Origin of the sequence: Methanothermococcus okinawensis IH1 (assembly GCF_000179575.2) — an archaeon.
In the GTDB taxonomy this organism is placed as follows: Archaea; AGJL01; Methanococci; order Methanococcales; family Methanococcaceae; genus Methanofervidicoccus; species Methanofervidicoccus okinawensis.
This window is the reverse complement of sequence record NC_015636.1, coordinates 288,358-519,043: the sequence shown is the minus strand read 5'-3', so window position 1 is coordinate 519,043 and position 230,686 is coordinate 288,358. Positions and strand designations below refer to the sequence as shown.

General features: G+C 29.3%; 247 protein-coding genes, 7 tRNA genes and 4 pseudogenes (2 of these 258 running past the window's edge). 127 read left to right on the top strand and 131 right to left on the bottom strand.

What is annotated here, in order from left to right:
* From argJ to METOK_RS02540, 3 genes and pseudogenes are all read right to left on the bottom strand, one after another.
* Window positions 1–767 carry the 5' portion of a bifunctional ornithine acetyltransferase/N-acetylglutamate synthase gene (gene argJ, locus METOK_RS02550; protein WP_013866679.1) on the bottom strand. 451 nt of this gene lie to the left of the window's left edge, so the window shows 767 of its 1,218 coding nt (coding positions 1–767); it begins with the start codon at window positions 765–767; the stop codon falls past the left edge of the window.
* Between the two features lie 158 nt (window positions 768–925).
* Window positions 926–2,136 (bottom strand): annotated as a pseudogene (locus METOK_RS02545) (tripartite tricarboxylate transporter permease).
* Window positions 2,120–2,734: an OB-fold nucleic acid binding domain-containing protein gene (locus METOK_RS02540; protein ID WP_013866678.1), complete on the bottom strand. Its 615-nt coding sequence runs from the start codon at window positions 2,732–2,734 to the stop codon at window positions 2,120–2,122. The pseudogene METOK_RS02545 and the gene METOK_RS02540 overlap by 17 nt, the downstream one beginning before the upstream one ends.
* 215 nt (window positions 2,735–2,949) lie before the next feature.
* Here METOK_RS02540 and METOK_RS02535 point away from each other — a divergent pair.
* Window positions 2,950–3,024 (top strand) — tRNA-Ile (locus tag METOK_RS02535).
* Window positions 3,025–3,112: 88 nt separating this feature from the next.
* Here the strand turns inward: METOK_RS02535 and METOK_RS02530 are convergent.
* Window positions 3,113–3,625, bottom strand: a complete 513-nt coding sequence (locus METOK_RS02530; protein WP_332247746.1) for a haloacid dehalogenase — start codon at window positions 3,623–3,625, stop codon at window positions 3,113–3,115.
* Between the two features lie 355 nt (window positions 3,626–3,980).
* On the opposite strand from METOK_RS02530, the gene METOK_RS02525 reads away from it, so the two are divergent.
* The 6 genes from METOK_RS02525 (at window position 3,981) to METOK_RS02500 (ending at window position 10,225) form a co-directional block, all read left to right on the top strand.
* On the top strand, window positions 3,981–4,982 hold the full coding sequence (locus tag METOK_RS02525) for a 50S ribosomal protein L3 (protein ID WP_013866677.1): 1,002 nt from the start codon (window positions 3,981–3,983) through the stop codon (window positions 4,980–4,982).
* A 49-nt stretch (window positions 4,983–5,031) separates the two neighbouring features.
* Window positions 5,032–5,790, top strand: coding sequence for a 50S ribosomal protein L4 (gene rpl4p / locus METOK_RS02520; RefSeq protein WP_048057847.1), 759 nt, complete (start codon window positions 5,032–5,034; stop codon window positions 5,788–5,790).
* 109 nt (window positions 5,791–5,899) lie between these two features.
* Entirely contained in the window at window positions 5,900–6,160 is a 261-nt protein-coding gene (locus tag METOK_RS02515; protein ID WP_013866675.1) for a 50S ribosomal protein L23, read from the top strand.
* A 118-nt stretch (window positions 6,161–6,278) separates the two neighbouring features.
* The gene (locus tag METOK_RS02510) at window positions 6,279–7,001 is read left to right on the top strand and encodes a 50S ribosomal protein L2 (protein ID WP_013866674.1); all 723 of its coding nucleotides are present in this window, start codon (window positions 6,279–6,281) and stop codon (window positions 6,999–7,001) included.
* Between the two features lie 89 nt (window positions 7,002–7,090).
* Window positions 7,091–7,576 carry a 30S ribosomal protein S19 gene (locus tag METOK_RS02505; RefSeq protein WP_013866673.1) on the top strand — a complete coding sequence of 162 codons (486 nt, stop codon included), beginning with the start codon at window positions 7,091–7,093 and terminating at the stop codon, window positions 7,574–7,576.
* A gap of 183 nt (window positions 7,577–7,759) precedes the next feature.
* On the top strand, window positions 7,760–10,225 hold the full coding sequence (locus METOK_RS02500) for a plasma-membrane proton-efflux P-type ATPase (RefSeq protein ID WP_013866672.1): 2,466 nt from the start codon (window positions 7,760–7,762) through the stop codon (window positions 10,223–10,225).
* Window positions 10,226–10,312: 87 nt separating this feature from the next.
* On the opposite strand, the gene METOK_RS02495 is transcribed toward METOK_RS02500, so the two are convergent.
* From METOK_RS02495 to METOK_RS02475, 5 genes are all read right to left on the bottom strand, one after another.
* Entirely contained in the window at window positions 10,313–11,332 is a 1,020-nt protein-coding gene (locus METOK_RS02495) for an NOG1 family protein (protein ID WP_013866671.1), read from the bottom strand.
* Between the two features lie 156 nt (window positions 11,333–11,488).
* Window positions 11,489–12,832, bottom strand: coding sequence for a methyl-coenzyme M reductase glutamine C-methyltransferase (locus tag METOK_RS02490; RefSeq protein WP_013866670.1), 1,344 nt, complete (start codon window positions 12,830–12,832; stop codon window positions 11,489–11,491).
* A gap of 2 nt (window positions 12,833–12,834) precedes the next feature.
* Window positions 12,835–13,323: a ribosomal protein S18-alanine N-acetyltransferase gene (rimI, locus tag METOK_RS02485; RefSeq protein WP_013866669.1), complete on the bottom strand. Its 489-nt coding sequence runs from the start codon at window positions 13,321–13,323 to the stop codon at window positions 12,835–12,837.
* Between the two features lie 144 nt (window positions 13,324–13,467).
* Window positions 13,468–14,250 carry a sulfide-dependent adenosine diphosphate thiazole synthase gene (locus METOK_RS02480; protein WP_013866668.1) on the bottom strand — a complete coding sequence of 261 codons (783 nt, stop codon included), beginning with the start codon at window positions 14,248–14,250 and terminating at the stop codon, window positions 13,468–13,470.
* 334 nt (window positions 14,251–14,584) lie between these two features.
* Window positions 14,585–15,577: a tRNA lysidine(34) synthetase gene (locus METOK_RS02475; RefSeq protein WP_013866667.1), complete on the bottom strand. Its 993-nt coding sequence runs from the start codon at window positions 15,575–15,577 to the stop codon at window positions 14,585–14,587.
* 161 nt (window positions 15,578–15,738) lie between these two features.
* On the opposite strand from METOK_RS02475, the gene thiI reads away from it, so the two are divergent.
* The gene (gene thiI / locus METOK_RS02470) at window positions 15,739–16,989 is read left to right on the top strand and encodes a tRNA uracil 4-sulfurtransferase ThiI (RefSeq protein WP_048058009.1); all 1,251 of its coding nucleotides are present in this window, start codon (window positions 15,739–15,741) and stop codon (window positions 16,987–16,989) included.
* Between the two features lie 46 nt (window positions 16,990–17,035).
* On the opposite strand, the gene METOK_RS02465 is transcribed toward thiI, so the two are convergent.
* The 3 genes from METOK_RS02465 to METOK_RS02455 all read right to left on the bottom strand — a co-directional run bounded on the left by METOK_RS02465 (window position 17,036) and on the right by METOK_RS02455 (window position 20,070).
* Window positions 17,036–17,956 (bottom strand): TIGR00269 family protein, encoded by a 921-nt coding sequence (locus METOK_RS02465; RefSeq protein WP_013866665.1) that lies wholly within the window; start codon window positions 17,954–17,956, stop codon window positions 17,036–17,038.
* A 93-nt stretch (window positions 17,957–18,049) separates the two neighbouring features.
* Window positions 18,050–18,448, bottom strand: a complete 399-nt coding sequence (locus METOK_RS02460) for a 4Fe-4S binding protein (protein ID WP_013866664.1) — start codon at window positions 18,446–18,448, stop codon at window positions 18,050–18,052.
* Window positions 18,449–18,531: 83 nt separating this feature from the next.
* Entirely contained in the window at window positions 18,532–20,070 is a 1,539-nt protein-coding gene (locus METOK_RS02455) for a homocysteine biosynthesis protein (protein WP_013866663.1), read from the bottom strand.
* 323 nt (window positions 20,071–20,393) lie between these two features.
* Between METOK_RS02455 and METOK_RS02450 the strand changes: the two genes are divergently transcribed.
* The 17 genes from METOK_RS02450 to rpsJ all read left to right on the top strand — a co-directional run bounded on the left by METOK_RS02450 (window position 20,394) and on the right by rpsJ (window position 47,298).
* On the top strand, window positions 20,394–22,589 hold the full coding sequence (locus METOK_RS02450; protein ID WP_013866662.1) for a CARDB domain-containing protein: 2,196 nt from the start codon (window positions 20,394–20,396) through the stop codon (window positions 22,587–22,589).
* Window positions 22,590–22,653: 64 nt separating this feature from the next.
* Window positions 22,654–27,900, top strand: coding sequence for a CARDB domain-containing protein (locus tag METOK_RS02445; RefSeq protein WP_198005240.1), 5,247 nt, complete (start codon window positions 22,654–22,656; stop codon window positions 27,898–27,900).
* A gap of 45 nt (window positions 27,901–27,945) precedes the next feature.
* A complete protein-coding gene (locus tag METOK_RS02440) occupies window positions 27,946–29,442 on the top strand; it encodes a CARDB domain-containing protein (protein WP_013866660.1) in 1,497 nt (498 codons plus the stop codon).
* A gap of 122 nt (window positions 29,443–29,564) precedes the next feature.
* The gene (locus METOK_RS08340) at window positions 29,565–30,806 is read left to right on the top strand and encodes an S-layer protein (RefSeq protein ID WP_013866659.1); all 1,242 of its coding nucleotides are present in this window, start codon (window positions 29,565–29,567) and stop codon (window positions 30,804–30,806) included.
* A gap of 210 nt (window positions 30,807–31,016) precedes the next feature.
* A complete protein-coding gene (locus METOK_RS02430) occupies window positions 31,017–31,253 on the top strand; it encodes a DNA-directed RNA polymerase subunit H (RefSeq protein WP_013866658.1) in 237 nt (78 codons plus the stop codon).
* 162 nt (window positions 31,254–31,415) lie between these two features.
* On the top strand, window positions 31,416–32,933 hold the full coding sequence (locus METOK_RS02425) for a DNA-directed RNA polymerase subunit B'' (protein WP_013866657.1): 1,518 nt from the start codon (window positions 31,416–31,418) through the stop codon (window positions 32,931–32,933).
* A 145-nt stretch (window positions 32,934–33,078) separates the two neighbouring features.
* A complete protein-coding gene (gene rpoB / locus METOK_RS02420) occupies window positions 33,079–34,914 on the top strand; it encodes a DNA-directed RNA polymerase subunit B (protein ID WP_013866656.1) in 1,836 nt (611 codons plus the stop codon).
* Window positions 34,915–35,153: 239 nt separating this feature from the next.
* Entirely contained in the window at window positions 35,154–37,820 is a 2,667-nt protein-coding gene (gene rpoA1, locus METOK_RS02415; RefSeq protein WP_013866655.1) for a DNA-directed RNA polymerase subunit A', read from the top strand.
* Window positions 37,821–37,986: 166 nt separating this feature from the next.
* A complete protein-coding gene (locus METOK_RS02410) occupies window positions 37,987–39,453 on the top strand; it encodes an LAGLIDADG family homing endonuclease (RefSeq protein WP_048057846.1) in 1,467 nt (488 codons plus the stop codon).
* Entirely contained in the window at window positions 39,450–40,637 is a 1,188-nt protein-coding gene (gene rpoA2, locus METOK_RS02405; protein WP_013866653.1) for a DNA-directed RNA polymerase subunit A'', read from the top strand. The genes METOK_RS02410 and rpoA2 overlap by 4 nt, the downstream gene beginning before the upstream one ends.
* A 295-nt stretch (window positions 40,638–40,932) precedes the next feature.
* On the top strand, window positions 40,933–41,229 hold the full coding sequence (locus METOK_RS02400; RefSeq protein WP_013866652.1) for a 50S ribosomal protein L30e: 297 nt from the start codon (window positions 40,933–40,935) through the stop codon (window positions 41,227–41,229).
* Window positions 41,230–41,271: 42 nt separating this feature from the next.
* The gene (locus tag METOK_RS02395; protein ID WP_013866651.1) at window positions 41,272–41,838 is read left to right on the top strand and encodes a NusA-like transcription termination signal-binding factor; all 567 of its coding nucleotides are present in this window, start codon (window positions 41,272–41,274) and stop codon (window positions 41,836–41,838) included.
* A gap of 62 nt (window positions 41,839–41,900) precedes the next feature.
* Window positions 41,901–42,344 carry a 30S ribosomal protein S12 gene (locus METOK_RS02390; protein WP_013866650.1) on the top strand — a complete coding sequence of 148 codons (444 nt, stop codon included), beginning with the start codon at window positions 41,901–41,903 and terminating at the stop codon, window positions 42,342–42,344.
* Between the two features lie 48 nt (window positions 42,345–42,392).
* Window positions 42,393–42,959: a 30S ribosomal protein S7 gene (locus tag METOK_RS02385; RefSeq protein WP_013866649.1), complete on the top strand. Its 567-nt coding sequence runs from the start codon at window positions 42,393–42,395 to the stop codon at window positions 42,957–42,959.
* Between the two features lie 196 nt (window positions 42,960–43,155).
* Entirely contained in the window at window positions 43,156–45,339 is a 2,184-nt protein-coding gene (locus tag METOK_RS02380) for an elongation factor EF-2 (RefSeq protein ID WP_013866648.1), read from the top strand.
* A 263-nt stretch (window positions 45,340–45,602) separates the two neighbouring features.
* Entirely contained in the window at window positions 45,603–46,889 is a 1,287-nt protein-coding gene (gene tuf, locus METOK_RS02375) for a translation elongation factor EF-1 subunit alpha (protein WP_013866647.1), read from the top strand.
* Between the two features lie 100 nt (window positions 46,890–46,989).
* Window positions 46,990–47,298: a 30S ribosomal protein S10 gene (gene rpsJ / locus METOK_RS02370; protein WP_013866646.1), complete on the top strand. Its 309-nt coding sequence runs from the start codon at window positions 46,990–46,992 to the stop codon at window positions 47,296–47,298.
* Window positions 47,299–47,589: 291 nt separating this feature from the next.
* Here rpsJ and METOK_RS02365 read toward each other — a convergent pair whose 3' ends face one another.
* Together METOK_RS02365 and METOK_RS02360 are read right to left on the bottom strand one after the other, a co-directional pair.
* Window positions 47,590–47,913, bottom strand: coding sequence for a rhodanese-like domain-containing protein (locus METOK_RS02365; protein WP_013866645.1), 324 nt, complete (start codon window positions 47,911–47,913; stop codon window positions 47,590–47,592).
* Between the two features lie 76 nt (window positions 47,914–47,989).
* Entirely contained in the window at window positions 47,990–49,858 is a 1,869-nt protein-coding gene (locus tag METOK_RS02360) for a Coenzyme F420 hydrogenase/dehydrogenase, beta subunit C-terminal domain (RefSeq protein WP_048057845.1), read from the bottom strand.
* Window positions 49,859–51,063: 1,205 nt separating this feature from the next.
* On the opposite strand from METOK_RS02360, the gene METOK_RS02345 reads away from it, so the two are divergent.
* The 22 genes from METOK_RS02345 (at window position 51,064) to METOK_RS02240 (ending at window position 64,821) form a co-directional block, all read left to right on the top strand.
* The gene (locus tag METOK_RS02345) at window positions 51,064–51,300 is read left to right on the top strand and encodes a hypothetical protein (protein ID WP_013866641.1); all 237 of its coding nucleotides are present in this window, start codon (window positions 51,064–51,066) and stop codon (window positions 51,298–51,300) included.
* A gap of 327 nt (window positions 51,301–51,627) precedes the next feature.
* A complete protein-coding gene (locus tag METOK_RS02340; protein ID WP_013866639.1) occupies window positions 51,628–52,047 on the top strand; it encodes a hypothetical protein in 420 nt (139 codons plus the stop codon).
* Between the two features lie 4 nt (window positions 52,048–52,051).
* On the top strand, window positions 52,052–52,591 hold the full coding sequence (locus METOK_RS02335; protein WP_013866638.1) for a stage II sporulation protein M: 540 nt from the start codon (window positions 52,052–52,054) through the stop codon (window positions 52,589–52,591).
* A gap of 279 nt (window positions 52,592–52,870) precedes the next feature.
* On the top strand, window positions 52,871–53,143 hold the full coding sequence (locus METOK_RS02330) for a hypothetical protein (protein ID WP_013866637.1): 273 nt from the start codon (window positions 52,871–52,873) through the stop codon (window positions 53,141–53,143).
* Between the two features lie 86 nt (window positions 53,144–53,229).
* Window positions 53,230–53,517, top strand: a complete 288-nt coding sequence (locus METOK_RS02325) for a hypothetical protein (protein WP_013866636.1) — start codon at window positions 53,230–53,232, stop codon at window positions 53,515–53,517.
* Window positions 53,518–53,559: 42 nt separating this feature from the next.
* Window positions 53,560–54,114 carry a stage II sporulation protein M gene (locus tag METOK_RS02320; protein ID WP_013866635.1) on the top strand — a complete coding sequence of 185 codons (555 nt, stop codon included), beginning with the start codon at window positions 53,560–53,562 and terminating at the stop codon, window positions 54,112–54,114.
* A gap of 283 nt (window positions 54,115–54,397) precedes the next feature.
* Window positions 54,398–54,628 (top strand): hypothetical protein, encoded by a 231-nt coding sequence (locus METOK_RS02315; RefSeq protein ID WP_013866634.1) that lies wholly within the window; start codon window positions 54,398–54,400, stop codon window positions 54,626–54,628.
* A 165-nt stretch (window positions 54,629–54,793) separates the two neighbouring features.
* A complete protein-coding gene (locus METOK_RS02310; protein ID WP_013866633.1) occupies window positions 54,794–55,381 on the top strand; it encodes a hypothetical protein in 588 nt (195 codons plus the stop codon).
* 49 nt (window positions 55,382–55,430) lie between these two features.
* Window positions 55,431–55,946, top strand: coding sequence for a stage II sporulation protein M (locus METOK_RS02305; RefSeq protein ID WP_013866632.1), 516 nt, complete (start codon window positions 55,431–55,433; stop codon window positions 55,944–55,946).
* Window positions 55,947–56,185: 239 nt separating this feature from the next.
* Window positions 56,186–56,494 carry a hypothetical protein gene (locus tag METOK_RS02300; RefSeq protein WP_013866631.1) on the top strand — a complete coding sequence of 103 codons (309 nt, stop codon included), beginning with the start codon at window positions 56,186–56,188 and terminating at the stop codon, window positions 56,492–56,494.
* Window positions 56,495–56,533: 39 nt separating this feature from the next.
* Window positions 56,534–56,989, top strand: coding sequence for a hypothetical protein (locus tag METOK_RS02295; protein ID WP_013866630.1), 456 nt, complete (start codon window positions 56,534–56,536; stop codon window positions 56,987–56,989).
* A 12-nt stretch (window positions 56,990–57,001) separates the two neighbouring features.
* Window positions 57,002–57,526 carry a stage II sporulation protein M gene (locus tag METOK_RS02290; RefSeq protein WP_013866629.1) on the top strand — a complete coding sequence of 175 codons (525 nt, stop codon included), beginning with the start codon at window positions 57,002–57,004 and terminating at the stop codon, window positions 57,524–57,526.
* 434 nt (window positions 57,527–57,960) lie between these two features.
* Window positions 57,961–58,101, top strand: a complete 141-nt coding sequence (locus METOK_RS08630; protein WP_157198868.1) for a hypothetical protein — start codon at window positions 57,961–57,963, stop codon at window positions 58,099–58,101.
* A gap of 457 nt (window positions 58,102–58,558) precedes the next feature.
* On the top strand, window positions 58,559–59,098 hold the full coding sequence (locus METOK_RS02275; RefSeq protein ID WP_013866626.1) for a stage II sporulation protein M: 540 nt from the start codon (window positions 58,559–58,561) through the stop codon (window positions 59,096–59,098).
* 323 nt (window positions 59,099–59,421) lie between these two features.
* On the top strand, window positions 59,422–59,703 hold the full coding sequence (locus tag METOK_RS02270) for a hypothetical protein (protein ID WP_232210837.1): 282 nt from the start codon (window positions 59,422–59,424) through the stop codon (window positions 59,701–59,703).
* Between the two features lie 51 nt (window positions 59,704–59,754).
* Window positions 59,755–60,177 carry a hypothetical protein gene (locus tag METOK_RS02265; protein ID WP_048057844.1) on the top strand — a complete coding sequence of 141 codons (423 nt, stop codon included), beginning with the start codon at window positions 59,755–59,757 and terminating at the stop codon, window positions 60,175–60,177.
* Window positions 60,178–60,214: 37 nt separating this feature from the next.
* Window positions 60,215–60,769 carry a stage II sporulation protein M gene (locus METOK_RS02260; protein WP_013866623.1) on the top strand — a complete coding sequence of 185 codons (555 nt, stop codon included), beginning with the start codon at window positions 60,215–60,217 and terminating at the stop codon, window positions 60,767–60,769.
* Window positions 60,770–60,840: 71 nt separating this feature from the next.
* Window positions 60,841–61,494, top strand: a complete 654-nt coding sequence (locus METOK_RS02255) for a YIP1 family protein (protein WP_013866622.1) — start codon at window positions 60,841–60,843, stop codon at window positions 61,492–61,494.
* A 9-nt stretch (window positions 61,495–61,503) separates the two neighbouring features.
* Window positions 61,504–62,418 carry a hypothetical protein gene (locus METOK_RS09010; RefSeq protein ID WP_332247742.1) on the top strand — a complete coding sequence of 305 codons (915 nt, stop codon included), beginning with the start codon at window positions 61,504–61,506 and terminating at the stop codon, window positions 62,416–62,418.
* 122 nt (window positions 62,419–62,540) lie between these two features.
* Entirely contained in the window at window positions 62,541–63,017 is a 477-nt protein-coding gene (locus METOK_RS09005; protein ID WP_332247741.1) for a hypothetical protein, read from the top strand.
* Between the two features lie 21 nt (window positions 63,018–63,038).
* The gene (locus tag METOK_RS02245; RefSeq protein WP_013866621.1) at window positions 63,039–63,716 is read left to right on the top strand and encodes an ABC transporter ATP-binding protein; all 678 of its coding nucleotides are present in this window, start codon (window positions 63,039–63,041) and stop codon (window positions 63,714–63,716) included.
* 1 nt (window position 63,717) lies between these two features.
* On the top strand, window positions 63,718–64,821 hold the full coding sequence (locus tag METOK_RS02240; protein WP_013866620.1) for an ABC transporter permease: 1,104 nt from the start codon (window positions 63,718–63,720) through the stop codon (window positions 64,819–64,821).
* A 64-nt stretch (window positions 64,822–64,885) separates the two neighbouring features.
* Here the strand turns inward: METOK_RS02240 and METOK_RS02235 are convergent, their stop codons facing one another.
* On the bottom strand, window positions 64,886–65,509 hold the full coding sequence (locus METOK_RS02235; protein WP_013866619.1) for a class I SAM-dependent methyltransferase: 624 nt from the start codon (window positions 65,507–65,509) through the stop codon (window positions 64,886–64,888).
* Window positions 65,510–65,713: 204 nt separating this feature from the next.
* Here METOK_RS02235 and METOK_RS02230 point away from each other — a divergent pair, with 204 nt between their 5' ends.
* Entirely contained in the window at window positions 65,714–66,019 is a 306-nt protein-coding gene (locus METOK_RS02230) for a DUF167 family protein (RefSeq protein WP_013866618.1), read from the top strand.
* A 193-nt stretch (window positions 66,020–66,212) separates the two neighbouring features.
* Window positions 66,213–67,424 (top strand): YcaO-related McrA-glycine thioamidation protein, encoded by a 1,212-nt coding sequence (locus METOK_RS02225; protein WP_013866617.1) that lies wholly within the window; start codon window positions 66,213–66,215, stop codon window positions 67,422–67,424.
* Between the two features lie 77 nt (window positions 67,425–67,501).
* On the opposite strand, the gene mvk is transcribed toward METOK_RS02225, so the two are convergent.
* Window positions 67,502–68,653: a mevalonate kinase gene (mvk, locus tag METOK_RS02220; protein WP_013866616.1), complete on the bottom strand. Its 1,152-nt coding sequence runs from the start codon at window positions 68,651–68,653 to the stop codon at window positions 67,502–67,504.
* On the bottom strand, window positions 68,653–70,059 hold the full coding sequence (selB, locus tag METOK_RS02215; protein ID WP_013866615.1) for a selenocysteine-specific translation elongation factor: 1,407 nt from the start codon (window positions 70,057–70,059) through the stop codon (window positions 68,653–68,655). Before selB ends, mvk begins: the two co-directional genes overlap by 1 nt.
* A gap of 238 nt (window positions 70,060–70,297) precedes the next feature.
* Here selB and frhD point away from each other — a divergent pair, with 238 nt between their 5' ends.
* Window positions 70,298–70,789: a coenzyme F420-reducing hydrogenase, FrhD protein gene (gene frhD, locus METOK_RS02210; RefSeq protein WP_013866614.1), complete on the top strand. Its 492-nt coding sequence runs from the start codon at window positions 70,298–70,300 to the stop codon at window positions 70,787–70,789.
* A gap of 47 nt (window positions 70,790–70,836) precedes the next feature.
* Here frhD and METOK_RS02205 read toward each other — a convergent pair whose 3' ends face one another.
* The 5 genes from METOK_RS02205 to METOK_RS02185 form a co-directional block, all read right to left on the bottom strand.
* Window positions 70,837–72,342 carry a hypothetical protein gene (locus tag METOK_RS02205; protein ID WP_013866613.1) on the bottom strand — a complete coding sequence of 502 codons (1,506 nt, stop codon included), beginning with the start codon at window positions 72,340–72,342 and terminating at the stop codon, window positions 70,837–70,839.
* Between the two features lie 56 nt (window positions 72,343–72,398).
* Window positions 72,399–72,881 carry a DUF4855 domain-containing protein gene (locus METOK_RS08335; RefSeq protein ID WP_052293966.1) on the bottom strand — a complete coding sequence of 161 codons (483 nt, stop codon included), beginning with the start codon at window positions 72,879–72,881 and terminating at the stop codon, window positions 72,399–72,401.
* The gene (locus tag METOK_RS08330; RefSeq protein ID WP_157198865.1) at window positions 72,872–73,219 is read right to left on the bottom strand and encodes a hypothetical protein; all 348 of its coding nucleotides are present in this window, start codon (window positions 73,217–73,219) and stop codon (window positions 72,872–72,874) included. Before METOK_RS08330 ends, METOK_RS08335 begins: the two co-directional genes overlap by 10 nt.
* 1,175 nt (window positions 73,220–74,394) lie before the next feature.
* Window positions 74,395–74,799 carry a hypothetical protein gene (locus tag METOK_RS02195; protein ID WP_013866611.1) on the bottom strand — a complete coding sequence of 135 codons (405 nt, stop codon included), beginning with the start codon at window positions 74,797–74,799 and terminating at the stop codon, window positions 74,395–74,397.
* Between the two features lie 605 nt (window positions 74,800–75,404).
* The gene (locus METOK_RS02185; RefSeq protein WP_013866609.1) at window positions 75,405–75,716 is read right to left on the bottom strand and encodes a hypothetical protein; all 312 of its coding nucleotides are present in this window, start codon (window positions 75,714–75,716) and stop codon (window positions 75,405–75,407) included.
* A 275-nt stretch (window positions 75,717–75,991) separates the two neighbouring features.
* On the opposite strand from METOK_RS02185, the gene METOK_RS02180 reads away from it, so the two are divergent.
* Complete coding sequence (locus METOK_RS02180; RefSeq protein ID WP_013866608.1) at window positions 75,992–76,354, top strand: hypothetical protein; 363 nt, start codon at window positions 75,992–75,994, stop codon at window positions 76,352–76,354.
* A gap of 107 nt (window positions 76,355–76,461) precedes the next feature.
* On the opposite strand, the gene METOK_RS02175 is transcribed toward METOK_RS02180, so the two are convergent.
* The 8 genes from METOK_RS02175 to METOK_RS02140 form a co-directional block, all read right to left on the bottom strand.
* On the bottom strand, window positions 76,462–76,866 hold the full coding sequence (locus METOK_RS02175; RefSeq protein WP_052293964.1) for a hypothetical protein: 405 nt from the start codon (window positions 76,864–76,866) through the stop codon (window positions 76,462–76,464).
* A gap of 93 nt (window positions 76,867–76,959) precedes the next feature.
* Window positions 76,960–77,838 carry a hypothetical protein gene (locus METOK_RS02170; RefSeq protein ID WP_013866606.1) on the bottom strand — a complete coding sequence of 293 codons (879 nt, stop codon included), beginning with the start codon at window positions 77,836–77,838 and terminating at the stop codon, window positions 76,960–76,962.
* 608 nt (window positions 77,839–78,446) lie between these two features.
* A complete protein-coding gene (gene tsaA / locus METOK_RS02165; RefSeq protein WP_013866605.1) occupies window positions 78,447–78,812 on the bottom strand; it encodes a tRNA (N6-threonylcarbamoyladenosine(37)-N6)-methyltransferase TrmO in 366 nt (121 codons plus the stop codon).
* Complete coding sequence (locus METOK_RS02160) at window positions 78,778–79,398, bottom strand: XTP/dITP diphosphatase (RefSeq protein WP_013866604.1); 621 nt, start codon at window positions 79,396–79,398, stop codon at window positions 78,778–78,780. Before METOK_RS02160 ends, tsaA begins: the two co-directional genes overlap by 35 nt.
* 76 nt (window positions 79,399–79,474) lie before the next feature.
* Complete coding sequence (locus METOK_RS02155; protein WP_013866603.1) at window positions 79,475–80,740, bottom strand: M20 family metallo-hydrolase; 1,266 nt, start codon at window positions 80,738–80,740, stop codon at window positions 79,475–79,477.
* Window positions 80,741–81,061: 321 nt separating this feature from the next.
* Complete coding sequence (locus tag METOK_RS02150; RefSeq protein ID WP_013866602.1) at window positions 81,062–81,487, bottom strand: hypothetical protein; 426 nt, start codon at window positions 81,485–81,487, stop codon at window positions 81,062–81,064.
* A 637-nt stretch (window positions 81,488–82,124) separates the two neighbouring features.
* Entirely contained in the window at window positions 82,125–82,598 is a 474-nt protein-coding gene (locus tag METOK_RS02145) for a YqaA family protein (protein WP_013866601.1), read from the bottom strand.
* A gap of 274 nt (window positions 82,599–82,872) precedes the next feature.
* Complete coding sequence (locus tag METOK_RS02140; RefSeq protein WP_013866600.1) at window positions 82,873–83,274, bottom strand: CBS domain-containing protein; 402 nt, start codon at window positions 83,272–83,274, stop codon at window positions 82,873–82,875.
* A 236-nt stretch (window positions 83,275–83,510) separates the two neighbouring features.
* Here METOK_RS02140 and METOK_RS02135 point away from each other — a divergent pair, with 236 nt between their 5' ends.
* From METOK_RS02135 to METOK_RS02125, 3 genes are all read left to right on the top strand, one after another.
* The gene (locus METOK_RS02135) at window positions 83,511–83,903 is read left to right on the top strand and encodes a helix-turn-helix domain-containing protein (protein ID WP_048057842.1); all 393 of its coding nucleotides are present in this window, start codon (window positions 83,511–83,513) and stop codon (window positions 83,901–83,903) included.
* 85 nt (window positions 83,904–83,988) lie between these two features.
* Window positions 83,989–84,933 (top strand): ribonuclease Z, encoded by a 945-nt coding sequence (gene rnz, locus METOK_RS02130; RefSeq protein WP_013866598.1) that lies wholly within the window; start codon window positions 83,989–83,991, stop codon window positions 84,931–84,933.
* 111 nt (window positions 84,934–85,044) lie between these two features.
* Window positions 85,045–85,644 carry a pyruvate kinase alpha/beta domain-containing protein gene (locus tag METOK_RS02125; RefSeq protein WP_013866597.1) on the top strand — a complete coding sequence of 200 codons (600 nt, stop codon included), beginning with the start codon at window positions 85,045–85,047 and terminating at the stop codon, window positions 85,642–85,644.
* An 85-nt stretch (window positions 85,645–85,729) separates the two neighbouring features.
* On the opposite strand, the gene METOK_RS02120 is transcribed toward METOK_RS02125, so the two are convergent.
* Window positions 85,730–86,182, bottom strand: coding sequence for an HAD family hydrolase (locus METOK_RS02120; RefSeq protein WP_198005239.1), 453 nt, complete (start codon window positions 86,180–86,182; stop codon window positions 85,730–85,732).
* A gap of 189 nt (window positions 86,183–86,371) precedes the next feature.
* Between METOK_RS02120 and selD the strand changes: the two genes are divergently transcribed.
* Window positions 86,372–87,439 carry a selenide, water dikinase SelD gene (gene selD, locus METOK_RS02115; protein ID WP_013866595.1) on the top strand — a complete coding sequence of 356 codons (1,068 nt, stop codon included), beginning with the start codon at window positions 86,372–86,374 and terminating at the stop codon, window positions 87,437–87,439.
* 106 nt (window positions 87,440–87,545) lie between these two features.
* Here selD and METOK_RS08720 read toward each other — a convergent pair whose 3' ends face one another.
* The gene (locus METOK_RS08720) at window positions 87,546–87,722 is read right to left on the bottom strand and encodes a hypothetical protein (RefSeq protein ID WP_013866594.1); all 177 of its coding nucleotides are present in this window, start codon (window positions 87,720–87,722) and stop codon (window positions 87,546–87,548) included.
* Window positions 87,723–87,839: 117 nt separating this feature from the next.
* Between METOK_RS08720 and METOK_RS02110 the strand changes: the two genes are divergently transcribed.
* The 4 genes from METOK_RS02110 (at window position 87,840) to METOK_RS02100 (ending at window position 90,000) form a co-directional block, all read left to right on the top strand.
* Window positions 87,840–88,229: a DUF126 domain-containing protein gene (locus tag METOK_RS02110; protein WP_048058006.1), complete on the top strand. Its 390-nt coding sequence runs from the start codon at window positions 87,840–87,842 to the stop codon at window positions 88,227–88,229.
* A gap of 187 nt (window positions 88,230–88,416) precedes the next feature.
* Window positions 88,417–88,584 (top strand): hypothetical protein, encoded by a 168-nt coding sequence (locus tag METOK_RS08715; RefSeq protein ID WP_013866592.1) that lies wholly within the window; start codon window positions 88,417–88,419, stop codon window positions 88,582–88,584.
* Complete coding sequence (locus METOK_RS02105; protein ID WP_013866591.1) at window positions 88,584–89,672, top strand: permease; 1,089 nt, start codon at window positions 88,584–88,586, stop codon at window positions 89,670–89,672. Before METOK_RS08715 ends, METOK_RS02105 begins: the two co-directional genes overlap by 1 nt.
* Before the next feature lie 88 nt (window positions 89,673–89,760).
* Window positions 89,761–90,000: an MTH895/ArsE family thioredoxin-like protein gene (locus tag METOK_RS02100; protein WP_013866590.1), complete on the top strand. Its 240-nt coding sequence runs from the start codon at window positions 89,761–89,763 to the stop codon at window positions 89,998–90,000.
* Between the two features lie 114 nt (window positions 90,001–90,114).
* Here the strand turns inward: METOK_RS02100 and METOK_RS02095 are convergent, their stop codons facing one another.
* From METOK_RS02095 to METOK_RS02075, 5 genes are all read right to left on the bottom strand, one after another.
* On the bottom strand, window positions 90,115–90,300 hold the full coding sequence (locus METOK_RS02095; RefSeq protein WP_013866589.1) for a 30S ribosomal protein S27e: 186 nt from the start codon (window positions 90,298–90,300) through the stop codon (window positions 90,115–90,117).
* Between the two features lie 107 nt (window positions 90,301–90,407).
* On the bottom strand, window positions 90,408–90,689 hold the full coding sequence (locus METOK_RS02090) for a 50S ribosomal protein L44e (protein ID WP_013866588.1): 282 nt from the start codon (window positions 90,687–90,689) through the stop codon (window positions 90,408–90,410).
* The gene (locus tag METOK_RS02085; protein ID WP_048057839.1) at window positions 90,646–91,326 is read right to left on the bottom strand and encodes a hypothetical protein; all 681 of its coding nucleotides are present in this window, start codon (window positions 91,324–91,326) and stop codon (window positions 90,646–90,648) included. The genes METOK_RS02090 and METOK_RS02085 overlap by 44 nt, the downstream gene beginning before the upstream one ends.
* 126 nt (window positions 91,327–91,452) lie before the next feature.
* Window positions 91,453–92,196, bottom strand: a complete 744-nt coding sequence (locus METOK_RS02080) for a DNA polymerase sliding clamp (protein WP_013866586.1) — start codon at window positions 92,194–92,196, stop codon at window positions 91,453–91,455.
* 258 nt (window positions 92,197–92,454) lie between these two features.
* Window positions 92,455–93,342 (bottom strand): selenium metabolism-associated LysR family transcriptional regulator, encoded by an 888-nt coding sequence (locus METOK_RS02075; protein WP_013866585.1) that lies wholly within the window; start codon window positions 93,340–93,342, stop codon window positions 92,455–92,457.
* Window positions 93,343–93,616: 274 nt separating this feature from the next.
* Between METOK_RS02075 and METOK_RS09000 the strand changes: the two genes are divergently transcribed.
* Complete coding sequence (locus METOK_RS09000) at window positions 93,617–93,790, top strand: hypothetical protein (protein ID WP_332247739.1); 174 nt, start codon at window positions 93,617–93,619, stop codon at window positions 93,788–93,790.
* A 199-nt stretch (window positions 93,791–93,989) separates the two neighbouring features.
* Window positions 93,990–94,586, top strand: coding sequence for a hypothetical protein (locus METOK_RS08995; protein WP_332247738.1), 597 nt, complete (start codon window positions 93,990–93,992; stop codon window positions 94,584–94,586).
* Between the two features lie 62 nt (window positions 94,587–94,648).
* Here METOK_RS08995 and METOK_RS02065 read toward each other — a convergent pair whose 3' ends face one another.
* From METOK_RS02065 to METOK_RS02030, 9 genes are all read right to left on the bottom strand, one after another.
* Complete coding sequence (locus METOK_RS02065) at window positions 94,649–95,134, bottom strand: V4R domain-containing protein (protein ID WP_013866584.1); 486 nt, start codon at window positions 95,132–95,134, stop codon at window positions 94,649–94,651.
* Window positions 95,135–95,403: 269 nt separating this feature from the next.
* Window positions 95,404–96,945, bottom strand: coding sequence for an FIST N-terminal domain-containing protein (locus tag METOK_RS02060; RefSeq protein WP_013866583.1), 1,542 nt, complete (start codon window positions 96,943–96,945; stop codon window positions 95,404–95,406).
* A 158-nt stretch (window positions 96,946–97,103) separates the two neighbouring features.
* A complete protein-coding gene (locus tag METOK_RS02055; protein ID WP_013866582.1) occupies window positions 97,104–97,448 on the bottom strand; it encodes a roadblock/LC7 domain-containing protein in 345 nt (114 codons plus the stop codon).
* 174 nt (window positions 97,449–97,622) lie between these two features.
* A complete protein-coding gene (locus METOK_RS02050; protein WP_013866581.1) occupies window positions 97,623–98,114 on the bottom strand; it encodes a GTP-binding protein in 492 nt (163 codons plus the stop codon).
* A gap of 7 nt (window positions 98,115–98,121) precedes the next feature.
* On the bottom strand, window positions 98,122–99,150 hold the full coding sequence (locus METOK_RS02045) for a H(2)-dependent methylenetetrahydromethanopterin dehydrogenase-related protein (protein WP_013866580.1): 1,029 nt from the start codon (window positions 99,148–99,150) through the stop codon (window positions 98,122–98,124).
* Between the two features lie 210 nt (window positions 99,151–99,360).
* Window positions 99,361–100,041, bottom strand: coding sequence for a class I SAM-dependent methyltransferase (locus METOK_RS08420; RefSeq protein ID WP_052293963.1), 681 nt, complete (start codon window positions 100,039–100,041; stop codon window positions 99,361–99,363).
* A 29-nt stretch (window positions 100,042–100,070) separates the two neighbouring features.
* Window positions 100,071–100,409 (bottom strand): hypothetical protein, encoded by a 339-nt coding sequence (locus tag METOK_RS08855; RefSeq protein ID WP_052293962.1) that lies wholly within the window; start codon window positions 100,407–100,409, stop codon window positions 100,071–100,073.
* Between the two features lie 4 nt (window positions 100,410–100,413).
* A complete protein-coding gene (locus tag METOK_RS02035; protein ID WP_013866579.1) occupies window positions 100,414–100,746 on the bottom strand; it encodes a helix-turn-helix domain-containing protein in 333 nt (110 codons plus the stop codon).
* A 158-nt stretch (window positions 100,747–100,904) separates the two neighbouring features.
* Window positions 100,905–103,433: a hypothetical protein gene (locus METOK_RS02030; RefSeq protein ID WP_013866578.1), complete on the bottom strand. Its 2,529-nt coding sequence runs from the start codon at window positions 103,431–103,433 to the stop codon at window positions 100,905–100,907.
* Window positions 103,434–103,640: 207 nt separating this feature from the next.
* On the opposite strand from METOK_RS02030, the gene METOK_RS02025 reads away from it, so the two are divergent.
* The 13 genes and pseudogenes from METOK_RS02025 to METOK_RS01970 all read left to right on the top strand — a co-directional run bounded on the left by METOK_RS02025 (window position 103,641) and on the right by METOK_RS01970 (window position 116,281).
* Window positions 103,641–105,860, top strand: coding sequence for a hypothetical protein (locus METOK_RS02025; protein ID WP_048057838.1), 2,220 nt, complete (start codon window positions 103,641–103,643; stop codon window positions 105,858–105,860).
* A gap of 48 nt (window positions 105,861–105,908) precedes the next feature.
* Window positions 105,909–106,694, top strand: a complete 786-nt coding sequence (locus tag METOK_RS02020; RefSeq protein WP_013866576.1) for a MinD/ParA family ATP-binding protein — start codon at window positions 105,909–105,911, stop codon at window positions 106,692–106,694.
* A gap of 102 nt (window positions 106,695–106,796) precedes the next feature.
* Complete coding sequence (hisF, locus tag METOK_RS02015) at window positions 106,797–107,621, top strand: imidazole glycerol phosphate synthase subunit HisF (protein WP_013866575.1); 825 nt, start codon at window positions 106,797–106,799, stop codon at window positions 107,619–107,621.
* A 401-nt stretch (window positions 107,622–108,022) separates the two neighbouring features.
* Entirely contained in the window at window positions 108,023–108,733 is a 711-nt protein-coding gene (gene rpiA / locus METOK_RS02010; RefSeq protein ID WP_013866574.1) for a ribose-5-phosphate isomerase RpiA, read from the top strand.
* A 130-nt stretch (window positions 108,734–108,863) separates the two neighbouring features.
* Entirely contained in the window at window positions 108,864–109,070 is a 207-nt protein-coding gene (locus METOK_RS02005) for a FeoA family protein (RefSeq protein ID WP_013866573.1), read from the top strand.
* Between the two features lie 90 nt (window positions 109,071–109,160).
* A complete protein-coding gene (locus METOK_RS02000) occupies window positions 109,161–109,355 on the top strand; it encodes a hypothetical protein (protein WP_013866572.1) in 195 nt (64 codons plus the stop codon).
* A gap of 56 nt (window positions 109,356–109,411) precedes the next feature.
* Complete coding sequence (feoB, locus tag METOK_RS01995; RefSeq protein WP_013866571.1) at window positions 109,412–111,376, top strand: ferrous iron transport protein B; 1,965 nt, start codon at window positions 109,412–109,414, stop codon at window positions 111,374–111,376.
* Between the two features lie 220 nt (window positions 111,377–111,596).
* A pseudogene (locus METOK_RS08850) lies at window positions 111,597–111,798 on the top strand (acylphosphatase); the annotation flags it as partial.
* A gap of 152 nt (window positions 111,799–111,950) precedes the next feature.
* Window positions 111,951–112,643, top strand: a complete 693-nt coding sequence (locus METOK_RS01990) for a glycosyltransferase family 2 protein (RefSeq protein WP_013866569.1) — start codon at window positions 111,951–111,953, stop codon at window positions 112,641–112,643.
* Window positions 112,644–112,708: 65 nt separating this feature from the next.
* A complete protein-coding gene (locus tag METOK_RS01985) occupies window positions 112,709–113,512 on the top strand; it encodes a D-aminoacyl-tRNA deacylase (RefSeq protein WP_013866568.1) in 804 nt (267 codons plus the stop codon).
* 97 nt (window positions 113,513–113,609) lie between these two features.
* Complete coding sequence (larB, locus tag METOK_RS01980; RefSeq protein WP_013866567.1) at window positions 113,610–114,389, top strand: nickel pincer cofactor biosynthesis protein LarB; 780 nt, start codon at window positions 113,610–113,612, stop codon at window positions 114,387–114,389.
* Window positions 114,390–114,500: 111 nt separating this feature from the next.
* Window positions 114,501–115,736, top strand: coding sequence for a DUF2226 domain-containing protein (locus METOK_RS01975; protein WP_013866566.1), 1,236 nt, complete (start codon window positions 114,501–114,503; stop codon window positions 115,734–115,736).
* 14 nt (window positions 115,737–115,750) lie between these two features.
* The gene (locus METOK_RS01970) at window positions 115,751–116,281 is read left to right on the top strand and encodes a hypothetical protein (RefSeq protein WP_013866565.1); all 531 of its coding nucleotides are present in this window, start codon (window positions 115,751–115,753) and stop codon (window positions 116,279–116,281) included.
* Between the two features lie 238 nt (window positions 116,282–116,519).
* On the opposite strand, the gene METOK_RS01965 is transcribed toward METOK_RS01970, so the two are convergent.
* On the bottom strand, window positions 116,520–116,735 hold the full coding sequence (locus METOK_RS01965; RefSeq protein WP_013866564.1) for a TRAM domain-containing protein: 216 nt from the start codon (window positions 116,733–116,735) through the stop codon (window positions 116,520–116,522).
* A 254-nt stretch (window positions 116,736–116,989) separates the two neighbouring features.
* Between METOK_RS01965 and METOK_RS01960 the strand changes: the two genes are divergently transcribed.
* Entirely contained in the window at window positions 116,990–117,730 is a 741-nt protein-coding gene (locus METOK_RS01960) for a 7-carboxy-7-deazaguanine synthase QueE (RefSeq protein WP_013866563.1), read from the top strand.
* Between the two features lie 47 nt (window positions 117,731–117,777).
* On the opposite strand, the gene METOK_RS01955 is transcribed toward METOK_RS01960, so the two are convergent.
* Window positions 117,778–118,701, bottom strand: a complete 924-nt coding sequence (locus tag METOK_RS01955) for a homoserine kinase (RefSeq protein WP_013866562.1) — start codon at window positions 118,699–118,701, stop codon at window positions 117,778–117,780.
* Window positions 118,702–118,948: 247 nt separating this feature from the next.
* Here METOK_RS01955 and METOK_RS08845 point away from each other — a divergent pair, with 247 nt between their 5' ends.
* From METOK_RS08845 to METOK_RS09035, 5 genes and pseudogenes are all read left to right on the top strand, one after another.
* The gene (locus METOK_RS08845; protein ID WP_269595606.1) at window positions 118,949–119,347 is read left to right on the top strand and encodes a beta-propeller domain-containing protein; all 399 of its coding nucleotides are present in this window, start codon (window positions 118,949–118,951) and stop codon (window positions 119,345–119,347) included.
* A gap of 248 nt (window positions 119,348–119,595) precedes the next feature.
* Complete coding sequence (locus tag METOK_RS08410) at window positions 119,596–119,934, top strand: hypothetical protein (protein ID WP_232210832.1); 339 nt, start codon at window positions 119,596–119,598, stop codon at window positions 119,932–119,934.
* A gap of 101 nt (window positions 119,935–120,035) precedes the next feature.
* Window positions 120,036–120,611 (top strand): hypothetical protein, encoded by a 576-nt coding sequence (locus METOK_RS08705; protein WP_013866559.1) that lies wholly within the window; start codon window positions 120,036–120,038, stop codon window positions 120,609–120,611.
* A gap of 36 nt (window positions 120,612–120,647) precedes the next feature.
* Window positions 120,648–121,283 (top strand): beta-propeller domain-containing protein, encoded by a 636-nt coding sequence (locus tag METOK_RS08840; RefSeq protein ID WP_332247764.1) that lies wholly within the window; start codon window positions 120,648–120,650, stop codon window positions 121,281–121,283.
* A pseudogene (locus tag METOK_RS09035) lies at window positions 121,283–121,983 on the top strand (beta-propeller domain-containing protein). Before METOK_RS08840 ends, METOK_RS09035 begins: the two are co-directional and overlap by 1 nt.
* Window positions 121,984–122,310: 327 nt before the next feature.
* On the opposite strand, the gene cobJ reads toward METOK_RS09035, so the two are convergent.
* Window positions 122,311–123,069 carry a precorrin-3B C(17)-methyltransferase gene (gene cobJ / locus METOK_RS01935; RefSeq protein ID WP_013866558.1) on the bottom strand — a complete coding sequence of 253 codons (759 nt, stop codon included), beginning with the start codon at window positions 123,067–123,069 and terminating at the stop codon, window positions 122,311–122,313.
* A gap of 220 nt (window positions 123,070–123,289) precedes the next feature.
* On the opposite strand from cobJ, the gene METOK_RS01930 reads away from it, so the two are divergent.
* Together METOK_RS01930 and METOK_RS01925 are read left to right on the top strand one after the other, a co-directional pair.
* Window positions 123,290–123,835: a hypothetical protein gene (locus tag METOK_RS01930; RefSeq protein ID WP_013866557.1), complete on the top strand. Its 546-nt coding sequence runs from the start codon at window positions 123,290–123,292 to the stop codon at window positions 123,833–123,835.
* Window positions 123,836–123,847: 12 nt separating this feature from the next.
* On the top strand, window positions 123,848–124,723 hold the full coding sequence (locus tag METOK_RS01925) for a tyrosine-type recombinase/integrase (RefSeq protein ID WP_013866556.1): 876 nt from the start codon (window positions 123,848–123,850) through the stop codon (window positions 124,721–124,723).
* Here the strand turns inward: METOK_RS01925 and METOK_RS08700 are convergent.
* The 3 genes from METOK_RS08700 to METOK_RS01910 form a co-directional block, all read right to left on the bottom strand.
* The gene (locus METOK_RS08700; RefSeq protein WP_198005238.1) at window positions 124,710–124,856 is read right to left on the bottom strand and encodes a hypothetical protein; all 147 of its coding nucleotides are present in this window, start codon (window positions 124,854–124,856) and stop codon (window positions 124,710–124,712) included. The two genes, METOK_RS01925 and METOK_RS08700, sit on opposite strands and share 14 nt — an antisense overlap.
* 222 nt (window positions 124,857–125,078) lie before the next feature.
* Window positions 125,079–125,309, bottom strand: a complete 231-nt coding sequence (locus tag METOK_RS01915; protein WP_048057837.1) for a hypothetical protein — start codon at window positions 125,307–125,309, stop codon at window positions 125,079–125,081.
* A gap of 14 nt (window positions 125,310–125,323) precedes the next feature.
* Complete coding sequence (locus METOK_RS01910) at window positions 125,324–125,689, bottom strand: winged helix-turn-helix transcriptional regulator (protein ID WP_013866555.1); 366 nt, start codon at window positions 125,687–125,689, stop codon at window positions 125,324–125,326.
* 167 nt (window positions 125,690–125,856) lie between these two features.
* Between METOK_RS01910 and METOK_RS08620 the strand changes: the two genes are divergently transcribed.
* The 18 genes from METOK_RS08620 to METOK_RS01820 all read left to right on the top strand — a co-directional run bounded on the left by METOK_RS08620 (window position 125,857) and on the right by METOK_RS01820 (window position 135,002).
* A complete protein-coding gene (locus METOK_RS08620) occupies window positions 125,857–126,018 on the top strand; it encodes a DUF2080 family transposase-associated protein (protein ID WP_013866554.1) in 162 nt (53 codons plus the stop codon).
* Window positions 125,972–126,352, top strand: coding sequence for a hypothetical protein (locus tag METOK_RS01905; RefSeq protein WP_198005237.1), 381 nt, complete (start codon window positions 125,972–125,974; stop codon window positions 126,350–126,352). The genes METOK_RS08620 and METOK_RS01905 overlap by 47 nt, the downstream gene beginning before the upstream one ends.
* Before the next feature lie 10 nt (window positions 126,353–126,362).
* Window positions 126,363–126,599: a hypothetical protein gene (locus tag METOK_RS01900; protein WP_013866552.1), complete on the top strand. Its 237-nt coding sequence runs from the start codon at window positions 126,363–126,365 to the stop codon at window positions 126,597–126,599.
* 2 nt (window positions 126,600–126,601) lie between these two features.
* Window positions 126,602–126,832, top strand: coding sequence for a hypothetical protein (locus METOK_RS01895; RefSeq protein WP_157198864.1), 231 nt, complete (start codon window positions 126,602–126,604; stop codon window positions 126,830–126,832).
* Complete coding sequence (locus METOK_RS01890; protein WP_013866550.1) at window positions 126,829–127,089, top strand: hypothetical protein; 261 nt, start codon at window positions 126,829–126,831, stop codon at window positions 127,087–127,089. Before METOK_RS01895 ends, METOK_RS01890 begins: the two co-directional genes overlap by 4 nt.
* Window positions 127,090–127,130: 41 nt before the next feature.
* Window positions 127,131–127,505, top strand: a complete 375-nt coding sequence (locus METOK_RS01885) for a hypothetical protein (RefSeq protein WP_157198863.1) — start codon at window positions 127,131–127,133, stop codon at window positions 127,503–127,505.
* A 1-nt stretch (window position 127,506) separates the two neighbouring features.
* Window positions 127,507–127,920, top strand: a complete 414-nt coding sequence (locus METOK_RS01880) for a hypothetical protein (protein ID WP_013866548.1) — start codon at window positions 127,507–127,509, stop codon at window positions 127,918–127,920.
* 301 nt (window positions 127,921–128,221) lie between these two features.
* The gene (locus tag METOK_RS01875; protein WP_232210831.1) at window positions 128,222–129,196 is read left to right on the top strand and encodes a hypothetical protein; all 975 of its coding nucleotides are present in this window, start codon (window positions 128,222–128,224) and stop codon (window positions 129,194–129,196) included.
* A 4-nt stretch (window positions 129,197–129,200) separates the two neighbouring features.
* Window positions 129,201–129,497, top strand: coding sequence for a hypothetical protein (locus METOK_RS01870; RefSeq protein WP_013866546.1), 297 nt, complete (start codon window positions 129,201–129,203; stop codon window positions 129,495–129,497).
* Between the two features lie 115 nt (window positions 129,498–129,612).
* Window positions 129,613–130,419 (top strand): hypothetical protein, encoded by an 807-nt coding sequence (locus METOK_RS01865; protein ID WP_048057836.1) that lies wholly within the window; start codon window positions 129,613–129,615, stop codon window positions 130,417–130,419.
* Entirely contained in the window at window positions 130,382–130,795 is a 414-nt protein-coding gene (locus tag METOK_RS01860; protein WP_048057835.1) for a hypothetical protein, read from the top strand. Before METOK_RS01865 ends, METOK_RS01860 begins: the two co-directional genes overlap by 38 nt.
* An 89-nt stretch (window positions 130,796–130,884) precedes the next feature.
* Window positions 130,885–131,673, top strand: coding sequence for a hypothetical protein (locus METOK_RS08300; protein WP_013866543.1), 789 nt, complete (start codon window positions 130,885–130,887; stop codon window positions 131,671–131,673).
* Between the two features lie 53 nt (window positions 131,674–131,726).
* Window positions 131,727–131,951, top strand: a complete 225-nt coding sequence (locus METOK_RS01850; RefSeq protein ID WP_157198862.1) for a hypothetical protein — start codon at window positions 131,727–131,729, stop codon at window positions 131,949–131,951.
* A 246-nt stretch (window positions 131,952–132,197) separates the two neighbouring features.
* The gene (locus METOK_RS01840; RefSeq protein WP_013866541.1) at window positions 132,198–132,911 is read left to right on the top strand and encodes a hypothetical protein; all 714 of its coding nucleotides are present in this window, start codon (window positions 132,198–132,200) and stop codon (window positions 132,909–132,911) included.
* Complete coding sequence (locus METOK_RS01835) at window positions 132,911–134,014, top strand: ATP synthase subunit I (protein ID WP_013866540.1); 1,104 nt, start codon at window positions 132,911–132,913, stop codon at window positions 134,012–134,014. Before METOK_RS01840 ends, METOK_RS01835 begins: the two co-directional genes overlap by 1 nt.
* 16 nt (window positions 134,015–134,030) lie before the next feature.
* Window positions 134,031–134,216: a hypothetical protein gene (locus tag METOK_RS01830; protein WP_048057833.1), complete on the top strand. Its 186-nt coding sequence runs from the start codon at window positions 134,031–134,033 to the stop codon at window positions 134,214–134,216.
* On the top strand, window positions 134,213–134,740 hold the full coding sequence (locus tag METOK_RS01825) for an nSTAND3 domain-containing NTPase (RefSeq protein ID WP_013866539.1): 528 nt from the start codon (window positions 134,213–134,215) through the stop codon (window positions 134,738–134,740). The genes METOK_RS01830 and METOK_RS01825 overlap by 4 nt, the downstream gene beginning before the upstream one ends.
* 4 nt (window positions 134,741–134,744) lie before the next feature.
* Window positions 134,745–135,002, top strand: coding sequence for a hypothetical protein (locus tag METOK_RS01820; RefSeq protein WP_013866538.1), 258 nt, complete (start codon window positions 134,745–134,747; stop codon window positions 135,000–135,002).
* Between the two features lie 650 nt (window positions 135,003–135,652).
* On the opposite strand, the gene METOK_RS01815 is transcribed toward METOK_RS01820, so the two are convergent.
* The gene (locus METOK_RS01815) at window positions 135,653–136,177 is read right to left on the bottom strand and encodes a hypothetical protein (protein ID WP_013866537.1); all 525 of its coding nucleotides are present in this window, start codon (window positions 136,175–136,177) and stop codon (window positions 135,653–135,655) included.
* A 558-nt stretch (window positions 136,178–136,735) separates the two neighbouring features.
* Between METOK_RS01815 and sucD the strand changes: the two genes are divergently transcribed.
* The gene (gene sucD, locus METOK_RS01810; RefSeq protein ID WP_013866536.1) at window positions 136,736–137,596 is read left to right on the top strand and encodes a succinate--CoA ligase subunit alpha; all 861 of its coding nucleotides are present in this window, start codon (window positions 136,736–136,738) and stop codon (window positions 137,594–137,596) included.
* A gap of 58 nt (window positions 137,597–137,654) precedes the next feature.
* Here the strand turns inward: sucD and METOK_RS01805 are convergent.
* The 4 genes from METOK_RS01805 to crcB all read right to left on the bottom strand — a co-directional run bounded on the left by METOK_RS01805 (window position 137,655) and on the right by crcB (window position 140,512).
* A tRNA-Ala gene (locus METOK_RS01805) sits at window positions 137,655–137,728 on the bottom strand.
* Window positions 137,729–137,862: 134 nt separating this feature from the next.
* Window positions 137,863–138,915: a phosphoribosylformylglycinamidine cyclo-ligase gene (gene purM / locus METOK_RS01800; RefSeq protein ID WP_013866535.1), complete on the bottom strand. Its 1,053-nt coding sequence runs from the start codon at window positions 138,913–138,915 to the stop codon at window positions 137,863–137,865.
* A gap of 152 nt (window positions 138,916–139,067) precedes the next feature.
* On the bottom strand, window positions 139,068–139,952 hold the full coding sequence (locus METOK_RS01795) for a damage-control phosphatase ARMT1 family protein (RefSeq protein ID WP_013866534.1): 885 nt from the start codon (window positions 139,950–139,952) through the stop codon (window positions 139,068–139,070).
* Between the two features lie 188 nt (window positions 139,953–140,140).
* Window positions 140,141–140,512: a fluoride efflux transporter CrcB gene (crcB, locus tag METOK_RS01790; RefSeq protein WP_013866533.1), complete on the bottom strand. Its 372-nt coding sequence runs from the start codon at window positions 140,510–140,512 to the stop codon at window positions 140,141–140,143.
* A gap of 113 nt (window positions 140,513–140,625) precedes the next feature.
* Here crcB and METOK_RS01785 point away from each other — a divergent pair.
* Window positions 140,626–140,700 (top strand) — tRNA-Arg (locus METOK_RS01785).
* A 259-nt stretch (window positions 140,701–140,959) separates the two neighbouring features.
* Here METOK_RS01785 and METOK_RS01780 read toward each other — a convergent pair.
* Window positions 140,960–141,511 carry an AAA family ATPase gene (locus tag METOK_RS01780; protein ID WP_013866532.1) on the bottom strand — a complete coding sequence of 184 codons (552 nt, stop codon included), beginning with the start codon at window positions 141,509–141,511 and terminating at the stop codon, window positions 140,960–140,962.
* A 9-nt stretch (window positions 141,512–141,520) separates the two neighbouring features.
* Window positions 141,521–141,715: a class III signal peptide-containing protein gene (locus tag METOK_RS01775; protein ID WP_013866531.1), complete on the bottom strand. Its 195-nt coding sequence runs from the start codon at window positions 141,713–141,715 to the stop codon at window positions 141,521–141,523.
* 111 nt (window positions 141,716–141,826) lie between these two features.
* On the opposite strand from METOK_RS01775, the gene METOK_RS01770 reads away from it, so the two are divergent.
* Entirely contained in the window at window positions 141,827–144,439 is a 2,613-nt protein-coding gene (locus METOK_RS01770) for a DUF5814 domain-containing protein (protein WP_013866530.1), read from the top strand.
* 67 nt (window positions 144,440–144,506) lie between these two features.
* Here METOK_RS01770 and METOK_RS01765 read toward each other — a convergent pair whose 3' ends face one another.
* The 12 genes from METOK_RS01765 to METOK_RS01710 form a co-directional block, all read right to left on the bottom strand.
* The gene (locus METOK_RS01765; protein ID WP_013866529.1) at window positions 144,507–145,328 is read right to left on the bottom strand and encodes a DUF2334 domain-containing protein; all 822 of its coding nucleotides are present in this window, start codon (window positions 145,326–145,328) and stop codon (window positions 144,507–144,509) included.
* 330 nt (window positions 145,329–145,658) lie between these two features.
* Window positions 145,659–145,731 (bottom strand) — tRNA-Gly (locus METOK_RS01760).
* Between the two features lie 20 nt (window positions 145,732–145,751).
* Window positions 145,752–145,824 (bottom strand) — tRNA-Gly (locus METOK_RS01755).
* A gap of 84 nt (window positions 145,825–145,908) precedes the next feature.
* The gene (locus METOK_RS01750; protein WP_013866528.1) at window positions 145,909–146,718 is read right to left on the bottom strand and encodes an MJ0144 family RNA dihydrouridine synthase-like protein; all 810 of its coding nucleotides are present in this window, start codon (window positions 146,716–146,718) and stop codon (window positions 145,909–145,911) included.
* A 59-nt stretch (window positions 146,719–146,777) separates the two neighbouring features.
* A complete protein-coding gene (locus tag METOK_RS01745) occupies window positions 146,778–147,581 on the bottom strand; it encodes a GTP cyclohydrolase III (RefSeq protein WP_013866527.1) in 804 nt (267 codons plus the stop codon).
* Between the two features lie 292 nt (window positions 147,582–147,873).
* Complete coding sequence (gene cofD, locus METOK_RS01740) at window positions 147,874–148,833, bottom strand: 2-phospho-L-lactate transferase (protein ID WP_013866526.1); 960 nt, start codon at window positions 148,831–148,833, stop codon at window positions 147,874–147,876.
* Window positions 148,834–149,127: 294 nt separating this feature from the next.
* Window positions 149,128–150,297: an MJ1255/VC2487 family glycosyltransferase gene (locus METOK_RS01735; protein ID WP_013866525.1), complete on the bottom strand. Its 1,170-nt coding sequence runs from the start codon at window positions 150,295–150,297 to the stop codon at window positions 149,128–149,130.
* Between the two features lie 153 nt (window positions 150,298–150,450).
* Window positions 150,451–151,482, bottom strand: a complete 1,032-nt coding sequence (locus tag METOK_RS01730; protein ID WP_013866524.1) for a cell wall-binding repeat-containing protein — start codon at window positions 151,480–151,482, stop codon at window positions 150,451–150,453.
* A gap of 2 nt (window positions 151,483–151,484) precedes the next feature.
* The gene (locus METOK_RS01725) at window positions 151,485–152,942 is read right to left on the bottom strand and encodes a MarR family transcriptional regulator (protein ID WP_013866523.1); all 1,458 of its coding nucleotides are present in this window, start codon (window positions 152,940–152,942) and stop codon (window positions 151,485–151,487) included.
* Between the two features lie 152 nt (window positions 152,943–153,094).
* Window positions 153,095–154,108, bottom strand: a complete 1,014-nt coding sequence (locus METOK_RS01720) for a methionine synthase (RefSeq protein ID WP_013866522.1) — start codon at window positions 154,106–154,108, stop codon at window positions 153,095–153,097.
* A 34-nt stretch (window positions 154,109–154,142) separates the two neighbouring features.
* Complete coding sequence (gene ade / locus METOK_RS01715; RefSeq protein ID WP_013866521.1) at window positions 154,143–155,858, bottom strand: adenine deaminase; 1,716 nt, start codon at window positions 155,856–155,858, stop codon at window positions 154,143–154,145.
* Between the two features lie 234 nt (window positions 155,859–156,092).
* Window positions 156,093–156,860, bottom strand: coding sequence for an HDIG domain-containing metalloprotein (locus METOK_RS01710; RefSeq protein WP_013866520.1), 768 nt, complete (start codon window positions 156,858–156,860; stop codon window positions 156,093–156,095).
* A 203-nt stretch (window positions 156,861–157,063) separates the two neighbouring features.
* Between METOK_RS01710 and METOK_RS01705 the strand changes: the two genes are divergently transcribed.
* The 4 genes from METOK_RS01705 to METOK_RS01690 all read left to right on the top strand — a co-directional run bounded on the left by METOK_RS01705 (window position 157,064) and on the right by METOK_RS01690 (window position 159,652).
* On the top strand, window positions 157,064–157,432 hold the full coding sequence (locus METOK_RS01705; RefSeq protein ID WP_013866519.1) for a cysteine-rich small domain-containing protein: 369 nt from the start codon (window positions 157,064–157,066) through the stop codon (window positions 157,430–157,432).
* A gap of 109 nt (window positions 157,433–157,541) precedes the next feature.
* A complete protein-coding gene (locus METOK_RS01700) occupies window positions 157,542–158,576 on the top strand; it encodes an A24 family peptidase C-terminal domain-containing protein (protein ID WP_013866518.1) in 1,035 nt (344 codons plus the stop codon).
* 96 nt (window positions 158,577–158,672) lie between these two features.
* Window positions 158,673–159,104: a hypothetical protein gene (locus METOK_RS01695; protein ID WP_048057831.1), complete on the top strand. Its 432-nt coding sequence runs from the start codon at window positions 158,673–158,675 to the stop codon at window positions 159,102–159,104.
* A gap of 137 nt (window positions 159,105–159,241) precedes the next feature.
* Window positions 159,242–159,652, top strand: a complete 411-nt coding sequence (locus METOK_RS01690) for a DUF5655 domain-containing protein (protein WP_048057830.1) — start codon at window positions 159,242–159,244, stop codon at window positions 159,650–159,652.
* Window positions 159,653–159,711: 59 nt separating this feature from the next.
* Here the strand turns inward: METOK_RS01690 and nuoB are convergent, their stop codons facing one another.
* The 7 genes from nuoB to METOK_RS01655 all read right to left on the bottom strand — a co-directional run bounded on the left by nuoB (window position 159,712) and on the right by METOK_RS01655 (window position 170,337).
* Window positions 159,712–160,467: an NADH-quinone oxidoreductase subunit NuoB gene (nuoB, locus tag METOK_RS01685; RefSeq protein ID WP_013866517.1), complete on the bottom strand. Its 756-nt coding sequence runs from the start codon at window positions 160,465–160,467 to the stop codon at window positions 159,712–159,714.
* 12 nt (window positions 160,468–160,479) lie between these two features.
* Window positions 160,480–162,036, bottom strand: coding sequence for a hydrogenase large subunit (locus METOK_RS01680; RefSeq protein WP_013866516.1), 1,557 nt, complete (start codon window positions 162,034–162,036; stop codon window positions 160,480–160,482).
* A 10-nt stretch (window positions 162,037–162,046) separates the two neighbouring features.
* Window positions 162,047–163,465, bottom strand: coding sequence for a proton-conducting transporter transmembrane domain-containing protein (locus METOK_RS01675; protein ID WP_013866515.1), 1,419 nt, complete (start codon window positions 163,463–163,465; stop codon window positions 162,047–162,049).
* 199 nt (window positions 163,466–163,664) lie between these two features.
* Entirely contained in the window at window positions 163,665–164,303 is a 639-nt protein-coding gene (locus METOK_RS01670; RefSeq protein ID WP_013866514.1) for a hypothetical protein, read from the bottom strand.
* On the bottom strand, window positions 164,304–165,230 hold the full coding sequence (locus METOK_RS01665) for a respiratory chain complex I subunit 1 family protein (RefSeq protein ID WP_013866513.1): 927 nt from the start codon (window positions 165,228–165,230) through the stop codon (window positions 164,304–164,306).
* A gap of 1 nt (window position 165,231) precedes the next feature.
* A complete protein-coding gene (locus tag METOK_RS01660) occupies window positions 165,232–167,355 on the bottom strand; it encodes a proton-conducting transporter transmembrane domain-containing protein (protein WP_013866512.1) in 2,124 nt (707 codons plus the stop codon).
* A 324-nt stretch (window positions 167,356–167,679) separates the two neighbouring features.
* The gene (locus tag METOK_RS01655; protein WP_013866511.1) at window positions 167,680–170,337 is read right to left on the bottom strand and encodes a valine--tRNA ligase; all 2,658 of its coding nucleotides are present in this window, start codon (window positions 170,335–170,337) and stop codon (window positions 167,680–167,682) included.
* 275 nt (window positions 170,338–170,612) lie between these two features.
* On the opposite strand from METOK_RS01655, the gene METOK_RS01650 reads away from it, so the two are divergent.
* Window positions 170,613–170,697, top strand: a tRNA-Leu gene (locus tag METOK_RS01650).
* Between the two features lie 343 nt (window positions 170,698–171,040).
* On the opposite strand, the gene METOK_RS01645 is transcribed toward METOK_RS01650, so the two are convergent.
* The 4 genes from METOK_RS01645 to METOK_RS01630 form a co-directional block, all read right to left on the bottom strand.
* Window positions 171,041–172,255: a methionine adenosyltransferase gene (locus tag METOK_RS01645; RefSeq protein ID WP_013866510.1), complete on the bottom strand. Its 1,215-nt coding sequence runs from the start codon at window positions 172,253–172,255 to the stop codon at window positions 171,041–171,043.
* A gap of 160 nt (window positions 172,256–172,415) precedes the next feature.
* Window positions 172,416–173,717 carry a bifunctional hydroxymethylpyrimidine kinase/phosphomethylpyrimidine kinase gene (locus METOK_RS01640; RefSeq protein ID WP_048057999.1) on the bottom strand — a complete coding sequence of 434 codons (1,302 nt, stop codon included), beginning with the start codon at window positions 173,715–173,717 and terminating at the stop codon, window positions 172,416–172,418.
* 113 nt (window positions 173,718–173,830) lie between these two features.
* Complete coding sequence (locus METOK_RS01635) at window positions 173,831–174,586, bottom strand: 6-hydroxymethylpterin diphosphokinase MptE-like protein (protein WP_013866508.1); 756 nt, start codon at window positions 174,584–174,586, stop codon at window positions 173,831–173,833.
* A gap of 96 nt (window positions 174,587–174,682) precedes the next feature.
* Entirely contained in the window at window positions 174,683–175,405 is a 723-nt protein-coding gene (locus METOK_RS01630) for an anaerobic ribonucleoside-triphosphate reductase activating protein (protein WP_013866507.1), read from the bottom strand.
* A gap of 234 nt (window positions 175,406–175,639) precedes the next feature.
* Here METOK_RS01630 and METOK_RS01625 point away from each other — a divergent pair, with 234 nt between their 5' ends.
* Both METOK_RS01625 and METOK_RS01620 read left to right on the top strand, forming a co-directional pair.
* On the top strand, window positions 175,640–176,446 hold the full coding sequence (locus tag METOK_RS01625; protein WP_013866506.1) for an MBL fold metallo-hydrolase: 807 nt from the start codon (window positions 175,640–175,642) through the stop codon (window positions 176,444–176,446).
* Window positions 176,447–176,556: 110 nt separating this feature from the next.
* Window positions 176,557–177,798 carry an Nre family DNA repair protein gene (locus METOK_RS01620; RefSeq protein ID WP_013866505.1) on the top strand — a complete coding sequence of 414 codons (1,242 nt, stop codon included), beginning with the start codon at window positions 176,557–176,559 and terminating at the stop codon, window positions 177,796–177,798.
* A 456-nt stretch (window positions 177,799–178,254) separates the two neighbouring features.
* On the opposite strand, the gene METOK_RS01615 is transcribed toward METOK_RS01620, so the two are convergent.
* Both METOK_RS01615 and METOK_RS08615 read right to left on the bottom strand, forming a co-directional pair.
* Window positions 178,255–178,578 (bottom strand): hypothetical protein, encoded by a 324-nt coding sequence (locus METOK_RS01615; RefSeq protein WP_013866504.1) that lies wholly within the window; start codon window positions 178,576–178,578, stop codon window positions 178,255–178,257.
* A 103-nt stretch (window positions 178,579–178,681) separates the two neighbouring features.
* Window positions 178,682–178,969 carry a hypothetical protein gene (locus tag METOK_RS08615; RefSeq protein WP_048057829.1) on the bottom strand — a complete coding sequence of 96 codons (288 nt, stop codon included), beginning with the start codon at window positions 178,967–178,969 and terminating at the stop codon, window positions 178,682–178,684.
* 238 nt (window positions 178,970–179,207) lie between these two features.
* Here METOK_RS08615 and METOK_RS01605 point away from each other — a divergent pair, with 238 nt between their 5' ends.
* The 4 genes from METOK_RS01605 to METOK_RS01590 are packed head-to-tail and all read left to right on the top strand — an operon-like array spanning window position 179,208 to window position 183,359.
* The gene (locus tag METOK_RS01605; protein WP_157198859.1) at window positions 179,208–179,507 is read left to right on the top strand and encodes a hypothetical protein; all 300 of its coding nucleotides are present in this window, start codon (window positions 179,208–179,210) and stop codon (window positions 179,505–179,507) included.
* Between the two features lie 10 nt (window positions 179,508–179,517).
* Window positions 179,518–180,855 carry a terminase large subunit domain-containing protein gene (locus METOK_RS01600; RefSeq protein WP_013866501.1) on the top strand — a complete coding sequence of 446 codons (1,338 nt, stop codon included), beginning with the start codon at window positions 179,518–179,520 and terminating at the stop codon, window positions 180,853–180,855.
* 4 nt (window positions 180,856–180,859) lie between these two features.
* A complete protein-coding gene (locus METOK_RS01595) occupies window positions 180,860–182,899 on the top strand; it encodes a phage head morphogenesis protein, SPP1 gp7 family (protein WP_013866500.1) in 2,040 nt (679 codons plus the stop codon).
* A 4-nt stretch (window positions 182,900–182,903) separates the two neighbouring features.
* Entirely contained in the window at window positions 182,904–183,359 is a 456-nt protein-coding gene (locus METOK_RS01590) for an HK97-gp10 family putative phage morphogenesis protein (protein ID WP_013866499.1), read from the top strand.
* A gap of 1 nt (window position 183,360) precedes the next feature.
* On the opposite strand, the gene METOK_RS01585 is transcribed toward METOK_RS01590, so the two are convergent.
* From METOK_RS01585 to METOK_RS01480, 23 genes are all read right to left on the bottom strand, one after another.
* Window positions 183,361–185,508: a hypothetical protein gene (locus METOK_RS01585; protein ID WP_013866498.1), complete on the bottom strand. Its 2,148-nt coding sequence runs from the start codon at window positions 185,506–185,508 to the stop codon at window positions 183,361–183,363.
* A 64-nt stretch (window positions 185,509–185,572) separates the two neighbouring features.
* The gene (locus tag METOK_RS01580; protein WP_013866497.1) at window positions 185,573–186,073 is read right to left on the bottom strand and encodes a hypothetical protein; all 501 of its coding nucleotides are present in this window, start codon (window positions 186,071–186,073) and stop codon (window positions 185,573–185,575) included.
* Between the two features lie 36 nt (window positions 186,074–186,109).
* Window positions 186,110–187,549 carry a DUF2341 domain-containing protein gene (locus tag METOK_RS01575; RefSeq protein WP_013866496.1) on the bottom strand — a complete coding sequence of 480 codons (1,440 nt, stop codon included), beginning with the start codon at window positions 187,547–187,549 and terminating at the stop codon, window positions 186,110–186,112.
* Window positions 187,546–188,352: a hypothetical protein gene (locus tag METOK_RS01570; RefSeq protein WP_013866495.1), complete on the bottom strand. Its 807-nt coding sequence runs from the start codon at window positions 188,350–188,352 to the stop codon at window positions 187,546–187,548. Before METOK_RS01570 ends, METOK_RS01575 begins: the two co-directional genes overlap by 4 nt.
* Window positions 188,353–188,387: 35 nt before the next feature.
* The gene (locus tag METOK_RS01565; RefSeq protein WP_013866494.1) at window positions 188,388–188,951 is read right to left on the bottom strand and encodes a hypothetical protein; all 564 of its coding nucleotides are present in this window, start codon (window positions 188,949–188,951) and stop codon (window positions 188,388–188,390) included.
* Window positions 188,952–188,956: 5 nt separating this feature from the next.
* The gene (locus METOK_RS01560; RefSeq protein WP_013866493.1) at window positions 188,957–191,140 is read right to left on the bottom strand and encodes a phage tail tape measure protein; all 2,184 of its coding nucleotides are present in this window, start codon (window positions 191,138–191,140) and stop codon (window positions 188,957–188,959) included.
* A gap of 119 nt (window positions 191,141–191,259) precedes the next feature.
* Entirely contained in the window at window positions 191,260–191,484 is a 225-nt protein-coding gene (locus METOK_RS01555; RefSeq protein ID WP_013866491.1) for a hypothetical protein, read from the bottom strand.
* A complete protein-coding gene (locus METOK_RS01550) occupies window positions 191,468–191,842 on the bottom strand; it encodes a hypothetical protein (RefSeq protein ID WP_013866490.1) in 375 nt (124 codons plus the stop codon). Before METOK_RS01550 ends, METOK_RS01555 begins: the two co-directional genes overlap by 17 nt.
* Before the next feature lie 8 nt (window positions 191,843–191,850).
* The gene (locus METOK_RS01545; RefSeq protein WP_013866489.1) at window positions 191,851–192,636 is read right to left on the bottom strand and encodes a hypothetical protein; all 786 of its coding nucleotides are present in this window, start codon (window positions 192,634–192,636) and stop codon (window positions 191,851–191,853) included.
* A 5-nt stretch (window positions 192,637–192,641) separates the two neighbouring features.
* Window positions 192,642–193,043, bottom strand: coding sequence for a hypothetical protein (locus METOK_RS01540; RefSeq protein WP_013866488.1), 402 nt, complete (start codon window positions 193,041–193,043; stop codon window positions 192,642–192,644).
* A gap of 10 nt (window positions 193,044–193,053) precedes the next feature.
* A complete protein-coding gene (locus tag METOK_RS01535; protein WP_013866487.1) occupies window positions 193,054–194,004 on the bottom strand; it encodes a major capsid protein in 951 nt (316 codons plus the stop codon).
* 9 nt (window positions 194,005–194,013) lie between these two features.
* Complete coding sequence (locus tag METOK_RS01530) at window positions 194,014–194,340, bottom strand: head decoration protein (protein WP_013866486.1); 327 nt, start codon at window positions 194,338–194,340, stop codon at window positions 194,014–194,016.
* A gap of 9 nt (window positions 194,341–194,349) precedes the next feature.
* Window positions 194,350–195,219 carry a hypothetical protein gene (locus tag METOK_RS01525; protein WP_013866485.1) on the bottom strand — a complete coding sequence of 290 codons (870 nt, stop codon included), beginning with the start codon at window positions 195,217–195,219 and terminating at the stop codon, window positions 194,350–194,352.
* Window positions 195,220–195,284: 65 nt separating this feature from the next.
* Window positions 195,285–195,602: a hypothetical protein gene (locus METOK_RS01520; RefSeq protein WP_013866484.1), complete on the bottom strand. Its 318-nt coding sequence runs from the start codon at window positions 195,600–195,602 to the stop codon at window positions 195,285–195,287.
* 156 nt (window positions 195,603–195,758) lie between these two features.
* Entirely contained in the window at window positions 195,759–196,166 is a 408-nt protein-coding gene (locus METOK_RS01515; protein WP_013866483.1) for a hypothetical protein, read from the bottom strand.
* Window positions 196,150–196,290: a hypothetical protein gene (locus tag METOK_RS08695; protein ID WP_013866482.1), complete on the bottom strand. Its 141-nt coding sequence runs from the start codon at window positions 196,288–196,290 to the stop codon at window positions 196,150–196,152. The genes METOK_RS01515 and METOK_RS08695 overlap by 17 nt, the downstream gene beginning before the upstream one ends.
* Before the next feature lie 50 nt (window positions 196,291–196,340).
* Window positions 196,341–196,493 carry a hypothetical protein gene (locus tag METOK_RS08610; protein ID WP_157198858.1) on the bottom strand — a complete coding sequence of 51 codons (153 nt, stop codon included), beginning with the start codon at window positions 196,491–196,493 and terminating at the stop codon, window positions 196,341–196,343.
* Between the two features lie 116 nt (window positions 196,494–196,609).
* Complete coding sequence (locus tag METOK_RS01505) at window positions 196,610–197,485, bottom strand: hypothetical protein (RefSeq protein ID WP_013866480.1); 876 nt, start codon at window positions 197,483–197,485, stop codon at window positions 196,610–196,612.
* Window positions 197,467–197,703, bottom strand: a complete 237-nt coding sequence (locus METOK_RS01500) for a hypothetical protein (RefSeq protein WP_013866479.1) — start codon at window positions 197,701–197,703, stop codon at window positions 197,467–197,469. Before METOK_RS01500 ends, METOK_RS01505 begins: the two co-directional genes overlap by 19 nt.
* A gap of 9 nt (window positions 197,704–197,712) precedes the next feature.
* Complete coding sequence (locus METOK_RS01495; protein WP_013866478.1) at window positions 197,713–197,892, bottom strand: hypothetical protein; 180 nt, start codon at window positions 197,890–197,892, stop codon at window positions 197,713–197,715.
* The gene (locus METOK_RS01490; RefSeq protein ID WP_013866477.1) at window positions 197,889–198,068 is read right to left on the bottom strand and encodes a hypothetical protein; all 180 of its coding nucleotides are present in this window, start codon (window positions 198,066–198,068) and stop codon (window positions 197,889–197,891) included. Before METOK_RS01490 ends, METOK_RS01495 begins: the two co-directional genes overlap by 4 nt.
* Window positions 198,069–198,116: 48 nt before the next feature.
* Window positions 198,117–198,338: a hypothetical protein gene (locus tag METOK_RS01485; RefSeq protein ID WP_013866476.1), complete on the bottom strand. Its 222-nt coding sequence runs from the start codon at window positions 198,336–198,338 to the stop codon at window positions 198,117–198,119.
* Entirely contained in the window at window positions 198,335–198,709 is a 375-nt protein-coding gene (locus METOK_RS01480; RefSeq protein ID WP_013866475.1) for a hypothetical protein, read from the bottom strand. Before METOK_RS01480 ends, METOK_RS01485 begins: the two co-directional genes overlap by 4 nt.
* 358 nt (window positions 198,710–199,067) lie before the next feature.
* On the opposite strand from METOK_RS01480, the gene METOK_RS01475 reads away from it, so the two are divergent.
* The 3 genes from METOK_RS01475 to METOK_RS01465 are packed head-to-tail and all read left to right on the top strand — an operon-like array spanning window position 199,068 to window position 201,167.
* Window positions 199,068–199,583 carry a hypothetical protein gene (locus tag METOK_RS01475; protein ID WP_013866474.1) on the top strand — a complete coding sequence of 172 codons (516 nt, stop codon included), beginning with the start codon at window positions 199,068–199,070 and terminating at the stop codon, window positions 199,581–199,583.
* Complete coding sequence (locus METOK_RS01470; protein WP_013866473.1) at window positions 199,576–200,127, top strand: hypothetical protein; 552 nt, start codon at window positions 199,576–199,578, stop codon at window positions 200,125–200,127. Before METOK_RS01475 ends, METOK_RS01470 begins: the two co-directional genes overlap by 8 nt.
* Entirely contained in the window at window positions 200,124–201,167 is a 1,044-nt protein-coding gene (locus METOK_RS01465) for a hypothetical protein (RefSeq protein ID WP_013866472.1), read from the top strand. Before METOK_RS01470 ends, METOK_RS01465 begins: the two co-directional genes overlap by 4 nt.
* A 275-nt stretch (window positions 201,168–201,442) precedes the next feature.
* Here the strand turns inward: METOK_RS01465 and METOK_RS01460 are convergent, their stop codons facing one another.
* The 3 genes from METOK_RS01460 to METOK_RS01450 form a co-directional block, all read right to left on the bottom strand.
* Window positions 201,443–201,688 (bottom strand): hypothetical protein, encoded by a 246-nt coding sequence (locus METOK_RS01460; protein WP_048057827.1) that lies wholly within the window; start codon window positions 201,686–201,688, stop codon window positions 201,443–201,445.
* A gap of 134 nt (window positions 201,689–201,822) precedes the next feature.
* A complete protein-coding gene (locus METOK_RS01455; RefSeq protein WP_013866470.1) occupies window positions 201,823–202,050 on the bottom strand; it encodes a hypothetical protein in 228 nt (75 codons plus the stop codon).
* 567 nt (window positions 202,051–202,617) lie between these two features.
* Window positions 202,618–202,944, bottom strand: a complete 327-nt coding sequence (locus tag METOK_RS01450; protein ID WP_232210830.1) for a winged helix-turn-helix domain-containing protein — start codon at window positions 202,942–202,944, stop codon at window positions 202,618–202,620.
* Between the two features lie 196 nt (window positions 202,945–203,140).
* On the opposite strand from METOK_RS01450, the gene METOK_RS01445 reads away from it, so the two are divergent.
* The 4 genes from METOK_RS01445 to METOK_RS01430 are packed head-to-tail and all read left to right on the top strand — an operon-like array spanning window position 203,141 to window position 206,806.
* On the top strand, window positions 203,141–203,326 hold the full coding sequence (locus METOK_RS01445) for a DUF2080 family transposase-associated protein (protein WP_048057826.1): 186 nt from the start codon (window positions 203,141–203,143) through the stop codon (window positions 203,324–203,326).
* A gap of 22 nt (window positions 203,327–203,348) precedes the next feature.
* Window positions 203,349–205,562: an ATP-binding protein gene (locus METOK_RS01440; protein WP_013866467.1), complete on the top strand. Its 2,214-nt coding sequence runs from the start codon at window positions 203,349–203,351 to the stop codon at window positions 205,560–205,562.
* Window positions 205,563–205,584: 22 nt separating this feature from the next.
* Window positions 205,585–205,848, top strand: a complete 264-nt coding sequence (locus METOK_RS01435) for a DUF2540 domain-containing protein (RefSeq protein ID WP_013866466.1) — start codon at window positions 205,585–205,587, stop codon at window positions 205,846–205,848.
* Window positions 205,829–206,806: a tyrosine-type recombinase/integrase gene (locus METOK_RS01430; RefSeq protein ID WP_013866465.1), complete on the top strand. Its 978-nt coding sequence runs from the start codon at window positions 205,829–205,831 to the stop codon at window positions 206,804–206,806. The genes METOK_RS01435 and METOK_RS01430 overlap by 20 nt, the downstream gene beginning before the upstream one ends.
* Before the next feature lie 123 nt (window positions 206,807–206,929).
* Here the strand turns inward: METOK_RS01430 and METOK_RS01425 are convergent.
* A tRNA-Ser gene (locus tag METOK_RS01425) sits at window positions 206,930–207,014 on the bottom strand.
* Window positions 207,015–207,119: 105 nt separating this feature from the next.
* Between METOK_RS01425 and METOK_RS01420 the strand changes: the two genes are divergently transcribed.
* On the top strand, window positions 207,120–207,632 hold the full coding sequence (locus tag METOK_RS01420) for a nicotinamide-nucleotide adenylyltransferase (protein ID WP_013866464.1): 513 nt from the start codon (window positions 207,120–207,122) through the stop codon (window positions 207,630–207,632).
* 69 nt (window positions 207,633–207,701) lie between these two features.
* Here METOK_RS01420 and METOK_RS01415 read toward each other — a convergent pair whose 3' ends face one another.
* A complete protein-coding gene (locus tag METOK_RS01415; RefSeq protein ID WP_013866463.1) occupies window positions 207,702–208,229 on the bottom strand; it encodes a helix-turn-helix domain-containing protein in 528 nt (175 codons plus the stop codon).
* Between the two features lie 362 nt (window positions 208,230–208,591).
* Between METOK_RS01415 and METOK_RS01410 the strand changes: the two genes are divergently transcribed.
* Window positions 208,592–209,203: an integrase gene (locus METOK_RS01410; RefSeq protein WP_013866462.1), complete on the top strand. Its 612-nt coding sequence runs from the start codon at window positions 208,592–208,594 to the stop codon at window positions 209,201–209,203.
* 31 nt (window positions 209,204–209,234) lie between these two features.
* Here METOK_RS01410 and METOK_RS01405 read toward each other — a convergent pair whose 3' ends face one another.
* From METOK_RS01405 to psmA, 19 genes and pseudogenes are all read right to left on the bottom strand, one after another.
* Complete coding sequence (locus tag METOK_RS01405; RefSeq protein ID WP_013866461.1) at window positions 209,235–210,386, bottom strand: TIGR04013 family B12-binding domain/radical SAM domain-containing protein; 1,152 nt, start codon at window positions 210,384–210,386, stop codon at window positions 209,235–209,237.
* 200 nt (window positions 210,387–210,586) lie between these two features.
* Window positions 210,587–212,238, bottom strand: a pseudogene (gene ilvD / locus METOK_RS01400) (dihydroxy-acid dehydratase).
* A 209-nt stretch (window positions 212,239–212,447) separates the two neighbouring features.
* The gene (locus METOK_RS01395) at window positions 212,448–213,755 is read right to left on the bottom strand and encodes a flippase (RefSeq protein ID WP_013866459.1); all 1,308 of its coding nucleotides are present in this window, start codon (window positions 213,753–213,755) and stop codon (window positions 212,448–212,450) included.
* A gap of 95 nt (window positions 213,756–213,850) precedes the next feature.
* A complete protein-coding gene (locus METOK_RS08690; protein ID WP_198005236.1) occupies window positions 213,851–214,627 on the bottom strand; it encodes a type I restriction-modification enzyme R subunit C-terminal domain-containing protein in 777 nt (258 codons plus the stop codon).
* Window positions 214,578–216,368: an EcoAI/FtnUII family type I restriction enzme subunit R gene (gene hsdR, locus METOK_RS01390; RefSeq protein ID WP_198005235.1), complete on the bottom strand. Its 1,791-nt coding sequence runs from the start codon at window positions 216,366–216,368 to the stop codon at window positions 214,578–214,580. The genes METOK_RS08690 and hsdR overlap by 50 nt, the downstream gene beginning before the upstream one ends.
* 51 nt (window positions 216,369–216,419) lie before the next feature.
* Complete coding sequence (locus tag METOK_RS01385) at window positions 216,420–216,773, bottom strand: HepT-like ribonuclease domain-containing protein (protein WP_013866458.1); 354 nt, start codon at window positions 216,771–216,773, stop codon at window positions 216,420–216,422.
* A complete protein-coding gene (locus tag METOK_RS01380; protein WP_013866457.1) occupies window positions 216,757–217,062 on the bottom strand; it encodes a nucleotidyltransferase family protein in 306 nt (101 codons plus the stop codon). The genes METOK_RS01385 and METOK_RS01380 overlap by 17 nt, the downstream gene beginning before the upstream one ends.
* Window positions 217,063–217,162: 100 nt before the next feature.
* Complete coding sequence (locus METOK_RS01375) at window positions 217,163–217,438, bottom strand: hypothetical protein (RefSeq protein WP_048057825.1); 276 nt, start codon at window positions 217,436–217,438, stop codon at window positions 217,163–217,165.
* On the bottom strand, window positions 217,435–218,340 hold the full coding sequence (locus METOK_RS01370) for a restriction endonuclease subunit S (protein ID WP_048057824.1): 906 nt from the start codon (window positions 218,338–218,340) through the stop codon (window positions 217,435–217,437). Before METOK_RS01370 ends, METOK_RS01375 begins: the two co-directional genes overlap by 4 nt.
* Window positions 218,341–218,353: 13 nt before the next feature.
* On the bottom strand, window positions 218,354–219,856 hold the full coding sequence (locus METOK_RS01365; protein ID WP_013866456.1) for a class I SAM-dependent DNA methyltransferase: 1,503 nt from the start codon (window positions 219,854–219,856) through the stop codon (window positions 218,354–218,356).
* Between the two features lie 130 nt (window positions 219,857–219,986).
* Window positions 219,987–220,919 (bottom strand): glutamine-hydrolyzing GMP synthase, encoded by a 933-nt coding sequence (guaA, locus tag METOK_RS01360; protein ID WP_013866455.1) that lies wholly within the window; start codon window positions 220,917–220,919, stop codon window positions 219,987–219,989.
* Window positions 220,920–221,037: 118 nt separating this feature from the next.
* Window positions 221,038–222,678, bottom strand: coding sequence for a glutamine hydrolyzing CTP synthase (gene pyrG / locus METOK_RS01355; RefSeq protein WP_013866454.1), 1,641 nt, complete (start codon window positions 222,676–222,678; stop codon window positions 221,038–221,040).
* 220 nt (window positions 222,679–222,898) lie between these two features.
* On the bottom strand, window positions 222,899–223,246 hold the full coding sequence (locus METOK_RS01350; RefSeq protein WP_013866453.1) for a prefoldin subunit beta: 348 nt from the start codon (window positions 223,244–223,246) through the stop codon (window positions 222,899–222,901).
* A 185-nt stretch (window positions 223,247–223,431) separates the two neighbouring features.
* Window positions 223,432–223,776 carry a KEOPS complex subunit Pcc1 gene (locus METOK_RS01345; RefSeq protein ID WP_013866452.1) on the bottom strand — a complete coding sequence of 115 codons (345 nt, stop codon included), beginning with the start codon at window positions 223,774–223,776 and terminating at the stop codon, window positions 223,432–223,434.
* An 86-nt stretch (window positions 223,777–223,862) separates the two neighbouring features.
* Window positions 223,863–224,363 carry a Brix domain-containing protein gene (locus METOK_RS01340; protein ID WP_013866451.1) on the bottom strand — a complete coding sequence of 167 codons (501 nt, stop codon included), beginning with the start codon at window positions 224,361–224,363 and terminating at the stop codon, window positions 223,863–223,865.
* Window positions 224,364–224,436: 73 nt separating this feature from the next.
* Entirely contained in the window at window positions 224,437–224,577 is a 141-nt protein-coding gene (locus tag METOK_RS01335; protein WP_013866450.1) for a DNA-directed RNA polymerase subunit P, read from the bottom strand.
* Window positions 224,578–224,747: 170 nt separating this feature from the next.
* Window positions 224,748–225,038, bottom strand: coding sequence for a 50S ribosomal protein L37Ae (gene rpl37A / locus METOK_RS01330; RefSeq protein WP_013866449.1), 291 nt, complete (start codon window positions 225,036–225,038; stop codon window positions 224,748–224,750).
* 42 nt (window positions 225,039–225,080) lie between these two features.
* Window positions 225,081–225,788: a ribosome assembly factor SBDS gene (locus METOK_RS01325; RefSeq protein ID WP_013866448.1), complete on the bottom strand. Its 708-nt coding sequence runs from the start codon at window positions 225,786–225,788 to the stop codon at window positions 225,081–225,083.
* A 307-nt stretch (window positions 225,789–226,095) separates the two neighbouring features.
* Window positions 226,096–226,920 (bottom strand): archaeal proteasome endopeptidase complex subunit alpha, encoded by an 825-nt coding sequence (gene psmA, locus METOK_RS01320; RefSeq protein ID WP_013866447.1) that lies wholly within the window; start codon window positions 226,918–226,920, stop codon window positions 226,096–226,098.
* Window positions 226,921–227,314: 394 nt separating this feature from the next.
* Here psmA and METOK_RS08825 point away from each other — a divergent pair, with 394 nt between their 5' ends.
* The 4 genes from METOK_RS08825 to larE form a co-directional block, all read left to right on the top strand.
* Complete coding sequence (locus METOK_RS08825) at window positions 227,315–227,608, top strand: HesB-like protein (RefSeq protein WP_232210829.1); 294 nt, start codon at window positions 227,315–227,317, stop codon at window positions 227,606–227,608.
* Window positions 227,609–227,914: 306 nt separating this feature from the next.
* Window positions 227,915–229,135 carry a 2,3-bisphosphoglycerate-independent phosphoglycerate mutase gene (locus tag METOK_RS01315; RefSeq protein WP_013866445.1) on the top strand — a complete coding sequence of 407 codons (1,221 nt, stop codon included), beginning with the start codon at window positions 227,915–227,917 and terminating at the stop codon, window positions 229,133–229,135.
* A gap of 131 nt (window positions 229,136–229,266) precedes the next feature.
* On the top strand, window positions 229,267–230,247 hold the full coding sequence (gene bioB / locus METOK_RS01310) for a biotin synthase BioB (protein WP_013866444.1): 981 nt from the start codon (window positions 229,267–229,269) through the stop codon (window positions 230,245–230,247).
* On the top strand, window positions 230,241–230,686 hold the 5' portion of the coding sequence (larE, locus tag METOK_RS01305; protein WP_013866443.1) for an ATP-dependent sacrificial sulfur transferase LarE. 370 nt of this gene lie beyond the right edge of the window; 446 of the gene's 816 nt are visible here — the first part of the coding sequence; its start codon is at window positions 230,241–230,243; its stop codon lies beyond the right edge, outside the window. Before bioB ends, larE begins: the two co-directional genes overlap by 7 nt.

Here is a 230,686-nt window from a genome sequence, read left to right as displayed (position 1 = left end):
TAGGTTAAAGCCTTATCAAAGAGCTCGGCACATTCACTGTATTTAACTCCACTTTCACCATTTGCAAGAGCAAACACTGTATCGTTGGTGCTTGTATCCCCATCTACAACGGCATTATTAAATGATTTATCCACTGCATTTTGAAGGGATTTTGTTAAATCACTACTGTTTATAGCTATATCCGTAGTAATAAAACACAGCATTGTTGCATGTAGCATATCTGGTGCTATCATACCTGCTCCTTTTGTTATGCCCCCAATCCTTACAGTTTTTCCATTCACTTCAAATTCCACTGCAATGGTTTTTGGAAATCTGTCAGTAGTCATTATGGCTTTCACTGTATTTGAATTACTACTTTCTTTTAATAATTTGCTGTATGCTTCGTTTATTTTACTTATTATTGTATCCATTGGCATTTTCCTTCCAATTACACCAGTAGATGCTACTAAGACACTATTTTCAGGAACATTCAGTAGTTTTGCAGTTTCTTTTATCATTTCTTTTGCATCGTAGTATCCATTTTTTGTAAAACAATTTGCATTACCGCTATTTGCTACAATTGCTTTTATTTTATTCCTATTATTTTTTAAAATCTCTTTTGATAGATTCACAGGATGTGCCACAACTTTATTTGTTGTAAATGTTGCAGCAGCCACACAATCTTTTTCTGAGTATATTATACCTACTCCATATTTTCCTTTTTTAACCCCGTTTGTTTTGAATCCCTTTGGGGCAATTACACCATTATCTATTATTTTAAAATCCATATTTCCACCTAGCATCATTAATTATTATAGTAATTATTATAGGTATTTTTTATTTTAATTCATTTTACCATTTTATTTTATTATTATTTATTGTTATAATTAATACACTATCAACATTATTAAATTGATAAAAAGTAAATACATTATCACTTTCGATATTAACAAATATAATATAAAATTGTTGGGAATATAAGAACACTCATCATATATGACATATTTACTTTAAATTTTACGCATGACACTCCCAAACATGCCGCTATTGCATATACTAAGATATAATATAATAAATAATTTGAAAAATATCCCAACATAAAAACAACAGCACTACAAAAGATGATTAAATAAAATGAAATTTTTCCATAGTTGATATATGATATATATCTCAAAAAATGTTTTGATATAAAACACAGCATAGCATATCCCAATCCAGCCACTATTAACATGTAAATAACGATATTAAAATTTAAATCAATTGATAGATTTTTTATTGCCACAGCTGTTCCACTTCTTCCATGGCCTATTAATAAAAGTGCCAATATAGAAAAAACCTCGTTTGAAAGTGTTATGGCTCCCTGAGACACTAAGAAGTTTTTTATATCATCCTCTCTTATCAATTTACTTAAAAAGAAATTTATCTGAGCTCCGCCAATAGCGGGTAAAAATATTCTCAAAAATCCACCAATGGTTCCAGCAAAAGAAGATTTTAGAAGAGATATGTCTAAATCAGGAAATGTAATGATTTGATGGTTTAGTTTATCGGTTTTTAAGTTTTCCAACAGTAAGGGAACGCCAAACATTCCTGTAAATATTGCAGTCAATATATAACTAACAGGGGAATGATTATACAAGACCTCTATACCAAAAAGACCTGATAAAATCACAATAACAATAGTCCAAAATCGGTTTTTTGAAAGAATAATTGATATAAATAATAATGAAATTAACGCATAAGGAATGGATGGTCTAAACGATTGAAATGCCCCATGTAAATCTAAGTTTAGAGATAGTAATAAAACAATATAATCAATGAAATAATTATGCCCATAAATCCTCCAAAACCGCATAACATTACCCCCTCATGTCCGTATCCTTTTAATGTTAAATTATGCAGTGGAATGACAGAAACAGCGGTTTCATCATCTGGAACACCAATAAATGCCGAAGGTATATAGTTTATAAAATAATGGGTGATTACCATACCAATTAAAAAACATACAAAATTTGAAGAGCCAACATAGGGATATATCACCATAATTGAAATTGGTATAACAGTATTTGGATGGATACCTGGTAGCAATCCTGTAAAGGTTCCGCAAATACACCCTAAAAACAAAAAAAGTAAATTAAATAAGTTAATTATTTGAGGCATCATTACACCATTTACATTTTTTATAACCCAGTGCCTTTGCATCCTCCTCAGAATAGAAGTAAATCTTATTTTTATCCTTTATTTTCTTACCATACGGACAATTTTTAGATGTATGATATGTTTTTCCATATTTTGAAGCGTAAATATTAGTTGGGTTAGGGGATAGATATATATCCCTTTCGAAATTTTTCTTTTCAATCAATTTAAAATTGGATGCATCATCCAAAATTATTTCATAAATGCCGTTATATACTTTAATCGTACCTATTACCTCAACAATGTCTCCTTCTTTTATTGTAGGGTTTGTGCTTTTGATATAATTGGTTAAATCATTATTAACATCCTTAAACGCATATATTCTTAAATCTCCACCAGAATCATCTCTTATTTTTATATATTTAATTTTTTGGATATATCTGCAATCATCTCTCACTACTTTCATATCTTGAATAACCCCCACGATTTTAACATAATCCCCCTCTTTGATATCCGCTATCTTTTCAGTTTTTGGTGTGAGCTCATAAAAATGTAAAAATATAATCCCTATCAGAACTGCTCCAATACATATTATTCCAATTCTTTTTTCTGTTAGTTTCATAATTATACCTGTTTCATTGAGATATTTAACTTTTTCTATTTTTTGGAGAGCTCGCATTTTTGGGGGTTAATAGGAGCTCACATTCTACGGATTATAAATGAATTATCTTAAAAATATGATAACTAATTAAATTTAGATTTTTGGATTATAGAAAACTTTATATACTAAAATAACTTATTTCATTTTGCGTTCTTAATCGGTAAAATTAGTTTTGTAGGGCAGTGGCTCAGCCTGGTTAGAGTGCTCGGCTGATAACCGAGTGGTCCGGGGTTCGAATCCCCGCTGCCCTACTTTTTATTTTGGAAATAAATATTTATGTATTTATATACATTATTTTAGGTTTATGTAGTTATATACATTTTTATTTATTGATTATTACTATTTCATTTTTAATCTCTTAATTTCGTTTCTTAATTTCAAATTTTCAATAAAATTAACTAAATCACTATTGGTTTTTTCCAATAAATTTCGAGATACATCCTGTTTTCTTCTTAAATCATCTATTACATGGTAATAGTCAAATTGCATTATAAACCCATATATATTTTCCATGAATTCATAATATTTTTTAGCATCTTCAACACAGTCATTTTTAATAGATTCCAAAATAATCCTTCTTAATTCCCCTATAACATCACAAAGTCCAAGAATATAGTTTTCTGGTTTTATATGTTCTTTAAATTCAGAATATCCTAAAAATCTATTATTAAAAACGATATTATAAAACACAGTAGTTTCTACATATTCCTGCTGAGGTGTTTTTAGGTATTTTTTAAAATCATCATAATTTTCTACCATAGTGTTTAGTTTTATGATTTTATCAGTTAGTTCATTAGTTAGTTCATTAAGTGGGATATTTTTATTCTTTTTTTGAATATGGCGTATGTTCATTGCACAGTCCTTACTATATCTCTTGAATATTTTAAAATTGATTCCCTTAGATTATCTTTTTCTTCAAAATATTTAATTAAATCCATATCACACATATAATCACCAAAAGTTTTATATAATATTCAATTTTAATAAAGTATATCTTTTTAATTATTCTGCTATAAGAGTTAAGTATATATATAACAATACTTAACACTAATAAGGCATCATGTCGAAAAACCTGAAAAGGCATATATGCTACTGACAGGTTGTTTTTTTATATATGTTCAATAGTAGAAAATATTTATATATTTTTTAATTATATATCTCAAAAATTCTATGTATATCTAAATTAAATTTATTAGGAGGTTAGATTATGGGTATGAAAAGAAATAGACCTCGTAGGGGTTCTTTGGCATTTAGCCCAAGAAAAAGAGCAAAAAGACCAGTACCAAAAATCAGGTCATGGCCAAACGATGAAAAAGTTAGGCTTCAAGCATTCCCTGTATATAAGGCAGGAACAACTCATGCTTTGGTTAAAGAAAACAATCCTAAAAGCCCAAATGCAGAACAAGATGTATTCACGCCAGTTACAGTGTTGGAAGCTCCCGATATTACAGTAGCTGGGATAAGAGTTTATGAAAAAACTACAAAAGGTTTAAAAACATTAACAGAGGTTTGGGCTGAAAACTTAGATAAAGAGTTAAATAGAAAAATAACCACACCAAAAGAGCCAAAAGCTAACATAGAAAAATTGGACGAAGTGGCAGATAAAATTGCAGAAGTAAGGGCAATCGTTCATACGAATCCAAAAAATACTAACTTGCCAAAGAAAAAACCAGAAATAATCGAAATAAGAATAGGCGGAAATAATATCAGCGAAAAATTGGCATATGCTAAGGAGATACTTGGTAAAACATTATCTATAAATGATGTATTTACAGACGGTGAATTCATAGATACCATAGCAATTACAAAAGGTAAAGGATTCCAAGGACCTGTTAAAAGATGGGGTATTAAGATACAGTTTGGAAAACACAGAAACAAAGGTGTTGGAAGACATACTGGTTCTATTGGTCCATGGACACCAAAAAGAGTTATGTGGACAGTTCCTATGGCTGGTCAGATGGGATACCATCAGAGAACAGAATATAACAAGAGAATTTTAAAGATAGGAAACAATGGAGAGGAAATAGTTCCAAAAGGTGGATTTTTGCACTACGGAGATGTTAAAAACAACTATGTTTTAGTTAAAGGTTCAGTTCAAGGACCTGCAAAAAGAATGGTTGTATTAAGAGGAGCTATAAGATGTCCAGAAGATAGGTTTGGATTGCCAGAAATAACCTATATAAGTAAAGAATCCAAGCAAGGAAATTAAATGATTAAATAAATAAAATAATAGCATAAAAACACGGATGGGTGTTATAATGAAGGTTAAAGTTTATAACATGGACGGTTCTGAAAAGGGAGAAACTGAATTACCTGCGGTATTTGAAACAGAATACAGACCAGATTTGATTAGAAGAGCGTTCTTATCCTCCTTAACTGCAAGATTGCAGCCAAAAGGCGTAGATTTTATGGCAGGGAAGAGAACCTCTGCAAAATCAATAGGTAAAGGACATGGTAGAGCAAGAGTTAAAAGAACAGGACAAGGACAGGGAGCATTTGTTCCTCAGGCTGTGGGTGGAAGAAGATGCCATCCCCCAAAGGTAGAAAAAATATTGTATGAAAGGATAAATAGAAAAGAAAGATTAAAGGCATTGATGAGTGCAATCGCTGCATCGGCAAACTCTGAAATTGTAAAAAGTAGAGGGCATGTTATTGATGAAGTTCCATCAATTCCATTAATCGTAGATAATGAATTTGAAAACCTTAAAAAAACAAAAGAAGTTTTGGAAACATTCAAAAACTTAGGCTTGGATAAAGATGTTGAAAGAGCTAAGGAAGGAATTAAAATTAGGGCAGGAATTGGTAAATTAAGAGGACGAAAATATAGAAAACCAAAAAGTGTTTTAGTTGTAGTAAGCAGTTTATGCGATGCTGTTAAAGCTTCAAAAAACCTCCCCGGTGTAGATGTAATTACAGCTGATGACTTAGGAGTAATGCATATAGCACCTGGTGCAGATGCTGGAAGATTAACATTATGGACTGAAAAAGCTGTGGAAAAACTAAATGAAAGGTTTTAAGATTATTTAATAATATTTAATAATACTCAATAACATTTTAATTTAAATATAATCCATTTTAGGCATTAGTCATATAGTGGATGATATGTTTATTTTATGAGGTGATGGCATGGATGCCTTTGACGTTATCAAAATGCCAATAATCAGTGAAAAAACAATGAAACTCATTGAGGAAGAAAATAAATTGGTATTTTACATTGATAAAAAAGCTACAAAAACAGATGTTAAAAATGCTATTAAGGAACTTTTCAATGCAGAAGTAAAAGAGTTAAACACATTAATTACCCCAAAAGGTCAGAAAAAAGTATATATAAAATTAAAAGATGAATATGATGCAGGAGAAATCGCCGCTAATTTAGGTATTTACTAAAATCCTTACTAATTTAATATTAATAATTCATAATTCATCTAATTATTTGATAAATTAGGGGTAATAACTTAGAATTATTAGGAATGATTTACTTAAAACTGAGCTCATAGGTGATATAATGGGTAAAAGACTAATGTCCCAAAATAGAGGTAGGGGAACTCCAAGATATACCTCACCAACCCATAAGAGAAAAGGAGAAGTAAAATATAGAAAATTTGATGAGATGGAGAAAAAGGATAAAATCCTTGGAACAATTGTAGATATACTTCATGACCCTGGAAGAAGTGCCCCAGTAGCTAAGGTAAGATTTGAAAATGGGGAAGAAAGGCTGATATTGGTTCCAGAAGGAATGAGAATTAATGAAGCAATTGAATGTGGAATAAGTGCGGAAATAAAACCTGGAAATGTTTTGCCATTAGGTGAAATACCAGAAGGTATTCCAGTTTATAATATTGAAACAATCCCCGGTGACGGTGGAAAACTTGTAAGGTCTGGTGGATGCTACGCACACATTATTGCACATGATGTTGGTAAAACAATAGTAAAATTACCATCAGGATTCATGAAAACATTAAATCCTATGTGTAGGGCAACAATCGGTGTAGTTGCAGGCGGTGGTAGGAAAGAAAAGCCTATTACAAAAGCTGGTAAAAAATACCATGCTATGAAGAATAAGGCAAGCATCTGGCCAAAAGTTAGAGGTGTGGCAATGAATGCTGTGGACCACCCATTTGGTGGTGGAAGACACCAACACACAGGAAAACCTACAACAATTTCAAGGAAAACATCTCCTGGTAGAAAAGTAGGACATATAGCTGCTAGAAGGACAGGAAAAAGATAAATAAAAGATAAATAAAGGTTTGACAATATATAATAAAATATAGGAGATATATGGTTGTCATAACCCAAAAAATATAAATGGGTGAAAAAATGGCTAGACAAAAAAAATTTAGCGGTAAAGGAAAGCCTAGAAGAAAATCTAAAACGAAAAAACAAGTAGCACCAAGAAGAAGAGTGGAGTTTAAATACAAAGGATATACATTAGAGGAGCTCCAAGAAATGCCAATGAAAAAGTTTATGGAAATAATTCCTTCAAGACAGAGAAGAAGTATGATGAGAGGAATTAGCCCAAAACAGAAAAAATTGGTAATAAAAATTAAAAAGGCAAGAAGATTGTTGAATAGGGGAAAAGAACCAAGAGTTATAAGAACACATTGTAGGGATTTTGTGATTACACCAGATATGGTTGGATTAACATTTGGAATCTACAATGGTAAAGAATTCCAAGAAGTAAAAATAGTTGAAGAGGCTATTGGAAGATATCTTGGAGAATTTGCACCAACAAGAAAAATTGTTCAGCACGGTTCCCCAGGTATGGGAGCTACAAGAGGTTCTATGTTTGTTCCAATTAAATAAACCTTTTTTATTATTTTTTTTATTTTTAAATAAATCTGTATATCTAAATATAGCATAATATTTATTTAGTTATCCATTTTTATATTATTTTATATATATTATATTTCATCATATTATATTGATATTATTATGTTTATTATATGGTTTTTGATTATTATTTTTAATTATTATATTGGTGGGATTATGGACAATAATAAAAAAGAAAATATGAGCTCAGCTGGTGAGGTTGTAAATAGCAACATAAAAGAAGAACCTTTTAATAAGGATTTAGTGATTAAATCATTTAATACCTCCCTAAAAAATGGTTTATCATCAGAAGAGGTTAAAAAACTTTTAGAAAAATATGGATATAACGAGATAGGAGAAAAAAAAGTAAATCCAATTATAAAGTTTTTATCTTATTTTTGGGGTCCAATACCTTGGATGATTGAAATAGCAGCTATTTTATCGGCATCAGTTAAGGATTGGGCAGATTTTGGAATAATTACAGCACTTCTTATTGTTAATGGTATTGTTGGATTTTGGGAAGAGCATAAAGCAGAAAATGTAGTAGAGGCTTTAAAACAAAAAATGGCATTAAGGGCAAAGGTTTTAAGGGATGGAAAATGGGAAACCATAGCTGCAAAATACCTTGTGCCAGGGGATATTATAAGGGTAAAGATAGGGGACATTGTGCCTGCTGATATGATTATAGTTGATGGAGATTATGTTTCTGTTGATGAATCCGCACTTACTGGGGAGTCTCTTCCAGTTAGCAAACATATTGGTGATGAAATTTATTCAGGTTCTATAATAAAAAGAGGAGAGGTTATCGGCGTTGTAAAAGCCACAGGTGCAAACACCTATTTTGGAAAGACCGTTAAATTGGTAGAAAGTGCAAAAACTGTGAGCTCATTTCAAAAGATGATAATCACTGTGGGAAATTATTTAATAATACTTGCAATAGTATTGATTGCCATTATATTCGCAGTCTCACTTTATAGGCATGAAAGTTTAATTGAAACATTGAGGTTTGCATTGGTGCTTGCAGTGGCATCCATACCAGCAGCCATGCCCGCAGTGCTTTCTATTACCATGGCAATCGGAGCTCTAAATCTTGCAAAAAAACAGGCTGTTGTAACAAAACTTGTTTCCATAGAGGAGCTCGCAAGTGTGGATATACTATGTTCGGATAAAACAGGAACCCTTACAAAAAATCAGCTTGTCTGTGGAGACCTTGTTCCATTTAATGGTTTTAAAAAAGAGGATGTTATATTCTATGCAGTATTGGCTTCAAGATATGAGGATTCCGATGCTGATGCCATAGATATGGCAATATTAAACGAAGCCAAAAAATTAAATATATTTGACGAGTTAAAGAAATATAAGTTATTGGAATTTAAACCATTTGACCCTGTTATAAAAAGAACTGAGGCTTTGGTATCCTCAGATGGAACATCATTTAAAACAGCCAAGGGAGCTCCGCAGGTAATAGCTGAATTATGCAATCTTGATGAATCTACAAAAGAAGAAGTATCAAAAACCATAGATAAATTGGCAGAACAAGGATATCGAGCATTAGGAGTGGCTGTTGATAGGGGCAATGGATGGGAGTTTGTAGGTATTGTTCCATTGTATGACCCTCCAAGGGAGGATGCGCCAGAAGCTATTTCAAAAATAAAACAGCTGGGTGTATTTGTTAAAATGGTTACAGGAGACCACATAGCCATAGCAAAAAATATAGCAAGAATGCTCGGCATAGGGGATAAGATAGTTTCCATGACTGAGCTCCTAAAAATGAAAAAAGAATCAGAAATGGAAAATTTAGTGGAGGAGGCTGATGGATTTTCAGAGGTATATCCAGAGCATAAATACAGAATAGTGGATATTCTTCAAAAGAAAAAACATTTTGTTGGTATGACAGGGGATGGTGTAAATGATGCACCTGCACTTAAAAAGGCAAATTGTGGTATAGCTGTGGCTGGAGCAACAGATGCTGCAAGAGCTGCTGCTGATATTGTGCTTTTATCTCCGGGTATATCGGTAATTGCAGATGCCATTACCGAAGCAAGAAGGATATTTCAAAGGATGGAATCCTATGTAATTTATAGAATATGTGAAACCATAAGAATTTTATTCTTTATGACTTTATCAATACTTGTATTTAATTTCTATCCTATTACTGCATTGATGGTAGTCCTTTTAGCACTTTTAAATGATGTGCCAATACTTGCAATAGCCTACGATAATGTAGTAGAACAGGATAAACCTGTAAGTTGGAATATGAAAAAGGTATTGCCAATATCCACAGTTCTTGGGTTAGCTGGTTTGGTGAGCTCATTCTTAATATACTACATTGCAGAGATGTTATATCCTGGTCAATACGGATTTATTCAAACATTTATATTCTTAAAACTTATAATTGCAGGCCATTCTACCATATTTGTTACAAGAACAAAGGATTGGTTATGGAAAAAACCCTACCCAGGTTCAATACTGTTTTGGGGTGTTATGATTACAAATATTATCGGAACACTCATTGCAGTGTATGGTATATTGATAACACCAATAGGTTGGAAATGGGCAATATTTATTTGGATATATGCGACAGTTTGGATGTTTATAAATGATATTGTTAAAAAAATAATGGTAAAAAAGCTAAATATGTAATTTATACCTAATTTTTATTTATTTAATTTTTTAATATCATTATTTTTATCATTATAACTTATTATTATTTATTAATATTTTTTAGTTTTATCCCCTCATTATTTCCATAATTTTTCTTTTTAACTTATCCAAATTAATATTCTTTTCAGTGGATATTTTCAAAGCATCCATATTTTTATCCGTTAAAAACATCTCTATCTTTTTTAGATTTTTCTCATAACCTTCAACATCGATTTTATTTATTGCTACGATTATCGGCACTTTAAAGGTTTTTTCAATTTCATTTAACAAATTTAACTGTTCTTCAACGGTATAACCGCAGTATTCTGTTGGGTCTATAACATATATTATGGAGTCAGCGAGATAGTTCAAAGCCACAACTGCGTGGAGCTCTATATCATTTCTCTCATAAATAGGTCTATCCAAAACACCGGGTGTATCTACAAACTGAATACCGTAGTCAGAATATCCAACATTTAACCCCTTTGTTGTAAATGGATAGGCATTTACTTCTGGTTCTGCATTTGTTAATTTTTTTAATAAGGTAGATTTACCGACATTTGGGTATCCCGCTATTACAACAGTTGGAATATCTTTTACAGTTGGAATATTCTTTAATTTTTCTCTTGCAACGGCAATACATGCTAAATTAGGGTATATTTGTTTTAAAACAGATGAAACTCTACCTAAAAACTCCTTTCTTATAATCGATGTCTGTTGAGCAGTTCTTGCCTCTCTAATCTTTCTACCATATATATTCCCAAGTTTCTTTATAAATTCAGAAGCCCATTGTAGAGCTCCGAGAGATTTTTTAAATTCATCGGTATCTATTAAAATTTCAAGTATCTCTCTATAAAATGGATTTAAATTATCCACTGATGGAGTTTTTGCTATTACATTTGCTAAATAATCCCCTATAACTGATGCCGTTGTTCTTACCTTGTGTTCCTCGATTATTCTTGATTTATATAAACTCTCTCCACGGGTAGTTTTTCGGAGCTCACCTGCAACTTTTTCAGCTCTGTTATATGCCTTATCCATGAGCTCATCTGGATATAATATTGTAGGTATCTTTCTAAATGGGTTTGCTTCTATTCTCTCTTTCATATAATATCACCTAATGAAATGAAGTTAGTTATAAAACTCAAATTTATTTAATTCCTTATATCATAACTATTGATGTAAATAATAAATAATAAAATTTTATAAAAATCTTAAAATAAGATATAAAATGAAGTAAATTACTCCTTATCCTTTATTATCTTATAAAAACTTTTTATATTTAAATATTAAATTCGTTATATTTCTTATATCTTTGCCCTGTGTTTTTGCCTCATTTAAATAAATCGAATATAACTGTTTTGTTAGAATATGTGGATTTGATTTCCAATTTTCAGCGTGAAGAAGTAAATCAAAACATCGGGCTTCACTTTCCGTTAAATTTAATCTTTTGTATGGACCTAAATGGGTTTTAAATGTTGGATTTTTCTCAATAGGCGTATCTAAAATTAAATCACATAATTCGGTTTTTGGTATTGGTTCTGCAATGGATACAAAAACATCGTCGAGCTCGGCATCTACTATAAAATCTTTTGTAAGTAAATAATCTACTTCCTTTTCCTCAGGATGTCCAACGATAAAACTTCCACCAACCTTTACACCGCACTCTTTTGCCAAATTTACGGCATTAAGATTTTTTTCTCGATTTGTTCCCTTTTTCATGGATTTTAATATTTTATCACTTCCGCTTTCTATACCATAAAATACCCATCCAATGGTATATTTTTTAACAGCCGTTAATGTATCTCTATCAACATAATCCACCCTCATATCTGGGACAGATAGGTTTTTATTTCCAATGATTCTTGAAACCTTTTCCAAAAGTTCAATAAACATGGATTTATTTACCTCTTTTTTAAAATTGTATAAACTTCCTGTTCCGCCACTTATGGCTATTCTTTTAACGCCTTTCTTTTTAAATTCTTTTACTTCCTCCAAAATTAATTCCAAAGGTTTGCTTCTTATATCCTTTCCAAAAAACTTTGGAACTTGACAAAAAGTGCAGTTTCCTATGCATCCCCTATGGGTTTCAATATATACATTTGCACCTCTTATACTCTGAGCTCCGATATCCTTTGGTATTAGCGGTTTTGAAAAGTCAAGTTTTGGTTTTGGTTTTGGTTTATTTATTATTATTTCTCCATTTTCCAAATATGCAAGACCTTCTTTATCTCCTTCTATAATTTTTGGAGTTATTATCTCCCCTTCTCCCAATATCACGCCATCTACATTTAATTCATTTAATACAATCTCTGGATAGGCAGATACTGGACCACCAACAAATATCTTTGTTTTTTTACTGTTGTGTTTATTGTTGTTTTGTAGGAGCTCTATGACTTTTTTTAAATTTTTATCCATAAGATGGAGTGTTGAATACAAGCTCAAAAGAACATAATCAGATTTTAAAAATAAATTTATGCTATTGTTATCAAGTGTTTTAACTAATTTAACATCGTATTTGTTTTTAAATTTTTCCTTTAACACTCCTCCAATAAGCATTGCACCGTATGTGTAGTAATTAGGTGAGTAAATAGTTATTTTTTTCATTTTTACCACATATTAACAATAATAGGATAATAATTGTTAGATTCAAGATACGGATTTTTTTTCACCATCAATATGGCATCTGAACCATCATCATAATATTCTGATAGCAGTCGTTTATCCTCATATCCTTTTTTATAATAAAATTTTCTTGCATTTATGTTATCAAACCTTACTTCAAGAACTATATATTTTGCATTGCATTTTTTGAATAGATAGTCCTCTATAGCATTTAACAATAGAGCCCCTACACCTTTATTTCTATAATTTTTACCTACTGCAATGGATACTATATGTCCATTTCCCCATTCCATTGTAGCTATAACATATCCCATTATATTTCCATTGCTATCCTCTGCTACCAAAAATCCATCTGGAAATGATATATATAGTTGCCTTATCAATGTAGGTGGATAACTATATTCAAAAGATTCCTTTTCTATTTCTATTATTCTATTTATGTCCTTTTCCATTAACCTTCTAATTTTGACCATTACTCTCACATTAGCTGTAAATTAATATAATCTATAATTAATATGATAATATATAAAAAAATAATAAAATAATAGCGAATATAAAAAAGCAAAATTTTCTATTTTCTATTTTCTTTTATTGTTATATTTTATTTTTATTATTTTTTAATCATTATTTTTTAATTTTTCCAGTATTAACTCGGCAACCTTTTTACCTGAGAGATACATCCCTCCAAATATTGCACCCATTCTGTATCCACCATGTGTAGCATTTGCAGCCATTCCACATACAAATAATCCAGGGAATATTTCTCTTGTATGTCTCAATATTGAGTTTTCAGCCTTTTCTGCCCAAAGTGATTTTTCGCCTGGAACTTCAAGTCCTAAATCTTTATTTTTTCTTGCAAGGGTATTTGTAACTGAGGCATCATGTCCAGTGGCATCTATTACATATTTTGCATTTATTGTTAATGGGTCTATGTGAAGACCTGCTTTATCGATAGCGTATGAGTTAATTACCACTCCTGAAACTTTATTTTCTTTTAAAATTAAATCTTCGACAATTACGCCTGTTAAAATTTTTACGCCTGCATCTATTGCACCAACTCCTAACTTTGCTGGAACTTCAACAGAGTCGGCAACATATAATCCACCATCTATCTCTTCCAATTTTACACCTACCTCTCTTAAAATCTCATCAGCAGGTTTCTGAACGGTAATATATGGGTGTCCCATACCTCCGCCCCATGTTCCTCCTCCAAAGGATAAATGTCTTTCCACTACTACAACTTTTACACCTTCCTTTGCCAAATATCTTGCAGCAGTTAATCCACTTGGACCTGCTCCAACAATTACAACATCAACATCAACAATATCCATCCACATATTAAATGTAGCTTTTAATATTGAGGTGGTAACATCTTTTTCTTCTATTTTAAATTTATCCATTATTTCACCTTATCATTTTAAATCTTTCTTTTTTCTTTTTAATATACTGTTATTTATATATCTCTTTTTTCTTTTTATTACTTACAGAAGTATATAATTATTTAGCGTGGGCGTAATAATTCGTTTTCATTAACTTTTTAATTTTCATTCATCATATGAGAACGATTAAATTTGTTATAACATTAGGTGTTGATATTTAAAGAATTTACAAAATGACCCGCACTAAGTATATAATTATTAAATAAATAATTCATCATGAAAAGTATAAATACCAATTTTAATTTTAACTTAATTAATTTTAGTATATATAATTAAGGTATGTCTATTTTTATTTTTATTTTTTTCCATAAAATTCCATGGATTTTAAAATGGAAGATACTACCATCTCTCTTACATTTTTAACATCTTTTTCAAGATAGTCAAGGATTTCATGGGATTTTTTTCTTATACTATCTCCTTTATCCCTACTGTATGGACATTCGTCCTTATCTCTGTAATAGGATATGCTGCATTCGTTAAGTGCTTTTATAATCTCCTTTTCAGATACACTTAATAACGGTCTAATAATTGTGCTTTTTTGAAGTTTAAGTTTAAATTCTTTGAAATCAAATACAGCCTCCTCAAAATTCTTTAAAGGTTCTAATGTTTTTATTACATCTCCTTTAAGTATATTTGCAAGTATTGTATCTGAATTGTCCTCTAAGGTATGTCCAAGACATATTTTTATTTTATTTATATCAATATTGTTTGTATTTACTTCCAGCAACTTCATAGCAAAATTTGTTAATATGTATCTTCTTACAACAGAACATGAGAAGCAGGGGGAATATTCAATACCTTTTGTATTTTCAGAAAGAATTTTAGACATTTCAACTACATCTTTATCGAAACCTATGATTTTATGAGGTATATTTAAATTTTCGCAGTGTTTTTTTATAGATGCCATATTTTTATTATCGGAGCTCCAAGGTCTAATACCATTTATATTTAAATCAATTGTAATGGCATAAATTTCTATTCCGTATCTCCTCCGATATGGTTCTAAAAGATGCAGTAATGCCAAACTATCCTTTCCACCACTTAATCCTACAATTATCTTATCTTTGGGATTTATTATTTTATATTTTGATATATGTCTTCCCATCTTTTGGGATATATTTTCATAACTTCTTGAATAAATTACAGGTATTCCAAACTCTTCTTCTATTTTTTTTATTTTAGTTTTAGACAATCTCGCCAATCTTTTGTTGTTTATTATTATTTTATCGTTTCTTATGGTTAAATAAGATGGATTGCAGTATTTTTTTAGTTCTTTTATATTTATCATAATTTCACAATTTAATAATTTTATTATAATTTAATAGTTATACATATTTAAATAACAGCGATATATTATTTTCATTAGGTCTAATATAAAAATATATTATTGGTGAAACATTGGATATTGATGAAAATAATAGAACTAAAAATAAATTAATGAATAGATTAATGAATAAAGTAATAATTAGGTATGGAGAGATAGGGACAAAATCAAGACATACAAGAAAGAGATTTGAGTTAATACTTAAAAATAATATTGAAATGACTCTTAAAAAATATAATATTGAATCGGATGTGGAAATTCTTCATACAAGATTGCTTTTGACGATTGATAAAAATAATATGGATAAAGCACTTGAACTTTTAAGAAAAATCCCCGGAATAGTTTCATTTAGCCCATGTTTAGAATGTGATTTAAATATAAAAGATATTGAAAAATTTTCAATTAGCGTATTTAAAGATGAGCTCCGTCAAATAATCCAACATATCAATACAGATATTTATGATGATGACAACAACAATAAAACCATAACTTTTGCAGTAAAAACTCAAAGGATTAAAAAACAGTTTAATATGAATTCAATGGAATTAAGTAGGCAAATTGGAGCAGTAATTATAGATGAATTTGATAAACTTAAAATTGAAGATAAAAATAACAGTAATAACAATAACAATAATAATAGTAATAATAGTATCAATAATAAACAATTAAAAAACATTAATTTAAAGGTAAATCTTAAAAATCCCGATATATATATTGGTATTGAATTAATTGATAAGGCATATATATTTACAAGAAGGATTGAGGGAGTTGGGGGAATACCTGTTGGAACACAGGGAAAGGTTTTAATTCTGCTTTCTGATGGAATAGACAGCCCAGTAGCCTCATATCTAATGATTAAAAGAGGATGTAATGCAGTGTTTTTGCATCTAAAAATATCAGAAGAAGGACTTAAAAAGACTGAAAAAATCTTTAATGTGTTGAATGATTACGATTATACATCAAAACTTATAGTTAAGGATTACAAAGAGGAATTACAAAATATAAAAAGCTGTTTAAAGGAAATTGGAAAAGAAAAATATACATGCATATTCTGTAAAAAAAACATGCTCAAAATTGCTGAAAAATACGCGAAAGAACTAAACTGTGATGCTATTGTAAATGGAGATAATTTGGGTCAGGTTGCATCTCAAACACTGAAAAATATAGCTGTAATAAGTCGTGGAATATCTTATCCTATATTGAGGCCACTTATTGGACTGGATAAAAACGAAATCATCGATATATCTAAGAAAATTGGCACTTATGGCATATCAACAAGTAAGGAAATAAAGTGCTTTGCAGTTCCAAAATATCCTATCACCAATGCGGACCTTAAAGAGATTGAAAGGATTGAAAAGATATTAAACAGTAAATAGATAAAAAAGTTAGACTAATTTTATTTTAATTTTTATTATTTTTACATTAAACATTAAGTATACCTAACTTTTCCAAAAACATACAAACTTTGCATATTTCAGAAGCTGATGGCTCATTGCAGTATTTGCATACATTCATTTCTTTCTCAACGGGTAAATATTCTAAAAGTTTTTCAAAACCTGAAACAATGGAGTATTTTGTTCCCGGATGGTTTTCTTCAAGTTTATCAATTATATCAGATATTTCTGCCCTATATGACATTGAGGAATATGGACAGGGTGCTTTATGATATTTTATTTCAAGTAAATCGGCAAATAATAAAACTTCATTTTCTGGAATATATTTTAATGGTTTTATTCTTTTAACAAACATTGGATTATTTGCATCATGTCCTAAAATTGCCAATTTTTTAACATCTCCCTCAATATAATTCATCATTATAGCCTGTGCCATGTCATCTAAATTATGGCCTATTGCCAAATAATTGCATTTTTCATTTAATGCCATTTTATTCAATATCTTTCTTCTAATGACTCCGCAGAATGAACATGGGTTCATTGTAAGGTTTTTATCTTTTGCTATTTTGACGAGCTCATCTAAATCATATCCAATATATTCTTTAAAAGTGGCTATTTTATATGCTATGTCATATTCTTCGCAAAATTTAATTGCCATATTTACTCCATCTTTTCTAAATCCTTCAATACCCTCATCAACGATAAGAGCTATTATATTTGAGTTAGGTATTGGTTTGTAAAATTCATTTAGTATATATGCCATTACTAAACTATCCTTTCCACCACTTAACCCCATACCTATTGTCATATTTTGTTTTATTATATTTTTACCAAGGGTTTTTCTAACTTTCTTTTTTATGTATTTTACAAAACACTCCTTACAGAAGTTTAATCCAGAATGGCGTTGATGATAGAAACTTATATTTTTTTTACAGATGCTACATTTCATAAATATCACCAAAAAAGTAATTTAATAGATTATATAAATAAAATAATAATTATCCCTAAAATAGAATAAAGTTAAGTAATTATTAGTAGTTAATTACAAGTCAAGAATATTTATGGCTTTAACAGGACAGACATTGGCACAATTCTTGCATCCAATACATTCATTTTCGTCGAATATTACTTTAAAATCTTCATTCATGGTTATGGCTTTAACAGGACAATGGACTAAACAGGCACCACAATCTATACATTTATCATCGTTTTTTTGTATCATTTTAGGAACATCCTCAACTTCGCCATACATCGTTAGGATTTTTAAGGCATCATTTAATTGGTTTTCATTTCCATTTAATTCAAGCATTAAAAAGCTTTCCTGTGGTTTTATTTTTGCCATCAATATGTTTATCATAATTTTTGTTTTTAATATTACTTCTGAAATTATCGGCTTATTTACAAATTCCTCTGCTACCCAGTAATATATCCTTTTTTTCATATATTATCACCTAATGAAATGAAGGTGAGCTCCGTCACCTAAGAAATAATATTAATAATAATTAAAATAATAAAATAAATAAATTAGATTTTCATTCTCATACCTATAAGTTTTGATAGGTCTTCTGCTGTTACCACTCCTAAAACTCTTCCGTTTTTATCCACAACTGGAACCCCAGATATATTGTTTCTGCTCATTTTCCTTGCTACAACATCGATTGGTTCATCAACCGTTGAACTTATAATATTTCTTGTCATTATTTCAGATATGGATTTTTTATTCTGTGCTACTGCTCTTGCTATGTCCCATGATGTTAAAATTCCTATCAACATATTATTTTCATCTACAATTGGAAGGTGGTTGATATTATTTTCAATTAATATCTTTGAAGCCTCATCAATTGTTATATTGCAATTTACTACAATTGGAGGTTTTCTTATAATATCTCCCACAAGCTTTGCTTTGGCCTTCATGGGTTTACTGGAACCCTTTCCAAGAGTATCTACTCTTTCGGTTAATAAAAATTCCCCATTTAATATCCACTTTTTGAGCTCCTCTGCAACTTCCCTAGATTTTTTATAACTTGATACAGATGCCGTTTTTATGGTTTTTTCAATTTTTTTAGTTCCATTAATATTTAATTCTATACTAATTTTACCTTTTCTTAATTCTTTATAGTTGGTTTTTGCCACAGTTGGCCGTTCTCTCCTTGGAACTCCATAATCAACTATTGGAACTTCAATATCTTCATCCCTTATGGCACATGCCTTTGCAATATCTTCATTTAATACGGGAATTGGAACACCGATACCTACAAATAAAGAACTTCCATATTTTGGAATTGTAGCTCCTCTTAAATATTTATTATTCATCGTTTTCAAATCTCCCTTTACCATAAGTGTTCCAAATGCAGTATTGGGATTGTGCTGTGTTCCTTCACCAATTATATAGCCAATGCCGCCACCGAGGAATATTCTTGTTCCAATGCCTATGGTGTTGTAGGACTTGGTTGTTTTGTTATAATCGTTTTGAAGTGGGTTTAACTGTCCAGCACCTGAGTAATTTATATTTCCAAATTCTGGAAGGAGGGTTCCCATATAGGTATATATTTTTTCTTCCCTGCTGTTTGTTGCTGCGGCATATGATTGATAGCAATTTCTTGGGTTGAGAAGTATGGCTTGATTCAGATCATCTATTGTTATTGTGGTGGATACCCTCTTCCTAGGATAGCAGTCTGTTGTATATCCTTCCGCAGTGAGCTCAATATCTTTACCTGCTACCAAATCCTCTATTACATGAGCTCCTCCATAATCGATATCTATGTCATCATCTGAATTTGGCTGAGTAGCTCCTAAGTAGGCATCTACTGCGGCAAGCCCAGAATATGCCTCCACGCCGTTTAAATATGTTTTCATCATTTTTATTGGCGGGTCTGAATGTCCAAAATTTAAAAATACACCACTTGAACACATTGCTCCGAAGGTTCCTGTGGTAACCACATCTACTTCCTTTGCTGCATTTTTTGCACCGAGCTCATCTACAATTTTAATCATTTCTTCGGAAGTCACTACTATGGCGTCTTTGTTTTTTATCCTTTCATTAATCTCTTTAATAGTTTTCATAATATATCCTCATCCTTATAATTTATTTTTATAGTTATCTAATGACTTCATATATAAATAAATATGGATGTATATTATTATCATATAATTTTATCCTGTTTTAACAATATATCTAATATTTTTAATATTTTTATTATACTTTGTAATGTATAATGTATAATACTCCCATATCCTTTTAAATAAACTCAAATCGAAAATAATATATAGTTAGAAATACATAATTTAAAGCGTGTATATATGTATATCTTATTAGATAAAGGAGGTGGTAGGGGAGTTTTTTTATTTTAAACTATTGCATAATAATAAAATCAGGGGTGATATAAATGAAAAAATTATTTATTTTAGCTATTTTAGGTTTGATTTCAATGGCTTGTGCCTATGGCGAGAATATGGATACGATATCAATAGGTTCAGGCATTGGAAATATTGGAGATAATGTTACTATACCATTAAATGTAAATTGGATGGGTAACGACAATACAACACTAAATGCTGTAATATATTATGATGTAAATGGTGTAGAACTTATTAATATAAATACAATAAGTAATACTACAACATCCAATGGAACCAGTGGAAGTATAGGCTATATAAAATTAACAACCACAAATGGAAAAAATGCTGGATTAATAAATTTGGCAAACTTAACATTCAAAATAATAGGTAATGGTTCCGGTTTAACCGCAGAAGGATGTAAAAACTACACTTGGACATATACAGAATCATATTATGATAATTCAACAAATACTACACAAAATATATCTAAAAATATGTCAGAATGCTACCAAGTAAAAGGCTCCTTAGGTGCTATTAAGGTATATCCTGATATAACAATAGGTGGAAAGACCTGTAAAATTGACAAGTTAGTATTGGACAATAAAAAAATGGAATCCAATGTAGTAAATTTAAAACTTGGCAATGATTCAGGAAATGTTATGAGTATTTTTGGAGATTACATGCTTTTAATTAATTCCACATACAATACAAAAGATATAAATTATTTCTGGAAAAGTGAAAAAGAATTCAACGATACCTCATATATCAACTGTCCAATGAGAAATAACAGTGGAGAATTTGGGATATATGTAAATAACTCCAATGGCAGTATGCTGGTAAATAGGGCAGAATATACAGTATATGGTAATTTTTACAGTGGAAATAATGTATGGTTATTTGGTAAAAACTACACTGTAATAAACAGTTCTTCCAACAGTATATTGTTGGGCAATGTACTAAATACAGGAGTATTGGGAAGCAGTAATTACAATGCCTATATTGGAGAGTACAGGTTATACTATACTGGAGGCTCATATAACGATTACGTATCTTATAACTTATACAAAAATGGAGCATATGTGAGCTCCGGCACATTACATTCAGGGGATGTAATTTCATTAGGCGATAAATTATTTGTTGTAAATTACATATCTGGATATAATGCATACTATACAGTAGCTAAACCTAAAATGAACCTTGTTATTGGTGCAGATTTCAACGGCTACACCATAACAGGAATGTATGGTAATTATTTCGATGGATATGGTGTTAAATTCGTAAAAGTCATAAATCAGCCAGCAACAGCAGGTATGGTAATACCTTCACCAACAACTCTAATAAAAGCTATATTTGATACAAATAATAGTTATCACTATGAATGTGCATGGAAGGCTTCACCATTTAAACCATTGAAATTGTCATTAAAAGTATCTTCAAATTTAGAGGATACTTACAGCATGATTAACAATAAATTATCAAAAATAACAAATAATATTGTAGTATTTACAATATATCCAAAATATAGTCATATTACATCGATAGTATTGGAACCTAAAAAATTTGGAAACTATTCAGTTATTGCAAATGCCGATTATAACAACACCATTGTTGAAGAGAATGAAAGCAACAATGTCTTGACAATGAACTACGAAGTAACTACAAAAGAGAAAATACCTATAAAAACAGGCTGGAATTTAATATCAGTTCCATATTATGCAACCGTGGAAATTCCAAATTCAGTAGATATAATATATACCTATGAGTCAAGTAATTGGACTCAAATTACCAATAACAACAAAATAGTTCCATTATATGGATACTTTATACATTCAACGGAAAATACAGAGGTAAATATAACCTTTAAAATTCCACAACCAGGAGTCATAGCACCTCCTCAAAGAACTTTTGATAAAAAAGGATGGTATTTGGTTGGAGTTAATCCAAATGAATACACCGATGGATGGAAATGTATCCAAAATAATCAATACGATGATTACAGTACAAATACTGTAGGTTATTATGGATATTTATTCCAGAGAGTAAGAGGAGCAGTAGCTGTTAATGATTTTGTAGCACCATTGGGAGGCTCTTGGAGCATAATAATTACAGATAACGGTGCATATACCAATGGTAACTGTTATAACTGTGATGAGTGCTCACCAAACCTCTATGCATACAAAGGGTACTGGCTCTTTATGAGATATACCGGCAGTAATATCCTCGCAGGAAGAAGCACTCATTAATTATCTAAATTTTTTTAATTTTTTAGAGGGATATTATGAAAGAAAAATATTTTTTATGATATTATTGCTAATAGTAGGGACAGGTGTAGCTTTTGGAAGCACTGACACAGTTCCTTCTCTTCCTGCCTCCTATTATGGTAAAATACTAGCTGAAAATAACCAAACTCTAAATGGTATTCTTGTGGCAAAAATAAATGGAACAGAGAGGGGGCAGATTGAAGTAATAAATAACATGTTTGGAGGTCTTTCTTACACAGATTCTAAGCTTGTAGTTAATGGAAGATACAATGATGATGAAGGAAAAGAAGTTGAGTTCTACTTTAATGGAGTTAAATTAAATTCTACAAGAACTGTATATTGGCATAGTGGTGATGTTGTAGAGCTCACCTTGTTATATGGAAATGTCTCTATTCCGAATAACCCGCCAGTTGCAGATTTTAGTTATTCCATAATTGGAGATGTAAATGATGGAAAAGATGTTCAATTTAACGATAATTCATCTGATAGTGATGGAACTATAACTAAATGGCTTTGGAATTTTGGCGATGGCACTGCATCAAATAATGAAAATCCAAGTCATGTCTATCATTCAGCAGGCGTTTATAATGTATCATTAACCGTATGGGATGATGATGGTGCAAATAATACCATTCAAAAAACCTTAACTATAACAAATACGCCTCCAAAAGCTGATTTTACATACAGCGTTAATTACTTAAATGTAACTTTCATGGCAAATGCTTCTGATGATGGTATAATAAAATCTTATATTTGGAATTTTGGAGATGGAACCACAGGAACTGGGGAGAGTATTAGTCATAGTTATATAAATGCTGGAACTTATACGGTAACTTTAACTGTTATAGACAATTTAGGTGCAAAAAATATAACTAAAAAACAAATAACTGTTGTAAAACCTGTGGATTTTGAAATGAATAATATTATAGTGCCAAGTAGCATCTATGCAGGTAATGAATATACGATATATGGCAAAATATATTCAAATGATGCAAAAACCGTAGAAATTGCCTTTTATGTAAATGGGTCATTACATAAGTTAAAAAATAAAAGTTTAGTTTCTGGAACAAACTATGTGGCATTTAAATGGAAACCAAGCCATGACGGAACATACAATCTAAAAATAAAAATAGACCCAAATAATAAAATAAATGAAACCAATGAGGCAAACAATGAATTAACAAAACTTGTAAAGGTATCATCTGTTGATTACGGTGTATATGCAATACATAAACCATACAGCACCACAGTAAATAAAAGCACAGGCATAGCTGTTGTGCTGACATCGACAAAGTATTCTCAAAATGTTCCATTATTGATTAAAGCTGTTGATATTAACGGGAGCTCTGAAATTATATTTGATGGAAATATATCCATTTGGAATTATAAGTATTTTTATACAAACTGGAAGCCATCCCATAGTGGAACATATATAATAATAGCCAATATCGACCCAAATAATATAATACAAGAATCAAATGAAAATAACAACAAAAAATCTGTGAATATTACAGTAAGCAAGCCTGATTTAAGAATGGGTTGGACTAACTTACCATACAGAATAATAGTAAATAAAACAGTAACTCCGTATCTCTCGGTATATTCAAATACGCCATTAAATGCTACGGTAGTTATAAAGGTAAATGAAACAGGCGAAGTATTATACAATAAAACAGTCTATGTGAATTACTGGAAGTATTTACACTACAACTGGACACCTACAACCAACAACAGCTATCACATTGTGGCAGTAATAGACCCATATAATCATATAGACGAACAAAATGAAAATAACAACAAACTTGTAAGAAAGGTAATTGTAACTAAACCTGATTTAAGAATGGGTTGGACTAACTTACCATACAGAATAATAGTAAATAAAACAGTAACACCGTATCTCTCAGTATATTCAAATACGCCATTAAATGCTACGGTAGTTATAAAGGTAAATGAAACAGGCGAAGTATTATACAATAAAACAGTCTATGTGAATTACTGGAAGTATTTACACTACAACTGGACACCTACAACCAACAACACCTATCACATTGTGGCAGTAATAGACCCATATAATCATATAGACGAACAAAATGAAAATAACAACAAACTTGTAAGAAAGGTAATTGTTGAAAATCCATACTTTAAAATTACTGGAAAATACTGTCCTACGGTAGTTAAAGAAGGCAATTACTTCTATGTAGGAATATATTACAAAACCAACTATAAAACAAATTATACGCTTTATTTAAATTATAATCATACGATATTCAACAGTAGCCAGTGGGGTATTAAAAACGATACATTGAAAGGATATACATATCCTACTGGCTGGTGGAGTAGGAGTATTTGGATTAAAATGAAAGCCCTCCATAATACCGACAACAAAGAGTGCATAAATGGAACTCTTATATTAAATACATTAAATGGAACTCTAATTAAAAACCTCAGTTGTTGTATTGAAGTTCAACCACAAGGCGTGATAATGAAATCCAGTAATATCACCAAATTAAATGGCAATGACAATAAATCGTTTAATTTAACAGTATATAATGCAACACCTATAAGAAAAGTTAAAGGAACCATAGAATTGGATGGGGGTTCTGATGGAGCCATATTTAAGGGATTGTATTTCTTAAATAAGATACCTAATGCATGGGGCTGTATAGAACAGATAGCAAGTCCAACGCTTGCAAACATATATCAGAAAAAATATTACTATGATATGAACAATATAGATGATGGAGGAGCTCTCCTAAATAAAACTAAAAAGAATGTAAAAATAGGGATAGATACCATAATATCACGACAAAGAAATGATGGTTCATGGCAGTGGTGGGGTCATGGTAAGAGCTCAGTATATTTCTCAGCATATTCCATATATACAATGAGTTTGGCATATAACGACCATGATTTCAGAGGAATAAGTGGAAATGCATCAAAAGAAAAGGCAGTAATAGAAAATGGAGTAAAATGGTTAATTAGTAATCAGAGCTCAGATGGTTCATGGAGAGCAATTCCAGGAGCTCATGAATATATAAGACAGACAATTCCATTAACTGCATGGACAATGACGAGTTTGGCAGAAGCAAGAGATGCAACAGACAATAACACATTGAAATCAGAAATAAACAATTCTCTTGAAAAAGGAGCTAATTTCTTGCTAAAACAGAATCTAACTAAAACAGAAGAAATATCTATGTCTATGATAGCACTAAATAGGACAGGATTTAATTGGGCAAACATATCAGGCAATATGAGCTCGCTGGCAACTAAACTGAAAAACAAGCAATCCTCGGATGGACATTGGAATCCAGATTTATGGAGTGGATGGGCATACTGGGAACCTGAAACTACGGGATATTCTATATTGGCATTACACTACGCAGGATATCCAAATAATGATTCAAATGTCTCCGCAGGTATGGACTACTTGCTAACTCATTTCAATCCCGGATGGGGATGGGGCTCTACAAAACAAACTGCAACAGCAGTTCAAACAATAGTAATTATTAATCCAAATGTGGAGCTTAATTCAAATGTTTCTGTGTATGTGGATGGTAATTTAATAACCAATGTATCATTAACTAAGAAGACACCTCATGCAGTAGTAAATATACCATCATCCAATTTAGCTATTGGAAATCATAAAATCACCCTGAAATCAACTGGAAGTGGTAAAGTAGTAGCCTCAGGATTAATAAAACAGTGGGTATTGTATGGGGATGTTCCAGAGGACCTTAAACAGTATATAGACCCAATAGCAGAAAATTATAGCCTTAAAGTATCGACTTCATCATCAAAGGCATATGTTGATGAACCTATCAAAATAACCGCAATAGTAAATAACAGCAACAACAGCAATGAATTAAGATATGTGTTCTTTGAGATAAAATTACCATCAAACACAACATTTACAAATGCCACCGATGAAAGTGGAAATCCACTGGTATTTGAAAAGAATGAAACCACAGGAAACTATTATGTGGCAATTGGAGACATAGCAAATAAATCGATATATAAATTCTACTTCAATGCAACAGTTCATAAACCCTCGATAGTAAATTTCACGGCAAAAATCTATCAGATGTATAAACCAGATGAGATAGCAATAAGCAATATTACAAACTTGGAAGTAGTATCAAGAGATATATCCATCAATGCATCCATTCCAACAAAAACATACAATAGCACAATTTCAATACCTACGAATATTACATATGATGGTGTAGGAAGTGAAAATATAACAATAACTGTGAAATTAGATAACTCAACAGTAAAAGAAGAAAATACAACTATAAATCCAGGAAGTAATTTGTTAAATATTAGCTTAGAAAATATTACCGAAGGAAATCACACAGTTGAACTATATGCAGGAGTTCTACCAGATGAGATAAACACCGAAAATAATAAAGTTGTAGGAGCTATTACTGTGGAAAGTCCAGAGAATAAATTTGTGGATGTATGTGTGGAAAATATTTCAATAAATGGTAGTAATATAATTGAAGGGAACAATTATACAGTAAATATTGGGATAAAAAATATTGGAAATGCAAATGCTTCAAATGCATATGTTGCCCTTTATGCAAATGGTACATTATTAAATAATAAATCTATAAATATTAGTTCAAATAGTAGTAAATATGTATCCTTCACTTGGACACCTTCATCAAGTGGAAACTATACACTGAGCTCAGAAGTTACATTAATAAATGATTCAGATGTATCAAATAACAATAAAAATATTACTGTATATGTAAAACCACAAACTGTCGTTTTACCAGATTTAATTGTAGAATCAATTTCAACGCCATCAGAAATTACAGTAAATAAAACAGTAACCGTAAATATTACCATTAAAAACATTGGAAATGCAAATGCAACGAAGTTCTCTTTAAGACTTTCAGACAGTAATAACAATACAATAGATTTAAAACAAAACATAACATTAAATGTAAATGAAAGTAAGACATTCTCCTTTAATTGGACACCAACAACAGAAGGGAATATAACATTGATTGCAGGTGTAGATGGTAATAATGCAGTATTTGAGAACAACGAAACTAACAATGTAATGAATAAAACAGTGACTGTCAAAAGCTCATATATAAAAGGGGATGTTACCGGAGACGGCATTGTTGATGCAGGAGATGCTATAAAAATATTAAGATATGATGCAGGACTTATCACTAATATAAACAAACAGGCTGGGGATGTTACCGGAGACGGCATTGTTGATGCAGGAGATGCTATAAAAATATTAAGATATGATGCAGGACTCATAAGTCATCTCTAATTAATTATTTTTTAAATTTTTTAAATAATAGCATGGGTGAAATCTATGAATATAATTAAACCAATTCTATTAGCAATTATAGTTTTGCTTACAGGGATGGCATCTACCTCAGGAATGGCAACGGTGGAGTTACCAAATGTGGCATTGCACCCTGGTGAATGTACAAATATAACCGTTACGGTGAAAAATGTAAATGATTTAGCAGGCGGGAGAGTTGTTCTTTCATATAATGCAAGTGTTATAAAAATTGAAAAATTAAATTTTCTTATCAATGGATTGAATCCAACTCCTAATTTAAACTACGAACGAAACGGGACAGTAATATGTTCGTTTGCAGGTTCAACTGGAGTGTCTGGAAATATTTCATTAATGAATGTATCTATAAGAGCCATTGGTGTAGGTAATACATCCACACCAATTTATCTTAATAAAACGGTACATATTAATAACCGTGATTTTTATACTTACTTAAAAAATTCAGCATCTAACAATATTAATTTTAGTATGAAAAATGGCATTATAACAATAATCCAGCCAGATTTAACAGTAACAAACCTTCAAGTTCCAACAAATCCAATAGTAAATAATACCTACGCAATAAATGCAACTATTAAGAACATAGGGACAGATAATGCATCATCATTTAATGTAGTATTAAAAGATAATGGAAACAATGTAGCTACAAAAACAGTAAATTCATTAAATGCAAAAAGCACTACAACGATTTCATTTAATTGGAAACCTTCAACAGAAGGAGCTCATAATTTAACAGTAGTTGTAGATAGCAGCAAGCAAGTAAATGAAACAAATGAATTAAACAACCAGCTTTCAAAGATGGTTTATGTAAAACCAATTCCTATTCATGATGTAGCTGTTGAATCAGTAAATGCTAACAATACAGTTGTAAATACCACAATAAATGTAACAGCAACGATTTCAAACAAAGGAAATCAAAATGAAACCAACATAAATGTTTCATTATATGCTAACAATCAATACCAGAGCTCATCCTTTCTTAACCTGGATGCTGGAAAAAATAAAACAATTACTTTCACATATATTCCAACAACTGTTGGAACTGTTGCACTTAAAGTAAAGGCAGTAATTAAAAATGACAATAACCCATCAAATAATGAAAAGGAAACTACAATAACTGTATCAGCTAAGCCAAAACCTGATTTAATTCCTCAAAATATATCATTAAAATCCACCGAAGGATTAAATGAGTATGTTGAAAATCACACATACAATATAACTGCATTAGTAATAAATACTGGAACAAACGATTCAGGAGCATTTAATGTATCCTTAAAAATAGATGGCAATACAATAAACAAAACAACTATCAATTCATTAACCAAAGGTAGCAGTAAGTTGGTATCCTTCTTATGGACACCAAACACAACCGGAGCTCACACCATAGAGATTGTAGCAGATTCAGGTAACAATATTGATGAATTATCGGAAAATAACAATAAAATATCTAAGCAAATCACTGTAAATCCAGAAAATACAAATTTCTCAGCAACACCAAAAAAATAGTAAGAGTCGTAAAAGAAAATGAGGTCATAAATACAAATATTTCAATAGAATATTTAGGAAATATTAACACAGTATTAAAGGCATGTGCAACAAATGCCTCAGCAACAAACGCTTCATGGGTATTGAATTCATCAAAAGGAAAAGATGTATTTACTATTAAGTTAAACAGTACCTCATTAACCACAGCATTAACCACCATATCAAATATAGCAATAGGTAAAAAAACATTAATATTACCATTGTCCATAGAAACTCCAACAAATATCAGTAAAAAAGGAAAAACCTACAAATTTGATATAATTTTAAAAATAAAAGATAATAAAATAACAATACCTGTTGAATTCCTTGTAAAAGGAACAGAACCTGTTGTAGATAAAGAGAAGATAAACACTACGGAAGAAAACAATACCTTGAATAAAGTGTTGGATACCATAAAATCTATGAATCTAACCAATACAACCGTAGTTGATGGAAATAATATAGATTTATTGGTAAATAATATATCCAAGGTATCGCCTGAAAATGCAACACCAGTAATAGTTGCAGTAAGTGAAAATATCACACCAAGTATAGAAAATGCCTCAGTAAAAGTGACATCTAAATCAGAAACATCAGGATACACAACATATAATAAGAAGGTAGTAAATATAACAGTAAATATTTCATTTGAAAATAAAACAAACAGTTTGGTAGTAGTTGCTATACCATTGGGTGATTATGGAATTACCGATGTAATTAAAAATGGAAATTCAATTCCAAAGGACACTCCAAAAAATGGAACACACTATGAAATAACTACCATTAATGGTAAAAAAGTAATATTGCTTTACTTAAAAGATGACCCAGTTATTACCTTAGTAGCTGAAAAAACAGTGAGCTCATTATACAATCCACCAAGTGGTGGAGGCCACCATGTAACAGTAACTACTAAATATCCCGATGTAGCACAAGATATTAAATCAGAAAAGATTAAAGAAATCGTTCATAACTACAAATTAATATTAGGTTCAGAAATTGACAATAACATGTCAGCAAAACATCTTAAAAACACATCAGAATTAATAAATAAACCATTGGAAATAAAAGAAGACTGTATATTAATAGGAGGCCCAGTAGCTAACCCATTGGTTAAAAAATTCCTCTGGACATTCCCAGTTAAAGTAACAAATAACTACCCAGGAGCTCATAAAGGAGTCATACAAAAACAGATAATAAACGGACATAATGTAATATTATTGGCAGGTTCAGACAGATACGGAACAAAGGCAGCAGTAGAATACTTTAAAACATTGGATGATATTCCATCAGAACCTATATTCGTAGAATGGAAAGATAACAAAGCAATTAAAATAAATAAACCTTAATTACTTTTTTATTTTTTAATATATATTTATAAAAAACTTATAATTTATTATTTTATTTTTTATTATTTTTTATTTCTAATTTTGCAAGAATGATTATTTTTTATTTATATTTTTGTATAAACTAAGCGAAAAAAATAAATAGTAGTAGGAATTATTTTGTATGATGCACATAATAAATTTGTTCTATTTTAAATTTACGGAGGCCATAATGTGAAAGTGTCATCACACCAGATGGTTCCTAAACATGAAGTTGTACCAAAAGAAGATATTCCAAAATTACTTGAAAAATACGGTATAAAATTACAACAACTGCCGAAAATATTTGATACCGACCCAGTTATTGAAGAAATTGGGGCAAAAGCTGGTGATGTTGTTAAGATAATCAGAAAAAGCCCCACCGCAGAAGAGAGCATATATTATAGATTAGTCATTAAAAAAAGAATTTAAAGAATATTAAAGAATATATTTTATTTTTAAAAATTTTAATTTTAATTCATATATATTGAGATATATTAATCTAAAATAACTCTATATCTATTTATGTTATAATTATAATTTAGTTATTTAATTATAATTTAATTATTTTATATTAACACAAAGGGGGAAAATATGGAATCCCGAATAATTGTTGATTCATTTTTTAAAGAAAATAGTTTGGTAAAGCACCATATAGACTCATACAATAAATTTATAGAAAGTGGTATTCAGAGAATAATTGATGAAGCAGGTCTTGTAAATACCGAAGTTAAAGGCGGATATAAAGTAAAATTTGGAAAAGTTAGAGTAGGAAAACCAATAAATAAGGAAGCAGATGGTTCAGTTAAAGAAATAACTCCTATGGAAGCTAGAATAAGAAATCTGTCTTATTCAGCCCCTGTTTATTTAGAGATGACTCCAATTATTGGTGGAGAAGATGATACTGAAGAAATACTTGGTGATACCGTTGAGGTATATGTAGGTGAGCTCCCTGTGATGCTCGGTTCAAAGGCTTGCCATCTTTATGGAAAAACCAGAGAGGAATTAATAAGCATGGGCGAAGACCCAGAAGACCCATTGGGTTATTTTATAGTTAATGGTTCTGAAAAGGCTGTGGTAGCTCAGGAAGATTTAATTCCAAATAGGATTTTATGTGAAAAGGTAACTAAAAGCGGTAAAACAGTTTATATTGCAAAGGTATTTTCAACAAGACATGGATTTAGGGCATTATGCACTGTGGAACGACATGAAGATGGAAGGTTAAATGCTACATTCCCAGGAATGTCAGGAAATATCCCGCTGATAATTTTGATGAAGGCTCTTGGAGCGGAAAATGATAGCGATATATTTAAAATGATATCCGAGGACCCAACGATAACCATGCAGTTAATTGCCAATATATTGGAAATCAGGGAAGAACACAACATTATTACAAGAGAGGATGCACTGGAATACATTGGAAAAAGAGTGGCTCCTGGACAACCAAAAGAATATAGGCTTAAAAGGGCTGAAACAATATTATGTAATTATTTGCTTCCACACATGGGTGTAGAAAAAGAAGATTTAATTGAAAAATGTATATTTTTAGGAAGGATGGCTAAAAATGCTATTGAATTATATTTGGGACTTAGAGTAGAGGATGATAAAGACCACTATGCAAATAAAAGATTAAAATTGGCAGGAGACCTAATGGAAGATTTATTTAGATATTCATTCAATCAATTGATGAAGGATATAAAATATCAATTGGAAAGGCAGGCTATAAGAAATAAATCCCCTTCAATCCAGGCAGCAGTTAGAAGCGATGTTTTAACTGAAAGAATAAGACATGCAATGGCTACTGGAAACTGGGTTGGTGGTAGAACTGGTGTAAGCCAGTTGTTGGATAGAACCAGTTATCTTGCTACGGTTTCTCAACTTAGAAGGCTTGTATCTCCACTATCAAGGTCACAACCACATTTTGAGGCAAGGGATTTACACGCAACTCAATGGGGAAAAATCTGTCCATCAGAAACACCAGAAGGTCCAAACTGTGGTCTTGTTAAAAACATTGCTGTAATGTGTAAGGTTACAACCGATGAGGATGATGAAAAAGTATTGAATTTACTGAAGAAATCAAATTTAGTAAAATCAGTCAAAGAGAAGTATTAATTTAAAAAAATAAAAATTAAAATAAAATAATAATAAAAAATAAGATAATGAGATAAATATAGAATGAGATAAAGATAAATTAGGATAGGATATAGCAATCATAAAATATATGCTAAATTAAAAATTTTATTTAAAGGTGAAAACCTTGGAAAAACAGACAAATTTATATGTTAATGGAAAATTAATAGGTTCAGTGGATAATCCTGAGGAATTTGTAAAATATTTAAGGGAAAAAAGGAGAGAAGGTGAGCTCTCCCCATATACCTCAATATCTTATAATGAAGAAAGCAACGATATCCATATATCAACCGATGCAGGTAGGGCAATAAGGCCATTAATCGTGGTTGAAAATGGAAAACCAAAATTAACCAAAGAACATATCGAGAAGTTGAGAAATGGAGAAATTACATTCTCTGATTTGGTTAATGAGGGAATTATTGAATATTTAGATGCAGAAGAAGAGGAAAATGCCTATATTGCAGTTTATGAAAAGGAATTAGACGAAAAGCACACACATTTAGAAATTGACCCTATGTCTATATTGGGTATCGGTGCAGGGGTTGCCCCATATCCGGAACATAACTCTGCTCCAAGGATTACAATGGCTGCGGCGATGGGAAAACAGTCTCTTGGTATCCCAATGTCAAATTTGAAGTTAAGGATGGATACAAAGGGTCATCTTCTCCATTATCCTCAGGTTCCAATTGTGAGAACAAAACACCAAGAAATACTCGGATTTGACAAAAGACCAGCAGGACAAAATTTTGTTGTAGCTGTAATGAGTTATGAAGGATACAATATGGAGGATGCTTTTATATTTAATAAGGCTTCTATTGAAAGAGGTCTTGGTAGAAGTAGCTTTTTTAGAAGTTATGAAGGCTTTGAAAAAAGATACCCTGGTGGGCAGCTCGATAGATTTGAAGTTCCAGAACAGGGCGTTAGAGGATATAGAGCAGAAGAGGCTTACAGAAATTTAGGTGATGATGGAATTGTAGAGGTAGAATCCGAAGTGAAGTCAGGGGATGTAATCATAGGTAAAACCTCACCACCAAGATTTTTGGAGGAGCAGGATATTTCATTAAGAACAAAATCTCAAAGAAGGGATACTTCCGTCACTGTAAGACATGGGGAAGGCGGTATTGTAGATTCAGTTATCCTATCAGAAACAAAAGAAGGCAATAGGCTGGCAAAAATTAGAGTAAGAGATGTAAGAATACCCGAATTAGGGGATAAATTTGCTTCAAGACATGGTCAGAAAGGAGTTATAGGTCTTATAGTTCCTCAGGAAGATATGCCATTTACAGAAAATGGGGTATTTCCAGATTTAATTATTAACCCCCACGCGATTCCATCAAGGATGACTATTGGTCAGGTTTTGGAAATGATTGGTGGTAAGGTAGGAGCTCTGGAGTGTAGGCGAGTAGATGGAACGATATTCAGCGGGGAAAAAGAATGGGATTTGAGAGAAACACTTGAGAAATATGGTTTTAAACATCATGGTAAAGAAGTCATGTATGATGGAAAAACTGGGAAAAAATTAGAATGCGAAATATTTGTTGGAATTGCATACTATCAGAAATTACATCACTTAGTTGCAGGAAAGATTCATGCAAGAAGTAGAGGACCTATACAGGTGCTCACAAGACAGCCAACAGAAGGTAGGGCAAGAGAAGGAGGTTTAAGATTTGGGGAGATGGAAAGAGATGTTCTTATAGGACATGGTGCAGCATTACTTTTAAAAGAGAGGTTATTTGATGAATCCGACCCTTATGAATGTTATATATGTTCAAAATGTGGGGAAATTGCAATATATGACCATAAAAGAGGTATTAAATACTGTCCAGTTTGTGGGGAAACAGAGGATATTCAGAGTAATAGAAAGATACCCCCAGTAAATCTTCCTTATGCATTTAAACTACTGCTTGACGAGCTCAGAAGTATGGGTATTAATCCAAAAATGGAGCTAAAAGACAGGGCATGATATTATTATTGTATTTATATATTTAATATTCATTTTATTATTTATTATTTATTTTAATTTAAATTTATAAAATTCTAAAAAATAAAAAAACCTAATAATTCAAAATAATTAATTAATAATTTCTAATATAATTTCTAATAATTAATTAATATATAATATATTGTAATAATTAATAATATTTTTTATTTTACTTTTTAATCGCATATAAAGGCAATAATTTAAGTAATAGGTGAAATTGCATGGATAAATTTGATGTTCCAAAGGAAATTGGAGAGATTGTATTTGGGTTATTATCTCCTGAGCATATTAGAAAGATATCTGTTGCAAAAATCGTAACAGCAGATACCTATGACGACGATGGCTATCCAATTGACGGTGGATTGATGGACACAAGATTGGGTGTGATAGACCCAGGATTGGTCTGTAAAACATGCGGTGGTAGGGTTGGTAGTTGTCCAGGTCATTTTGGACATATAGAGCTCTCAAAACCTGTGGTTCATATAGGTTTTGCAAAGGATATTTACAAAATTTTAAAGGCAGTATGTCCCCACTGTGGAAGAGTTGCCATAAGTGAATCAAAAAGGGCAGAATACTTAGAAAAGATGAAAAGATTGGAAGAAGAAGGCGGAGATAAATGGGCATTAGCTGATGAAATCTTGAAAGAAGCCGCAGGAAAAGATGTATGCCCTTACTGTGGCGAAGTTAAATATGATATTAAATACTCCAAACCAACAACCTATTATCAAATAGATGGAAAATCTCAAAGGCAGATTACCTCCTCAGAGGTTAGGGAAATTCTTGAAAAGATACCTGATGAAGATTGCACATTGCTTGGAATAAATCCAGAAGTTGCAAGACCAGAATGGATGGTATTAACAGTTCTTCCCGTGCCACCTGTTACTGTGAGACCATCCATTACCCTTGAAAGTGGGGAAAGAAGTGAAGATGATTTAACTCACAAATTAGTGGATATAATAAGAATCAATCAAAGATTGGAAGAAAATATTGAAGGAGGAGCTCCGAACCTAATCATAGAAGACCTTTGGGATTTGTTGCAATACCACATAAATACCTATTTTGACAATGAAGCACCTGGAACGCCACCTGCAAGACACAGAAGCGGAAGACCACTTAGGACAATTGCACAGAGGTTAAAGGGTAAAGAAGGAAGATTTAGACATAACTTAGCTGGTAAAAGGGTTAATTTCTCTGCAAGGACTGTTATTTCACCAGACCCATGTTTGAGTATAAATGAGGTTGGAGTTCCAGAAAAAATTGCAAAGGAATTAACAGTTCCAGAGAAAGTTACAAGATACAACATCAACAAAATAAGGGAGCTCCTTAAAAACGGTTCAGAAAAACATCCCGGTGTGAATTATATCATAAAAAAGGTAAAAACAAGGGATGGAAAAGAAGATGAATTAAAAATAAAAATAACCGATAAAAATAAAGAAGTTTGGATTGAAAAAATTGAAGAAGGAATGATTGTTGAAAGACACTTAATGAATGGAGATATTGTTCTTTACAACAGACAACCTTCACTTCACAGGATGTCAATTATGGCACACAAAGTTAAGGTTTTGCCATATAGAACATTCAGGCATAACCTGTGTGTATGTCCTCCCTATAACGCTGACTTCGATGGGGATGAGATGAACCTTCATGTTCCTCAGTTGGAAGAGGCTAGGGCAGAAGCTGAAAACTTAATGCTCGTAGAAAAACACATAGTATCCCCAAGATATGGGGGACCTATTATTGGTGCAATTCACGATTTCATCTCAGGTGCCTATATATTGACGAGCTCCTATTTTACAAAGGATGAGGCTTCTATCATATTAAGAGGTTCGGGTCTTAAAGATGATTTAGGAGAGCCTGATATTGTTAAGGATGGAGTAGAGCTATATAGTGGAAAAAATTTATTTAGTAGGACATTACCCCATGATTTAAATTTAAGATATAGGGCAAAAATCTGTAAAAAATGTGATAAGTGTGAGGAAGAAAATTGTCCTTATGATGCCTATGTATTAATTAAAAACGGTAAATTAATCAAGGGAGTTATTGATAAAAACGGATATGGTTCAGAAGCAGGGATTATATTAAACACAATTGTTAGAGAATTTGGTTCAGAAGAGGCAAGGAAATTTTTGGATACCTCAACCAAGATGTCCATCAGAGCTCTGATGATAAAAGGATTTACCACAGGTATAGATGATGAAGATATTCCAGAAGAGGCAATTAAAGAGATTCAAAAATCGTTAGATAGGGCAGAGGAACAGGTAGAAGAAATTATTAAACAGTATGAAGAGGGAACTCTTGAACCATTACCTGGAAGAGGATTGGAAGAATCAAGGGAAGCGTATATTATGCAGATACTTGGTAAAGCAAGGGACGAAGCAGGTAAAATTGCAGAGAGATATTTAAGTGAAGATAACCATGCCGCAGTAATGGCAAGGACTGGTGCAAGAGGTTCATTATTAAACATTACAATGATGGCAGGATGTGTCGGTCAGCAGGCTGTTAGAGGAGGAAGGGTTTTTAGAGGTTATAGGGGAAGAACACTCCCACACTTTGAAAAAGGTAGCTTATCTGCAAAATCACACGGTTTCGTTAGAAGCTGTTATAAGAAAGGTCTTTCACCAACAGAATACTTCTTCCATGCTATGGGGGGAAGAGAAGGGCTTGTAGACCAAGCAGTTAGAACTGCACAGTCAGGATATATGCAGAGAAGGCTTGTTAATGCTCTCCAAGACTTAAAAGCAGAATACGATGGCACTGTAAGAGATTCAAAAGGACTTATAGTTCAGTTTGCTTATGGGGATGATTATGTGGATCCATCCAAGGCAGACCATGGAAAATCTGTGGATTTGGATAAAATCCTTACAAAGGTTAAATCAAAATATGAATAATGGTAGTAGATTAATTATAATGAAATAAATTAAAATTATAATATTACGAGTAAGGTAATGAATAAGGATAGTAATAACAATATGGGGAAGAATAATAGGTTAATAAGTTAGTTAATAATATGGTTAAAAAAATAATAAAAGATTTTTAAAAGTAATGGTGAAAGAAATGGAATTGGAAAAAAAACTTGAAAATACATCATTGCCTCTTTCATTAAAAAAAGGACTTATTGATAAAATAACTAAAGAAAATATCACCGATGAAAATGTAATCAACGATATAATTGCTGAAACAGTTAAAGCCTATGAAAGAACTTTGGTTGAACCAAATGAAGCAGTTGGAGTTGTAGCAGCTCAGTCCATCGGTGAGCCGGGGACACAGATGTCATTACCATATGAAGAGGAAATAATAATAAAAGATGGAGAGCTCATAAAACCTATAAAAATCGGAGCTCTTGTTGATGAATGTATAGAAAAATATGGATATATTAATATAAATGACTCAGAAGTTTGTGATTTACCTATTAATTTGTATGTCCCAAGTTTAGACCAGGATGAAAAAATACATTGGAAAAGAATTATAAGCTGTATAAGACATGAAAATCCTAAAAAGTTAATAAAAATAAAAACAAAATCAGGGCGAAGCATTACAGCAACACCATATCATTCCTTTGTAATAAGGGAAAACAATAAAGTAGTTCCTGTAAAAGGTTCTGACTTAAAAACTGGAGATAGAATTCCTACTGTGAAGCATATACCTGCAAACTGTATAGATGCCATAAGTATTGGTGAATATGTTGCAAATTGTGGAAGATATGCAATAGATGAAAACAACAACACAATTGCACCAAAAATAAACGGGAAGCCGATAATAAATAATATAGACCTTGATTATGATTTTGGCTATTTCATTGGTATTTATTTAGCAGAAGGGCATTCTACAAAGTATTTTGTATCAATTTCTAATGTAGATGAAAAAGTATTGGAGAAGATTAGAAAATTTGCCGAAAAACTTAATTTAAGTTATAATGAATATGATAACAATAGTGGATTTGCAAAAAGCCATGATATAAGAATAAACTCCTCAGTTTTAGCCGAGTTTATGAATAAGTTCGGAGCTCATTCAAAGGAAAAGAAAGTTGCGGATTTTGTATATTGTGCTAAAAAGGAATTTGTTAAGGGAGTAGTTAGAGGATACTTTGATGGAGATGGTAATTTAAATCCTGAAAGAAAAGTTATAAGGACATATTCATCTTCAAAACGGCTAATAGATGATATGGCATTGTTGCTGTCAAGATTTAATATATTCTCAGTGAAAACTATAATGAAAGGGCAGTATGGTTTAATTATACCTCACAGATATGCAAAAGCATATTATAATGAAATTGGATTCACAGTTCCTAAAAAGGCAGAAAAATTAAAGGAATTGGTTGAATCATTGAACGATGAAAACACATACGATTCAATTGATATGATTCCATCAATAGGGGATGCATTCCAGGTATTATCTGATAAAGTTGGATATCCATCGGTTTATGCAAAGAAATTTACAAATAAACAAAAAATTGGAAGGGGAGCTCTTCAAAAACATATAACAAAAATGGAAGAAATTGCAAAAGAAAAAACATCGACATAACCAAGATAGAAGAGTACCATCTATTAAAAAAGGCAGTAAATTCCGATGTAGTTTGGGATGAAATTGTATCAATTGAGGAAATAATATATGAAAATAAATATGTTTATGATATTTCGGTAGAAGGTCTTGAAACATTTACAACATATGATGGAATACTAACGCACAATACAATGAGAACCTTCCACTATGCAGGGGTTGCTGAGCTCAACGTTACACTAGGTCTTCCAAGGATGATTGAAATTGTAGATGCAAGAAAGGAGCCATCCACTCCTACTATGACCATATATTTAACAGAAGAATATAAATATAATAGAGAAAAGGCAGAAGAAATAGCCAGAAATATTGAGAGCACAACCGTTGAAAGTGTTTCAGATGATATAAGTATAGATTTGGTTAAAAGCTGTATAAATGTGATATTAAATCCTGAACAAATGGCTAAAAGAGGAATTACAGTAGATGATGTAGTGGAATCAATTAAAAAGAAGATGAAATTAAAAATCGATATTGAAGGAAATGTGCTTCATTTGATAATAAAAACTCCTTCATTAAAAGCACTTAGAAAAAGAATTCCAAAGGTCAAAACAATACACTTAAAAGGAGTTCCAAATATACCTAGGGTAATTATAAGAAAGGAAGAAGGGACAGAAGAGTATATATTATACAGTGAAGGTTCAAATTTAAAAGAAGTCTTTGAAATCGAAGGAGTAGATACAACAAGAACAACTACAAACAATATTTTGGAAATTCAGGATGTTTTGGGTATAGAAGCTGCAAGAAACGCAATTATAGATGAGATAAATGCAACTCTTAGCCAGCAGGGTCTTACTGTGGATATTAGGCATTTAATGCTTGTTGCAGACATTATGACTGTGGATGGTTCTGTGAAACCAATTGGAAGACACGGTATTAGTGGTGAAAAAGCCTCTGTCCTTGCAAGAGCGGCTTTTGAAGAAACCGTAAAACATTTATATGCTGCTGCTGAAAGGGGATATGCTGATAAGCTAAATGGTGTTGTAGAAAATATAATCGTTGGAAAGCCTATATCCATGGGAACAGGATGCGTTGATGTTTATATCGATAGAGAATATGAAGAAGGAAAAGGGTTAATTTTAAATAGTGAAAAGGATATAGAATGCAACGAATGTATTGATGAAAATAAAAATAAAAATAAAAATGATGAATAGTAAAATAACTAAAAATAAAAAGATTAATAAATAATGAATGATAAGATATTAAAATAATTTATTTTACTTTAAATATTTTTTATATTAAAATTTAATATCTTTTTTAACATTTAAATATAACACTATATACAAAAAGTATAAAAATAACTTTTATCTATTTACTATGGTTATAAATTTATCACACACTGTGATATATACTGTAATGCATATGTATTATTGAGGACTTCACTGAATAAAAAAAATTAAACTTAATCAGGAAGGACCTCTGGAGTAAAAATGAGAAGGAGGTAATATTATGGATATAAACAGAGCTATAAGAGTAGCAGTAGATACTGGAAATGTAGTTTTAGGAACAAAACAAACGATAAAACTTGCAAAACACGGCGAAGGGAATTTAATAATATTGGCAGGAAACTGTGCAAAGGAAGTTATGGACGATATAACATATTATGCAAAATTATCAAACATTCCAATTTACAATCATGATTCAACATCATTAGAGTTGGGTGCTATCTGTGGAAAACCTTTCCCTGTTTCTGCACTGGTGGTTATTGAACCTGGAAACTCAACTATTTTAAATGTAGTAAAATAAAAATGAAGAATAAAAAATGAAGAATAATCAGGTGATGGTTTAATGAAGGTCAAGATAACGAGAGACGACATGATGAAAATCGGTCTTTTTGAAAAAATAACTGGTGCGGATGTAATGGACTGCATTTCTGACGATGAAAGAATTGTATTTGTGGTTAAGGAAGGAGACATTGGTGCAGCAATTGGGAAAGGTGGAGAGAATGTAAAAAATGCCATGGAAAAATTTGGTAAAAAGATAGATGTTATTGAATACTCCTCAGATTTGAAAAAATTCGTTAGAAATGTATTTGCTCCATTGAAGTTAGAAGATGTCTGGATAAAAAAATTTGGAGATGATGTGGTTGTATATATTAGAGTTCATCCCAAATTAAGAAGGACAATTATTGGAAATAGGGGAAAAAATATCGATAGGGCTGTTAATATTGTGGGCAGACTTTCAGATATAAAAAATATTAAGGTAGTTTCAGAACCTAGGAAAAACCCAAAAGGAAAATATCATAAAAAATTTGAAAAGACTGAAAAACCTAAAACTGAAAATAAAGTAGCAGAAAATAAGAATATAGAGGCAGAAAAACTGAAAGAAGAAGTAGTTTCAGAAAGTAATGAATAATATTGGATAATTATTAAATGCTTAAATATATATATAAAATTAAAATATAAGGTGGTAATAGCATGTCAGGAAGTAAATCCCCAAGAGGAGAATTTGCTGGAAGAAAATTAGTATTAAAAAGAAAAGGAAGTAGATGGCACCATTATAAATATGTAAATAGGGTTTTAAAATTAAAAGAAAAATCAGACCCATTAGAAGGAGCTCCGATGGCAAGAGGAATTGTTGTTGAGAAAGTGGGATTAGAGGCAAAACAGCCAAACTCAGCTATTAGAAAATGTGTTAAAGTGCAGCTAATTAAAAACGGTAGGGTTGTTACAGCATTTGCACCTGGAAACCACGCTATAAACTTCATAGATGAACACGATGAGGTCATAATTGAAGGAATTGGAGGTCCAAAAGGACAGGCAAAAGGGGATATTCCAGGAGTTAGATATAAAGTAGTTATGGTAGGTAAAAACTCATTAAAAGAACTTGTTAGAGGAAGACAAGAAAAAGTTAAGAGATAAATTATAATAAAATGAATAATTATCTAAAAAATTAAAGAAGGTGAGATATTGGAAATTAAATTATTCAACAAATGGGATACCACAGAAGTTGTAGTTAGAGACCCAAGTTTAAGAGGCTATATAAATATAGCACCAGTATTTGTGCCACACAGCGCAGGAAGAAACTCAAAAAAGATGTTTGATAAAGCCAAAATGAACATTGTAGAAAGATTGGCAAACAATTTAATGAGAAAAGAACATAACACTGGTAAAAAACATTTAGTATTAAGCACAATTGAAGAAGCATTTGATATAATTGAAAAAAGAACAAAACAAAACCCTGTTCAAGTTTTAATTGAGGCATTGGAAAATGCAGGACCTAGGGAAGAAACTACAAGAATTTCTTATGGAGGTATAGCATTCCTTCAATCAGTTGATGTATCTCCATCAAGAAGATTGGATACTGCTTTAAGAAATATAGCCCTTGGTGCAATGCAATCAGCACATAAAAGTAAAAAAACCTTTGCACAGTGTTTAGCTGATGAAATAATCTTCGCTTCAAAAGCAGATATGCAAAGAAGTTATGCAGTAAGAAAGAAAGAAGAAAAAGAAAGAGTTGCTCAATCTGCAAGATAAATGATTATTTATTATTATATTTTATCATTTATCTTTAATTTAGTTATTGTTATTTATCCACATTTAGATATCTATTTATTATTTTTTATATAAATATCAGAAAGGTATTTAAATCAATTTTAATATAATTAGCTATATTTAATGAAAATATATTCATAAATTATGAACTATATAAATTCATCATGAGGATGAGATTATGGGAAGAAGAGCAAAAATGGTTGAAAAAGTTAAAAGCTTAATGGAAACCCACGACAGAATAAGAAATATTGGTATTTGTGCACATATTGACCACGGTAAAACAACATTATCAGATAACCTGTTAGCAGGGGCTGGAATGATTTCCAAAGACCTTGCAGGAGACCAGTTGGCACTTGATTTTGATGAAGAGGAAGCAGCAAGAGGTATCACAATCTATGCTGCAAACGTGTCTATGGTGCATGAATATGAAGGAAAAGAATTTTTAATTAACTTAATCGACACACCAGGACACGTTGATTTTGGTGGGGACGTTACAAGAGCAATGAGAGCTATTGATGGTGCCATTGTTGTGGTATGTGCTGTTGAGGGTGTCATGCCACAGACCGAAACCGTTTTAAGACAGGCTTTGAAGGAAAAGGTAAAACCTGTTTTATTCATTAACAAAGTAGATAGATTGTTAAATGAGCTAAAATTAACACCAGAAGAATTAATGAACAGATTTACAAAAATTATCAATGATGTAAATAAATTAATCCAAAAAATGGCATCGGAAGAATTTAAAAAAGAATGGATTGTAAATGTTATGGATGGAAGTGTTGCATTTGGTTCAGCATACCATAACTGGGCAATTTCCGTACCATATATGAAAAAAACAGGTATTACATTCAAAGATATTATAGACTACTGCGAAAATGAAAACCAGAAGGAGCTCGCTCAAAAGGCTCCACTTCATGAAGTTCTTTTGGATATGGTAATCAAACACCTTCCAAACCCACTTGAAGCTCAGAAATATAGAATTCCAAACATTTGGAAAGGAGATTTAGAATCAGAAATTGGTAAGGCTATGATTAATTGCGATCCTAATGGTCCATTGGCAGGTGTAATTACAAAAATTATCATGGATAAACACGCTGGTGCTATTTCCGCATGCAGATTATTTAGTGGTAGGGTAAAACAAGGAGATGAACTATATTTAGTAAGCATGAAACAGAAGGCAAGAGCTCAGCAGGTAGCTGTGTTTATGGGTGCTGAAAGAATTCAAGTTCCAAGCGTTTCAGCAGGGAATATTTGTGCTTTAACAGGGTTAAAAGAAGCTAGTGCAGGGGAAACTATATGTAGTCCAGACAGCATAATTGAACCACCATTTGAATCAATTACGCATGTAAGTGAGCCTGTAATTACAGTAGCAATTGAAGCTAAAAACACAAAAGACCTTCCAAAACTAATTGAGGTTTTAAGACAAATAGCAAGAGAAGACAACACCGTTAGGGTAGAAATTAACGAAGAAACAGGGGAACACTTAATCAGTGGTATGGGTGAGCTCCACATTGAAGTTATTACAAACACAAAGATAGGTAGGGATGCAGGTATTGAGGTAGATGTTGGAGAGCCTATTGTTGTTTATAGGGAAACAGTAACTGGAACCTCACCTGAGGTAGAGGGTAAATCTCCAAACAAACACAACAAATTGTATTTCGTAGTAGAACCACTGGAAGAAAGCGTATATAATGCATACAAGGAAGGAAAAATTAAAGACGAAGACTTTAAGAAAAAGACACCTCAAGAAGTAGAAAAAGTTTTAGTAGAGGCAGGACTTGATAAAGAAGAGGCTAAAAGGGTAATGTCTATCTATGAAGGAAACATTCTTCTCAACATGACAAGAGGTATTGTTCAATTGGACGAAGCAAGGGAATTGATAATTGAAGGTTTCAAAGAGGCTGTAAGAAACGGTCCATTGGCAGCTGAAAAATGTCAGGGCATAAAAGTTAAATTGGTAGATGCAGTATTCCACGAAGATGCAATTCATAGAGGTCCTGCTCAGTTAATCCCTGCTGTAAGATTTGGTATTAGGGATGCAATTATGCAGGCAAAACCTGTATTATTGGAGCCTATTCAAAAGGTATATATAAATACACCTCAGGACTATATGGGAGATGCAATGAGAGAGCTCAGTAATAGAAGAGGGCAGATATTGGATATGGAGCAGGAAGGGGATATGACTCTAATCAAAGCAAAAGCACCTGTTTCAGAAATGTTTGGATTTGCAGGAGCTATTAGAGGAGCTACCCAAGGTAGATGTTTGTGGAGCGTTGAATTTGGCGGATTTGAAAGAGTTCCTAATGAATTGCAACCAAAAATTGTAAAAGAGATAAGAGAAAGAAAAGGATTGAAAACAGAATAATGATTAATCACCACAAAATATATATACCACTTTGGTATAATGAATATTACAATTTTATAATCCTTATAAATTTTAATTATTTCTTTTAAAACTCTTAAATCCATAGAGTAATTATATATAATATTTAGTAGTTATGTATATAGAGTATTTATATTTTAAAACTTTAAAATAAAAACATATAAAAATAAAAATATATAACATAACCTAAATAAAAGATATTAAACTAAGTAAAACTAAGTTAAAATAAATTTGGAGGTAATATTATGGCAAAAGAAAAACCTGTACTAAATGTTGCATTTATTGGACACGTAGATGCTGGTAAATCCACAACAGTTGGTAGATTATTATTGGATAGTGGAGCTATTGACCCACAGGTATTAGAAAGATTAAAAAGAGAAGCTGCTGAAAAAGGTAAAGCAGGATTCGAATTTGCTTATGTTATGGATGGTTTAAAAGAAGAAAGAGAAAGAGGAGTTACAATCGATGTAGCTCACAAAAAATTCGAAAGTAAAAAATATAGTGTAACAATTGTAGATTGTCCAGGACACAGAGATTTCATTAAAAACATGATTACAGGAGCTTCACAGGCAGATGCTGCTATTTTAGTAGTTGATGTAAATGATGCTAAAACAGGATTACAACCACAAACAAGAGAACACATCTTCTTAATTAGAACACTCGGTGTAAATCAATTGGCTGTTGCAATTAACAAAATGGATACGGTAAATTACAGTGAAGAAGAATATAAAGCAATGAAAGATATGCTCTCAAACCAGTTATTAAAAATATTGGGATACAACCCTGATAACATACACTTCGTTCCAGTGGCATCATACCTTGGAGACAATGTAGTTAATAAATCAGACAAAATGCCATGGTATAAGGGGCCTACACTGGTAGAAGTAATTGATACATTCCAACCACCAGAAAAACCAGTAGATTTACCATTGAGACTCCCAATTCAGGATGTATATACAATCACTGGTGTAGGTACAGTTCCAGTAGGAAGAGTAGAGACAGGAGTTATGAAACCAGGAGACAAAGTTGTATTTGAACCTGCTGGTGTTACAGGAGAAGTTAAATCCATTGAGATGCACCACGAACAGCTTCCAAAAGCAGAACCTGGTGACAACGTTGGTTTCAACGTAAGAGGCGTAGGTAAGAAAGATATTAAAAGAGGAGATGTTGTAGGACACCCTGACAATGCTCCAACAGTAGCAGAAGAATTCACAGCTCAAATAGTTGTTTTACAGCACCCATCAGTAATTACAGCAGGATACACACCAGTATTCCACGCTCACACAGCTCAGGTAGCATGTACATTTACAGAGCTCCTCAAAAAATTGAACCCAGCAACTGGTGAAGTTAAGGAAGAAAACCCAGACTTCTTAAAAGCAGGAGATGCTGCAATAGTTAAAATCGTACCAACAAAACCAATGGTTATTGAAAATGTAAGAGAAATTCCACAGCTCGGTAGGTTCGCTATAAGAGATATGGGTATGACAGTTGCAGCTGGTATGTGTATAGATGTTAAAGCAAAAAACAAATAAAATAGATAAATTAGGTAGGAATTAATTATTTCTTCCTTTTTTATTTTTTATTAAAATAGATTTATATCATTTTAAAATATTTAACTATGAAGGAGATATTATGCAAAAAGCAAGAATAAAGTTAAGTAGCACAGACCATAAAGAATTAGATGGAGTTTGCGACCAGATAAGAACAATCGCAGAAAAAACTGGTGTAGATATGGCAGGACCAATTCCACTGCCAACAAAAACATTGAAAATTACAACAAGAAAATCAACCGATGGTGAAGGTTCATCAACCTTTGATAGATGGACAATGAGAGTTCATAAAAGAGTAATTGATATAGAAGCAGATGAAAGAACCATGAAACATATTATGAAAATAAGAATTCCAGAAGCTGTTCAAATTGAAATTGAATTAAGAAGCTAATTTTATGCATTATTTACTCTTGCATAAGCCATTAAATATTGCAATATTATATATGTGTCATATGCAGTATATTGCAATACTTTATTTTCTTTTTTATTATTTAATTCTTACATTAAAATAGCCAATGTTAAATCCTTATTCCGCAGTGGATAAGGAGCAATTGTTTAACCATATTCCATAGTGAATATGGTGTATTTTTTTAATTTCTAATATTAAAATATTATAATAATTTATAATACATAATTTATAATTTTTTATATAAAAAATTAAAAGGGATATGTTGATTATTTATTATTTTTCCACTGGAAATCCATTATTTTTCCAGTTCGTAATTCCCCCAATTAAATTATATAATTCTTTAAAGCCTGATTTTTCCATAATTTCGCATGCTTTCATGCTTCTAACGCCTGACCTACAATATACAATATATTTTTTTGATTTATCTAATTTGTTTATCTCATTTTCAAATTCTGCATCATTTACATTTATCAATTTTGCATTTTTTATATGTCTTTCTTTATATTCCGCAGGAGTTCTAACATCCAATATATAGAGCTCATCATCATTTTTTGAAATCATGTCATAAATTTCTTTTGAACTTAACGATTTTATCATTTATACCACTTTAGTATACATTTAATTTATTCTTAATTTTATTTGGAGATACTATTTTTATAATTATTTTATTTTATTAATTGTTTTTTTCTTTTCCTTTTTCTTTTTCCATAAGTTCTTTAACTTCTTCTAAGAATTTACCTTTTCCAATTCTTGCCATAACAGCGGATAATCTTTCTCTCTGAGGTTTTTTACCGTGTTTATTATAAACTACCATAACTTTATCTATAAGATTCAATATCTCATCTACGCTCATTAACTTCATGCTTATTCCTTCGACAACCTCACGACCAGACTTTCCACCAACATATACCATATATCCTTCTTCTTTCACATCCCTTCCTTCATTTGGGCATGCCGCTATACATTTACCGCATCCTATGCATGCATTGTAGTTTGTATATGATGTTTTCCCTTTCATATGTATTGCTTCGACCTTACAGACATCTGCACACCTTCCACACCCATTACAGTTTTCTTCATTTACAATAGGGTATTTTACCCCAACTATACCAATATCATGGATTTGTGGCCTTACACACTTATTAGGACATCCACTTATTGCAATTTTAAATTTATAAGTGTTGGGTCTCTCTTTAAATCTATCTTCAATGCTTCTACACAACTCCGTAGTATCTATCAATCCACTTCCACAGTTTCCTTTGCCAGGGCATGCAAGTGTAGCCCTTACAAGTGGTCCTTCTGAACCTGTAATAAAGTCTTTTTTAGCGAGCTCTAAAACCATATCTTCGGCATCAAATGGACTTATGTTATGGATTTCAAAAGCCCCCCTGTTGGTAAGTTTTACCTTACCGTTGTATTTTTCAGTTAGTTTCATAATTTCTTTAACTTCATCAATTGAATACCATCCAGCAGGTTTTGCCCTAATTCTTATAAATATATTTCCATCGGCCCTTTTACCAACTCCTCCATAATCAGCAAGCCAATAGAAAGATACTTTTTCGTTATTTTCTTTTCTTCTTCCGAGCTCCTTTTTAAATCTATTAAGTTTTAATTCTTTTAATTTATTTATTTCATTTAAATCTACGCCTTCTTTCAATTCAACAGCATTTTTAATTTCTTCCCCTTTTTCAGTTCTTATTATTACTGTTGAATATCCATCTGGACTTCCAACGCATCCGACTGAGACATCGGCTATTTCTGCGTCGAAATCTCTACATATCTTACAACCTTTATTTATTTCAATGTCTTTTAAATCAAACTCTTTTTTCTCTCCATTTATGTATGCCAATAATTTTCCTCCTTTAACATCAAATTTTTCAACTTTTGCAATATCTATTTCATGTTTGGCTAAAACCTCTTTCATATTGTCATATTCAAACTTCTCAGTGCAAAATAATCCAATAAGGTATTCTATTTTTGGTAATTTTTTATTTTTACATTCTTTTTTGTCGTATTTTGCTAAATATGGGAAATATTGTAGTTTTCTTAAACCATTTATTTGGCAAGGTAATCCTACAACTGCAACCTTTTCTAATCCCATCTCACCAGCTTTTTTTAGTGCATCTAATATTGAAACGGTATATTTTGATTTTGTAGTTTTTAATAAATCTTCAGCATTTTGCACTACTAATGAAACAGGTTTCCAGCACTCATCCCCTACAACTATAGCTCCATCTATCTTTTTATTTTCCAATAAGTATTTTAAAAATGCAGTTACAACTCCCCCATCTTGCCCTTCAATATCACTTTTTGCATAATAATATTCTTCTTTGAAGTTTTCCCTTATCTTTATTTGATATTTTCCTGATGAGACTCTTGGACATACATCATAACACATACCGTTTCCTTTTCTTAAACATTCGTCTTTTAACTTCGGAACTCCTTCAAATGTCAATAAGTCCTTTATACATACTACAACACACATACCACATTTGGCACATAGTCCATTATCAACGATTTCATTTAGCTTCCATTCATACATTTTTATCACCATTTTAGGTATGGAAAATTTTAGTAATTATATATTTATTTTTACATAATTTATTTTAATTTAATTTTATTTATTTTACTGTAATTTATATTATATTATAAGTATGTTATGTTATAGAATATGTGAATAATTTAATCACACATTATTATGCAACTTAATTGTATATATATATTACGATAGTGTAAATAATTTAATCACAGGATAAAAAATAAAATAGCAAATTATATTTTAAAAATATAAAATAAAAAATTAATGTGATATATTATGAAAGATAAAAAATATAGCAATTATAGGCTTATTTGGTGTATATTATTTGGAATACTTCTTATTTTAATGTATAATATAGGAGCTCCGTATAAATTATTTATTAACGGATTGTTATTTATTATGATTTTTATTGATATAACACTACTTTTTATTAAATTTTTTTTAAAAAATAAATAACAATCTTAACTTATTTATTTTTGAGGTGTATTTATGCTAAATTTAATGGATTATATCTTATTATTCGCAATATTTTTTATAGTGTATGATGTTTATTATTAGAAATAAATTATAAAAATTAATTAATGGTTTAATTTTTTTAACTTCATAGTTCATATTTTCAAAGTGCTAATTCCTATTAACTAAGTTTAATAATAGATAAATCCTGTTAATTATACTTAAATAACATTTTTTTAATTAAAACATAAAAAATATATACCAGTTTTACATATATTAATTATGAAAAAAATGAAAAATTGGTGGAATATTAAAACTTAAAATATTCTTATTTAATATTTTTTTAATCAGTATAGGTTGATAAAGATGGATAGTTGGATTATTATTACCATTTTTATAACAATATACGCATTAATAGTGCCATGGTTTGTTAATTGGGTAATTTTAAATAGAAATAAAAAAGTTAGTTTTTTAAAATCTCTTCATTATTTAGAAGAAAATTTTAATACCAAAGAAAAAATATCTGTTGAATTTGTTATGTTTATTTTAGTAATTATCTTAATGTATGGATACATGCTATTAACAAATATAAACCAGTTATATAAAATATTTTACTTATTTTTCGGCATTCTAATCGGGTTTTTGGTTAATTATATGGTAAAGATTCAATTATTTGAAAAAAACCTAAATAAGCTTTAATTAATAATTAATGAATTTTATGAGGCTATCGTTGAAATAATATTTATGGCGATATTATGAAAATAAACAACAATGAATATGGAGATAAATGCATGAAAAATCTAAATTTTGAAATTACGGGATGCATAATTTTATTACCAATTGCCATGTCAATTATAGCAGGCATGTTATATCTTATAATACCATTATTTCATAAGTTTCCTATTTATTTATTGGTGCAAAGTAATTTAGGTAATTTTGGATTTGGAGCTATATTGGGATATATATTTATCGATAAGATATTAGACATTTAGTTGGATAATTGATGAATCAAAAAAACCACACATGTTGATAATCAAAGATACAAAAGAATCGGCAAATTTTGTATTTATATCTATGTTAGTTGGGTTTATTGGTGGTTTAATATTTGGAATTCCATTATATATGATGTTGGAAAATGGAATAAAATATTTTATCTTAATGGGATTTTTATTTTTAGGTGTAGGATGGATGGGATTTTGATTTGGAGGATTTATAAAAGTTAAAAGATATATCGATAAATATTATAAAATGATAGAGTGAGCTCCTATTCTTAAAAAACTAAGAGTTATTATAAAATATATTTTTATTAGTGATACTCCATGTATGTTGAAAATAAAGAAATAAATAAAAAATATATTGGATTTATTTCCTTAATTGGTGTTTTATTCATACTGTTATCTTATTTTGTAATAACATTGCAGGTGTATTATGAACTAACGAATATAACCAATATTATCTTAAACACTGTATTAATAATTTCTGGGGTAATAATCAACATTATCGTTATTAAATTATTAAAATTAGATGAAAAATTATTGGAAAATATAAATTTATTAAAAATATATTTAATAGTTGTAGTTATTTTTGTTAATGTAGCTGATTGGTTAATTCAAAATGTATTTGATTATTTTAAGGTAATTAATTATTTACCATTATCATTTTTTGTAGGTTTTGCAGGGGGGATATTGGCATCATTTTATTTAATTTATGGTATTAAGAGGGACATATATTTTGTGTGAAACCATGAAAAAACTACCATCAATATTAACAATCTTAATCTTTTCAATAGGTTTTATCTCAGGCATTACATTCATAAACGACTTTTCAAAAAACTACAAAGGAGAAGAAATAAATCAAAAGTTAAATATAAAATTCAACTTTCCTACAATCTTATTAAACAACTTAAAAGTTATCTTTCTAATGTTGGTTGGTTCTATCACCTTTGGTTTTTCTACTTTTATAAATCTAATATTTAATGGTTTTAATGTTGGGGTTTTAATCGGCTCTACTTTTCAAACTAATGAATCATTAAAATTAATAACCGCTTTAATACTTCCACACGGCATATTTGAAATTCCAGCAATGTTAATATCAGCAGTAGCAGGTTTTAAAATACCTTATGAAGTAATTCAATATCTAAGAGATAAGAAAGAAAAGCCAATAACAGAAGATGATATAAAAGAATTCTTAAAATTAGCATTAATTTCAATAATATTAATAGTTATAGCTGCTTTTATAGAGGTTTATATAACTCCAGAAATAGCTAATTATCTATTAACATAGGTTAATAACAGTTAAGTTTAATTTAAATAATTTTCTATTTAATTCAAATTGATATATATAGGGGTTTTGCATATAATAATTACGAAAAAAATGGAAATTAATTGTGATATTAAATAAAATATTAAATCACTATTTAAAAATATTAAAGAAAAATGAAAAAAGGTCGGCGATGATGAATAGGTGGGAACTATTCGGAGCCGACCTTGGCGATGATGAACCTTTGTAGGTTCGGAGCCGAAGACTAATGAACTTAACCACCATAAAGGAGGTGAATAAACTATGAAATTGAACCTACTTAAAGGTTTCGCTGCTATTGCTATGCTGTGTATGGTAGGAGCTGTGTTTGCTACACCAGTGGCTTTGGGAGATATTGGCGGTGCATTATATGGATATTGTGCAGCTGCAGATAATGCAAATAATCATCCAATAGTTCATGGAGCAAAAGCAGGATTTGAGGTAGGAGTGGGAACAGCCGCTCTTTATGCAGGAATAGTTGGTGCTGGAATAGCAACAGGAGGTACTTTTTGGGTATGTTTAGGAATTGCTATGTAAATCTTTTTACATTAATTTTATTAATTTTTATTTTTTGATTTAATTTAAAAAATACTTTAATTAAAAATACTAATGGTGTGATTGATATGAAAATTAATAATCAATATATATATCATATCTTATTTCCTGAGTATTATTTATATTTAATGGGGGAAAAACAAACAGGGAGAATTAGGGAAGCGCTATTTTCCATGTCATTTTTATGGATATTTGTTAAAATCTATTTGATATTGGGATTTATAGTTAGTATAGTATATCGAGTAGATTTTTTTACATCTAGTGTGTTTTTAATGATATTTGTGATGTTAATAATTACATTTAGTATTATTGCTAAATACAAAAAATCCAAAAAGAAGAGAGGTAGTAATAATTAATAACCTAAATTTAACTATTAATGAGAATAAAAATGTGGTGGTATGAGAACTGAAAGTAAATTATCACTGTTATTAATATTAACAATCTCAATCTTTTTAACAGGTTTCATATCAGGCATTACATTCATAAACGACTTCTCAAAAAACTACAATGGGGAAGAAATAAATCAAAAGTTAAATATAAAATTCAACTTTCCTACAATTCTACTAAACAACTTAAAAGTTATCTTTTTAATGTTGGCTGGTTCTATTACTTTCGGTTTTTCTACTTTTATAAACTTAATATTTAATGGTTTTAATGTTGGGGTTTTAATCGGCTCTACTTTTCAAACTAATGAACCGTTAAAATTAATAACTGCTTTAATCCTTCCACATGGCATCTTCGAAATTCCAGCAATGCTTATATCAGCAGTAGCAGGTTTTAAAATACCGTATGAAGTAATTCAGTATCTAAGAGATAAGAAAGAAAAGCCAATAACAGAGGAAGATATAAAAGGATTCTTAAAATTAGCTCTAATTTCAATAATATTAATAATTATAGCCGCTTTCGTAGAGGTTTATATAACTCCAAAAATTGCTAATTATCTATTAACATAGGTTAATAACAGTTAAGTTTAATTTAAATAATTTTCTATTTAATTCAAATCATAATATATATATATATATATAGTAGTTTTGCATATACAATAATTACGAAAAAAATGGAAATTAATTACAATATTAAAATACTCATTAAATAATTTAATGGAAAATAAAAAAGGTCGGCGATGATGAACATTTGAAGGAATGTTCGGAGCCAACCTTTTGGCTGTGATGAACCTTTGTAGGTTAGGAGCCGAAGACTAATGAACTTAACCACCATAAAGGAGGTGAATATATTATGAAGCTAAACTTACTTAAAGGTTTCGCTGCTGTGGCTATGCTCTGTATGGTAGGAGCTGTGTTTGCTGAACCAATAAGCACAGGAGATATTAGTTTAGGACTAATGGCTGCTTCCTACCTTGACGAAAATCCATCATATGCTGAGCTCGCAACGATTGCATTGAATTATGGGATAGATGTTCCACCAGCAGGTCCTTTAGCATATGCTAAATTAGCCCTATTATTATAAAGTAAATTGGTAGGGGTCACTTTGCACATTCTTTAAAAATATCAACACTTGATATTATGAATTTAATCCTTCCCATATAATTAAAATTTCAATAGGGCGAATATTATAGCTTACAATAAATATAATAATTTATCTTTTTTAATTTTTTTGGAGGCGGTATATGTTATGATTAAAATATATTATCCAAAAACAACTAAAATTTATGATATTTCAGAAGAACAAAAGTATTTAGAAGCAAGTATGGAAAAAATAATAACCACAATTAAAACTGAGGGTATTAATGCAATTTTAATTGCAAATAGTAAATATGACACATATAAAAAAATAACAACCTCAAAACCAAGTAATATGTTGGATAAAAAATTATATCCTCATTATGAGAAAATATACACAACCGTGGTAAATAACATAAATAAGTATAAACAAAATTTAGAAAACCAAGAGTTTAATGTGGAGATATATAATAAACCATTAAATACATCTGCCCCAGTGCATGATATCTTAAAAAGATATGGAGAATATTTAGGCTCGTTTGTGCTTATTATCGGAATGCTTATTACTTTATTAATGTTACCGATAGATTTTGTATTGCGAGTAATTCTTAAAAAAGAAAATTCAGCTGATAAATTTTTTAGATACGCTCCTCTTAAAAAATTGGCTGAAAAAAGTTATTCTTATGAAAAAAAAGATATTATAGAATACGCCAAGAAGCTGGAAGATAAATATGGAAACATTGCCGTAATATTGGTATAAAGATGATAGTATGAATATTTTAAAAAACTATAAGTCATATTGTTGTATAATGTCTCTGGGTATTTATCTAATTGGGATATTATTTGGTTTTTTATCATTGCCACAATCTAAATTTGAATCAGTAAACATATATCAAAATATATTAATTTTAAAAAGTTCATTTTGTATTATATTATCAAATAATCTAAAAGTTATCTTTCTAATGTTGGCAGGAGCAATAACCTTTGGTTTTTCTACCTTTATAAACTTAATATTTAATGGTTTTAGTTTAGGAATGTTAATTTCTAATGCATATAATTCTGGAGTGCCTATAAAATTAATATTGGCTTTAATCCTTCCACATGGCATCTTCGAAATTCCAGCAATGCTTATATCAGCAGTAGCAGGTTTTAAAATACCGTATGAAGTAATTCAGTATCTAAGAGATAAGAAAGAAAAGCCAATAACAGAAGATGATATAAAAGAATTCTTAAAATTAGCTCTAATTTCAATAATATTAATAATTATAGCCGCTTTCGTAGAGGTTTATATAACTCCAAAAATTGCTAATTATCTATTAACATAGGTTAATAACAGTTAAGTTTAATTTAAATAATTTTCTATTTAATTCAAATCATAATATATATATATAGTAGTTTTGCATATACAATAATTACGAAAAAAATGGAAATTAATTACAATATTAAAATACTCATTAAATAATTTAATGGAAAATAAAAAAGGTCGGCGATGATGAACATTTGAAGGAATGTTCGGAGCCGACCTACAAAATCTACCAATTAAATCACCATAAGAGGTGACAGAATGAATATATTGAAAGGAAACATACTTAAAGGTTTCGCTGCTATTGCTATGCTGTGTATGGTAGGAGCTGTGTTTGCTACACCTTCCATCCTTAATTCAGCATATACAGGATATGAACTCGCACACAGTGCTGATGAAGCGTATCATGGTTCCACCGCTGGAAAGGCATTATTTGGGGTAAATGCGTTTTTAGCTCCAGAACATATAATAGTCGCAGGTGCTTTAATAACAGGTGGCGTTGCTGCATGCTCTACAGGGGTGGGTGCTGTTGTTGGAATACCTATGGTAATAGGTGGAATTGCTTTATAATACGCATATTTATTTTAATTTTATTTTTTGGTGATATTTATGAAAGATATTACACACACATATATAAACAATCCATGTATTGTTGGAATAGGTTTAATGATTGAAGGCATATTATTATGGATAGTTCCCATACTTGTTTTTAATTTCTGGTTAAATTATGGTTGGGCCTTATTAAAAAATATATTTAGTATTTCAACAATGTTCGTTGCAATTGGTATAGTAATTGGACTTTATTCTTCAAAGTATTTAATAAATAAAGATGTTAATTATGTTATATTTGAAAAAAATAACTTAGAGAAGTTTTTTAAAATAATTTTATTTTTATTTCCATTAATTGTTATATTCTCAGCATTAGTTATTAAATATTTAATCATATTTCCAATGACATATAAACAGACAGAAAGCATGATTTTGATATCTATATTAAGTTATGGAGGAGGAGTTTGTTTTTCTATGGGCTACAATGTGTTAAAAATATTTATTAAAAATATTTAAGAGTGGAATACTATGAAAATATATAAAACATTACCTATTGTATTATTTATAATAGGGTTTATTTATGGCTCATTCATACCGCTTGACACATTCAAAAGTACCTCCATAAACTCATGCGATGTTTTACCAACATATTCATTTTCTGGAATTTTGTTTAATAACATTAAAATAGTATTTTATAATTTAATAGGTGGTATTTTTTTAGTTCCTATAATGTGTAATTTATTATATAATGGATTTGCACTAGCAATTCAATACAAGGCATTAGCTTTAATAAAAAATTGGTTTTTTGTGGTTATAACAGTACTTCCACATGGCATCTTCGAAATTCCAGCAATGCTTATATCAGCAGTAGCAGGTTTTAAAATACCGTATGAAGTAATTCAGTATCTAAGAGATAAGAAAGAAAAGCCAATAACAGAGGAAGATATAAAAGGATTCTTAAAATTAGCTCTAATTTCAATAATATTAATAATTATAGCCGCTTTCGTAGAGGTTTATATAACTCCAAAAATTGCTAATTATCTATTAACATAGGTTAATAACAGTTAAGTTTAATTTAAATAATTTTCTATTTAATTCAAATCATAATATGTATATATAGGGTTTTGCATATACAATAATTATGAAAAAAATGGAAATTAATTACAATATTAAAATACTCATTAAATAATTTAATGGAAAATAAAAAGGTCGGCGATGATGAACATTTGGGGGAATGTTCGGAGCCAACCTTTTGGCTGTGATGAACCTTTGTAGGTTAGGAGCCGAAGACTAATGAACTTAACCACCATAAAGGAGGTGAATATATTATGAAGCTAAACTTACTTAAAGGTTTCGCTGCTGTAGCTATGCTCTGTATGGTAGGAGCTGTGTTTGCTGAACCAATAAGCACAGGAGATATTGGAGCTGCAGCATACATTTATGGCGATGCTACAGGAAATACTTCTGTTAATAAGTTTGGCGAATACATGGGACTAATTGGGGGAGTTTATGGAGCAGGTGCTGCAGCTTTAGGGGATGCTACTTATCTATATGCCATTGGAACTATTGCAGCAGTTGGAGTTTCTGGGCCTGCACTTGCTGGAGCAACACTTGCTGTCTTAGCTTAAACACGTTAACCTAATTTTTATATTTTTTAATTTTATGATATAGGGTGTTATTATGCTAAGTTTAATGGATTATATTTTGTTATTCGCAATATTTTTTATAATTTTAGGGGCTTTTAGAAACTTTATAAATGCATATGAACAACCAAAAGAAAAAAATATAAAAATTATAAAAAAACGGATATTTAGCCTCTATATTATTCCTCATGTAGGCAAAAAAACATATTTTGATTGTATATTATGGATGAATTTTGTGATTTTAATATTTAGTATTGCTCTTGGTATTATTTTGATAAAATATCCAATAAATATCAAACTCTTAATAACACCCATGTTTTTAATCTCTGCGGTTTCAATTTATACTATTAGTATGATGTTTATTATTAAACATTATTATAACTAACTTAATTTTGATTTTATAAAACTATAACTCCAAAATGAACATAATAACTGTGAAACCATGAAACTACCAGCTCCAATATTAACAATCTTAATCTTCTCAATAGGTTTCATATCGGGCTTTATTTTTATAAACGACTTCTCAAAAAACTACAATGGGGAGGAAATAAATCAAAAGTTAAATATAAAATTCAACTTTCCTACAATCCTATTAAACAACTTAAAAGTTATTTTTCTAATGTTAGCAGGAGCAATAACCTTTGGTTTTTCTACTTTTATAAATTTAATATTTAATGGTTTTAATGTTGGCATATTAATTGGTTCCACTTTCCAAACTAATGAACCGTTAAAATTAATAACTGCTTTAATCCTTCCACATGGCATCTTCGAAATTCCAGCAATGCTTATATCGGCAGTAGCAGGTTTTAAAATACCTTATGGAATAACTCTTTATCTCTTAGATAAGAAAGAAAAGCCAATAACAGAAGATGATATAAAAGAATTCTTAAAATTAGCTCTAATTTCAATAATATTAATAGTTATAGCTGCTTTTATAGAGCTTTATATAACTCCAAAAATTGCTAATTATCTATTAACATAGGTTAATAACAGTTAAGTTTAATTTAAATAATTTTCTATTTAATTCAAATCATAATATATATATATAGTAGTTTTGCATATACAATAATTACGAAAAAAGTAAAAATTAATTGTGATATTAAAAACATTATTAAATAATTGTTTAAAAATATTAAAGAAAAATGAAAAGTCGGCGATGATGAATAGGTGGGAACTATTCGGAGCCGACCCTGGCGATGATGAACCTTTGTAGGTTCGGAGCTAAAGACTAATAAACTTAACCACCATAAAGGAGGTGAATACATTATGAAATTAAACCTACTTAAAGGTTTCGCTGCTATTGCTATGCTGTGTATGGTAGGAGCTGTGTTTGCTACATCTACTGCAGTATCTGGAACTAGTACAATATCAGGCGAAAAAATTGGAGCATATACTCAAAAATTGTATGATGAGGGAAAAATAACCAAAAACGAGTATGACAGACTTATGGGAAAATTACAATATATGGCTCTTGCAGGGACAACAATATCGATATTTACTGCCCCTTCTATTGTATCAGGCATTGGTGCAATAGTATTTGCTGCTGGCGTATCAAGTTCGGTAAGTGCAGTGGTTTTAATGAGCTAATCACCCATTTTAATAGTTTTTTATTTTTTTATTTTGTATAATGGTGATATAATGGATTTAATGAATTACCCTAATACAACAGTAATAATAACATTTATTGCTGTTGGTATCGTGTTATGCGTATTTTATTATATGCAAAAAAAATGGATTAACATGCCATTTCATTTTATTATAAGTCGCATATTTATGTTTTCGAGCATAACTATAATGATGTGTATAGCATTGGGGATTCTTAGTTGGATGATTTCTGAAAATGACCCAATTGGAGCAAATGGGATAATAAGTATATCCGCACTGATTTTAATGATGAATTCAATGGTTATGATGTTATGTAATACCTTATCTAAGGTTGGAGAAAATAGTTCAAATGGAGAAATTCCGAGTAGGATTCAATTTAAAAAAAATTTAGGGATAATTTTTATTACTAGTTTATTAACGGTTGTAGCAATTATTTTATATGTATTTTATATGTAGGGATAGTATCAAATAGTAATTTTTGTTGAGGTATAATATGGTATTGATAATCACTAAAAACAAATTTTGTACACTTATGTCACTATCATGTTTAATATTTGGTATATTATGTGGAATATGTCTCAATCAACAACCAACCAACTCAAATTTGGGAAATAATAATCATCTTTTAAAACATCAAAAAATATCAAATTTGGATGAATTTATTTTGATATTAACAAATAACTTAGAAGTGTGTTTAAAACTTTTGTTAGGTTCTCTAACCTTTGGATTATTAACATTTTATACATTATTCTTTAATGGATTGTCAATTCCAATATTACTTTCAAATGTAAAAATAATTGATATTGTTGCTTATGTTATACCTCATGCAATTTTTGAATTTTCAGGATTTATTATTGTTGGAGCTGCAGGTTTTAAAATCCCATACGAGATAGTTCAATATTTAAGAGATAAGAAAGAAAAGCCAATAACAGAAGAAGATATAAGAAAATTCTTAAAATTAGCTCTAATTTCAATAATATTAATAATTATAGCCGCTTTCGTAGAGGTTTATATAACTCCAGAGATAGCAAATTATCTATTGACATAAGATTTAAATATAAAAACATACAATAATATTTTCTTAAATAACTATATTAAAAAAAATAAAGAGGGGAGAACATGAACCTATCGGAGCTCATCCTAAATCCAAATAACTTCTTCAAAAATCTATCCAATAAAGAAATATCTCTTAAAACACCATTCCTTATAGTCCTTATATTTTCGGCATTAACAGCCATATATACATATTACACAACATCGATAATGTTTAAGATATTTCCAGCAGATATGCAAAATATGATGGCTATATCTACTATAATTGCCGCAGTATCTGCTTTTGTAGGTGGATTTATAGCATGGCTATTAATAGCTGGAATAATGCATATAATTTCAATAGCATTTAAAGGAGAGGGTTCTTTTAAAAGAACTTTTGAATTCACAGGCTATGGACTATTACCAAATTTATTGGCTTTATGTATAACAATACCAATTGGATACTATTTTCTTTCAAATGTTCATATTCAACCATTAACAATGGGGCAACTTCAAAATCCAATAATAGTAAAACATGTCATGTCTTCGATAATTCCAAAAACCATGGTATATACAAACCTTTTAATAGGTATTGCCGTTACATTATGGAATTTAGGTTTATGGACTTATGGGATAAAATATGCAAGGAATTTGGAATTAAAAAAGGCATTTATAGTTGCACTAATTCCAACAGTATTATTTGGGGCTTATCAATTATACAGTGTAGTCAAGTTCTTATAAGGTGAAATAATGAAAAAATCCTTTTTTATTTTTTTATCTATCTTATCTTTATTTTTAATTTTAAACACAATAGATGCAGTGGAATTTACAAGCATTGACTATAAAAATCAATATTTGGAACCATCAAAGACCTATGATTTATGGGTGGTAATCACACCAGAAAAGGAGATAAACAACACCGTAATAGGCATATATCCTTATGGGGAAAGTAAGAATTACATACAAATAATTAAAGGAAAGGATTATGAGGGGCAATTATTTCCATCTGAAAAAGGAGTAGGTCATTTTATAATAAAAATTAAAGATAATACTCCGTCAAAGGACTATAAAATTGTGGCATATTGCAACTATACAGAGGATAATAAACAACATTCAGAAAATAGAATATTTACTATTCCAATTAGGGGAAAACCAATACTTACAATTGAAAATCCACCAACAATAAAAGAAGGCGAAAATACCATCTATTTAAAAATAACAAATGAGGGAACAGGGGTAGCAAAAAACATAAAGATGCAATTTAACAACGATAATAGTAATATTTTTTCATTATCGGAGGGTTATATAGACGGCTTAAAACCACACCAAACAAAATTGATGGAGATTAAAATTTATGCAAGTGGAGATGGTATTTTAAAACTACCCTATGAACTAACATATAATAATCCATATGATAATTTACAACTAATGGATAAAACAGAAACAGAACAGGGGCATTCCAATACAATCACATACAACTACAAAAATCAAAAAATTGTTGAAGAGAAAGGAAATTTAGTATTTAAAGTAATTCCAGATAATGCCGTTGATTTAAATGTAATTAACTACACTTATCCCGTTGGAGAGGTGAATAATTTCACATTATCCCTAAAAACAATTACAAGGATGCTAATTTTATTATATCTATTGAAAAATATTATTTAGGAAATAATCAAAAAACTATCTTTATACCTTATGGAAAAACCAAAAATGTTTCATTTAAAATAAAGGTAAATGAGATAGGAGTTAAAGAAATCCCCATAAAAATAATTTTTGATGGAAATGAAGTGGATAAAAATATCTCTGTAAATGTTATAGGAAGGGCTGATTTAGTTTTAACTGGAATAAATATAGAGGGAATAACCGAAAAAACAATTACTGGGGATTTATCCAATATAGGAACTACCAAGGCAAAAAGTGTATTGGTTAGCATTAAAAGAACAAAGAATATTATCCCAAAAAGACCATACGAAAATTATTTTGTAGGAACATTAAATGCAGATGATTATGGAAGTTTTGAATTGCACTGTGTGATAAATGGAAATGTAAGTGAAATTCCAATTGTAATTACATACAGGGATGAAAACAACAATTTAATAACAATAAACAAGGAGATAAAAATAGATAATGGTCAGGTAGTATCGTATAATGATTATAATGGAAAAAAAGAGGGAATTAATTATGCAGTTATTGGAATAGGTCTTTTATTTTGTATTGGAGTGATTTATTTAATTTATAGGGGATTTATAAGAAAAAAGGAATAAAAATAATAATAAAGGGGAATTATGATTATATTAAAAAATGTTGTAAAATCCTACAAAATGGGGGAAGAAGTAATATACGCACTAAATAATGTAAATCTAAGAATAGAAGAGGGAGAATTTGTCTCAATTATGGGACCAAGTGGAAGTGGGAAATCTACACTTTTAAATATTATTGGTTGTTTGGATAGACCAGATAATGGAGAGGTATATATAGATAGTGTAAAAGCAAGTGATTTAAACGATAACCAATTAACGGAAATTAGGAGAATGAAAATTGGATTTGTATTTCAACAGTTTAATCTTATTCCATTGTTGAGTGCATTAGAAAATGTAGAGCTCCCCCTAATATTTAAATATCGAAGTAATATGAGCTCGGAAGAAAAACGAAAAAGAGCATTGGAATGTTTAAAAATGGCTGAATTGGATGAAAAATTTGCAAATCACAAACCCAATCAATTAAGTGGGGGTCAGCAACAGAGGGTGGCAATAGCACGAGCTCTTGCAAATGACCCACCTATTTTATTATGCGATGAACCAACAGGGTCATTGGATTCAAAGACTGGTGCTAAAATTATGGAGCTCCTAAAAAAATTAAACAAATCTGGAAAAACGGTTGTTATGGTTACCCACGATATAAATGTTGGAAAGGTTGCCGATAGGATAATAAATATTAGGGATGGAGAATTAGTTGAGGAATAATATGTATTTTGAAATGGCTAAGAGGAATTTAAAAAGACATACATTGAGGAGTATTTTAGCACTTTTAGGTATAATTATTGGAGTTATGGCTATATCCTCATTGGGCATATTGGGTGGCGGATTAAAACAAGGCATATCCAAGAATTTTGAAGGCGTGGCAAATTTTGTTGTGGTATTTCCTAATGCTGGGGAAGGTTATTTGCATTTTACAAAAAGGGATGTTGATAAATTAAAAAGGCTAAACTGCAAAGTAATTCCAATATGCACAAGAAGCGATATTGTATATATCAAAGGAAAAAATAAAAAAACTTATACTTCAATTTATGGCATAGGCAAAGGTGATATAAAATATTTAAATTTAGGAATTAATAATGAACTCTCTGATACAACGGTTTATGTAGATAGTGTCTTTTCAAATCTTAATAATGTTAATAAAGACAGTATGATAACAATAAATAATGTTTCATTTAGAATAAGAGGCATATACAATAGTTCATATTTTATAATCTCTCAAAATTCCATAATTTTATCTCAAAAAACCTACAAAAGATTTTATGGGAATAATTATTCAATGGTTGTATTGTATGTTAAAAATAAAGATGATATAAACGATATTAAAAATAAAACTGAAAGTATTATGAATAAAAAAGAAAAGAAAGTAATAGTATTATCAATGGACACACTTCTTAAATCTATAAATGATGCCATGGATAAATTATCCTTATTTTTAATGGGAATAGGGGGCATATCCTTATTGGTTGCTGGGATAGGCATTGGTAATGTAATGTTGATGAGCACAATTGAAAGGACAAAAGAGATTGGAGTTATGAAAAGTATTGGAGCTTCTAAGAGCGATATAATGATTATGTTCCTTTATGAGGCACTTATACTTGGAATCATTGGAAGTTTAATCGGAGCTCTGATAAGTGTGGCTATTGGATATTTGGTCGTGGTGTTTTTATTAAAATCTTCATTAACATGGTATTGTATGATTTATTTATTAATTGGGATATTGTTTGGCGTTGGGACATCATTAATCGCATCGCTTTATCCTGCATATAAAGCATCCAAATTAGACCCTATAAAAGCACTTAAAAATGAATAATTATTATTAATTTTTTAATTATTATTTTATTTTTTATTTTATTATTTTTTGCAGTTTTATCCATTTATAGTTTTTCTGCATATATAACGACAAAACTTCCTTTATTATCCATTTCACTTATTTTAACAGAATTATATATTATATTTTTATAATTTAACTCTTTTAACCAGTTTAAAACTTCATCCAAAGAATAAAACTTTGCATATTTATAGAATTTACTTTTTTCTTTTTTAGATTCATAAAATTTTCCCAATGGACTGTTTTTATCAATCATACCTATAATTAATACCCCATTTGGTTTTAAAATCCTTTTTATCTCTTTAAGTCCTTTAATAGGGTCATTTAAAAAGCATAATGTTGTAGTCATCAGCACATAATCATAGGATTCGTCATCGAAGGGAATATCCTCAGCAATCCCTTCATATACATTTATTCCTCGCTTTTTTGCAATCTCTGCCATGGATTTTGATGGCTCTAAACCATACTCGATACCAAGTGGTTTTGCAAACCTTCCAGTTCCCACTCCAATTTCTAAACCCTTCTTTTTTTCATCTGATTTTGGAATAAATTTTTTAATGGCATCGAGCTCAGCTTTATATATTTGTTCATTTTCATCATACCATTTATCATATTCCTTTGCATATCTATCAAATGGAGTTTTATCATTATTTTTATAAGTTTTTTTCATTTTTTCCCATTTTACCTTTTTTTAAAATATTTTACATTAGTTTTTTAGATTTTTTTTAAGTTATTATTTTATTATTTTCTTTTAAGTATTCTTAGTATTTTTTTACTTATTATTTTATATTTTTTATTTCTATTTAAGTTAATTTATTACTAACATATATTTTTAAATCATAACATACTAAATATTTATAACGGTGGTGATAATATGATAGAGGAAATTATTAGGGAATCCAATGATAAAAAAGGCGTTTTAATTGATATAGATATATCACCAAACGCTAAAAAAAATGAAATTGGTGGTATTAATGAATGGAGAAAAAGGATTATTATAAAAATAAAAGCACAGCCGATAGAGGGAAAGGCAAACAAAGAAATTATAAAATTTTTAAAGAAGATATTTAAAAAAGATGTGGAAATAGTTTCTGGATTAACCTCTTCGCAAAAAACAGTTCTTGTAATTGGAGGTAATAGGGAAGAAATAATAAATATAATCACTAAACAGTTAAAATAATTAAGATAATTAATAAAATAAGAAATGGTTTAATTTAATGATTTATAAAGCTATATATGAAAATTATGATGGCAGTATAAAAATTGAAAATAAAATAATGAAATAATGTTTAAAATATTCAATATAATATAATAATATAATGACATATTAATATAATACAATATAATACAATATAATATATTTATGTGATATTATGGACTCTATTGATTACGCCTTAGAAACATATAGAATATGCTCACCAAAGAAAACATGGAAAAAAATAGAACCTATATTGGATAAGATAAATATTGTTAATATGGAGAGAATTGATAATTTGGACAGAATTGGTATTCCCGTTTATTCTGCAACAAGATTAACCAAAAATGGAGATATAAAAATCCATCCTGGAAAAGGAGCAACGGATATTCAGGCAAAAGTATCTTCTGCAATGGAATCTATTGAAAGATATTCCGCAGAACTAAGCAAAGAGGATAAGGAAAAAATTATAAAAAAACCCGATAATCCTGTGGATTTAAAGGAGCTCATCCTATCTATTGAAGCATTTAAAAATTTGAATAAAATAAATAATAATTTAAATAGTATTGATTGGATTAAAGGGACTGATATAATAAATAATGAAATTGTTGAAGTTCCAGCAGATGCTATATTCCACCCATATTCTGGAACTTTATTTAGAAGCAATACCAACGGCATAGCCTCTGGAAACTCAACGGAGGAAGCTATTTTTCACGCCTCTTTTGAAGTTATAGAAAGGGATTCGTGGAGTGTTTCTGAAATTTCTAAAAACACATATAGAAAAATAAATGTGGAGGGGGCAAAAAATCCCATAATACATGAGCTCATAGAAAAATTTGAAAATGCAAATATAAATGTAGTATTGAAGGATTTAACAAGTGAAGTTGGTATTCCAACAGTGGCTGCCATATCCGATGAGGATGTTTTAAAAGACCCTGCTCTTTTATGTATTGGAGTAGGCTGCCATATCCATCCAGAAATTGCAGTAATTAGGGCATTAACAGAGGTTGTTCAGAGTAGGGCAACGCAAATACAGAATAAAAGGAAAGATACAATAAGAGGGGATATTGTAAGGAAAATAGATTATGGTAGGATGAAAAGAATACATAAAAAATGGTTTGAATATAGGGATGAAGTAGATATAGAGGATATGGAAAATAATGCCAAATTTAACCTAAAAAAAGACTTAAATACAATTAAAGAAAAACTTATTGATGCAGGATTTGATAGGTTGATTGTTGTGAATTTAAAAAAAACTGATGTAGATGTAGTTAGAGTTATAATTCCAAAAATGGAAGTTTATTGTATGGACAGGGATAGAATATCTCCGTGGATAAGAGATAGAATTAAAAAGATAAAAAATAATGAAAATAAAGAAATAAAAAGATAATTATAATAAATAAAAATAAAATAGATAAAATTAAAAGATGAAATATAAAAATATCAAAAGAAAATAATAATATTAAATTAACTCATTTTGCATTCAAATATGTCAATAACACCTATTTCTTTTAAATGTTCAAGTAATTCCTCTTTTTTATTATTATTCACTAAGATTACCACAACTCCACCGCCTCCAGCACCTGAGAGTTTTGCACCATATCCATATTTTTTCCCGATATTTACAACCTTATCCATCTTTTCAGTAGATACACCTAACTGTTTTAACAATTCATGATTTTTTACCATTAATTTTCCGAGCTCCTGCATGCTGTTTATAGACTCTGCCTTATCCACAATTTCACCTATGGATTTAAATATTTCATTTTTATATGGATGATTTGCTACCTCATTTACGAGCTCGGCTGTTTTTTTCTTTCGTTCTTCAACATGAACTATTAAGAAATTACATTTTTTAAGTAAATTATGTAGATTGGAATTTTTCATTAACTCAAATGTGTTGTTTTTAATTTTTAATATAGTGTTATATGTGATGGTTGCAGTATCGGTTATGCTGGCTTTACCCTGAACCTCCTTTTCAACGGAATATGCTATTTTAGCTATTTCATCGTCGGATAATTTTATATTGTTTGCATGTAAAAATGACTTAATTGTGGTAATTATTACAGAAGCCGATGAACCTAAGCCACAGCTTACAGGAATATTTGAAGAAATAATCAATTTAAAAGGTTTTATTTTTTTGTTGTTATTAATATTCATATCATAGTCATCAAAATCGTGAATATTAAGTAAATTTTTTTTAATTAAATAGTTTGCAACATTTTTTAAAGAACATATTACATACTTCAAATCATTTTCGTAATCCTTTATATTTATATTTGGAAGGTCTTTAATATTTAATTTAATATTTTTATTCAAATCTTTCAAATCAATTATTATTTTATTTTTATTATTGTTTTCATTTTCAGAGCTCACAATCTCTCCCATAGTTTTTAAATCAACTGCCATTGAAATTGCTCCATACCCATCAACTACTGCATGTTCTCCAAATAATATAACTTTTGAAGGAGCTCCGATAATGTTATTAATATTATTACTGTATCTATCAATATTACTATTTTTATTATCATATTCATTATCATATTTATTTTCATTTTTATAATTAGATTTATTACTGGATTTATTATTTTTTTCAATCTTAATGTTATTGACACCCATTATCCCCACCTTCTAAGCCTCTTCAATACAACGGTATCTTTGTTATTTACATTCCCATCAAATTCAGCAGTTAAATATCCCTTAGTTCCAAAAGTGCCTTTTATTTTACCTTTTATGTTTTTTTCTGGAATAAATACTTCTTCTCCAATAAGTTTTTCAGCGGATAATTTTGAATTTGCCAATCCTTCAATAAATACCCTATTTTTATTTAGTTTTATGGTTCCAGTTTTTACAACTTCTTTTTTAATATTTAAGTCTTTTGCACTTATAAACTCGACTATTTCACCTTTACCACATATTCTAAGTGTTGTAGGTGGTAAATCCAACCGTGTTATAAGTATGCTGTCCCCTACTTCTGCAACTACATTTTCATCCAGTTCAAATGCACAGTAGCATTCATCCCCTTTTGCAACCTCTTTTAAAATAATATTTTCAGTTTTTCCATTAATCTCTATTTTTTTAAATGGAATTGCAATTGCAGGAACAATTAACATTCCAACATTCAAATGAACCTTCATTTTTGGTTTTATACTGTATTTAAATATATCCGATATTTTTATTTTTGCCACAATATTATTGACAATTTTTAAATTGCTGTCATTTGAGGTTAAAACACATCCTCTGAATATCTGTTTTGCATCAACACCGCTAAGTGCCATTCCAATCCTATCTCCTGCAACTGCTTCATTTACATCCTTTTTAAATCTTTGAATACTTTTAACTTTTATAGCCTCCATATTCAATGGTAAAATCTTTAATTCATCTCCGACTTTTACCTTTCCCTTTAATATTGTTCCTGTAATCACTGTTCCTATTCCTTTTATTGGAAAGGCGTGGTCTATGGGCATTTTAAAATAATCATCTATATTCCTAATAATTTTCATATTATCTAGGGTTTCTTTTATAGTGTTTTTTAAATTATCTATTCCTATATTTTCTTTTGCAGAAATTCTTAATATTTTGCTACCTTTTAGGTTTTCTGTTGAATTTAGGATAGCATTTACAAATGTTTCTGTTCTTTTTATATCCTCATCAGATGCCATATCTATTTTTGTTATAACCACAATTGTTGGTATATTAAAATAATCAAGTATAAGAAGATGCTCTCCTGTCTGTGTTTTTGGTCCCTCCCTTGCATCCACAACTAAAAGAGCCAAATCTATAATATCCGCTGCACTAACTACGGCTTTTATTAAATCTGCATGCCCTGGTGCATCTACAAGGGTAATTAAATAATTCTCTATATTAAATGATGAAAAGCCAATATCTATTGTAATACCTCTTTTTTTAGATTCTGGAAGTTTGTCAAGTGAGGATGTGGAAGCTATTTCTGTTAAAATTCTCGCCAATGATGTTTTTCCATGGTCTATATGTCCAAATATGCCCAAATTTATATTTTTAACCATAATTATCCCCTATTTAGATACATACATATTTATATCTATACATTTATATTTATTATATATTTTATTATTTATATTAATGGTGAAATAATGATAAATGATAATGATTATATTTTATAATTAAAATGCTATATAGATATAATGCTATAATGATTTAAGGATAATATATCATATAATACTTTAAAAATAATATAATCTTTTTATATTTTATAATAATGTTATAATTATACTTGGTGATAAATTGATACCTGATTCATTGAAAAAGGAAATATTAATTATGGGATGTGGTAATCTATTATTTGCAGATGATGGATTTGGATATGAGGTAATTACACGATTGGAAAAATCGGAGCTCCCAGAAAATGTTGGAATAATTGATGCTGGAACTGGTGGTTCATTCTATTTAATGTCAATAATGGATGAAGAATGCAAAGTTAAAAAAATAATAATTGTTGATATTATTGACTTTGGATTACCACCTGGAACATTGAAAAAATTTGGTGTGGAGGAGCTCCCAAACATTGAAAAATATAATTTTGATGCCCATGACCTTCCACTTGCACCTTATTTGATAGATGCCAGTAAAAAAGGTATAGATGTTGTAATAATTGGATGTCAAGCTAAATATGTTTCTGAACCTAACATTGAAATAGGATTAACTGATGAAGTTAAAAATTCCCTCGATGATGCAGTTAAAATGATATTGGATGAGTTAAATGAAGTTAAAAAATAATATTATATAATTATTATAATTTAAAAAATTTGTTTTCTTTTGATAATTTATTTTTTCTTCCATATAACATACCCAAGAATTATAAATATGAATATAATTACAACACCATATAAATAATAATTTATTTTATTATTTTCAGTTTTTTTGATTGTATTATCATTAGAATTTTGGATGTTATTATTAAATTTATTTAAATTACCAATTTTTTTATATTTTCCATTGTTAAATATATACAAGGATGAGTCATTTCCAATTAAAAGAAATGTTTTTCCATTATTATGTTTTACATCTACTGGATTTAAATTATCAGTATTTATTTCAACAATGTTGTTATTTTTTAAGTTTATTTTTTCAATACCTAAACTGTAATTTTTAATTTTATATGAGTAATTATAGTCTATGTTTGCCAAATTATTTAATCTTTCTAAACCTTCAATATCTACTGTTTTTGTTCCAACTTTTATTTCTTTATATTCTGTAAAATAGCGTGGAGGTGTTCTATTATTCTGTTTATATTCTTTTATTTCTTCCTTACTAAAATTCGTTTTAACCTTAACTTTTTCTATTTTATAAGTATCTACGACTATATTTTTTGGATATACCAAATAAACATTGTCTTTATCTATTGGAAAAACCTTAGGAAATGCTTTATATATGCATTTATTTGTGTTAATGGTCTTTATTGTATTTAGGTTATCATCCAAAATGTATAATTTATCATTACCTACGCCAATGAAATTATTTCCATATTTGTTATAAACTATTTGGGATAATGAACCATTAAACATCTTAAAATCATAAAAACTGCTGCTGTTGTATTTTACAAAACATGAGATATTATTATACACATACTTTAAACGGTCATCATTTTGCATATACGCTACTGAAAAAATTCCTTTGGTGTAAATAAGCCAATATTTATCTTTTGAATTGTAATCAAAGCAGTAATTTTCTGAATAATGATATCTATAAGAGTAGTAATTTTTAGAGTGATTAACATGGTTAAATAAGTATTTTTCTAACTTTGAACTTAATTCATAATAAAATCCATGATAACAATATCTAACCCATATAATATTATTAGATGATGTATTATACTTTAATTCAATTAATATTGGTTCTGCCCCCATTCCTTCCTTATTATCAAAACATGCCAAAACTTCCTTATTGTTACTTTTTAATTTATGATAATCTCCAAGGACTCTCCCATCTAAATATAAAGTTCTATTCTTAATATCTAATTTACCAATATGATAGCCATCCCAAGCATTATATACAACATAACTTTTATTTCCTAAGATAAAAATATCCCTATAAGGCTTATAATAATGTCCAAAATGTTTATTAATCTCATCATTTGTATAGGTTTTATTCATCCAGGTAATAACTATATATTTTGGAGTTATATTATACAGAGTTCCATTGTATAGATAGATATCATTGTTATAAATTAAATATAATGCCGAGGTTGATTGGGTTTTAATATTTGATGCATTTGCAGAGGATATTAATATAAAAAAACTTAAAAATATTATAAAATATTTTTTTATCATTTTATCACCTTAAAAAATTAATATATAAAATTAAAATATAGATAAGTTAGAATGTGTTACCATTCTGGACAAGTATATCTAACTCTATCAATAACTTCCTTTTCTATATCAAAATAATATGCTCTCTGTGGCCAAATATCACCAACTTTAGAATCTTTCTGTGCATCAACATATTTACAATCTCTTAATACTTTATTAGAATCGCTAAGAACTTTGCTATCAGCTTCCAATTCAATATATGAATTTTGTGATGCGTTATGTACCCAATTTAAAATCTCAACAAATTTTTCATATGTGTATTCCGAACCATCCATCATGGTATCTTTTTGATAGTAATTTGGCTGACAAAATACATAATTAAAATATCTCATAGTATTTTTTACTCCAGAATCTTCGAGTTGTTGAGTAGTTCTCCCCCCTAATGAAGGAATCCATATAACTTGTTGATATCGTTCATTTCGTATATAATTCGACAACTCATTTAATTCAGAATCAGTTATATATCCCCAATTTACTTGCCCACATGATTCTAATTCCAATAAAATCCAATTTGGTAGCCACTAGTATTGTTATATATACCATCTACATACCCTTTCCAATACTCCAATCCTCTTTTTTCTCCAGCGTTGTTACCACCTTCTTCATAATAGGGAATTGCAACAAAGTAATCTATTCCTCTTAAATGTGGGTCTAACCATATTCCCAGTTCTTTACCATCATTATACCCATTATCATATGAATAACCACTTTGTGGAAGAGATTTCCCTTCACTAACTTCCAAAGCAATTGCATAGTTAAAATTTCTATTTAATAAATCACTTACCTCTCCATTGAATCTTTTTTCATATTGGTTCATATTATATTCAAAGTACCACAATGCATAACTTCCCATAAATTATTCGCCTCCTTTGGTTTTTAAGAGAGTATAGGCTAGAACCATTTAGGTTCATAATCGCCAAGGTCGGCTCCGAACATCCCCTTAAAATGTTCATTATCGCCGACCTTATTTTAATTAATGTTTTTAAGTGTGCTTTAAATTTTCTTAATGTCCTTATTAATTTTTCATTTTTTTATAGTTATGTATTATACATAAACTATTATATATATATCTATTTAAATTAAATAGAAAATTATTTAAAATAAATTTAATTTTTATTATTTATTTAATAGTATTTTTGATTATATTTAAATATGTAAAATTAATTTAAAAATATGAGTAGAATATATAAGGGCTATTCAATAGAGGTCTATAAATACCAAATAATAAATTACAGAAATACCTCTCAATAATCATTTAACTATGAAAAAAATTCCAATATAAAATTTTGAACTCATTAATTTCCCTAGATTTTTTTTAAATAATTCTTATAAATAGCCCGTATTATTAAACCAATTAATACCCACCCATACATGGATAGCGGAATAATTATAAAAGGGCTATAATAATCACTTCCACTCATATTTTTAGAAACAAATAATTTAACATAAATAAATAAAGGTAGTGATAAGATATTAAATAACCAGTTTGGAATCTCGAATTGTAAGAATGGAACTACTAATCCAAATATTGCCAAAAATAACAAAAATTTATTTTTTCTCAAAATATATATTGTAGTTAAAATTATTCCTAAAAGTAAAAACAAGTTAAATATATAAAATAATAACTCTAAATTTACAGATTGATTTACAAATTGTAGGATTAATGCTATAAAACATAATATGGATAAAATTAAAAATGACTTATCTCTTTTAATATTCCAAAATATTATTGATACAATTAATAAGCCCAAATATAAAAGAAAAATATTATTAAAGAATCCAATTAAACCACCCCTATTTAAGGCTTATAATCAAGAATCATATATTGTGTCCTCCTTAAACAGTCTTTTATTCCAGTATTAACATAGAGGCAATAATTGTATAGATAGATATTGTTGTTATAAATTAAATATAATGCCGAAGTTTGTTGAGTTTTAATATTTAATGCATTTGTAGAGGAGATTAATATAAAAGAACTCAATAATAATAAAATTAAAAGACATTTTTTTATCATTATTTCATCTCTATTATTTTATCTATTGTCATATAGATAGTTATTAATCTAACGACATAAATAATTAATGGCAGATTTCTATCATAGTTATAAGATTGATGTAAGGTAATCTCAATAACTGCACATATAATTCCAACCAATAAAAAGCCAATATCAATTTTTAACAATTCTTTTACGATAGGATTTTCTTTATTAAACAGATAAATTCCAATTAAAACAAATGTAGAGCAGGATATTACTGAGATAACATAAAGTAAATAATTAAATGCATGGTTGGAGATTGAAGATACAGAAAAACCTATAATAATATATAAAATTAACCAAATAAAGAATCCAACTATGGCTCCTACTGATTTGTTTTTTAATCTTATTTTATTTTCCTGTTCATTCTCATTTGGATTCATAGTTTCACCAACATTCCATTTAAAACTAATTATAAGTTATATTTTTAAAATAATTCCTAAAAATTCTTCCAATAACAATTAAAAAATAAAAAACATAGAAATCTTTAATATATTCGAAAAATAAATATTTTAAATCAAATAGGTTAGAGGGCATTATACTAATATATCCATAAATGTATGATGGAATAAGTGATATTAAAATACATCCACCTACTAATACCATGATTGCAAAATACTCGACTGAAATATGATTTTTTATATTAATACTAAAACTATTATTATCGTTTATAACTTTAAAAATTATTATAGGGGATATAATTAAGAATATCCAGTAAAATATAGACAGTACTATATAATATGGCGTATTATAGGATATTGGATAAAATATACAAAGTATTGGATAAAATAAACCATCTATTACACTTGAAAAAGCCCATGTAATTTCATGAATTATTATAAACGGGTAGTAGGATATAACATAAAATGGTAAAAGGTTAGATATCACATTAAATGTCGTATATTTTATAATTTTCTCTAAAATCATATATAAACCATAATTTATAACACCAAATATTGCCATAAAAATTAGTATAACTAAGTTTATTTTAACCCCTGCTATAAATAATTGATTTTAAATCACTCCATTTTGGTAAGGAGTCTCCATTATCATCTGTTATAATTAAACCTATATACCCATATATTAAAATAGAAAATGGTAATATCGATAAAAAATCGATTATTTCCTGTGGAGTTGCACAGTATATTTGAAATATACAATATGCAGTTAGCATCATAAATATTTGAAATAGATAACATATTGTTAGTATAAGGGCTCCGATAAATAATTTTTTAATGTCTTTAAGTGGAAATAAAAATGGTTCTTTTATGTAATTTATTGTGAAAGATTTAAAGTTCATAATCTACCCTTATTGAATTTATTTAAGAATTTATTTAAGAATTATCGGAGCTCCGATAAACTAAGTAATATTGAAAATTATAGTCAAAGACAGAACTTTGTTAATTATTAATTCACATACAATAAAACCTATGTGATACTTATAGTTTCTATACAATAAAATGAGACAATATTAGGTTAATAAATTTCTATTAATTAAATTTGTTATGTCGAGAACTATAATAACAGTATTAAGAGAATTAAAATTCTTTCTTTTATTTTTTTATAGGTGAAAATATGAATCGTAATGGTTTGTTATTTGGAATATTTCTTTGGATTATTATTGTAGTGTTTTTATATATGGGTTTTGCAATTTTTCCAAATAAGGCATATAACTATGTATGCTATTCATTAACTACTATTTCGATATCAACTTGCTGTATAATTGGATTGTATTTAACAAATAAAGATAATTTAGTAATACAAAAGTTCTTAAAAATTGATATTTTTTGGCTATTTATAGGGATACTCTTAATGATTTTTGAAATTATACTGAATAAATATCATTCGTACGATATGTATTTACCTTTAATAATATATTTTGGTAGATTGATATCAATATATGTAGATAATGATTTAAGCATTATAAATCCTAAATAATTATAGTTCTCGACATAACAAATTTAATTAATAGAAATTTATTAACCTAATATTATCTCACTTTGTTGTATAAACTGTAAGTATCACATTTATCAAGAATATTGAATTTAAGTTATATAATTGCATACTTTTTCAGAGATATTACCAATAATTGGAAATTTAAAGCATTTTCCACCAGACGAATAATACACTCCCAATAAAATAGGGGTTATAATCACTAAGAGATATAACAACCCTATAATTATAGTAAGTATGCCATAAAAATCCCCATATTCATATTTTACTGATAATATAGCAAGGTTATTACAATAATTCATAAAAAATGAAAGTGTCAATGATATAAATGCCCCTATAATTATATGTATAAATAATGCTTGAACAGAATGAAATAAGATAAATTTATTTTTTCTGAAAATGATTGCAAATATTAATGGAACCAAAACTGGAATTGGTATGTAAAATAAATAAGGTAAAGCAGCCAATGTATGTTCTATATTTATATTTCTTACCACATAATCACCCAATAAAAACATCATTCTTAGAAAAATTATTTAAAAAATAAGAGATATAAAATTCGATTTTAATACCTAAACATCTATTTCTTATTAATTAATAACTTTAACATGTATCACATCTGAATTCCACATATAGTTCCATGGAATTCCAACTGGTTGTAGTCCTATTTTACCTTTAATCTCTTTATTTCCAGTGCTAATATATTTTATAATTAAATGCTTTGTATCGGATAATCCATCACCTAATATATCTAAATCTGACCAATAGAGTATCGTGCAAGGTCCCAAAATATGTTCATGCACACCAGTACCCATAGGAAGATTAATGGATTGTCCGCTTGATAGTTTATATACCGCAGTAGGATTACCATCTTCAATATATTTTACACCTGGTGGAAGTATAACATAGTATTTAATAAACACGAGCGGATCATTTGAATTGTATCTCGCGTTTGTATCTACTTTCAAGTAATCTTCTGCCCCAATATTAACCACAGGTTCTGGTAACTCTAAAATAATATTACATCTCGGAGTAATGCCTGTCCTTATATTGGGCATATATTTATTTCCACCCAATAATTTCTGGTAGGTTATATATTCTATTGGGTTATTTTTTGTTATTTTTGTATGTATTAATACCCCATTTTTATATATGCTAACATGGTAGCCGTCTTTCAGTTTTACAGTTTTTAGAGTATATATATTATTTCCATTTACATTTAATTCCTTTATGGTCATTGTAGAGTAATCTTTTGAAATTATATATTCTATTTTTCCATTATTTTCAAAATTATTGATAATCTCAATTTTGTTATCTAATATTTTTACATTATTAGCTGCCTTCTGAACGCTAATATCCTTATGACTTCCAATATTATCTCCTGATATAGTCACTGGTGTAGCTAACACACTACCAATTAAGCATAGCATAGCCACAGCAGCGAAACCTTTAAATATATTTAGGTTCATAATTTATTCGCCTCCTTTGGTTTTTAAGGGAGTATAGGCTAGAACCATTTAGGTTCATAATCGCCAAGGTCGGCTCCGAACATCCCCTTAAAATGTTCATTATCGCCGACCTTATTTTAATTAATGTTTTTAAGTGTGCTTTAAATTTTCTCAATGTCCTTATTAATTTTTCATTTTTTTATGGTTATGTATTATACATAAACTATTATATATATATCGATTTAAATTAAATAGAAAATTATTTAAATTAAATTTAAATATTTAACTATTAACCTAAAATTTTTAAGATATTCAAAAAATAAATATTTTAAATTAAAAGATAAACCAGAAACTTTGGTAGTATATATAAACATAAAATGGAATAACCGATATTAAAATACATCCAATTAGGGTGGGTCATTTTGCATTTTCTTTAAATATCAACACCAAATATTAAAAAATTTAATCGTTTCTATATATATGAAAATTAAAAAGTTAATGGAAACGAATTATTATGACCCACGCTAATACATCCAATTATTATATCATGGTTGCAAAATAATATGTAATAAAATATATATCAATAGTAATATTTAATAATAGTCTATTTTATAATGTTTTAATTAGTTTTATTGATTATATGCTATTTTAATATCGATTATTGGAGTTCCCTCATAGGCATCTATTTTTTCAATAAATATATTGTTCTCATCTATTTTTGAAATTTTGGCTTCATATAAAGCTATTGGATTTGGTCTAATTGGAGAGCGAGTGGAGAATACACCCCTAATAGGATTATGTGGATTACCTAAGGGATGGACTTTTAATGTTTTCCTTTTTTGTGGAGTGTCGCTTTTATCAAACCATAAAATTAATACTATTTTTAATCCTTCTTTTAATCCATCCAATCCTTCTTTATACTCTTCAAAAATATTTAGAACTGTTTTATCATCTAACTGTTTAATGTATCCTATTGGATGTATTTTGAATTCCATAATATCCTCTATCATTAGTCTTAATTATTTTATTATATAAAAACTTCTTAAATTCTTCAAAAGCTCTTTTTCTGTGGGAAATTTCACTTTTTTCTTCTGTTTTCATCTCTGCAAAAGTTCTATCTTCACCATCTGGAATAAAAATACTGTCGTATGCAAAGCCATATCCTTTACTTCTTATTTCATGGGCTACTTTTCCTTCTATAACTCCTTTAAATAATTTTACGCCATTTTCATCACAGTATCCTATTACTGTTTTAAAATATGCCTTTCTATTTTCGCCTTCTATATCCTCTAAAAGTTTTAAAATACCTTCGTTTCCCAAAGTCTCCTGAACATACTTTGAGTATGTTCCTGGAAATCCATTGAGAGCTCCTATAAAAAATCCACTATCTTCAACAATTATGGGTTTTTTTATTTTTTCATAAACATATTTCGCCCCAAATTCTGAAACTTCCTCCAATGTTCCCTGTATTTCAGGATAAGGGCATTTTAAATGTTCAACAGATATATTTTTTAAATCCTTTAAAATAATATTGGCCTCTTTAATTTTATTCGGATTCCCCGTTGCAAAGTAAATTTTCATTAAATCACCAAATACCGCCTTTATTTTTATTATTTTAGTTATTTTTTAATTTTATTTTTAATTATTATTTTTTTCTTTATTTATTCTCTTTTAAAATTTCGTAGTATATCTTAGCCATATTTATTAAATCATTTAGTTTTATATGTTCGTTCGGTTGATGTGCCGTTTCTTCACCAATTCCCCAAACAACCGTATCATAATTTTTTGCCCTTAAAAATGCTCCAACTGTGCCTCCACCCATACCGCATAATATCGGTTCTTTGTTCAATACCTTTTTTATAGCATTTCCGAGCTCGACAATTATTTCAGAATTTTCAGGTGTTTTTTGTGAGAGCTCCTTTTGAAGAATTTCATATTCGATTGTTATATGTTTTTCTTCCCCTCTGTCGTAGTATTTCAAATATTTATTAATATTATCTTTAAAGAGAATAATAAATTCATTTATATCTTTTAAAATTTCCTCAACATTGTAATCAGGCAATATTCTGCAATCAAAGCATAATTCTACATAGCCTGGAATAGTATTTACATTTTCAACATTGTTAAAAATCATAGTAGGTTCAAAGGTTGAGTAAGGCGGAGAAAATAAATTATCTCTCTTAGTGTATTTGTTATACAGTATATTATAAAGGTTATTTGCAAAATTAAATGCCAAAATATCCGCATTAATACCGTGGTTTGGAGCACTTCCATGACATTGTTTTCCTTTAATTTTAAATTTAATCCATAGTATATTTTTTTCTGCTATTTCTATATAGTTTCCATCAGGAGTTCCAAAATCTGGCACTATTATTAAGTCATTTTTGTTAAAAATCTCTTTTTCATATTTTAATATGTGCTGAATACCATAATTACTTCCACTTTCCTCATCAGATACAAATATTAAGCTTAAATTATATTTAGGACAAAATTTATCCTTATTATCAAAAATCATCTTTAACAATAGTAAAGATGAAACTATGCCCTTATGGTTATCCTCACTACCTCTTCCATATATATTGCCGTTTTTAATCACAGGTTCGTATGGATTTGTATCCCATAAATTAATATCTCCCTCTGGAACAGTATCAAGATGAGAAATTATGTGGAGTGTTCTATCCTTTCCAAAATCAAATTTTGCCACAATATTTGGTCGGATTATACCTTTGTCATCTTTTATAGTATAATGTTTTACTGAATAATTTTTTACATTATATTCCTTTATATATTCATTTAATTTATTTAATACATAATCTGCCTTTTCTTTTTCCCCAACTCCACCAAATGCTGGATTGACTGAATTTACTCTGATTAAATCTGATGCTATTTTTATAGTTTCATCCATTAAATTGGTATTCTTCATAATATCCCCTTGTATGTGAATAATATATTAATAAATTAAAAAATCATAAAAATATTAAATTTTTTATAATGGAGTATTTATTACCATATATATTATAAGAAATTAAATGCAATAAATATATCGTTCCTTAAATATTAAAAACCTAATCATTATCTGTATGACCGGAGCTCATACTAATTATAAAATCTTTAATATTATGAAATAAAAAAATATATATTAAAATACAATGAAACATAAAAAGAATGAAAAAAAGAAATTATATAACCAATTTTACCGTTAAATATATAATACGCTTATTTTTATATAAAAATAGTTAAATAATTATCTTGGTTTAGATTTATAATTTATATAATTTAATAGTATTTGGATAACCACTGTTGCACTGTCTTCTTCATCACTGTTAAAATTTAACTCGTTTAACATCCTAATAATTTTATGTATTGTTTGATAATTATTTTTGTAAATTTTGAAGATTTTTAACGAATCATTATTTAATTTATATATTTTTTTCTCCTTTCCTGTTTTTGTTATTTCTTTATATTTTAAAGTTAAACATCCAATTTTTTCAAGTTCTTTGATTATATCGCTTATGGTCTGTTCTCCAACATAATGTTTTTCAGCACTGCACTGTTTCATTTTTTGGTTAATTTTTTTAGTAAGATTGTAAATAGTGATTTCTTCATTTGAACTTCCAAGATTTATTATATTTTCCATTAATTCTAATTTGTTGTGTGATTTTTTTGGCATATTCTCACTCACTTTTACCTACTGAAACAGAATGTTATAAAAATATATATACAAAAAAATTCGTTGTTTTTGCTGAATATTGTTATATATACTATTAGCTGATGCAATAATATTAAAACTAACAAAGGGGGTGACAACATGGTAGCTCCAAGAAAACCAAAAAACCCAAAAAACTAATATAATAATATAATTTCTTTTTATCTTTTTTATCTTTTTAATTAAATTAAGTTATATTATGTTTTGTAAAAAATATTGCATTATTGTTATATTTTTTCGGCATAATCTCACCTATTTTATTGCATAGGGAGATAAAATATTATAAAAATACATATTCAAAAAAATGCCCGATTTTTGCTGAATATTAATATATATACTTTAACTGTGTAGTATAATTAAAACTTATTAGGGGGTGATTCCCATGGTAGCTCCAAGAAAACCAAAAAACCCAAAAAATAAAATACTAAAAAATGAAATGTATAAGAGATAATGGAATATGTGGGATAATATACCTATTATTTCTTATCTTTTTTATTTTTATTCTTTTTATTTTTATATTCCCCCTTTTTTACTTTTCTTTTAATTCTTTTATTTATTCTTGTTCCTCTTAGTTTAATTTAATTAATTTATTAATTAATAATTATAATCCAAAGAATACTGCAACTTTATGTCCAAAATATGCTATTAATAGGAATCTTGGAAATCTGCCAACAAGCGTCCCTATGCTAAAATATAGAATCTTCATTTCAAAAATTCCAGCTAACCATGCTGCAACCTTATAAGGTAATGGTGAGAATCCTGCTATTAAAACACCCCAAATACCATATTTATCAAAGAATTTCTCCCCTTTTATTAAATATTTTTCTCCAAAAAGTTTGTTAAATACTGGTGTTCCAAGTCTATATCCTAAAAAATGCCCAACTCCTCCCCCAGATACTGAACCAATAGTTGATACAATGGCACAAGTTATAGGGTCTAAGCCAAATGCAGAAGCTCCTATTATAAATAAATCAGGTGGTACAGGTTGGATAAATGCCTCAGTAAATGCAACTAAAAATATACCCCAATACCCATAACTATTTATTAGATGCTGTGCAATTAAATATAAATCCATAATTTCATCTTTTTTCTTATTTAATGGTATCTTATAACTTATATGTTTATATTTTTTTATATTTATTTTATATTAGCGTGGGTCATAATAATTCGTTTCCATTAACTTTTTAATTTTCATTTATATAATAACGATTAAATTTGTTTTAATATTAGTGTTGATATTTAAAGAAAATGCAAATGACCCACCCTATTTATTTTATATTATAATTGTTATTTTATTTTTATTAATATTTTATTTAATTTTTGTTTTAGTATGCCCTTATATTTATTCCTTATAGGTTATTCTTAACAATTACCCTTAAAATATCAGTTTGAGAGATTACACCAACGCAGGCGCCATTGTTATCCACAACAAGGAGAGCGGTTATATCGGCATGAACCATTATTTTAGCTGCATCTTTTATGTCATCGTTTTCATTTATCTTTAAAATTTCTTTTGTAGCAATATTTCCAATTTTGCCATTTATATTTAGTAATTCAGATATGCTTTTATTCATTATTATATTTACCAAATCCCTATAACTTATAACACCTATAATTTTACCGCTTTTACCATTATCTTCCACAAAAATTCTTTTAATTCCTTTATCCTTCATTAATTTAAATGCCTTATATAATGATTCGTTTTTACTTATTTTATATACCATAGGGTTCATAGCTTCTTTTACTTTCATGGTTTTCCCCAAATTACAATTTATAGCATATATTACTATATTGCACTATTAGTTATGCTGTATTATATTATTTATATTATTATATACTATTTATATTATATATCATATTTTATCATTTTTACATTACAATATTAATATATTTTTTACATCATATATGAAGATAATATATAAAAAATAATATATGTAAATTTTTATCTAAATTAAAGATAATAGGTATAATATATCATGGTGATAATGTGGCTAAATTGATGATTAAAACACCCTGTTCTACATTTACATTGGAGAGTATAATGTGTTGTATGTTTGGTATTAAGACATTTGATGTGGCAGTATATTTCTCACTGTTAAAAAAAGGTGCATCGAATGTTAATGATATAGCAGAATTACTTAACAGAGATAGAAGCACTGTTCAAAGAGCAGTTCAAAACTTGGTAAATGCAGGTCTTGTAAAAAGAAAACAGATAAATCTTAAAGAAGGAGGGTATTTTTATAAATACGAAGCAATTCCTTTTTCAGAAGTAAAAGAAATTATAAAATGCACCATGGAAAAATGGTGTAATGAAGTTAAGAAATGGATTGATGAAGTTAATGAAGAAGATTTGGAGAATATTGTTAAGGAAATGCTTTAAATAAAAAATAAAAATAAATAAAAATAAAAAATATTACTTTTATTATATATCGCTTAATTATATATTATTGATAAAGTGAGATACTATGAAAATTGTTTTTTTAGGAACTGGGGCAGCTGTTCCTACAAAGAATAGGAACCATTCATCAATAGGCCTTAAATTTGATGGAGAAATATTATTATTCGACTGTGGTGAAGGAGCTCAGAGGCAGATGATATATACCGATATATCTCCTATGAAAATAAATAATATATTCATTACTCATCTTCATGGAGACCATATTTTAGGACTTCCTGGACTTCTCCAATCAATAGGATTTAACGGAAGAACTGAACCGATTAATATATATGGACCTCCTGAAACAAAGGAAACTATTGAGAATATTTTAAAAATAGGATATCATTCAATAAATTTTAATATAAAAGTTTATGAGTTATCCACTAAAAATCCGATGAAAATAAAAGACACTGAAAAATACGAGATATATAGCTATCCGATGAATCATTCAGTTCCAACCGTAGGATATATTTTTAGAGAAAAGAAAAAACCACAGTTAAATTTAAAAAAAGCCATCGAGTTGGGCGTAGAAGTGGGTCCAAATTTGAAAAGATTAAAGGATGGATATCCCATAAAAATAAAGAATGGAAAAATAATATATCCCGAAGATGTTCTTCTTCCACCAAAAAAAGGTATTTGCATAGGATACAGTGGAGACACAACACCACTTGAAGACTTTGGAGAATTTTTAAAATCATTGGGTTGTAATATATTAATTCATGAGGCTACTTTTGATAGTTCTAAAAAAGATAATGCCTTAGAAACCATGCATTCAACAATAGGGGATGCTGTGAATATTGCAAAAATCGCGGGAGTTACGGAGCTCATACTTACACATATATCAGCAAGGTATGATGACAAAATGGATGATTATATAAATGAGGTTAATAGTCTTAATGCGGAAAATAATAATCTTAATATTACTATTGCTGAGGATTTTATGAAGTATCCTTTGAAATCAAAGAATAAATAAAAAAATTAATAAAATAAAATAATAAAAATTTAAAATAATAATAAAAGTAATAATAAAATATAAAATAGACTATATAAATAAATTAAAACTAAAAACTAAAATAAAGGTGATATCATAGAAAAAGCAATTACATACTTTGAAAAGGCAGGAGCTCAGAACACAGAAGAAACTTTAAAATTAGCCATTGAAAGAGCCAAGGAGTTACATATAAAAGATATTGTTGTGGCATCATCCTACGGGGATACGGCAAAAAAGCTATTGGATATGGTGGAAATTGAAAATCTCGATTTGAATGTGGTTGTAATTTCATATCACCAAGGATTCCATGGAGAGGATGTAATTACCATGAGTGAAGAAACCATGAATGAATTAAGGGAAAGAGGAGCAAAGGTATTTATGGGAGCTCATGCATTAAGTGGTGTTGAAAGGGCAATATCCAATAAGTTTGGAGGAGCATATCCTGTTGAGATAATTGCCCACACACTTAGAACATTTGGTCATGGATTAAAGGTTTGCTATGAAATTACATTAATGGCAGCAGATGCTGGATTAATTAAAACAAAAAACGAAGTAATAGCGATAGGTGGAAGAAGCAGAGGAGCCGATACAGCAGTAGTAATTAAACCTGCGAATTTAAACAACTTCTTTAATATCGAACTAAGGGAGCTCATCTGTATGCCGAGGGACAAAAAGAAACCCGATGAGGAATAACATCTGATATTTTATACATATATTATGATATTTAAGATATTGTATTAATTTTATAACAGAAAATTTTTTATACCATATAATTTTTTTACTTTCTAAGTGTTGCTATCAGCCTTTTTTCATTTAACAGTAGATTTATAGCATCTTTTATATCATTTACAACAATATCTGAAGATAACAAGGCTTTAACACTGCAACCTTCTTTTCCAATTACTGCTATTCCAAGTTCAGCATTTTTTAGCATTTCTACATCATTGTTTCCATTGCCTATTCCTATATACGGGGTATATTTTTTTGCTTTATTCATTTTTTCTTCGGTATTTTTTATTATTTCAATAGTTATATCATCATATCCTTCAAATTCCTTTTTTATAGTTCCAAATGTGTCTGCTGTTAGCACAACTATATTATACATTTTATTCAATTTATGTAGGAGCTTCTTTGTTTCATAATCTACTATTCCATCTTCTGCAAGAGTGCCGTTTAAATCAAAAACAACAGTTTTAGCATTTATATTTTTGTAATTTGGAATGTTTATCATAATATCACTATTAAAAAAATTAATATCATTAATCATATATTAAATTTTTAAATAAATATCTATAAATTATATTAGTTATAAATTAATGATTATTAAATATATATTATTATAAATATTTTTGATGATGCCATATAACGAAGTATATATTTATAATAATTATAAAATCATTATGGTGATATAATGGAAAAAATGAATAAAATAAATAATCCATCAAAAAAAGATATAACCAATATAAAACTCACTGAAATGGTTAAACTTCACGGATGAGCATGCAAACTTCCCAACACCGAATTAGAATTTTTAGTAAAAGGAATTGTATCAGAAGATGATTTAAAAAAAGCCTATGTCGGATTAGGTGATGATGCCGCAGTAATTATCAGAAACAATATGGCAATAGCAAAAACCGTCGATGTATTTACACCAATAGTTGATGACCCCTATTTGCAGGGAAAGATTGCAGCATGTAATTCCACGAGTGATATATACGCCATGGGGCTATTGGATGTAATAGGTGTATTGGTAATTATGGGCATTCCAGAAACCCTTCCAATAGAAATTCCAAAAGAAATATTGCGGGGATTCCAAGACTTTTGCAGAGAAAATGAAACAACCATTATAGGCGGACACACAATTTTAAATCCATGGCCTTTAATAGGTGGTACTGTAACAGGAGTTGGAAAGAAAGAAGATGTTTTAACGAAAAGTAATGCAAAGGAAGGAGATACCCTAATACTAACAAAACCACTTGGCACTCAAACGGCAATGGCATTATCACGAATAAGTCCTGAATATGAAGATTTAATAGATATTGAAAAATCGGAAAAAGATAAGATAATAAATAAAGCTATTGAATTGATGACTTCATCCAATAGAAAACCACTTTTAGCACTTCGAGAACTTGAAGAAGAGATTGGTAAAAAAATAGCCCATGCCATGACTGATATTACAGGTTTTGGTATTTTAGGACATGGCAATGAGATGGCAGAACAGAGCTCTGTTGAAATTGAAATTAATACACTTCCAATAATTAAAGGAATTGGTGAATTAGCCCCATTATTTGGACATGCCCTGTTAAAAGGATATGGTGCTGAGACTGCTGGTGGATTGTTTATTTCCACAGAATCAGAATATGCTCAGGATTTAATGGAAAAACTTCATAAACATGGATGTTATGCATTTGAAGTTGGGAAGGTTAAAAAATCAAGCGGTGTTGGGAAGGCTTATTTAAGTAAAGATGCGAAAATTTTAGAGGTTTAAGGGATTTAGTTATAGGCATTCCGAACCTTTTTAGGAGGAGTGCTTTTTTTATTTTATATATTATATCTCTCTATTTTATTTTTAGTTTATATTTGATTATATTTTTTTATCTATTTTTCACTTCAAAAATCGTTTTGCATTTTGGACATAATATTCTTTTACCAACGCAGTTAAACACATATCCACAGTTTTTGCATTGAACCTTTTTTGTTTTCAACTCATCCAAATCAATAATGGTCCATTTACATAATTCATTATCCAATAAATCTACATCCTTTACCATGGGCTCACCTATTTATAAATAATATAATAAATTATAACTGCAATAATATTATAAGTAAGTGGTTTTTATATTTTATACGATACATTATATATCGTTATAGGTGAAATTATGGAAGTTATTGAATTAAAGGGAAGAAGTATATCAAAGGGACAGGTTGAAGCTGAGGTTATTGTTTCAAAAGCTCCAATATCGTTTTTAGGTGGTGTAAATGAGGACGGTATCATCACCGATAAGGAAAATGAATTATACGGACAAAGTATAAGGGATAAAATATTTGTTTTTCCAACAGGTAAAGGAAGCACTGTGGGTTCTTATGTGATATACGGGCTTGCAAAAAAAGGTATTTTAAAAGGCATAATAAACAAGGAATGCGAACCAATTGTAGCCACTGGTGCAATACTTGGAAAAATTCCAATGGTAGATAATATCGACATAAGTAATATAAAAACTGGCGATAGGGTTTTAATTGATGGAAATAAAGGAATAGTTAAGGTTTTTAAAAATTAACTATTTTTTAATTATATTCAATTATATTCATATTTTAGTTATATAGATTTATAGAATTTTATATTTTAATCAATATATTTATATATTTATTTATTTTTAAAGTATATTCCAATTTATTAATTAATCGAAAGGTATAAATATAATAATATATTACTTTATTTAATAAATAAGGTATAGAGGCGATATTATGATTATATGGAATTTAATATGTCCAAATTGTGGTAAAAGGATAAGGTATGAAGTGGATGTATGCCCCTGTATGGCTTCTGAGGTGCCTTTGCCAAATTGTCCAAATTGTGGTGAAAAAATGACCTATGATATAGGAGCTCTGAAAGGTAGAAGAAAGGTGAAATGATGGACATAGTTGGAATATTATCCCATGCAACAAATGTGGGAATTCAAACACTTGTGGATTACCTAAATATAAATAGAACTATAGCTCTTATAATAGCGTTTTTTATGGCAGGGGGCATATCTTCCATGATAAATAAAAATTTTATAATAAAATATTTTGGACCAGAAACTCCAAAATATATATCATATATGGTATCATCTGTGAGTGGATGCCTTCTCGCAGTGTGTTCATGCACAATTCTTCCGTTATTTGCAGGAATATATCGAAGAGGTGCAGGAATAGGCCCTGCTACAACATTTTTATTCTCAGGACCTGCTATAAATGTGCTTGCCATATTTTATTCTGCGGCACTTCTTGGATGGGATATTGGATTTACAAGGGCATTTTTTGCAATAATAATGTCCATATTAATTGGGTTATTGATGGCATTTATCTTCAAATCAGATGAAAAAAAGAGAAATTTCAGAATTGGAAAGGCAGAGCATATATCAAACAGACCGGGATATCAAACCATAATATTCTTCCTTATACAGCTTGCCATGCTGTTAATAATAACGGCCTCACCAAAGTTGATACCTGTACTTAGTATCCCAGTCTATGGGGGAATTTTAATCAAACATATATTAACTGCAATATTGGTGGTTATTTTAGCAATATCTGTTAAAAAATGGTTTAAATCTGAGGAAACAAAGGCATGGTTTAAAGAAACATTTACTCTTGGTAAAATCGTGTTCCCGCTGTTAATATTTGGTGTAGCAGTTGCGGGTATAATAAAGGCATTTGTTCCACCAGAGTATGTTAGTCAGTATGTCGGTGGAAACACTATAATGGCAAACTTTATTGCATCATTTATAGGAGCTCTCATGTATTTTGCAACACTCACCGAGGTTCCGATTATAAAGTCACTGATGGAGCTTGGTATGGGGGTTGGTCCAGCAATGGCATTACTTATTGCAGGTCCAAGCCTCAGTATTCCAACAGTTCTCACAATTTCAAGAATATTGGGTTCTAAAAAAGCATTAACCTATCTTGGAATTGTGGTAGTATTTTCAACTATTGCAGGAGTAATTACTGGAATAGTCTTGTAAAATTCCATACTCTTTAAATATAAATATACTATTGTAGTATATCGATTGATAAAAATTATATTATATGTATTTAAAAATGGTGATATGAATGTTGATTAGAGTATTTGGAACAGGATGTCCAAAATGTAATGAAACTTATGAAAATGTAAAAAAAGCTGTTGAAGAATTGGGTATTGATGCCGAGGTTGTAAAAGTTAGCGATATAAATGAAATATCTGAATGGATTTTCGTAACTCCTGGTATAGCTTTTGATGATTTAGTAGTATTTGAAGGAAAAATACCCACTGTTGAAGAGGTAAAAAAAGAATTAGAAGATTATATAAAATGATATTTTAAAATTTCTTTTTTTTCGTAAAATATTTTTAAATTCAGCATTAAAAAAATAATAAGGATAAAAATAAAAAGTTATGTATATTGCATAACCTAAAAAAATATATAAATTTTATTCTAAAACTTCTAATATTTTTGCTTTAATTAATCCTTTTGAAGCTTTTGGTTCAGCAAGGGTTTTCCCGCATGTTATGCATTTTACAACTGTTGCTGGACATCCAAATATTATCTGTTCTGTTCCGCAATCTGGACACTGGATTCTTAAAAACCTACTTCTTGGTTTTTGCACTAATGCCATTATTTCACCTCTAATTAAATTAAAATATTAAAATTAATAAATGATATGCAATTATATTTAATAAATTATAGATATAAATAGATAGAGATAAATATAAATATTTTTAATTATTCTATCAATTCAAGGATTCTTGCTCTAAATCCACCGTTGCTTCTTTCATGCATTTTTCCGCATTCTGAACATTTGTATCTTAAATCCAATTTCTTAACAGGTTTAGCTCCACTTGGTAAAGGTCTTGGATAACCTCCATACCCAGCAGTGACTCTTCTAAACTGTCTTTGACCCCATGTTAATTCACTTGCTTTTCTCTTTTTTGCTCTTTCTACTGTATGAATTGTATGTTTTTTACAGTATGGACAATATCTTTTTACCTTCTTTTTCATCTTCATAATATTCACCATTTATTTTTCTAATTATATTGTGTTTTTCCAGAATTTTAGAAAATTTTTTATTTAATGTGATTATATCGTTTTTATTCAATACATAAGTAAATTTCCCATCTGTAAATTCTGGGAACCTTGTAATTACTCTTACAATATCAATATCATTCTGAGTATTTATAGGTTTTGGTTTTGAAGATATTGGTTCTTGATTTATACATATATGTTTTTGTGATTTATTATTATCTTCCTGTGGTTTATCCTGAATATTTTGGATATTCTGGTTATTGTAATTATAGTTATCGTAGCTGTCAATAATATTACTATTTTTTAATAGGAGCTCCTTTTTATCTTTCATACTATTTTTAAAATCGTCATAATATTCTATGTCTTCAATTAATTTTAGGAGCTCCTTTTCCTCTTCAAGAAGATTATGCCTGTTTCCGAAAAACGCTTTGTATAATCTTAATTTTCTTAATTCTTTAATATAATATTTTATTCGTTCAAGTTCTGTTTTATTATTGTATTTATCATGTTCTAAATTTTTTAGATACTCCTTAACATTTTTGTAGAAATCATCTGATAATTTTAATAAATCATTGCTTTTTAGTTCATTAAAAAATGTATTCATTATTTTTTTATACATGGTTTCACACATGGTTATAATAAAAAATATAAAAATATGTAATATATAGAGATATATGATATGTAAAAATAATATAAATAGTATGATATAAATAACATGTAAAAATAAAATAATTAAAAAATATTTTTATGTCTCTATCCTTGGAGCAAGGAGGAATAGTATTTTTGCGTTTCCTATATTATATTCTATTTTTACAGGCATATCGGAACCAAGATATATATGCAAAATGTCATCTGATGATGTAGCCTTTGTAATATCTTTTAAATAAGCTAAATTAAATGTGCTCTTTGAAGATTCTGTAATTTTTAAATCCAATATGGATTCACTGTTGTTATCATATATGGTCTCGCTCTGGTTTATATCTCCTTTTGAGAATATTATAAACTTACCATCTTCACTTATTTTTAAAGAAACATGGTCATTTACTAATTCCGCATCTTTTAAAGCTTCTACAAATGCACCTGCTTTAATCATTACTTCATTGGGATATTCTATGTCGGGAACTTTAAGATTTGTAGAGCTCACATCATAAAGTGAAACTGAAAATTTCCTTACAGCGTCATTTTTAAGAATAAGGTTTAATTTATTTTTTTCTTCATCTAACTCCAATGTGAGCTTTTCATTAGATTTTGCTCGTCCCATTATTTTTTTAAGGGCTTCTAAATCAACTCCTATATCATGGACATCGGAAATATATTCTTCAAAGGTATCCTTTGGAATATTTACACTTACCAATGCAACATGAGATGGGTCCATGGCGTTGGCTTTTATGCCATTTTCATCCACCTCAAAACAAATTTCATCTACTAAATTACTTGTTGCATCTATAATTTTTTTAAAATCCTTAGCATTAATTGTGGCTTTAAACATTATTTCACCATATTCTAAAATATTATATATTATTTAATGTAATTTAATATCTTATGTAAGGTTATTAAACATTATTATTCATTATCCATTTATATATCGTTATATTTTTTGATATATGTGTTAAAAAAACTAAAATATAATTTTACGATAATAAAAAAATAATTAAGTAACTATTTATGTTTTATATTATAAATATAAATCGATTTAATTTTTAATTTTTATTATATATTATATATTTTATCTTTTATTTCATATTTTTTATTTATTTACAAAATCCCAAAAAGATTTTACAGCACTAGGGTTTCTTGGTTTTCTACCTTTAACCAGATATAAATATCTTGTTAAGTCTAAATCTTCAATTGGAACGATTTTTACCAGTCCTGCTTCTGCAGCTTTTTTTGCTGGGATTTCTGATACTATACTTACACCATATCCTTCTGAAACCGCAGTAATTATTGAAGAATGGCTACCTAAACTCATTATTATGTGTAAATCCATCATTGAATAACCTTTATCCATTAATGCCTTCATCAATATCTCTCGTGTTCCTGAACCAGCTTCCCTATCTATATAATCTTCTTTTAAAATATCTGAGAGTTTTGCCACGCCTTTTTTTGCTAAATGATGGTTTGGTGGCACTATCAATACTAACCTATCCTTACCTATGACTACATTTTCATAACTTTTATCATAAATGTTTCCAACTGCAATAATATCTACTGCACCTGTTTCGAGTAGTTTAAAACACTTTTCTGAGTCTGTTATCTCTATATTGAAATCTACATCCTTAAATTCTTTTTTATATTCACTTATAATGCTGGGTAGTAAATGTTCTCCTGGCGTTGTGCTTGCAGCAATCCTTACAATGCCCTCAGGATGTTCGTGAAGTATTCTCATATATTGTTTTGCATCGTTTATATGGTCTAATATTTTTTCAGCTTTTTCATATAATATCTTTCCCTCAGGAGTTAAATCCACACCTTCTGGCGTTCTTAAAAATAATTGGGCATCAAAATACTTTTCAAGAGCTGATATATGATTACTTACAGTTCCTTGGGTAACTCCTAATTTTTTTGCAGCTTTTGAAAAACTTTTTGTTTTCGTAGCAGATATAAATGTTTTGAAATAACTTATTTTTGGGTCCATGTAATCACCAAATTATGTTAAATTTTAATTATTACTTAAAACCTATCCAAAATATTATAAGTATTATTAAAAAAACTAATATATATAGTTATGGCATACCTTTAAAAATGTATGAGGTATAGTAAATATTATGAAATAGGGTAAAATGGCAAAATAAAGCAGTAAATAGCAATAAGGATAAAATAATTAAGAAATAACTAAAAAATAAAGATAAAATAGCATAATTAATTAAAAATAATAAGAAATAAAAGTAATAAAATATAACGGTGATTTAATGATTATTCCGCATAGAAAACCATGTTTAGAAGGTAGATTAAATGTTGAGGGAAATATAGAAGAGTTAAAATGTGCCTTAAATGATTTAATTTATTATAAAAAAATATATCTATTCTTCCCTCAGGAAATGCTGGAATATATGTTGCTTCAAATATACTATATAATATTTTAAATCCATCTTCAAAACACAATAATAATATTTTTGTTCCAAATATGGGTGGATGGAAAGGTTTCATGAACTATCCAAAAATGTTTAATTTCAATATTGTAGAGCTCCGAACAAACAACGGTATTGTGGATACAGATATGCTAAATGATGAAATTAAAAAAACGATATATCGGCATTATTTTTAACAACCCTTGCAGGATATTTGGCACATCAACCAATAAAAGAAATAAAAAAAATCTGTGAGGAAAACGAGGTTATATTTGTAGAGGATATTTCAGGAGGTATTGGTGGAGATTGTGGATACGGTGATATGGTAGTTTGTTCAACCGGAGCTCCGAAAATAGTAAATTGCGAATATGGAGGATTCATTGGAATAAGCGATGAAATAAAGGAGAAATTGACAGAAAAAAACAAGATGAATGATTTAAAAAATCTGTTAAAAACATACAAGGTTCCAAATATTTACGGTTTAATGAAGGAAGAAACCCTTAAAGCAAAAAATACCTATAAGAGATGTGTTAAATTCTCCAATATATTAAAGGAAGAATTTGAAAATGCATATTTTAAGGATAATGAAGGAGTATGTGTATTTTTAGAACATAAAAATCCAAAAGAAATATCTAAAAATATAAATACTGTTATAAAACTCGATAATGGAAAATCCATAATTACTAAATGTCCTATATATGAGAGAATACTAAAACATGGTATAGTTATTGAAATAAAAAAGATGGATGTATTAACTATTTCTGAGGATGACTTTAATGATGTTGTATCAAGTATCAGAATAATAATGTAATTAAAAAATATCAATAAACTGTTTTTATAATAATTCTTCAAATTTATTATTTAGTTGCTATTCTACAATATTATTTTACAATATTTAATTTGGTAATGTATATACCTCAAATTCGCAATAGTCATCCCCCATAGCACAGCATTTTTTTCTACAACTTTAACTTCACTGCCAAGTATGCCTTCTAAACATCCTGCTATAACTCCTGCATCAAAATAACATACAGGCTTACCTATATTGGGTAGTCCTGAGCATTCAACACATTCTTCAATCCTAATTACCATCGGTTCTGTGCTAACTATGTTTATAATTCCAATACCTAATTCCTTAAAAATTTCTTTCATATCATCTATTGAACTAACCCCGAGCTCTCCTCCAAAATACATTCCTGCATGATATAACTTGGATGCCGCATTAAATCCTAGATATCGTATAATTGAAAGTATGAGTGCTCTAATCAATGAAACATCTGCATTCCTTCCTAATGTAGGTCTATCTACGGTATATATCTCTTCAAAACTCAGTTCTAAGTAATCCCTTAGTCTTTTCATAATATCCTCATTTGTAGAATTTTAATCCCCGTCATATATTATTAATTAAAAAAATAATTAGTGGGACTAGTAAATTATTATCCCTAAATATTTAAATTAACCCTCCCTATTAATTAACTCATTATACTACTTAATGTCATATATTAACATATTCTCTGGAATTAAAATACATGCCACCCGGTATTTAATTATATAGTATTACATATATATACTTTTCTATTTTTTTTATTTCAAAAATAATAAAAATAGTCAATATACATCAAATAATATTACAACATAGATAATATATATTCCCTTTTCTCTTTTTTAAATCTGTGCTGGCTTTCCAGTTCGATATGTTTCTTTTCCAAAATTTCTTTTATATTGCCTATATAGTATGTTTTTGGTTTTTTGCCATCAGATTTTATTATTCCTTTCTCCTCCAAATGATTCAATGTACCATATAATTTTGTTTGGGAAATATCCAATCTATTCAACAATTCCCTAGCACTTAGCCTTGAATTTATTAACTCAGATATGATACTGACCTCATCCTCAGAAAATTCAAAATATCGCAAGGCTTTTTTCCAGTTAATATTATCCTCATCACCTTCTAAATCAAAGGCTACTCCAACAAATGTTAAAGTGTTGTGAAATCTTAAAATATCTTTTACAATGCTTTCTCCATAACTCAGAAATCCTATGCAATTATTTATAATATTTTTATTATTCGAATTGTATGATTTATTATTAATAAATAATTTTTTAAAATCTTTTGAAACTAATTCACTACTATATTGTGGATTTTTTATAAATTCCCTACATATACATTCAGCAATAAATATAAACGGTTTCTTGAAATTTTTTAGTTTAGAAATCTCTTGATGTAATGAATTTATAGTTTTTTCAGGAGTTGTTTTCATTAGAATTAAGAATGCCCCTTCATTTACCCCATGTTTGAATTCAAGATAGTCATTATCTACATTATTTAAAAATAAAATTCTATAATTCCCATAGGCATCTTGAACTCCCAAAGGATATAATATTGTAAAATCAAGATTTTTAAAATCATGAGGAGTATATTTTATAAGGTGTTCCTCAGGGATTCCTGAAATTTTGCTTATCATTTCTCGATATACTTTATATGCTGGTTTTCCATCTAGTTCATAAATTTTCTTTCCTTTGGCCTTTGTTATTCTTGCATAACATTCTGTTGGTTCATATCCATGACCATACAATATTTCAAATCTTTTTCTATGAGAGATTACACCCAATAAAACATGGCCTGATAATACCTTATCCTGGTATATTTGATATGTTCTATTGAATTTTAAATTATCACCTGCAGTTCCCCCAATAATGGGGAATGAAAGCCTTTCCGCTAAACCATTTATAATGCCATCTTCATTATCTGCATTCCAATCATGAAATACAAATCCTAAAAATTTTTCGTCTATGTTTATCTTTGGGTATTTAATTTTTAATTTTTCTTTTATATCTTCCGCTAAGGAAGTGCCAACATTTATTGGATTTCCCTCAACTTTTTTATGCCCTATTGCTACCTTACAGGTTTCGTCAAAGGCTATCAATAAAACACCATTTTGATTGATATATCCTTTCTTTGAAAATTCTCCTGCTGTGGTGCAACCTATTAAATTACTAACATCCATTTGTGTTTTTAACCCATTTATTAATTCTTCTATATCCTCTTTGTCAGCGATGGATGTTAATAATATGGTCAGTGATGGATTTTTTATTTTACTTTTTAATTCTCTTGCAATTTCCATACCATCTTTAAATGGTACTCTAATTTCTTTGTGAATGGAATACATGAGCTCCCCCTCTTTATTTTTAATAGGGTATAATAATTGATAGGTTATAATAATAAAACTTTTTATTAAATATAAATTATGTAATATAAAATAAATAAATTAATTTTTATTGAATAGGTAAAATAGGAAATAAAAAGTAAAAATAATAAAAAATGTTATTATAATGCACTTTTAACCTTTTCAGTGCTTCTCTTCATGGCTATCCTAATCAAACCTAAATTTACTTTGGCATCAGTTAAAACAACTAAAATACCTTCCCCTGCATCAGTCATTAATGTTTTCCCATATTCCCCTTCAATCATCATCTGTTGTAGAGCTCCTTGATTTATCTCTGATGCTGTTCTTTCAGCAGAACCATAGGCTGCTGATGCCATAGCACCAATTAATTCTATATCTATGCCTGAGGGTATTTGAGATGCAATTACAAGTCCATCCTTACCTACAACCATTGAGCCTTTTATACCTTCGGTTTTGTTTAAGTCTGACAATATTCTGTCTATCATGATTTCACCTTTAAGTTTTTATGGAGTACTCCATTATTTAAAAATATATATTCCAATTTATATATATTTTATGATTAATTCATAACTTAGCTTAATATTATTATACATTTAATATTACATAATATATTGTATATCTTTATATATTAATCTTTTTACTCCCTTTTACATTTTATTCTATGCATCAAGATTGGCTAAAACATTTTTTAATTCATCAAAACCTTTATTGTTTAGTGCTGAACCTTCGATAATATAGCAATAATTATTGCATAAAATTTCAATTTCTTTTTTTAATTTTTCAAGTTCTTTTTCAGTGGCACCATCTGTTTTATTTATGAATATAACATAGGGTATTTTTTTGGAACATAATTTATCAATTATTTTTTTATCAAGATTTTTTAATCCAGTAGTGGCATCTAAAACAAGCAATACATAATCCACCCCATTTAATGTTAATTCCCTCATGAATTCAAACCGTTCTTGTCCAGGAGTGCCAAATAAATGTAGTTTTTTTCCATTTATTATTATATTTCCATAATCTATTGCCACAGTAGTTCCGTTATGCTCCACTTTACCTATATGTCCAATGAAATTTTCCATTAATGTAGTTTTACCCACATCTTCTGAACCCATTACAACAATTTTTATTTCTTTTTTTATTTCTTTCATAATACCCCTAATCTGTGAATAATTTTTTCATGCTCCTTTTAATTGCCCCATTTGCCGCAGCTCCTCCAATCAATGTTCTAATTTCTTTCACAAGTGCCTGAGCTGCAACAAGAGTTGTTGGATTTACCGCTGCATTTTGAGATTCTCTCAATAATTTTTCGTTCAAATTATTCAATATATTTAATGCTTCATCTAAATCTTTCTGTTCTTTTCTTAGATGCATAGATGAAGCACTTCTAACTATTAATTCAGGATTTATGGCTTTTAAGAGTCCTTTAACTCCTGAGGTTTCCACAAGTGAAGCCATTGTTTGGAGCGTCATAATAATCTGCTGTTCAATCATTTTTTCAGGAGCTCCCATAATGTCTATACCTACACTATAATAATCTAAAACACCGGCTAATGCAACGGCAGTTACAAGAGAACCCATATCTGCAACAGTGGATGAAACATCAGCAGGTACCACATAAGCTTTTTTATTGGCACTTTCTGCAAGTTCAACACATTTTTTAATCTGTTCCTCAGTGGCATAATGTTTTCCATCTGTTGAAATTCCACTTATTACATAATGATTATGTTGTGGAGTTCCAGGAACAGCGGCAGGATGCATTGAGGATATACCTACATCTTTTCTCTTAGTTCTAAGTTGCACTTCAAGTGCAGTGTATAAAACAACAGGGGATATCGTGCATGTATTTGCTATAATACCATTTTCAGGAAGATGAGGAAGTATATTCTTTGCTATTTCAATGGTTCTTTTTCCAAAAGGTGTAAAAAATATACATATTTCACCATGTTTTGCAGCTTCAATATCATCTGAAACTACTTTAACCCCTGATTCTTCAACTTTCTTCCACATCTCCTCCGTTAATATATTTTTGTTAGGTTCTGAAAGTATAACATCATGTCCAGCTTCTGCAAACTCCATAGCCATTCTGCTACCACCGTATGGAGGTTCTCCTCCATAATTTTTAGGTAGATTTAATTTATTCACATATAGATTTTGGTTTCCTGCACCGTATACTGAAATTTTCATAATCACACCTATATCAACTAATATAATTTTTGTATTTAAATTTATTATATATTATTATGTGGTTTAAATTCATATAAATATTTTTAGTGCAATCATAACAGTATGGGTTATATAAGGATAGACATAATAAAAAAGCTATAATTATTAATATTAATGCTTAAAAAATAACTTAATATAAAAATAGAAAAAATGTGGAATATAAGATTTTAATTATATTTTTTCAATTACTAAAATTCCGTTACTTAGAGAGGTATGTTTAAAATCATAACCCATAGATTCCAAGGTATCCAATATTTCTTTTTTCGAATGGTAGTTTTTAAAAAATTTGTTTAATCTATTGTAGAACTCAAACAATTCAACATTTATGTCAGAAACGGTGTCTTTAAAGAATTCCACTGCAATAAATAATTTACCCCCTGAACGCAGAGCATCCATCATCTTTTTTAGGAATGTTTTTGGTGATGAAACATATTTTAACATATATGTACATATAACATAATCATATTTATTTTTAATTATTGCATCGTGAAAATCCATATGTTTTAATAGCACACTACCATTATCCCATCTTTTAGTCCTTATTTCAGCTATTTTCAGTAAATTTTTCGATATATCTATGCCTGTATATCTACCCTTGGGGAATATTTTAGATATATAAAATTCAGGGGAGCGAGAACCACAACCTACATCCAATATGTAATCACCATTTTCTAGTCCCAAATATTCCGCAGCAATATTTCGGCATGATTTTAAGTATGAGGTATTTAATATTATATCCCAAATATCGGCATCTGCTATAAAATCAAGCAATATTTTTGGATGATTATATCCTATAAGAGCATATTTAGATAACTTAGTCATATGGTCATAGTTTATAGAATAGTCTTCCATAAATTTGTCATATTCTGGATGCTCTATAATTATTTTTTATCCCTATTTAATTTTAAATTGCCATCTTCATCTTGATGAATTATCTCTAATTTTAGGGCAGTTTTTATATAATCATTTAAAAAATCATTATTTGGATAACCTAAAAGTGAATTTACCTTATTTATTTTTGGGTTGTATTTGTCAATCACACCATATATTCCAAAATCCATGCCCTGCTTAAAAAACGCTACAAGTAACTCATTGCTAAGATATTTTATAGTAAAATCCATGGATTTAAGAGCCGTATTTATATCGTCTATTTCATATTCATATTCATAGCTACTTCTACCAACTATATTTTGTATTCGGTAATTAAAATTAATACCCATAATATCACCATCTATCAATTGAATCATAATCTTTTAGATATTCAACAATATTTTTACCATATCTTGTTATTACATAGATTTTCATGCCTGCTTCATCTATACATTCAACAAGCCCCATTTCAATTAGTGAATAACTTCCATTATATCGAGTCCCCATTCCTTTTAAGCAACCCAGCACATTACTTGGGTCTGAGTTCACCCATCTTGAGAGCTCTGAAAGATATACTCCTTGTGGGTGTATTTTATATAAGAAAAATAATATTTTTTTTCTTAATTTGCTTTTATTTAATGACCTTAATATTGTAGGATTGATAAATATCATATCTTTTGCTATCATGTCACCACACCTGAAACATGTTATTTTCTTAATAATGTTGTAATTATTTAGTGTTGCTATTATTATCACATAGGTTAATGTCCGATGTTATAAACCGATAATAATTTAATATATAATTTTGAGTAAAGTTATTGATAAATTAAAGAAATATCAGACTACTAAAAAACCGTAGATATTAAATTTTTAATAAATGAGTAGATAGTATTGAATAAACTTATTTTTTTAACAGTTGTATTATTCTCATTTTTAGGAATTGAATGGTTAAATATTCCTGATATCGAATGAGTATCTACGCTATTGTTAATATCGGATATTGGAGTTTGTGTAATGCCCGTATTGTTTTTGTGAATTCCATTTTCAATAATATTTTCACTTTTTTCTAAAATCATTGGGCGATACATTCCATTGTCTTTAATAAACTTAGGTATCTCAACATAAAGCTTTAAAGTATAATTTCCATTATCCAATTTTTTTAATTTTAGATGGATATGATTAATTCCCCGTGGAGTTATGATTTCAGTATGTGTTTTAGTTTTAAATATAGATACGTTGTTTTTAATTAATTCAATCCAATAATTATACTGTATACTTACGGGAAATTCATTGGAAGAATTAGAAACTATTTCTGCATGAACTAAGGAATTATTGTAGGTTAGATTTGATATAGACAATGGAGCTACTACATCAATTGTTTTAACAATAAGAGGAGTGGTATTAGAAATATTTTCATTGTAGTTTATTGTGGGTATTGCATATAACAAAATATGACCATTAAATCCTTCGTTAAATTTAATTTTAAAATTAACAGTTTTAAACCCCTTTGGTGGGATATATATAATTTTTTTTGGACTGGTAATATTCACATGCCCATCACCCCTTACAACCTTAACCCAAGTTAAACATTTAATTTTTTCATTTAATGGATTATCCAATTTAGCTGTAAATGTATTATAACATCCTGCCACAGGGTGCTGTTTAAACACAGGATTCTCGTTGGCAACAGCAATTTTAGGATTGAGTGTGTCATTATAGTATAACTCAGCTTTTACATTATGTGCATTAAAATGAATAGTTTTAGAAAATTCTGCTAGTGCATTATTCGTTTTTATAGTAAATTGTAAGTCCCCATTAGCCCCCCTATTGAATCGTATTGGTATATAATATATTTTTTCAGCACGAGCTCCTAATGTAAATGGTGTTTCCGAAGGATAATAATCTGCAACCTTTTTGAATTTGGATTTAATAGATATATTCCCAGAGAGCGTTTTGTTATAATTATTTACCAAAGTTACTTTCATTATATATGTCCTTCCAACCAATACATCCGCATAATTGTTGTGCATTATGTAATTATTGGTATCATACGAGTATGTGATATTTTTTATTATTACAATGGGGATTTTTTTAGGTGATATATCAAGATTTTTAGTTTCAATATAGTTATAGCACCCAGCTGAACATATTGTAATGTTTATTTGTTTATTTCCACTGTAATTAATATAACAAGGCATATAAACTTCCCTAGTTTCAAACCCACTCATATTTATATATTTAGTAGTGGAATGCATGTCGTTTTTAATAGATATAGTTCCAGAAGCTATGTTATTATATCTATTTTTTAAGGTTAATTTAACAATTGCCAAATAAGGCTCAGTTTTTAAATATGCCCTGGGTATATCATTATAATTGGAGTAGTAATTATAGTGGTCAATCATCGTTTCTAATTCATCATCTTTAATATTTGAATCTCTATAATATTTTTTTAATATATTCACAGTAGATTTATTAAGTTTAGTAACCACTTCAAAGTTCTTCAAAATTATTGGGTAAAAAAATATTTTATTGGATATATTGCGAGAATATACCGCTATATTTGAATTGCTACTCCCTTTTATTTTGGTATTTGCAGGACCATCTGCGTAATCATGAACCCCCATTATACTGGTATGAACTTGAATTTTTAATTCATCATCATTTTGAGATATTGGTGGAATTTTAAATGATACTTCGGATTCACCACCTTTTGGAACATATACTAATTTGCTATCATTTTCGCCGTAATATAAAACTCCCGCATCATTTTTATTTTTACTTGCATCTTTGGTATAATCTTTGGATACTACTGCAATCCATGTTTTAACAACATAATCTGATTGGGAATATTTGTTATTTTTTAAACCAATTTTAAACCATGGAGAATTACATATTTCAATATTTGGGTTGGATTTATTAATGTATGAATCACTACATGATATATACTCAATATCAATTGGATTAGCCACATATACTGTTGCTGTTTTAGATGCCAATATTTTTTTATTTTCATCCAATATGGATATATAGACTTTATGGAACCCACTTTCTTTAAATTTTAATTTTGCACATATTACCTTACCTTTTTTTGAATTCGGGGTTATGGGTGTTATTGGTGATTGCCATGATGGTGTTTCTTCATCAGATTTAATGTTTAGTATAATATTATGCTGATATGAGTCATGATTAATAACTGTAACATAAATACTGGGAGAAATATCTACATCAATATAGTATTTCCCATATCCATTATTTAGATTTACAAGCGTATTTGACTCCCAAATGTTAGATATTTCAATATCATTCCCATATATACCCTGAATGCTGTTAATAAGAAGCCCCATAAAGATTATATAATACATTATCTTTCTCATAATGTTCCCAATAGATAACTTAATATAATTAGCAATATAAATTAAAATCAATAATAAGACTATATAACCTAAATATAGTATTTGATAGTATTATTTAAAGATGCTAGCGTATATGAGCATGTAATTGTTTATGTAGGTTTATCAACAATATTTTATTTGTGGGCAAGCAATTAATATAGATAGCCAATCAAATAAACGGGTGATTTAATGAAGCTAAAATATTTTAGCCTACTTCTTTGCATGATATTTTTATTGATAAATGCGGGGTATGCCTTGGAGTATAAATGGTCATCAACGATACCTATTGAATTTGTTCCACTTTCAAGTATTCATGATAAAAGTGAATTAGATAATTATCTTTCTAATTCCAATATAGTGTTGTTTTATATGGATGATGATTTTATTAAAAATCCTAAAAATTGGATATTGTATGAGTTAAATATCACAGAGGTTGAACCTGATAAGATACCTGATTATGGAAATTACACCTATCTAAACAAGAATAACATATTTACCATATATCCAAAAAAATATGTTTATAGAGATAATAGCGGAGCTCTCATATATAGCACGCCAAAAGAATTCAATAATTCCAAATATAAAATAGAACATATAACTCCTGAAAAACAATATATTCCATCTAAATTACCTGATTTGGATGGATATGCATATATATCCAAAAATAATGTATGTGTGATATATCCAGAAAAATATGTTTATAGGGACAACACCGGAGCTCTCATATATGTATATTCAAAATATGAAAATAATGATAATTATAATAATAACAATAATAGCTACAATACCAACAACGACAATAATGGAGAATATAAATTAATATACGAAAGCCCAAAATATGTGCCAGATTATTATAACTACGCCTACATAAGTAGAAATAATGTATTTATTATTTATCCAAAAAAATATTTATATATGGATGATGACGGAGCTCTTATATACAACCCTCCTGCAAATCCTCCTAACGAAGAAAAAGTATATAATATAAGCACAAGATTATTGGATGGAGAAAAAGGCATATTTGAAATAAAAAATAAAAAAATCTTAATTACTCATCCAATATCTAAAAATGATAAATCTATATTGGATTTTATAGGACATTATGTTTCAGAAAATAATGGAACATTTGTTTATATAAATAAAGCTCCTCCTTATTACAAACATGTCCTTATAAATGGAGTGGTGGTTCAAAAAGCAGTTCCCGATAAAAATGGAGATTATGTAGTAGATGTTGCAGGAAGAAAAATAAAAGTTGATTTAAGAGATGATTCCATAATTAATAAAAAAATAAAAACATTAAAAGGTATATGCAATATTTTAAATGCAAATCTAACCTATATATCCACAGGTTCAGAAAATTTAAAGGTAATTAAAGAAGAAAATCCTGATAAGGATGAATTAGACACATTGTTAAATGATTACTGGTTTAAAAAATGGTATCAGGGCGAATATCACCATACATATTATGTCCCTTCAAATATCAAAAATAATTACAATATTAAGCATTTAGATGTATTGGCAATGAGTTATTATCCTATAATTTATGTGGATAAAGCTCCCGAAACCTTTAAAAATGACCCCGCAGATGGTTATTATCCAGAAACTATAAATTACAAAGGCACCGATGAGGTAGGATATTGGGAAAAGGGGACAAAATCCAATAATAAATATTACCACTATGATGAGAATGAACCTCATTGGAATGATAATAATAAATATACAAGTAATTGGTATTATGAAGGAAAACCTGTATTGCCCTCAGAAGATTCTGCAATGAATGATAAATATAAATATTTTAATCACTGGTTTGTTAAAAATTACGGTTATGCAGTGAGTGAAGGTGTCAATGGATTATTGCTTACCTCCAACGATAAGAACTTGGTTGATGCAGTATTTGGAAGAGATAATGATAACCTATCGTGGAAACTCGATATAAAGAATAAATTAAATTATGTTGTAATTCCAGATTATAAAGGATTCTCAGAAGAAGATAATATATCTATAATAAAAGTTCCTGGATTGACCAACAACGAAATATACGGCATGCATCATATAGATGAATACTATATTCCTCCAAAGGATGAAGAATTTGGAGTATATGTAGCAGATATTGTAAAATATGATACTGACAAGATATATGCCTTAAAAGACAACTATACTTGGATTTGTTCATTTAAGAATTATGCAGATTGGGCAGATAACTACTTACATAGTGATATAAAAACAGTGAATAACAGAAATAATAGCGATGTAATTGTAAAATCAAATAAACCTGTAAAAATAACCATTTACAAAAAGGGATTGAATATATCATCATTCAATAATAAAATGTCCATAGAAGAATATAATAGAAATTTAAACAAAATTATAATATACACTAATGGGAGCTCAGTAATAAATTTGAATTAAGTTATAACTTAATAATATCTAAATTAATATATCTGGATAGGTGATTTTATGAAATTAGGATTTTATAATATCCAAGGAGGGACTGGAAAAACCACCATTGCTGCAAATATGGCATATTATATTAGCGATAGGATAAAAACTATATATATAGACTGTGATGTATATGGAGGAACTGGTGCATTGTTATTTGGACTCGAAAATGAGCCTAATACATTAAATACATATCTTGATGGAGAATGTGGTTTGAATGATATTATTCATGAATACAATAATTTATCCATTATTGCTTGTGATACAACCCCAAATGCCTTTAATACAGATATGGACCAGAAAAAATTTTTAGATGTTATAAAATTCGCAGATGAAAACTATGATGTAGTTATACTAGATTTACCTCCTAATATAACCGAAAATAATCTGCTATTTTCCAGTGAGAACATATTTAACAAAATAATAATAGTGGCAGAGGACAGCATTCCGGGAATTGCAAATACCCTAAAAACTATTGAATTATTAAATGCTCTTAGTATTGAAATTGTTGGTATTATTGTAAATAAGGACAGGGGCATTGTGGATTTTGAGGGAATATTGGATAATGTCGTGGCCATTATTCCATATGATAAAAAAGTTGAATATCAATGGTTGGATGGAGTTCCAATTGTGGAAAAAAAATCATCATTTAGTAAAGAGCTAAGTTTTTTGGCGGATGAGCTAACTGAATCATATATAGAAAAAGATTTGGCTACACTAAGGGCTCTAAAAATAGCAAAGGAATTTAGGGGTTCAATTATTGGAAAGGATGAGAACAATGGTAAAGATATAGATAAATTTTAAGGATAATGCTAATATTTAATTAAAATAATTAAAATAATTGAATAAATTATTATGAATAACTTATTATTTATAAAAATTTGATTAATATAAATGGTGAAATAGGTGCTAACAAAAAGAATTATTCCATGTTTAGATATAAAGGAAGGAAGAGTTGTAAAAGGAACAAATTTTGTTGAGTTGAAGGATGCTGGTGACCCAGTAGAGCTCTCAAAAATATACAATGAACAAGGTGCAGATGAGCTCGTATTTTTGGACATTACGGCATCTTATGAAAAAAGGGATATATTGATTGATTTAGTTGAAAGGACCGCAGAGCAGGTATTTATCCCCTTAACTGTTGGTGGAGGTATAAGAACCGTTGATGATTTTAGAAAAATACTTAGAGCAGGAGCTGATAAGATATCGATAAACACTGCTGCGGTTAAAAATCCAGAACTTATCAAGAATGCCAGTGAAATATTCGGTTCTCAGTGTGTGGTTGTTGCCATCGATGTAAAGAGAAACTACATAGATAAGGATAAACTTGAATCCAAAGAATTGGGGGATAAAAATATTATAAAGATTGATAATAAATACTGCTGGTTTGAAGTTTATATATACGGTGGTAGAAAGGGAACTGGTATTGATGCTATAAATTGGAGTAAAGAAGTGGAGGAGCTCGGTGCAGGAGAGATACTATTAACCAGTATGGATGCAGATGGAACAAAAAATGGTTATGATATCCCATTAACAAAATCCGTATCCGCAAGTGTAAAACTTCCAGTAATAGCAAGTGGAGGTTGCGGAGCTCTTGAACATGTCTATGATGCATTTGAATATGGAAAGGCAGATGCAGCACTAATGGCTTCAATATTGCATTATAGGGAATATACTATCCAAGAGATAAAAGAATATTTATTAAAAAAGAATATTCCTGTTAGATTATAATAATATTCAAATAAATTAGCGTGGGTCATAATAATTCGTTTCCATTACCTTTTTAATTTTCATTTATATAGGAACGATTAAATTTGTTTTAATATTTAGTGTTGATATTTAAAGAAAATGCAAAATGACCCACCATATAATATTTAAATAAATTATAAAATTATAAATAGCATAACTAACTAAATATAAAAATTATATTAATCTCCTTTTTTAATTTTAGAGTTTATATGATAATTTTATAACTTTTTCTTTTTTACAGTAATTAATTTTATAATTAGTTTATATTTGGTATATATTTATATATTATATTTTTCAAAAAAATTATTAAATTATGAATATAGTTAAAAATAAATAAAATTATATCTTGTATGATTATTACTAAATAACAACGGAGGAAAATTATGGCAAAAAGTAGTTTAAAATCATCATCAAATGTGGAAAACGCAAAATTTAGGGTAGCAAAAGAAGCCGCTAATCTTGTAAAGGATGGCATGATTGTAGGTCTTGGTTCAGGCACTACTGCAAATCTGTTTATAGATGAGTTAGGAAGAAGAGTGGCAGAAGAGGAATTAAGTGTATTTGGAATACCTACATCTTTTGAATCTAGGATGTTAGCTATTCAATATGGTATTCCATTGGTTTCACTTGATGAATATGGAGAAATAGATATTGCCATTGATGGTGCTGATGAAGTAGATAAGAAATCACTCTGCCTTATAAAAGGGGGCGGAGGTTGTCACACACTAGAAAAAATAATAGACTATTGTGCAAAGGAATTTGTAGTTATGGTAGATGAAAATAAGATTGTAGATTCATTGGGTGATAAAACACCAGTCCCATTGGAAGTTTTGCCTATTGCATATTCCACTGTTTTAAATGAATTATTAAAAAGAAATGCTGCACCCTCAATAAGGATGGCCGATAGAAAAATGGGTCCTGTAATTACAGATAATGGAAATATGATTATAGATGTATTCATCGATTTAAAAAACCCAGAAGAAACTGAAAAAGAATTGAATAGTATTCCTGGGGTTGTAGAAAATGGAATATTCACAAAAGTAGATAAAATTCTTGTTGGAAGTCCTAAAAAGGTCAAGATATTAAGTAAGTAAATAATTAAATATATTTTAATATATTTTAATAGTATATATTGCATTCATATTATTTGATTATTTTAATTTAATTTATTTAGTTTAATTTTTATAGGTATTCTTCTTAATAATTCTGTATGCTGGTGATTAAATGGAAAGTCTTTCAAATAAAAACCCTGGTACATATACTGTTGTAAAAATAATAAGACCTTGCAATAAATTTCACGAGCTCGGTATAATTCCAGGTTCCAAAATAACGGTGATATCTTCAAACAAAAGAGGACCACTTCTTATAAGGATAGGAAATTGTAAAATGGCGATAGGGAGAGGCATGGCTGATGCTATACTTGTGGAATAATACATATCCATATTACTTAATTAATCTTATATTACATCAATTTTTAATTATAATTAAACATTTTAAATTAAATAAAATGTAAGGGACAATATGAATAATGATAAATTAGAAACTAAAATAAATGGTTTAGAAAATCATAAACCATTCAAAAAAAGCAAATCCATTGATATCGTTAAAAAACCTTTTAATTATATATTAAAATATTTTATTAAACAATCATGTTGCTTCTGTTTAAATAAAGACAGATGCGAAACATATCTAAAATATCATAAAAAAAGAGAATAAGAGAATAAATATAAAAACGAAATTAAACAAATGAATAAATAGATGGTGGTGCAAATATGGGCAATGCTGATGGCAATAAACGAATAGTGGCATTAACAGGTCAGCCAAATGTTGGAAAAACTACATTATTTAACTCATTAACTGGGATGAGGCAGGAAATAGGGAACTGGCCAGGGGTGACTGTTGAAAAAAAGGAAGGTTTGTTAAAATACAACAATAAAGAATTTAAAGTAGTGGATTTACCTGGAATATATTCATTAATGTCTAATTCCATAGACCAGAAGATAGCCAGAGATTTTATACTTGAAAATGAGGATGCTATAATTGTGGATGTAATTGATACTCCAAATATTAACAGGAATTTATATTTAACACTACAACTTATAGAGCTCGGGAAATCACCAATATTATGTTTAAACCTTATAGATGAGGCTGAAAAATATGGAATAACCGTGGATGAAAAAAAGCTAAGTGAAAGATTAGGGGGATTACCAGTTATAAAAATGTCTGGAAGGTATAATGTAGGAATAGATGAGCTGAAAAAAGAAATTTATGAATATAAACCTAAAAAACCTTGCAAAATTACATATTCCAAACTTTTGGAGGATGCAATTGAAAAAATTGTTGAAAAAATAGATTCGTATAAGGATTTAAAATTAAGTGATAAATTCAAATCTGTTCCAAAAAGATGGCTTGCAATATCCTTGCTTGAAGGAGACCCCGAGGTTTTGGAAGAATTTAAAGCATTTAACGAATTATTAACATTTGTAAAAAATATAAAGGATGATATTGAAAATAATATAAAACATGATGTTGAGAGTTATGTTGTTGAACAGAGGTATCAGAAATCTGACGAAATTTTAAAGGATATAATGACTGATAGCCAACTGCATGAGGATATCGATACAATAATACTCCATCCCTTTTATGGCTTTGTAATTTTTGGAATTATCATGTATTTAATGTACAGTTTTGTATTTGGAATTGGTGATTTTTTCTCCAATTATATCGATATATTCTTTGGATATGTTGGCGATTATTTAACAAAGATACTTCCCCCAATATATGCTGGATTTATAGTGGATGGTGCATTGTCAGGGGTTGGTGCAGTGTTGGAATTCTTTCCGCAAATATTATTAATCATGTTTTCTCTTGCAATACTGGAAGATTGCGGATATTTATCAAGAGTGGCAGCTCTTATGAATGGTATAATGTCTAAAATAGGACTTGGTGGGAAGGCATTTATTCCATTTATAATAAGTTTTGGGTGTAATGTTCCCGGATTAATGGCTACAAGATTTATGTCAAGTCATAAAGAGAGACTTATTACTTTACTTGTAGCTCCGCTTGTTCCCTGCTCGGCAAGATTTGTTATAATAGGATTTATGGCTTCGGCATTTTTTTCACAATATACCGCTTTATTTACCCTCGGGATATTGGCAATCGTATTTATGCTGTTGGGTATAGTCTCATATCTCCTGAGTAAATTAATAATAAAAGGAGAATCTGAGGATTTTATATTTGAATTGCCACCGTATAGAACGCCTGACTGGAAAAATATTTTAAAAATAACATGGGAAAGAAGCAAAGAATTCTTAAAAAAAGCGGGAACAGTTATTGTGGCAGGTTCTCTTTTATTTTACTGGCTACTGAATTATCCAAGTATTAATAATAGTTATGGAATTGTTATAGGCAAGATATTGGAGCATATTACCTTATGGATGGGCATTGATTGGAGAGGGGCTGTTTCTTTAATGTTTGGAATTGTAGCAAAGGAGCTCGTAGTATCCACAATGAATATTGTTTATGGGGGGCATATAAGCACAGCATTAACACCATTAAAGGCATTTGTTTTCACACTTGTATCGGTTCTTTATATTCCATGTTTGGCAACAGTGGCTACTCAATATGCAGAAACAAGAAGTTTAAAATGGACTTTATTCGCTATAACATACAACCTTTCTCTTGCTACGGTGGTTGGTATTATTGTGTATAATATTGGAAAACTTCTTGGATTTTAAGAAAATTAAATAAAAAAGATAAAAAATAAAATAATAATAAAAAATTATAATTAAAACCAAATAAAATAAAAAATAAAATAAAAATAAAATAAAAAATTAAAATAGTATAAAAAATAAATAAAATGATAACTAATAAATGATAATTAAAATTATAATAACTATAAATGAGTACGCAATAAAAATTAAATATGCTTTTAGAGATGTTAGACTGGTGGGTATTATGGTAGCAACTTATGAGTTAAAATATATGGAAAAGTTCAGCATGTTTGGTTTAGGGATAGAATAGAAGATATTGGAAGAGGTTTAGGGATTGATGGAGTAATTTATAATTATGAAGATGGAACTGTGAGGATTTTAGCAAACTTTGACGATGAGGAGACTAAGAGTTATTTTAAAATAATATAAAATTTTTAGAAAAGAAGATATTTTAAAAGAAAAACTTTAAGATTTTTTATCTCTCATCCATCAACACCATCTACTATACATGCGAGTAATATTTTAGCATTTTTCATGCTTTTGTAAAATAAATAATTATTTTTCATATTTTTTATTTAATCATATAGCAGGGGATAGCATGGACAAAAATAATGTATATGTGGTGATTCCAGCATACAATGAAGAAAAAATGATAGGCAATACTTTAAAAAAATTGAAGAGTGAAGGCTATAAAAATATAATTGTTGTAGATGATGGAAGTAAAGATAACACCTACAACATAGCAAAAGAAGAGGGGGTTATTGTTTGCAGACATATTATAAACAGGGGTTTGGGCGGAGCTCTGGGAACTGGATTAAAATGTGCATTGGAATATAATCCAAAGGTAATTGTTACATTTGATGCCGATGGACAGCATGACCCAAAAGACATTGAAAAGGTTGCAAAACCTATTCTGGATGAAAATTATGATGTTGTAATTGGAAGCAGACTAATGGATGAAAATGAACTAAGAAATATGCCAAAAATAAAAAGAATAGGAAATTTAGGGCTGAATTTTTTAACATACTTGATGGGGGGACATTTTGTCACAGATAGTCAAAGTGGTTTAAGGGCATTTTCAACGAATGCTGCAAAAACAATAATAAAACAGTTAAAAAGTAATAAATATGAGGTTTCTTCTGAATTTATTGTTTTAATAAAAAGAAATAATTTGAAATTTAAGGAAGTTCCTATAAAAACTATATATACAGAATACTCTATGGCTAGGGGAACAAATATCATTACTGGATTTAAAATACTTTTAAAGCTCATAATTCATAAATTGGTTTAATTATCTATATCTATGTAAATATTAATAGTAAGTAAATTAAAGATATATTGCAAAATTGTGATAACATGAAATACCTATTGATATACTCCACAAAGGATTTGGCAGGAATGAATATCAAAAACAATCTAAATAAATTAAATTTACAGGAATTGGAAAAAGATATATACTTTTTTGAAACTGATAAAAATCTCACCGAGCTCTCACAAAAAGATATTCCTAATAATCATGATTACAGTTATTATATATTTCTATCAAGGCATAGAAGTGAAAGCAAAAGACCAACATTTACCGTCCATACATCTGGAAATTTAACCAAAGATAATTCACATGGCGGTAATATTGAAGAGGTATGCCCCTGTGATGCAGTTTTAAATTCTATTTTGCTTAAAAATATTTATAAACACAAATTAAATGAGAAAGAGCTTAATAATTTTGAAATATCCTTTGAAGCTGTTCATCATGGACCTACTGATTTAAATGTCCCGTCGGTATTTGTTGAAATTGGGAGCTCCGAAAAAGAATGGGCAATTGAGAAAGCTGGGGAAATAATGGCAAAATCTGTTATGGATAGTATAATATCCATTAAAAGTCGCAATTATGAAAATTTGGATAAAGTTATTGGATTCGGTGGAGGACATTATGCCCCGAGATTCACTAAATTGGTATTGTTAAATAAATGTTATGTAGGATATATTGTTCCAAAATATGCCAAAATTTCTGAGAATATGCTTAAACAAATATGCACTAAACAGAAATTTGATTATATATTATTTGATTGGAAAGGTCTCAACAGTGAAGACAGAAAAAGATATATTGAATTCTTTGAAAAAAATAACATTCCATGGAAAAAAGTTAAGGATTTGTGTTAAATATTTTTGTATTGGCAGTTTATTTATTGCATATCATAGAATATTATATTATTATATTGTTATTGTTTTATGGTTATATTATAGATTATGTGATATTATGAGAGAGATTCTTACAAAATTTAGAAATGGAGAATTAAGTTTAAATGAAGCAGAAAAAAAATTAAAATTATTTTATCTTGATGAAGTAGAGAAGCTATATAATTTGGATTTTAACAGGAAAAATAGAACAGGAGTTCCAGAAGTAGTATATGGAAAAGGAAAAGAAACAGAGGATATTGCAAATATTCTTTTTAAACTTGCAGAAGATAATGGCACAGCACTTGCAACAAGAGTAAATGATATTGAAGGAGTAATGAAATCGTTAAATAATATAAAAGATATCGATAAATATTACAATATTGGAATTAATAACATAGCAAAAACAATAGCTCTTACAAAAAAGAATTATAAAATAAAAAGTATTGGAAAGATTGGAATAATTACAGCAGGAACATCTGACATACCTGTGGCTGAAGAGGCAAAAGAAGCGGCAAAAATCATGGGATGTGATGTTTTAACGGCTTATGATGTTGGAATTGCAGGCATACATAGAATTACAAAGCCTTTAAAAAAAATGGTAGATGAGGATGTATATTGCATAATTGTAATTGCAGGAATGGAAGGAGCTCTGCCCTCGGTAGTATCATCTCTTGTAGATGTTCCAGTTATTGGAGTTCCAACCTCAACAGGATATGGTATAAAAGAAACTCCTCTTCTTACAATGCTTCACTCCTGTACTCCTGGACTTGCAGTAGTAAATATGGATAACGGTTTTGGTGCTGGAATATTTGCAGGGTTGATAGGTTATAATATATACAAGAGGTTAAATATTCAATGAGATGTTAATATTATTAATTATTATTAAATTGAATTGGATATATATTTTATACATTTTAATTTTTTTAAATATTTTTTAAATATCTTATTTTTAGCAGAATAGGGGATTAAAATGAGTACCAATATTATCGAAGGAACCTTTGTAAAAATGGGTAAAAATTGTGAAGAATTAACTAAAAACTTACAGAATTTTAATGGATATCTAAGATTATCAATAAAAAGGGATTATGGTTTTGAAGAGGGTTATATTTTTTTGGAAAATAGTATGCCTGTGGGTTATTATTACAGCTATAACAATACCGAGTTATTTGGAAACAGGGCAATTGAATATATTGAAGAAATGAAAAAAAATAATAACTGCATTGTAGAACTTTATCAATATGATTTAGATAAATTAAAACTTATGAAAGATTTGTTTAAAGAAATGTTTTTGAATAAACCAGAACCAAAAGTAGAACCAAAAGTAGAAGAAAAAATATTTAGGGATATGGATAAAGATGTATTATGCAAATATCAAAAAATAGTATTAAATATCCCTTCTGGAAAACCTTTAAAAATGGGAATAACAGGAGGATGTGAAGAATACAAAGAATATTTAGAAGATTATAGATTATTGGATGTATTTAAAAAAGATAGTGATGGTAAATTTAAAAGAGCTCATATAATATACCACAACAAAGAGCCCATTTTAGCTTATTATGAGGATAACAATGGAGTATTATTTGGAAATTGTGCATGTGATTTTATTAAAGAATTATTAAATGATTCAGATGTGGTTATAGATATATATGAGTATAATATTGAAAAAATAAATATATTAACAGAGTATTATCCACATAGTAAATTAAAAGAAGACAGTTCAAAGGATGAAAATAAAAATGAGTCAAATGGGGAAGATTTAGATGAGTTTATATATAAATTATCTGAAAAGAAAGAAATAAGCCCTACTAATAAGGATAATGAAGAAAAAGATAATGAACCTTTAAATAAAGAAGAACTTCTAAAAAAACTGGGAATAAATGCACCAAGTGATGATACAATAGATAATATTATTCAGAATGTTGTAGTTCCCGATGCATATGAATTAAAAAATATTGAGAACGAGATAAATGAGAAAATCTCAGAATTCTTAAAAAATCAAGAAGACATTCAAGATTTTTTAATAGATATTTCAGTGGAATACAATCAAGGATATATCTGTAATTGTAAAATTAAATTAAAACCTAAAAAGAAATTTGGACTTATTAAAAAGGATGTGAATGTGCAGTATATAAAGGATGGGATATATAATATATTAAACAATTATATTATAAATATGGATTCAAAAGTATCTATTGAATTACTGTAAGGGCGGTGTATTTTATGGAACTCATATATATATTTATCGTGGCATTAATTTTAGGATTTACCACTACGTTTTTAGTCTGGGAATTAAATAAGGTGGAAAAATATAAGCAGGAATCTAAACAAAAAGAAGAACTTGAAAATGAAATTATAAACGGTTTGCTTGAACTAAAAAAACATACTGTGGATTTTAATAATAAAAAATTATCTGACAAATATGATTTAATGGAAATAGCTTTTGAAAATAATGTATCGGATATAACCATAGCTAATGAGGAAGGTTTGCCTATTATATCTACACTTAAAGACCCCGATGAGGACTCTGCTCAATACAGTGCATTATTTCAAAATATCGATAAATCACTAAATAGTAATTTATTAAAAGTAGCTATTAAATGCGAAGATGGACATAGATATATAATACCTATTGTTAAAAATAATGTTAAACTATATATTGTTGTTAGTTCAAATGGTGAAATTGATTCAGTTAGTGAAAGAAAATTGGTAAAAGATATTCTAAATGTTCTTGATAACTATATTCCAAATTAATTTAATTAATATTTAATATAATAGATTTTATATTATAAAGATATACTTTAATAAAAAGGCAGATGATGATGTTATCCCCGGCTGATAATGATGAGAAAATTATAAAAAACTGATGCCTTATTTTATATTTTATAATTATTAAGTTTTTTGATATTATATAATTTATGTTTGCAGCTATAAGTTATTAATTTAGATATATCGATTAAATAATAAAAAAATAAAAAATAGAATAAGAGAATTATAATCTTTCAGCAAAAGCAAATTTTTGTTTTACTGATGTGATTTTAACTGTGAGTGTTTCTCCTTTTGTAGTGTTAGGGACGAAAATAACGAATCCTTCGATTCTTGCTATTCCGTCACCCCCTCTTCCTACATCTTCAATTGTTACATCATATTCTTTTCCTTCAACAACAGGAACATTTCTTTCATTTTGTCTGTATTCGCCAAAAACCATTTTATTCACCTAAGTTAAAAATATATTTATTTATTCACCATATTTATGGTTAAGTATAACTTGTTTTTATAGTATATAAATATATCTATTGTTCATTATTTAAAACAATAATATATATGCCATCTATTGAAATTAATACTATGTTATAAACTATAAAAAAATAATATAAAAAATATCCAAATTAGCATAATAATATAATAATATATATTTTGAAAAGTTAATTTTAAGAAATTTAAAATATAAGCGGTGATTTTTTGATTAGTGAGATATTTTCATCTATAATGGGGGAAGGAAAGTTTATTGGAAGAAGATATATTTTTGTTAGATTTAAGGGATGCCCTCTGAACTGTATATATTGTGATGAACATGTAAAAGATAACCTGATATGTAGGGTTGAAGAGATTCCCGGAAGTGGGGAGTTTAAGGAATATGACGATATAAATGATAATGATAAATTAATCGATGTTATAAACAAATTAAAAACCCCTGATTTGTTTGCAATATCATTTACAGGGGGAGAACCTTTGTTATATGCAGATAAAATAAAAGAATATTCCAAAATCCTTCATAATTTAGGTTATAAAACTCATTTGGAAAGCAACGGTATGTATCCAGATAGAATAACCTTTTTTGACTATGCTTCAATAGATATAAAGCTTTTAGAACATTTTGTTAATATGGATATTGAAACTTATACTAAACTTTATAAAAACGAGTTAAAATCTATAAAAAAATTGTATGATTTAGGTTCTGATGTATATGCAAAGGTAGTAATCATGGGAAATACAAATCCAAAGGTTGTAGAAAATATTGCAAAGGATTTATCGGATATTGGGGATATTATGCTATGCATACAACCAGTGAGCTCATGTTTAAATATAAAAACCACACCTACCAATAAGAAGTTATTAGATATTATGGAATTGTGCGGAGCTCATCTAAAAGACAATGTAATTTGCACCTCACAGATGCACAAATATTTAGGTATGCTTTAAAGGAATAGAAATAATAAAATTAATTAAATGAACATATAAAAGATATATTATTTAGATTCCAATACATAAGCCCCAGGACCTACTTTTGTGTAGTATATCGGGCAATTCCATGTTTCTTTAAATATTTTTTTAACTTCTAAGATATGTTCCTTTTTAGGTAAGGATATTATTGCGGGACCTGAACCACTTATGGTGATGCCATATACTAAATCTTTAACCTTTTCTTTAACCTCTGAATAGCCCTCAATTAACGGAGCTCGGCATGGTTCAACCACGGCGTCATGCATCATATATTTTCCAAAGAGCTCTATATTATTTGTGTGAAGTGCATAAACCATTCCACATGCCTTTCCTACATTATTTACCATGTCTTTTATAGGAATATTTTTTGGAACAAGTTCCCTAGCTTCTTTTGTAGGTATTTGTATATTTGGAAGAGCCACCAATACTTCAAATTCTACGGGAGTATGGAGTATTTCTAAGGGTTCATAACCAACAACCATTGTGAATCCACCAAATATTGCTGGTGCAACATTGTCTGCGTGTGGGGCTCCTGCGGCAACAGCTTCACCTAATGATGCATATTGGGTGAGCTCTAATTTTGAAAGTTTTAAATCAAACAATTCATTCATTGCCACAGCAATACCCGCACAGGATGCGGAACTGCTTCCCAATCCACTTCCAGGTTTTATACCCTTTTCGATATGTATATGTATATTGTCGGATATATCAAAATCTTCCATCATTTTTTTAGCTACAACTCCTGCTGTGTTTTTATCAACATCAGTTGGTATTTCTTCGCATTTTTCTCCTTCCATAGTTATGGTTATTTTATTATCATTGTCGTTACTATCATCTGTTTTCATAACGGTAATTGTATCGTAGGGTTCATAAAGTGCCAATCCAAAAACATCATAACCAGGTCCTAAATTTGCAGAAGTCCCAGGGGAGCATACTTTAACCATTTTCATAATTTCACCTAAATATATACTTATAATTAAATAAAATTAATAATAATAAGATTTAGTAATAATTTAGTAATAATAAGGTTAATAATAGTTATTTATAAGACTTATTTATTTATAATACTTTATACTATATATTGTATGCATATGGTGGTGGGATTAACTTAAATTTATATCAATAAATATTTGGTGGTGTTATGAAGGGAGCCCCTATTTTAATTGGTATATTTATATGCTTAGTAGTATTTTGTGGGTGTGTGTATACAATAGTAATAATGAAAACGGAAATGCAATGAATAATACTACAATTAATAGCGAATTTAAGATGGTTCCAGCAAATGAAACCACATTTAAGGAATTTATTAATAAATCAACAGACCATAGTTATAGTTATGGATATCCAAATATGATTGGTGGTTTTAGCACTTCATCGAGAGGAGAAATAAAAGCTTTATCTACAACAGAGGCTATTTCAAATTCCAATAGTGCGAATAGATATTCTGAAACCAATGTGCAGGTAAAAGGCATAGATGAGGCAGATATAGTAAAAACCAATGGAAATTATATCTATTATTCACCAGAAAGATATCCTATTGTAAGATACAGCACCAAATATTATTATCCTATGGAAGTAGAGAATCATATATATTAAATGCCCTTCCACCAGAATCAGCAGATATTATTAAAAATATTTCACATGGAGGAAATTTATATTTCTGATAGTGTGATTTAACGATATCAACCTTAACATCAAAAAATAAAAATAGTTAAAAGCAATATACTCAAATAAAAAAGTTTAGTGATAACAGGTTAGAAACACTTAATAATGTACTCACTAATTCTATAAATAGTTTAGGATTTAACTGTTCAGATGAGTTATCCAGGTTTGCACAGGTTAGAGTGCTAACCCCAATAAAGACCATTAAAGCATTTTCAGAGAGTATTTCAAAAATCCACAGAACTACCATCATCAAAAACATTCAAAAACTATCAAAAAATGAGATTTGCGTATATAACCAATTAGCAAGCCTTCCCGATATCTTGAATGATAAAAGGTTTAAATTCACTGCAATAATTGATTCAACATTCATAAGGAGATGGAGTGAAAAGGTTTATGGATGTATTATTAGATATAATTACATCGAAGAACATAGAAAATTATATCAAGAACAAATAAATTGCTGTATTTATCATAATAAAAAGGGATATACTCAATTTATACTACAACAAAACCTTTAAACAAAAAATCTACAAATATATTTATAGATATTCTTGGGTTCTTATCCAACACCGATATCAGGACGGTAATAGGAGACGCTTTTATAACTACAAAGGATGTTATGAAGGAGTCTAAGAAATTGGGTCTATGTTACATTGGGAAAATTAAGAAAAACATCATAGTTGAGTATTTTGGTAAGAAAGTCCAAATAGAAAAACTATTTAAGAAGGATTTGGAAGAAAATAAGTTTAAATTAAGGACAATTAACGAAACAGAAGTTAAACTATATCATAAAGTGGTTAATATCCCTAATGTAGGTAGGGTTAAAATCGTTGCAGTGCTAATGAAACTTAACAAAAACCCAAGGGGTTTTTGTAAGTCAGCGAATCTTTCAGATTCGCTTCGAAACCAGGAGGAACCCAAGTATTTGGTATGTATAGACCATAAAAAGAAGGCAGAAAATATAATAGGGGAATATATCAAGAGACCTATGATAGAAGAAAAGCATCAAAGGGATAAATCAGTTTTAAAAATTGAAGGGAACTATTTAACATCTAAAAATAGTAATATAGGGTTTATTAGATTTTTAGCAATAGTTTCAAATTGCATAGAATATTTAAGCCATAAATATGGTTTATCATTTTATGAAGTGGTTAAATCGTGTAGTAAAGAACTAATAAAGAGAGGAATACCGTAATCACACTGTCAGTTATATTTATACAACAACAATTTAATAATAATCGACAATAAGTATAATAAAATACTGAATTACAATGTATCTAATCCAAAAAATCCAATATTAAAATGGGAAAAGGATTTAAATGGTTTTTATGTGGAGTCTAGGGTTTATAATGGAAAATTATATTTAATTATACAAAATTTGACTGTAAATTATCCAATTATTTGGAATGATGTAAAAATAAATTACAATAACTATTACATTCCAATAATACCAGATACATTATTGAACAATTTCGATAGAACCTATATAATATCATCAATCGATATAAATAGCGGCAATATTGCACATACCATAGCTACAGCAGGCACTTATGAAACCACCACACATATGTCAAAAAATATTTATTTCACATATCACCTAAGACCTAATGAAAATAAATTTTTTATTAACTTCTTAAAGGAAAACTCAAATAAGTATTTTCCAGAAAATACTTCCAATTTAATCAACGAGGTTTTAGATTCAAAAATATTTGGTGATGAAGCAAAATCTGTTGAGATTAGAATAATATTGGAGCGTTATTTAAAAACCCTTTCAAATGAAGATAGACTAAATTTAGTGAATAGAATAAATAATGATTATGAGTTATATCTCGAAGAACACTGGGAAGAATTGAAAAAACAGGAATAATGAAAATAAACATAAATACCTTTGAAGTTAAAAGTGGAAGCGTTCCTGGAAGATTGATAAATCAATTTGCAATGGACGAATACAACGGCAATTTAAGGGTGGCTACAACAATAGGAAACTATTGGAAATTTAGAGATAGAACTACTAACAATATCTATATTCTTGATAATGAACTAAATATAAAGGGAAAACTTACCAATATTGAAAAAGGGGAGCGAATATATGCAGTTAGGTTTATGGAGATAAGGTATATATCGTTACATATAAAGAAACTGACCCTTTACTTGTAATAGACTTAAAAGACCCAGAAAATCCAAAATTACTTGGAGAATTAAAAATTCCTGGGTATTCTACATATTTGCATCCAATAGGAAATAATAAATTTATAGGCATAGGAAAAGACGAGGATAATAAATTAAAAATCTCGCTATATGATGTGAGCGATTACAATAATCCAAAAGAGTTGGATAAATACAAACTTCTAGAATATTGGTCTTCTGCCCTTTATAACCATCATGCATTTTTGTGGGATAAAGATAAGCATATAATGGTAATACCTGTGGGAGCTCATGCATATATGTTTAAAATAGAAGATAATAAAATAACGATGAAAAAAGATGATAAACATAAATTAGATGTTTTAAGGTCTTTGTATATCAATAACTATGTATATACATTTTCAAAAGAGAAGTTCATGTAATTGATGAAAATAACTGGACTGTTGTTAAAAGAATTAGAATTAGATAAATAAAATAAAAATAGTGTGGGTCATAATAATTCATTTCCATTAACTTTTTAATTTTCATTTATATGGAAATGATTAAATTTGTTTTAATATTTAGTGTTGATATTTAAAGAATATACAAAATGACCCGCCCTAAAATAAAACTAATAATTAAAATAAAAAATAATAATAAAATTAAAATCATTAACCGTATAATTTAAAATATTTTTAATCTTTTAAATATTTATTCAAATACTTCAAATGGAAAAGGAAAAATACCTTCTGGTGATATTTAAAATATTTTTAATCTTTTAAATATTTATTCAAATAGCCCCTTGGAGTAATCATTTTATTATCTACTATTTTTGTGTTTGAATTTCCAACTATTAATGTTGTATTCATATCAATGTATGACATATGCTCATCCAAATTATTTATTAAATCATTTATTGTAGTTAATTTATATTCTTCTGAATCTCTTCCAGCATTTTTAACAATTCCAATAATATAATTTATTTTTCTCTCATCGGCATAATTTTTAATAATATCAATAGTCTTTAAAAATGGTTCTTTTCTTGATTTACTTAATGGATTATATACTGCAATAACAAAATCTCCTTCCAATGCACATTTAACTCTATTTAGGATGACGTCCAATGGTGTAAGTAAATCACTCAAACTAATTACACAAAAATCATGATTTAACGGAGCTCCCAATATTGCAGAGCATATGCTTGCAGATGTTAAACCACCTATCACTTTTATGGGAACATTGATGTTATTTTTTTGCCTGAGCTCATAGGCTAATGATGCCATACCATAGATGGTGGCGTCTCCACTTGATACAAGTGCTACATCTTTATCCTTTGCTTCATTTAGTGCATAAATCGTTCTATCAATTTCTTTTCTCATACCTGATGTGTAAATTGGCTTATTAAATCTTTTTATAAATTTTTCATAACCTTTATAGCAGACAATTAAATCAACATTATTTAAAATAGATTCTGCCTCTTTTGTAAAAAAATCTTCATTGCCGGGCCCTATTCCAACGATATAAAGCATAATATCACATTATATTAAATTTATGAAAATATAAATATTTAAAATAATCCTATAAATGGTAGCTGTGTCAGACAGTGCTGATGTCGTCATCCTGAGATATATTAATGTATACATCTCAGTCAGCGGGGGTAACTCTCATCATCCATAGCTTTTTATACCTTTTAGGTATATTTTTAGTTGTTCTAATTACACTTATATACTAATGTTATTGGTGGTATATATGGTTGTCGGTAGGAAGATAACATTCAAAGATGAAAAAGAGTTGAAAGAATTTCAAGATATGGCAAGAGAGTTTGGCATGACTTTAAGCTCTTTTGTCAGATATGCTATGAGATTTACCTATGAAAATAGAAATGTTGTTGATAGGTTTAATTATCTTTTAGAAGAAGTAAGTAATAAGTTGGATAGTTTGACTGTTAAGACAGATGATTTGCAAGAAAATACAGCATCTGAGTTGGATAAAATAAAAGAAATTATGTATAATTCAGTTTCAAGTTATAATGTTTTGAAATTAAAAGAAAAATTAATTTATTTGATGAATGAGGATGCTTATAAGTGGTGGTCATTTTCTGAATTTGTAAATCGTTTAGGTTTGGAAAAAAATTATTCACTTCAAAGGGAGTTTAGGGTGTTGATAGAGAGTGATAAGGAGTTTAACGCATTGGTTGAAAGAAAAATAGGGGAAGATGGAGATATTTATTTTAAGCTTCGTGATGAAATGTTGCCCGTTGTTGATGATAATTATGAGATAATTCCTAAGGATTAAAGAGGTGGAATTTTGAATGAAGTATCTAAAGAATTAGTCAGGAAGTATTTGGATTTTCATTCTTCAAAGAGTAAAGAGACTTTAAAGAGATATAGAAGTTCTTTACATATTTTCATGGAATTTTTTCCAGATAAGTCTTGGGATGATATAACTGTTGATGATGCAATATTTTTTTATAATTCGTATTTATCAAAAGTTTCAAAAGATACAGTTGTTAAAAGATTAAAGGATGTTTCAAGGTTTTTAGATTGGTGTGTTGAATATAAATATATTCTTCAAAATAATATAAAGTTGTATGTTAAATCCTTGAAGTTGCAGAATAACGGGAGAGATATATCTCTTAATGAGGAAGAAGTTAATATTTTGCTTTCTAACATTAAAGATTATCTTTATTATGTATATACTCTGTTTATTTTAACGACTGGAGTTAGGATATCGGAGTTTAAAAATATTACAATGAATGATATTCACTTAGAAGATAGGTTGGTATATATTAGAGGAGGTAAAGGGAATAAAGATAGAATGGTTTTTATTTGTGATGAACTTTATCCTTTTTTGAGTAATTATATAAAACATAGAGAAATGTTGAATCCTAAGACTGATAAGCTTGTTAATAAAAATGGATATAAACTTTCAGAAGGTCATATTTGTGAGTATAGGGATTATCTAAGAGAAGTTTCAAAAGGTTTGTCTGTAAAGGTTACTCCTCATGTATTGCGTCATACATTTGGAACATTAGCTTGTAAGCATGGAATGAATTTGCAAGTGTTATCTAAACTTATGGGTCATTCTAGCATGGCTATTACTTCGAAGTATTTGCATCCAGATAGGGACACTATGAAAAATGATTTAAACAAAACCATGAGTCGGATATTTAAGGATTTATGATTTTAAAAACATCATATTTGTTTGTAATTTCCCAATTTTTTAAAACACTTGGGAAAAGAGCGTTGTATTTGATTTCATTTAGTGGCATTAAATAAACATTATCTGGATTTTCTGGAGTTCCTCCAAGTCCCATGGCAATATATGTTTGTATGTTTTCTTTTTTTTCTATGGTTCTGTATCTGTTAGATTGTTCATTACTTTTAGCCCAGTGAAATTTATCTTGGTATAATTTACTTCTGTATTTGCATTCAACATAAAAAAATCTTTCCAGTTTTTTTGTCTTTAAACTTTAAATCAGGCTTTAAAGAATCTTCCACATATCTTTTATTATTTGTTTCATAGTTGTGAGTTTTGCTTAATAAAATGAAGTATTTTTCTGGAAATAAGTTGTTTTCAATATAATTTTCAAAAGCTTCTCCTTTTGTAAATGATTCAATTTTTTTGTTTTTTCGTTTTTCTTTTGGTGGTATTGATTATATTCTTTTCTTGGAGAAATAAATCTTTCGTCTTTTTCGTATGTTTTAGGCTTCTTTTGTTTGTTTTTATTTCCATAAATTAAATTAATAATTTTCTTTATAAAACCCACAATACCACCCACGATTATTTTATATTAACAACATTAGCATTGTTGATAACGGTGTGATTTTTACTGTTTATTATTTGGTATTTTATTATGATATTTTGGTTTTCATCTAATTTTTCTAATTCTTGTTCTAATTTGTAAAATATTAGTGCCTTTTTTCCTTTTTCAGTTAGTGAATAATATTTTTTTGGTATTCTTTTATTTTCTGCAACTTTTTTGTAGGTTATTAAGTTATAATCTTGTAATTCTTTTAGTATTTGTGATAGTGTGCTACTACTTATTTTTAGAGTGTTTTCTAGTTCTCCATAGCTTACTCTCCCTTTATCATTTAACATGTTAAGGAGTTTTTTTGTATATTTTCTTGATAGAATTTTTAGTAGCATTTTGTCCCTTTTGCATTAATTTTATTTCTTAAATTAATTTTTTTTGTATATATAATATTACTTTTATATATTGAATTAATTCGATTATAGAAAGCTTTATATATTTGTCTTATCAATAATTACTACTGCGAATATTAGAAGTAGTTCGTTATATAAAAGGTGAAACTATGGCAAGAGGTAGAAAATCAAAATCAGAAAGATACTTTGTTCAGAGTGGAATAGTTAGGCAGTCTGGAAATTCAGGGGCAATATATGTTCCAGCAGAATATATTGGAGTGGAATATGAAGTTAAGATTAAACTTAACAGCAAAAAAGAAGAGGATGATTAACATGTTGAGTGAAGATAAAAGAAGAATAAGTGCAGTGATTAAAAATGTATATTCTGATTTTGAGAGGGAATTAGCAATAAAGGCTTTGGAGTATATAAAAAGTGATTTGTGGGATTATAATAATTGTAGTGACATTAAAGTAGAAGGCAATACTGTTAGAATAGAGTTTGAAGCTCCATATTTTAAGTTAGATGATGAAAGGTATTGGGCTAAGCGTATTAATAAGCAGTTAATTAATGATATGAAATTTGAGCTTGTAAATTTAGAAAAATATGGAGGATGTTTCAAAAATTATTTGATACTAACCTGTCGGAGCTCTGAAGTTATGTTATGATAGTGATATTATGTTGTCAGAATTAAGGATTAAAATAAAATATATTATTGATAGCGATTGTGGTTTTTTGGCTCCATTTGTTGAGTTTGAGAAAGTTGAGGATAATGAAATAACTGCTTCATATGCATACTATTATCCTGAGGATTACAGGAGTTTTGTTAATAGCTTGAAATTAAGGGGTTTTGAAGATAATGAAATTGAGAAGATTGTTTCTATAATTGAACTGTGCTCTGAATTTATTGATTGAAGGTGTTATCCATGATATATTATATTGTATTGGTCCAGGGAGTTCCTGAGTCATATGGTTGTGCAAGGAGTAGGATAGATTTCCAAAAAAAGAAAGATTTGTTTGATGGTTTTGGTTGTGAAATTAAAAATGTTTCAAAAGAAGAGTTTGAAAAAGTTAAAAAGAAGGTTGATATTAAAACTCAATTATATCGGAAACACTTCCAGTTGATTCTTGGAGGTGAAAATATGTGAGAGAAGTTAGAAAATCTGCAATATTTCGAGAGTTTAAAGTTGTTGGAGGTTTTGCTCCTGAAAGAATCAAAGTTGTTGAATATAATATATACTGTGAGCCATTGGGTAGTAAGTTTGTTACATTATATAAATACATCGTTTCAGATGGTCGTGATAAATATATTCTTCCGTTGAGGACTAATAATTTGAAACAGGGAGATTATATTAAAGTAATTTATTTAAATGGAAATTATCAAGTTGTGAGGTTGGAATCATGAAATATGATGCAAAAGAAAAAAGAGCAGTAATTTATGGTAAATTGTTTAGGAATGATGTGCAGATGATAATTGAAAGAGGTCAGTCTAAGGCTGAAGATGGAAAGTATTATCCAGATGATTCGAAGGAAGGTAGAATAACGCTATTTTTAGATAGTGTTCACTCATACAAGAAAAAAGATGGGTCTATGGGTTATATTGTGAATATTCCAATTTCAATTCTTAAAGAATTCTATGATGCAATGGTTGTAAATGAGAGTTTTAAGGAGTTTTTTGATTGTCTATATACCAATGGCAAAATATGGGAATTAAAATCAATGTTAAAGAGAGGAGCAAGTGAATCAACAATAAGGTGTTATGCTAAGGATTTAGGATTGTCTGATGATGTAGTTGATAAAGTATTGTCAGGAGGTGAATAAAGTGGCATTAATTGATTTGGATAAGATACCTAAGCCAGTGAGGATTAACTTGTCTTATGGTAAGATTGTTTCGTATCCACATAGTTCTGTGAAAGATGATACTTCTAAAATAATACATTCATTTGACCCTGCGAATTCGGGATATGTTTTGATTTCTTCTTATGCTAACTGTCCATCTAGGGAGTTATCAAAAGAATTGCATTTGACTCATTGGGATGTATTGAAGATAGTTGAGGCATACAATAATAATAAAGATTTTAGAAATTCGATAGATGAGGGTGCAAGGTTGAATAAGATAGAAGAATTAAAAAAAGTTAAAGCTAGTGGTGTAAGTTTAACAACTTTAAAATTACTTGGTAAAGATTATGGAGTTTCAGAAGAGGATGTATTGAAGGTGTTTAAGGGTGAGCTCTGAGAGGAGAATAGTTATAGATAGGGTGTATCTCACTATGGATATACCCTTTTTATATTCTAAATTAGGTAATAGTTTTAATAAGAAGGTATATGAGAGATTAAAGGAGGAGTTTCCGCAATTTCTTCAGAGAGTTTCGGAGGGTAGAGGTAAAAGAGGAGATTTTCATTTTCGAGTTCCGGTTGAGGTTTGGAGTGAGGATGATATTGAAAAGTCATTAGATGGTAGGGAAATAGCATCTTTATCAATATCTTTAAGAAGTCCTTACAGGGCAAGGGGTTATTTTAATGTTAATAGGTTATTTATGAAGGAGCATGGCTTAAATCCTTATCAGGACTCATATAAAGATGATAATGTATTGCCCATTGATGTTCTTGAAGATGAAAATGATAGTTTGTTAAGGGAGTTTTGTAGGTTGTTTGTTGATAGACTTGAGCATTTTAAGATTGAGTATGTTTATTACTTAAAAAAATTATTTGGTATTGATATTTTTGATATTTTTAGGGGTTATGACATTTCTGAGTTGGTTAGGTTATCAGTTCAATCTGCTGAGGTATGTGTTGAATGGTTACATTGTGAGTCTCTTCAGTTTCGACATATAACTGATGAAAGAAAACATAATTATCTTAAAGTTTATGGTGATTTGACTCAAACTGAGTATTACACACCAGATAAAAAAAGTGTTCATATTCAGTGGAAACGTTATCAAAAAGGAGCTGGAATTAATAGACATGAATTTACTTGGAATTCTGAAGTTTCAAGAATGTGGCTCTCTGGTGATGTAGATTATTTGGTTAATTCAGTGAAATATGGAATTGAGCAATCTTATAGACTATTTGGATTTGATTTTAAAACTTTGAAGCCTTTGCCTTTGACTTGTGAGGATGTGATTCAGGATTATGCTGAATGGTGGAAATTGCCATTGGACTTAGTAAAGACTATCTTGTTTGGTCGGGCTTATGTTTTGTCTTTTGATTTTCATACAAAGGGGCTTAGGGAAAGGTTAAAGTCTCGAAGGTTAATAGTTCCTCTTGAAAAAGAGTTGGGTGGAAAAAAGGGTCTTTGGAGGTGGTCAGATACAGTTCAGAGGATAAGATTATCACTTCAAGGATATTATAGATGTCCTAAATGTGGTTCGATTATGAGGTATTCCGATAAGTGTTTTAAACATGTTTGTGAGCATTGTGGTTATGAGATTGATTATTCGAGATTTACATTAGGTAGTGAGGATTCTCAAAAAGAGTATGAATCTATGCTGTTATCGTTTAAAAAGGTTTGATATTATGTTGTTAGTTCCAAATACTGCTATTCAGATTAGAGATATTATAAGTCATACAGTTAGGGATGATTTAAGACAAAAGGTTAAGAAAAAAGCTGAGGATTTTGTAAATAATTTTGATGTTGATTCTTTGTCTATTGATGAAGGGGAATTTGTGAATATTAGTTTTAATATAACAACGAGAAAAGGTAATCATCTGTGTTTGAGGGTTCTTAGAAGCTCGGATGGTTATGAGTTCTATTTGGTTTCTGTTAAATATAAAGATGTGGATTATTTTGCTTTTGAGGATAATAATTTTTAATTACTTTTTTTATTTTTTGACATTTAGGACATTTAAGACATTTAGGGCGTTTTTGATAGTTATATATTCTTTTTTTTGTAAAGTATATTATGTAAGTTTTTTGAGGTGGTATATTTTGAGTAAATATTCTTTAAAGCGTGTTTCTTATAAAGTTAAGAAGCATGCTGTTGGAGTGGCTAAAAGGTCGGCTGCACTGTGTTTTTTGGTAGTTATAGTGGTTGGTCTTTTATTACCTGCTGGGGTTGGATATATGATGAAAACAGCGGGTAATGTTGGTGTAAATACATTAGTTGCATCAAGTGCAGATACTAATTCAAGCACAATACTTGGCAAATCAGCTGAGTATTGGAATGGTCAATATAGGTATGGATTACCTGTTGTTTCAATGAGTGGATGGGACTATGTAATTACAGATACTAAAAATCAATTGGGGTCATGTTCAGGGACTCAGACATTTTTTAGGTGGGATGTTAATAGGTCTGTTTTAAAGAATGTTGATAATATCGTAGTATATTATAATGCAGTAGATGGGGTTCTTAAAAATAATTCAGGTAGGGTTGTCATCAGGACGAGTAGTGGGGATATTTGTTATTACAATAAAGAGTATGACAACGCAACAGGAGCATATAAAATTGAAATTCCTGTGACTCCAAACATTCTATTGAAATCTGCTGATGATTCGACAGTTCAGATAATTGTTGATGGGTTAAACTGTGAAGATGGTAATCCAGTTGGTAGAACATACAAAGCAAGATTAGAGTTATACGACACAAAAGGAATCAATGCTGTTACTACAAAAAATATCGTGCTTGGAGCATCTGGAATATTATTATTGGTTGTTGGGCTTTGTGCTACCCCTTGGATTAATCCTTCTGAGTGGTATGATGAGTTATTTAATAGAAGAAATAGAAGGAGGAGATAATATGGGTTATTATAGAATTCATAAAAATCCAGTTTCTGATTTGGGGCATATTATCCCTTATTTTTTGGCAATAGTGTTTAGTATATTGTCTTCGTATTTGGTTGGAGATTGGATGAGCTCATTATTAATGAGTATTGGTTCAATGCTTGGAGTTTCTGCTTATGTGTCTCCTGTTACTAATAGGTTAAAATCTGTATCTGGTCTATTAGGGGGATTCTTAGGAGCTATTGTTGGATACTATACTCAGTTTGGGAATTCGGTTGTTGGAGGTGCTTTGTCAGGAGACCCCTATTGTCTGATGTTTTTAATGGGGTATTTTGCTTTCTTTGGTGTAGTATCATTTAATTACTTCACATCTGGTAAATTGATAAGGTGATTTAATGCTATGAATAAAAAATCTTTGCTTTACTTTTAATTTTATGCATTTCTATAAATTCTTGTTATGCTTGGAGTTTTGGTTCTGTTGTGAGTGGTATATCTGATACTATTGGCTCAGTTGCTTCAACGGTTAGCAATACAGTAAGTTCTGCGGTCTCAACAGTTGGTTCTTGGGCTTCAAATGCAGCTTCAACGGTTAGCAATACAGTAAGTTCTGCGGTCTCAACAGTTGGTTCTTGGGCTTCAAATGCAGCTTCAACGGTTAGCAATGCAATATCAACAGTTTCTGGTGGTTCAGGAGGTGGCGGTGCTGGTGCTCGTGATGATTCAGGAAGTGATGATGGAGGCAGTTCTTGGGATGATGATTCAGGAAGTGATGATGGAGGCAGTTCTTGGGATGATGATTCAGGAAGTGATGATGGAGGCAGTTCTTGGGATGATGATTCAGGAAGTGATGATGGAGGCAGTTCTTGGGATGATGATTCAGGAAGTGATGATGGAGGCAGTTCTTGGGATGATGATTCAGGAAGTGATGATTCAGGAGATAGTGGTTCATCTGTAATTAATGCGGTTGTAACTCCAATAAAAAATGCTGTTGGTATAACAAAAAATAATATTGAAAATTTAATAAGTTCTGTTGTAGATTCTGCAATTGGTTCATTTGTTAAATCTTTGCTGAGCATACCAAGTAAATTTATTCAATCGTGTATTAATTTTGTTAAAGATGGTATTAATTCCGTATGTAATATTGTAAATTCAGTCTCTGAGAGCTTTGGTATCGGAGCTCCGATTGTATGGACTTTGGCATACATAATAATAATACTGATAGTTTATGGAATAATTAGATTTATCATAGGTTTAGTTATACCTACATAGAGGTGGTATTTGTGGATTTTACTAGTTATTTTCAGAGTTTTTTTTCTGAAATTATGAAGGGCATTATTAATATTATAAAATCATTCTTTGATTTGGTTACATCTCCAATTAGTTATTATTTCCATACTTGGGATATTGCTAGTTCAAGTTCAAGCCAGTTTGGTATCGGAGCTCCTATTGTGTACTTGGCAGTTATTTTGGTGACTTTGCTCTTGCTTCTTTGGTTTGGTAAAAAACTTCCAATTATAGGAGAATTTTTGGGAGATGATGATGAATGATTTATAAAAAAAAAGAAAATATTTCAAGAGGCGAGATTGGGGATTGATAACTATAATATTATTTGTTATTGGTTTTTTTGGGATACAAGATATTTTGTTTAAGAATTTATTTTTGTATCCTATTTTAGGAAGTCATGATTTGGTTTCTTTATTTGGTTTTAAGATAGAACTTTCGGATTTACTTTGTAATATTATTGATTTTTGTTGGGGTGCTTTGGTTTGGAATACAGGTAAAAAGGTGTTTTTATGAGGATGCGTTTGATTTTTATTTTATTTTTATTTTTATTATACATGAGCTCATTTGCTTTTGCTGAAAATACTGGAAATATTACTAAAAACATAGTAAATGAATCAGTTCAAAGTATTCAGAATAAAACATATTCGATTTTTAAAGATGTAAAATCAATAAAATATGATTATAGATTGTTGGATAAAACTAATTATGGGAAGATTTATAAAGCCAGTAATGATTTTGATGTTCATATTATATCCGCCCATGAAAATAGTTCAATTTCATTAGCATATAAAGAAAAATGTTTCATAATTTACGATAGTGTTTATTTGGATGTTTTTAATAAAAATAATAAAAATTTAGCTTTATTTGTTTATGTAAATAATGATACTTTGAAAGAATACAATTTTAGCGATAGTTATGTTAAATTTAAGTTTAATTTTAATGGAGAAGTAAATAAGGTTAGATTTAGAGTAATTTGTAATAGTAATAAGACAGCTAATGATACAATATTTGACACAGGCTGTTTGACTGTTATACATCAAGATTATATTGATTATTATAATGAAGAACAGAAAACATATACTAAGGTTGAAGTTGGGCAGTTAATACTTTCGAAAATAGTTTATTTCATAAGTGGTGGTATTTTGGCATTGGTGCTTGCTATATTAATCGCTAGAAGAGAAAAAAAGAGAAAGGAGAATGAAATACTTGCAGGGTGGCAATAATGGAAGAAGTTAAAAAAAATGTTGATAATATTACTTATCAGTATGATTGGAAGTATGAGGTATTTTTATCTTTAAAATCTTTTCTTTTGAAATTTTTAAAAGTGGCTATTGTATTAATTGTATTGTATTATATTTTGAAGTTTGCTCCTTTCTGGTTATTTTCTATATTATTGGGTTCAATTATATTTTTCTTTCCAGTTTATTTATTTGTTAAAAGTTTCTTTAAAGTGGATTATTTAGTTTTTCTTCATGTAGATTTAGAAAAAAGAAGTATAACGCCATACTATTTCCCAAAAAAATTATTTTTAAGTGGAGAATGGGAAATAGTTGGGTTGAAAAAGAAATATATTAGTAGGATTGAATTTGCAGGTAGTATTAAAGAATTAGAAAAATTATTTAAAGAAGTAAGGGAATTGGAAGCAGAAATAAAAGCAAAAGAAAAGGTTGTTGATGATTTAGAGAAGGTTATTTTTTATTACAAAGCCCTTAAAAAAATTACTAAAAAAAGAATTAAAAAAGCATACAGAAAAGCTATTGGAAAAGAAAAAACTAATTACAAAGAATATAATAAAATCGTAGATGAATATATGTCTGCAAGAGAACGTTATGAACAGTTGAAAGATGAAATTAACGAACTTAAAAATTATAAAAATGAGCTCTTAGAAAGTTTAAGCTTTACTGGTGAAGATGGTGGGATTGTTTGGTTGGTTGATAGAATTGACTGGGAAAATAAAAAGATATTTTTTTCTGATGTTCATATGTTTTCAGAAATAGAATTTCTAACAAATGCAAATGTTTTCAAAGAAATGAATGAGAAGATTTCAAATATGTATGTAGAATATTCGAAATTAAAGAACGCATTTGCTAGCGAAGTTACTAAAACTGTTTCTAAATTAATAAATATTTATATGAAAGATTTAAAACCTGAAGTTAGTGAATTCGAACTGGATAAATTAGAAAAAATTGAGGAAGAGGATATTATTGAGGAAGATAATAAGCAACTGCAAGAACTTATAAAAATGTTAGGTGATGTGAATGGTAGAATATACGAAGGAGTTGGCAAGGTCGATAATACCTCCAAGGTATCCGAGCCAGCTCCATAATCTTTTATTATCAGTTATGGAAAAAGCTGAGGTTTCAGATGAAATAAAACAACAATGGTTGAAAAATAGGCTAACAAGATTATGTCATCGTAATCCACAATTGTTGCCATATTATATACAGATAGTTAGTAATCCAGGAGTTCTTAGGAAATTGTATAGTCTTATTGAAGTTGAGAGTTTGGAGAATGGTGATAGTAAATGAAAATTTCGGAATGGTTAAAATATAATATTGAAAAAACTGAGCATGATTCTTTTATTATTTCTGGTGCAAGAGGCTCAGGAAAAACTACACATATGATGGCTATGGCATACGAGATGATAAGTAATAACTTTAAGGTTAAGATATGTTATGATGTTGAAGATATACCTGATGACTTATGTAATTATCATTGTATTTTTTTGGATGATTTCGCTACTAAGTTCTATAAAAGAGATAGTTCTTCTAAGAAAAATAGAGAATTTGCAAAATTAATTCAGGAAATACGAGAGGTATTGCCTATGATTATTACCACTTCCCCAAGTAAATCATTGTTTGATAAGGATATTCGTTCCATGTTTAAAGAGTTGAATATATTGTCTCCTGGTTTATTGGTTATTGAAGGAGGTGTTTTTTTTGAAGTTGATTTATTGCAAGAAGGATTTCCAAAATTTTTCAGAGCTCAGAAACTGAAAGAAAGAAAAAGAAAAGCTAAAAGAGCTTCTGAGTTTATTAGGTCTATGAGGTGATTATATGAGAAGAGTTTTGGATAGGAATGATAGGAAATGGCTTACAGATTTTGTATCATGTGTTAAGGAAAGTATATTCTCCAAATCAAAACCTGACGAAAAAAAAGCTCTGGATTTTTATAGACTGAGTCAGAGTTTTTATAAAAAATCAAAAGAATCATCTAATAAAAAGACAGCATACAAAAATAAATGTGTTGCAGACGCATTATATAAGGAATATTGTAAATTAAAGCCTAAGAAACTTAAAGATTTTATGAAATAATCCCCTCTTTTTATAACTTTTCTCCTTTCATATGTTATTACTCTTTTGCCAGAGCTCACATTTTTTAGTATTACTTACACACATATGTGTGTTAATGCTACGGGACCGAGCTCCTGAACCCAGTCTACTTTCTCTTTTCTCCCCCCAAACTTTACCGCCGAAGGCGGTTTATATTGGCATAGCTATGCTATGCCATCTTGACTTTTTTAAGTTGTATTATTACTATGAGCTTTTAGTTGTGACCTTGCCCGTTAGGGCTAATAATAGTTATCAATGTGTTGAGCTGTGAAATTTCAGTATAAGTAAAAGAAGGTTTATTTTTGATTTATTTATTTATGCTTTTTTTGTTGTAATAATGTTATAATTGTGCTTTAAATCGATTTTAAAGCTTTGAAAAAATAAGGCTTTTTAGGTCGTTTTTTTGAAAATTGTTAAAATAGTAATATTTATATAATGTAATGTATTAAACATATATTATACCTTTTAGGTATATTTTTAATGTTATAACTCTCATCATCCATCGAAACTACCGTCATTATACTGTTATTATATATGCTATATGCTAATTACCTAAATAAATTAATATATAAATAAGTCTGTAACTATAAAGGTATTTATAAGTATCGGAGCTCAGGTATAGAATACTTACTTTAAAGATTGACAATTTTAAAAACATCATATTTGTTTGTAATTTCCCAATTTTTTAAAATACTTGGAAAAAGAGCGTTGTATTTTATTTCTTTTAGTGGCATTAAATATATATTATCTGGATTTTCTGGAGTTCCTCCAAGTCCCATAGCTATATATGTTTGTATGTTTTCTTCTTTTTCTATTGTTCTGTATCTGTTAGATTGTTCATTACTTTTAGCCCAGTGAAATTTATCTTGATATAATTTACTTCTGTATTTGCATTCAACATAAAAAATCTTTCCAGTTTTTTTATCTTTTAAAAGAAAATCTGGTTTTAATGATTTTTTAACATACCTTTTTGAATTAGTTTCAAAATTGTGCGTCATATCTAAGATTTCAAAATATTCTTCTGGAAATAATTGATTTAATACATAACTTTCAAAAGCCTCTCCTTTTTGATGTGCTATCCATGTTCTGTATTCTTTCTCAGGTAGGGTTAATTTTTTGTATATTTTTTTACTTCCATTGAATATTTTTTTAAGCATAGTTTTTCCCCATATATTATTAACAATATTGACATTATCAATAACAACAATACAATTTTTTAAAATGTAATTATGTTTTTTAGTTATTGTTTTTGTTTGTTGTTAATTAGTGAGGTAAAATAAGGTTTAAATCGTTTTTAAGATTTGATGGTTATATTTATTGATTATATAAATTAACGTAATTGATTACTATAATTTACCGGCATATATCCGTATTTTTTATAATGTTCCTCATCCACGATATAATGTTATAAAAATGATATTTAAAAGTATCAGGTCATGGAATGTTTAATATTTATTATTTTTAAATTAGTATTATGGGTAATTTTCCGAGCTCAGGTTTTTAGTTTTATGAGAAATAAAAACAGGACATAATAATTATTAATCATAGATAAAAGATAAATTAAAATTCTATCAACATATTATTAATAAATTATTTAAAATAGGAGGCAATATATATTTAACTTACCGATTTAAATGATATTATTAATTATTTATTTTTATTTTTATTATATTATATTTTACTTTTTAGTATATACTTAGAAGAGAGGTGAAATTTTGATACTTTTAGATGAAAACACAAGAGCAATAGTTCAGGGAATTACGGGAAAGCAGGGAAGTTTCCATACAAAAAATATGCTTGAATGCGGAACAAATATAGTTGCAGGAGTAACTCCTGGAAAAGGTGGAAAAGAAATTTATGGAATTCCTGTATATGATACAGTTGCGGAAACTGTTGAGAAACACGGTGCAAACGCATCAGTAATATTCGTTCCAGCACCATTTGCAAAGGATGCAGCCTATGAGGCAATTGATGCAGGTATTGAGCTTGTGGTAATTATTACAGAACATATCCCCGTTCATGATACAATGGATATAATAAATTATGCAAAACAGAAAGGAGTTAAAATAATTGGACCAAATACCCCAGGAATCGCATCTCCAAAGGTTGGGAAATTAGGTATTATTCCTATGAAAGTTTTAAAAGAAGGAAGAATCGGAATGGTTTCAAGAAGTGGAACATTAACCTATGAAATTGCAAATGAATTGATAAGTAATGGATTTGGACAATCATCCTGTGTAGGAATAGGGGGAGACCCAACTATTGGTCTTGGATATGTTGAAATACTTGAAATGTTTGAAAATGATAAAGATACAGATGCTATTGTAATGATTGGAGAAATAGGAGGAAGTAATGAAGAAATAGCAGCAGAATATATTAAAAAAATGAAAAAACCAGTAATAGCATATATTGCAGGACAAACAGCACCCGAAGGTAAGAGGATGGGACATGCCGGAGCAATTATAGAGAGAGGAGTAGGCACAGCGGAAAGTAAAATGAATACATTAAAAAATGCCGGAGCTCATGTTGTAAGAAAAATTTCAGAAATACCATCTGCATTAAAAGAGATATTATAATAATATTTTTATTTTTTTAAAACAATATATAAATATGAATATCCACTAAAAATAAAAATGGACTGGGCGGGATTTGAACCCGCGGCCTCCGCATAGCCAATGCGGCGATCTCCCAGTCTGATCTACCAGCCCAATTTATATATAATTTATTTACTTTTATTAAATAATACATAGTTATATATAAAATTTTTGGTTAAAATAAAAATAAATATTAAAAATAAAAAATTAAATAAAACATATTATGAAATATGGAGATTTTTGGATTATTATTTCATTATCATTTTTTTGTTTTTATATTCAACGATGACCTTATTATTTATTTTTTCTCCATTTACTTCAACTTCATCCTCTATTTTTCCAATGATATAAGCTGGAATATTATAATGGTTTGCAATTTCAATAACCTTTTCAGCATCTTCTTTATCAACTACCACACAAAATCCAATACCCATATTGAATGTTCTAAACATTTCCTCGTCTGAAACATTTCCAATCCTTTGTATTTCTTTAAATAGTGGTAGAGGTTCGGGAATATTGTTAATTAAATAAACTACATTTTTATTTAACCTTATTAACTTCCTAAATCCTCCTCCTGTAATATGTGCTAACCCCTTAACATCCACCTTTTTAATCATATCTAAAACTGGTTTAACATATATTCTTGTTGGAGTTAGGAGCTCCTCTGCAATGGTTTTTCCATGGGATAATTTGTCGTTTATATTCATCTTTCCAATGTCAAAAAATACCTTTCTTGCAAGGGATAACCCATTACTATGTATGCCACTGCTTCTAAGCCCTATAATCACATCTCCTTTTTTTACATTATTTCCTGATATTATTTCATCCTTTTTCACAATGGCAAGCACCGTTCCAGCAATATCTATTCCTTTTACCATATCTGGAAGTGTTGCGGTTTCTCCACCAATTAAGTTTATATTGGATTCTTTTAATCCTTCGTTTAGTCCCTTACCTATTTGTTTTGCGATATCCTCATTTATATCTTCAACTGCCATATAATCCACAAGTGCCACAGGTTCTGCCCCTATACATATAGCATCATTTACATTCATGGCTATCATATCTATTGGAACAGTATCAAATTTATTTGCCATCTCTGCAACAATCATCTTACTACCTACTCCGTCGGTGCATAAAACTAAATAATAATCTCCGAATTCTATTGCCCCGGCATAGTGTCCTTTTAATTCTTCTGCTGGTTTTATACTATCGTTCCTTTTGAATGTTATTTGAGATATCAATGCTTTTATTATTTTATCTTCTTTATAAATATCTACTCCTGCATCCTTATAAGATACCATTTTTTCACCAATAATTAAATTATTATTTAGATTTTAAAAAATTATTCAAAATTTATTATTATAGTTTAATTTATGATGATTTTTATAATTTTACATTTTAATTATTATCTTAATTATTTTTTTATTTTCAATAGTTTATAGCATTCATAATTTTACATTTTTTTATTTTTTAACAGTATATTATCACCAACATCAACACCTATAATTTCAGCAATAGGCAAGCATTTTGCTTTAAATATATAATAAATAGGCTGTTCAATGTCATATTCAGTTAAACTTTCAAAGTTGCCCATACCTTTTGCTATAATTATGTCTGCGTCTTTAAATTCTTTCAAGAATTCCTCCGACGATTCTTCCAATCTTACACCTATGGCATCGTTTCCGCTTGTAATTACTTTTGCAATTTTATCGATTCCCGCCACCTTTGCATCTTCAAGTGTGGCATCGTTTAATATCGGAGCTCCTTTAACAGAAACTACAACCTCGCAATAATTTTTTAATTCTTCAATTAATATTTTATCGAATACCACTTCACCAGCATTGTCGCAGATATATAGTATCTTATTTGCATCATTTAAATCATTTAACAATTCTTTACTATGGTTTATTCTTAGTTCCCCATTAAGTGTTTCTTCTATTTTTTTAGTAATATCCATATCTGTGCTGTATGGTCCAAAATCAATAACATTACCTGCTATGGATAATTTAATCTTACATATTAATCTATCCAATGCATTGTCGTTCTTATCGCATAGGTTTAACTCATCTTTTAATTTTTCCAAATAATTTAATGCTATTTCATTTGCAGTATCTTTTAATCTTTTATAGGGGTCAGGATTTTTACTTACCTTTTTTAAGTGCCTATGGACAGTAGTGCCCATCCAAGCTGCAACTGCTTCACTTCCATACATTTCTGCTATAATATTCAAACAGGATTTTATAATTCTAAACTGCTCTTTGTCATCATCGCTTACTTCTTTTGCAGCATCTACTACTTGTCTAACAATACAAGTCGCACATTCTGGTTTAATTTTCAAAAAATCACCTTATGATTGAATAATATATAAATAATTTAGAATAGGGCCTATTAGAGTCATATCTATTAAAATAATATATATTATGCTGGTTATTACTGGCATTGGTTATCTATTGAAAATTATATTTGCTATAATAAATTATTATGTATAAATTCACTATGATTTTTACTATAATTATTATATATAAATTATCTAAATAACATTAATGAAACAATTCTTCCAAGATATACCATTCCAATACATCCGAAAACATTTAATAGTATATTTATTGTAAATTTTACAATAAATCCATTTTCAAGTAGTGAAAAGGATTCATAACTAAATGTAGAAAATGTTGTCAATGCTCCACAGAATCCCGTAACAATTAAAAGTCTATATTCTGGTGGAATATTCAATGTTAATGAAGAATACATAATAAAACCAATTATAAAACTTCCTATTAGATTAACAATCAATGTTCCAGTTGGTATGCCAAATTTAACTGGAATAATACCGCTTATTATATATCGTAATACTGCTCCTATGAATCCTCCAATACCTATTATTAAGAGCTCTCTCAAATTTTCACCAATAAATATTTATATAGCATGATAGTAATATCCAATACATATTTATATAACATGACAGTAATATAAAAGATATTATTAGGTATAATATTTACCATTGTTATAAAGGGCCCGTAGTTTAGCCTGGATAGAATACGGGGCTTCGGACCCCGGGATCGAGGGTTCAAATCCCTCCGGGCTCGTATTTTTATATATATTTAGGTTCCAACCGAAGCGAAGCGAGGTTATTTTAGGTAGCATCTTTTTCGAGCGATAGCGAGAAGTCAGAAAAAATCCTACGGATTTTTTACTGCCTACGGCATCGTATAACTTGACAAAACCTTTTCAAGGTTTTGTAAGTCAGCGAATCCAAAGGATTCGCTTCGAATTCACGAAGTGAATTTTGAGATTTTTAAAGGATGCTTTTAAATCCCGAGCTCATATTTATATAATGCAAGATAATTAATCATCATTAATGGCTATTTTTAATACCTTTTCTAAATTATTTAAATATGTGGTGTAATCTTCTTCATTAATAACAACATAATCAGCCAAAGCTATTGCCTTTCCAATGGAAAACTCCAATTCTCTCAAATCCCTTTCAACAAATTTATCCCATTCCGATGTATCGTCTTCTCTTTTTCTTGATTTTAATCTGTTAAATCTGGTCTTTGGTGAAGAGTGTATGGCTATAATAATTAACGGATGGAATTTTCTAAAATAATTAACTTCATATATACTTCTTATACCTTCAATAATAACTATTTCTTCGTTGTTATATTTTTCTTCAATATATTGGAGACATGGAACTGCTACCGCCTCATTTCCATATTTTTTCCTTAATTCTACTGCTGTATTTCCCACATTTTCAGGATTTAATTCCAACCCCTTTTTCACAGTTTCATGACGAACTATATCTCCCATAGAAATTACTGGCATATTGTATTTTTTTGCTATATCTATTACTGCACTTTTTCCAGAACCTGGCATTCCTGTAATACCTATTAACTTCATATTATCTCCTTAATCCACAGTCTTTAATGCATTCATTGTAGCATCGGATGTTTTGTTTATGGTATTGATATTTGTATTTTTAACATCTATTGAGGATTTAATCATATAATATCCAAGCACCACTGCTGCGGTTATGCCTGCAAACATTAGAATAGAAAATTCCAAACTTATCTGTCCTCTTTGGGAGTATATTTTTTTTATCATAAAACCACCAAAGTTAAGATAAATTATAATTAAAGTATAATTTAATGAAATACTAATTGTTAATAAATATATTATTTATTCTTTTTATATATAATTTAATTCGGTGATATCTTGATTATAATAAGAAAACTAAAAAAGAAAAAACAAAAACAGGAGCTCGAAATAATTGACCTTATAAATAATATAAAATATTATGGCACATTGAGGGGAACTAACGCTAAATTAAGTTTATATAAATGTAAAGAAGAAAAAGATGGGAATATAAAACCAATCCAACCTTCAAAAGTGATGAATATCTTAAAAACCTCTAAAAAGGTTTATTTAAACAATGATGAAGAATCATTAAAATTGGAGGACTTTTTAAAACAATATAATATTAAATACAATTACATAGAACTCTGCCCATTCTGTTTAATAAAGGGAAGATACAATGAATTAACTAAAAATAACAGATATAAATTTTATAATCAATATATATGTTTTGACTGTGCAATGGAAGAAGTTAAACATGAAGTGAATATTAACGAGGAATTTATAGAAAAACTTTTACGAAGATTTAAAGATGTAAATAAGGTAATAGATTTATTTGTTATGAAAAATCCTCTCGACAATCCTGAATTAACAAAATATGATATTTTAACAGGTAGCGAAGAGGATAAAATAAAAAATTATACAATAGACCAGTTAAATATCCCTTATGAATTAAAGAAAATTATAAAAAATAGGGGCATAAAGGAGCTCCTGCCAGTTCAAACACTAGCTGTTAAAGGGGGTTTATTGGATGGAAAGGATTTAATAATTACCTCTGCAACATCCTCTGGAAAAACTCTTATTGGAGAATTGGCAGGTATAAAAAACTTAAAGGAAGGCAGAGGAAAATTACTATTTTTAGTTCCTCTTGTAGCATTAGCAAATCAGAAATATATTGAATTTAAAGAACGTTATGAAAAAATGGGGCTAACTGTTAGTTTAAGAGTTGGTATGGGAAGGTTATCAGAGGATAAATCGGAGCTCATAAACACAGATATAAATGCCGATATTGTTGTTGGAACCTATGAAGGTATCGATTTTTTGGTCAGGTCTGGAAAATTAAGGGATGTGGGAACTGTTGTAATAGATGAAATTCATTCTTTGAATATGGAAGAGAGGGGAGCTCGCCTTGATGGACTAATTGGTAGGTTGAGATATTTAAAAAACATATTGAAAAGCGATATAAAAAACAATATCCAGATGATTTATTTATCTGCTACTGTGGGAAACCCAGAGGAGCTCGCAAAGAACCTCAATGCAAATGTGGTAATATACAACGGAAGACCTGTTCCACTTGAAAGACATATTATTTTTGCTAAAAATGAGTACAATAAATTAAATTTAATAAAAGAAATCGTTAAAAAAGAGTTTAACACAAAATCAAAATATGGATTTAGAGGGCAGAGTTTGGTATTTACATATTCGAGAAAAAGGGCAGAATATATTTCAAATTTCTTAAATACAAAGGGTATAAAATCCGATTACTATCATGGAGGTATGGAATATAAAAGAAGAAGGATGGTAGAGGATAATTTTTTAAATCAAAAAATCATGTGTGTAGTTACAACAGCAGCACTTGCAGCAGGTGTGGATTTTCCAGCATCCACGGTAATTCTTGAAAGTTTGGCAATGGGTGGGGATTGGCTTAATCCATCAGAATTCCAGCAGATGTGCGGTAGGGCAGGTAGAAAAGGCATGCATGATATGGGAAAGGCTTATATGCTTGTGGAAATTGGTAAAAAATACCATGCCAAGATGGGAAATACTGAGGATGAAGTGGCATTTAAATTACTGAGCTCGGAACCTGAGGATGTTATGGTGGAATATAATGAGGATGAAGAGATGGAACAGATACTTGCAAGTGTGAGCTCTATTGAAAGATATTCAAAATATTTAAAATTAGTCAATAAAAATTATAATCATAATACTAATAACAATATTAAAAATAACAATTATAATATATCAATTAATAAAAACGAATTAAATAAGATTCCATTAATTGGGAAAAATCACGATTTGGATTATATTGTTGGTAAATTGAACGACTACCGCATGATAAAACTATATAACAACAAAATAAATATTACAAGATATGGTTATGCCACGGCAATATCATTCTTATATCCCAAGGATGCCGAGCTCATTCGAACTAATTTAAATAAACAACTTGTGGATTTAATAGCTTTAATAAATCCTTTTGAAAATTTATATGTGCCAAATAGTATAAAAAATAAGATTTCAAAAATAATTCATACGAATATTCCAACAAGATTTATAGATGCTTTTGAGATTGTGAAGGAAAATATTTCAAAAATAACCGATAAGGATTTAAGAGATAGGGTCTTACCGTGGGTAATAGAATTTGAAGGCATGATTGAGGAGGATATAATAAAATATTTCTCAAAATATGTATTAAATCTAAGAATAAACAGAAAAACTCCATCGCAGATTTCAAAGATTATCTATGAAAATTTCAACCTACAAACCTATTCAGGAGATATATATTCATACCTTGAAAATACAATAAAAATTTTGGATGCAATTGAGAGAATAGGAGGTATCTATAATAAAAACATGTCAAATGAAGCAAGGGATTTCAAGGAGAAAATTTCCAATCCTTATAGATATAATAAAAAATATCATGTAAAATCAAAAGGTAAAAAAGTTAAAAGAGAAAAAAAGAAAAATAGATAAAATAAAAAATATAAAAAATATAAAATAAAAATACATATTAAGTAAATATTATTTTATTTATTTTAAATCATTTTGTTTTATTTAAGAAATAATCTAATACTACTAAACCCCCGCCATAACATGCAGGTTTTGGATGCACTGAGATATAGAATTGATATTGAGAATTATGGTAATCTGATAACGCTTTATATTCTTTGTATTTAATTTTAGTTATATTTTTTTGAATATACCAAGTATATTCCTTATTTGTGATTTTTTCAATGGTGTTATTAGGATAAATCAGTTTATCGGTTAGTATTATCGTATAGTTATGATTGAGAAGCACTTTTGTGGATTCATTGTTTAATGCCCATGCAGGTGGAAGAAACAAAGTCATATTATTAAATCCACATTCTGACATTATAGTTTCTGCATCATGGAGTTTTTTAGAGGCTTCCTCTTCTGAACAATTGAATTCATGATATGTGTGCTTATAACCATGGAGCTCAATTTTATATCCTCTTTTTTCTAATTGGTGTAGATAATTAACAAATTCCTTATTTTTTCTCAAATCCCATTTTCCACCATTAGGCGGGTTTTCTAAGTCTGGAATTACAAATAAAATTGTATTTTTACTATAATTATATTTATCAATAATTGATACAATTTTTTTGATATCATCAAAATATGCTGGACTAACATCATGGACAAGAATAATTGGTTTAATGGATTTATTCGATATATTGCCTGAGCAGTTGTATATATTATTACTAATATTATTAATTGTTTCAACAGCAGTTGTATTAATTGAATGGTTAAGTTTGTTGGTGTTAGTGTTAGTATTAAAACTAAGTATCAATAATATCATACTTATTAATAAAATAAATGAATATAATATTTTTTTATACATCACCATCCCCCTTTATAATAATATTATACATGTATTTTTAAAAAGCAATGTATATATAGGTTATTATAATTATAATTAATTTAATAAACTAAATATATAAATTAATAGATATATATTTATAAAAAATACTAACTCTGCGATTTTAATAACATTTAAAAAATATCATTAAGCTAAAATAATATATCTAAATTAATAAATATATATTTTTAAAATAAAATGCGCCAGTCGGGATTCAAACGCATCCTTTAAAAAGGATGCTACCCAAAGTCCAAAACTCACTTCGTTCGTTTTGGAGCCTAAAAATTAGTATAAATAATATATTTAAGTAAATGCGCCAGTCGGGATTTGAACCCGAGTTACTGGCTTGGAAGGCCAGAGTGATACCAGGCTACACCACTGGCGCACATAAGATATTTGTAGAGATGCGGCCTCCGGGATTTGAACCCGGGTATCGGCCGTGGCAGGGCCGTATGATACCAGGCTACATCAAGGCCGCTTTTTCGCATTATGCGAGCAAACTATACAAAGGGATTTATCATATATAAACATTTCGGTTGTGTGATGCATCCTACACATCTATTTAATATATCCTGCCGATGTTCTGAGCTCCGATATTCAATTTATATATCCAATCAATATTTCCCTTTAAAACACATCTTGCCACAGAAACAAAATCACAATATTTCAACATTTTTTCTGCATCTTCAATAGAATTTATAGAATTATTCCCAATGATAATTTTATCTTTAAAATTATATCTTATTTCTTTTAAATAATCTAAATCAGGATAATTTTTGCCCGGATTGAAGCAATCAATATGTAGCCCATTAAAATAAGGTCTTACATTATTTAAATTATTTATTAATTCATTAACAGGCACAAAATTTGCCCTTACTTTTAAAAAAACAGGAATATTTATATTTAATTTTATTTTTTCTAAAAATTTTTTTAGAATAATATTATTTTCTTTTTTTAGGAGCTCCTGCCCAATACTTAGCTGTGTAATTTCTGGCTGTCGGCAGTGGCAATTTAATTCGAGAATGTCGGCGTATTTTCCAATGGATTTTATATTATTTAAAGCTTTATCTATGTCTTTAAATCTAACATTTACAGAAACCAGTGCGTTGCTTTTTCTTGCATCATTTATTTCCTTTTTTATTAACTCATCGAATTTATTTAGATTATACAAAAATTCTTTTCTTCCTCTTTTTACAATTTTTTCACTTGCAAGCTGTGTGATATTATCCAAATCATATGCACCAATGGTGACAATGGCAAATAAATCTTTATAGTTTTTGCAGAATTTTCCGTCTGTAATACCTGCCATTGGAGCGAGAACTACTTTTTTATTTTTACATAGTTTTAATATATTTTGATTATTAAAACACATATTATCAATTTTATTTTTTAATTATGTTATGAATAATGTTATAATATATTAACATTCAATTAAATTGGACATAGAAAATTTTTAGGAGATTTTTTCTTTATACTGTGGTTTTCATAGTTCAATGTGCATACTTGACATTCTGTTTTTCCATCCCTTATAAGTTCTAATCCAATATCAGCCATATTCGAAGCATCTTCTGCTGTTTTTCCAATTCCAATACCTGCTTTTAATTCAACACCTGTGGATTCTTCTATATCATTAAACATGTTTATAAAATCGCTTTCAGTCATTCCATTGCATGGGCACATAAAATTATCCCCGCCAATAAAGAAACCCATAGCACCATATTTTTTTAACTCCTTCATAAGTTTTAATTGCACTTCTTTAACACTTAGATATGTATCATAGGCATTTTCCAAATCTGTTAATGTTCCTGTAATATTATTTATATCAACATGTGCCAACTGGACATATCCATTATCTAGGAAATCATTTGCAACATCCAATACTTCCTTCCTATATTCATCCTGAGCACTTCCATGCTCTTGAATCTTTCTAGTTGCAAGTTTCTGGGCTTCATAGGGAGTTTTAGCTGATGCCACAGCCATACTTACTGTAAATGGATATCTGTTTTTAATACTATTTTGAATCCTTTCATGGGTGGTTAAATCTATACCATTTGTAATGGCAATAAGGTTATCGAATCTTGTATAAAATACAAGCCCCTTATGAGCTCCGAATTGTAGGTTTAAATCACAGTAAAGTCTTGACTGTAAGGCTTGTAAATCGCTTTCTCTCCTAGGATTTGGAGTAACTGTCCATGGTCCGTAGTTATCAATTTGTATAAGGGTAATTTGAATCATATTATCATCTTATAACTATATACATTTATAAACTTTTTTTGTAATTTTTATTGTTATTTATTTTTTGTAATTTTTTTATCGATACTTGTAATAATAAAGCTTTTCATTAATAAATTTATTTTTTAATAATTTTTTTAATAAATGATTTTAATTATAGTAATACATCTAATGATATTATGTATGTGGTATGTAATTAGTATGTAAATTTTATATATCTATATTAAATTTAGAATATTAATATTCTTTGATATATTATAATTCCTTGGTTTATTTTACTTCAATTATTTAAGTATTATTTTTCATTTAATGATTTGTATCCTACAATTATATCTTTCGCCAAGTTTATTTTATCCGTTAAATCGTTCATTATAGTATTTGTAGCTAAAACATTGCAATCTATATTGTTTATTTTATCCTTATCTATGTTGTCTATTACAAGGGTATTTATTATGTCTTTATAGAATTCATAAACTCCTACTACATTTACAGGATAGCCCTTAGCCTTCATTAATATCCCTGCTGGACCACTTATGGCACTATCTCCCACTATTGGGGATACGGCAAAGACTACTTTATCTTTAATTGAGTTTTTAATATCTTTTATACTTAATATTGGACCTATTGAAGTTATAGGGTTGGATGGTCCTATTATTACAAAATCACAGTTTTCAATGGCATCCAATGCACTATCTACTGCGTTTGCATAGTTGGAATTTTCATAAAATACATCTAAAACATTAGCTTCTCCTTTTTTATTAATCCAAAAGTTATGGAATTTTAAAAGAACCTTATTATCATGTCCATCATTATTTTCATTTATTAATATTTTTGTTTCAACATTATCATCCGTCATTGGATATATATTGGCCTTTATATTAAGGAGCTCCCTTTCCATATCTACAATTTTTGATAAGGGATAACCTTTATTGATGTAATGAGTTTTATGCATTTTCAGAGCTCGGTCTTTATCACCTATTCGTAGGAGCTCACTAAAATCCCTTGACTCAAATTTCTTTAACGTTTCATGGGTTATAAATGTATCTTCTTTTACGCCATACCATGTTTCTTCATTTATTTGGTCTGAAAAAGTATAAAGAACGGTATCTATGTCTGGAGAAAGATATAAATCCCCTACCCAAGTATCTTCCGCAGTATTGACAATTACAGAAATGTCATTTTCAGGCATGACTTTTTTTAGCCCTTGTATAAGTTTTGGAGTGCCAGTTCCTCCTGATAAAACACATACTTTCATTATACCACTCCTATTTTATAAATTCCTAATAAATAAATATCCAATAAATAGTATATATATAGCATATTACTATAATATTTTTAGTTAATTAATTGTTAAATTTAGTTAGTTTAACAGTTAGTGTATAGAACTTATGATACATACATATAATAATTAATTTCTAATGACTATGTTCTGTGATATAATTAATAATTATGTTAAAGTTTTTTGATATTTATATTTAATTAACCTTAAATGCTTTAAAACTAGATAGGGATTTATTAAATAAACTTCTAACTGGTTTATGATTGTTTATTATTTTTTTATATTGTCTCTTCCATTACAATTTCTACATATTTTGCTTAATTTCTTAGCGTTTTTAAAATAGATATTGTTATTACTTATTTCATCAACAGCATTGCTTAAATCATGCTCCAATGTTTTGTGGGATAATGCTATTCCGCATTTTAGCTCGTTTATCTTTTTAGCATTATTTTCCTGTTCTGGATGGTCTAAATCAGGAATAGTAATTACGGGTTTTCCAAAACTAATGGCTTCCATGAGTGTAGAATGTCCTCCATGGCATACAATAAATGAGCAATTTTTTATTAATTCTTCCATATTGGTAGTTAGGGGTATTACCTCAACATTTGGTGATTTTATTTTGTTGAGTTTTTTTGCAACCTCATAACTTCCACAGACCATTTTTACTTTAATATTTTTTTCTTTTGATACTTCATTTAACAATTTTAAAATCCTAAATCTATATTCAAATCCCCCAATTACGCTTAATATATAATCTTCCTTAACATGCGGGTAGTTGTTATAACTATTGTTGTTGCGGTTATTATTACTGCTGTTGTTATTATCATAATTACCAATATTACCTCCATTGCTATCATCATCATTATTACTACTATTATTATTTAGATTGTATCTAATAAGAGGTCCAATAAATGATAGGTTATTTAATTCCGTTAGATTATATTCACATATTGTATAGGGCATAGGTAAATCTGGAATAATAACTTTTTCAGCAGATTTATTTATTACATTTAACAGTTTCATAACAGGATAAACAATAATTTTCTCCTTATTATGTGTTCTTGTGCAATTTTGATTTGTAATAATATAGTAAGGCACTCTTAGAAACCTCGATGCCACCACTGTGCTGTATTTGCAATCTGATATAATTAAATCAGGATTGTATTTCCTTATTATCTCCATCTCTCTTTTTATAGCCTTTGCAGGATTATATTTATTATTAAATATACTTTTTTTAATATCAAATTTACCATTATTTCCGGATAATTTTATTTCAGGGTATGTTTCAAAAACATCGTAATTATATCTTCTTATAAAATCCATGCTTTTACCGTAGGCTATGAACTTTACATCATGCTCTTTTGAGAGCTCATCCCCTATTGCTACACATCTTGTTGTATGTCCAAATCCTTCACCACATACTGAAATTAGTATTTTCATGATATATCATCTCCCCTGAAAATAATGTATTATAATACATAAAACCCTGAAATTAGTATTATATTATTAATTATCATTATCATATTATCATTATTATTTTATTATATCATTATATCATTATATCAATTTTATAGTATCATTTAATGTTAAATATTATGTATGGGCATATCTATTAACATAAGATTCTAAGTAATTATAGGGTATATTGTATTTTTCCACAGGTATATTTTTAGACCATAGTTGTGTTTTTGCCTCGTCCAATGATTGCCCAAGGTCTCCATTTTGTTTGTAAATCGCCATGGTTTTTTCAAGCACCAGTATATCTACTGCAACTGTAATACTATTATTTACTGCATCAGAATTAAATTTAGATAATATATCCTTATTAGATTGAGTAGTTATTGGAATATTCAGATATTTTAACAGTGTAAGTGCAGAAGTGCTATTTTTATTCAGTAATATATTATACTCGCTGTTGTTATAATCCGTAGTAATATTTGCCTTTGGATATCCAAATGCATGGATATTATCATCATAGCAATATTTTACATCTATGTTGGGTTTATTTAATATAATTACTTTTTTAGGAATTTCTAATACATTATCTTTACTATATTCCCCGATAAATCTTTTATCATGTATGCTGTATATCTTTACACTGCTGTTTCCATAAACCCTAATGACTTCATTTGGATTATAAACTTCCACACCAGCATAGACTGGAATATTATTATTAGAAGCTACAATAATAACCTCGCTGAAATTATATCCATTAACAAGAACCTTAGTATTGTTGCTATTTAATAATTTTAATATGTTTTCATCAGTTTCTACCCTTGTAGGTCCCCAAATTCTAACCACTTCACCGTATTTTTTTAGACTATCCTCAACATTTTTGGAAACTGCCAATGGTCCTCCAACAATCACTATCCTTTTTGGATTTATGGATTTTATCATATCTTCAACATTTATATTTAGATGGTCGCTTTCTGTTTGAAGCACAATTCCATTTATTTTATAGGCATATTCCGTAGCAACAACACAGTCTGCCCAGTTATTATTTGTAATAATCACAGTATCAACGAGAGAAGGTTTTTCGCCACCTATTTTTACGGCATTAACACATCCAAAAGAAATAAACAAGATTAATAAGATAATAAAAAATATATTATAATATGTTTTCATCGTCAATTTAACCACCCATCTAATTCATCCGAGAGTGTTAATTTATTTATTCTACCAATTTTAACCTTTTTAATTATACCTCGACCTTCTAAATCAGAAACTATTCTCGAAACCTTAGGCTTTGTTAATCCAGTGAGCTCTACAATTTCCTTCTGAGTAATCTCTTTATATTCCCTTATCAGTTTTATTATCATTTTTTCTTCTTCTGTTAATATACTCATTAACATTTCGCCTTTGGTTTTTTCATATTCATTTAGAGTATTTTTTAAATTAAGTATTGTTTGTTCATATTCGTTTATTTTATTTTTTAATTTTGTTATAGTTTTTTCTTTTTCAGATATTATATTTTCACTGTATTTGTTTAATTCATCAATTTCTTCCATTTCTTTATTATAAAGTTCATTTAGTTCATCTATTTTTGAATTTAAAGTGCTTATTTCATTTTTATAATAGTCTATATTATTTGATAGTTCGTTGTTTATATCTTTAAGTTTTTTAATGATATCTTCTTTATCCTTTATCTCCATTTCTAATTTATTTATTTTTAATATTAATTCATCTAATTTATTATTTAATTCTTTATTTTTATCCATTAGTTCTTTAATATGGTCATCTTTAATATTATTCTCGGATTCTAAAATGCCAATTTTACTTTTTAAATTATTTAATTCATCCACTAACTCTTCTTTTTTAATACTCAATTCAGTGATATATTTGGTTTTAGCAGTATTTTTTTTCTTTTCATATATAATTCCGTATAGAAGAGCCCCGGCTAATAATATAAGTATTACAATTAATATGTTGTAATAAATATTGTTTGTATAACTAGTAGAAGGAGTAGTTTGATTATAGGATGAGCTCAGTATTGTATAGGATACAGTTGCTGTAAAATATTTTTCACTTTCGCTTAATTTTCTTTTCCATTTTATGAAAATCTGCTTTCCATCGGTATCGATAATATAGTCCTGTGGAGTAATACTCAAAAGTCCCTCAGCAGGAGATACCACCGCAGCTCCGGGTGGTAATTTTATGACCATACTAAAATTTGAATCCACTGCTGGAACACTTATAGATAATAATTTTTTAGTGCCTTTGTCCCAAACGATATCGCTATCAAATACTATTTTTAAATAACCTCTTTCTCCTTTTTTTATTGGATTTTTTAATTTAGTGATAATCTCAGTAGAACCTTCGTTCTGATTTTTTGAGAATGAGCCTATACCTCTGTCAGAATATACCTTTAAATTGTAGGCATTCTGTGGGATTATATAGGTAATATCATCTATATCCTTGGAGTTGTTGTTGTATATATCCAAAAATATTATTTCATGAACTTTATTATCTTGGTCAATATTGCATGTAATGTTATAACTTTCAAATTTTATAGCATTAGCTACGTTAAAAACCCCAAATAAAACCAGAAATACCAACAATACCCCTTTAAATTTGTAATTACTCATTTTCCCACTTTTATAAAAATAATAAAAATAAGAATATATTACTTATTGTTTTAATTTATTCTTGATTATTAATTAACTATATTATTTAACTATATATTTATTTCTGATTAATTATTATCTAATTGATTTATTTATTATTTTATTATTATTTATTACTTCTTCATCTCTACTTCATTTTCAAACTCTTCGGATGCAATTACCATATTTTTTAATTTATTATAGGCAACATCCAATGGTAAAAGCCTCATACCGCAGTCTGGGTCTATTATTACATAATTGTTTAATTTGTCAAGTGTAGTTCCCTTTAATCCAATAAATGATTTGTTATTGTTTAATATTTCCAAACCTTCATTAAGCAAATCCTTTACCTCATCCACCGATTCAACAGATTTTAATTTTGTATTTATACATCCAAAACCAACTTTTCTATCAATAAATTCAAGAATATCTAAATTTTTTCTATTAGAAGCAAATTCATGGTCTAAAATATCTATATTAAATGTATTCAACTCTTCAAATATATTCGATACATTCCCACATACATGCATGGCAACAGGAACCTTTAAATTTTCTGTAATTCTTTTAATCGCCCTTTTTGCAGTGTCTAACTCGTACATACCCGTAGATAATATTGGTTCATCTATCTGTATCATAGATACATGATTTTGAATTGCTTCTGCCTCCTTTTTTAACGCATTTGCTAAATCGTATATCAATGATTCGTCTTTATTATCTGAATAATAATTTTCCACCCTTATAGATGATGCAATTGTGCAAGGTCCTGTTAATATGCCTTTAATACTCTTCCTCTTATGTTTATTATTTTTATAGTTGTTTTTAGTATTTTTATTTTTTCCCATATTTCTGTTTAAAATAGCATTTGCAAATTTTATATCTTTTAAAGTAATAGGTTGAGTATATTCAATTTTATTTACCACCTTTTTTCCCTCAAATCCATATAGGTTGCTAACGAATATCTCAACCATGTCTCCTCTTACCTGTCCATCACTTAATATATCTATTCCAGCATTTAATTGGTCCATTACTGCCTTTTCTATGGCATATTTATATTTATCAAACAATCCAAGTTTATCTTTAATTTTTTCTAAAAAACTTTCTGGCTCTTTAATTACCACTGGATAACTACCAACAACCGTTTTTATCATATTATCACCAATTTAAAATATTAAATATTAAATATTAGAACACTAAATCAACAATTTTATTATCTTTTACAAGTCCAAAATCTGTTATTTTTAACTCTGGAATTACAGAAAGCGTTAAAAAGGATAATGTTAAAAATAAATCCTCATTATTATATATGGCATAATGTTTTGTTTTTTTAGTTATGGACTCGATTTTTTCATAAATATACTCTCCATCATCCCCCATAATTCCGGCAATATTTAATCTAACGGACTCTAAAATTTTTCCATTTTCAACAGCAACAAATCCACCATTAATATCCTTTAAATGATTTACTGCAATGGATATGTCCTTTAAATTATTTCCAACAACTACAACATTATGACTATCATGGGCATAAGATGATGCAATAGTTCCTTTTTTTAATAGATGAATTAATCCCTTGCCTATTCTATTGGTTCCTTTATGTCTTTCTATAACATATATTCTATTTAATTTATTTTTATTTAATTTATCCACTGTTTCGGAAACTTTTAGTATATTTTCTTGGGTAATAAGTGAATTTTTTATGGGATTTATTACCCTTGCCGATTTTTTTGGTTTTATATCTATATCGATACCTTCAATTAAAAAATCCTTTTCTGATTTGTAAGAATAATTCATTGAATTATATTTAAGATAATCATATTTTATATTTTTATGGTTGTTGGTATAGTTTATATAGTGCGGAGCTCCTTTTTTAAATAAATCATATTCTTCCAAAAATTTTCCTCTTATCATTACCTTATTTATTTTAAAATCAGTTAAATCTTCAAATATAATTAAATCTGCATTATTTGAAGGTTTTATTCCAACATCAAAACCAAAATAGTTTGCTGGATTAATAGTTACCATCTGGATAGCTTCAACTGGTGAAACATATCTTGTAGCTTTTTTTAAGGTATTTACTATATAACCATTTTTTAAATCCTTAATTGATATATCATCACTTACAAGCATAATATTTCTAATATCATTTAGTTTGTCCCGTATTTTCAATATATCAATATTTTTTGAGGCTGTTCCTTCCCTTACCATTAATTTAAGTCCCAACCGTATTTTTTCAAGGGCTTCCTTTTCTGAGGTGCATTCATGGTCTGACATTATGCCCATTCCAATGTATTTATTTAAATCCAACCCTGTTAGTTGTGGGGCATGTCCATCTATTAGTTTTTTATATTTTTTTGTAATATTTATCTTTTTTAATAATTCGCTATTTTCATTTATTACACCGATGTAATTCATTACCTCCCCAAGTCCAAGAATTTTATTTTTATAGGTTTCATCTTTAAATATATTTTCTATAACTTTTGATGTAATTCTTGTTCCACTTGTTTCGAGCTCCGATGCAGGCACACATGAAGGGACCATACAATACACATCAAGAATACGAGCGTCATTTAACATAAATTTAATACCTTCTATACCTTTAACATTAACTATCTCATGAGGGTCAATAACCACCTTTGACACGCCGTTTAAAAGAGCATATTTTTCAAATTCTGAGGGGATTATATGTGATGATTCTATGTGTATATGACCATCTATAAATGTAGGAGTTATAAATTTTCCATTTAAATTTATTATATGGGCATTTTTAAAATTATTTAAATTAATAGTATCATAATAATCTACAAAATCTATTTTATCTCCTTTTATACCAATATTTCCCTTTAAAATTTCCCCAGTATACACATTTATTATATTGGCATCCTTTAATATTAAAACCATAATTGCACCCAAAATAAGTTTAAATTAATGTAAAAAATGAAAAAATAATAAAACTAAAAAAATATACTTTATACTATAAATATTAAATATTGGCTGTAATCATTAATTTTATCAAATCATTTTATATTATTTTATTATTCCATTATATTATTTATATTTTAAGTGCTATTAAATAAATATTAATCTATTGAATTTATTATTTATGGTAATTAATAATCTTAATTATTTTTATTTTTATTCTTCATCGTCATATTCATCAGTATTTCCAAAGATTTCATTTAATTCATCCTTTAATTTTTCTTTTCCATCTTTTGTTCTCTTTTCATATAGTTTTAATGGCGTAAATGCCTTATATATTTCATTTTCATCAATACCCATATCTCTAGCCCTTGCCTGACAGATTCTTATGGCAATATCGTTCAAAGAGGCGTCTATGTTATCTGCATAATGCAACAACCATCCCTCTATTGAATCTGGTTTCATAGCTCCATATTCTCCATGATGGGAAGCTACTATTTTTATGAGCTCCATGGGAAACCCCTGTTTATAGAGCTCTGCAACTGCCAAGGTAAGATGCTCCAAATGGAAATTTGGTATATGGTCATATTTTTTTGTTTCATCATTTTCAATATAATTTTGTGGTTTCATAATATCGTGAAGTAATCCTCCCGCTATTATTAAATTCTTATTTATATTCAAACCATACACATCTTCAAGAGCTTCAGCCATCTTTAATGCCATTTTCGTGACTGCCAATATGTGTTCAATTAACCCTCCCTCATATTTATGATGCCATTTTATACTAGCTGGAGAGTCTTCAAGAGATATATGCGTATCTTCAATATCTTTATGAGTGGGAAGAGGATTTTTTATAAAGTTTATAACTTTATCCCTTAAATCTTTATTTTCTATTTTTTCTGCCAATTCAAATAAATCATTTATAGTATACCGTTTTCTTTCAGATTTCTCCATTTTTAAGTTATTTTTTAAGTTATTTTGCATTTATACACCTTTTTTTATTTTATTTAAATTTTTTATAATTTTATAGTATATCTAACTATTTTTTATTTTAATTTATTTTATAACTTCTTTATTTTTTATAAAAAACATATATAGATTATATTAACTAAAACATAAAAAATAAAAACGTAATATATAAAATATAATATAAATATAATATAAAATATGATATAATTGGTGGTATAATGATAGAGCTCGCAAAAAAACATCTAAAAAAAGTCCTTAGAGTTTGTGGTGCCAATAGAAATTGTCAATATTATCCATGTCATTTTGATGGACAGGTATGCTTATGGTGTTATTGCCCATTTTACCCATGTGGAGATGAGGAACTTGGGGAAATGATTAAAAGGAAGGATGGAACAGAGATTTGGAGTTGTATGAATTGTATATGGGTGCATAAACCAGAAGTTGCATGCGAGATATTGAGGGAAATTTTAGAGCTCACAAAAGATAAGGAGATTGATGAGGCAATTGGGATATTAAATAATAGGGAATTGATGATGAAAATTAAAGAAAATGTTGAAAAGAAGGTTGGAAAAAACAACAATTTATAAATAATACATTAAAAAAGTATAGTATGTTATAGTATGTATATATTATAATGTAGTATAATATAGAGAGATTTTATTTTATTTAACTCAGTATAACTAAGATGTGATGTATATGATTGATTTTAATTATTTAACTATTGCATATATTATTAATTTTGTCCTTTTAGCTATAGCCTCTTATACAGACATTAAAAAAAGAGAGATTCCACATATCATCGTTATTTTAATGTTATTGATAAATTTACCCATTGGATATTATTTATTTGGTATTGAATCTATTTGGGCATTTTTTGCAACCTTAATTTTATGTTTGATACTTGGAATAGGTATGGGTGGTGGAGATATAAAAGTATTTACTGTATTAGCTCCACTGTTTGTAGGTGGTGGAAGTATATTCCATATTCCAAAATCCATATTACTTTTAATAGGAATAAGTGCAGGATTGGCGGCATTATATCCTATGACCAATATATTGAAGAGATATTGGAAGGATATCATTCCCTCATCAACAGGTTTAGCTGTGGTATTTGGTTTTTTGATATATCTATTAAATCATTATCATGTTCCATATGCAACGCTTTTCCTTTGGGCTTATATTATAATTTCAATAGTCATATCTCGAAAAATACCGAAATATAAAGATATTATAAAAAAATCAGGTTATTTAGCACCAATTTATTTAATAGGATTATATTTAGTGGATAGTAATTATTTTATAAACAACAATATTCTCCTTTCATTTTTTATATATTTAGGTGAGCTCACCCTTATATCCATAGTAATTTATGCTTTAACAGGTGCAGAGATATCCTCAAAAAAACCCATATCTGAATTAAAGGAGGGAGATATATTAAGGGATATGGTTTATTTAAAGGATAATAATGTTAAAGTAGAAAGTGCAAACATTTTAAAAAGATTTAAGCAAATGGTGAATGCAGAATTGGGAAAAAATAATGAGTACGATAAAATAATTATGACCGATGGGGAAGGACTATATAAAGAAGATGTAGGGCTCCTGCAAAATTTACATAAAGAAGGAAAACTACCTGATGAATTGAATATAATTACAACATACCCATTTGTTCCATTTGTATTGGTTGGTTATGTGGTGATTTTGATAATTCACTATTATTTTAATATATTTTAGATATAAATTTTAAAAATAAGGTGGAAATATGATTTTGCTAAAAGACGGGGTAGAATACATACAATACAATATAAATATGAGAATGAATTGGAGAAAATGGTTTTTGAGCACCACAAAGAAATTTTTGGAGATAATATATTATTATTTAATAAATCTAAAATAAAAACGATGGCTAATGTTGGAACTATCCCCGATGCCTTTGTAGTGGATTTAAAAAACAAAAATTGGTATATTGTTGAAGTAGAATTAAAAGACCACGATATATGTAGTCATGTAAATTCTCAAATTATGAGATTTTTAGACGCCATTGACAATCCAAATACTAAAAAAGAATTGTCAGATAAATTTTATAATGAAGTTAAAAACGACCCATATAAAAAAGTAATATTTGAAACAAACAATATTAATGAGATTTACAAATATATATTTGATATAATAAATACGAGACCTTCAATTGTAATAATAATTGATGAAATAACCAATAAAGTTAAAACGGGCTCAATGGATTATCAAAATACCACGATATAAAGACAATAGAATTTAAAACATTTAAAAGAAAAAACTCTAACTGCTTAGAGGAACATATTCATCTGTTTAATAAATTATATACTTACAATAAAGAACCACGAACCAACAACGGAAATACCGATAAAAATAATAAAAATATGCATAACATTAATAATAAATCAAATTACACAGAAGAATATCATTTAAATGGAAAACCCAATAATATTGTTGAATTATACAACGAATTAAAAAAACAAATTTTGAAGATAGGGGAGATTATATTTATAATACCACGTCAAAAATATATTGCTTATAAAGTATCAAATAATTTTAAAGGAACTTTTGTAAATATAACTTTCCAGAAATCAGGAATTGAATTAAATTTGTGTTTTGGAAAAGATAGTTATGGCAACTTTAAAAGAAAGTATCAAAATAATGATATGATTAAGCGGTGGAATGATAAGTATAATTACTGCGTTATGTACTTGAAAAAAAATAATGAATTAGATAAAATAATTCCATTAATAAAAGAATGTTATGAAATAAGAAAAAGAGATTTAAAAAAATAGATGTATAAAATTTTAGGAATTTTTTAGGAGCTCCTATAATTCACTATTTCTATACTCTATTATTTAAAGAATTTCACAAATGCATATAAATTTGTAAATGGGTGTGGTGGGCATCCTGGAATATATAAATCCACAGGTAATATTTTATCAACGCCTCCAACTACTTCCTCATTTTCCCTAAATAATCCACCTGATATAGCACAAGCTCCAACTGCTATTACACATTTTGGAGAAGGGATGGCGTTATATGTTTTCATAAGTGCGAGCTCCATATTTTTGGTGATAGGTCCCGTAACCACAAGACCATCGGCATGTCTTGGAGAAGCTGCAAATTTAATGCCAAACCTTGATAAATCATAAACTGGCGTATTTAACACATTTACATCGGCATCGCAGGCATTGCATCCACCTGCACAAACATATCTTAGATATACGGATTTTCCAAATAATTTTTTTATCTTTTTAATTTTTGAATTGTCCATTTTAGGTTCTTTTAATATATCCTTTATTATTAAATCCTCTCTTTTTAAGGCAAACATCCTATAATCTCTTGTAAATTTTATAAAATCCTGTTTTATAGTTTGACATTTGCCGCAGAATAGGCATTTACCTAAGTCAAGAGTTCTATCCTCTGGATTTACGGCACCTGCTGGACAGAGTGAAGCTACCTTTTGCACATCCTCATCTGATGCATCCTGATTTAAAACGGGTCTTCCTCTGTATGCTTTTGGAAGGTTTATTTTATCGCTTGGAAATTCGACAGTTCTATATCCCTGTGTTAATCTATTTGTAATTACATTGTTAAATATACTCATAGTATCCCCTCATTAAAGGTCAAAACCGCAGTATGATAAATTAAAACTTTTATTACAAAGTGGGAAATCATATATTCCTTCATTTCTAACGGCTAATTCAAGGGCATTCCAGTTATGGAATGAAGGGTCTTTTATTTTATATCTAATTATCCTTCCGTTTTCGTCCGTTATTATACAGTGGGAGAGCTCACCCCTCCAAGCTTCTTCCATAGTAACTATGAAGCTGTTAGGTTTTAATGCTATTTCCGATTCTATATCTGTATTATTATTACTACTATTATTAATTTGAAAATCTGCAACTTTAAGAAGACCTATACAAAAATCTATTGAATTTATCGTTTCTTTGAAGTATGTTTTTGCCCTGGAACTAACAGCACCATCTTTTCTAACTACGATTTCTATACCTCGGTCATAGATGTCCTTAGCATTTGAAAAACTCTTTCTTACATCGTAATTTATTCCTGAGGCTCTACCTGCTGGACCTACCATGCCTATTAATTTGGCAGTTTTAGTATCTACCATGCCTGTATAGTCAAATCTTCCAAGAACCTCTGGATTATCAAGCATTAGGTTTCCAACATCTATAACTTCTTTTTTAAGAGTTTCAAACCTTTTTATGAGCTCTATTATCTTATCATCGTCGAGTTTAAAAGGAGCTCCGAATGGTCGTACTGAGCTCCTGCCAAATCTATTACCGCATATCAACACAAACATGTTGAGGAAGTCCCCTCTAATTCTACCATAATATGCTGCTGTTGGTAAATAGCCTGCATCTCCTGCAAGACCTCCAAGAGTTCCAATATGATTTGCAATTCTTTCTATTTCAAGTAATAATCTTCTATAATTTAATAAATGTTCATCCGTATTGTAATCGCATAATCCTTCAATGGCTTCTGAAAAACAAATGCTATTTCCAATTACAGTATCCCCTGCTACTGACTCAATTAATGGAGGCAATATATTTTTTTTGCAGTTCATAAGTTGTTTTTCAATGCCCCTATGTTGATAGCCATGCACCATTTCGAGGTTTAGAATTTTTTCACCTATGCAGTTAAATCTAAAATGTCCTGGTTCTATAATTCCTGCATGAACAGGACCCACTGCAACTTGATGTATTTCTTCCCCTTTAACTTCGTAAAATGGATAATTTCCAGGAATTGATTTATTATAATCGTTGCCAAATGCGTCCTCATTTCCAACATAATTTTTATGGTATCTAACGGATTTAAACCATGGATGATTTTTTGGAATAATACCATACTGTTCTGCAATTTCTCGTTCGAACATTTGAAATTTTACGTTATACTGTGAAAGTGATTCGTAGGAGTTGGAAACTATCGTGCTTACCACATACAATCCATCTTCGTTTCTTAGAACAGAATAAATTATATATTTATTATTACTATTATTTTCAATATTATTAATTTTAGCAAATGGAACTGCAAAATGATGAACAATATACCCATTTTCTGTAAATTTTAAAACTTTCTCTTTAAATTCCTCAAATGATAATACTGGTATGTCATCAATATTTACGGGCACACCATTGTGTATTTTTAAGAATCCCATTCTATTCACCTCAATGCAATAGGAAATTTAATAAAATGTCTTGATATGGACTAAACATAAGTGCAGTAATTACTAATGAAATAATTAATAATGTTAAACTTGGTGCATATAAACCAAAACTTTCTTTAACTGGATTAAGTTGATTAATTGGATTTGAAGTATTATAACACATCTGAATGATTTTTTTGGAAAATCCTGCTATTACTAAGATTAAGCCTGTTATAAATAAGAATCCTATTAAATAATAATGATTGGCAAATGCCCCAAATATTATCAATAATTCACTTAGGAATAATCCAAGCGGTGGAAATCCCATAATACCAATAGCTCCCAATGTGAATGCAAACGCAGTTTTTGGTAATAGTTTAAAGAAATTTGTCACCTTTGAGATATCCTTTGTTCCATATTTAATAAGCATATTTCCTGTGGCTAAGAATAAGGCACATTTTATAAGGGAATGGTTTATCATGTGAAATATTGACCCTAACAATGCAATTCCTCCAATTCCTGTTCCCAATGCAATAATGCCCATGTTTTCAATACTTGAATAGGCAAGCAATCTTTTGTAATCCTTTTGAGCAGGCATAAATGCAGCCGCTATAAATACCGAGAATAAACCAAGAGCCATAAGCATGTGATTTGTAATGTTCTCCAATCCAAAATGTCCTGCAAGAACATTGAATTTATATATTGGTAAGAATGCACAGTTTAACAGAGCTCCGGATAATAAAGCAGATGCTGGACTTGGAGCCTCACCATGGGCATCTGAAAGCCATATATGCATTGGAGCAAGACCAACTTTTGTACCATAACCTATGAGAATAAATACAAATCCAAGCAAAAACCACAGTGGATTTATTGTTCCAGTGTATGCCATAATATTGGAGAATAAAAGACCTGATAACTGTTCAGGCTGAGAAATTGACTGTAATGTTATAAATGAACCTAACAATGCAAGTGAAATCCCAACAGAACATGTGATTAGATATTTCCAGGTTGCTACAATGGATTCTCTTGATTTATGTAGGAATATCAATGGAGCACTTGAAATTGTGGTGGCTTCAATGGCTATCCAGGTAAGTATTATATGGTCTGAAATTGCCGCTAAACTCATTGCTGATACAAAGAATAACAACATGGAGCTGTAAATATTTTCTGATTCATAATGTGAGTTTTTAAGATAATCTATGGAATAATAAGATACCATTAAGAATAACAAAGAAGTTATACCAAGCACTATTTTTCCAAGAGGTGTAATAAATATATAGTCCTTTAACATAATGGTTTGGCTTGGTTCAATGCAGATATATGCGGTAATAATAACCTGCACTATCGCCGCTAAAAAGGGAATATATCTCGTGAATTTTCCCTTTATAAAATATGCTACAATACCGGCTAATGCTGGAATTATAACAACCAATTCATCCATAATATACGCCTCGTTTTTGATAAATATTTTATATTTTTCTTCGTTCTACTCTCTTCTTACTATTGTTTTATTTTTTATTCTAACTTTTAATTATTTTAATTTAATTTAGTTTATTTTAATTTAATTTACTCTAATTTTTTCTATTTTTCTATTTTTTATTTATTCTATCCATTTTTTTATTTATTTTATTATTTTTCTATTATTTTTCTATTTTTTTACGGTCTTCGGGGATATATAGTTGATTTATCTGATTAATTAATATGGTCATAAGCATTACACATATAAGAATATCCAGAAGTATTCCAAATTCAACAACATATTGCATGTTTTTTCCAATCATTAAACCTACAACAGATATACCATTTTCAAGCATTAAATATGAAGATACCTGTGTAATTGCCTTTTTCCTAGCCATTAAAAGGAATAACGCTGGTATTATTAAAGTCATTCCTCCAATAAATAGTAATTTTTTAGTTATATCAAAATCAAGATATCCTGACCAAATATAAGCTATGGCTATAACAATTAGTCCAAATAATAAGGATGCCCTATATCCAATTAATGGATTCAATTCTCTCTTAATATTACCTCTTCTCGTGGCATATACAAGAAAACTTGGTATAAATAAAGACCTTATTATTAAAGTGCTTAGGGCAATAATTAATCCATAAGTGGTTATATCTCCGCCTTCAAGAACTATCGTTAAGGTAGATACTAAAAAACTTTGAAGAGCTACTGTTTTTACCAATGAGAATAACCTATGAGTAGATAATGCAAATAATACTGTTCCAATTATAAATGCAATAATTAATTTTTCACAATATATTATTTCAATCATTTATTCCACCCCTATGGAGAATATCAATGCAAGTGTAGCAATTGCAAATGATGTCATTAAGAAAGTTGTATTTTTTGGAATTTTATACCTTACACCAATGGATTCAATAATTCCTACGGCAAAGGATACTACAAGCAAGCCTGCTATAAATACCAAATAATTCAGAGCTCCGATATTAAAGGCTACTGGAAATATCAATCTTGAAAGTATTCCTCCAAAGAATATGAATTTTAGAAATGTCCCAAGTTCCATTAACCCCAAATCAGGACCGCTATTATCGAGAATCATTACTTCATGAATCATGGTTAATTCCAAGTGTGTATCTGGGTCATCAATTGGTTTTCTTGCATTTTCTACAATCAGTATCATAAACATAACAATTATGGATAATATGGCAAATATTCCAGCCTGATGCCACAATACCTGAGCTCCTACATTACCCAAGATGCCCATCAAACTCGGAGCTCCTGTAAGTTTTACCGCCAGTATAAATGTCATAAATAAAGAACCCTCTGCTAAGAACGACATAAATGCCTCTCTGCTTGCACCCATTCCCTCAAATGATGAGGCTGTGTTTAATGAGCTCAGCAATAGAAAGAACCTACTTAGTGCAAATAAATATACTACAACTATGAAATCATAAGAAAATGATATAATTGGTGTTTCTCCTGCAATTGGAAAGAATAACAATGCTATTAAATATACTGCAATTATAATTAAAGGGGCAAATCTAAATATCCAAGTAGTATTTTTACTATATACAAGTCCCTTTTTTAAGAATCTTACTAAATCGTAGTATTTTATAAACAGAGAAGGTCCCTTTTTGCCCACCGATAATGCCTTTATCTTATCTATAATAGCTAAAAACAGTGGAGCAAGTGAAATCGTGATTATATAATATATTATTGATTCTACAATGTATGCCATTCTACCACCTTACTAAATAAACATAGGATAGGAGTATCGTCAAAATTACAACTACATATCCCACATAATAATTGAAGTTTCCATCTTTGATATATCTCAACAATGATAATATTACTGAAATCGGTTTTACCAATAATACTTCGAATATAGCCTCAGCTAAATCTTTACTATGGGATTCATAACTTGCTTCATTTGGAAATACTCCCTTAATCTGTTTTTTATGCTCGTTTATAATTACAAATGGTTTAAAGAATTCTATTATCGGGCTTGCATAGGATGATGCAGTGTATTGCATTTTTACCGTTGGATTACTATATCCACAATCCCAAGTGCCTGCTTCAACAATAGGTTTATTTCTGTAAGTTAATGTTCTCAATAATACCAATAATGCCGTTAATGCAATTAATATCAAATAAATTACTGTAAGGTGTGGAAATACTGAGATTTGAGGACATATATCAATTCCTGCAAGATTTGAACCATATACTATTTTTGTAATTGGATTTACAAAGAATATCGGAAATATACCAATTATAATACAGATTAATGCCAGTGTTATTTGAGGGATAGTCATAACCTTTGGAGATTCTTTGGCGTTTTCTGAGGCTTTTGTTTTAGGAGCTCCTAAAAATGATATTCCCAATACCTTGGTGAAACATGCCGTTGCAAGACCACCTATAAGTGCTAATGCAATAATTCCCAATGTGGAAGCTATTAATAATCCAACTGAGCTGTTAAGTCCATTAAATCCACCCATGTATATTAGGAGCTCACTTACAAATCCATTAAATGGTGGTATTCCAGATATTGCAAGAGAACCTATAAGAAAAGCCAAACTTGTTATAGGCATTCTTTTCATTAATCCTCCCATTTCTTCTAAGGAGTGTGTTCCAGTGGCTTTTATTACAGCACCAGCACCCATGAACAGCAATGATTTAAATAAGGCATGGTTTAAAACATGGAGAAGAGCTCCTGCAAATCCAAGCAACATCATGATTTCATTGTTGTAATATTTTCCAATTAATCCAATACCTAAACCTATCAATATGATACCGATATTTTCTACACTGTGATAGGCAAGCAGTTTTTTAATATCGTGTTGTGCAAGGGCATAAGCCACTCCAAGAATTCCTGACAATATACCTAATATCAATATCATATATCCAATATAGATATTATTTATCCCAAGATTCAATAATAACATTATAATTCCATAAATACCCATTTTAATCATAACACCAGACATTACGGCTGAAACATGACTTGGTGCCACAGGGTGAGCATAGGGTAACCATGAATGGAATGGAAATACTCCTGCTTTTGATGAGAAACCTACAAATCCAAGTAAAAATATTGCTATTTTTGTAATGTCCGGTATATTTGAAAAACTGTCAAAACTTATAGAACCTGAGCTCATATAAGCCAAGGCAAATGATGCAAATATGAACATTCCGCCTGCATGGGTATATATTAAATAGATATAACCAGATTTTTTAACTTCTTCTTTGAATCCGTCAAACATTACTAATAAAAATGATGAAATCGACATTAATTCCCAAAATAACAAGAAAACAACACTGTTGTTTGAAATTGTAACTCCAACCATTGAAGCTACAAGCACTGCAAAATTTAAATACTGGAATCCTGTTGCCAATTTTCTTTTTTTATCGTCCATATATCCATAACTGTAAATTGCAGCCATGATTGAAATTAATAGCACCACACCTGAAAAGAACATTGTTAAAGGGTCTATTTTAAAACCAATTGGAATTATACTTCCTACTAAGTAATTCAATTCATAGGATTTATTGCATAGTATTACCATTATTGAATTATATAATCCCAATAATGAACCTACTGAAATAGTTAATATTGCTATTATTTTTGATAATTTAAACCATTTTGAGAATAGAGCTCCGAATAGACCTCCCAATATAATAATAGCCATACTTACAAGCATGCTATTGTCCTCTAATGAATTATTACATGGATTGTTTAATCCATTGACTACATTTACACCTGATTCTGCTATTACAGGCGATACAAACATAAATATCATGCCTGTCAAAATCAACAAATATTTTAATTTCTTCCTTAAATTTGGTTCTAATTTTATAGCTTCCATTTTAATCACTTTTTTAATTTATGGTAAAGTTAGATTACATTACACCATCCTATATATAACCATTTCGAAAATTAAAATCTGTTTAATACAAATAAATAGAATTTAACTTATATTTAATTAAATATTGAAAATATCATAATATCTATAAAATAATTATAAAATAGGTATTATATAACATTTTGTAATTCACTTACCCTTTAAATATAAAAATAAAATAAATAAAAAAATAATAAAATATAGAATAAAAAACTAAATAAAAAAATAATAAGTAAAAAAGAGATAATAAAATAAAAAAATAAAAAATAAATAAGACTATACAATAATTTATTGGATTATGGCAATTCCATCTATTAATCCGTCTATATCGACAGTTTCTACAACTTCTCCTTTGCTAAATAATGCTCTTTTAACACTTTTAATATGTTCCTTTGTTAATAATCCAAATTCTGTTTCAATTCCTTCATTTAGCATTTTTTCAATAGTTCCTTCATCTGCGTTTTTTATGAATTCCATAACTTTTTTAGAGTCTTTTTTAAATTCTGGACCTATTTTTGATTTGTTAGGTATAACTTCAACAATTTTCTGCTCTAACTCTGGCTTTCCATTTATTATATTCAATTCTTTTATATTCAGGGCTCCTTTTATATCTTCAACTACCTTTAACATTCCTTCATATTCGTTATTATCCAAAACATATATTTCAACATTTCTGAGTTCAGTATTTAAAGGCATACCTTTATTAGATTTATATCTTCTTATGGATGCAACGGTATTTTTAGCTAACTCACCGATATATTCATTTTCTTCACTTATTAGATTTTCATCAACTACGCACCATGATGTGTGGAGATTATCTACTTTATAAATATATCCAACTACATCGGCAAAATGTGGTGCAAATGGAGCCATAAGTTTTAATGTGTTTGTAATTACTGTATATAAAGTATATTGTGCGTTAAATTTAGAAATTTTTGCTTTTTCAGTGTTTTCTTTATTATACAACCTATATTTTACCATTTCGATATAGTTATCACAGAGCTCATGCCATACGAACTTTTGGATATCTACTATTGTGTTGAATTTGTAGTTATTTAGGTCTTCGCTGACTTTTTTAATTAATCTATTCAATTTACTTAATATCCATAAATCAACAGGATTGTTTAAAGTAATATTAATGTTTTTAATGGTATCGATGGTTTCATCATCTAAATTCATCTTTGCAAATCTTGAAGCATTCCAGAATTTTCTTAAAAATCTATATCCAAAATCTACCTCCTTCCATGCAAACGGAACATCATTTCCAAGGGTGCTGTTTGCTGCCCACAATCTTAAAGCATCAGAACCGTAATTTTTAGTTATTTCGAATGGTTCTACAATATTTCCCCTACTTTTACTCATTTTATATCCATCTTCGCCAAATACCATTCCGTTTATAACTATTTCATCCCATGGTTTTTTATCGGTTAATGCTATGGATTTTATAATGGTGTAAAATGCCCAGGTTCTTATAATATCGTGACCTTGTGGTCTTAGTTGAACTGGATAGTGGGATTTGAAAAACTCATCGTCATCCAACCATCCAGCTATTACCATTGGAGTAATAGATGAATCCATCCATGTATCCAATACATCAGTTTCAGGGATTAAATTTTTATTTCCGCATTTACATGTGTAGGGACATTCTTTTGTTGGGTCTATTGGGAGGTCTTCCTCCTTAGCCACAATTATTTCACCACAATCTGGACAGTACCATACAGGAATAGGGGTGGCAAATAATCTCTGCCTACTTATGCACCAATCCCAATCCATATCCTCAATCCACTGTAATAATCTTGTTTTCATGTGTTCAGGCATCCATTTAATCTCATCTGTGGCTTGTTTAACTTTTGGCAATAGTTTTTTAACATTTACAAACCACTGGTCTCCAACAATGATTTCAATAGGTGTTTTACATCTCCAACATACGCCTACATTCTGTTCTAATGGCTCTTGTTTTATTAAATAGCCCTCATTTTTAAGGTCTTCAATTATTTGTTTTCTTGCATCTTCTGTTTTCATGCCTGCATATTTTCCACATATTTCTGAGAGCTCACCTTTTTCATTGATGGCTTTTTTAACTTCAAGACCATGCCTATTTACCCAAACAACATCCGTTTTATCCCCAAAGGTGCATACCATTACAACCCCAGTTCCAAATTCCTTCTCAACATCCTTATCAGGATATACCTTAACCTCTTGGTTGAATAATGGAACTTTTACAGTTTTTCCAACAACATCCTTGTATCTCTCATCCTCAGGATGCACCACAATACCAACGCATGCTGCCAACAATTCGGGTCTTGATGTTGCTATTTCTAAGAATTTGTTTTCATCTTCACTATATGGGAATTTTATATAGTTTAATTTAGATACCCTATCTTTATAATCCACCTCTGCAAAGGCAATTGCAGTTTGGCATCTTGGACACCAATTTACAGGATGTTTCCCTCTATATATCAATCCCTTATTATACATTCTTACAAATGCAGTTTGGGATTTCTTAACATAGTCTGGATTCATAGTAATATATTCTCTATCCCAGTCTATGGATATACCAAGGGATTTAACCTGCTCTCTCATCTTTTCTATATTTTCTTTTGTGAGCTCTACACATAATTTTCTAAATTCATGCCTGTCAATATCGGATTTTGTAATGCCATGGATTTCTTCAACCTTAACTTCTGTTGGAAGACCGTGACAGTCCCAACCCTGTGGAAACAACACATCATAGCCGTTCATTCTTTTAAATCTTGCTATAATATCCATGTATGTCCAGTTTAAAGCATGTCCTAAATGCATTCTCCCCGTTGGATATGGTGGGGGAGTATCTATAATATAGGGAGGTCTTTTTTCATCATTTTTAAATTTATAAATTTTGTTTTCTTCCCATTTTTTTTGAATTTCCTTTTCAAATTCGATGGAATATTCCTTAGGCATTTCCATGTTTTCCCTCTATTGCATTTACTTAAACATTTCTTTTTTTCGTTTAGCAATTTATATATAAAAAATATAAAAAAATAATAACAAAAATTAAATTATAATAGAAATATAAATTATATTTTAAAAAGATTATGTTTTATTATATTTTAACTTATAAATTTATATTCTATATTCTATAAATTCTCAACATTATATAATATGGAGTGGTATGGCATAGGGTGAGCTCGACCGAAAAGTATATATATAACTTCTGATTATGTAATGATGCAAGTAATTGAGCAGGGGTTGCCAAGCCTGGCCAACGGCGCTGGACTTAAGATCCAGTCCCATAGGGGTTCGGGGGTTCAAATCCCCTCCCCTGCACTATTTTTATTTTAGATAAATATATTTATTAATTTATATATATCATTTATTTAATTTATACATTATTTTTAGGTTCCAGCCGAAGCGAAGCGAGGTTACTTTTGATGCAACTTTTTCGAGCGATAGCGAGAAAAATCAGAAAAAATCCTAAGGATTTTTTACTGCCTATGGCATCATATAACTTGACAAAACCTTTTCAAGGTTTTGTAAGTCAGCGAATCCAAAGGATTCGCTTCGAATTCACGAAGTGAATTTTGAGATTTTTAAAAAATATAGGGTAGTTTTTATTCTAAAACAAAGGATATTATAAAAATAAAATAAAAATATTAAATAACTAATACAATTAGAATGTTTTTATTTCTCCGTTTATTATTTTATTCCTAACTTCTGGAATGTTATCCAACCATCTTTCAGCTATTTCTTTTGCTTTTGGTTCTATATCTTTTAAATCACAGTTATCCTCAGTAATAACTTCAATATCAAGAATTTTTGGCTCGTTTATTGGTTTTCCTATTTGACTTAATATCCTTACATAACATTCTTTTACTCCATCGAGCTCAGCCACATCGTGTGCAATAATATTTGCCAATATGTTGTATATTTTTCCGATGTGGTTTATAGGGTTTTTACCACTTGTGGCTTCCATACTCATAGGTCTAAATGGTGTAATTAATCCATTTGCCCTATTTCCCCTTCCAACAGAGCCATCATCTCCCATTTCTGCGGAAGTCCCTATTACTGTTAAGAATATACAGTTATCATCGTCTGCTGTGTTTATACATACCTCAACTTCATAGCCATCGGCAAGTTTCTTTGCCAATTCTTCCACTTTTGCCTTAGCCTTCTCTTTTACTTCATTGTATTCTTCAACTGAATTTACATATCTATCTACAACTGCCATGGCAATTGTTAATGTAATTTTTTTACCTTCTCTTAGCCCCATAACTTTTATATCTTCTCCAACAGCAGGGAGCTCCTTCTTCAACTCATCACTGTTTAAAAGTTTTTCAGTTTCAAAAACGAGTTTTTCCGTAACACTAAATGGAGCATGACCTACACCAAATGAGGTATCGTTTGCTAAGGGAATGTCTGTTTTTTTTCTATCAAATACATCCATTAAATCCACAGAACCCTGTCCGATTCTACAATCTACAACAACATCCTTTTCTAAGTCGGCATTTCTTAAAACCTTTTTTAAATAATTTCTTGCAGCATTTACTGCAACAGTTCCAACTGGAAGTTTAATAATTTCATTTTTCTCCTTATCTAAAATTTCCATGGTAGCCCTGCCTGACAAAAGGATATATATTGGGCTCACCATATTACCTCCACCTAATTTTGGGTAGGCATGCCCACCTACGAGCTCTACCTGGTCAGTATTATGGTGGAGTATTGTTCCCATTTTTTCCTTATACATCTTACATAATGCAGCACTTACACTTTCTGCTATACCATCACAGATGCTGTCTGGATGCCCTAATCCCTTTCTTTCTACAATTTCTGTTGGTCTTTCTTCTATCGGTGTAGTATCCAATTTTTTAACCACTATATTTGCCAATTACATCACCTATATTAAAAAATTTAAATTATACCTTAAATTAAATCATAAAATATAATAAAAAATGTATTATTTAATAATTTCTATAAAATTGATTTTATTTTTATCCTTATATCTATTTTATATATTTTTTTATATTCATCCTATCTTTCATATTATTTTATATCCTGTTATTTATATTTTTATATATTTTTATGAGCTCCGCTACTTTTTTAATTACATCCACTGAATCATTACCAAGCACCCGTATCATGGGCTCCTTTCCATCTCCACCTCTATCGTATATTATATCCGGAGCTCCTCCAAATATTTTACATGCAAATTTTGTTCCCCATTCCATTGAAGATACATGTTCTGGTTCGTCTTTTCTGTTGAATGAAGATATGGTGAATCCGCAATCTTCATTTTCAAGTATATTAACAAGTTTTTTAGAATATCTTATATTCATACAGCTTCTTATTTTAGGGTCATAATGATTTGCTGCAAGTATTATTTTTGCTATATGCTCAGAAGCCCCAAACTCTATATCTCCAACAATATAAAATTTATTACCTTTATTATTTGTGTTTCCAAGTTTATTTTTTATAATCCTACCCGTTAATGCAGCAATATCCTTATAACTCTTTGGAAGAACAAGCCCCTCGGCAATATTTGAGCCAACCTCTGGAACAAAATATTCAAAATCCATCTTTTTCAGTAAATAGATAGCATAATTAAGGTTTTTTATAACTACCTCTTTGTTTATGTATGTTGGATTAGAGTTATAACCATATTTTGTTTTGTTGGCATAAATTACAGAGGATAAGACCAGATTTTTTGCCTCTTTAATGGCATGGACAATATCGTATCCTTTGGCTATAAATGAAGCAATTGCAGAAGAAAAAACACATCCAGTTCCATGAACCTCTCTATTTATAGTTTTTCCTTTAAATATTCTTAATTCTTTGTTTTTATATATCAGTTTGTCATCCTTTCCAGTGATTAATATATAATTGTTGTTATTTTTTAATTTTTCATACGCATTAAAGTTCTTTATTATATTGTATTCTTCGCTATTTGGGGTAATTATAAGAGATTTTTCAAATAATTTAAAATAATTATCTATTAAATTATTATCATTTCCTTCTGTGAAATCATATCCAGTGGTGGATTTTAAAACTGGGTCGCAAATAATTTTAAAATTGTATTCTTTTTGATACTTTAATATTAAATTTATAGCATCATTATTTAATACGCCAGTTTTTACAACGGGCACTTTAAAATCTTCAAAAATAGCATTTAGTTGATTTTCTATTTCTTCTTTTGGTAAATCAACTTTACTATACACTTTCAAACTGTTTTGTGGTATTATGGCAGTAATTGCCGTTAATGGATTACAACCTAATAATTTAATGGTTTTTGCATCGGCAATAATGCCTGCTCCCCCTGTTGGGTCATATCCACCTATTGACAGCACATTAATGTTCAAAAAATCACCATATAATATTATAGATATATTTAGGTTATTAAAATACTACTTTATTTTTATATATCATTATTTTATTTTACAATTTTGTCATTAAATTATTATTAAATTTATTTTTCATCGATAATATTATTAATAAATAATATTTCACTATTCCCATTTTCCATTAACCAATTTATTAATTTTTCAGCATACTTTAACTTTTTTATTTTAACGCCATCCGCTTTTTCAATATCATTTTTTAAATAAGGTCTAGAGTATTTTGTAGTGTATTCCCCAAAATCCATACCGCATAATATTATCCTTTTAGCTCCAAAATGTTCTGCAAAAAAACAGCATCTATCACCGTCTGTAAATCCACCGTAATTTATAAGATAGGGTATTTCTTCTGGAACTTGGGAGCTCCCAATAATATTTTTCAATTTTGGTGCATAGTTTTTTATAAGGGCTATATTGTCCCCATGGGCATGGACTACAACAACAGAACCTCTTTCATTGCTTTCAAATATTGCGTTTAAATCACCGTCTAAATCTGAAACAATTATATCTGGAACAATATCTTCTTCCAATAGGGCTTTTGTGGCACCATCTGCGGATATTATTATGAAATTTTTATCATTCTTATTATTTTCATCCTCTATAATACTTTTTAATATTTTTATATGTTTTTTTAAAGATGGTCCTGCTCCAAAGACATAAACATCTTTATTTTTTATCAATTCTTCCATACTATCCAATGGAATATTATTTTTTGTATTATTTATTATATCACTTAATATAAAGGCACTTTTTAAATCATTCTCTTTATTAAACCCAAAATCATCCATAATTTTATCATATATAGGTTTCCATTCCTTTAATTCCATAGTATCCACTTTTTTATTATTTTTATTATGTATTATTACATATCATCAATTATTTATCTATAATAAATAAAATTATTTTTTATTCTCCATTTTTTATTATTCCGCTATATTAATCATTTCGTCCTTTGATTTTACAACAACATCACTATTTTTTAAATATTGCGTTGATATCTTTCCGAGCTCTACAAGTTCATTTGTTGTGGGTTCTCTTATCTTTTTATATTCATCTTTCCAGGCATGTTCGTTGTCAAATTGTTGAATTGTATATAAATCGCAGTTTTTTACGGATTTGGCTATTTCTATTATATCTTTTTCATCCATTACATTGGGCACAAAAGTTGTTCTGCATTCGATAAAAACATTATTTTTTTTGCAGTAATTTATAAGTTCAAGCATATTTTTTTTAATTTTTTCTCCGTCGTAATTTGTAATTTTTTTGTATTTATCAAAGGCACATTTTACATCAAGGGCTATATAATCTATTAGTTTATTATCTATTAAATCCTTTATAATTTCAATATTTGTTCCATTTGTGTCTAATTTCACTGGAAAGCCTTTTCTTTTTGCAATAATACAGAGCTCCTTTAAAGCCTTTGGTTGAAGCGTAGGTTCCCCTCCACTTATTACTATTGCCTCTGCAAACATTAAATCTATACTGTTAAATACTTCTTCGGGGGTCATTTCATGGGTATTTTCCAGCATGTGTTCGTAATTATGACAATAACCACATTTCATATTGCAACCACTCATAAAAACAACAGCAGAGCATTTTTTTGGATAATCTATTGTGGATATATCTATAATTCCAAAAATTTTCATATTATCACATTTTTTAATTGTTATTTATTATATTTTAATTTTTATTTGTTATTATTTCCTTTATAGTATAATTAATACATTATTTTATGTTTCTTTAAATGTTATTTATAAAAAATATATTTATTTTTTTATTTTGCACTTATGGGATAAATATATATTAGGTTGGTTAATACATAAATACCAATAATATTATAATACCAATACTGATACTAATAATAATACAATGGTGGTTAAATGGAGATAAAAATTCTTGTTGATGATATAGCATATAAAAGATACTTTGCTCAGCATGGGCTTTCGATATTGGTAAAAACTGCTGATGATAAGAAAATATTATTCGATGTAGGTCAGAGCTCCTATGTATTAAATAAAAACTTAGAGCTCATGGGTGAAGATGATAATTTTGATTCCATAGTTATAAGCCATGGACATTATGACCATACCGATGGATTTACATATTTTATGGACAAATATAATAAAAATAAAAAATTTGAAATGGATATCCCAGTATATATTCATCCAGATGCTTTTCTCGATAAGTATTCAGACGATAAACGATACATAGGTATTGATAAGAATATAAAAGATTTTTTAAGGAATTATAAACATCTAAAATTGGTTAATGAACCTTATTTTGAAGATAATGTAATAATATCTGGAAAGGTTGAAAGAACTCATCCCTATGAACCTGAAATATTCTACAAACGAGATGATAATAACAAGTTTGAAGTGGATTATGTAAATGACGATATGTTTATGATAGTTGATGATGTGGTAATTACTGGATGCTCACATAGTGGGATTATAAATGTAATAGAATACGCTAAAAAGATAAACAAAAATAAAATTAGGGGGGTTATTGGAGGATTCCACCTTGTCGTATCGTCGAATGAGTATATAAACAAGGTTTATGACTATCTAAAAAACAGTGATTTGGAATTTATAATGCCAATACATTGCACAGGCTTTAACGCTATGAAGGTTTTAAGTGAGCTCGACAACTTTATTTACGGTCATGTTGGAAAAACAATGGAGTTGTAAATAATTGAATAAAATAATAAAAAAATGAAATATGACATCTAATTAAATAACTATAATTAATATTTAATCATATTTAACCATAATATAATTAATTTAATTAATGTGAAATTATGCCATTTAAATCAAAAATGTGCTCATTGTGTAAAGGACGAAAACTATTATGTGGTAAATCAAAATGCCCCATAATTGAAAAACTTAGAGTATTTAAGGATATTAGTCAAAAATTCGATAAAAAATTAAATAAAAATGAAATATTCGGAGCCTCACCACCTTCAATATTTGTAGGGGAGTATAATTATCCAAATGTAAAGATTGCCCCTCTTGTTCCCCCAATAGAAGGGGATACATCGTTTTTAGATAATCCATTAAAATGGGAAAATAAATCTATAAAGGCAATTATAAAATATCGTTCTATACTTGTAATGGGCGAAACTAATCATACCAATGTGAATCTATATAAAGACAAAACCTCCAAAATATTGGAATCGATACAGGAGCTCGCCATGGCAACAAAACCTGTTGATAGTGAAATTGTATTAAAACATAAACCATCATTTGATATTATTTCAAGTGGATTTGCTCCTCCAATATCTCCAAAAGGAGATTTATTAAAATTTACCATAGCGGAAAATCCTAAAATTCCTTCAAAAAGTGATTATATTGTAAATGATGAATTAAAGGCAGGAGATTCAATAATATCATTATATAACAGTGGATTTGACGAGTATTATATAGTAAAACTTCTATCAGCAGGTCTTTTAGGAATAAATAAAAAATTGGTCCCTACGAGATGGAGTATTACAGGAGCTCAGGATACTATTGGAAGGTATTTAACAAAAAAGATAATAACATATCCATTACTAAATGAGTATGAAGTTTATTACAATGAATTTCTTGGAAATAGGTATGTTGTATTGCTTATACCTGATTATTATGCTTATGAGCTCATGGAAGTATGGGAAAAAGGAGCTCTTTTTGGATGTGATAATCCACCAGTTTTGGGAGATTATGAAGATTTAAAAACAAAGGGATATGCAAAAGAGACTACTGGTGCATTTTATGCCTCTCGTTTAAGTGTTCTTGAATACCTAAACAAAAGAAAAAGACAAAGTAAAATCGTTATATTTAGGGAGATTACCTCGGAGTATTATGCACCAGTGGGGGTATGGCAGGTAAGAACTGGTGTTAAAAAAAGTTTTAATAACAATGGCTTTAAATTTAATACATTGGCAGGAGCTCTTAATAAAGTTGGTGAGTTATTGAATAACCCTCTTGAAAAATACTTACTTAAAAGCAAGATATTAACACTTAGAAATGGTAAGCAAATGCGTATTGACGAGTTTTTTAAATAAAAATATTATTGGTATGGTTATTTATGTTAGCATATATCCTTATGTAACATCTATTTTATTTAATTTTTTAATATAGCACCATGTAAAAATATAATCCCGTTGGGTATAACCGCTTTTTAGTAGTCCTTTAAATTTTCCATAGGTATTATATATAAAAGAGCTATAATTTATTTTAGGACTTAATAAAATAACGCTAAATAAAACAGTAAAAGCATAACGCGGAGGCCGAGATTTGAACTCGGGTTGGGCAAAGCCCAACGGGATTAGCAGTATTGCGTAATAAAAAGGCATTTTTTAAATGATAATTAAGCGTTTTTAAAGCGTTTTTAGTATTATTTTTAGAGATTTGCATAAGTCCGATAGTAGTTTGATGCTTTTTTAAACCAAATCTCAAAGGAGAATTTAAAGGACGGTTATTTTTTTGGCAACAACCAACGGGATTATATTTTGATGGTATCAAAGAAGTTTTTCTAAATCAATCGGAGCTCCTGTGATAATAACATGATAGATATACAAACTCAAAACCTGAACTAAGAATGTATATTCGACTCCATTGATTTCTTTAATTTCGAAACAACTATCATAAAGTTCATCCAACACTTCTTGGAAATCCAATATTCCATTTTCATTAGTGTATTCTTCTATTTTTTTATCGAGTGCTTTTAATAATTCTTTTTTCCTATCTTTTTCAATTGGATAATCAACATAAGGTTTTAATTTTTCAACAATGTCAATGTTTTTCGAAGTTTCGGCTTTTCTGTTCTTATTAAATATTCCCATTTAACCACCCAATAATATTTCTATCAGTATTTTAATGAAGGGGATTACTCCCTTTGAGATACCAAAATAACTGCACAAGATTAACAATATATGTTCAATTAACTTAATACCAATTATTTTTGCTATAACCTTCCTTTTGTTTGTGTTCTTTTGGTAGATTGCTATTAATTGGAGCAATGCTCTTAACTCTCTTATGAGCATTGAAAGAGTCTTTTTTAAACAGTTTAATATTGTCCAAACTAATGCCATGAAAAAGTTGCTCATGGAACAATGCTAAAATTATAATGAATATTGGGATGCATACTAATGCGGCTCTAAACTCTTTTAGGAGCAATAATATTATTTCAATCAATAACAATGTAGCCATATACTGTTTTTGATACTCATTCATGTTATCACCATGTTAATTAAAATGTTAGCATTTTTAAATGCTAATGCATTAGGATAATCCGAACAAAACCTAATAAAACAGAATAAATCCGAACATATATTGAATGGTGATTATTGTGGCCAAAATTACTCCAATGATGCATGATGATATTATCCTATGGAGAGCACAAGGAAGCTCATGGAGGGACATATCAAACAGAATTCAAAAAGAATACCAGGTTAAAGTTAGCCCGTCTTCAGTGTATGAATACTACAAAAGAAATCTTGAAAAGGAGGCCAATGTAAGATTAAAGGAAATGTATGAAAAAGAGAAAGGTGAGGGAAGTGTTGAAACGGAGCTAATGAGGGGGATTGAACTATTAAATAAATCACTCGATGTTGCTGAAAAAATATTAGATAGAGAAGACCTTATTAAGCACCCCCACCAATTCCAAGCAACCGTTAATGCAATATGTTCTGCTTTAAAAACAAAAACTGAGTTATTAATAGGGCAGGAGAAGGAAGAAGAAGACCCAATTGTTAAAGCATTAATGTCCTAGTGGAGATAGTATGTCAATCAGTACCAAACTACGACAATATTCAGCACAAGACTTAAAAACAAAACTAAAAACAGATTTAGAATTCTTTGTAGCTGCAATACTTAAAGAAAAATTACATTCCGCACAACAAAAAATAATTGATGCATATATCTCAAAGAAATATAAAACAATTATAGTAGCTGCAGGCCGTAGGTTTGGTAAATCAAAATTAATGGCATTTTTGCTAATATTCTTATGTAGTACTCAAAAAAATAAGAAATATGCTGTAATAGCTCCATTCTATGCCAATGCAAGAATTATATTTAGGGAGCTAAAAAAATACATTGAAAAAAGCAATGTACTAAGTAGATTAGTTAAGAGAATGGTTGAATCCCCATACATGGCTATTGAATTTAAAACAGGCTGTACTATTGATTTTAGAAGTGCAGATAATCCAACATCCATAAGAGGAGAGAGCTATCATCTTGTTATATTAGATGAGGCTGCATTCATCAAAGATGATGTAGTGAAATATGTAATTAAGCCACTTTTATTGGATTATGATGCTCCATTAATTGAAATTTCAACACCCAACGGGCATAACCATTTTTATGAGTCATTTTTAATGGGGAAAAATAAACAAAACAGACATATTTCATTTAGGTTTCCAACCTGGACAAATCCTTTCTTACCTAAAAATGCAATTGAAGAGATTAAGCAGGAAGTTGGGGAAGATTCGCCAGTTTGGAAACAGGAGTATTGTGCAGAGTTCATTGATAATAATGAGGCGGTATTTAATTGGGAGTATATTCAGCAGTGTATTGATGGCACCATTAAACTATTAAAATCAGGAGAAAGCGGGCATCAATATGTAATGGGTGTAGATTTGGCAAAATTTGAGGATTATACAGTAATTACAGTACTTGATGTGAGTGTAAAACCATATAAACTCGTTTATTTCGAACGGTTTAATTTAATGCCGTATTCATTTGTTGCAGATAAAGTTAAAGAATTATACCAATTGTTTAATAAACCGCAAGTATGTATGGATGCAACAGGACCTGGTGCGGCAGTAGTTGAACAGGTAGAATCTCTAAATCCAATTGGATTTACTTTTACGAGTAAAAACAAACTCCCACTTATTACAAAACTCCAAACATCTATTGTAAAAAATGAAGTATTGTTCCCATATCTCGACCAGCTTATAACTGAACTGAAATATTTCAGATATGTTAAAAGAAAAACACAATTATCTTGTGAGGGGAATGGACAGCATGATGACTGCGTTATGAGTTTAGCTCTTGCAATTTATGCTGCTGAATCAAAACATACTAAGATAATCAATAACTATGCTTACACTTTGAGGTGATTATATGTTCTTTACAGCAGTTTGGGGACATTCAAAAGATAATAATGCCATTACTGAAAATACGAAAGACGATGATATTGTTATACAGCACTTATCAAACTACAAAAGACCTACAACCATAGGCTCCACCAAATACGCTCAATTATTAGAAGACCCTGCATTCAAAGAAATGATATATAAATACGATGCTACGGTTAATCTCACAATAACAACATTGAAAAATAAACTATTCCAGAGCTATGAAATAATTGCTGACAATGATACACTTAAAGAAAAGGTGCAAAATTGGATTAATGAGATAGGGTTAATTAACACAAATCTACACGGAGACAGCATATTGGAAAAGATATTTATTGATTATTTAATATATGGGGAATGTTTCGCACAAATAAGGTATAAGAACGGTGAAGTCGAGTATATCCAGAGAATAGACCCAACAACAATGGAGGTTAAAAAAAGCCCTTTCGACGATAGAGAAGTTTATTTTATCCAAACGGCTAACTATGAAGACCTGCAAGGGAATGCTAAATCTAAAACGATATACTTCGTACCCTCGGAGCTTCGAAATAAAATCAAAACCAACGGTGCAGAAGTTGGAAAGGCAGAAAATATAATATGGTTCAAAAGGAACGGTGGCTCGGTAATAGATAAATGTATTGAATATGTTTTGGCAAAGTGGGACATAATTAGGAGGATGCCCACTACAATTATGAGATATTCCGCACCGTTCATCCATGGCATAGTTGGAAAGTTTGATAAAGATGGAAATCCAATGTTTCCAACTCCACCAGCAGACCCCAATGATGAGGTTGCTAAGAAAGCTTATGATAATTTTAAAAAACAATTAGAGCAGTTATCGGAAGAGTTTGAGAATTGGGATGAGAGGAAGGAATTATTTACAGACCCATTCCTTGAACTTAAAACGATTGAAGCAGGTAAGGCTATTAATCCACAGATATATGAAACATCAATTTCTATTTTGGACAAACAAATAACATATGCACTGTTATCGAGCATGGCACTCATAGATGCGAGAGGTTCGGAATTAGCAACATCACGAACAGTGGCAGATTATCTTAATGCAGTATATCGAGGAATGCAAACTGATTTTACGGCACTTATTAATTTTATATTATTCAGAAAGTTCGGAAATGGAGTAAAGATAAAATTTGCAGATATAAACCCTGAAGATACAAATCAGAAAGTAGAAAGATTGGATAAACAGGCAGATATTATTGGAAAGTTAAAAAATTGTGGAGTTAAAGAGAATGTAATAATTGAAGTTATGAAAGAATTTGGTTTAAACATTGAATTCGATAAATCCACAACAACAAAACCAGCACAGCACTCAGACATACCAACTGATGACACCGATAATGTCATTGTTGAGGAGCTCACTAATAAAATAATGAATAATATTGAAAATGCAACAATAGCATTTGATGATGATGTTAAAGAGTTTTTGAAAAAGAACAAATCAATTACTGTTGATAATTATATAGAACTAAATAATATGTTGGATGAGCACTTCAAAGATATAGATAATAATCTAAAAGGAGAAATTAACACCGCAATAGATACGGTGGTAGCAGGAACGGGATTACAAATAGATGTAAATAGCGATGCTGTGAAGTTTGTAAAAAACTACGCATTGGATTTATGCACTAAACTAACTGAAAACCAGAAAAATAGACTTAAATATATCATTGTTTCAGAGCTCAATACTGTGGGGGATACAAATATTACACAAAGAATAATGGATACATTGAAAACTACAAAAGCAGATGCTCAAAGGATTGTGGAAACAGAATTAAGGAGGGCTAAAACATGGTCTGAAAATGAATATTATAAAGAATTTGCAAAAAAGCACAAAGGGAAATATAAGGTATATGTTAAAATCATAACGAGGGGAGATAGTAAAGTATGTCCAATATGTAAAGGATATGCCAATAAAGAATGGGAAATTAATGAAGCCCCTATCATCCCGCCAATACATCCGAGATGTAGATGTACGCCAGTATATCGCATAGAACCTATTAAGTGATATTATGGGGGATTTCAAAATAGATGTTAAGATAGATAAAAATATACTAACTATGAAGGATGAGATGTTTAAAAATCTGCAAGATGCCGTCAAGACTGCAACATTAATGGTTAAGGAAGAGGTAAAAGAAAATATTATGACAGGATATGAAAAGGCGGATTTAGGATGGAAACCTATATCTAAATCATACGAAAAACAGTTGGAGAAAAAAGGACTTTTACCTCACAATGGTTTATTCAGTCCAAAACAAGATAAGAAAAAACTTCAAGATTCTATATCTGTTAAGTTCCGAAGTGGAGGATTAACGGGCATAATTACAACTGATAGACCTTATGCAATATATGTAGAAAAAGGAACGAGTAAAATGCCTGCTAGACCATTTTTTGAACCCGCACTAAAAAGAAAACAAAAGGAAGTAGAGGAGATTATTAAAAATGCAATAGAAGATAGCTTAAAATAGTTTATTTTAGCATGCTTAAATAATCTTTCATTAGCTTTTTTTCTTCATTAGATATTTTTACAGATAGTTTCCTGTTTGATATTGATATATTAATTGAATATATGGGGATAGTTCTTAACTGATTATCAATACAAGTATCTAATGTAATATTTTGATTTATTTTCGGTAATTTATCTGGTTTTGTCATAATTTGGAATGTTTCTATTTTCCTAACATTTCCTAAATCTCTCATAATGGCTTTTATTAATTCTTTCTTTTCTTCATCAGTATATGTTGGAAGATTTAGTGTTTGTGATGCTATAAATGGAGTATAACAAAAAGTATATTGATTTAGTGGATTATTGGTTTGAGTCGATTGAACAACATCGAACTCTAATTGTGGATTTATAAATATGCCAGATATTTTATCATATTCTTTATCCAAATTTGTTATCCCATTTTCATAATTTACAACCTGAGCTCCCACAAACATTATTTTTTCTATTTTGTTTGAATTTATCATAACATTATTTGCTTCAATGTTATGACTATTATAATAGCCGTTTGTTTCGCACCAATCTCTATCTACATAAACAGTTATTCCATAGCTTCCTAAACCCAATGCGTTATCATCAGTATTTGGTATTATAAAGCTGTATTTACCGATATCATCTTTTGTTAATGTTTGTTGCCAGTTTGTTTTTATTTTACCATCTGGGATATCGATATATTTACCTTGTTCATCTGTAATATTTATTTTTATATTTATATTACTATGTAAATTTTTGTTATATCCAGCCGAAGTAGGCTGTGGTATTTTATCAATTTCAGTCCCAGCTTCATCATACATTTTTATATCTATTTTTATGGTGTTGCAGTATTTTTGTCTTATTACTTTTATTTGTTGTTCGTCTAATTTATATTCTTTTTTGTTATATTTTGCAATTAATTCCCATTTACCATCAAATACAGTATTTTTCGATAAATTAAATGTATAATCTATTGTTCCAACATTTTGTTTTGTAATATCTTTTTCTGTTAATTTATTATCATCTTTATCAAATAATCGTAAATACCATTTTGTGTTATCTCGTAAATTCTCATAAAATATATTTGTTAATTGGGTATTTGAATCATTTGGAAATGCATTGAACTTTACGTTCGAAACTGAATAATTATATGTTATTTTTTTTGAATCAACGCTATTTAAATAACATTTACACACCGGCTTTATGGCTAAATCTCCACTAATTTTTATATTTATATTTTCTTTCATCCCTTCTTTTATAGTAAATGTAAATGTTTGAATTATTGTCCCAACGCCTATTTTATTAGTAAATGTAATTTTATAATCCCCCGGCTGAACTGAATATCCAATAAAAGATGAAGAGACAATATCACATTGTGTATCATTATCTTCCGTTATTTCTGCTGTCGAATCAGAACTTATCCACCAACCATCACCAATATCTTTATTTATAATATCTGTTATATTTCCATTTTGATTGTATGATTTTATATTTTTTCCATCTTTTTCTATTGTAAATGAAAATGATTTTGATACATTTTCTTCTTTATTTTCAATAGATACTTTTTTGAAAACATCAGTCATTATTAGTCCATTTACATAATATGTTCCGTCACTATTATTAGTAATTGTTGCTGTTCCATTATCATTTTCAGAAAAAGAATTTAAATTAACATTTTTATTTATCGAAAACTCTGGTAAATTTTCATTTGGTGAGGCTCCATCTGATGTAATATTATAATAGTTTAGATGAGTGCCATTATAATAATCATACCATCTAACCCTTCCAGATTTTGTATATTTTCCATCATTTGATTTTATTTCATAACATAAATCTATTACTATTTCCGCCATATATGAGTCAGAATTATGATATTGTAATTGAACAACTGTTGTATCATTCTTCCATTCAACAACATCATCATATTCAACAGTTTGATGAGCAATCACGCCCCAACCCATCTCGCCATCATAATGATTTGTAATAAGATTATATCTAAAAATTTTGTAAGTTGAATCATTCATTATACTTGTTGAATAATGCTCACTCCCATACGCAACAACATCAAACCAAAATTTAACAGTCCAAGTTCGTTTTACTTTTGCTATAATTTCATCATAAGTTAAGGGTGTATTTCCCATAAAACCACCAATTAATATTTTATTTGATTTACAATTGTTGTATCATATTCATAACTATAATTTATTACTTTTTTATTTTATTATAAAATCCATCCGTTTTATCTGTAAATACTAACTTATTGTTCTCATAATCAATATAAAATCTGGTATTATAGTTTTTTGTGTAAATTACACTTTTTTTCAACATACTAAAATAATCTATTTTTTCAACTGCCATTATTGGATTTTTATCTAATCTATAATCTAAATATAAATTACACATATCGCAGCATTGTTTTAGAAACAATTGTAAAAAAGTAGTATAACTATTTTCTATTTTAGTCTTTTTCAATAAAAATAATGGGGAATTGACTGTATAACTGTAATTCTTTTGTCCAAAAGCTATATTTAATTCAGTATCCGTAACTATGCCACTAAATATTTTATTATTTGAATATATAATATTTACTTTATCAAACGGTTTTATATCTAAATAAATTAATGAATTTATATTTGCTTGGTCAATAGCATTTATATTCATATCTAAATCAATAGATGTTTTTGCATCAATAATTATATCTTTCATAAACATCACTATTGTGTTTTTAATAAAATATAAAATTTATTTTTCAGATGGTGTTCTACTGCCTAATGTATCAACTTCTGCACACCAACTTGCGTATAATATTGGTAAAGCTGAGTTGAAAGTATCATTTGCATCATCCGTTAATCTAGTGAGGTTTGAAAATACTGTTTGGTCGAAATTCTTAATTGTATCAATTGTACAGAAACATAGGACAATATTTTTACCGTGCATATCTGATGTAATATGAAACTGTTTTTTTACAGATTTAGTTATTGTATTATAAGTTGAAAGGTTTATAATATTACCCGTATCACTTTCGATTATTGCTTCAATGGGATGTGTTTGCCATTCTAATTTTAGAACAACATCACCTTCAGGTGCGTCTGGTGGAATATAAGTACGAACATAAAAGTGAGCTATGCCGTTGACTTTTACTTGATGTGAAAACATCGTATAGAATGTTAAGTAACTTTCTTTATCATTTGGCATAGCGTCACAAACTAATGTTGGAGTTGTTGTTTTAACGGTTACATTATATGTTTTTGTTAGATCCAAACCAGATATTTTTACTTGATAATCTTCTAAATTATAATTATTTGGATTTGATATTGTTACAGTATAAGAACCATCTGAATTTTGTAATACATTAATTGTTGGTTCTTCGTCTGCGTATTTTCTAACAAAAACCCAATCGACAGATACTTTACATCCACTATATGATTTTAAAGTTATAGATTGGTTATTTAAACCTTTTTTAGAAGCACTCTGACCATAATGTCCATTAGCACTTACACCTACTTTATTTGGAGTATAATATGCTACAAAATAATCATACCCATCATTATGATTTATTGTTTCTATTTTTTCGTTAGGAGAGTATATTTCAACTGAAGAATCAAATCTCCAATAACATAGATTATTTCCAAATGAGTTTCCTTGATAAATACCAAACCAATGTGATGTATCACTCGTTGAAGATATATATTTAACTTTTGTTTCTATAATTATTGGTAAAGTAAATGATTTCTTAGAATGAATATCCCAATTATTACCAGTTATTGTTCCATTATTTATTGATGCACTTCCTGTCCATTTATTTGTATCTAATGAATTTCCATCAAAATCATCAAAAAATTCAAATATATTATCTGGATTAACCGGTTGTTTATTGCTATCTGGTGTAAATGTAACAGTAATAGATTTATTTGCTGGTATAGAACATTTTAACCAAACATTATTATCAAATACTGTATATGGTATTGGTTGTTCAAATTCTGTTGCTTCTAAAACATAATTAATTGTATTATGTCCAACAATATTTTGGCTTGTCATATCATCCCAAACGGTTGCTTCATTAACCAATTGAAACGAACCATCTGATAGGAATTTGAAATTATTAGGAATATTTCCCAAATTTTCCATCATTTTTTTTACTGTTCTTATAATTGTTTGATAAGTTTCATAATCAACCGTCATAATATCACCAAATCGATAGAAACATTATAATTGAAAGATGTAATTCTGGAATATGATAAATTTTGTATTAATGTTTGTTTATAAGTTTCTATTTCATCGAATTTTACTTCACATACTGGATTTATTTCTAATTGTTCTAAAAATTGTAATTTTTCAATTGAATCTACATATAAATCAAATGTCCATTTCTTTTGCGGTTTTCCTAAAACTTCATATTGTGAGCTGCCATCTATTGCTGGTTGATACGCTGCGTTTATATCTGGCTGCTTATTTCTATCAATTATTGGAAAAATATATTCTTTATCGTCAATTTTTATCCACAAACCACTATTTACTGGATGTAAATTATTATAAAGTTTTATTACATCATTATCTGATAATATATATGAGTTTATTTTACTTTTATTGTTTGTTAATGTAATATTAGTTATTATGTTTGTATTATTTACAGTCGCTGTTATAGTTTTGAAATCAACACTATTTATACCATCAACTTTACCTTTTGTATATCCATTATTATATTTACTTTGTAATAAAACTGCAATATTATATTTTTTTGTTATTATAGTTCCATCTGTTAATGTTATTTCACATATTACATTTTGTGTAGATGAATCATAACACATTTTAGTTGATTTTATCGATGAACCAGATTGTTGTGGATTTTTAGGATTATTTATATCTAAACCTTCTTCGCTATTCAAAAGAGAGTAATCACTATCATAATTTTTAGTATTATTATTATTATAGTTTGAAATATTACTATTATCATTATCGGTTGAATAATTGTGTAAATTGCCCATATTAAATCACCAAAAAAATAGAAGAAAGATTTTTATTATTCTGTTCCACCACCACTGCCCATTTGTATTTCATCATATAGGGCATTTTTATTGATTTTCAATATTTCTCTTCTATAACTATCATATACAATTACAACATCAAAGTTTTCTGGGGCATTATCATTAACTGTCAAAATATTATAATTTTTATATGGTGGTTCATCCGAAGTATATTCTGGTGTTGTATTATCACATATTATATTATTTATTCTTTCCATAGTTTTTGGGACAACTTTTATAAATGACAAATTGAAAGTATCTGTTTCATTTGCATCATCTGAATAAATATGAACTTTAAATCCATTCATTGGATCCCATTCAATCTTATTTAAATTACATTCTGTACAATCGCTTTTATTATATATCATCGGACTAACTATTGAACAAGAATTTGGTCCATTGGTCGGGGCTTCAATATAAGCATCGATTATATTACCATCACCGTCTTTTGTAACTGTTAGTGTTGAATCGACCGATACAACTTTGGCTATAATTGGAGATGTTATATATATTTTATTTGTATTGGGAATTGTATCATTTGTTGGTCCACCCGCTGGCATTTCAATCACCTATAAATTTGTTTTTTTAATAATTTATTCAAATGATTAGCTAATTGTTGCTCATCATAAGATTTACCAACAACATTAATTGCCACATTATAGTTGGTTTGCGTGTCTCCACCATAGTTGAGTACATTGCTCGTTGTAGGAGCTCTGCCTAATCGTGTATTAATTGCCATAGTGGTAGTTATGCCCCCAACTACATTTTGGATTTTAGATTTATGTTTATTTATCCCTTCTGCAATTGTATCTATAAAACCAGGACCTACTTTATCCAATCTGCTTAACGGTCCCTCTTTTGCAGGGCTGTGGGGTAGGTGGTTATCAATCCAATGAAGTAAATCCAATATTTTTTGCTTAATTTCATTTATTTTGCTTTCAATTCCATTTTTAAGTGAATTAATCATCCCTACACCAGCCTGATAAAATCTACGAGGTAATGATTTTAAGTAACTAATCATCTCATTAAATACTTTTTTTAACTTATCTCTAATTCCAAAGAGATTGTTATCCCATGCTGTTTTGAGTGGTGCAAATGGTCCGAGCAATGCGGTAAATAATGCTTTTTTAATATCCTTTGTATGCTTTTTAATCTCAGTAATTACCCATTTTAAAGCTCCTGCTAATTTACTTAATATCCCCTTTATTTTTTTAACAACTGCATTTATTGTATCCCTAATCCCAAACCAGTTATTTTTCCACGCTAAATATAAAGCTGCCACTGCAACAGCAACTGCAAGGATTATCAGAATAACAGGATTTATTGCTAACACAATGCCCCCTATTACGGTAATTACCGATGATATTACCCCTGAAACTGCACCAATTGCTGCACTTAATCCACCTATTGCACCAACTACTTCACTGATTGAAGAGATAGCCATTGCAAACCCGCCAACCACCAACAGAATAGGGCCAACTATTGCAGCTATTGCAGCTACCAATCCAACAAAAATTCCAATGGCTTTTTTAACTGGTGCAGGAAGATTGTTAAATATTTTTAACAATGGAAGAATGGCTTTAACTATCACTTTCCCAACGGTAGCCATCCCTTTTGAAATAGAGACAACAAACTTTTTTATAGCAGGCATGGCTTTAATGAGCTCATCTAAAAACTTTTTAATCTGTCCTTTATTGTCCTTAAAAATAGATAGTTTTATCCCTTCAATTGCTGATTTTAATGCCTGTATTTTATATTGAACTGTGTTTTTCATTTCATCTGCTGTCTTTTCTGCTTTTCCTTTTGAATCATCCAATACTTTTACATATTTTTTATAGGCATCTCCCCCCTGTGTTAGCATAATATTTATTGCAGTCCCTGCTTCCGTTCCAAATATCGATAATATTTGTGCCGAAGATAGTCCTTTCTTTTTTATTTCATCTAATATAGTCCCCATGCCTTTTAATTTTCCATTTGAATCGAGGACATTAATACCTAATGCTTTTAATTTATTTTGCACCCCCGTATTAACTAAGCGTGACAATACTTCCCTTAATGCAGTCCCTGCTTCTTCTCCTTTTTTTCCAGCTTTATATAGCATCATTAATGCAGCAGTTGTTTGCTCTAATGAATATCCCATTGAATTAGCCAGAGCTCCGACATATTTTAAAGAATATTGTAAATCACCAAGTCTTGCAGGGGAATTAGCAACAGCCTGTGAAAATACATCAATTATCCTCGCACTTTGAGATGCCTTCATATTGAACTGTGCAAGTGTTGAAATAATAATTTCAGATGATAGGTTTAAATCAGACTGTGTTGCCGTTGCAAGAGTTAAAACACTACCGAGCGATGCGTATATCTGTTTTGTTTTCATTCCTGCTGCTGCCATATTCCTCATGGCTTCTGCTACTTCTGATGCAGTATAGGCTGTTGTTGCACCATAATGCATCGCAAGTTGTGATAGTTTTGTAAAGTCTTGCTGTGATGCCCCCATAACTGCCTGAACTGTTTTCATTTGCTGTTCAAATTCTATTCCTTTATTTATTGCTGATGCCATTCCTGCAACAAAAGGAGTGGCAAATGCAGTCATTCCAGCACCAGCAACAGCTAAACCTTTACCTACTCTGTTAAATGTTTCTGCTATTCTTGCTGTTTTGTTTTTAATTACATCCATCTTCCTTTGAACCTTTTCCAATACAGCTGATGCCTTATCGACTGCTGAAATAATTATTTCCATATTTACCATATTATCAGCCTGTTAGTGCGTATATTTCACTGATTACAAAGATTATAAAAACTAAAATAAAGAATATTAACATAAGCACTCCAAAAATTAGAATAGTGTTTTTTTTCCATCTTTTTATATCAACGGGCATTATACCTCCTCAATAATTCTTTATATTTATTGTTTAATTCTGTTTTATCAACAACCTTTACCTTACAGCCTTTTTTCTCTGATTCTGTATCTGCTGAATTAACCGCAACTGCAATATTTATGTTAAATTCTACAACTGAAAGATTTAAAATGTCAGAAGGGAGACAGCCGTATCTTTGAGCAACAGCATCTAATAATTTACTGTTCTTTCTCACGAAAGGATGATATTTTTTTATCTGCTGTAAATTGTGATAATATATACTCCATTAATGCATCTTTATCCTTACCGTCTAACTGCTCCCATTTTATGCCTTTTGGTTCGATAATTGATTTTTCAACCAATTCAGGAACTACTTCAATTATTTTCTTAGTGTATTCTTTATTCGCTGATAACTTTTGCACATTCTCCTTTACTTCTTCTTTGTTTAGGTTTGTCATCTCCTGTATTGAGGGAATATCTCCCATCACTTTTAAAACATCTATTGAGGATAATGTTTTTATCTTGAATTTGAATCCACTGGGGAGCTCTACGGTAGTATATGCTTTTTTTAAGTATTCTTCAACAGTTACCATTTAACCACCTACTGAGGTATATATTCATAGAATATTATGTCTTCGTTAGCATTTGATAAAACAAACTCAATTTCTTCTTTAATATGTTCTTCCTTGCCTTCAAGTTTAAATTTTGGTTTATTAAGTATTGTTACATTTTTCATTTGTACGCCTTGCAGGTGTCCATCACTCCCTTTTATAAACCCTTGAAGGTTGAATTTTGGAACAATTGTTGGTTTTCCACTTTTTACACCTGCAACTGTTGAAACAGTAACTTTTGTATCTGAGCTCAGTGTGCCAGGGATTGCAATACTATCAATCTGTGAAAATAACAAACTTCCAACAATAGTTTCAAGGCAAGTATAATTGAAATTCTCAGTAATTGTATTACCAAATGCATCCTTTCCAGCAATTACAATCGCATCGGGAGTAATTGTTGGAACAGTAGTTCCACTTTTAGAGAGTGATATCTGTAAAATAGATGGGAGCGTTGGCTGTGCATCAGCTGTTGCCGTTTGGTCTGCACCAGTTCCAGCACCAGAATATAACGATTCAGCAGTTGATTCCATAGCATCAATTCCCATAAACATGCTCCAAAACTTATGTGTTCCTGCTATATCGGTGAATTTACCTTTAAAATCTATCTGCTGTGAAACATCTTTTATAATCCCCGCAGTAGTGGCTGTCTGCATTTCTTTATGATTCAATTCTGCTTCAAACTCTACAATTGCTATGCTTTCTCCATTAATAAATAACGTCCCGCCCCCTGTGTATCTCGCATATCCATCTCCATTAATATATGATGTAGAACCCATTATAATCACCTATTTGTAATCGTATATAAAAATGAAGGAATAATTATTTTTGTATCTTTGTTATTATCGTTAGATGTGGTAATCTGCTGAACTCCTTTTAACTTATTTAATATGTTTCTTGTCAGCTCGTCCCCCATTCCTTCATATTGTGAAACCTTTTGCATTTCGTATCTATCGACCTGTAATTCTTCCCAATATTGCCTTAATATTTCAGCTCCTGCATAATACATACATGCCCGTTTTAATAGTATCTTTGTATCTTCATCAGGATTCTCAATAAGTCCTACCTGTGCATCAATCCTTGATGATGCCACGGTTATTGCAGAATTAAGGTCGTTTTCAATGTCTTTATATTGAATTTTAAGTTTTAGAAAGTTGTAGAGCTCTGCGGGTGTGCAATATCCCATAATAACACCTTTAAATTACTGATTTTATTTCGGCAGTAGCATTTGGTCTTTGGATAACTGGAATAAATGAGAGCTCTGAAACCATATTAATTACACCCGTTGCCTTCATCTCATCAATGTATTTGAAAATAAGCGGGGTATCCTTATTTGCCTTTTGCAATATCTTTCCCTGCTGAACTTCTTTCCTTGTTGGATATGTTGCGATATATCCTGTTCCTCTTGATATTACATTAGATGCAACTGTTAAGTATACTGATGTGCTTGAAAACTTAGACAGCTCTTTATTATTTACGCTTTTAATTGATTCGGGAGCTTCAATAATAGTTAATCCTCTTAGTTTTATCAGCGTTCCATTTCCATCTACTGCGTTGGGCTGGATATATTTAATATAATCTCTTGTGTTTGCATTACTTGTCAGTGCATCAATCACATCCGCCTTAGCGATGAGGGCGTTTGGAATTAATCCAGATGCTTTTTTAACTGCTTTGATTGCATTATTTATTACCTTTATGGGGTCTTTTGTATCATCTGTCCATTTTGCTGATGAGGCATCTACCTTGTTGGAGGTTGGAATATTCGACACCAATTGGTTTTCAAATTCCGCCTCAATAGCATATCTTGCCGCATCCAATTCCTTAAAAACAGCATCCTGAACTAAATCCACAGGAGCGAGCCCCCTATCTTCACCCAACAAAGGTAAGGTTAGTGCATGAAGACCGCAAGTGTATGATTTTAATCCTTTTTCCAAATCTACTGTTTGAATTGATGCTCCTGCTGCTGTTGATGGAGTTGCAAAGATTGTGCTTTTATCAACAATTTCTGAAAATGTTTTTGATTTTACATTAGCAACTGGCATCACTTTTCTATATGGGAGCTCCGTGGTGTTGGTTTCATACTCCTTAATCATCCCCTTAATTGCTAATGAATTTAGTGCTGGGTTATTCCAATCAATTCCTGACATTTATACCACCTATAATTGTGAATCTTTAACAAAGTATATCGTTGATAAATCCTCTTTTGCGGTTGCATCTAAGCCTATACATTTGCTTTCAATAACAGCTCCTGCTATCGCATATATTATGTCTCTATCTTCATCTGCTGCATCAATATCACACAGTGCAATACCTCTTGCTACTTCTGTTCCGTCAGTAGCCGAGCTGTTATACGGTGAGAGCTCCCCTGATGCAGAAATAATCCCAATAACTGTTCCAGCAGATATTGCCTCTCCTGGTGCTGCATTTCCTTTGAGTGTGATTAATCCTTCTGTTGTATATAGCGGTGCATAATTAATCTTCATAATATCACCTTATAGCTCCCCATTTCTTAATTTTTGTAGATACTCCTCGGGGCTCATATTATTGGAATGGTTCCCTTCGCCTACTGCAAGGGCATCATTTTCCTTTGGTTTCAATGAATGAACTAATTCCGCAACTTTCAATGCATCATTGTTATCAATTGCTTCAATAAGCTGTTTTTCAACTTCTTCATCAATGTTATACTTGGAATGCAATTCAAGTAATGTTTTTGCCTTTTTAAATCCCCTTTCTTCTGCTGCTTTTAACTCTTTTGAATGTTCTGCTTTGAGCTCCCCAATAGTCTTAGAATGTGAAGCTGAAACAGACTGTATTTGTTTTTCCTTTTCTTCCAACTGCTGTTTTAAAAGGGTGTTTTCTTCCATTATTTTCTTAATCATCTCATCATCCATATTTTTCCTCCTTGAATGGTCTATAACTCCACAATCAGGGTCATCAGGTATAGTATATTGACACAGAGCTCCGCCCTTTGGAAGCACATCAATAATGTTTTCACCTAAATATGTAATCCAAAATGAGGGGCTAAAATACTTAATTTTACCTTCTTTAATTAAATCTACTACTGCTTTTGCCTTATTAAATATCCCCACTTCTGCAAAACCTTCATTTGTAGAATCATCCCACCATGTTTTCAGGAACTTCCCAACGATTGAATCCCCGTTCCAATCGTCATGGTCAATATCTAACAACTTACCTTCAAATTCATTAATTCTTTTTTTAACTAGTTCGGGGGGCTCTGGTAGGTTGGGTGTGTAGATTTTTAATTTAATGGTTTTAAAAATATCATAAAGGTCATTAGAATGGTTTGTAATATCTGTTATTTCCGTTATTGCATTTTCTATATATTCCCTCTGTGTTGCCACAAAACCACCTTAAAAAATAAAAAAATTAGAGTTTCTTTAAAACTATTTCTTTCAGAAACTCAACCTTACCTGTTAGATGTGCCACCACCAATTCCAATTCCCCCTGTTTTCCCTTTTATGGATCTAATTTCCTCTTTCAATTCGTCTATTTCCTTATCTTTTTTAGCAAGTTCTGCTTCTAACTTTGCAATCTTTTCATTTTGAGTATTCTCATGATAGAATTTTCTCATTTTTGTTTCAGCAACAACATCGTCGTATTCTTTCTCTTTTATTTTCTTTTCAGCAATCTTTTCAACCACATCAGATTTTCCCATCATAAGGTCATCTGGTGTGGGATTAACGGCTTGTGTTGCTTCTACTTTTTTTCCTCCAAACAATGCCATAATTTCACCTTTTTAGTTTTCCGTCATATGTAGGGCATGCCCTTCCCTACATATTTTCCCGTGTAGTTTAGCATTTAAAAATGCTAACTTAATTGGTTTATTTACATTAACTAATATACTTAATTAAAAAAATAAAAAAGTTGTTCATAAACTTGTTCATATTTGTTTATATGGTCTCCCATCTCTTTTATAATATAATATACCTTCTTTCAAAAAACGCTTATGCAACTGCCACGCCCACTTATAACTCATACCATATTTATTTGCAACTTCTTTAATACTCGTGCCTTTTTTGAACTCCCTTTCAATATCTTCTAACTTATATTTGTATTTCTTAATTTCCTCTTTATTTAGATACTCTAAATCGATTAAAAAATAAATTACTTCCCCGTTCAACCCTTTAACCTTTGCTAATAGTTTCTTTTTCATTAATTGTCTTAATCTCTGAGATATATTCCCCAACCCATTCCCCTTAGATATATTATAGTGTTTTTTTAGTTCTCTCGTTGAAATTGCTCCGCCGTTTGACCTTATTAATTTTAGTATTTCATCTTGTGAAACCATCTCTACCCCTTTTTATCTCAATTATTAATTTATCCCCATAGTCTTTGATGTCTAAAATATCTAAGAAATATTTGCTAACTGTCCTTATAATGTCTAATGCCATTTTTCCTTTTCTCTCAGTCATATAAATCAACTCACTTTATATTATCGAAGCTTGATGGGTAGAAGCTCCGATTACAAGATATCATCCTTCATAACTTCATCCAGGTAGTTGATAGAGCCAGCATCTATTTCATCAAAGAAATATCCCTTATCCTTAAAATCTTTAAGTGCTTTTCTTTCTGCTTCTCTATAATCATTAGCTTCGATTTCATATTCTACTGACACATCATCCCCCTCTATCGTCTCATAACATCCATGATCGACCCTTTTCCAGTTTTTATATCCACATAGTGTCATTTTATATTTTCTCATTTTTCCACCTCAAAAAGTTAAATAAATAATTAAAGTGCTTTAACTTCAAGATTTGTTCCTTTTCTTACAAGTCTAACTACAGGCTTATACTTCGGATACACTCTTGAACCCCATGCAATTAAATCTACCACCGTCTCATTTTGAGTTCGTTTAACAGGTATTGCTCGGTATATTTCCTTAACAAAAAAACTCCCTTTATCTCCAAACGGCGTAAGTTCAATATACTTTTTTCCATTGTAAGTGAAATGTTCAGTCTTATTCATTTCAGAAGTTGGTTGGTTGGTAACTACTGCATAACAATCATTTTCCACGCAGTAATCCTTCAATGTATAGAGTATAGCTTGAACATTGAGCAACACCTGACCTTTACCATGCATGCTTGAAACTGCAAATTTACCAAGAGCAGGAAGTCCAACAGAATCTAAAATCAAATAGTTATATCCCTTTGGAAGTTTCGAAGTTATGAAATTAACTAATCTATCAAAATTAATAATACACCTATAATCACATCCAGCGTCATTTAGCTCTTTGATTTGCTCCTTTGTCATGTTTCTTTCTGTGTCGATATAGATTACTTTTTTACCTGATTTTGCTCTTTCTACTGCAAATTTATATGCCGTAAATGTTTTTAAGCTTCTTGTTTCTCCATAAATCTCCATGATGTCTGGCATACCTAAATTTTTCTCAACAAAATCCATGCTTCTTACCTCTCCATTATTTTTCAACTTTTTAAACTCACCCCTTAACTTTAATTCATCTAACCACATCACAAATGCCGAGCTTTCATTAATCAAACCGTTATGTTTTTTAATTATTTCTTTAACATCCTTCTTAATCGCTTCGGGCTTTATTTCTTTTTTATAAATATTATAGTGTGCCTGTGCAGCTAAATCATATTTACACATTTTAAATCCCTCCTTGTTGCTAAATATCTTCTCATTCTTTTTTTATCATTTTCATCAATCTTCTCTTTTATAGCCTGATACTCCAACTGATTGATAACTTTTAATACAGCTCCTGTTAATTTTAATAATTCCGCTTTTTTTATAACTTCTTTCTTACTTCGAACTGCTCCATAACTAACTATTTTACCATTTTTTATTACTGCATAATAATATCCCATAGCATCACCTTACTTGATGAATATTGCATCTCTATGTCCAACATGTAGTTTGAATTTAGCTTCCGATTCCATTGCTGCGGCAAGCCTCTTTGCTTTATATAACGATTCTACTGCCCCGTGCTCATCACCTGACATCCATTGTTGTTTTGCTTTTTCCACATAAAACTCCAATTTATTGAAATCCATCATTTTACCACCTCTAAATATTCTCCATTTTCAACTCTTTTTATAAATCCGTCCCTTTCCATCTCGTTTATTATGTCGTTAAACTCTGAGTAAGAGCCGCATCCTGATACAAAATATGTTGTTAATGTTTTGGCTCTTCCATTTCTGCTATTTAAGAAATCAATAATTCGTTCTTTCATTATTTCACCGAAACATTTTTATCTTAGAAAAGTTAAAAGAAAAAGTGGTTAAGGCACTAATGGTTGAGCTAAAAATGCATCCAAACCTTCATGCTCATCCACTTTTCTATTTTTGCGTTTTGCCTTTCTTGCAGGAGCTCTGGAACTCCTGCTTTTTAAAGGCTTATCGATATTTTTAGCACATGTTTTTCCGTATGGTTTTCCGTTAATCCACACAGGATGTTTTAACGGTTTGCCGCATCTGGCACATATTATCTCTTCTTCTGTCATGTTTTCACCTCTTTTTGTAATTCTTTTGCGATTAATCCGCAAGTATATGGACCGAAATGCAACTGTTCTCTAACTTCCCAAGCCCAATCCCATTCCTCTTTTGTTACTTTTACATCCCCATAAAATACCCTCCTACAAAACTTTTCAAATCTACTCCATTTTTCACTTAGAAGCTCTTTTGCCAGTTCAATTCTTAGATATTCTATCTCTGGGTGGGTGGCTGCCAACTTACTTAACCCTCTTATTACTCTTAGAAGGTCTGCGTATTCCTCTTTAGTTACTTCTTGCTGGGAGATTCCTCTCCACTTCTTACCTTTATGGTATCCAACTGTTCCATCTGGTCTTGTGTATTTCCAATATTTTTCTGTCATGCTTTCACCTCGTGGGTTAGTTGTATTTTTTTAAACTATTTTTATATTTTAAACTCTTTGCTTTTTTGCAAATAGTAATATTGTTAAACTATTATTTATAACTTTCTATTTAATTTTTTTAATATACCATTTAGAAAAGTCAATAGTATAAGTTATAAAATATACATTGACATCCCAAAACTAACTAAAAATAGATACTTTTTAATACAAGCATAGTTTTATAATGTAATAGGAACTGTTAAACTATTAAAAAAAGGATAATACAAACATAAGTGAAGTTATAAAATTATTTTAAATACAAAGGAAGAGACTCTTTAAAAAACTAAAAGTTTATAATTATTGAAATAGGTCGGTGTTCATGCGGTGTGTTTATTGTGGTAATCCCAGCCCTAATATATCAATGCTTTCAGCAAAATCAAAAAAAATTAAGATACCATTGAATAAACTAATCGATATGTCTTTTTCATACGATTACAATGTTTCAGCACCCTTGCTTGTGGATTGTGGCTATTGCGGTAGATGTTATGAATTGATAGCAAATAGTAAAGAAAATAAAAAATTTTTAAAAATCCAAACAGAAGATGCACTTAATCACATTCCTGATAAAAGATTAAGGCATTTTGCAATATTATTTGCCAAGTATGGTATCGGTGTCGATGAACTGTTAAATGGCGTTTATTCTATTGTTGTGCCTTATTCGATGTACAATAGAATGAAAAGAGGTATTTCCAAAAAATCAAAAAAGGTATATTTTGAAATGCACATTTTGTTTAATGTGAAAAACCAAAATTATGCATTGGTAACCTATCGAAATTATAAAAACGGAGAAAATATCCCTTTTACCATAGAAAAAATAGGGGGATACTATGAGTGAGATTTTGAAGTATAATAAATTAGAAAAACTTAAAGAATTAATAGAATCAATGAAAGGAAAAACAATTCTTACCACCAAAGATTTGGTTTTGATAATTTTATATGCTCAAAACAAGCCAATATATGGTAGGACATTGCTATTTAAAGAAATTTTCCTATTATATATGGAAGTCTTAAAAGATTACAATGATTTTGAAATTCAAAACCCAAATTTTATTCCACATCATTACGGACCATATAGTTTTGATATTGCAGAGATTCTTAATCAACTTGAATGGTTTGGATATATACAAAGAATTGGAAGAAAAAACTCAACATCAGAAAAGTTTGAACTTACGGATAAGGGTAAAAATGAAATAAAAGAGACTTTTGAAAAACTTCCTGATAAATTAAAAAAAGAGATAAAGAGAAAAAGGAAGGGATGGGACCAGTTAGGAACTGATGGTATTCTTAGATATGTGTATCAAAACTATGAAAAATATAAAGAAAAATCGAAAATTAAAAATAAATATAAAGACATAATTTGGGGGTGTGGTAGGGCATGATAGTAGTAAAACCATTAAATATTGACGATTCACCAAAATATACATATAGAACAAGAGTGGCTAAAATAAAGATTAGTAGTTCAGTATCTATTGAAACGCCAATAAGAGCAATAACTAACTCAGAAATGAATGCAAAAAAAACAATACCTACTCCAGTAGAAATTAATGCTGAAATTGGAGGGGTTATTTTAAAATTTACCGATAAAAGAACACGAAATATTAAAGATTTTATCTCCAAAAATAAAAAATTTAATGACATTAAAAAAGTTGTGATTTCACATTTAGTTACAATGCAATATTTTAATTTGAGATATGTATTACTACAACCAACATCCTCTGCTTTGAATTATTTACATACTTCGGATAGTATTCTCGAAAAATTTATACGATTACAATGCATATTACAAAAGGACATTGAAGAGTATAATTTAAATATAATCACTATCCCCTGGCTAAACTTACCTATTGAAAAATTTAAACAGGTTCATAAAAAATATGTGGAGAGTAATCCTAATAAAACAATAATGCCAGTTATTGACCCAGGATGTGATGAAAACTTATTAAATGATATATTGGAGTATGTAATTTCGTGTGAAGATAATGACACTTTAAATTTAATTGGGATATTATATAAATCTTTTAGAAACTATAGGGTTAGTTACGATACAATATGGAACTCATTATATGATAAAAATATTGGAATAGTTATGTTAGATGTAAAACGAAGTCTATCTTCCTTATACAATGTATCGGGAGTTCATTATGGAGAGTTTGTTGTAGGCGATATATTATCCTCATATGTTGGTGTTGGGGGTCCCATCCAAAAAACCGTTAATCCAAAGCCAATAGGTCAGGAACTCAAATTATTTAGAAAAAGGCTTTTGGATGTTACCTCCCTTAGTAATGAAATAATATCCAACCCTAAATGGGTTGATGATATTATCTTAGAAACTAATGAAAAGTCTATAAAAAACCCACTATTAAATTATCAAGAAGCTGAGCATGATAAAAATAAAAAACAATACTTCATGCAATATTAAAGTTTCATGAGTTTAAATCCAGCAGAGACGAGTTTTTAACATCCCAAAAATATATCAAACAAAATGATACCTTGGATTATATACAAGATAAAAAAACGCTAAGAAATCTATTTAATCAAACTAAGATTTAATATATGTTAAATTGAACTATTGAAGTTCCATTATATTCGGTGTCTTAACTAATAACAGAAATGCTATATATTGCTATAAATTACAAAGGTATAATCGGAGCTCCGATAATATAAAAATAAGGATTAAAATATAATCTATATCTATTAGTTATATTCCTCGCCAATTGTTGTTCCATCATCTAATTGGTATCTAGTGCCTAATCCATTGGCAAGATATGACTTATAAGCCACATTACCATATTTCCAACCACTATCTATATCTACAAAATCTATAACTATACGCATGTTATTATTGGGGCAATACATATTATATTTATGATATATATCCTTAGCCATAATTACAAATGCCTTCATATCATCTTTTTTAACTCTTTTTGAATAGATGGTCATGACAAAATTACCGTGGTCAGTAATATTAAAGTTATAAAAATATGACATTACATATTTATCATTAAATATTTTAGTCCCTTCTTCCTCTAAAAATTGTTTAACATTGTTGTTTAAATCTTGGGGGACACCATTTCCTACAACCCCACCACCTTGGTCATATAATTGTTTTTTTCCTTTATTAATGGGTCATTCATGTTAATATATATTTTATTTGTTAATGTAGTATAATGAGTAGTATGATATGGTTGGATATCAGGGTGAAATTTTACAATGCTGGATTGTTCAGGGGAAGACATGCAACCGCACATGCATGCAGTTATAATTCCAATAACTGCCATAACAACCATGGATTTTTTCAACATAGACATCACCTTTATAGATTTTAAATTCTATATTTATTTTTACTATATACTATTATTATAGTATATACCCAAGAAAAATATAATATGAAAATAAGAATAATATAATAATATAATAATAAATAAAGGATAAATAGGGCTTAAAAGTATGATAATAAGGGTGATAACAAATGATAACGAAAAAGCCAATATTTGCCATTTGGTTATTATTTCTAAAATATTGAGTAAATAAGGCTTAAAAGTATGAAAACGGACGTTAATTACGCTCATTTTCATACTTATATCCTTTATAATTGCTTGTTTTCAAATTAATAAATTGCAATCTCAATGGATTATGCTTAAAAGTATGATAATAGGTTTTATTATGTGCTATTATCAGGGTTTTAATTTAAAGTAATCGGTTATTTCGAAAAATAACATTGTTTTACCGCGTTATGTTTTTTTGTTATCAAGTATTATCACCCTTATTATCATACTTTTAAGTTTAAATTATTCTTATTTTTTAAAATTAAAGAAGCTATGTTTTTATTATCACATTGCATAATAAACACAATATATTTATTTTATATTTTAATCATATTCTGCAACAATATTTTGAATTTTTAAAAACTGGTTATCTGGAATATCCTTAAATTTATCATCTAATTTATAGAATATTAACGCCTGTCGCCCTTTTTTAGTTATTTTATAGTATGATTTTGGAAGTTTATATCCTTCTTTTTCTTCCCACTTTTCTACCAGTCCCGCATTTACAAGCTCATTTAATAATTTACTTAGATTACTTTGATTTATATTTATAATCCTTAAAATCTGCCCAAAATACATTTCTTCATTTTTATTAAGTAATTCTAATATTTCTTTAATGTGTTTTTTTGCTAATAATTTTATCATCTTCATTATATTCACCTCACTTAATGACATAAAAAAACAACTGTCATTTTAAACTTATGTATATATTTGTTTTAAGTGTATATATTGAAATATTGTATTTTTTAAAACTATTTTATAAAAACCAAAAAATTTATATAGTAGTTTAATAATTTTATTATTTGTAAAAAAACAAATAGTTATATCTTAACAAATGGTGAATATTATGATAATCAAAAAACCAAACTGGAAAAAATCACGGGAAATTTATCCAACACTCCTTGTAAAATTAAAACCACAAGGTGGTGGAGCATCTGCAATAGTTCCCCCAGAATACGGTGGAGAGTATGCACTATTAACGGTACTGACAAAAGAAGATGCTAAAAAATTAGGATTAAGCGAAACCCTTTAAAAAATAAAAAAGAGGAGATTTTATGTCTATTGCTGACGAAATTATCGACTTACTAAAAAAATCACAAAACCACTCTATGGAATGGGATAATATATATAGATTATTATGTGATGCAGGGTATTCAAAAGGAGGAATATCTACAACAAAAGACAGGCTAATTAAAAGAGGAGTTATTTCGGAGGAAATCATCAATAATAAAAAAATTATCACTCTCTTAGAAACTCCGAAAGAAGAGAAGGAAGAAGATGACTATGCATTACTAACTTACAAATCTCAATTAATTCAATTCTTTAAAACTGCTCATAGTGAAGACATAAGAACAGATTCGGAATTAGTTGAGATAGATACTTCTAACCTAATAAGCTCAGGATTAGGAGCTGTTGTAGATATGTTAATTGAAAATCCTGAGAAAACATTAACTCTCTTATCGGAAGCATACAAAGAAGCATATTATTCATTTAACAATGAAGACACTGACGCCGTAGTTACGATTAAAAAACTACCCACATCAACAACTATTGAGGACATTAGGAGCAATAATCTAAATAAATTAGTTGAATTTGAAGGAATAATAGCACTGGCATCGAAACTAAAAACGGCAATAATAGAAGGGAAGTTTTACTGTCCAAACTGTGGAAATACCTTTACTATACCTATTGACCCTTTAAATCCTGTTAGAGAACTTCCTTGTAAATGTAAAGAAAAGGCATATTTAGATGAGAAGGGTTCAAAATATGTGGATTTTCAGGAGTTAAAAGTCCAGCAGCCTATCGAACAAATGAAAAATCCAAACGACCCTCCAAGATACATGACGATAATCAATGAGAATGCAAAGGGAATATACAGCGGTAGGGTAAAAGTAATAGGAATTCCTATAAAAGTGGCAAGTTCAAAGAAACTGGCAGTATATGACATCATAATCAAAGCGATAAATATCATTCCAATTGAAAACACAAAGAAAGCCACTATTTCAAAGGAAGATGAGGAAGATATTAAACAGCTTTCAAAGATACCTAATGTTATAGACATTCTATCAAAAAACCTGTTCCCTGAGATAGAGGGGCACGAAACCATAAAAAAAGCAATATTTTTACAACAAATAAGAGGAACAGAGAAATTAATAAAACGAAATGTAATACACATATTATTAATTACAGACCCTGGGGTGGGCAAGTCGATAATGCTTCAAAAGATAGCAAAAATGCCAGGCAATACTTATGCGTCAGTAAATACAGCGTCAGGAGTTGGATTAACCGCAACAGTAGAACGAGTTAAAACCGAAATTGGAGACGATACATGGGTTATAAAACCAGGAGTTATTCCAAAAGCACACGGCGGAACCGCATGTATTGATGAATTTACAACAAAGAGCAGTATTGAACACTATCTTTTAGAAGCTATGGAACACATGAAACTTAGCATTAATAAAGCATCCATATCAACAGTCCTACCAACCAACACCTCGATTTTGGCAGCATGCAATCCAAAGCGTGGAAGATATGACCCCGAACTTACAGTATGGGAGCAAATCCAAATTGGAAAAGCACTTCTATCGAGATTTGATTTAATATTTCCTTTAAGAGATAATGCAAATAGATACTCAGACAAAAAAATAGCAAAGCGTATTTTAAGATTAAATAAGCAGTTGGTAAAAAAAGAGGATATTAACGGGGAAACAATTGAGATAGATGGAAAACGGATAAAATTAACTCCTGATTTTATTTATAAGTATATCCAATATGCCACAAATAAAATAGTGCTTCTTTCAGATGAGGCGGATAATGTAATAGAAGACTTCTATGTAGAATTAAGACAAAAAACTAAGGATGCAGGAGAAAGTATCACCCCCAGACAGTTGGAAAGTGCTGCTCGTCTAACTGAAGCGATAGCAAAGGCTAAACTTAAAGAGATTGCAGATGGTGAAGATGCAAGAGAAGCAGTAAATATCATAATGGAGTGCTACAACGAAATAGCAAAAGACCCCGAAACTGGTTTATTGGATTTCGCAAAAATAGGGGGCGTTCCAAAGTCTGAGGTTGAGAAATTAGATTTAATTAAGGATGCGATTAAACATTTAGAACAGACTAAGGATACCCCTGTTAGTTTCTATGATTTGGAAGAATTACTGTCTAAAAAGGGCATTTCAGAGGAACAGTTAGAAAGGTATTTGGAGAAATTAAGTAATTTTGGAGAGGTAATGGAGGTAAGACCTGGTAAGTATAAGGTATTATCATAATAAATAGATAAGGGTGTAAAAAATGGACAGGCGGAAACATGCTAAAATTTTTTATCTCTGTAAAAATATAGATAGTCGAAAATTAAGGTATTTGATTCATAAACTCGAAAACACAGATACTATAAACTTAGATATATCTCGTCTTAGAAAAGCATTGGAATCTAAAAAGAAATATAAGAGAGTAATTACTTTGTCAAATGAGGAGAAAAATATTATAGAAAAACATGGGAAAGCAGTTGGGTTATTAATAAATTATCAGTTGGTAGATGGGAATGAAGAGTATTGAAAATTTAATATTGGTCAAACCACAGAGAAAAGAAAATGTGAGGGATGACCCGAGAATAAAGCAGTGGGTTGAGAGGTTTAGAGAAGAGCGGGAGTTTGATGGCATTAAGCCTTCTACAATTCGCAATGATATACTGCGAATAACTATATTTTTAGATTTTGTGTATAATCGATTAAACAAAGAGCCTGATAAGTTGGTAAATTCAGATTTTGTAAGGTTTTTTAATTATTTGGAACGGGAGAGAAAATTATCTAGGAATACCCAGGATAAATATTTCCAATTGTTAAAGGTATTTTATAGGTTGGCAAGGTTGCAAAATTTTAGAAAATTTGCAGAAGAAAGCAGTGAGAGAAAGAGATTTAGGAGGTATGAAGTAAAACATTATGATGCTGTTGATGGAGGTATATTAAATGAAATTCTTCAAAAGATATTATCCAGCAATAGCAGAACGAATATAAGAAATTCATTAATTATTAGGATGTTGTGGGATACTGGATGTAGAGTATCGGAGCTCCTGAACATTAGGTATAAGGATTGTGATTTTGAGGAAGGCACTTTTAGAATAAGGAATACGAAAGGTAAGGAGGAAAGGATTGTGGTATGTTCTAACGATACTTTGGAAGCATTGCGGTATTATATTCAGTATAATATTGATAAAAGCCCCGATGCCCCAATATTCCAAACTGTTGATGGTAAGCAGATAAATAGGAATACCATAACGCATGTATTTTCAAATGTTATTAAAGAATTGAAAAAAGAAGGTAAGATTCCGCAGAATAAACGAATAGTTTTGCATTCTCTGAGGCACGGTAGGGCTGTGGATTTGCTGAATAAGGGTGTGCCTTTGGATGTGGTAAAAGAGGTATTGGGCCATAAGTCGATAGATACTACCCTGTTTTATAGCCATTCGAATGATAGAGCCAATAGTATGTTGAAAGATATTAAAAAATTATTATAACTCCGATGGTATATTATGCCACGGGATTAAAAGAGCCAACCGTCTTAATCCTGCTTAATAATATGGTGCAAAAGTATATAAATTGACTGTGAATATCTAAAAATTAACCTTAAAAAAGTATGACGCGGAGGCCGAGATTTGAACTCGGGTTGGGCAAAGCCCAACGGGATTAGCAGTCCCGCGCCGTACCAGACTGGGCCACCTCCGCATATTACCACAAATTCTAAAAGTACATTATTATATATATACTTTTCTATTTAAATTATCTAAATAAATAGATGGGTAAAATAATAGGTAAATAATAGGTGAAATATTGAGAGCTCTTGTAGTTGGACGATGGCAACCCTTTCATAACGGTCATTTGACAATAATAAAAGAAATCGCCAATGATGTAGATGAGATTATTATAGGTGTAGGCAGTGCTCAAAAAAGCCATACCCTTAATGACCCATTTACAGCAGGGGAACGGATAATGATGATTATCAAAACACTTAAAAAATTTGGATTCCCGTATTATGTTATTCCAATCAGGGATATAGACTTTAATGCGTTGTGGGTATCTTATGTTGAATCTTTGACTCCACCTTTTGATTTAATATATACAGGTAATGCATTAGTAAGAGAGCTCTTTGAAGAAAGAGGTTATGTGGTTAAAAAACCTAAATTATATAATCGAAAAGAATACTCTGGAACTGAAATAAGGAGAAGAATATTAAATAATGAAGAATGGAAACATTTGGTTCCAGGGGAGGTTGTTGAGGTTATTGATGAAATAGACGGAGAAAATAGAATAAAACGGTTAAGTAAAAAGGATTATCTTATTTAACTTACAATATTATAGTTGGTATATATAAGGATAATATAATGATAATGATAAAAAGAAAAGAAGGTGCATTTATTTTTGACTTTTAATATATTCAATTATCTCTTTTAATTTATTATATGCAGTTTCCAAGTCGTTATTATCTACATACACCTTTAATTCCATAAATTGAGATTCGATATATGGATGATACAAATCGTTTTTAATAAGGTATTCCTTATATTCATAAACCAATGAGGTGAGCTCCTCCTTTTTCATCTCAATTTTTATTTTATTTATGTCATCTTTTACATTGGTAAATATTGTGCTTTTTGGCAATTTCAACATATTAGCTATTTTATTTATCGAATATCCCTCTCTATATAGTTCGAGAATTTCCTGTTTTATATTTTCATTTAGTTTTTCTTTTCGTCCCCTTTTGTTATTTTCCGATTCTACGATTATGTGATTTTTTCTCATAAATTCGATTTTATATGTCATTTTTGGATTATTATATATGCTAAGTGGTAGTTTAACTATAACCATGTTATTTTTTGCCTTTTCCACGAGTTTATTTATTTCATCCCATCTTAAAAAATGGCTAAATTTTAATTCAATCATTAAAATTACCTTTATTTTGTTTTTTATATTTTTACATTTTTATTTACTTATTATATTTATCATATAATTATTGTAATTTTTTTATTTGATTTATTAATATCTTTTAAAATTTTAATATGTATTTATTAATATATGCAAATATTCAGTTTTAATATTATTAATTTATAATATTATATATTTAACTATAACTATATTTATTGATAATAATATAAACATATAATAATATATTTCTAAAAATTTAGTAGTTTAGTTCATAAATTTTTTACCAATTATTGCCTTATGTATCGTAAGGCAACATTTTATATAGGAGCTCTAAAAATATAATAAAAATATAATAAAAATATGGTTATATCGGTGGTATTATGGAAAACATTAAATTAAATAAAAGAAATAGGTCATGGGATAAAGGTTTAGATTTTGACAGCATGTATCGTTTATTTGAAAGAGATATTGCAAAAATAAGGGAAAATATAAACAACGGATTAGCCTATAAAAAAGATATTAAAAGCTTAGCTTATTTAACCATTGCATTATTGCAACTTAGAAATGGATGCAGGATTGGAGAGGCAATTGAAGGCATGATTTTAATATGTAAAAATAATAACTTAAATTGGGATAAACCTATTGAAGTTAGAATTAAAGTGGAAAAAACAAAAAAAACAGTATCATATAGAGATATCGTCTTACCATCCACAATTAAAAAGGAAGACATTGAATTAATAAGGGATGTGGTTTTAAATTTGGAAAAAGCCAAAAAGCCAAGAATGAGAGTATATACATGGTTAAAAAATCATTATGGGATAAATACTCATTCTTTAAGGTATGCATTTATTACCAAATATGCAGTAATGAACACATCACCACAGTTAATAGCTAAAATAACGGGTCATGTAAATTTAAACCATATTATTACATATACGCAGGAGAAAGTAGCAAAACAGATGTTATATGATTTAGAAAAACATATAAAATAACATAAATTAATTATTATAGATATTTTAATATTTAAAATAGATTCCAAGAACCGCTAACCAATCCCTTTTGAGATAATTGACCAAGTGCTTTCAAAGTTTTTCTATCCAATATCGTAGGTTTTTGATTTTCAAAGTATGTTCCAGGTAACGGCATAAAGTAGTGAGCATGAGCTCGCCCATTCTTTTTTATGATATAGTATAGGAGCTCCATACTATCTTTTCTATGGAACTCATTTTCATTAGGAAATCCAAATATAAAATCAACCTTTGGTATAAGATTGTAATCTATGCATAAATCAACGGCATTTAATACATCATTAACGGTATGCCCACGCCTTATATATTTTAACATCTCATCATTACCACTCTGAGCTCCGAAATGTAAAAACTTATTATCGCAGTATTTAGCAATTAACTCAACAGTTTCCTTTGTAATAAATTCTGGTCTAACCTCTGAGGGAAATGTTCCAAAAAATAATTTTCCTTTACCTTCGCTTAATTTTTTTAGTAATTTTTCCAATTTTTCAATATTTGGTTTAGTCCCGGTTTTTGACCCGTAGCAAAGGGCATTTGGACTTATTACTCTAGTGTCTGTGTTTGGATTTACAAGTCTTAAAATGCTATCAATACTTCTATGCCTAACTTTACTACCAAATATTTGAGGAGTTTGACAAAATCTGCATTTATATGGACATCCCCGTGTTATTTCAACTGGTGTTAATGGTTCGATTTTTTCAAAATTGTCCAAATTATCAACACATTCACCTATAATGATTTTTTCATTTATATTATCCAATTCATTTTTATTTATTGGTGCGTTTATTTCCCCTTCTCTTAATTTATTTATCAATTTAGGCAATGTAATTTCTCCTTCACCAACAATTACATAATCGAACCCCATGTTTATTGTATCAATAGGAGCTCCTGTTGGATGAGGTCCTCCTGCAATTAATATAGGTTTATTTGAATTAATTAATTGTTTTAATTTATTTATTTCAGTTATTTCATGCTCCACAGTGCCCCAATTAAGTGTCATAAAAGAATATATTAAAATATCTAAATTATTATTTTTAATCTTATGTAATATGTCCTTAAACTCTTTGAATATTAATCCACCAGTTAATGGATATAATTTGGATATGCTATATTTATTTTTTGATGTTAGTCTATATCCGATAATCATAAATTATCACCAAATAACTAAAAAAATATAAAATAACAATAAAAATATAAATAAAAATATAATAAATAAAAAAAAGAGTGATTTATAAGATAAATGGATAACTTTTGAATTTATAATATTTTGGCAATATAATTATATATATAATAAGCAGATGAATGAAGAATTTTATAATTTTATATTTATAATATTAAATATTAAGTTTATTTTAAAACTGCCCCTTCATCTGCGGAAGATACCAATCTTGAATATCTTGCTAAATAACCTTTTTAACCTTTGGTTCTGGTTTTTTCCATTTTGAAAGTCTTTCTTTTATTTCCTCATCGCTTAGTTTTAAATCAATTTTTTTAGCCATCATATCTATGCTGATGATATCGCCTTCTTCTATTATGGCAATAGGTCCTCCAGCCATAGCTTCAGGAGATATATGTCCTATACATGGTCCTCTACTTCCACCGCTGAATCTACCATCTGTAATTAATGCAACGCTATCATCCAATCCCATACCACATATTGCAGATGTTGGAGAAAGCATTTCCCTCATTCCTGGTCCTCCTGCTGGTCCTTCGTATCTTATTACAACAACATCCCCCTCTTTAATCTCTCCACTTAGTATCGCTTTTATAGATTCCTCTTCTGAATTGAATACCCTTGCAGGTCCCTCGTGTTTATACATCTTTGGATTTACTGCCCCAATTTTAACAACACATCCGTTTGGTGCAAGATTTCCTTTTAAAATTCTTAAACCAGCCTCTTTATGAACTGGTTTATCAATAGGTCTTATAATATTATAATCAATATACTTTACGCTTTTTACAATTTCTTTAATGGTTTTTCCACTTACTGTTTTTACATCCCTTATTTTGTCCTCTAAAACCTTCATTACTGCGGGAATACCGCCTGCCCTATGTAAATCTATCATAAAATGTTCTCCACCTGGTCTAAGGGAAGCTATATGCGGAACTTCACTACTTAACCTATCAAAATCATCAAGAGTAATAAATCCACTTTCTATCTCATTTGCTATCGCAGGTATGTGTAGCGTTGTATTTGTAGAGCCACCAAGTGCCAAATCAACCAATATGGCATTTTCAAATGATTCTTTTGTTAATATATCCGTAGCTTTTATATTGTTTTTCACCAAATCTACTACAATCATCCCACTTTTTTTAGCAATTCTTACCTTTTGAGCATCGACAGCTGGCGTTGTAGCACACATTGGAAGTGATAATCCAAGTGCCTCTGTTAAACATGCCATACTGTTTGCCGTAAATAATCCTGCACAGCTCCCAGCACCAGGACAGGCACAGTTTTCAATCTCATTTAATGACTCTTCATCGATTTTTCCAACCTGATATTCCCCAACTCCTTCAAATACACTTATAAGGTCATATTTATTTCCATATTTTTCTCCTGGAAGCATGGGTCCTCCTGTGACTACAACAAATGGTATGTTTAATCTCAGAGCTCCCATAATCATACCGGGAACTATTTTATCGCAGGACGGAATAAGCACCAATCCATCAAATCCATGTGCCTTAGCCATGCTTTCTACTGTATCTGCGATTATCTCCCTTGAAGGTAAGGAGTATTTCATACCTTCATGTCCCATAGCTATTCCATCACATACTGCCATTGTATTGAATTCAAAAGCTGTTCCACCGTTTGCATATATTCCTTTTTTTACAGCTTCTGATAATGTATTCAAATGAATATGTCCTGGAACTACCTCTGTAAAGCTATTTACTACCCCTATGAAAGGTTTTTCTATTTCTTCGTCGGTATATCCGCATGCCTTTAATAAACTTCTATTTGGAGACCTTGTAATACCCTTTTTCACATTGTCGCTTATCATTTTATCACCCAATATTATATCATATATTGCTCATATGTCATATATTATTCATATAAAAAATAAAAATGAAACAAGATAAAATAATCATTCAAATAATATAAATCTATTTATTTAAAGTCATATAAAAATCCTATATTAAAAATAATTTATTGTCATTAATATTTCATCAATATTTTATCATTAACATTATTTATTTATTCTTTAAAATATTATTTAGTCGTCTTCTTTTTTATATGATATATAAACAGTAAAATTATCAAAAATATAAATGTTGATGATATTAAAGTGGCATAAGCTCCGCCGACTATTCCCATGTTATTAATAAGTATATAATTTAAAACACCATTTAATAATATGCCAAATAATAAAATATATAACGGAATTTTGGCATAACCCAATCCTTGAAGTGAAGAACTACATATTGTATAGGAGCTCATAAAACCAGCAGAAATTGATAATATTTTTAAACATATTGATGCTCGATAGTCATGAACTCCAAAGAACACCAATAAAAGCTCTTTTGAAAATATAAATACTACTGCAAGGGCAGGTAATATTATCAAAAAATTCATTAAAATTGCTTTTTTAAAGTAGTTAAAATCCTTCGTTTTTGCTATCCTTGGTATTAATGGAATAGATATTGCAGATGCAAATAAAAAAACTCCTCTTGAAAGTAGAGATGCATAACCATAAATACCGTTATCATAAGCCCCTAATATTGACATTATAAATATACTGTCCAAATCATTTAAAAGGCGATAAGATGCTGTCCCCAACGCTATTGGAATAGCATATAATATTATCTTTTTAACAAGCTTTTTATTTTTATTATTATTATGTTCATGTTTATTTAAGGATGATGATTTAAATAAAGATATATTTAGATTGGATGATTTTTTTAATAGATAATATCCAGCAATTCCACCAATAATATATGCAAAGGATATGGATAATAGAGCTCCGATAACTCCAAACAATAATGCAAATATTACTAAAAATAATATCTTAAATGTGTATTCCACTACCCATGTTAAAGAGAGCTCCTTTATTTTTAATTTACCCTGCAATACCCCCCTACTCCATGAGATAAATGATGAGCATATTACTGCAAATCCAACTGCAAGGTATAATGTAATATCTATATTTTTATAACCTCCAACAAGTGTATATTTTAACAGGATTGTAATCAGAGCTCCTATAATGGAAAATATTATCATAATTTTTAAAATTGATATAATCCATTCGTTATGATTTTCCATGTCATATTCTGAAATATGTTTAGCCATTGACGGCGGGATACCTGAGCAAAAAAATATAGTCATTACATCCATTAAAGGCAAAAGTCCCCGAAGTGTCCCGAATCCTTCTGTTCCAAGAATAATGGCACTTAAAAAATAGAATATATAAGCCATGCCCTTTGAATAGATATTGGAAAAAATCATGTAAAAACTATCCCTTATCAATCCATCATTTTTTAAATTTTTAAATTCTCTAAATTTTTTAAAATTTTTTAACATGGTTATCCCTAAAAAAAGAGAAATTATTATTTAATTTTATTTAATTATCCTTATTTAATTTTTCTTTATTACTTAATTTAATTGGTTTTATTGTTTTATCTAATTTTTGCCTTTGTATATATCTCATTGTCATATATATGTTTTTTAATATATCCTAAAAAATTAGGTATTTTTAATCCAAATATATTTTTTAATTTAGTTATTGCATTTTTTCTCTTCATATCGGGTGTTTTTAAAGCATTTGTAGATATATTCTCAATACCTCCCTTTTTATATTTTTCAAGTAATGAAAAGGCTATTTCTCGTATGTCATCACCATATTTGTTTATATGGTGAATATGGGAATTTATAAAGTAATTTACTCTTTCATCTTTTGTCAATAATGGGGCATCAAAAACCAAGTGAGCAATAATATCAAAGGTATCATAATCCAACTTATTTTCAAGTTTTTTTATGAGCTCTATATCTATCTTTTTTTCTTCAAGTTTATTTAAAAATTCCCTTCTTAGGTTGTCATTTATCCATAGGTTTTTTAAATCCTCTGTGGTATGAACTTCTTTTAGTATATGCTCTTTTGTATATTGCTTATACTCTGCAAAGGATATTTTATTCCCATCAAACTCTATATCTATTTCTTCGGCAATTTCCACATTTATTCCCTTTACAGTGATGGTTTTAGGTTTCTTTTTTATGGGTTTTAACTCAAATATGGGATTTTCTATTTCTTTTAAATCGTTTAGGTTTATTTTCTTTTTTAGGGTTTTATATCCTTCCTTTGATATTGTAAGTGGTAAAAAGCTGTTTGAAGGTAGTCCATTTAATTCAAAGTATCCGCTTTTTTTTGGATAGTGTATCTTTTTTAAATCTTTCAATTTTTATTATTACATTTGCATCTTGTATCGGTTCTTTTGTGTCTTTATCAATTATAAAACCTTTTAATGATTTATCATAAGGCTTTTCTGGTGTTTCTTCGTTTGGTAATGTTATTGGGGAAGGTATTTCCCATTTATCGATTAATCTTGTTGCATTGGTAAAATCTATAATTCTAAAAAATCCCTTATTATCTGATAATCTTGCACCTCTTCCAATAATTTGTTTAAATAAAACTCTTGAATTAATTGGTCTCATAAAAACTATATTTTTAAGATGGGGTATATCTATGCCTGTTGATAGTAAATCCACAGTCGTGGCAATCTGGGGATAAATATTTTCACTGTCCCTAAATCGTTCTAAATCATCTTTATCCTCATAGACAATTTTTGTTGCGAATTCTTCATTGTTTGTAATTTGGTTTAATGTGCTTCTAACATTTTCTGCGTGTGTTGTATCTACGCAAAATATTACCGTTTTTTCATTGTCGTTTGTTCTTTTAAGAATTTCCAATAATTTTTCACACATTAGTTTTGTTCTATCTGGAAGGTGTATATTTATTTCAAATTCGGAAGGCTCATAATAATCTTTAATATACTCTTTAATATCTTCGATTTCATTTATTTCGTCATCGTAGATTATCTCTTCTGCTTGTGAAATATCCAAACCATTTAAATCAATATTTGTAAAAATTTTATGAATTTTGTAGGGAACTAAATAACCATCTTCTATTGCCTGTGCCATTGAATAGATAAAAACAGGTTCTCCAAAGTATTCATAAACATCGATGTTATCATTCCTCTTTGGCGTTGCCGTCATACCTAACTGATAGGAGTTTTTAAAATGTTTTAAAATGTTTCTCCATTCTCCATATCCTGAACGATGGCATTCATCAATAATTATTAAATCAAAAAAATCCTCAGGTATTTTTTTATATAAATCATTAGAATATAAAGTTTGATATGTTGAAAAATAAACTTTTCTGTTTTTGTTAAATTTTCCCGATTTTATTTGATACCTCGCATCTTTAAAAGGTTCATAATCTTTATCGTGTGCCTGTTCTCTTAAAAATACCCTATCTGTTAAAAATAAAACTCGCGATATGTAGTTGCTCTTTATTAATTTCCAAACAATTTGGAAGGATGTAAAAGTTTTCCCTGTTCCTGTTGCCATTGTTAAGAGTATTCTTTTTTGACCTTTTAAAATTGATTCTATTACTTTTTTTATTGCAGTTTCTTGGTAGCTTCTTACTCTTTTATTTGTGTTTGAATCTACATAGTAAGGATATTCTAATGGAGATATATTTTTATTTTTATATTCCAATCCCTTCCATTCTTTGTATATGGTGTATAGTTCATTTGGCGATAAAAATTCATCTACTTCTTTTGTTTCTTTTGTTCTTCTGTCATAGACTATTATTTTTCTCCCGTTAGTTACATAGGCTATTGGAACATCCAACAGTTTAGAATATTCCTTAGCCTGAGATAGTCCTTCTTCTGCATCTTTTTTGTATTTTTTTGCTTCGATTACTCCGACTATTACATTATTTACTTTTAAAACATAATCTGCAAATCTGTTTTTTATTTCGATTTTTTTGTATTCGTCCCCTGTTATATAATATCTGTATTTATTTTTTATAGCGTATTCTCTTACTAAATTATTTTCTCCCCATCCTGCCTTTATCAATTTTGGTTTTATTAATTTTTCCTTAGTATCTGCTTCTGATAAATTATTTAAATCCATTCTTTCCCTCATTTAATTAAGATTTTTATATTATTTCCTCGGAGCTCCGATTTATATATCATTGTCGAGCTCTTTTAAAATTTGTATAATATCCTCTTTTAGAAGTGGTAATTTATTCTCAATAACATCCCAAATAATTAAAAGATTTATTTTAAAATAACTATGGATTAAAACATCTCTAAATCCTGCGATTTTTTTCCAATCACTGTTAGGATATTTTGATTTTATTTCGTTTGGGATTTTTTTAACTGCTTCACCAATTATCATTAGGTTTTTAATCACTACATCTTGAACTATTTGCTGTTCTAAAAATTTATTATAGGTATTAATATTATAAGTATAATTTTCTATTCTTTCTATTGCATCTAAAATATCACTTAAATATAATTTATAATCCCTCGGCATATTCAACCTCATTTAGAATATACTTTTTTAGCTCTTGTTTAATATCATCTTTAATTACTAAATCGACTTTTTTATTGAATAAATCCTCTAAATAGTATTTTAATCCCATGTAGTTATCAAAATTTATATATCCTTCTTCAAATTCAACTAATATGTCTATATCTGATGTTTCTTTCTGCTCCCCTCTTACATAACTACCAAATATTCCGATGGTTTTGACTTTATATCTTTCTCTTAATTCATTTTTATGTTCTAAAAGTATTTTTTTAATTTCGTTTAAAGTTTTCATATTATCACTTCGGAGCTCCGATTTATATAATTCCTATTTACAATAATAATTCTATATATTACTGAGCTCATATAAAAAATTTAATTTTAGGCTAATAATTTTAAACTAATTCTCCTTTAAATGCTTTATTTAAAATGGATTCTTTTAATTCTTTGAATAGGTTTAGTTGTTTTTCTTGTAGGTTTTCTAATCTTTTTATTTTGTTGTGTAAGTTTTCTAAATATTTGGCTATTTCTTTTTGTTTTTGTAGGTCTGGTTTTCCGTCTTTGTATGGGATGGGGATTAGGAGATTTTTTGCTTCTTTAATGCCGAAATGGCTATGAACACTATTTTTTAAAATATTATCAAGTGCCGTAGTATTTTTTATGAATTTCATTGTATATTATTATCTTTTTTCAATAAGATACCTGCAATATTTTGAGTTATTGCCACAGGAATTTTATTTATAACAACCTCTCCAACTGTCCCATACATGCTTAATAATATCGAGCCCTCATTAACTAACCATGCACTTGAATTTTTTAAACCATTTTCTGTTATTTTTTCCTCTGTATCTAATAAATATTTATTTGATTTTGTTATATCTGAAATTTTAACTAAATTTATAGTTCCATTTTCCCAATATTCTTTATTTTTTCTTAATGGTGTTCCTCCTGCTTTTATTTTTTCTGCAATATCTCCCAATCTAACCAATTTAAAACCCTCATCTTTAAAAATTTTATTTAAAACTGAATTAAATAAATCTTTTGTTTCATTTATTGCTTTTTGTCTTAATTCTATTGCTTTGTCAATGTTGTTAAAAAGTGTTTCTATTTTATTAACGATTTCTTTTTGTTTTTGTAAGTCAGGTTTTCCGTCTTTGTATGGGATGGGGATTAAAATTTCTTTTAGTTTTTTTTGATTTAATTTAAGTCTAGTAGCTCCTGAACAATATTTTTCTAAATTCTCAAAATATAGTACGTAATAAACATATTTATTTAATGAGAATTCTTTTTTAATTTGTAATACATGAACATGGTTATTAGCCCAAAATTTTCCTTTAAAAAGGTAAGAACTCCTTTCAAATTTTTTGAAAAATCCTCCATCTTCTGCAACCAACAAATATTCCCCATCAAATATGTAATCATTAATATAATCTATTATACCATTTGCCCCGCAATATGGAATATTCCCTTTTCTAGTTTCTCTTTCGTATCTATTCAATGGTTTCCTAAATTTGTCTAAAATATCTGCAATATCCCCCAACTTAACCAATTTCCAACCTTCTGGCAATTCCATAATTTAACCTCATTTATAAATTACTTTTTATTTCATCAATTAAATTTTTAATATTAATATCAATTTTTTCAATTTCTTTTATGACTTCATTAGGTTCTTTATATTCGATTTCTTCTTTCTTATTTGGATTTTTGGCAGTTAAATCATAATCCCTTTTTTTAATCTCATCAATTGAAACAATCCAACTATTTTCAGAAATTTCACGATTTTTAATTTTATTCAAAACATCCTTAAAATCTTCATCTTTTATCCTTTGTTTTTTAGTATATTTACCCTCTAACTCATAATACCAAATTTCCTTTGTGCTTCCTGTCTTTTCAAAAAATACAATATTTGTTTTAACCCCTGCCCCCATTTGGCTAAATACTCCCTGCGGTAGTGATACAATGGCAAAAACATTAAACTTATTTAGGAGCTCCTCTCGTATGGATTTAAACTTCTTACCTCCAAACATTATTTGACCCTCTGGAAGAATAACTCCTGCCCTTCCTCCATTTTTTAACTTCCTCATTATGTATTGAAGTGCCAATGCCTCCGTAGATTGTATTTTATGGGGGAAATTATCCTGAACCTTTTTATTTTCTCTCCCACCAAAAGGCGGATTTGTAATAATTATATCGTATTTTTCACTTTCTGGAACATTATGAATATCTTCATCCCCCAAGGAATTTCTCCTATAATAATTGGGCGTTAAAATACCGTGCAAAACCATATTCATAGTCCCCAACAAATAAGGAAATGGCTTTTTCTCATGCCCGTAAAGTGTTTTATGCATTAAAATATCATTCTCTTGAACAGTTATATTTCCGAGCTCCTCCTGAATATATTTTAATGTTTCAATCAAAAAACCAGCTGAGCCCCCAAATGGGTCGAATACTGTTTCACCTATTTTAGGCTTTATCACCTTAATAATAAACCTTATAATAGGTCTCGGCGTATAAAATTCTCCTCCCCATCCAGCTTCATTACCCATGTTTAATAGGAGCTCCTCATATATTTGAGATAAAACATGAGTATCCTCATAGTCATCAGTATTTATATTATCAATTTTATTTATTACATCCACTAAATTATAGGTGGATTTCATTTTATTTCCCGAAATTTCTTTAAAAATGCTTGCAATTTTCTCTCTTTCTGGCGTTCCCTCTAAACTTCTCAAATGTGGAAACAAAATATTGTCAATAAAATAAACTAATGTATTATCTAAATCATCAATATTTTTAATTTCTTCATCAACATTATCAACAAAATCTTTTAAACATTCTTTGGGCTTCCCTATCCAGTCCTTTTTTGCCCAGTTTGACCATCTATATTTTTTATCAATTATTGGATTATAATTTTCACCATTCATCAAGGCGGTTTCTTCTAATTCCTTTTCAACACTTTCAAACACTTTTAAAAACAAAAGCCATGACAGTTGTTCCATATAGTCCATAGCACCAGAAGTTCCATCATCCTTTCTTAATATATCACATGCAGATTTTACTTCGCTTCTTACAATTGATTCCCTTTTCATATTTATCACCAAAATAATCTAAAAATACATATGTAGTATAATCAATATAAAAACTACGATTAAAAATATTAAATCTTAAAAATAAATTGAAATTTATCATAACTATAAATAAAAAAATAAAAAAATAAACTTATTCAAATTCAATTGTTGCAGGTGGTTTATCCGTAATGTCTAAAACTACCCTAGCAACATTTGGAACTTCCGATGTGATTCTTTTACTTATTCTTTTCAATACCTTGAATGGGAGCTCAGGCACACTTGCAGTCATGGCATCAAGGGACTCAACAAACCTCAATGCAACTACCCAATTGTATTCCCTTATATCTCCTTTAACGCCTGTTGCTTTTGTATCTAAAACCGCTGCAAAATACTGCCATAAATCTTTATTTAGTCCTTCTTTTTCTATTTCCTCCTCAACTATGGCATTTGCTTCCCTACATATATTTAATTTTTCATCTGTAATTTCACCCAATATCCTTACTGCAAGTCCTGGTCCTGGGAATGGCTGCCTATTTGCCACATTATCTGGGAGACCCAACTCCTTGGCCAATATTCTTACCTCGTCTTTGTATAATTCCCTCAACGGCTCAACAACTTCAAGCACCATACCACTTGGTAATGCTATGTTGTGGTGTGTTTTAATAGCCCCTTCACTTTCTATCCAATCTGGTGCGATAGTTCCTTGAACAAGCACTTCTTCACCGTTTTCCTTTGCAACTTCCTCAAATACCTCAATAAATAATCTTCCTATTATTTTTCTTTTCTGTTCTGGGTCAGATACTCCCTTCAATTCTTTTAAAAATATATCTTTTGCATCGATTATTTTTAAATTAAGTCCCATATTCTCTTTAAATATTTTATAAATTTCCTCTGCTTCATTTTTTCTCATAAGTCCCGTATCAACAAATACCGCTAAAAGTCTGTCACCTATTGCCCTGTATGTAAGAACTGCGGCTACTGAACTATCTACTCCACCACTAAGTGCTATTATCGCTTTTTTGTTTCCTATCTTTTCTTTTATTTCTGAAATGGATTCTTCAATGAATTTTTTAGCATTAAACATGTAATATCACCAAAATAACTAATAGATAATTATAATGAATAATAATTAATAATTACAAATTAATATGATAATAATGTGATATAATTAGTAATAAATATATAAGGTTTTAAGCTAGACTTTAAGATTTTAAGTTGTTATTACATTTTAATTCTCCAAGAGAAGCCCTAACAAGACCATCAAATAATGGATGTGGCTTATTTGGTCTTGATTTAAATTCAGGATGTGCCTGAGTGGCTACAAAGTATGGATGGTTTGGGAGCTCTATAAATTCTGCAAGTTTTCCATCAGGAGATGTTCCAGAAATAACCAATCCATTTTCTTTAAGAATATCGTGATATTCTGGATTTACCTCGTATCTATGCCTATGCCTCTCATATACATCGGTTCTTCCATACAAACTATGAATAAGAGTGCCCTCTTTTAAAATTGCAGGATAAGCACCAAGTCTCATTGTTCCTCCTTTTTCTTCTATTTCTCTCTGCTCTGGGAGAAGGTCTATTACAGGATATGGTGTTTCTTCATCAAATTCTGTGGAATTGGCATTTTTCAAATTGCAAACATTCCTTGCAAATTCAATTACAGCACACTGCATACCTAAACATATCCCTAAAAATGGAATATTATTTTCCCTAGCGTATTTAACAGCATTAACCTTTCCATCAACGCCCCTTTCTCCAAATCCTCCGGGAACAAGTATTCCATCTAAAACTTCATTCTCCCTATACCTATCAAGGATTTCTTCATAATTATCAGTTTCAAGCTCTTCTGAACTTATCCATTTTATATTTACTCTTGTATCATTTTTAGCCCCTGCATGAACCAATGCCTCTATTATGCTCATGTATGCATCTCTTAATACGATATATTTGCCTACAATACCTATTGTAATCTCATTTAATGGATTTATTATTCTATCCACTATTGTTCTCCATTCCTTTAAATCGGGTTCTGTATTATTTATATCGTTTAGTTTAAGCTTTTTTGCTATTAATTTACCAATGCCCTCTTTTTCAAGATTTAGTGGAACTTCATAAATTGTTCGTGCATCTTTCGCTTCAATTACTGCCTCTTTATCAACATCGCAAAATAGGGCAAGTTTTTCCCTAATTCTTTCACCTATTGGTATCTCAGTTCTACAAACCAATATGTCAGGTTGAATTCCAATGCCCCTGAGCTCCTTTACACTGTGCTGAGTTGGTTTTGTCTTTACCTCACCAGCGGTTTTTATGAACGGTAGAAGTGATACATGGACATATAATACATTATCTCGCCCTACATCTTTCTTAAATTGCCTTATTGCCTCTAAAAAAGGAAGACTTTCAATATCTCCAACAGTTCCTCCGATTTCCACTATGGTTATGTCGCTTTCTTTTCCAAGGCTTTTTATTCTATCCTTTATTTCGTTGGTAATATGAGGGATTACTTGGACGGTTTTTCCCAAATAATCTCCTCTCCTCTCTTTTGAAAGGACGCTCCAATATACCTTTCCTGTGGTGATGTTGTTATCTGCCTTTAAATTTATATCAACAAATCTTTCATAATTTCCAAGGTCTAAATCTGTTTCCCCACCATCGTCAGTGACAAATACCTCACCGTGTTCATAGGGGGACATAGTTCCAGCATCTATCTGCAAATAAGGGTCTATTTTTATCATATTTATTTTAAATCCTCTTGCTTTTAAAAGCCTTCCTATGGATGAAGCCGTTATACCTTTACCTAATGAAGAAACTACGCCACCAGTAATAAATATATACTTCATATTTTATCTCCTCAAATAATAATAAATAAAATAATAAAATCTTAAATTCTTAAAAAACTATAATATATTAAACGATATTTTATATAAAATATATGCCTACAAAATAGTAAATAAAAATAACTATAAAAATAAAAAATTATTATAATAAATATATATTAAAAAATTAAAAATAATAAATAAAGTAAATAATAAATAAAAATATTTAAAAAGAAAAGAATAATTATGCTACATTAGCCCCTTGAAGAGTTTTTTGTAATGATTCTTGCAAATCCATTAATCTCTTTTGCATTTTTTCTTCCTGTTTTTCCAATGTTTTGGTCCTTAATTTTAAGGTTTCCAATTTTTCGGTTAGTTCTTCTTTTATCTCTTCTTTATTTCTTTTTATCAAGATGCCGCCAGCCATTTTATATACATCCTCTGACTGTGATTTTTCCATTTCTTCCAAAGCCTTTTCCATTTCTTTTATTTGTGTTTCTATCTGTTGTTTTTGAAAAACAATAGCCTGTAATTGCTGTTGAAGCTGTTGAAATTGCATTAATTGGTTTTGAACATTTGGTGGTAATTCCATAATTTCCCTCCTTTTTTATGATTTATCATATAATGTAGTATTTATGTTAATGTAATATATCTTTACTATTTTAGCTATATATAATAATATTTATGACATTACATTTACTTTTACTCTTTGTTTTTATTTTATGTTTTATATATTTTCATAAAAAATAATTATTTATTATAATTGTTATTTCATTACTATTTATTTTCAGATGTTAATTTATATATACTTTCCGCAACCTTTATCCATCTAATATATGAATATAGTGATGCCTTTAATATACTGAGCTCAGGTGCAACAGTTTCTATAATTATTGTATTATTTTTAAGTTTCATTATGCTTTTTGACCTTATTTGGGAATTAAGATGTTCTAAAAGTATGCTGTTGTATATTATTTTTGCTTTGTTTTTTGAATTGTATCTCAGTTTTAAACTGAAACATGGTGCATTATCCAAATTAAACTCATTATTTTTATTATTAAATTTTACATCTACATTTATATTATCCTTACCACTCGCAGTATTGGATGTATTGGTATTCATAGTATTATCCTTTTTATTTAATTTTAATATGATATTACATTATAAATATGTAAATTTATTATATAGCAGTTTTTTATATGGTTATATTAATCAATCTCTAAAAGCTTCAAAGATTTAACAATAATTAAAGGACCTATTTTTTTATCATTTTCATAAAATTGTATATAAAATATATTTTTATCTGATAAGGAACCTTCAAAACGCATTTTAAAAGATGAATTATCATCGACTATTCCAAAACCGCTGAAAAAATCATAAAATAGTTTTTGATATTTTTTGGCATTTTCCATAAATTCCATACTTATTTTTCCTTCTACATTTGTAGTCTCTTCCTCACAGACCTCTCTTTGAAGTTTTGCAGATATTAATATGGATATTATTTTATTTTTAGCAATATCATAAAACTTTATTTTCCCTGGATTACCCTTGTATTCTTCTACAACAATTAATTTATCGTATTCACTTAGTATGTCCCCTAATGGACTTTTACCCCTATTGAGTATTTTTATACTTAGTATCCTTGCAAGGTCATTTACAAAACTTCGTGTTCTTTGAGATGGTTTTCGCGATGTTGTGATTACAACCATTTTTCTACCTATATAATTATTGTATTATTTATAATATATATTACAATTTACTGTTATTTCATATTATTGATTATTATCTTGCTTTTACTAATTTAACAACTCTTGGTCTTAATTTTATCAAAATCTTATTACTGCAATAGGGACATTTTGCTTTCATACCCAATTCATCCTGAGTTATGATTTTACCACAGTTTGAACATCTATATTCCGCCATGATTTCACCAAATAAAAATAAAAATAAAAAAATAATTAAAAAGTAATAATATTAATTAATTTAGTTGATAATAATAAATTAATAAATTATGGTTAATAAATTAATAGTTTAATTAATTATAATACTATAAATTGCATAACTTAAAAGATAAATAAATAAAAGAAAAATAATTAAATTTCCCTACTCTTGCTTTCAATAACTCTTCTTATAGCTTTAGTTACTACCTTACCAGCACCAGTTTCTGGTGTATATGCTCCACCAGCCATTTTAGCACCGCACTTTTTACATACCCATATTGAAGTGCTAACCCTTTTTAATTTTGGAAATCCACAAACAGGGCATTTATATTCTTTTTTCTGTTTTATTTCTACATCTCTAACTCTAACTCTAATCTTTCTACCGTATCTTGGTCCAAATCTTCCTGATGAACCTATTTTTTTCGTATGACTAAATTCTGGCATTGTTATCACCGTTTTTACATTTTAATTTATTTATATTAAATATTATCCATTAAATCTTTTTAATAATTTAGTTTGAACATTGCCTTTTGTGACCTTATTTAAATATCCGTAGAATTCATTTTCAATTCCACTTGGGATTTCAATAACAAATACCAATGAGCCATCGGACTGCCATTCCTCCTGTTTTATTGTTCCATATTCATGGAGAGAATGGTAAGCCGAAGAAGCATATTCTGGAGGTATTCTAACTGCAATATCCCTTTTTTCAAATTTAATCGGCAAAATCCTCCTAAGGTCTTTAATAATATTGGGGATTTGCTCTTCTGCACTTTTATAAATATCAATATTTGCCCTTATTTCCTCCAAAGCATTTTCAATTCTTTTTGGAGGATGAGGCGCATCTGTTTGAGGATTTATAGTGTTTCTTGCAATTAAAGAAACTATCTGTTTTCTTTTCTGTTCTTTCATTTCTTTTCGTTGCTGGGCGGTAAGTTGAACATTGCCTTTTAATATAATTTTTTTGGCTATTTCATGAATATCTGTTGTTCCAAAAACTTTTTCAAGAACTTCTTCCGAAGCTTTTTCTCCTTTTCCAGAATCCTTATAAACCGCCTCAGCTGCCAGTATGTCAGAAATATTTATTGGTTGTCCTTCCTTTAATTTAGCAGCTAAATAAGGATCTACCAATATTTCAAATTTTTCCCCATGGGATTGAAGCCGTGCAATTACAGCCTTTTCCAATGACACCATAATATCCCTTTTTTTTATTTATATACCTTTCGATTTATCTAAATTCAATAATTCAGATATATAAAATATTAACAAAATATACGCCATATAAAATAAATAAAAAGGTAAAAAGAATGACTTATATATTTTATTAAATTTACCCCTTATACTTTTTTAATATTTTAATCCTTATTTATTTCCTTATTTTTATCTTTTATATTATTATATTATATTTAATTTTGTTATTTTCCTATTTTATTTTTTAATTTTAATTTTATTTCTTATTTGTAATATCATTAATAATACCATTATTTATTATTTTTATTTATTATTCGTTTTCTTCTTCGTAGCTATCATTACTATTGCTATCTTCATAAATCTCATTTTCTTCATCTAATTTTTCGTCCTCTTCATTTTCTTCAGACTTTATTTTATCTGACACTGTTTTTACAAGTTTTTTAATTTCTTCGAATGGTAGTTTTTCCACAGTTTTTGTTTCTGATTTAATCACTGCCATATCTACATTTTCAGGTTTTAATTCACCATCTGTGGTTTTTCCTAATGTATATATGGCAAGTTCAAGGGCTCCTTCAAGTGTCAAATCTTCACTATATTTTTCTTCAAGGATTTCCATTGCAGCAGGTCTTCCAGAACCTATTGCTGTTGCTTTATACTCAATTAATGCACCACTTGGGTCTGTTTCAAACAATCTTGAACTATGCCTATCTATACCTGCAATTAATAGGGATAATCCAAATGGCCGAGCTCCGCCATGTTGTGTGTATGCCTGTTTAATATCACAGATTTTTTTTGCAAGTGCTTCAACTGTTATAGGTTCTCCATATGTAATCCTATTTATCTGAGCTTCTACCCTTGCTCTGTCTATTAAAACCCTTGCATCCGCTACAAGCCCAGAAGTTGCTGCCATTATATGGTCATCTATTTGGAATATCTTTTCTATGGAGCATACCTCTATTAATTTACTTGTTATTCTTCTATCAACTGCTAAAATAACTCCGTCTTTACATTTAATACCTATGGCAGTAGTGCCCCTTCTAACAGCTTCTCTTGCATATTCTACCTGATAAAGTCTTCCTTCTGGACTAAATACAGTAATTGCCCTATCATATCCTGATGCTGGAACCATTTGCATATCTATCACTCCATTTATAAATTAATGTTAATCATGTTAATATTAAAATTTTTTAGTAATATTTACTACTATATTTTATTTATAAATTATAATCATAATTTTGTATGTATTAAATTATTATATATAGTTTATAACTTATATAACTTATATAATATACTTCAGTTTATAATGTTTTAAATACATTTTAATGTTTTATTATATTCTATTATATTATTTTTAAGTTTTTATTATATTTTTATTATAATATTCTATTTTACACTAATCCATATTTAGGATATAAGAAAACTTAAACACCCACATGTTCATAATTATGACACAACATTTAAATATTATAAAATCCAATATTAATGTGGAAATAACATTCATTATTATTCCAGTATGAAGGTGATATTATATGATACCAGTTAGTATTTCCGAAGAGGCTATGGAATTTATAAAAGAAAAGACTAAAAAGGCTGGGTCTGATACATTAATAATATATTTCGAAGGATTTGGATGAGGAGGACCTAAATTTGGAATAGATATAAAATCCCCAAATAAAAATGATGAATTAATTTACGATGGGGAATTTAAAATATATATCGATAAGGTGGCAAGACAATTCCTCAATGAAGTCAATATTGTATTAAAAAAGTCAATGTTCTATGGGAAATATCTTGCTATTAAAGGTGCAGGCGGAAAATGCTAATGCTAAACCTAAGAACCCTTTGGGATTAGGTTTTTAACCTTATTTTTAATTTTTATTACTTTTAGTTATATTATTTTTAATTTTATATATAATATACTATTATATTTTAGTTTTTAATTTAATTCATCCTTTTTTATTTTTCTTTATTATTTTTTCTTTAATTGCATATAGATTCATTTTTAAATCATTTTTAGTGAATTAAATCTAAATTTACACAATAATCCAAATATTAAAGTCAATTTTACTATTAACCAAAAGATTTTAATAACTTAAAAATTATACCATCATAAAAATAGAGGTGATACTGTGAAATCTGTTATTTTCATTATTGATGGATTAGGGGATAGACCAAATAATGAAGGAAATACGCCATTAAAAGAGGCTAATACACCTACAATGGATAGAATGGCTAAGGAAAGTATTTGTGGATTAATGAATGCCGTAGATATTGGGGTTAGACCTGGAAGCGATACTGCCCACTTAGCCATACTGGGATATGACCCCTATGAAAATTACACAGGCAGGGGACCTTTTGAAGCCGCAGGTGTGGGCATTGATGTGCAGCCAGGAGATATAGCATTTAGATGCAATTTTGCCACTGTTGATGAGAATTTTGTTGTAATAGACAGAAGAGCAGGTAGAATAAAAAACACGGCGGAGCTCGAAAAAGTAATCGATGGTATTGAAGTTGATGGCGTCAAGGTAATCTTTAAACAATCAGGAGGATATAGGGCTGCACTTGTTTTAAGAGGCGATAAATTAAGCGATAAGATAACAGAGGGGGACCCACACCATGAAGGTGTAAAGGTTCCAGAGATAAAACCACTCGATGATTCAGAAGAGGCAAGAAGAACTGCTAATATTGTGAATAAAATAATAAAAATAGCTTATGAAAGATTGAATAACCATCCAATAAATGAAGAGAGAAGAAAAAATGGACTTCCACCTGCAAATATCATATTACCAAGAGGTGTTGGAAAAGTTCCACATATTTTACCATTTAGTGAAAAATATGGATTAAAAGGGGCATGTATTGCAGGAACAGGTCTTATAAAAGGTATTGCAAAAATGGTAAAATTGGATTTCATAGATGTTGAGGGAGCTACTGGAACGCCAGAAACAAACTTTATGAACAAGGCAAAAGCCATCGTGGAAGGACTTAAAACCTACGATTTTATATTGGTTAATGTCAAGGGAGCAGATGAAGCATCCCACGATGGGAATTACGAGCTCAAAAAGAAAGTGATTGAAAAAGTAGATGGGATGTTGGAATATATATTAAATAATATCGATAAAAATGAGGTTTATTTTGTATTAACAGGAGACCACTCTACCCCAATAGAAGAAAAAGACCATTCAGCAGACCCTATTCCTATAATTATATGGGGCAAAAGCGTGAGAGTTGATGATGTGGAGAAATTCGATGAGTTTTCCACACATAAGGGAGGATTATGCTGGATAAAAGGTAAATATATTATGCCTACATTACTCGATTTGATGGGATTGCTAAAAAAATACGGTGCATAAAAATATTGATAATATTATCATATTAAATATTAAATAATTTTTAATCCTTTTCATGTATTTTGGTATTATCTATTTTTTATTAAAAATTTTATTAAAATGATTTATTTTTAAATAATCATGTTAGTGATACTATGGAGCTCCTACAAATTTATGAAAAATCTATTAAAAATAGGATAACATATGAAGATGCCGTTAAACTTTGGGATTATGATGTTTATGATTTACTTTATTTGGCATATTCCGTTAAAAAATACTACAATATTAAAAAATATAATAATCCTTCTAAATTTGATTTATGTTCTATAATAAATGCAAAATCTGGAAGATGTCCTGAAAACTGTGCTTTCTGTTCTCAGTCTATATACAATAAAACAAATATCAATATTTACGACTTAAAACCAAGGGAAGAGATTTTAAAATATGCAAAATATATGGAAAAATACAGCCATAGATTTTCAATAGTGGTAAGCGGAAAAACGGTAAATGATAGCGAATTTGAAAAAATAATAAATACAATAAAGGAAATAATAGAAAAAACAAATTTAAAAGTCTGTGCTTCATTGGGCATTCTTGATAAGGACAGATTAAAAGAATTAAAAGAATTAAATGTTAGAATACATAATAATTTAGAAACTTCGAGAGCATATTTTGATAATATATGCACCACCCATAAATATGATGATAAAATAAAAATGATAAAAATTGCCAAAAAATTTGGATTGGAGGTTTGTAGCGGGGGCATATTTGGGCTTGGGGAAACCTTTAAAGATAGGATTAAGATGTTTGAGGAATTGAAAAACCTTAATGTAAATAGCGTAGCATTAAATATTATTCACCCAATAGAAGGAACAAAAACCTATAAGTTAATTGAAGAGAATAAGATAAAGAAAATTACACCAATTGAAGCATTAAAATCCATGGCAATAGCAAAAATCTATATGCCTGATAGAGAGATACGGCTTTGCGGTGGAAGGGAGTATAATTTAAATGATTTACAGGGTTTGGCACTTTTATCACTTGATGGGCTTATGGTTGGAAATTATTTAACCACTAAGGGAAGAAATATTGATGACGACATAAAAATGATAAATGACATGGGATTTAAATGTTAATGGAAAAATATAAACGATTAAAAGACTATTTTAAAAGAAAAAATGTAATAGTATCATATTCTGGTGGTGTGGATAGTTTATTGGTTGCTAAGGTGAGCTCCGATAATGCAAAATATACCCTTGCTATTACGATAGATAATGGTTTTTTTTCAGAGAATAGCATAAATAATGCAGTAAAACGAGCTAAAAAATATAATATAAATCATAAAGTCGTAAAACTAAATTATATGGATTATAACTATATAATATCCAAAATAAATAGCGATTTAAAAAATAGGTGCTATTACTGTAAAAAGTATATGGCATCGGAGCTCTTGAAAGAAAAAAATAAATTAAAAAGAAAATTGAATAATGATACTGATAATAACAATAATAATATAATCATAGTGGATGGCACAAATTACGATGATTTATTTGAAGATAGGCCTGGAATAAAGGC

What these genes read in the sequence shown, in the direction of transcription:
- METOK_RS02540 (WP_013866678.1), bottom strand. Translation starts at nt 2,734, where the DNA reads ATGAAACTAACAGAAAAAAGAATTGGAATAATATGTATTGGAGCAGTT.
- METOK_RS02530 (WP_332247746.1), bottom strand. Translation starts at nt 3,625, where the DNA reads ATGAACATACGCCATATTCAAAAAAAGAATAAAAATATCCCACTTAAT.
- METOK_RS02525 (WP_013866677.1), top strand. Translation starts at nt 3,981, where the DNA reads ATGGGTATGAAAAGAAATAGACCTCGTAGGGGTTCTTTGGCATTTAGC.
- rpl4p (WP_048057847.1), top strand. Translation starts at nt 5,032, where the DNA reads ATGAAGGTTAAAGTTTATAACATGGACGGTTCTGAAAAGGGAGAAACT.
- METOK_RS02515 (WP_013866675.1), top strand. Translation starts at nt 5,900, where the DNA reads ATGGATGCCTTTGACGTTATCAAAATGCCAATAATCAGTGAAAAAACA.
- METOK_RS02510 (WP_013866674.1), top strand. Translation starts at nt 6,279, where the DNA reads ATGGGTAAAAGACTAATGTCCCAAAATAGAGGTAGGGGAACTCCAAGA.
- METOK_RS02505 (WP_013866673.1), top strand. Translation starts at nt 7,091, where the DNA reads ATGGCTAGACAAAAAAAATTTAGCGGTAAAGGAAAGCCTAGAAGAAAA.
- METOK_RS02500 (WP_013866672.1), top strand. Translation starts at nt 7,760, where the DNA reads ATGGACAATAATAAAAAAGAAAATATGAGCTCAGCTGGTGAGGTTGTA.
- METOK_RS02495 (WP_013866671.1), bottom strand. Translation starts at nt 11,332, where the DNA reads ATGAAAGAGAGAATAGAAGCAAACCCATTTAGAAAGATACCTACAATA.
- METOK_RS02490 (WP_013866670.1), bottom strand. Translation starts at nt 12,832, where the DNA reads ATGAAAAAAATAACTATTTACTCACCTAATTACTACACATACGGTGCA.
- rimI (WP_013866669.1), bottom strand. Translation starts at nt 13,323, where the DNA reads ATGGTCAAAATTAGAAGGTTAATGGAAAAGGACATAAATAGAATAATA.
- METOK_RS02480 (WP_013866668.1), bottom strand. Translation starts at nt 14,250, where the DNA reads ATGGATAAATTTAAAATAGAAGAAAAAGATGTTACCACCTCAATATTA.
- METOK_RS02475 (WP_013866667.1), bottom strand. Translation starts at nt 15,577, where the DNA reads ATGATAAATATAAAAGAACTAAAAAAATACTGCAATCCATCTTATTTA.
- thiI (WP_048058009.1), top strand. Translation starts at nt 15,739, where the DNA reads ATGAATAAAGTAATAATTAGGTATGGAGAGATAGGGACAAAATCAAGA.
- METOK_RS02465 (WP_013866665.1), bottom strand. Translation starts at nt 17,956, where the DNA reads ATGAAATGTAGCATCTGTAAAAAAAATATAAGTTTCTATCATCAACGC.
- METOK_RS02460 (WP_013866664.1), bottom strand. Translation starts at nt 18,448, where the DNA reads ATGAAAAAAAGGATATATTACTGGGTAGCAGAGGAATTTGTAAATAAG.
- METOK_RS02455 (WP_013866663.1), bottom strand. Translation starts at nt 20,070, where the DNA reads ATGAAAACTATTAAAGAGATTAATGAAAGGATAAAAAACAAAGACGCC.
- METOK_RS02450 (WP_013866662.1), top strand. Translation starts at nt 20,394, where the DNA reads ATGAAAAAATTATTTATTTTAGCTATTTTAGGTTTGATTTCAATGGCT.
- METOK_RS02440 (WP_013866660.1), top strand. Translation starts at nt 27,946, where the DNA reads ATGAATATAATTAAACCAATTCTATTAGCAATTATAGTTTTGCTTACA.
- METOK_RS02425 (WP_013866657.1), top strand. Translation starts at nt 31,416, where the DNA reads ATGGAATCCCGAATAATTGTTGATTCATTTTTTAAAGAAAATAGTTTG.
- rpoA1 (WP_013866655.1), top strand. Translation starts at nt 35,154, where the DNA reads ATGGATAAATTTGATGTTCCAAAGGAAATTGGAGAGATTGTATTTGGG.
- METOK_RS02410 (WP_048057846.1), top strand. Translation starts at nt 37,987, where the DNA reads ATGGAATTGGAAAAAAAACTTGAAAATACATCATTGCCTCTTTCATTA.
- METOK_RS02400 (WP_013866652.1), top strand. Translation starts at nt 40,933, where the DNA reads ATGGATATAAACAGAGCTATAAGAGTAGCAGTAGATACTGGAAATGTA.
- METOK_RS02395 (WP_013866651.1), top strand. Translation starts at nt 41,272, where the DNA reads ATGAAGGTCAAGATAACGAGAGACGACATGATGAAAATCGGTCTTTTT.
- METOK_RS02390 (WP_013866650.1), top strand. Translation starts at nt 41,901, where the DNA reads ATGTCAGGAAGTAAATCCCCAAGAGGAGAATTTGCTGGAAGAAAATTA.
- METOK_RS02380 (WP_013866648.1), top strand. Translation starts at nt 43,156, where the DNA reads ATGGGAAGAAGAGCAAAAATGGTTGAAAAAGTTAAAAGCTTAATGGAA.
- tuf (WP_013866647.1), top strand. Translation starts at nt 45,603, where the DNA reads ATGGCAAAAGAAAAACCTGTACTAAATGTTGCATTTATTGGACACGTA.
- rpsJ (WP_013866646.1), top strand. Translation starts at nt 46,990, where the DNA reads ATGCAAAAAGCAAGAATAAAGTTAAGTAGCACAGACCATAAAGAATTA.
- METOK_RS02365 (WP_013866645.1), bottom strand. Translation starts at nt 47,913, where the DNA reads ATGATAAAATCGTTAAGTTCAAAAGAAATTTATGACATGATTTCAAAA.
- METOK_RS02360 (WP_048057845.1), bottom strand. Translation starts at nt 49,858, where the DNA reads ATGTATGAATGGAAGCTAAATGAAATCGTTGATAATGGACTATGTGCC.
- METOK_RS02345 (WP_013866641.1), top strand. Translation starts at nt 51,064, where the DNA reads ATGAAAATAAACAACAATGAATATGGAGATAAATGCATGAAAAATCTA.
- METOK_RS02340 (WP_013866639.1), top strand. Translation starts at nt 51,628, where the DNA reads ATGTATGTTGAAAATAAAGAAATAAATAAAAAATATATTGGATTTATT.
- METOK_RS02335 (WP_013866638.1), top strand. Translation starts at nt 52,052, where the DNA reads ATGAAAAAACTACCATCAATATTAACAATCTTAATCTTTTCAATAGGT.
- METOK_RS02330 (WP_013866637.1), top strand. Translation starts at nt 52,871, where the DNA reads ATGAAATTGAACCTACTTAAAGGTTTCGCTGCTATTGCTATGCTGTGT.
- METOK_RS02325 (WP_013866636.1), top strand. Translation starts at nt 53,230, where the DNA reads ATGAAAATTAATAATCAATATATATATCATATCTTATTTCCTGAGTAT.
- METOK_RS02320 (WP_013866635.1), top strand. Translation starts at nt 53,560, where the DNA reads ATGAGAACTGAAAGTAAATTATCACTGTTATTAATATTAACAATCTCA.
- METOK_RS02315 (WP_013866634.1), top strand. Translation starts at nt 54,398, where the DNA reads ATGAAGCTAAACTTACTTAAAGGTTTCGCTGCTGTGGCTATGCTCTGT.
- METOK_RS02310 (WP_013866633.1), top strand. Translation starts at nt 54,794, where the DNA reads ATGATTAAAATATATTATCCAAAAACAACTAAAATTTATGATATTTCA.
- METOK_RS02305 (WP_013866632.1), top strand. Translation starts at nt 55,431, where the DNA reads ATGTCTCTGGGTATTTATCTAATTGGGATATTATTTGGTTTTTTATCA.
- METOK_RS02300 (WP_013866631.1), top strand. Translation starts at nt 56,186, where the DNA reads ATGAATATATTGAAAGGAAACATACTTAAAGGTTTCGCTGCTATTGCT.
- METOK_RS02295 (WP_013866630.1), top strand. Translation starts at nt 56,534, where the DNA reads ATGAAAGATATTACACACACATATATAAACAATCCATGTATTGTTGGA.
- METOK_RS02290 (WP_013866629.1), top strand. Translation starts at nt 57,002, where the DNA reads ATGAAAATATATAAAACATTACCTATTGTATTATTTATAATAGGGTTT.
- METOK_RS08630 (WP_157198868.1), top strand. Translation starts at nt 57,961, where the DNA reads ATGGGACTAATTGGGGGAGTTTATGGAGCAGGTGCTGCAGCTTTAGGG.
- METOK_RS02275 (WP_013866626.1), top strand. Translation starts at nt 58,559, where the DNA reads ATGAAACTACCAGCTCCAATATTAACAATCTTAATCTTCTCAATAGGT.
- METOK_RS02270 (WP_232210837.1), top strand. Translation starts at nt 59,422, where the DNA reads ATGCTGTGTATGGTAGGAGCTGTGTTTGCTACATCTACTGCAGTATCT.
- METOK_RS02265 (WP_048057844.1), top strand. Translation starts at nt 59,755, where the DNA reads ATGGATTTAATGAATTACCCTAATACAACAGTAATAATAACATTTATT.
- METOK_RS02260 (WP_013866623.1), top strand. Translation starts at nt 60,215, where the DNA reads ATGGTATTGATAATCACTAAAAACAAATTTTGTACACTTATGTCACTA.
- METOK_RS02255 (WP_013866622.1), top strand. Translation starts at nt 60,841, where the DNA reads ATGAACCTATCGGAGCTCATCCTAAATCCAAATAACTTCTTCAAAAAT.
- METOK_RS09010 (WP_332247742.1), top strand. Translation starts at nt 61,504, where the DNA reads ATGAAAAAATCCTTTTTTATTTTTTTATCTATCTTATCTTTATTTTTA.
- METOK_RS02245 (WP_013866621.1), top strand. Translation starts at nt 63,039, where the DNA reads ATGATTATATTAAAAAATGTTGTAAAATCCTACAAAATGGGGGAAGAA.
- METOK_RS02240 (WP_013866620.1), top strand. Translation starts at nt 63,718, where the DNA reads ATGTATTTTGAAATGGCTAAGAGGAATTTAAAAAGACATACATTGAGG.
- METOK_RS02235 (WP_013866619.1), bottom strand. Translation starts at nt 65,509, where the DNA reads ATGAAAAAAACTTATAAAAATAATGATAAAACTCCATTTGATAGATAT.
- METOK_RS02230 (WP_013866618.1), top strand. Translation starts at nt 65,714, where the DNA reads ATGATAGAGGAAATTATTAGGGAATCCAATGATAAAAAAGGCGTTTTA.
- METOK_RS02225 (WP_013866617.1), top strand. Translation starts at nt 66,213, where the DNA reads ATGGACTCTATTGATTACGCCTTAGAAACATATAGAATATGCTCACCA.
- mvk (WP_013866616.1), bottom strand. Translation starts at nt 68,653, where the DNA reads ATGGGTGTCAATAACATTAAGATTGAAAAAAATAATAAATCCAGTAAT.
- selB (WP_013866615.1), bottom strand. Translation starts at nt 70,059, where the DNA reads ATGGTTAAAAATATAAATTTGGGCATATTTGGACATATAGACCATGGA.
- METOK_RS02205 (WP_013866613.1), bottom strand. Translation starts at nt 72,342, where the DNA reads ATGATAAAAAAATATTTTATAATATTTTTAAGTTTTTTTATATTAATA.
- METOK_RS02195 (WP_013866611.1), bottom strand. Translation starts at nt 74,799, where the DNA reads ATGAATCCAAATGAGAATGAACAGGAAAATAAAATAAGATTAAAAAAC.
- METOK_RS02185 (WP_013866609.1), bottom strand. Translation starts at nt 75,716, where the DNA reads ATGAACTTTAAATCTTTCACAATAAATTACATAAAAGAACCATTTTTA.
- METOK_RS02180 (WP_013866608.1), top strand. Translation starts at nt 75,992, where the DNA reads ATGAATCGTAATGGTTTGTTATTTGGAATATTTCTTTGGATTATTATT.
- METOK_RS02170 (WP_013866606.1), bottom strand. Translation starts at nt 77,838, where the DNA reads ATGAACCTAAATATATTTAAAGGTTTCGCTGCTGTGGCTATGCTATGC.
- tsaA (WP_013866605.1), bottom strand. Translation starts at nt 78,812, where the DNA reads ATGGAATTCAAAATACATCCAATAGGATACATTAAACAGTTAGATGAT.
- METOK_RS02160 (WP_013866604.1), bottom strand. Translation starts at nt 79,398, where the DNA reads ATGAAAATTTACTTTGCAACGGGGAATCCGAATAAAATTAAAGAGGCC.
- METOK_RS02155 (WP_013866603.1), bottom strand. Translation starts at nt 80,740, where the DNA reads ATGAAGAATACCAATTTAATGGATGAAACTATAAAAATAGCATCAGAT.
- METOK_RS02150 (WP_013866602.1), bottom strand. Translation starts at nt 81,487, where the DNA reads ATGCCAAAAAAATCACACAACAAATTAGAATTAATGGAAAATATAATA.
- METOK_RS02145 (WP_013866601.1), bottom strand. Translation starts at nt 82,598, where the DNA reads ATGGATTTATATTTAATTGCACAGCATCTAATAAATAGTTATGGGTAT.
- METOK_RS02140 (WP_013866600.1), bottom strand. Translation starts at nt 83,274, where the DNA reads ATGAAAGTAAAAGAAGCTATGAACCCTATGGTATATAAAATAAGTAAA.
- rnz (WP_013866598.1), top strand. Translation starts at nt 83,989, where the DNA reads ATGAAAATTGTTTTTTTAGGAACTGGGGCAGCTGTTCCTACAAAGAAT.
- METOK_RS02120 (WP_198005239.1), bottom strand. Translation starts at nt 86,182, where the DNA reads ATGATAAACATTCCAAATTACAAAAATATAAATGCTAAAACTGTTGTT.
- METOK_RS08720 (WP_013866594.1), bottom strand. Translation starts at nt 87,722, where the DNA reads ATGGTAAAGGATGTAGATTTATTGGATAATGAATTATGTAAATGGACC.
- METOK_RS08715 (WP_013866592.1), top strand. Translation starts at nt 88,417, where the DNA reads ATGATTATATGGAATTTAATATGTCCAAATTGTGGTAAAAGGATAAGG.
- METOK_RS02105 (WP_013866591.1), top strand. Translation starts at nt 88,584, where the DNA reads ATGGACATAGTTGGAATATTATCCCATGCAACAAATGTGGGAATTCAA.
- METOK_RS02100 (WP_013866590.1), top strand. Translation starts at nt 89,761, where the DNA reads ATGTTGATTAGAGTATTTGGAACAGGATGTCCAAAATGTAATGAAACT.
- METOK_RS02095 (WP_013866589.1), bottom strand. Translation starts at nt 90,300, where the DNA reads ATGGCATTAGTGCAAAAACCAAGAAGTAGGTTTTTAAGAATCCAGTGT.
- METOK_RS02090 (WP_013866588.1), bottom strand. Translation starts at nt 90,689, where the DNA reads ATGAAGATGAAAAAGAAGGTAAAAAGATATTGTCCATACTGTAAAAAA.
- METOK_RS02085 (WP_048057839.1), bottom strand. Translation starts at nt 91,326, where the DNA reads ATGTATAAAAAAATAATGAATACATTTTTTAATGAACTAAAAAGCAAT.
- METOK_RS02080 (WP_013866586.1), bottom strand. Translation starts at nt 92,196, where the DNA reads ATGTTTAAAGCCACAATTAATGCTAAGGATTTTAAAAAAATTATAGAT.
- METOK_RS02075 (WP_013866585.1), bottom strand. Translation starts at nt 93,342, where the DNA reads ATGGACCCAAAAATAAGTTATTTCAAAACATTTATATCTGCTACGAAA.
- METOK_RS09000 (WP_332247739.1), top strand. Translation starts at nt 93,617, where the DNA reads ATGATTATTCCGCATAGAAAACCATGTTTAGAAGGTAGATTAAATGTT.
- METOK_RS02065 (WP_013866584.1), bottom strand. Translation starts at nt 95,134, where the DNA reads ATGAAAAGACTAAGGGATTACTTAGAACTGAGTTTTGAAGAGATATAT.
- METOK_RS02060 (WP_013866583.1), bottom strand. Translation starts at nt 96,945, where the DNA reads ATGTATTCCATTCACAAAGAAATTAGAGTACCATTTAAAGATGGTATG.
- METOK_RS02055 (WP_013866582.1), bottom strand. Translation starts at nt 97,448, where the DNA reads ATGATAGACAGAATATTGTCAGACTTAAACAAAACCGAAGGTATAAAA.
- METOK_RS02050 (WP_013866581.1), bottom strand. Translation starts at nt 98,114, where the DNA reads ATGAAAGAAATAAAAAAAGAAATAAAAATTGTTGTAATGGGTTCAGAA.
- METOK_RS02045 (WP_013866580.1), bottom strand. Translation starts at nt 99,150, where the DNA reads ATGAAAATTTCAGTATACGGTGCAGGAAACCAAAATCTATATGTGAAT.
- METOK_RS08420 (WP_052293963.1), bottom strand. Translation starts at nt 100,041, where the DNA reads ATGGAAGACTATTCTATAAACTATGACCATATGACTAAGTTATCTAAA.
- METOK_RS08855 (WP_052293962.1), bottom strand. Translation starts at nt 100,409, where the DNA reads ATGGGTATTAATTTTAATTACCGAATACAAAATATAGTTGGTAGAAGT.
- METOK_RS02035 (WP_013866579.1), bottom strand. Translation starts at nt 100,746, where the DNA reads ATGATAGCAAAAGATATGATATTTATCAATCCTACAATATTAAGGTCA.
- METOK_RS02030 (WP_013866578.1), bottom strand. Translation starts at nt 103,433, where the DNA reads ATGAGAAAGATAATGTATTATATAATCTTTATGGGGCTTCTTATTAAC.
- METOK_RS02025 (WP_048057838.1), top strand. Translation starts at nt 103,641, where the DNA reads ATGAAGCTAAAATATTTTAGCCTACTTCTTTGCATGATATTTTTATTG.
- METOK_RS02020 (WP_013866576.1), top strand. Translation starts at nt 105,909, where the DNA reads ATGAAATTAGGATTTTATAATATCCAAGGAGGGACTGGAAAAACCACC.
- rpiA (WP_013866574.1), top strand. Translation starts at nt 108,023, where the DNA reads ATGGCAAAAAGTAGTTTAAAATCATCATCAAATGTGGAAAACGCAAAA.
- METOK_RS02005 (WP_013866573.1), top strand. Translation starts at nt 108,864, where the DNA reads ATGGAAAGTCTTTCAAATAAAAACCCTGGTACATATACTGTTGTAAAA.
- METOK_RS02000 (WP_013866572.1), top strand. Translation starts at nt 109,161, where the DNA reads ATGAATAATGATAAATTAGAAACTAAAATAAATGGTTTAGAAAATCAT.
- feoB (WP_013866571.1), top strand. Translation starts at nt 109,412, where the DNA reads ATGGGCAATGCTGATGGCAATAAACGAATAGTGGCATTAACAGGTCAG.
- METOK_RS01990 (WP_013866569.1), top strand. Translation starts at nt 111,951, where the DNA reads ATGGACAAAAATAATGTATATGTGGTGATTCCAGCATACAATGAAGAA.
- METOK_RS01985 (WP_013866568.1), top strand. Translation starts at nt 112,709, where the DNA reads ATGAAATACCTATTGATATACTCCACAAAGGATTTGGCAGGAATGAAT.
- larB (WP_013866567.1), top strand. Translation starts at nt 113,610, where the DNA reads ATGAGAGAGATTCTTACAAAATTTAGAAATGGAGAATTAAGTTTAAAT.
- METOK_RS01975 (WP_013866566.1), top strand. Translation starts at nt 114,501, where the DNA reads ATGAGTACCAATATTATCGAAGGAACCTTTGTAAAAATGGGTAAAAAT.
- METOK_RS01970 (WP_013866565.1), top strand. Translation starts at nt 115,751, where the DNA reads ATGGAACTCATATATATATTTATCGTGGCATTAATTTTAGGATTTACC.
- METOK_RS01965 (WP_013866564.1), bottom strand. Translation starts at nt 116,735, where the DNA reads ATGGTTTTTGGCGAATACAGACAAAATGAAAGAAATGTTCCTGTTGTT.
- METOK_RS01955 (WP_013866562.1), bottom strand. Translation starts at nt 118,701, where the DNA reads ATGAAAATGGTTAAAGTATGCTCCCCTGGGACTTCTGCAAATTTAGGA.
- METOK_RS08705 (WP_013866559.1), top strand. Translation starts at nt 120,036, where the DNA reads ATGAAGGAGTCTAAGAAATTGGGTCTATGTTACATTGGGAAAATTAAG.
- cobJ (WP_013866558.1), bottom strand. Translation starts at nt 123,069, where the DNA reads ATGCTTTATATCGTTGGAATAGGGCCCGGCAATGAAGATTTTTTTACA.
- METOK_RS01930 (WP_013866557.1), top strand. Translation starts at nt 123,290, where the DNA reads ATGGTTGTCGGTAGGAAGATAACATTCAAAGATGAAAAAGAGTTGAAA.
- METOK_RS08700 (WP_198005238.1), bottom strand. Translation starts at nt 124,856, where the DNA reads ATGGGACTTGGAGGAACTCCAGAAAATCCAGATAATGTTTATTTAATG.
- METOK_RS01910 (WP_013866555.1), bottom strand. Translation starts at nt 125,689, where the DNA reads ATGCTACTAAAAATTCTATCAAGAAAATATACAAAAAAACTCCTTAAC.
- METOK_RS08620 (WP_013866554.1), top strand. Translation starts at nt 125,857, where the DNA reads ATGGCAAGAGGTAGAAAATCAAAATCAGAAAGATACTTTGTTCAGAGT.
- METOK_RS01905 (WP_198005237.1), top strand. Translation starts at nt 125,972, where the DNA reads ATGAAGTTAAGATTAAACTTAACAGCAAAAAAGAAGAGGATGATTAAC.
- METOK_RS01900 (WP_013866552.1), top strand. Translation starts at nt 126,363, where the DNA reads ATGTTGTCAGAATTAAGGATTAAAATAAAATATATTATTGATAGCGAT.
- METOK_RS01875 (WP_232210831.1), top strand. Translation starts at nt 128,222, where the DNA reads ATGAAGGAGCATGGCTTAAATCCTTATCAGGACTCATATAAAGATGAT.
- METOK_RS01870 (WP_013866546.1), top strand. Translation starts at nt 129,201, where the DNA reads ATGTTGTTAGTTCCAAATACTGCTATTCAGATTAGAGATATTATAAGT.
- METOK_RS01860 (WP_048057835.1), top strand. Translation starts at nt 130,382, where the DNA reads ATGAGTTATTTAATAGAAGAAATAGAAGGAGGAGATAATATGGGTTAT.
- METOK_RS01850 (WP_157198862.1), top strand. Translation starts at nt 131,727, where the DNA reads ATGAAGGGCATTATTAATATTATAAAATCATTCTTTGATTTGGTTACA.
- METOK_RS01840 (WP_013866541.1), top strand. Translation starts at nt 132,198, where the DNA reads ATGAGGATGCGTTTGATTTTTATTTTATTTTTATTTTTATTATACATG.
- METOK_RS01835 (WP_013866540.1), top strand. Translation starts at nt 132,911, where the DNA reads ATGGAAGAAGTTAAAAAAAATGTTGATAATATTACTTATCAGTATGAT.
- METOK_RS01830 (WP_048057833.1), top strand. Translation starts at nt 134,031, where the DNA reads ATGGAAAAAGCTGAGGTTTCAGATGAAATAAAACAACAATGGTTGAAA.
- METOK_RS01825 (WP_013866539.1), top strand. Translation starts at nt 134,213, where the DNA reads ATGAAAATTTCGGAATGGTTAAAATATAATATTGAAAAAACTGAGCAT.
- METOK_RS01820 (WP_013866538.1), top strand. Translation starts at nt 134,745, where the DNA reads ATGAGAAGAGTTTTGGATAGGAATGATAGGAAATGGCTTACAGATTTT.
- METOK_RS01815 (WP_013866537.1), bottom strand. Translation starts at nt 136,177, where the DNA reads ATGCTTAAAAAAATATTCAATGGAAGTAAAAAAATATACAAAAAATTA.
- purM (WP_013866535.1), bottom strand. Translation starts at nt 138,915, where the DNA reads ATGGTATCTTATAAGGATGCAGGAGTAGATATTTATAAAGAAGATAAA.
- METOK_RS01780 (WP_013866532.1), bottom strand. Translation starts at nt 141,511, where the DNA reads ATGAAGTTAATAGGTATTACAGGAATGCCAGGTTCTGGAAAAAGTGCA.
- METOK_RS01775 (WP_013866531.1), bottom strand. Translation starts at nt 141,715, where the DNA reads ATGATAAAAAAAATATACTCCCAAAGAGGACAGATAAGTTTGGAATTT.
- METOK_RS01765 (WP_013866529.1), bottom strand. Translation starts at nt 145,328, where the DNA reads ATGTATAAAAAAATATTATATTCATTTATTTTATTAATAAGTATGATA.
- METOK_RS01750 (WP_013866528.1), bottom strand. Translation starts at nt 146,718, where the DNA reads ATGTGTTTTAATAATCAAAATATATTAAAACTATGTAAAAATAAAAAA.
- METOK_RS01745 (WP_013866527.1), bottom strand. Translation starts at nt 147,581, where the DNA reads ATGATTCAAATTACCCTTATACAAATTGATAACTACGGACCATGGACA.
- cofD (WP_013866526.1), bottom strand. Translation starts at nt 148,833, where the DNA reads ATGAAAGTATGTGTTTTATCAGGAGGAACTGGCACTCCAAAACTTATA.
- METOK_RS01735 (WP_013866525.1), bottom strand. Translation starts at nt 150,297, where the DNA reads ATGAAAATACTAATTTCAGTATGTGGTGAAGGATTTGGACATACAACA.
- METOK_RS01730 (WP_013866524.1), bottom strand. Translation starts at nt 151,482, where the DNA reads ATGAAAACATATTATAATATATTTTTTATTATCTTATTAATCTTGTTT.
- METOK_RS01725 (WP_013866523.1), bottom strand. Translation starts at nt 152,942, where the DNA reads ATGAGTAATTACAAATTTAAAGGGGTATTGTTGGTATTTCTGGTTTTA.
- METOK_RS01720 (WP_013866522.1), bottom strand. Translation starts at nt 154,108, where the DNA reads ATGATAAAAACGGTTGTTGGTAGTTATCCAGTGGTAATTAAAGAGCCA.
- ade (WP_013866521.1), bottom strand. Translation starts at nt 155,858, where the DNA reads ATGGTTTTAATATTAAAGGATGCCAATATAATAAATGTGTATACTGGG.
- METOK_RS01710 (WP_013866520.1), bottom strand. Translation starts at nt 156,860, where the DNA reads ATGCAAAATAACTTAAAAAATAACTTAAAAATGGAGAAATCTGAAAGA.
- METOK_RS01705 (WP_013866519.1), top strand. Translation starts at nt 157,064, where the DNA reads ATGATAGAGCTCGCAAAAAAACATCTAAAAAAAGTCCTTAGAGTTTGT.
- METOK_RS01700 (WP_013866518.1), top strand. Translation starts at nt 157,542, where the DNA reads ATGATTGATTTTAATTATTTAACTATTGCATATATTATTAATTTTGTC.
- METOK_RS01695 (WP_048057831.1), top strand. Translation starts at nt 158,673, where the DNA reads ATGGTTTTTGAGCACCACAAAGAAATTTTTGGAGATAATATATTATTA.
- METOK_RS01690 (WP_048057830.1), top strand. Translation starts at nt 159,242, where the DNA reads ATGCATAACATTAATAATAAATCAAATTACACAGAAGAATATCATTTA.
- nuoB (WP_013866517.1), bottom strand. Translation starts at nt 160,467, where the DNA reads ATGAGTATATTTAACAATGTAATTACAAATAGATTAACACAGGGATAT.
- METOK_RS01680 (WP_013866516.1), bottom strand. Translation starts at nt 162,036, where the DNA reads ATGGGATTCTTAAAAATACACAATGGTGTGCCCGTAAATATTGATGAC.
- METOK_RS01675 (WP_013866515.1), bottom strand. Translation starts at nt 163,465, where the DNA reads ATGGATGAATTGGTTGTTATAATTCCAGCATTAGCCGGTATTGTAGCA.
- METOK_RS01670 (WP_013866514.1), bottom strand. Translation starts at nt 164,303, where the DNA reads ATGATTGAAATAATATATTGTGAAAAATTAATTATTGCATTTATAATT.
- METOK_RS01665 (WP_013866513.1), bottom strand. Translation starts at nt 165,230, where the DNA reads ATGGCATACATTGTAGAATCAATAATATATTATATAATCACGATTTCA.
- METOK_RS01660 (WP_013866512.1), bottom strand. Translation starts at nt 167,355, where the DNA reads ATGGAAGCTATAAAATTAGAACCAAATTTAAGGAAGAAATTAAAATAT.
- METOK_RS01655 (WP_013866511.1), bottom strand. Translation starts at nt 170,337, where the DNA reads ATGGAAATGCCTAAGGAATATTCCATCGAATTTGAAAAGGAAATTCAA.
- METOK_RS01635 (WP_013866508.1), bottom strand. Translation starts at nt 174,586, where the DNA reads ATGGAATTAAAGGAATGGAAACCTATATATGATAAAATTATGGATGAT.
- METOK_RS01630 (WP_013866507.1), bottom strand. Translation starts at nt 175,405, where the DNA reads ATGAAAATTTTTGGAATTATAGATATATCCACAATAGATTATCCAAAA.
- METOK_RS01625 (WP_013866506.1), top strand. Translation starts at nt 175,640, where the DNA reads ATGGAGATAAAAATTCTTGTTGATGATATAGCATATAAAAGATACTTT.
- METOK_RS01620 (WP_013866505.1), top strand. Translation starts at nt 176,557, where the DNA reads ATGCCATTTAAATCAAAAATGTGCTCATTGTGTAAAGGACGAAAACTA.
- METOK_RS01615 (WP_013866504.1), bottom strand. Translation starts at nt 178,578, where the DNA reads ATGGGAATATTTAATAAGAACAGAAAAGCCGAAACTTCGAAAAACATT.
- METOK_RS08615 (WP_048057829.1), bottom strand. Translation starts at nt 178,969, where the DNA reads ATGAATGAGTATCAAAAACAGTATATGGCTACATTGTTATTGATTGAA.
- METOK_RS01600 (WP_013866501.1), top strand. Translation starts at nt 179,518, where the DNA reads ATGTCAATCAGTACCAAACTACGACAATATTCAGCACAAGACTTAAAA.
- METOK_RS01595 (WP_013866500.1), top strand. Translation starts at nt 180,860, where the DNA reads ATGTTCTTTACAGCAGTTTGGGGACATTCAAAAGATAATAATGCCATT.
- METOK_RS01590 (WP_013866499.1), top strand. Translation starts at nt 182,904, where the DNA reads ATGGGGGATTTCAAAATAGATGTTAAGATAGATAAAAATATACTAACT.
- METOK_RS01585 (WP_013866498.1), bottom strand. Translation starts at nt 185,508, where the DNA reads ATGGGAAATACACCCTTAACTTATGATGAAATTATAGCAAAAGTAAAA.
- METOK_RS01580 (WP_013866497.1), bottom strand. Translation starts at nt 186,073, where the DNA reads ATGAAAGATATAATTATTGATGCAAAAACATCTATTGATTTAGATATG.
- METOK_RS01575 (WP_013866496.1), bottom strand. Translation starts at nt 187,549, where the DNA reads ATGACGGTTGATTATGAAACTTATCAAACAATTATAAGAACAGTAAAA.
- METOK_RS01570 (WP_013866495.1), bottom strand. Translation starts at nt 188,352, where the DNA reads ATGGGCAATTTACACAATTATTCAACCGATAATGATAATAGTAATATT.
- METOK_RS01565 (WP_013866494.1), bottom strand. Translation starts at nt 188,951, where the DNA reads ATGCCAGCGGGTGGACCAACAAATGATACAATTCCCAATACAAATAAA.
- METOK_RS01560 (WP_013866493.1), bottom strand. Translation starts at nt 191,140, where the DNA reads ATGGTAAATATGGAAATAATTATTTCAGCAGTCGATAAGGCATCAGCT.
- METOK_RS01550 (WP_013866490.1), bottom strand. Translation starts at nt 191,842, where the DNA reads ATGGTAACTGTTGAAGAATACTTAAAAAAAGCATATACTACCGTAGAG.
- METOK_RS01545 (WP_013866489.1), bottom strand. Translation starts at nt 192,636, where the DNA reads ATGGGTTCTACATCATATATTAATGGAGATGGATATGCGAGATACACA.
- METOK_RS01540 (WP_013866488.1), bottom strand. Translation starts at nt 193,043, where the DNA reads ATGGGATATTGCACACCCGCAGAGCTCTACAACTTTCTAAAACTTAAA.
- METOK_RS01535 (WP_013866487.1), bottom strand. Translation starts at nt 194,004, where the DNA reads ATGTCAGGAATTGATTGGAATAACCCAGCACTAAATTCATTAGCAATT.
- METOK_RS01530 (WP_013866486.1), bottom strand. Translation starts at nt 194,340, where the DNA reads ATGAAGATTAATTATGCACCGCTATATACAACAGAAGGATTAATCACA.
- METOK_RS01520 (WP_013866484.1), bottom strand. Translation starts at nt 195,602, where the DNA reads ATGGCATTGTTTGGAGGAAAAAAAGTAGAAGCAACACAAGCCGTTAAT.
- METOK_RS01515 (WP_013866483.1), bottom strand. Translation starts at nt 196,166, where the DNA reads ATGGTTTCACAAGATGAAATACTAAAATTAATAAGGTCAAACGGCGGA.
- METOK_RS08695 (WP_013866482.1), bottom strand. Translation starts at nt 196,290, where the DNA reads ATGACTGAGAGAAAAGGAAAAATGGCATTAGACATTATAAGGACAGTT.
- METOK_RS01505 (WP_013866480.1), bottom strand. Translation starts at nt 197,485, where the DNA reads ATGTGTAAATATGATTTAGCTGCACAGGCACACTATAATATTTATAAA.
- METOK_RS01500 (WP_013866479.1), bottom strand. Translation starts at nt 197,703, where the DNA reads ATGGGATATTATTATGCAGTAATAAAAAATGGTAAAATAGTTAGTTAT.
- METOK_RS01495 (WP_013866478.1), bottom strand. Translation starts at nt 197,892, where the DNA reads ATGATGGATTTCAATAAATTGGAGTTTTATGTGGAAAAAGCAAAACAA.
- METOK_RS01490 (WP_013866477.1), bottom strand. Translation starts at nt 198,068, where the DNA reads ATGAAAGAACGAATTATTGATTTCTTAAATAGCAGAAATGGAAGAGCC.
- METOK_RS01485 (WP_013866476.1), bottom strand. Translation starts at nt 198,338, where the DNA reads ATGACAGAAGAAGAGATAATATGTGCCAGATGCGGCAAACCGTTAAAA.
- METOK_RS01480 (WP_013866475.1), bottom strand. Translation starts at nt 198,709, where the DNA reads ATGACAGAAAAATATTGGAAATACACAAGACCAGATGGAACAGTTGGA.
- METOK_RS01475 (WP_013866474.1), top strand. Translation starts at nt 199,068, where the DNA reads ATGCGGTGTGTTTATTGTGGTAATCCCAGCCCTAATATATCAATGCTT.
- METOK_RS01470 (WP_013866473.1), top strand. Translation starts at nt 199,576, where the DNA reads ATGAGTGAGATTTTGAAGTATAATAAATTAGAAAAACTTAAAGAATTA.
- METOK_RS01465 (WP_013866472.1), top strand. Translation starts at nt 200,124, where the DNA reads ATGATAGTAGTAAAACCATTAAATATTGACGATTCACCAAAATATACA.
- METOK_RS01460 (WP_048057827.1), bottom strand. Translation starts at nt 201,688, where the DNA reads ATGACCATCTATTCAAAAAGAGTTAAAAAAGATGATATGAAGGCATTT.
- METOK_RS01455 (WP_013866470.1), bottom strand. Translation starts at nt 202,050, where the DNA reads ATGTTGAAAAAATCCATGGTTGTTATGGCAGTTATTGGAATTATAACT.
- METOK_RS01450 (WP_232210830.1), bottom strand. Translation starts at nt 202,944, where the DNA reads ATGAAGATGATAAAATTATTAGCAAAAAAACACATTAAAGAAATATTA.
- METOK_RS01445 (WP_048057826.1), top strand. Translation starts at nt 203,141, where the DNA reads ATGATAATCAAAAAACCAAACTGGAAAAAATCACGGGAAATTTATCCA.
- METOK_RS01440 (WP_013866467.1), top strand. Translation starts at nt 203,349, where the DNA reads ATGTCTATTGCTGACGAAATTATCGACTTACTAAAAAAATCACAAAAC.
- METOK_RS01435 (WP_013866466.1), top strand. Translation starts at nt 205,585, where the DNA reads ATGGACAGGCGGAAACATGCTAAAATTTTTTATCTCTGTAAAAATATA.
- METOK_RS01430 (WP_013866465.1), top strand. Translation starts at nt 205,829, where the DNA reads ATGGGAATGAAGAGTATTGAAAATTTAATATTGGTCAAACCACAGAGA.
- METOK_RS01415 (WP_013866463.1), bottom strand. Translation starts at nt 208,229, where the DNA reads ATGATTGAATTAAAATTTAGCCATTTTTTAAGATGGGATGAAATAAAT.
- METOK_RS01410 (WP_013866462.1), top strand. Translation starts at nt 208,592, where the DNA reads ATGGAAAACATTAAATTAAATAAAAGAAATAGGTCATGGGATAAAGGT.
- METOK_RS01405 (WP_013866461.1), bottom strand. Translation starts at nt 210,386, where the DNA reads ATGATTATCGGATATAGACTAACATCAAAAAATAAATATAGCATATCC.
- METOK_RS01395 (WP_013866459.1), bottom strand. Translation starts at nt 213,755, where the DNA reads ATGTTAAAAAATTTTAAAAAATTTAGAGAATTTAAAAATTTAAAAAAT.
- hsdR (WP_198005235.1), bottom strand. Translation starts at nt 216,368, where the DNA reads ATGGATTTAAATAATTTATCAGAAGCAGATACTAAGGAAAAATTAATA.
- METOK_RS01385 (WP_013866458.1), bottom strand. Translation starts at nt 216,773, where the DNA reads ATGCCGAGGGATTATAAATTATATTTAAGTGATATTTTAGATGCAATA.
- METOK_RS01380 (WP_013866457.1), bottom strand. Translation starts at nt 217,062, where the DNA reads ATGAAAACTTTAAACGAAATTAAAAAAATACTTTTAGAACATAAAAAT.
- METOK_RS01375 (WP_048057825.1), bottom strand. Translation starts at nt 217,438, where the DNA reads ATGAAATTCATAAAAAATACTACGGCACTTGATAATATTTTAAAAAAT.
- METOK_RS01370 (WP_048057824.1), bottom strand. Translation starts at nt 218,340, where the DNA reads ATGGAATTGCCAGAAGGTTGGAAATTGGTTAAGTTGGGGGATATTGCA.
- METOK_RS01365 (WP_013866456.1), bottom strand. Translation starts at nt 219,856, where the DNA reads ATGAAAAGGGAATCAATTGTAAGAAGCGAAGTAAAATCTGCATGTGAT.
- guaA (WP_013866455.1), bottom strand. Translation starts at nt 220,919, where the DNA reads ATGTTTAATGCTAAAAAATTCATTGAAGAATCCATTTCAGAAATAAAA.
- pyrG (WP_013866454.1), bottom strand. Translation starts at nt 222,678, where the DNA reads ATGAAGTATATATTTATTACTGGTGGCGTAGTTTCTTCATTAGGTAAA.
- METOK_RS01350 (WP_013866453.1), bottom strand. Translation starts at nt 223,246, where the DNA reads ATGGAATTACCACCAAATGTTCAAAACCAATTAATGCAATTTCAACAG.
- METOK_RS01345 (WP_013866452.1), bottom strand. Translation starts at nt 223,776, where the DNA reads ATGAATACCAATACATCCAATACTGCGAGTGGTAAGGATAATATAAAT.
- METOK_RS01340 (WP_013866451.1), bottom strand. Translation starts at nt 224,363, where the DNA reads ATGGTTGTAATCACAACATCGCGAAAACCATCTCAAAGAACACGAAGT.
- METOK_RS01335 (WP_013866450.1), bottom strand. Translation starts at nt 224,577, where the DNA reads ATGGCGGAATATAGATGTTCAAACTGTGGTAAAATCATAACTCAGGAT.
- rpl37A (WP_013866449.1), bottom strand. Translation starts at nt 225,038, where the DNA reads ATGCCAGAATTTAGTCATACGAAAAAAATAGGTTCATCAGGAAGATTT.
- METOK_RS01325 (WP_013866448.1), bottom strand. Translation starts at nt 225,788, where the DNA reads ATGGTGTCATTGGAAAAGGCTGTAATTGCACGGCTTCAATCCCATGGG.
- psmA (WP_013866447.1), bottom strand. Translation starts at nt 226,920, where the DNA reads ATGCAAATGGTTCCAGCATCAGGATATGATAGGGCAATTACTGTATTT.
- bioB (WP_013866444.1), top strand. Translation starts at nt 229,267, where the DNA reads ATGGAGCTCCTACAAATTTATGAAAAATCTATTAAAAATAGGATAACA.